This window comes from Spiroplasma eriocheiris (genome assembly GCF_001029265.1).
Lineage (GTDB): Bacteria > Bacillota_I > Bacilli_A > Mycoplasmatales > Mycoplasmataceae > Spiroplasma > Spiroplasma eriocheiris.
The window spans coordinates 634,387-865,072 of record NZ_CP011856.1 but is presented as its reverse complement, the minus strand read 5'-3'; the positions used below and the strand labels follow the sequence as shown (position 1 = coordinate 865,072).

Genomic DNA, 230,686 nt, shown 5'->3' with positions numbered 1-230,686 from the left:
TATAAGTGTATGAAAAACAAACTATTTTAAGATTATAATTATTTTTTAAATACTGCTACAAAAGAATAATTATTAAGCACAAAAGGAAAGGCATTAATAATTTGTAAGAAAGATATAAATGTAACAATAATTATTTTTCATACGCAATTATAATAAATTATTTATGAAAAATTATCAAGATTTTTTAGTAAAATATAACTAATTTAGAACAAATTAAATGATATAATGAATTAAAGTACAGACTTAAAGGGGTTTTAGCAGATGAAAGATGGTGTTATTTTAATTGATAAACCAGAGGGTAAAACAAGCCATCAAGTGATCCAAGAAATCAAACAAAAATTAAATGTGCGAAAAATTGGACATGCGGGAACGTTAGATCCCTTGGCAACGGGTTTATTAGTAGTGTTAATTAACAATGCAACAAAAATTAGTGAATATTTATTAAGCGCTAATAAGGTTTATGATGTGGAAATGAAATTATTTCAAGAAACCGATAGTGGTGATATTACGGGAGAAACTATTAAAGAAGAACTACCACGGAAACTAAAGAAAAAAGAAATTAAAAGAGTTTTTGCCGCGTTTAATGGTTTTATATATGAACAATATCCCCCTAAATATTCAGCTATTAAAGTAAACGGTAAAAAATTATACGAATATGCTCGCCAAAATCAGGATGTTGAAATCAAACCACGCACAGTAACAATTCATGAAATTAAACTAAAAGAATATAATTCCCATCAGCATATTATTAAATTTAGTGTTATTTGTTCAAAAGGAACTTATATTCGTAGTTTAGTGATTGATCTTGCTGATAAACTGGGAACAATTGCTACGGTTAGTAAATTAACTCGAACTTTATCAGGAAATTTTACCCTAACCAGAGCTGTTAAAATTGAAAATTTAGAGCCTAAACATATTATTTCAATGTATGATGCGTTATTTATTAATAAGCAACCATTATTGTTATACCATTATGAAGATGAAATTAAGCACGGGAAACCAATTGTAATTATTAACCATACTGATCCCATTATTTTTATTATTAATAAACAAAAAGAAGTATTAGCAATTTATAAACATATTGGTCGTCATGTGTTTGCTTCCCAACGGGGAATTTGAACTCCTGACCCTAATGTTAAAAAATTAGAAAGTGAAAGTGAAAACTAAAATTATGCAAATTTTAAGATGAAAGAAAGATTTTGATAATACTCCCAAAATCGTATGCTTAGGTTTTTTTGATGGTTTACACGAAGGTCATTTAAAAGTTATCAATGCTACTTTAGCAAGTGCCCACAAAAATAATTTATTATCGTTATTTTTTACATTATCAGAAAGCGTTAGTGATTACTTTAAAAAAATGAATACTAAACTAATGGAAAACAAAGTTAAGCAAGAACTAATTGCTGCTCGGGGTTTTGATTATTATTTGGAAGGTATTGTTAATGATGAATTTATTAACTTAACTGCCCACCAATTTTTAACCATTCTAAAAGAAAAATACGGGGCCCAAAAAGTAGTAGTTGGACAAGACTTTTCTTTTGGTAATAAGAGAACTGGGAATGTTAAAACTTTACAAGATTTTTTTGGCAAAGATAATGTTACAATAATTAGACGAGATCCAACCAGTCCTGCTTCTTCTTATATTCGTAATTTAATTACTAATAGCCATGATTTAATTAATGCTAATAAATTATTAGCCTTTCCATATTCAGTGACCGGGGTTGTTGACCATGGTAAAAAATTGGGACGAACAATTAATTTTCCGACAGCTAATATTTATTTAGCAAGAAAGTGTTTATTACCTTACGGAGTATATGTTAGCGAAACATTAATTAATAATCATTCTTATCCCTCGCTAACTTCTTATATGGTCAATAGTAAAAACCAAGAAGCAGTTGAAACTTATTTAATTGATCAAAATATGAATTTATATGGTCAAGAAATTAGGGTCTTGTTTTTAGAATATATTCGGCCAAATATTAAAATTTCTTCCATTGCTGAATTATCAGAATTAGTTAATAGTGATTTAAGTTATTGAAAACAGCATTATAGTAATTACAGCAACTAATAAATAGTAAGATTTTTACAAAAATATTTAAAAGCGTTGCTTTTTTTTGTTAAATTAAGACTATGAAAAGCATTAGGCCCAGTAATTATTATAGTAGGTTTATTATGATGATTATGGGTCTTTTTTAAGTTTTTCTTATAAATACAAAATAAGAGAGGTAATATTGAATGAAAAAGTTATTAGCTATTTTAGGAGCTGTTGGTTTAACAGCAATGGGGGCAAGTTCAGTTATTGCTTGTGATAAATCAGATAAAAATTCAGAAGAAATTAGTCAATTAACATTTGTTGATGGTAAGATTGCTGATGGAAAAGTTGTTGCTGATACTACAACTCAAGAAGGCATCACTGGTGATCCAACTTGATTTGTTCTAGATCCAGCACAGCAACAAGAGAGTGAACCAATTTTAGCATTATTCCAAGAAACAAAAGATTTTAAAAACTCAATTGACGAAGCGGGAAATGTATTAGCATATGCATTTACTGTGGAAGCAAAACAAGGAGCCACTGAAATTACTTTAATTTTAAATAAAATGGAAGGAAAAATTGAGATCCCTCAAGAAGGCGAACTACCAAAAGTTCCAGCATTAACAGTAATGGCTAAACAAGTTATCCAATTAAGCCAACCTGATGGTGGTGACCAAGAAAAAACACCTAATTTGGATGCTTTAAAAGCTAAAATTGCTGAAGCTAAAAAAATTGAACAAGGTAAAAAAACTGCTGCTGCTTTTAAAAATTTACAAGATGCAATTGCAATAGCAGAAAAAGTTACTGATGAAGTTGCAGCAAAAGATGCTTTGACTGCTTTAAATAAAGCAATTGATGATTTTAATAATTCAGCAGATGATACATCATCAGAAACAAACTAATTTTTAATTAAATATTATATTGAAAAATCTCTTTATTTATAAAGAGATTTCTTTCTTTTACCAGTTAATTAAAATTTAAGGTCATAAAAAAAGATCTAAAATTAATGACAAATTATCAAAATCATGGTAGAATTATTTAATATAAAAGATAAAAATTTTTATAAATTTATCTTATTTTCCATAATAGTTAAAATTTTATTATAAAAGTTAGGAGATGACTATGAATAAGAAAAAGCAAATGAGCAAAGTTGGTTTTATTGTTTCTTCTTTAGGAGCAGCAATTGGACTAGGGGTAATTTGAGGATTACCTGGTTATATTAATAAGAACGGGGGATTTTATTTTTTCTTGCTATATATTGTTGCAATGATTATTGTTGGGATTCCGTTATTAATCTTTGAATTTAATTTAGGAAACTTACGTCGTAAAAGTGTAATTAATATTTTTGAAAAAGAAAATGTTAAAGTAAGCAAATTTATTGGATGGTTTCAGTCAACCTTAATGATTATTATTTCAATTTATTATTCAGTTTTAGTTGGTTATACAATTGTTTCAATTGGAATTGAATTTAGTCCCAGTCTTATTAATGATATGGGTGGCAACATTTTTAATAAGCATATTTTGCAGAGTGGTGGTTTTGGTGTTAGCACGCATGGTGGTTTTCAATGAATTGTATTTTTAGCCTTTCTCTTAGTTGTTATTTTAGTGGGACTAATCTTATCATTTGGGGTTAAAGGAATTGAAAAATTAAACAAAGTATTTATGCCTTTATTATTTATTATTATTTTTATTTTAGCAATTTATATTTTAACTGTTCCGGGCAGTAAAGAAGGGTTAGCAACTTTATTTTTAAAAGATAATCTAAAAAAATTAGGAACAACCCAAACTTGAAGTAGTGTTTTTTCCTTAGCATTCTTTACCACTTCATTAGGAATGGGAATGATGATGCGTTTTGCTGGTGTTGCTCCGCACAACCAAGATAATACTTCTAAAACATATTTATTAGTAATTGGGATTTTGTTTTTATCAGTTACTAACTTAATTTTTATCTTCGGTTCATCGGGGGCAATTGTTAATAATAGTATAAGTGATAAAACTAATATTTTATTATTCCAACAAGAAATTAAAAATAAATTTGGTAGTGATTCAATGGTGTTTGTCTTTAATGTGCTTCCAGAAACTTTTCATATTATTAACCAAAATACTGCGGTGGGATTTGGCAACTTCTTAGGAATTCTCTTTTTCTTAGCCTTGTTTATTGCAGGGTTAAGTACTACGGTTGGAAATACCGAAGTTATTGTCGATGCAATTGAAACCCAGTATCATTTTAAAAAGCGGCGAGTTATTTTTGGGATATGTGCATTAATCATTATGGTTGGGTTAGCATTAGTATTTGAAAATACTTACCAGTTAATTAATTCCTTCCAATTACTAGCTGCGGGGTTAGATCTAATTTTAGTATCATTTGCGCAAGTAATCTTCTTTGTTCATAAAGCTAAAAAATTAGATGTTCTAATTAAATATAACAATAAAGTTTCTTGAATTAAATTAGGAACATTATACCGCCTAATGATGTATTATGTCATTCCGGTTGTTTTATTCATTATTATTGGCTTTTCAATTTATGATTTTGTAATTTCAACAACAACTAACCCATGATATATTTCGATCTTAGCATTAATGTTAGGAATTCTGGTGCCAATCATTTCGGCGCTAGCTAATAGTCCTGAAATTTTTAATGCTAAAAATAAAATTAAGAAGACAATTATTCAAAATGAAATTTCCAAAGTAGCACAATCTAAATTAGAAGACGAGGTGGAGTAGATGTTAACAATTGTAGCTTTAACAGTATTATTAGTAATTTTAATTTGTTTAGGAATTTTGTTTGGTTTTTTTATTTACAAAGATTTAAAACGAACTGAACACACAATTGAACTTGATCAAGAACTAGCTGAGCATAATTTATTAGAAGTTGATTTAGAAAGTGAATTAGAACAAGAAACCATAAAATAACTTTTATTAAAAATTAAAAAACTTATTTTTACGATGACAGTTATTGATAAGATTTATAAATTAGCACACTAGAATTAAAAGAAAGTGTTATAATAATAAAGGATTAGATATAAAAATTAATAATTTCATATTTTAGAGTATATATAATACCAAATTTCTTGTGAACAAGATTTTTGGTATTTTTTTATATCTAATTTTAATAATCTTAACAATCTTATTTTTAGGATTGTTATTTTAAAATATTAAAATTAAACATTATTTAGAAAGAGTGATCACTTATGAATCCAATTTCAACTAATCTTTTGATTAATGAAATTAATCGTATTTTTGAAGAAGATATTACTGCTTTAAATTTATCAGAAATAGTTGGTCTTAATGAATTACTTGATATAAGTAAACATAAACGCCAACCTTTTGGAACTTACTGAGCATGAGAAAAAGTGTCTGCTAAAATACAAAAAATGTTAACAATATACCAACAATTGCAAATAAACTTAGGACAATTATTATTTTCTGAATTGACAAATTTTATTTTTAAGTTTAGTAAATACGAGGGGCAATTATTCCTACCGTCACAATTCATCCGCGTAAAGTTAAATTAGAAATTCGAGCAATTGGGTCTGAAGATTCGGAGACCAATGCTTCTCAAGATGATTCTTCAGCAACTAATAGCAAGTCAGAACCAAAATATTTTGAAGTTCTTAGCGTACTTAATGAATTAACTTTTGAAAAAATTTTAGAAAAATATGTTATTGTTGAAGATGATACAATAATTAATTTTAATGAAATTAAATCTAATTCTCAGTTACTTGAATTTTATGCAAAATTTTATTTGCATAAAATTAAAACCGAAACTAATCAATTAATTGAGCTTTTAAAATTCCATGATCGTATTCTTATTATTGATATTGCACAACATTATTTTAAATTTTTAAATTCTTTTAAAATTCGTACTAAAGAAATGGTCGATTTTAGTGAGCAATTTCAAATTATGGGTTATCAAGAATGAGGCTATATCAAAAAAGAAAAATGGCCTACTTTTTTCAAAAATTTTAAACAACAAATTTTAAGTAATAGAAAGTTACAAAAGAAAGAACACAAAATGACCGATGTTATTTTTAGCGATACTGGGGAATTTGAAATTTTTTTGTGAAATGTTTTAAATGCTCAAAGCCGATTATTAAGATTTATAACTGCTAATAATTATGGACAAGTTTTTAACCAGAAATTAATAGATAATTATTTGAATACCATTCACAAAATTCAAGAAAAATGAAAACAAGAGATTAATGAGGGTGAATTAGTAGTAACACAATCAAAAAACTTTAAAAAAAGAAAGCAATTATTATTACGGAAAAAAATTAATGTAGAAAAAAGACTTAAAATAGGGAAGATATCTCGCCTTGACTCATATGAGTTTTCTTCATCAAATGTTGATGAAAACGAAAAATCTTTATAACTAAGGATAAAAAAAGAATAATTATTATTCTTTTTTTTATTATTTTACAAATTAAAAATAATATAGTAAGATATGTTTACAACTAAATAGCTTTGGAATAATAGATGTTTGGGAAAAGAGTTAGATTCTCTTGCTGTCCCAGCAACTGTGATGCGGATGAACGTTACATAGCCATTAAAGGAAACTTTGAGAAGGGTAACTAGTAAAATGATGCTAAGCCAGGAAACCAGTCTGTTATCTCACTAAATTTATGTTATTCCTGGGAATGAAATAACAAAATTATTTTGTAATCTTTAATAATGTTGCGAATGCTTTTTTTGATTACTTTTAAATAATTTAAAAATATTTGTACTCCTTTCCCTAATGAAGTGAATGCTTTTTAGTTGTCAAGGAAAAGTTGTTTTAGGGATTATTACAAGTTTTTTGTTAACTCTTCATAATTTATTAACAACTCCCATTAGCATTGAACGGGAATTAATATTGATGAACACTATAAAAATCCAGATTACTTTTGGGTTTATTTTAGTATCGCTAATTAAGCAATTACTAAATTATTTTAGATAGATATTTTTAATATATCTTTGAAAGGAGCAATTATGGCAGCACAAAAAAATAAATATTATCAAAATTCACTTTCGCCCCTTGAATATGCGCAAAATAATTTTCAGGGGAAAATGCGGTCAGTTAACTGAAATGTCATTAATGATGATAAAGATTTAGAAGTATGAACCAGAATTACCCAAAATTTTTGGTTACCAGAAAAAATCCCAGTTTCTAATGATTTAACATCATGACGTACTTTAAATCCGGAATGGCAACAACTAATTACCCGCACATTTACTGGTTTAACATTATTGGATACAATCCAAGCAACGGTTGGCGATGTTGCCCAAATTCCTAACTCATTGACCGATCATGAACAAGTTATTTATACAAACTTTGCCTTTATGGTTGCTGTTCATGCGCGATCATACGGAACCATTTTTTCAACTTTATGTTCAAGTGAGCAAATTGAAGAAGCTCATGAATGAGTTATTAATACAAAAAGTTTACAAGAACGAGCCCAAGCATTAATTCCATATTATGTTGGTGATGATCCGCTAAAATCAAAAGTCGCCGCTGCTTTAATGCCAGGATTTTTACTATATGGTGGATTTTATTTACCATTTTATTTATCAGCGCGTGGTAAGCTCCCAAATACTTCCGATATTATCCGGTTAATTTTAAGAGACAAAGTTATTCATAATTATTATAGTGGTTATAAATACCAACAAAAAGTTGCTAAATTACCACCCGCGCAACAGGAAGAAATGAAACAATTTGTTTTTGATTTACTAAATGAGTTAATTATTTTAGAAAAAAAATATTTGCATGAACTTTATGAAGGATTTGGATTAGCTGAAGATGCGATTCGCTTTAGTTTATATAATGCTGGGAAATTTTTACAAAATTTAGGTTATGAATCACCTTTTAGTGAGGAAGAAACAAGAATTGCCCCCGAGATTTTTACCCAGTTATCAGCCCGTGCCGATGAAAACCATGATTTCTTTTCTGGGAATGGTTCTTCTTATGTAATGGGGATTACTGAAGAAACTGAAGATGAAGATTGAGAATTTTAGACTCAAGGAATAATTATGCATAAGGATTTTATTAGAGTTTCCGATCAATCAGTTACCAAACCAACAGGTGAAATGTATGTTGTTTATTTTTCCTCACCATCAAATAATACTTACCGCTTTATCCAAAAACTAAATATTAAAAATACACGAATTCCTTATGATTTATCAGAAGAAATCTTAGTTGAGAAAGATTATGTTTTGATTTGTCCCACATATGGGGGTGGAGGCAATGATTATAAAGGAGCAGTTCCTAAACAAGTAATTAAATTTTTAAATAACCACCAAAATCGTCAGTTTTGCCGTGGGGTCATTGCCTCAGGAAATACTAATTTTGGCGACACCTTTGCGGTGGCTGGACCAATTCTTTCCAAAAAATTACAGGTTCCGCTATTATACCAATTTGAATTACTAGGAACTCCCCAAGATGTTAAAACTATCAAAAAAATATTAAGTGATTTTTGAAAGGAATAGAATTTATGAAGACAAATAAAGTTTCTCTGTTAGCAAATAATGGAGATAATGAAGAATACATTGCTTTAAATGCAAAATCAAAACTATTTGAACGGGGAAAAGATAATTTTCAATTAGACGTGTTAGCTGCTGAAAGTTATTTAAACCACCATGTGTTACCAAATCTTAAAAAGTTTAGCGATGTTAAAGAACGCATCGCCTACTTAGTAAAAGAACAATACTATGATGAAACAATTATTAATAAATATCAAATAGAAGAAATTGAAAAATTAACAACGCTTGCTAAAAACTATCATCATCACTTTCCTAGTTTTATGGGAGCGTTAAAATTTTTTAACTCCTATGCTTTAAAAACATTTGATAATCAACAATATTTAGAAACTTATGAAGAGCGGGTAGTAATGAATGCGTTATTTTTTGGCGATGGTGATTTTAAAGCTGCCCAAGCAATTTTAAAAGAAATGATGTTAGGGCGCTTTCAACCTGCAACACCAACTTTTTTAAACGCGGGGAAAAAACAACGGGGAGAATACATTTCGTGTTATTTATTAAGAGTTGAAGATAATATGGAATCTATTTGTCGTGCGATTTCAACTTCTTTACAGTTATCAAAACGCGGTGGGGGAGTGGCCTTATGTTTAACTAATCTTCGTGAATTTGGGGCGCCCATTAAAAACATTGCAAATCAAGCCACGGGGGTTATTCCCGTGATAAAAATTTTAGAAGATTCATTTTCATATGCTAATCAATTAGGCCAACGGCAAGGGGCTGGGGCAGTGTATTTAAATGTTCATCATCCCGATATTATGCTCTTTTTAGATACCAAACGAGAAAATGCTGATGAAAAAATTCGAATTAAATCCTTATCATTAGGGGTGGTGATTCCTGATATTACATTTGAATTAGCAAAAAATAATGAAAAAATGGCGTTGTTTAGTCCGTATGACATTCAAAAAGTTTATGGAAAACCAATGAGTGATATTGCTATTAGTAAAGAATACTATAATATGTTAAATAATCCGGAGATTAAAAAAACCTTTATTGATGCGCGAAAATTATTCCAAACAATTGCGGAATTACATTTTGAAAGTGGTTATCCCTATTTACTATTTGATGACACCGTTAATAATCGTAATGCCCATCCCGGTCGAATTGTGATGAGTAACTTATGTAGTGAAATTGTCCAGTTAAGTACGCCCAGTGAATACAATGAAGATCTTAGTTTTAAGAAAATTGGGGAAGACATTTGTTGTAATTTGGGGAGTGTTAATATTGCCAAAATGATGGAAAGTGGAAGTGAGTTTTCTGAAGCAATTTATCAAGCAATTAAGGCATTAGATCATGTGTCACGCAACAGTAATATTGCAAGTGCGCCTTCAATTGAATATGGTAACCAAAAAAACCATGCGGTTGGTCTCGGAGCGATGAATCTCCATGGTTTTTTAGCAACTAATCATATATTTTATAATTCTCTGGAAGCAATTGATTTTACAAATATCTTTTTCTATGTAATGGCCTACCATGCTTTTAAAGCATCAAATCAACTGGCTCAACAAGTTGGTGTTTTTAAAGGCTTTAGTGAATCTAAATTTGCCGATGGTTCTTATTTCGATAAATATACCAAGTGCGCATCGGGCCAATACCAACCGCAAACTGATAAAGTCAAAGCATTATTTACCAAATATAATGTGACAATTCCAACACAACAAGATTGAATTATGTTATGTGAACAAATTAAAACTACGGGACTGGCTAATTCTCATTTAATGGCCATCGCCCCAACTGGCTCGATTAGTTATCTTTCATCATGTACACCAAGTCTACAACCTGTAGTTGCTCCTGTTGAAGTTCGCAAGGAAGGAAAATTAGGGCGGGTATATGTGCCTGCTTACCAAATTAATTTTGATAATATGGGTTATTATGCCTTAGGAGCTTATGAAGTTGGACCAAACCCAATTATTGATATTGCCGCAGCTGCTCAACAACATGTTGATCAAGCAATTTCATTAACATTATTTATGACCGATACTGCTACCACCCGCGATTTAAATAAAGCATATATTAGAGCTTTTAAACAAGGGTGTTCCTCAATTTATTATGTTCGTGTCCGCCAGGAAGTATTAGCAGATAGTGAAAATTATGAATGTGATGCTTGTGTAATTTAATATAGTTTAATAATTATAGTTGAGATGATTAGTTATGTTTTTTCTTTAATTTTTATTGAATTTCGTTTAATAATCCGCTATGATTAATAAGGTTGTTATTTCGTTGTTATTAACATCACCCTTTGTTAATTACTTTGATCTGACATTAAATAAACCATTAAATGAAGGGAGAATATTACGTAATGTTGACTAAAGAGCAAAAAGCTGAGATTGTAGCAAAATACGGTCGAAATAAAAATGATACAGGGTTACCAGAAGTGCAAATTGCAATTCTAACCAAAGAAATTAATAACGCTACAGAACATTTGCAAACACATAAAAAAGATATTACTTCACGTCGTAGTTTGTTAAAAAATGTTGCGCAGAGAAAACACTTGTTATCATATTTAGCAAACAAAGATTTTGAACGTTATAAAGCTATTATTGAAGCGCTAAAAATTAGAAAATAAAAGGAGAAAATCACAAGTGTGATTTTTTTATTTTAATGTTATTTATCCAAATTATCCTTTATAATTATTAGAGATTACAAGATTAATGTAAAAAGAAGGAAGTTAATTAATGGAAAAATCACATATTCGCAATTTTTGTATTATTGCCCATATTGACCACGGAAAATCAACTTTAGCTGATCGAATTTTGGAATTAACTGGTACCGTAGAAAAACGAGAAATGCAAAACCAATTATTAGATTCGATGGATTTAGAGCGTGAACGGGGAATTACAATTAAATTAAATTCAGTCCAATTAACATACCATGCTAAAAATGGTGAAGATTATATTTTTCATTTAATTGACACTCCCGGCCATGTTGATTTTACTTACGAAGTATCCCGGAGTTTAGCTGCTTGTGAAGGAGCGCTATTAGTAGTTGATGCGGCCCAAGGAATTGAAGCCCAAACCTTAGCAAATGTTTATTTAGCAATTGATAATAATTTAGAAATTATTCCTGTTATTAATAAAATTGATTTGCCATCTGCTGATCCTGAACGGGTAAAAGCTGAAATTGAAAAAATAATTGGTATTCCCGCTGAACAAGCGCCTTTAATTAGCGCAAAAACAGGCGTTAATATTGACCAAGTGTTGGAAGCAATTGTTAAATATATTCCCGCACCAATTGATGCGGATGATAACAAACCCTTGCGGGCTTTAATCTTTGATTCTTATTATGATAAGTACCGGGGAGTAATGCTTTCGGTACGAGTAAAGCAAGGGATTATTAAAGTCGGGGAAAAAATTAAGTTAATGAATACCAATGCGGTTTATGATGTTACTGAAGTGGGAATTAAAACACCAAAAGAAGTTAAAAAGGACCAGTTAGAAGCAGGTGAGGTTGGCTGAATTGCGGCGAGCATTAAAACTATTAAAGATATTAATGTGGGAGATACCATTACTAGTGTTGCTAATCCTGCCCAGGAACCATTACTAGGGTATAAAAAACTAAATCCAATGGTTTTTTGTGGGTTATATCCAATTGATTCTGCAAAGTATAAAGATTTAAAAGAAGCGTTAGAAAAAATTCAATTGTCAGATGCTTCTCTTGTATATGAACCAGAAACCTCACAAGCTTTAGGTTTTGGTTTTCGTTGTGGTTTTTTAGGATTATTGCACATGGATGTAATTCAAGAACGCTTAGAACGCGAATACAATTTGGAATTAATTGCTACTGCCCCTTCGGTAATTTACCATGTTTATTTAACCAATAAAGAAATGATTAAAATTGATAATCCAAGTAAACTGCCTCCCGTTCAAAAAATTGATTATATTCAAGAACCATATGTGCAAACAACAATTATGACTCCGGACACTTACATTGGTCCGTTAATGGAATTATGTCAGCACAAGCGAGGAATTTATCAAAACTTAGAATATATTGATGATACCCGCCGAATTTTAACTTACCAAATGCCATTAAATGAAATTGTTTTTGATTTTTTTGACCGATTAAAATCAATTAGTAAGGGTTATGCCTCGTTTGACTATGAATTTGCTGGCTACCAAACTAGTAAACTAGTAAAAATGGATATTCTTTTAAATGGCGAAGTAATTGACGCGTTATCAACAATTGTGCACCGGGATTTTGCCTACCACCGGGGAAAATTATTATGTGCCAAACTAAAAGAAATTATTCCGCGTCAGAATTTTGAAGTGCCCATCCAAGCCGCAATTAATAATAAGATTATTGCTCGTGAAGATATTAAAGCCTTACGAAAAAATGTTTTAGCAAAATGTTATGGGGGAGATATTTCCCGTAAGAAAAAACTGTTAGAAAAACAAAAAGAAGGAAAAAAACGGATGAAAGCAATTGGATCGGTGGAAGTTCCCCAGGAAGCTTTTATGGCAGTGTTAAAAATTGATGATTAAAAATATCTGATTATGATTTTTTTGATAGTCGCTTTAAGCTATTAAAGTAAATATTTATATCGTGTTTAGAATTGCAGGAAGTTATCTGCCTATATGCTATGCGAATTACTGAGCCCACTTTTGTCACAAATAATTCTTTTTTAACAAATAAAATAAGATAAAATTAGTGAAAGAAAGTGGGTTTTTATTATGGCTAAATTATCAAAAGAACAAAAATTTGAAATAATCAATTTAGTAAAACAAGGATATAAAACTAAAGCAATTGCTACTCGGTTTAATGTTGAACCAGCTGCAATTAGTTATATAAAGGATCAGTACATAATTCATGGTGAAAAGCTTTTTACTGATGTACTTAAACAAGGGCGAAATATTGAAACTGAAGATCAAAAATTAATTAAATTACAACAAAAAAAGATTGAAGAATTGGAATTAGTTAATGAACATCAAAAAAAGTTCAAAGCCTTTGTTGAAGAAGCAAGGAAGAAAGAAACTATAAAATAAAAAATTATTATTTATTTTATTTAAGAACTTTTCACATTGATAATGCAGCTAAAGTATTTATGATTTCAAGTAGAACTTTAAGAAGAATTATTAAAACTGATATTAGGACAGATAAAGCAGAATGTCATGGTTTTAAATCTAATTTTTGTTCAAGACTAATTATTTTTCATAATTCCAGAAAAGGTAGAATATATGGATATCGAAGATTAAAAAGTGCTTTTGTTTCATATAGTAAAAATAAAGGTGAAGGATATTATGGGCACAATTTAACAGAAAAACAAATGCGTAAAATTATGAAAGATCATAATTTGCATGGAAAAAACAGAACTGGTTTGCCATATAAAAACGAAAAGCGTTCAACTATTAATTGAACTGAAGATATGGATTTAATTAAAGAAAAATTCAAAATGATCAGTACACCAGTAATATCAATGGATATAAAATATGTTAAAACGTTAGAAGGATACTTGTATTTTAACTGAGTGAAAGATTTAAAATCACATGCAATTATAGGATTCGCTTATAGTAAAAATATGAGTTATTTTGAATTAGCAAAACCAAGTCTACAAAGAGCTATCGAGTTATTAAAATCCAATAATATTGATTTAAATAATTTAATTATTCATAGTGATAATGGATTGCAATATTACCATCAAGATTTAATTAAATATGCACAAGACAATAATTTTAGATTAAGTAAAAAAGAAACCTTACAAATTAGGGCATAATGCATTATCTGAAAATGCTTTTTATCATTTAGCAGTAGAATGATTGCTATATGAAACATATCAGATAATTGCAGGTGCAATAAAGGATATCAAATTGTACGAAGAATTTTATAATTTTGAAAGAATTCATTCAAAATGAGACACTGCTCCAATGAAAATTTTGATAAAATAATTGTGACAAATTAGGGCGCAGTAATGCGATAAAACTATTATTTAGGGTGTGCTTGTTTTTTTTGGTATTTTTTGGTACAATGACTTTGAATTAAAATTGGTCATTCGAGAGGAAGAATAAAACTATGAAAAATATGAGCCATGATTTTTTGTGTCCAAACATGTACACAAGAATTAAAAAATAAATTGAGAATTATAAAAATAACAAGACCAAATTTTTTTAAAAATTTGATTTTTTTAGAAATTAAGGATAAAAGTTTAGTTGAGTTAAAAGAAGAATATGATATTAAAATAGTCTTATATTTGCGTTGTGGGACCCGCCATTATGGTTTATTTGTAAAAAGTTCTTTATTTAATAACGATGGCGAATATAAAGATATTGTTTTAGAAAATATTATTAATAATGGAACAAATAATTTTCAAGTTTTAGAAAATCAAAAAAAATAATTTTGCAAATAATCAAACAAGTTCTCCTATCGTAGAGATTAAATCAAAAGAAAATAGTACTCCAGAAATTTTACCAGCTACAATAAATAATAATAATAATAATAAACTTCTTACACAAAATGAAAATAACCAACTATTGCAAAGATTTTTCTTGCAATATAATAATTACTTAAATAAAAAAATTAAGAACTTTTGGTATTATTTTTGAACATTTTTTGGTGTTTTAATACTATTATCAATTGGAATTATAATTACTTTTTGACAAGTTGGACAAAATTCTAATCAAAAGCATAAAAATATTATTAATATTAATCAATATAGTCATGATTATTCTACATATCAGTCAGTTATTAAAGATACCACAAGCACTGAACTAAAAAATGCAGTTTTGTCAATTCCAACGTTAGATATTAATTTAAAACTTGTGGTTAATGATCCTAACTCATTTTTAACAACAACATCAATATTATCTTATGATGGTAAATATCATGATGTTCCTATTGAAATAAATGCAAACAATACCTTAAATTTTGCTGGAATAGCAACTATCAATATGAATTTGCGGGTTAAACAAATAGATATTAGTGTATTTAATCAAGATATTAGTAGTTTAGGAAATGTGGAAATTAAAAACACAACCCCTCAAAGTATTCGGGAAGGTTTATTAAATTCAGAAGTTGTTTACCATAGCATTGCTGAAACATTATTCATCGCTTTACAAGATCCAAAAATAATTATTAAAATTAATCAAACAATTCCTGATGATGGGAGTGCTCATATTGTGGGGGTAAATATTAATGCAGAGCAAACTGATGATTACCTTGGTGTGGTAAAGCTAGTTGTTAGTTTTGTTATTAAATAAAAGGAGACTTTAAAATCATGGGATTCAAGAGAAAAAGTGTTTTTGGGTCAAACTAAAAAAATTAAACGGAAAGCATCACATTGGTCGATTATTAAATTTGCTCTTATTAGAGTTCATACTTCAATTATTATTTGAGTATTATTAGGATTATCAATAGCATTATTTATTGGGATAGGTTTAATGTTATTTTTATCATCGGCTAATGTTGAGAGCTTTATGGTTAATTTTCAGTATGGCGTTTTAATATTTAATAATATATTTTTGCTACTCTTGATTTTATTAATTGTAGCAAAAATATTTAGTCAAGAATTCTCAAACGGGACCTATTTATTAATTTTATCAAAACCTTATTCTCGCTTTACTATTTTTATACTTAAATATATATCAATTTGACTAATGATTTTTATTTTTTTAGGAATTAACATGTTAACTGCATTTTTAGTTGGTTTTTTAAGCCAAGCAATTACTAAAAATGAAGTTTATTTCCAATTATATAATTCTTTAATTTTAAAATTATTAGTTTATTCTTTAATGCTAAGTTACTTTGCATCAAGTGGAATTATTTTTATTTCCACATTTTTAAGTTCTCAGGCAGTTCTATTAATTGTGGTAATTTTTTGTAGTTTATTTTTAATTGGAGGAATGCCTTATTCCTTAATTATGAATATTGGTAATAATATTAGTTTAAATTTTGAAAATGTAACCCAAGAATACACCGTAGAAAATATTAAAAATGCTCTTCTTTTTAATCAAAAAGTAGAGCACGAAGATATTCAATATCCAAAAATGTCGAAAGCAATTTATGATTTTTATATGCAAAAATATTTACCAACAATTAATTTAATTTTAGCTAATAATGATAATAATAGTTCAAAAGTTAATCGATTAGATAATTTATACAATAAAGTTTTTAATTTAACAAAAGTTCAAAAACTTGAAAACTTGACAGGAACTGATGTTTCTTCATGAAAAGGAACGTACAATGGTAAATCAATTAGTAGTATTATTACGGAAAATGTTGCTAATGGTAAAGAAACCAATATTACAGTTACTATAACAAACAATTATGCTTTTAAAACAATTGATGAATTAGATAAAAATAACCCTTATCAATATGAAATAAAACAATTAGTTGATTATTATGCTCAAAACTTTGATTGGAATACATACTATAATTTAAGACTATTTTACTTTAATTCTTTGCTGACATTTGATTCTGATCATACATATTTTGATGTTTATGCGGATGGTGACTCTGTACCTACGGTGAATGATAAAAATATAGACCCAGTCGATATATTTCAAAATTTATATGAACAAGATAATGGTAGTGCTGCTATTTACTATAATATTGGGGATTCAACTTTTAAACAAGAGTTAGAAAATTTTTTTGAAAACCCAGTTTTATTTGTGATGCAAGAATTTGAAAAAGATATTATTCAAAAAGTTTATGACTATAAAATTATTCAAACTCAACCCTTAAAAGAAACTACTGGATTAAAAAAATACCTTGCCTTATCGCAAAATTATAGTTTAATCTCAAAATTAAATGTTATTGAACATTGAAATCAAATTTGAACAAGTTCACTTTCTTATTTACCAGTCGGTTTTGCTCCGTTAGAAAATAGTCATATTGATTTTGACAGCCAAAAAAACTTACTAATGAGTTATCAAGATTTTCCTTTGGCAATAAATAGCAATAACAAAATTAATCTTAATTATCAGTTTTATTTGAATATTAATTTAATCCGAAATGTTTACTTAATTTTAGCTGCAGTTTTAATTATTATATCAACAATAATTTTACAGCGAAAAAATATAGTATAATGTGGTTTATATGCAGAGAGGGGGTGAATTATGGAGAAACAAAATAGTTTAAAACTACCTACGGTTAATAGTATTGTGCCGAGAGGACAACCAATAATTATAGTAAAAAATTTTGTTCGAAAATTTCGAAAGAATAAGATTGGACCTTTTAATTTTATTGTAACTCAAGGCAAATTGCATACTATTTTGGGTGCTTCGGGAAGTGGAAAAACAGTGCTAATTAAATCCCTTATTGGGGGGTTAAAAGGTTATAAGGGATCAATTACTATTGAAGGCAAAAAAGCTGGCAGCATTGCTGCTAAAGAAAAGATTGGATATGTTCCTGAATATATTACTTTTCCGGAAAATATTAGTGCCTGGAGTTTTTTAAAAAACTTTGGGAAAGCTAACGGGGTTAATGGTAAGTATTTATACTATCGTTTAGAATATTTAATGAAGTCACTAAAAATTTGAGATTCTCGCCATAGAGATGTCAATTCTTTTTCTTCGGGTATGAAAAAACGGGTGATGATTATTCAAGGAATTATCCATGATCCTGATATTTTAATCTTAGATGAACCAGAAGCCGGGTTAGATGTTGAAAACCGAGAAAAAATAATTAAATATTTAAAGTCTTTAACTTTAAAAGGAAAAACAGTTTTTTTCTCATCACACTTACTAAATGAAATTAAAGATTATATTGATGAGTTTACAATGATGATGAATGGCACTCAATATTACACCGGAAGTCTAAAGCAATTTAATATTAAAAATACATATTTTATTGAATGTAATAAACCCAATTTACTTTCTCAATATTTAACCACACGGCAGGTGCCCAATTGATATGATAAAAATGCAAATCGGTTATTCTTTATTATTCCTTCGCCATTAGCATTATATTATGTCACTAATTTTGCTATTCAACAAAAAATTATTGTTAATAAAATTTCCCCAGCTGATTTTAGTTTTAACTTTTTAAATCATAGAATAGCAAGTAATAAAAAATAAATTATAATTAAAAGGAGAAACAAAAATATGAAAAAATTACTGACAATTTTAAGTGCATTAACTTTGATATCGGGAACTACCACAAGTATCATTTCATGTGGTGGAAATCATGAAAGTAGCGACATTCCTTCGGATTCCACAGCTCAAGATGCAAAAGTTTTAAATGATATTGCAAATGAACTTAACACCAAGTTTTTAGATTTTTTAAATTCTAATCAAGTTATTAATTCAACTGATTATGGAACGATTTTTGATAACTTTTTTGGCAAAGTAAATGAAAGTAATCAAAATGTAACTTTAAATCCAAATGATAGTGATGTTAAAGAAGAAATTAAAGATATTACTACATTATTTCAAAACTATTTAAATCAAGTTAACATTCAAATCGCGCAAGATTATTCCAATGTATATGTAAGCAGTTATCCAGTAAATTGAAACCATGACCAAGATAGTAGCTCTTTAGGATACATTGATTTAAGCCAATTAAGTTCTTTAAATCCAAGTGTGGATATTACTGGCCTAAAAGCTGTTTCTTATCAATTTAATATTCATTATAATATAGAATATAAGAAAATCTCTTCATCTAATAATTTTACCTTTAATTTTATTATTTCTAATGATCCGCAAAAGATTAATCAATTTCAAACTGAATCAATGGCTAAATTATCAGGTGATATTATTAATTATTTTAGTGACGAAGATATTATAATTGATAAAAAGCTTGCCTACCAAAAATTATATGATAATTTTGATATTAATTATACAACTTCACATATTAATCTAGACAATATTGTTCAATCTGAGTTGATTAGTTTTTTAAATAGTGATCCAGAACTAACTGATATAATGCAACAAGTAACATGAAATGATGATAAATCAATTTTAACGTTGTTATCTTCTGCCATTGACCAAACAACAAATGGAATTGGAGTTGCCGATTCTAAATATTCTTCTGATCACTGGGCAGGAAAGGGATTTCAACCAGATCAAATTACCCCAGAAAACTTTTTACCATTTTATAAACAAATCTTAAAAGTGTTTGAAATTATTAGTGATGAATTACAATTGGCTAGTTTTAATGTTAATTTAGCAAAAATTAGTATAGCCGGTTTACCATTATCGGGAATTGTTTCAAATGAAGGAAAACCCCTAACAGTTACAGTTGGTATTTCAAAAGATGGATTAGATAAAAAGCTATTTAATTTTGCTAAAATTGTTACTTCATTTATGAAAAATTATCATATTGAGTCAGAAAGTGATCATTGAGTACTTCATGTACCAAAAAATTTGTTTGACCAAATTAGAAATAAAAAATATGATGATGCATTGATAGATCTTACCAATGATTTTATTAATCAAGAAGATATCGCTAAATTAGAGGATATTGATATGTTTACTTTAGGAGATGAAACTAAGCAAAATCATACTTGAACAATAGTTGATGAACATACTATTAAACTTCCAAAAAGAATAACATGAAATTTTGATTTAATGTATGGTGGTAAAAGCATCAATAATTCAATTTGTTATACACCGGTAACGTCTTGATATTTTTATTTACTAATTAAAGATGATTTAGTATAATAACATTTAAAAAGTAAATTGTTTAAATTTATCAAATAAAAATTACTTTAAAAAGAAAACTTTTCTATTTTAAAACTCTTTTTGTTATATAAAAAAGAGTTTTTTATTAATAATTTTTAGTAATAATTAAAACAATTTTTTGAGTAATAAACCTTAATTAAAATTAGTAGTCTTTATTTTAATTTATATATATTGAATTCAAAAATTAAATTTTTCTAAATTTATCAATTTTTTTGTATTTTTAGAAATTTTTTTATGTAAGGAATTAATTATATAATTTTAAATTTATATAATTTTATTATCAATTATTTTAATAATTGATAATGGGAGGTTAAAGAAAAAGTGAAAAAATTAATGAGTTTATTAGGAATATTTACTTTAACAACATCGATAGTGAGTAATATAAACGCTTGTACAACTCTTAAGAAAGAAAACACTAATAAAAAATAATCAGAAAAAATAAAAGATATGGAAACTTTAAATGATATAAAAAATAAAGTACAAAATTAATTTTATGAAAAAGTAAATAGCGAAGGTATTATTAAGCTAGAAAATAGCCAATTATTTTCACAAATTACAGAAGCGAATGATAATATTAAAATAGAAAATGGTACTGAAAAAAATATTATGGATTATATTATTAATAATTGACAAAAATCTCAAAATAGAGAACTTATGAATGAATATTCTAATTTTTATATTAGCAATATTAAACCACCTATTGAAATTATCAAAAATTCGATTGAAATTATCGGAAGTTATATTAATCCAGAAGTTTACAATCTTAATAAGACTACCCAATTTGATATATCAAGTATTAAAACAATTAATTTAAGTTATAAATTTGAAATAGAATTAAATTATAAAGAACACAAAACCAAAATAAATTTAATTGGTGAATTTATTTTTACTAATCATAAGGAATATATTCAGGGTCTAGTAAATAAGTATGCCTCAAAAATTTTAGGAGAAATAAAAAAATTTAATGGTGAAAAAAATAATGAAATTATAATAGATGATCCACAAAATAATTCGTTATATAAAAAATTATATGAAAACAATAATTTTTTATTTAATAATATTGCTGTAAGAGAAACTAGTAAGTATATAAAATATGAGTTTTTAAATTTTTTAAATAACAATATAAATAAAGATGAAATTAATTATCAAATTAATGATAATGAAGAATTATTACATTCTGTACCTTCCCAGGAGGGATGAAAATTATATTATGACTATTCAGTTTATAGGGATAATATTAGTGACCAAGATTTAAACTGGTTATTTAATAATAATAAGTTAAAAGATAATGGCGATGATTTTAATAAACAGTATTTAAGAGAAGAATGAGATAATAAAATTTTATTAAATTCTTTTAGTTTTAATTTATGCTATTTTAAAATTTGGGGAATCCCTTTAATTAGCAATAATTTTGCAAATGAAAAAATTAATATTTATTTAACAAAAGAAGCTTTAAATAATAAAATTAATAATTTTGGAACCTTAATTTACGAGTTTTTTAAATTTTATAATGCTACAAAAAATGGCGATAGAATAAAACTTTTTGTAAATAGTAATATTTTTAACCAAATTAAAAGTAATATTACATCTAAAAGTAAAATTTTAGATATTTTAAGTAACCATTTTAGAGAAAATGCTTTAATTGACGCAAATTATTTTTGATTAGAAAATAGTTTTAAAAATGCCTCAAAATCTAAGCTCATAGATGATTCAACCATATTATTTAATGATGATCAAAATAATGAAGTAAATTGAGAAGTTAAATTTATGTATGGTAGAAGCATTTATGATCCTTATTTTAGTTATATTCCATTTGGAAGTAAATATGAAGAAACTAACTTTTACATAGTAAAACAATAAAAGAATTAATATATCAAAGTTATTTTAATTAATTAAAATAACTTTTTTATTTGCAAAATTAACTTTATACTATTTAACCTTAGTCCTTCCTTTTATAAAATTAATGAAAAATATATATTTTTAATATTTTTCTTAAATTTTTAGCAAAAGATGTATAATAAAAATAGAAAATTTTTGATAATACTAAACTAAGAAAGGACAGTCAAGTAAGATGAAAACTTTTGGTGATCAGCAAATAATTAATGCAATAGAAAATAAAAAACTAAAGCAGGTTGTTAAAAAATTATTAGCATTAAGACTAAATTATACAATTATAGAACGAATTGTTAGATCAAAACGAGAATTAAATAATAAGGAAAAAAAATTTGTTTTATCAATTATTAATCATAACTTACATAGTCCAACAGTTCCTAAGAAAACCGGGATTAAAGTTAATAAATTAGCAACAAAAACAAGCGGGAAAAAAAGATAACCAGTGATTCTTCAATAATTGTTGAGAAACCCAAACTCAATAAGATAAAAACTAGAATTCAACATCAACATTTTATTAAGACACGGCTTCAAGTAACACCCCCAGTTATTATAAAAAAGCAAACAAGTTCGGTTTCTTTTGCTAAACGCGATATTTATAATGAGATTAAAAATAAGGTAACAAATTTAAGAAATGCTGTTAATACTTATCAACGTGATGGACGAACTGTTACTCGATGAGTAAATCCATATTTTAATCATACTTTTCCAGAACACAATCAGTTGCTAAATATTAATAAAACTCATTAATTTTTAAGTTAATTAATAAGTTTTTTTTATTTTTTACTAAAAAAATTTGAAATTTTTATGAAAAATTTGAAATTATAAGGTATAATTTTTACATAATATTATATTTTTTTTGTTAATTATCTTTTTTAAAGAACTTATTTATGTTATATGGGGGAATGTAGTATTTAATTGCATTTTAGGAACTTTAGAGGGTTGGAAACAAGAAAGAGAAGGTAGAATTATGAAAACATTATTAACTATATTGTCAGTTTTAACAACTGCATCAGCTACAACACCTTTAATTATTCATAATTATGATAATTTTAGTGAAAACCAAACAAAAGTATCAGATATCCAAGATTTTAGAGATTCTTATGATACAACAGCAATGCAATTGCCTGCAAATGAAGGTGAACAAACAACAACTGATTTTACTGCTACATTAGCAGATTTTATTAAAAATGAATTTCTTCCATTTATCAAAGAAAACAATGTTTCTAAATTTGAAGTTACTGAAGCCACTTCTCAATTTCAGGGAACAGCTTTAGCTGGTACATTAGCATTACTTGCTCAAAATTATAATAAAATTTTGCATGCAGCAGTTGACTATTCAGATTTTAGTGTCGTTGCAGTTAATGGAATTGTTACCAATGTGGGATATGGTAATTATTCATGATCTTTAATAGCATCTGTTTATTTTAATGGTGCTAGTCAAGAATTCAGTTTAAATGGTTACCAACCAAACCAAGAATATGCAAATTTCCAAATTACTTCGCCATTTAGTAATAATCTAACAATTGACTATACAAAATCAGAAAGTATTGATCACCAAGATACAACACCACAATCAGCGATTGCATTACCTAACCACGGATTTTATTACTATGCTTGACAGTTAAAAGATATGTTTAATTTAGATTCCACATATAAAACAGCGGCAATTGATTATATTAATAAAACATTATCAATGAGTATTAGTGAAATTAGTATTGATCAGCTAGAAATTGCAACTCCTGGTTCGGAAGGAACATATGTACCTGGAGATAAATATAGTGATGACACAATTGTGCAAGATAAACTATTTTATTTAGCAATAACTTCAACTGAAGCAACAGGAACATTCCACTTATTATTAGAAAACTTAACATTGAATTAAGATTATTTATTAATTTTTAATTTAAGATTTATTAACCCCTAGGTAAATAGGGGTTTTATTTTCTTAGTTTATTATTTGTTTATCAAGATATCCCAATTAACTTCGAAAAGTAAATAATTTTCTTAAACTAATTCCTTTTTGCTAAAAATAATGTAAAATAAAATAGTATAGTAATGGTTATATGTCAGACAATATATAAAGAAATATGGGTGAGTAAATATGCAGAGTTTAAAAATATCATCAAGAATTTTAATTATTATTGGGGCACTTTTATCAACAATAATTTTTGGGGTGTTAATTATTGTTGCCAAAGATGCTACGGATGAAGGGGTTAAAGTTCCGGGAACAATAATTTTTGCTGATCTTGTTAACGTTGTGCACGCAATTGGGGGCGATAATAGTAGTGCAGTCACAAAAATGCTTGCCAACCAAACCGCGGTTGGGGGGGTGTTAATTGCAATTACTTTTGGAATTGCTTTATTATACTTAATCCCAGTGTTAATTCCTCAAAATAATGGTTTTAAAGTTTTTGGTCACTTTTTAGCATTTATTGTGGGATTGGGGTCATTAATCTTAACAATTGTGGCAATTTATTTAGCCACGGTAACCCCAACGACAATTGACCAAAAATATCGTTATGGTTTAAAATTTCAACCATTAGAAATCTTATTTTTAATTGGTCCCTTCTTATTAACAATTGGGGCGATTATTGGTTTAAAATATAGTTTTGCCGCAATGAATAATTCGCAACTATCAGAAGCTGACCGTAACCGTCAACGTGCTATTAACCTAACTGCGGGGCGAATTGGAGCCCGTGGGACAGTTCCCCAAAAACAATTTGTTCAAGAAAATGAAATTAAACCACGTGCGGTTCCGCCGGTTAATCAAACCCCAAGCGTTAATAATGATTTAAAATTAAAAATGGCGCAGTTAAAACAACGGATGGCTAGTGCCCAAAAAATTGCGAATGAAAATAGTATTAATAATAGTCGCTGAGTTAGTGCAACTAGAAAGACTGAACCAAAAGAAGAAATTCGTGTGGGTGCCGAGGGACAATATTTGCGTACCTTACGCGATGGTGAAGTTTTGGATGAATCACCAAAAGGAGTTGACATTGCTAACCGTGCGGAGTTAGTGCAAAAAGGTGATGTTATTAAACACCATGAATCATATCATTACCAAACTCCGAACCAAGTTAATAAAGCACAACCCAAAACTTCGTTATTTATTCCTAAATCAAAACAAAGTGCCCAGATTGATACCAGAACACTTGAACAAAAAGTTGGGGGTCCTTATACTAAAGGAACTGTGGGCGCTCGTCCGAATCCAAATGCCAAGGTTGATCATTCTTATGATGGCAAAGTATTTTTAGGCGATATTGATAAAATCTGAAAAGCAGGGAAAAAATATCGTGAAGATATTACAGTTAAAAAACCGCAACATAATGAGTTTAATAACCAAAACCCACCGGCTAATAACTATCCGCCCCGCAATAACAATGACGAGCACAATAATTAAACAATCAAAACCACCTTGTTAAGCTTTGTGGTTTTTCTTTGAACGATTGATAATTTGAAGGTGAATTATAACAATGACAAAAACATTATCTTACCAAGGAAATTTAATTAAATATGAATTAACCATTAAAAAGCAAAAGAATATTGTGTTAAATGTTAATAATGGCAAAATTAAAATTTCAGCGCCGAGTCATGCTAATGACTGAGAAATTGAAGGACTAATTTATCGCAATATTAAAAAAATTCTGACGATTATGGATTATCATGATAGTTACCGGAAAGTTGCCTTTGCGCCTGTTAACCAACTTGGTTATGTAATTGTTTTTAATAACAAATACCCCCTCCAATTAACAAATGAAAATATTCATACCAAAATTATTAATAAAGAATTATTTATGATGAAAGATTATGGGAGTTATGAAGAAAATTTAAAAAAACTCCATAGTTTTTTACGTCAGAAGTTTACTTATAAATTTGAACAATTAGTGAATAAATGAGCTAAAATTATGCAGTTAGAATATAAAAACCTAACTATTAAATCAATGACCAGAAAGTGGGGAGTTTGTTATCCCCAAACTGGCAAAATTGTGTTAAATATTAAATTAATTCATTTTGACCCTAGTGTGATTGAATATGTGGTGGTTCATGAACTTAGTCACCTTGTTCATCATAATCATTCCAAATCATTTTGGCATTATGTTGAAAAGTACTTACCAAATTATCGTGACAAAATTGAAATTTTAAAAAAACCAGGAATTTAAAACTTTTTTTATTTTCTAATAGTAAAATATTATTGACACATAGTAAGGATGATGACAATGAAATACGTGGGTACTAGTAAAATGACTTATCAACTTGATGAATATTTCGTGAAAACTTTAAATTATGCGCCCGAAGAATTAATGGCCCGCAGTGCCCGGGGGTTATTTAATAATCTGAATTTTACGCACCAAAATTTTTTAATCGTTAGTAATTATGGGAATAATGGAGGTGATGGCATAGCCTTAGCTGCTTTATTAGCAACCTTTGATCCTACAAAAGAAATTAATGTTTATATTTGTTGTACACAAACTATTTTTGCCGATAAAAAAACTCCGCAAACTAGTTATTGATACCACCAAGCCCAAACACATAATAATATTAAGTTTTATTTTTCCCCAACCCCCGTTACTGAATTAATTGCCAAAGCAGAAACTATCATTGACTGTATGTTTGGAGTTGGGTTCCACGGCGAACTAGGAGCAGAGGTTGCTCAAATTATTAATAATATTAACGCTGCTAAAAATAAATTTATTATTGCTTGTGATTTGCCAAGCGGAATTAATAATGATGAGAAAGTTATCAAGCAAACTGCTGTTAAAGCTGATCTGACAGTAACCTTTTTAACTTTTAAAACGGCCTTTACTAATTATGAGATCATTCCTTATTTAGGTAAGGTTGTCGTATGAGATTTAGAGTTTCCAACTCCCGACCTAACTGTAATTTTTGAAACTTTATTTCCCAACCACCACGAATTTTGAATTGATAATTTAAAATTTCCACCCCGAAATGTAATTTCGCATAAGGGCGATTATGGCAGTGTTTTAGTATGAGCGGGTAGTGAAACTTATCCTAACACAGGTGTTCTAGTTGCCAATAGTAGTGTTAACATGGGCAGTGGGTTAGTATACTTAGCAACGCGAGAAACTGAACTTAATAAAATGAGTGGCCTAACTCCTGAAGTAATTCCCGTTAGTCTTGATAATAAAGAATTATTAGCCACCTTATTAAAAAATAAAATTAGTGCTTGTGGGTTAGGACCAGGATTAGGAGTTAAACCACAAACTTTAGTTATGTTAGAGTTTATGTTAGCAAATTATCCGGGACCAATTATTTTTGATGCGGATGGGATTAAATTATTAAATGCTAGTATCTTAAAACGAGTGGCAAACCGCGCAATTATTACTCCGCATCCTAAAGAATTTGCCGAATTGCTTTCCCAACCAGTTAACACCGTTTTAAAAAATCGGGCCCAATTAGTAAAGGACTTTGCTAAAAAATACCAAGTTATTGTTGTCTTAAAAGGGTACCAAACGATTATTAGTGATGGTGATACGCTCTACTATAATAGTACTGGTAATCCGTATATGGCAATGGGTGGTGCGGGCGATGTTTTAACCGGAATTATTACTAGTTTAGTGGGACAAAATTATCCGTTATTAACAAGTGCCTACCAAGGAGTTTATTTCCATGGGTTAGTTGCTGATGAGATTGCCAAAACTAAAAAGCCAGTTTTACCAACGGATATTATTAAAAACATTGGCTATCTTTTTAACAAACTACTTAATAAATAATTTATAATATTTGTACAATAATAATTTGATTTTGTTTAAAGGAGACCATTAATGAAACAAATCATTAAGAGCTATTTAAAGGCCTATTTTAAAAATTGAATTGAAGCAATTGGTTTAATTTTATTTGTAATTATCATTATTGCTAGTTTAGCTGGAGTGTTGTCTGGGGCAATTCAATTTAAAATTAAATATGATGAAATTACCAAAACCTCTAAACAATGAGATTATTATTTTACAACGCGTGGAAATTATCGCTATGAATTTTTAGAAAACTATTATTTAAATAATTATTATGTTGATGAAAATGGTCAAAAAATAACCGTAACTAGTGATGGGATTCCAATGCTTGATAAAAATAGTAAATGGTGAAAAGATACTTTAGATAAGTGTGGGAAAAAACATGATCCCGAAAGCCAAAAGGTGTGCCAATTAAAAAGTATTCTAAGTAAATTACAAGTAATTAGTACAATTAGAGGAACCGGAAAAACTGTGGATGGCATCAACCCTAGTACTTTTAATTATTTAAAAAACTATAATTACTGGGCATTAAATGAACTAGCAACCCGCTTTTTAGCAGATCCAGTGGGGACCAACCGGTGAGAAGCAGCCATTAATGAAGGTTTATTTTTAACAACCAAAGACCAAATTCCGATGAATTATTATATTGTTCCTTATGATTTAATTAATCTTAATACTAATAAGTCAGCTACAATTAATCAATTAAAATTATATGCGGGGCGCTTGCCAACGAATGAACACGAAATAATTTTAGGGAGCGTGTTTGCCCAGAAATTTAATTATCATCTTGGTGATACTTTTAAATTATCCGATGATCCCCAATATCAATATCAAATTGTTGGATTTGGAATTACCCTTGATACTATTATTCGAACTAGCAATGGTAATAATAAAACCAATAGTGATAGTAATTATGGGCAGATGTATTTTTCCCAAGGCCAAATCGCAGCGATTGCCGATGGTTATGCCAATAATAAATTTACTAATTTTACCATGAATAGTATTTTAGAATATCTTATTAAAATGCATACCAATGCTTTACCACAATTGTTTCAACGCTTACAAATTCCGTTTTTAAATCCGCCTGATGGTTTGTTAGCGTTTAGTGATTCAGTTATTGCGCAGCAAACCCAAGCAATCCAGATTCAAATTATTATGTATGCGGTGATTGGTTCAGTGCTATTATTTTTAGGTTTTATTTTTATTAACTACACAATGAAAAAAGAAATGAATAAAACCCGTAAACAAATTGGAATTTTTAAATCCTTTGGCTATACTATCCATGAATTGTCATGAGTATTTGCGTTAAATTTTTTTCTTACAATGATTTTAGGGGTTTCAATTGGTTATCTCTGTAGTTTATCAATTCAAACTTATGTCAATGCTTTATATGTTAATGGTTTAATGATTCCGTTTCAAATGATTTATACTAGTTGACCCTTTATGGTAATCTTATTTGTGGTGATTCCGATTCTTTTTGCTCTTGGTTCTTTTTTGTTAACCTTGTTATATATTAAAAAACCAATTTTAGAATTAACCGGTGGGGCTAATAGCTATCGGATCAATTACTTCAGTAATTTTATTAAGCACTTATTTGCAAAGACTAACTTTATCTTTCGGGTACAGTTATCATTTACATTAAAATCATTTGGAAAATGAAGTGCTGTTATTTTTATTTTTTTAATATCTTCTATTTTATTTATTATTCAATTTAATGTTTCTGATATTTTTACAAGTATGATTACTAATATGAATATCAACTACCAGCCGGGAGTTGACCATCGTTTTAAATTTCCCAAGCAAATGATTGAAGCATCAACCGTTACTGAGAGTGGGGGAGCAGAAAAATTAAAATTAGTTAATGTTAATAATACCCGTTATTTTCCAAGCACCAATGTCGAGCAAGAACCAGAAGTTATTAAATCAACCACTGAATTTAAAACAATGCTTACCCAATTAGAAGAGGCCAAAAAAACTTCGCCAAGTTATTGTGCTGTTGCTCTCGCCCAAATTGCTAGTTATCATCCGGGTTATAAAGCAATTTATGTCGCAGATTTAGTTCAGTATTTAACATTAGCTAGTCCCTGTTTAGGTCAAACAATTCCAATTCCGGATTGAATTAAGAATTTAGAACAGTTACCTAATATTTTAGATTTACAAACTACCCATACTATCCTTGCTTTTAATCAAGTTTATTACAATCCCCAAACTGAGTTACCATATCTAAATTTAAAAGTTAGTTCAAGTGCTCAGGAGAATGTTGTTTTGAATGATATTAGTTTAGTGGGTTTACCAAGTCAGAAATGGAATCAATTTTATCGTTTTGATAAAGTTCCAGCTAGTCAGGTTGATGATATTTTTACTACTAATTTAATAAATGGTAAAATTCCTGCTATTATTTCGTACCGGTTTGCTAAATTAGCTCACTTACAAGTTAACGATCATTTTAATTTAACTATTAATAATCGGTTAAGTAAGTTTAATGTTCCAATTACTATTAAAGGAATTATTAAAAACGATAATTTAAAAAATAATGTTTTTGTTAACTATGACAATTTAAAAAACTTGTATGTTGATAATAATGACCGGCCATTGCCAGTCTTCTATAATAGTATTATTTCCAAAGAACAGTTAATTGATCCTAGCATTAATATTGATGATGTTATTAAAGGAAAAACAATTGTTAAATTCCGCTTGCAGAATTTAGCGTTAAATTTCTTTAATACTGATTTAAATAATAGTTTATTGGATATCTTAAAAAAATTAGTGAATGATGATGATAACAATGCCACTTTATTATTAAATCCAAATAGCATTTCAACAATTGCCTTACAACAAGCAATTGCTAAAGCTGCTTTAAAATTAGTTAATAATTCCTTACTAATAATGCAAATTTTAAATGGAGCCATCATTTTTATTATTTTAGCTGTTGTAACCTCTTCGGTTATTGATGAAGCAAGTCAAATTATTTTAACAATGCGCGCACTGGGATATCGCCCTGGTCAAGTTAATTTTATTGTAATTGGTAATTATGTTTTAGGAATTATTCTGACTTTTATTATATCGTATTTCTTAACCCTTTTAATTTGAAAAATTGCCCTGGATATTATTTTTACAAAATTTATGGTAGTTCTTAATATTCCCCTTAATTGGCAAACCCCATTAAAAGCCGGGGTTATTATTGGGGTTGTTCTTGTCTTATCCTGAATGTTATCAATGTATTTAGTTAAAAAACGGAAACTTAATGAACTAACTGAATAAAATAGGTTATAATACTTATATAACTAAAATTTAATATTTTAAATCAATGATTTAGGAGTAGTAATTAATTTAGCCGATGTCCAGCGAGACTATAATTGGTGCGAGATAGTTGATGGGCGATTAATGAATTCACCTAATGAGAGCTGCTAATCCCAGCCGGATTATTTTATAATTCGTTAACTAATTAAGAGATTACTTTAATCTGAACAAGGATGGTACCGTGATATATTCACTCCTTATTTGATATCTTTTGATATTAAATAAGGAGTTTTCTTATCAACACAAAAAGGAGTTAAACAATGGAAAAAGAGTTACAACAATTAATTACAACTGCAATGAAAGAAATTAACAGTGCAAGTAGTTTGGAAGAATTAAATAACTTGCAAATTAAATATTTAGGAAAAAAATCAACGATTAATGATTTACTACGCGGTTTGAAAGATTTAAAGCATGAAGAACGCGTGGCAATGGGGGCGTTAGCTAATAAAGCAAAAAGTGAATTAACCACTTTATGGCAAACTAAAAAGCAAGCATTAGAACTAGTTTATTTAAACAATAAGTTAGAAAATGAAAAAATTGATTTAACATTACGAGAATATCAATTAAAGTTTGCAAATAAACATCCGCTGAATATCATTATTGATGAGATTTCTCAAATTTTTCAAGAGTTAGGTTATGATACAGTATTTGGACCAGAAGTCGAAAGTGATGAATATAATTTTCAACGGTTAAATTTACCAGTTTCTCACCCAGCCCGTGATATGCAAGACACTTTTTACATTAGTGATAGTATCTTACTAAGAACCCACTGTACAAATGTTACTGCCCGAGCAATTAGCGGAATGACTTCCCACAACCAAGTGTTAGCAGTCATTTCTGCTGGGAATACTTATCGCCGCGATGATGATGATGCCACTCATTCCCACCAGTTTATGCAAATTGACGGATTTTTAGTGGCTCCCAATGTTAGTTTTGCTAACTTAAAATGAACCTTACAATACTTTTGCCAACGAATGTTTGGTGATAAAACCCAAATTCGTATGCGCCCCAGTTACTTTCCTTTTACCGAACCATCCGTAGAAGTCGATGTGACTTGCATTCGCTGTGGTGGCGCGGGATGTAGTTTGTGCAAATTTACCGGCTGAATTGAAATTTTAGGAGCCGGGATGATTAACCCGCTCGTATTTGAGGCGTGTGGCCAATCAAAAGATTTAACTGGTTTTGCCTTTGGAATTGGAATTGAACGGATTGCAATGTTAAAATATGGGGTTGATGATATTCGCCGCTTTTATACTAATGACTTACGTTTTTTAGACCAGTTTAAAGGTTTTAATTAAGAAAGGATAACTACTACGATGATAATAACAAGAAAATGACTAGAACGTTATATTGATTTAAATAAGATTAGTGACGAACAAATTATTAGCGCTTTAAATAGTCTTGGGTTTGAAGTTGATAACTACCATAACTATGATCAGAATACTAATATTGTTTTGGGTCGCGTCCAAGTTGTAAATCTGATTCCCGATACCCACTTAAACTTCTGTTTAGTAGATACCAAGGTGGAGTTAGTTGATCCGATTGTGTGTGGGGCAAGTAATGTGGCGGAAGAAATGTATGTTGTGGTTGCCAAACCAGGATCCCACTTAGCAAATGGAGCTGATATTGCGGCAACTAATATTCGTGGTTTTGCTTCGGAAGGAATGATTTGTTCCTTAGAAGAACTAGGAATTCCCAAGGGAACCTTAACAACCGCCGAGTTAGATGAAATTCTACCCTTAACAGAAGATATTGATATTCATTATGAAAATTTAGGAACTAGTGCAATTGGTAAAATGCTAGGACTTGATGATGCTAGTTTTGAAGTGGACTTAACTTTAAACCGGAGTGATGGGTTAAGTGCCTATGAACTTGCCCGTGAATTAGCTAATTACTTTAATCGTAAGTTAGAACCTTTAGAGTTAGAAGATCCTGGGGAATTAACTGAATATGAAAATAATTTAAAAGTTATTATTGATACTAATGATGTCAATGTTGCAGTTAGTGCTAATATTCAGTTACAAGAAAATCGCCATCCTTTAGCGGCTAAAAAACGAATTTGATTAAAAATGAATCAATACCAATCAGATATTACCAAACCAATCCATGATTTATTAGCAGTCACAACCATTGAAACTGGCCAACCCTTATTAGGATATGACCGACAAAAAATTAAGGGAACATTAAAAATTACCGATAATTATGAAAATAAAGAATTTGGGATTAGCAAGGGAGATTTAGTTGTTATTGATGATGACCAATTTGTGGAATTAATTGGAGTCAAAACTAATCCAACCTATGAAATAACAAGTACTACAACCGAAATTACCATCTTGGCGGTAAATATTAACTTTACCAAAATGCGTAGTCAACAACGAAAAGTGGGGATTAGTAATTTAAATTTACAACGCTACATTAAACCATTGTCTTCCGCAACTGTGAACATTGGATTAGGAAGGTTTATTAAATTATTAGAACTTCACGAGTATTTAACAAAAGTATCAGTAATTAATTTTGTTAAAGAGAAATACTTGGAAAATGACCAGATTATGGTTTCTTTAAGTTATTTAAATAGTTTAATTGGTCACCAGTTTGCTCTAAAAGATGTGAAGGAGTTATTAGAACCCTTAGACTTTGTTATTAATGAACAAGACCATAATCATTTTGTTGTCCAACCACCAGCGATGCGAACTGATTTGCACCAACCAGCAGATATTGTCGAAGAAGTTGCCAGATTATTTGGCTATGACAATATCATTGCAACTCCGCCAGTTGTCCCCCATGGAAAAAAGACTAGTCATAATAAAACAAAAGTTATCACTGATTTCGAGCAATGATTATTAGGGCATGGTTTTTATCAAGCTAAAACTTACTCGCTAGTGAGTGATCAGGAAAATCAAGATTTTAATTTATTTGGTTATCAAAATCCTTACCGCTTACTAAGTCCCTTATCGCAAGATCACCAAACAATGCGGTTAAGTTTATTAAATAGTTTACTAACAGCTGTCCAATATAATAATGCTCGTAATCTGGATAATGTTAAATTATTTACAATTGAAAAGATTTATTTTAACGATAATCAAGAAAATTATCATGCTAGTTTTATTGCCCAAGCAGATGTTATTAAAAGTAATTTAACAGCCGATAAATTAGCGAATTCCTACTATTATATGAAAGGATTATTGGAAGGATTCCTAACTAAAGTACAAATTCCATTAACAAAACTAGCATATCGTCAAACACATCCGTTACCAATTTTTCATCCTTACCAAACTAGTGAAGTTTATTTAGATAACCAATTATTAGCAGTAATTGAAAAAGTTCATCCGCATTTACTTTCAAATAACATCGATACTTATTTCTGTGAAATTAATTTAGAAGTGATTTTTAACTATCCCCATAAGATTCCAACATTCTTTCACGAGTTAAATAAATATTCATCGTCAACCCGTGATATTTCAATGTTAATTAAAAAAACCGATAATTATGGTGATTTAGAACCAAAAATAATTGCTAATCTTAACCACTTAACAAATGTGGAAGTTGTTGGTCAGTATCAAGGCGAAAATATTGCTGATGATATGCGTTCATTAACGGTTCGCTTTACTTTTAACAGTAATGATCAGCAATTAACAGAAGTTGATGTGAATAATGAATATGAAAAAATTAAAAATAATTTAACAAAATTAGGAATTACTATTCGTTAACAACAATTACCAGAACTATTTATGATAAATAGTTCTTTTTTTCTTGTAATCACGGCTTTTTTTTGTTAAAAATAAGTTATTGATTAAATTAGTAAAAACTATAATTTAGTTAATAGCATGGCGAGATGGGAAGAAGGTGTGAGCAAGGATGGTTCACAAAAAGACAGATTCCGCGCAACAGACAGCAGAAATTAGTTCTGCTGAATGAGGAAAATTAGTTGAACGGAAACGAAAAGAAATTGGGATTGTATATGGTTTAATCGCCGCTTTTGGCTATTCATTTGTACCATTGATGTTATATTTAATTCCGAATAATGGTCCGTATGGAGATTTAGGTTCAATTTCAAACTCAACATTTTTTGTTACAGTTCAAGAAATCTTGGGAGCATTAACAATGTTTATTTTTTATAAACCCACAAATTTTATACGTTATTTTAAAATGTTAAGACATAAAGAAACCTGGTTAATTGTGTTATATGGTTTATTAGGCGGCCCAGTGGCGATGGTTTTTTTTCAACTATCAGTAATGTTAACCATTACAGCGGCCGGGGGAAATGATGGGACTGTTCCGGGATTACTACTAAACTTAAATGTTATTTTAGCCGTGATTGGCTCAGTGATTTTTTTCCGTGCTAAACAAAGTAAGTATACTTGAACAGCATTAATAATTTCAACCGCGTTGATTATTGGAATGGCAATTAACTTTGCTATTGATAAGGGGTTAACCTGACAATCAGTCGGGGGAATGTGTCTAGCTTTAATCACAGCGTTTTTATATGCTATTGAAGCAGTTGGTATGTACCAGTTAATGCGGGTTTCTAAAATTAACTTTTCGAACCAGGCAACGGTATCAATTAAAACTGGTACTTCGGCAATTATTATGGTTGTGTTGGGAACCCCATTAGCAGCAGTTGCTTCACACCAAGGATTTGCCTATGGTTATGTAATCTTTCAAAATTTTCAATACTATAATTATGCTTTAATCTTTATTGCCGGAGGAATTTTAATGGGCTTTTCGCGAATGCTATTTTACTCCGCACTTCGCAATGCTGGGGCTACTTACACAACTGTTACCCAGTTATTAATGTTTTTCTGGACCCCGATTCTCCAATATATTTTTATTGCCGCAAAAGCCCCCCAAAAAATTGAAGAACCAACTTGGTATTATTGGGTCTATGTTATTCCAATTATTATCTGTACCTTTGTCATCTCCATTAACGAGTTTATTGTGTATGCCGAAGAAGTGGGGTGGAAAAAAGCATTTCAACAAATTCGCAAGGTGAAAGTTGACTCTGATGCCACCGAAATTTAAAATAAAAAAAACATCATTATTATAATGATGTTTTTTTATTGTTTAATTTTTAACTTCTCATTTAAAAGTTAGGCCACTTAGGATAAATAATCCGGCCGATCACCCACAAGCTACTATAATTGGGATGTATAATCGTGAAAAACCCATTGCTTGGATTAAACTAACCTTATTAGTTAAATCACTAGGATTATCATAGATGTAAGGATTAGCATTAATATTTCACCCGTAAATTGCAATTGTTGCCGCATATTTATGGGGGAAAATATAACCAATGTCATTAAAAATATTACGAGCTCTCGCAATAACATAGGCGGGGATCATAATTCCTGATAAGAACATTGAAGGGAAATAGATACTTAACGCTAATGCTTGGGCCATTCCCACTGATTTTGCTAACCCGCCAATTAAAATTCCAATCCCAATTGAAACAAAGATGAAAAGGATAACACCTAAAATAAAATAGCCTCAGTTAATGGTTGCCAAGTATTTAACTGTTGGCTGGGGATCAACAATAATTGTTCATAACATTGTTCAAAAAGTTGATAAGATTGAAATAATAAAATAAAAGATAATTAAGGTACTAATAAATTGTCACTTTTTAACAGGCGTAACATCTAAGCGTTTTAAAAAGATTGAATTTTTTCATTCGGCAATTGTTGTTGCTAAACTAGTAATCCCTGCAGTCATTGGGGCTAGTAAGATATAACCAGCTTTAATCATGTTAGTTCCATTTTGATAAATATCGCGGAGAACAAAATAAAAGATTACCATAAAGAAAATTGGCATAATAAACACAAAGAAGATATTCCGGAAGTTACGACGAAAACTTTTCAAGAAAAGCACCATTAGTTTTCAGTATAATCCTCATGGTTGTTGTTTAAAAATAAACTCCCCAGGTTGTTTAGCATTACTTTTTTTAATTTTATTAACCATTATTTTAATCCTCCTTCAAAGTAAAGATCCATTAGTTTTGCGACACCTTGGTACTTATCAATGACATCTTTGATCTTGGCATCAAAATATATTTTTCCCTCGTGTAAAATAACTAACCGGTCACATAAGAATTCAACTTCATCGGGATTATGACTAATTAACATAATTGTTTTTTGGTGATCCTGCGTCATATTTTTTAAAAATTTTAAAATATTGTGTCGTAATTGAATATCTAACCCGGTTGAAACCTCATCTAAAATTATTAATTCTGGTTTATGAAATACTGCTAATAAAGCATTAAACCGTTGGCGTTGACCTCCCGATAACCGATTTAAAGGACGGGAAAAAAATTCGGTAAGATCAAAAGCTTTAATTAAAGCGAACGTTTCTTCTTCACTAACATGGGGATACAAAGCCTTGTAAAATTCAAGAATGTCTTTTGCCGATAACCCATCTGGTCAATCCCCATCTTGGAATTGAATTCCAATATTTTCTTTGATTTTATCATTTGAAAAATGGTAATGAATTTCTCCACCACTCGCAGTTTTGGTTTGGCAAATAATTTCAACAAGAGTGGTTTTTCCACTTCCATTTGCGCCTAAAATGGCAATGTTTTCACCCTGATAAACATTTAAGTTAATATCTTTTAAGACTTCTTTTTTTCCATAATTTTTTCTTAGATTATTAATTTTGAGAATTGTTTGCATAGTTGCTCCTTTACTATTTTAATAAAGTTCAAACTAGTTTTTCATTAGTTGTTAGTCAATCCAAACACCATTATACTATGGAAAGTTAGAAATGCAAATAAGAAAAAAATTATAAAAAAATTCAAAAAATAATTAATTTTTTTTATATTTGGTTGTACAATGGAGATAGAGAAGGAAGACGATATTTTTAAAACAAGGAACATATATAATTATTATGTGGCGTATAAAAAACTAGATGGTAGTTTAAGTTTATCTTTAGTCAATTCATTTAAAGATAGTGGTGTAGTATCTAGTTTTTTAGTACTAGTTAAAAAAGTATTAGATTCGCATGAAATGTTAATGAGCATTGAAAATCCAAGGCTAGTAGTTTTAGAATCTAATGATCAAGATGATATTCAAATATTAAAAGCAAAAATTAATAAAAGAATTGATAATGTTAAATTTGTTTTACAAAATTCTGATAATGTTATTTCTAAGGATATTGAAAAAGTAATTAAACATCCTCAAGACTTAGAAGAGATAGAAATATTACTTGAAAAAAATCAACGTATTTTTATCTCGAAGATATTAATTGATATTTTAAGAAAAGAAGATTAGATAATTTAAAAATTACTAATTAGTAAAATATAATATTTAAATCAATGATTTTTAAAATTAAGTTCAATATTTAATTAATTAGAATAAAAAAAATGTATGAAGTGATCAAAAAAATAAGGAATTTATAAAAAAATGAAACATTATAGAGTATGAAAATTAGTAATAACTGGCATTTTATATGTAAAATCGTAATCTTTAAATTTAAAAAAATTAAATGATCATTATAAAAAACTAACACAAATAATAATATTCAGAAAAAATGGCCCTATTTTTGGTTTTAATAATTTATTGAAAATGAATAATGGTGACTATAAAAATTCCCTACAGGAAAAATAAAAAATGAAGAAATTAATTTTAATTATAAGTTTAATATCATTTTTACCATTTACCACAGTTACAAGTACAAAATGTAGTTGTACTGGTAATACTACCCAATGTAATGATGAAAGTTGAAGTAATTCTGCTGGTAGTGGGACTTGTTCTCACCATGGTGGGGTTAAATAATTTTAAAAAAAATTTAAATATTGGATATTATAGTTTATAATAATATTTGTTGATTTATGAAAAATAAGGATGTGATAATTATTGTTTTAACAGAAAAAGATCTAATTGCTAACCCACATTATACTATTAATGATCGATTTAAAGTTAATCAAACTTCTTTTAGTTACGAGCCATTAAAAGCGATTACTGATCTTCATTTACAAGGTGAAGTTGATTATGACCAGTCAACAAGAGTGATTACAGTTAGTATTAAAATTGTAACCAATACAATGATTGTGGATGCTCGCACATTACGAATTATTCCATACCCACTGGTATTGGATTGAAATGATGAATATTCTTTTGAATTTAGTGAAAATCCTAATATAAATTATTTAAATGAAAATAATTTTGATATAATAAAATATGCAATTGATGAAATTATTATGAATATTCCTATTAATTTCTCAATAAATGATGATACAATAATTAGTGGTGATTCATCTTGACAGGTTATTTCTGACCAGGAACTTGATGAATATCAAGCTAATAAAGTAGATCCACGCTGAGAAGAGCTAAAAGAGCAATATGAACAGAAGAATAAGGAGGGAAAATAATGGCAGTTCCATTTCGTAAGACATCGAAACAAGCTAAAAGAAAACGTCGCACACACTTTAAATTAGCCTTGGCAACCTTAACTACATGTAGTAATTGTGGGGCAACAATTAAACCTCACCGTGTTTGTCGTGAATGTGGGTATTATAAAAATAAAGAAATTGTGAAAGTTGATTAGTTATCTTTCGAATTAATGAGAACATTAGTCTGGTGATTAATGTTTTTTTCATTTTTTTGCGATTTTTCCTAGTTTCCATCTTTATTTTATTGGTGGGAGAAAGTGGGGTAAAATTGCCTTGAAATTAAGCAGTAATCTGGTAAAAAGCGGAAAATAATATAAAAAAACGCTAAAAAGTGTTGCATTGTGGGAGAAAGTGGAATATAATATGTGTGAAAGTGGGGTGAAGTGGGAGACAATGGCACTTCTAGGAACTTACAATCATACACTAGATGACAAGGGAAGATTAACAATTCCTTCGAAATTACGAGAGCAATTTAAAGATAATAAGGTCTTTATTTCTCTTGGTTTTGATGGTTGTATCGATGTTCGTAACGAAGAAGAATGAAACAAGTGAACTGCGAAAATTAGTTCAACTGGCCAAGCAACTGCCGAAGGAAGGGCACTAGCGCGGAAAGTAATGTCAATGTCTGATGAAACTACTTTCGATAATGCCGGGCGCATTAAACTTTCTAGTATTTTACAAGAAAAAGTACAGATCGTAAAAGATGTCGTTATTATTGGTAATAATGATCACTTAGAATTATGAGATCCTGCTGTTTGAAACCAATATATTAATGGTGCTCCAGCAATGGAAGATGCCGCGAAAAATTTTGAAGAAAAAATTTAACGCCATGAACTTTGAACACTATTCAGTATTATTAGCAGAATCGATTGCTGGTTTAGATATTAAACCAACGGGAATCTATGTTGACTGCACATTAGGTCGTGCGGGCCATAGTATCGCGATTCTTAAGCAGCTAACAACAGGAGAACTGTATGCTTTTGAACAAGATAGTCAAGCAATTAAAGAATCTCAAACTAGATTACAAGGGCTAAACAAATCAAATTATGAGATTATTAATGCTAACTTTGCAAACATTACCGCCGAATTATTGCTGCGGGGAGTAACAAAAGTTGATGGGATTTTATATGACTTGGGAGTTTCTTCACCCCAGTTTGATGATCACCATCGGGGCTTTAGTTACCGTTATGATAGTGAACTTGACATGCGGATGAACCAAAACCAAGCATTAACAGCAAAAACAGTTGTTAATACTTATTCAGAAGCCGAATTAACCCGGATTTTCTGAGAATATGGTGAAGAAAAATTTGCACGACCAATTGCCAAAGCAATTGTCAGCGCTCGTGCTAATAACCCAATTTCCACTACCTTTGAACTAGTGGATATCATTAAAAAGGTTCTTCCCCAAAAAGTTTTAAAAAAACCAAAACATCCAGCCAAACAAGTCTTTCAAGCAATTCGCATTGAAGTAAACCAGGAGTTATTTGTGTTAAAAACATCCTTATCCCAAGCGGTGAAGCTGTTAAAACCAAATGGTCGCTTAGTGGTAATTACCTTTCATTCAATTGAAGATCGGATTGTTAAACAATTATTTACAAGTTTAACAACTGATCCAAACCAGACTGTCAATCAAAAGTTACCAATAATGAGTAACTATCAAAGTGATTATCAAATTATAACGAAAAAAGCAATTACTCCTTCCGAACAAGAAACGGGTGAAAATCGGAGAAGTAAGAGTGCCAAGTTAAGAATATTAAAACGGGTGACTTAATATTTTTAAAATTTAAAGATATTTTACACAAAGGAGGTGAAAGATATGGAATTTAAACTTAAAGAAATCTACGGGGTGTTAGAAGTTAAAAACTATGAATTAAATTTTATGGTCGGAATTTACCATGAATCACAAATTAAAGTTTTATACAAAAAGAACCTAGAATATCGTTTTTGCACCGCCGGAACTATTATTGATGAAAAAAATGTTGCCAAAGAACTAGCATACATTATTAAAGATGCCAATAAACAGTTAGGAATTAGTTTACAACGGGTTGCCGTTAGTGTTCCCAATGATCATTTGCAAATTAAAACATCAACTAAAATGTTAAATTTAACGCAAGATCGGTTAATTACTAAAAATGACATTGATGCTTTAATTAGTCTCGCCAAAGAAGTTCCCGCGTTAGACGACCAAACTGCTTTCTTTATCCGTCCATATCGCTATATTCTTAATGAACAAAAAGCATTATCACAACCTCCAATTGGATTTGCTGCACATAAAATTAGCATCAAATCAATTGTTTATCTTACTAAAACAAGTATTATTAAAAGCATCTTTAACATGTTAAAGTATGCTAAGGTAGAAATTATGGGTATCCTACCATCGTCATTTAGTTTAGCTTGAAATGTTGCTTCGCAATATGATTTACAAAACGGAATTATTATTGTTGACTGGGACTATGATGCAATTAAAGCGCATGTCTTTGTTCGGGAAACCTTATGTGAACAGGTCGTAATTCCGGGGGGTGTTAAGAAAATTCTTAACAAACTACGAACAATCATGAATTGTGACAACAAACAAGCCTTAAAATATTTATATAAAATAATAAATTTAAATAATGATTTACGGGATAATTTAATTATCTATAGTAAATATAATCCGCAAACAAAACAACAAATCAAATTAACGCATGCGGATTTACGAGCAATTGTTAACCAAACAATTGCGGGAGAATTAGAACATTTAAACCACAAGTTAATCACAACCTTAGAAAAATATGACTATCCAATTGTCGTAGTCGGGACAATTTTAAAAATTAGTGGTTTTAAAGAAATGTTATTAAAAATGAATCCCGGCCAACGGATTTCGGTGTACTTACCAGAAGTTGTTGGAGCCAAGGAAATTTGGTGTACAAGTTTACTAGGGAACATTTATTATCAACATCTCGCAAACAAAGTGAGTGGGGTTAATATTCAATCGGTGGATGAACAATATGTTAGTTTCCCGCACCACCAACCCCAACCAAGTGTCCCAACTGCTCGCCAACCAGAATATCGTCAACCAACCTACCAAGGTTATCAAAACCAACCAATTATTAACCAAAGCAATTAAATTAAAACAGCGTGCAAATTTAGCAAGAACATAGTACAATATATTCAAAAGAAAAAATAAAACATATTATGGAGGTAAAATTATGGCAATCGAAAATTTTGATAATTATGAGCAAGTAGCATCAATTAAAGTAATTGGTGTTGGAGGTGCTGGTAATAACGCAGTTAACCGGATGATTGAAGCAGGAGTGCAGGGAGTAGAATTTATTGTTGCCAACACGGATGCTCAAATTATTAGTGTTTCTAAATCAAGACAAAAGATTGTCCTAGGTAAGGAAACTTCAAAAGGTTTGGGGGCAGGTGCTAACCCTGATATTGGTCGCCAAGCCGCAATTGAATCAACCGATGAAATTAAAGAAGTCTTAAAAGGAGCCGACATGGTTTTTGTGGCCGCCGGGATGGGCGGGGGAACCGGAACCGGAGCAGCGCCAATTATTGCAAAAATTGCCCGTGAAATGGGGGCTTTAACAGTGGGGATTATTACGACACCGTTTACTTTTGAAGGGCGTGCTCGCAATAGTTATGCCATTCAGGGAACCGAAGAACTGCGCCAACATGTTGATTCGTTAATTATTATTTCAAATGATCGCTTGTTAGAAGTAATTGGAGGCGTACCGTTAAAAGATTCCTTTAAAGAAGCCGATAATATTCTGCGCCAAGGTGTTCAAACAATCACTGATTTAATTGCCGTTCCTTCGCTAATTAACTTAGATTTTGCCGATATTAAAACTGTGATGAAAAACAAGGGAAACGCCTTATTTGGAATTGGAATTGGTTCGGGAAAAGACAAGGCGATTGAAGCAGCCAATAAAGCAATTATTTCGCCATTATTAGAAGCTTCAATTCGCGGTGCGAAAGATGCCATTATTAACGTAACGGGGGGTAATACTTTAACCCTAAACGACGCCAACGATGCGGTTGATATTGTTAAACAAGCAATTGGGGGCGAAGTTAATATTATTTTCGGAACCGCTGTCAATGAACATTTAGAAGATGAGATGATTGTGACAGTTATTGCAACTGGTTTTGATGATGACTACCATAATTTTGGAGCGGAAGGAACTAATTACCGCGCTAGTGAAGAAGAGTATCACCAAGATGATGATGAACCAGTTAGCGATGAAAAAGAATCTGCGGGTGATCCCGAAGTGGTTCGCAAACGACCAAGTTATTTCAATTCAGAAAGTAATGGTCATGAGAATGCTAATCGTCGCATTAATGCGTGAAGAGAACATGTTTCAGGAAAAGCTTATGAAAATAGTCAAGAAGACGATGATGATGACGATGACTTGCCACCATTTGTGAGAAGAAGCTGATAATTATGGGAATTTTTAAAAAGAAACGTTCAACAGTGGTGGACCAGCCGGCCAACCGCATTGATTTTTCCGAAAACCCTCATCGGGATAATAATGATCTTGACTATGAAAAAACCAATGATAATATTGAAACTAGTAACCTTAACCGCGTTGAATTTGAAGAAGATGGTAACCCAACTTCTCCTAATCTCCCAGCAAGTTTTGATAATGCTGAAGAGAACAGCATTATTCCAACCAGTTTTCATGATGGGGCCCGCTTAGCGGACCAGTTAATTAAAACTCGTCATTTACAAGTCCAATTAACAAACCTTTCAAAAGAAGAACGGATCCGGTTACTAGATTTTTTAAGTGGGGTAATGTATGCTTTGAATGGAAAAGTTAGTAAGTTAGCAAATAAAACTTACGAATTTGTCTTGCAAGGTTAAGATGGTTAAGAAAGAAGTTTTACTAACGCATTATCAAACAGAATATCAATTTATTAATAAACTAAAAGGTTGGTGTGAACAGGCAAAACAAAGCTTGATTGTTCAGACCGATTTTCTTGATTTACGCCAAATTGAGATTCTGAAAGCTGTTTTTAAAAAAGAAGGGGTTACTAATTATTATCAACATCCAGGAATGGTAAATAGTTTTCGTTCAACAATAACAATCAACACCCCCACGCCTAATCTTGTGGTGCTGGTTGCCAAGCAAAATCCTAGTGCGCTTTTACAACACAATGAAGTTCTTGGTTATCTCTTAAATGAACTGGGCTTAGAACTCCGTGTTTTTGGTGATTTATATGTGACTGCCGAAATTATTGCGCTTAGTTGTTTAGCAAAAGTAGCAAATGTTTTGACAACTCACCCCTTAGTAATTAATAACCAGGTTGTTTCTTTTCAACCAACTACTGACCAAATTACGATTAATCACCAATTTGATGAATTTAGTAAAAATGTTAAAAGTTTACGCCTTGATGCGGTTGTTAGTGCGATTTGTCATCTTTCGCGGGATAATGCTCAAACTATGATTCAAAAAAATAATGTTTTTGTTAATTTTTCGGCGGTCAACACCAAGACATTTTTAGTATCTTATGATAATATAATATCAATAAGAAAGTATGGCCGTTTTCGGATTGCGGCAATTATCAAAAATAAAAATGATAACTATCGACTAACAATTGCTAAATTTAAATAGATGGGAGCAGGTTATGAGTCAAGATTTAAAAGAAATAATTCAAGAACAAAGTGAAATTATTGCTAAGTTAACAAAAGATAATCAGGAATTAATCCATCAAATTCAAGAACTCCAGCATTTAGAACATGTTTCACGCTATAATGTTGAAAAATCACGTGAAGCATTTGAGGTAGCTAGCCATAATGCCGGACGAATTATTATGAAAGCGGTTGATTTTTCTTATGCTTTTAAAGAAGAAATTGCTTGGTTATTAGATGAAATTGATGCTAATCGTCATAATCCCCAGAATGTTTTAAAAGCAATTGATGATTTTCTCGAACGGAACAAACGGATTTATGCCTTTTCGGTTAATGATGGGGAACGAATTAGTGAAATGATTAAGAAAGAAATTATTAACAAAATTAAATAATTAGTGTATATTTAATTTATAAAGTAAAAGCCACGGTTAAATCAAGTAATTGTTCCAGCAAGGTTAGGATGATGGAAGCTAACTATAATTACGATTTAATTATCACTTTTATGAACAATTGCAAAAGGTTTAATTGAGATAAACAATTATATTTGTTTATGAAGTAAGATGGTACCGTGTTGTGAACACTCTTACCCCGCTTACTTTTTTTATTCAGAAAGGACTTCACAATGAATTACAAAGATACTTTATTAATGCCAACAACATTATTTGAAATGAAAGCAAATTTAAACACTAAGGAACCAACCATCCAGCAGGAATGGTTAGCTACTAACCTTGTTAACCAAATTTTAACCAAAAATAAAAAACATCATCAATTTATTTTGCATGATGGTCCTCCTTATGCTAATGGAAATCTCCATGTTGGTCATAGTTTAAACAAAATTTTAAAAGATTTTATTGTGCGTTATTATACCAATAAAGGATACTATGCGCCCTGAATTTGTGGATGAGATACCCACGGATTGCCAATTGAAAGTGCAGTTGTTAATAGCGGCGTGGACCGGAAAGCAACCCCTCCTGGTGAATTTCGTGAAATTTGTCAGCAGTATGCCCTTAACCAAATTAATAATCAAATTAGCCAGTTTAGTCGTTTAGGATTACTAACAGATTTTAATGATAAATATGTTACCTTGGATTTGGACTATGAAATTAGTCAGTTAGAGTTATTTAAAACAATGGTTGAAAAAAATTTAGTTTATCGTTATTTAAAACCAGTGTATTGATCGCCCACATCGGAATCAGCACTTGCGGAAGCGGAAATTGAATATGAAGATGTGACCACTCCCTCAATTTATGTTACCTTTAAAGTTATTAAAGGTAACAAGCACTTAGCACCGAATAGTAAAATTATTATTTGAACAACAACTCCTTGAACAATTCCCATGAACCAATTATTAGCAGTTGGTGAGAAAATTTCTTATAGTGTAGTTAAGATCGATGAGCAAGAATATGTCGTTGCTAGTGATTTACTAGCAACGGTAAGTGCCACAATGGGATGGACTGATTTTCACGTGGTAAAAGAAATTAGTGGTAAAGATTTAGTTGGCATTGAAACTGAACATGCTTGGAATTCTGGCCTTATTTCAAAAGTTGTCGCTGGTCACCATGTAACAACCGACAGTGGAACCGGAATTGTTCATATTGCTTCTGGATTTGGCGAAGATGATTATCTAATTGCCAAAGCCAACGGAGTTGAAATTTATGCGCCCTTAGATGATCAGGGTAAATATACCATGGAGATTAATGACCCTAGTTTAGTTGGTGTCTTTTATGAAGATGCAAATAAAATTATCGGACAAAAATTAGAACAAACTGGGCATTTATTAAAGTTAAAATTTATTAAGCACCGGCAAGGAATTGACTGACGAACAAAAAAACCAATTATTTATCGCGCCACTGCCCAATGGTTTGTTTCAATTGAAAAATTAAAACCCCAATTATTGAAGGAAATTAAAAAAGTTAATTGAAATCCCGAATGAGCCCAAAAACGAATGTTGGATATGATTGCTAACCGGGATGACTGGTGTATTTCCCGTCAACGATTATGGGGAGTTCCAATTATTGCTTTTTATGATGAAAATAATAATCCACAATTTAGTTTAGAACTAATTGACCATGTTTTAAAATTATTTAAACAAGAACAAACAACTAATATTTGATTTACCTGGTCAGCAGATCAGTTATTACCAACTGCCTATCAACATAAGGGTTGACGAAAAGAACAAGATATTATGGATGTTTGATTTGATAGTGGGGTTAGCAACTTAGCAGTCATTAAAAATCGTCATCTTAATTATCCAGTTGATGTTTATTTAGAAGGAAATGACCAATTCCGTGGTTGATTCAACTCTTCGTTAATTACGGCGGTAATTGATAATAACCATGCTCCTTATAAAACAGTACTATCACATGGGTTTGTTAATGATGAAAAAGGCCGTAAAATGTCGAAATCGCTTGGAAATACAATTTCTCCGCTAGATATTGTTGATGAATATGGAAGTGACATTTTACGAATGTGAGTTGCCTCGGTTGACTACACAGATGATGTTAAAATTGGCCCTGAAATTATTAAACAATGTGCCGAATCATACCGAAAAATTCGTAATACCTTACGTTTTATTTTAACTAACCTAAGTGATTTTAATGTTGATAAAGATTCTACTGACCAGTTAGCCGAAGTTGATTTATATACTTTACATTTAACCCAACAATTTAAGAAAAAAGTTGATAATGCTTATGAAGATTATAATTTTAATAATGTTTATATTCTAATTAATAACTTTGTTATTAACACTTTATCAAAATTTTATTTAGATTTTATTAAGGATATTTTATATATTGAAAAAGCAAAAGCTCCCCGTCGGTGTGCCGTTCAAACAACTTTATACCATATTTATCGAACTTTAATTGATGTTTTAAAACCATTGCTTCCCCATACAGTTGAAGAAGCCCACCGTTTTATTAACTATGATCGCAAAGCACCATCAGTTCATTTAGAAGCGGAGCATGAAGTTCCCGTTGTTGTGAATGATAATTTAATTGTGAAATGAGATAAAGTTTTAAGACTGCGGGATGATGTTAATAAGGAGTTAGAAGTCCAACGGGAAGCCAAAGCAATTAAAAAATCATTAGCTTGTCAATTAACAATTTACTTACAACCAGACTACCAAGAATTGCAAGATATTGAAGATTTACATCAAATCTTTATTGTCAGTGAAATTATCTTTACTAATAATAAAGAGGGATTAACCTCATATCCAACTAGTTATTTGAAAGTTCAGGAAAAAGTTGGGCATAAATGTGCTCGTTGTTGGATGATTGTTGACAAATTATCGGAAAATAATGAAATTTGTCAAAGATGTTTTGATGTATTATATAAGTAAAATATGAGATAATATCTTTATCAAATAAGGAGAAAACATTAATGTGAGAAAGAATTAAGCAGTTTGGAATTGATCTTAAAGAACATTTTAAAACACGAGATTATCGGTGAAAGTATAAACTAGTTGTCTGCTTGCCAATTTTTATTGGTTTATTAATCATTGATATTGTTACAAAACAACTTGCTTTTAAATATCTTTCCCATGACGAATTCGCTCCCGCGGTCAAGTTTATTGATGGTTTTATTAATTTTAAATTTGTTATTAACCGGGGAATTGCCTTCGGAGCGAACAGTGATAATTTGGCCGGGACCATTACCGGTGCTGTTTTTATTACTTTAATTGCTTTTAGTTTATTTTTATATTTGAATAACAAAATTGCTACGGTGGGATTAATTATGATCACAGCGGGTGGTTTTGGTAATTTAATTGACCGCATGTGAAATGATGGGGGTGTCGTTGATTTTCTGGCATGGGAATTATTCCCCCCCTATAGTATTTTCAATTTTGCAGATATGTGTGTGACATTTGGAGTCGTCGTGTTAGTAATTGCCATTATTGTTGAAATCATTCGCTACTATTATATTCGTCATCACCAAGAAGAAGAGGAAGAAAATGAATAACAAAGAAATTATTAGTGACCAAGAAATGCGGATTGATAAATATTTACAACAATATTTTAGTAATAGTTCCGAACCAATATCGCGTACCAAAATTCAAACATTAATTAATAATCACCAAATTTTAGTTAATAACACTATTGTTACAAATAATTATCAGTTAAAAATTAATGATCACATTCAAATTTTAGTGCCAGTAGGAGAAGACCAGCCATCTGCAATTAAACCCCAACCAATGGAATTATCAATTATTTATGAAGATGAGGATTTAATGGTTATTGATAAACCCAATAATTTAGTTGTCCATCCAGCGCCAGGGCATTATGAAGGCACTTTGGTAAATGGTCTTTTGGCGTTAGATCGCAAATGGTCAACAATTGGGGGTGCTGAACGTCCGGGAATTGTCCATCGGATTGATCGCCAAACGACGGGGTTATTGGTGGTTGCCAAAAATGACTTTGCCCACCAACACTTACAAGAACAAATTCAGCAAAAAACAATGCATCGCCAGTATTTAGCAATTGTGCACGGAGTAATTGCGGTGGATAAAGCAAAAATAACTGCTCCGATTGGCCGTGACTCTAATGATCGTAAGAAAATGAATGTCACTAGTAAAAATTCTAAAAATGCAATTACAAATATTGTTGTAATTCAAAGATTTAAAGATTATACTTATATAGAATGTAATTTGGAAACTGGACGAACCCATCAAATTCGGGTGCACTTAAAATATATTAACCATCCAGTTCTCGGTGATCCGCTATATGGTTATCCTGAAGATAAAAGCATTCCGTTTGGGCAATATTTGCATGCTTACCAATTAGTTTTAACTCAACCCCATACGGGTGAACAGCTAACATTTACTTCTGAACTCCCTATCGAGTTTCGCAATAAACTAGCTGAGTTAGCAGAGAAAGGAACATCATATGAATAGTTTTGATAAAGAAAAATTATCATTAGTTGACTACTTTATAAAAGTTGAAAAGTACAATGTTTATAAGGTTAAACCGCGTAGTAATAATAATGTTTATTTATATAAAGTTGATAATAAGCAGTTTCAGATCATTAAAATTGTTGATAATTTTAACAATGATCCCATGCATTATCAAATTGATGATGAAGTTGTCCTTTCATTACGTGAGTATTTAACGAAAAAGTTTCAGCGTGCCAAATTGAATGTGTTATCAATTGTCTTAATTGCCAATAATTCTCAGCAAATCCGCAATGATAATGGTGATGTTACGTTATTTGTTGATAATAATAATTATCAAAATAAAGTAGCGGAATTCTTCCCTAGTTTACAACAAAATGATAGTGGGGAAGAAGAAAACTTAAAAAATATGTCCGCCGAGCAAATTTTAGAGGATATTAAAGACCCCAATAGTAAGTTAACAAAAAATTTAAAACAGTTAAGTGATAAATTAAGTATGAATAACTTAATGGTCACTTGAATTTTTGTCGTGTTATTATTAGTAATCCCAATTATTCAGGTATTCTTTGGTAACCAGCTTTTTCAAACTCAAGGTCTTGATGCTGATTCGGTAACCCTTGTGTATGGGGGAATCACTCGTGATTTACTCGTATGATCCCAACAGTGGTGACGGTTATGAACTTTTCCCTTGTTTGATAGTAATATCTTTTTATTAATTTTAAACATCTTTATTTTATTTAATATTTCTCGTTATAATGAAGCGGTCTTAGGGCGGTGAAAATTAACACTGATTGTTATTATTGGTGTTCCGTTAGCGGGATTATTCTTATCCGCAACAATGCCCAATACGATTTTTTCGGGTTCATTTGTGGTGTTAGCAATTTTGTGAGGGGCTTTATTTAGTTATAATTTTGGGAAAGAAGATTTAGCTTCCCTAGTTTCTAACCAGCGAACAATTATTGTTCCAATCTGGTTAATTATTTTACCGTTAATTACTAGCAATTTTCCCTCGTATTTAGTTGTTTTTAGTGGATTCTTTATTGGGAGTGCGCTAGGTTTCTTATTTGAATTTAAAATTAAAAAGATTAACCTGTCAATTTTATACCCAGTCTTTATTTTAATGGCCGTGTTAATTATTGGTATTGTGTTATTATCAATCCATCGTTATTCTCCTCCGTTAAATGCTCCCGTAGTTAATGCCTTAATTGTTTATTGAAATGCGGGGTTAACTTCAAAAGGAGCCATTCAGGATATGCTCCTAAATTATTACCACTATCCGCGTAGTGAATGACCACCAGGATTACAGACAACCAACACTTTCTTTTCTAATTTGTTTAATCTGTTTGGGAATCGAAAATAATTATGCACAAACGAACAGATTATTTAACTTGGGATGAATTCTTTTTAAGTGTTGCACATGTGTGCGCAATGCGTAGTAAAGATCCGGTAACCCAAGTCGGCAGTTGTGTAGTTAATGAGATTAAACAAATTATTGCAACCGGTTATAATGGTTTACCCCGCGGTTTAAATGATGATGAATTTCCGTGGGATCGTGAAGGAGAATATCTAGAAACCAAATATCCTTATGTGGCCCATGCGGAATTAAATGCTATTTTGAGTGCTAAGGTTGATTTAAGTGGTTGCAAAATCTATACCACCTTATTTCCTTGTTCGGGATGTACCAAAATTATTATCCAGGCGGGGATTACGGAAGTTATTTATGATAATGATAAATATGACCAAACTGAAGATAACCAGGCGGCAAAATTGATGCTTAACAAAGCAAATGTTAAATTCCGTGCGATTAGTCCCCTTGAAGTAATTATTAAAAAACCACAAGTTTCGAAATAACTCGTGGTTTTTATTTTTTTGCTAAGTTAAAATGAATCTTCATAAACTGGCGGTATTCAGTTGGTTTAAATTGTTTTTTATAAGCATTCGCAAGGAGTTTAACTTGCTCACTTGCCCCTAATGGTAAGGCAATTTGAAATTGATACTCCAACTTCATAATTGATTCTAAGAACAAATAACGACTAATAATGGCACTACAAGCAACAGCTAGCGATTTATCTTCACCCTTAGTAACAAAAATAACATTATGGTTAATAACTTCGGGTTGGGCTGCTAAATATTCATAATATTTCTTTTCATTGACAAACTGATCAATAATAATTTGCCGGTAATGACAATGATATTTTTTAATTAAGTGTTTAATAGCATTATTATGGGCAATTGCTTTGATAACATGGGAATTTTGATATTGATCATATCAATCATTATAAGTTTGGTTATCAATAATTTCACTATGGTAGGGGATGATTTTTTTTAGTTGCCCCCCAATTTGCATAATTTGATAATCACTTAGTTTTTTACTATCTTTAATTCCTAATGTTTTTAGCTGCGGAATGACATTCTTATCAATAAAGCAACTAGTTACTACTAAGGGACCAAAAACATCTCCAACTCCAACTTCATCATTACCAATGACATTTGGTTCATAATAATTAAGACTAGTTTTAGGCGGGGTTAACTGAGGATTATTAATTTGAAAAAACTTTTTAGCTTCTTGTTCACAATGTTCACCTTGAAAAAGAACTGTTTTTGTGTGGTAAATACTAATCGTAATGTTATTAACGAAATATACTGCCACTTTATTGGGGTCTTTATTAGCGATTTGAAATGGTTGATAATAAGCTTGTATGTTAGCAATTACTTTATTATTAACTTTTTTAAAACTACAACTTGTCATAACTTTCTCCATATTTCTTTTTCTTTATTATATCGTTTTTAAATGTTATAATGTCAAAAAAGATCAGAAAGTAGGAAAAATGATGATTAAAAATGTGGGGATCGATATTATTAAAAATAAACGTATTAAGGTTAATGATCAGTTTGCCAGTAAAATTTTAGCGGAAAAAGAATTTCAATATTATAGTAGTATTGATAGTAAAACACGCAAACGAGAATACTTAGCAGGAAGATGAGCGGTTAAAGAAGCTTTAATTAAGGCCTTAGAATATAATTTTCCACTTAATACTGTTTGTATTGCCACGGGCGATGACAATAAATTAAAAGTCACAGGGCTAAACTTAGTTGAAAATGAGTTTTTAAACATTTCCTTAAGTCATGAAGAAGAATATAGTGTTGGGATCGCAATTTTATCCGAAAAATAGTTAACAAATGTTAACTATTTTTATATTTTTATGAAATATTTTCTAAAAATATTTAAAAATTTTGCTTTTTTTCCTGACTTTGGTCCGAAAAAGTTGTAAATTTTTAAGAAAACGATACAATAAGAGCAAGAATGAATAATTGTTAACAGTAAAGTAGGTGAGGAAGTGGGGAAAGTTTTTTTAGGAGATATTTTAATCAAAAATATCTTCGATAGTCCAAACTTAGTTCAGTGAATTGATAAAAACCGTTTGGAAACCGGAACTTTTAGTTTATTTTTATGAATGTTTGTGTTGGCCGGAATTTTTCTTGTTACTTTATTATCATCATGAATCTTTATTTATTATAATTGCCAGTATAAACGTCACCAACTAGTTTATGCGATTAGTAAAATAATTGCCATCATTTTTGGATTTGGGATGTTTTTTTTGGAAACGTTATTTGAAGAATTTTAATTAATGTGACGACTTGATGAGCAGTATTACTTTTCTCTCCTAACTTTTTATTCTTATATCCAATTACTAATTACCTTTGCGATTTTAGCTAATAATCGCAAATTGGTGCATTCCTTATTATACATAATTTATGGGTTACCCTTTATTATTGTAGTTCCGGAAATAATTAATAATCTTTCACGTCTTAATTCTACGCGAATTAACTGAACTTTTGTTTTATCAACGCTAGCAGTGATGGTTATTTTTGCTCTAATTTTACAGTTATGTGGTTGAATTGCTCGTAGTGATGAAAAAAGTAATGTTTTTAAATTTGGTTATTTATTATTAATCACAACGCTGTTTGAAAAACTTGGCCGAATTAACACTTCACCGTTGATGTTTAATGAAATTAGGTTTGCCCATTTATTAAGCGAAGCAATTAGTTTTGGTTATGGAATTGCCTTTATTTATTTCTTATATACCAGCGCAATGGCAATTTTAAACAAGCAAAAAGAAAATAAAGAACAACTAAGCCACCTTGCTAGTGATCTTGATAATAATTTATTTGGGGAAATTAGTGCGCAAAATATCTTGCTTGTTCCGAATAAGGATATTAAAATATTTGTGAATGGGTGAAAAGAGGCGTTAAATCTATAAAATTAAATTAATATAATTATTTCAGAAAAACAAACTATTTTAAGAAAGATTTAAATAATAAGTCGGACCGAATAATAATATTAATTTAAAAAAACAGCCTTTAAAAAATGCTAACTTTTTAGCATTTTTTATTTTTGCTAGGATAATTTGCTTTTTATGTTATAATGAATTTGCTTGTATTCATATATCGGGTATACAATACACATTTATGGATTCATTTACCGAGTGCTTATAGTTGAATTAATAAGTGGTAAATGTTCGAAATAAATGGAAGTTTTAACGAAAAGGAGAATTAAATATATTATGGTAAAAGAATTGACAAGAGAAATGTTATGAGAAGCCGGAACGCAATTTGGGCATCAAACAAAACGATGAAATCCAAAGATGAAACCATATATTTATGGTGAAAAAAATAAAATTCATATTATTGACTTGCAACAAACAATTTGACGATTAGAAGATGTTAAAAAATTAATGGCTGTCATTGCTAGCAAAAAAGGGAAAATCCTATTTGTCGGAACTAAAAAACAAGCAAAATGAATTGTTAAAGATGCGGCAGAAAGAAGTGAGAACTTTTATGTTAACCAACGTTGACTAGGAGGAACTTTAACCAATCTAAAAACTATTCACTTACGGGTAAAAAGATTGTGAAACATTGAACGCCAAGAAAAAAGTGGTGAATTAAAGTTATTACCAAAAAAAGAACAAATATTAATTAAAAAGGAAAAAGAGAAGTTAGAAAAATTCTTAGGGGGAATTAAAGGAATGAAAGAATTGCCCCAAGCGTTATTTGTAGTTGATCCGAAAGAAGAACACATTGCTGTCCGCGAAGCACGGAAACTAAGAATTCCAGTTATTGCAATTTGTGATACCAATGTTGATCCGGATGGAATTGACTATGTTATTCCGGGAAATGATGATACTGCTCGTAGTATTGCTATTTTAACGCATTATGTTGCTGACTTATATGGGGATGCGATGGGTCTTAAAATGCCAGAACCCCAATTTAAACCTTCGGAATTTAAGCGTGAGTTTAATAATGATAATCGTAATAACAATGATCGCCGTGGTAATTACCAAAGATCAGAAGATCGCAATGCAAGTGACCCCCGTAACAACCACCCAACTGGTAATAACTCAGAACAACCAGCGGTAAAAGTTAACAATGAGCCAACTGTAAAGTCAGAAGTTAAACCAACTGTCGAACCACAAGCACCTGCAAAAGCAGCAGATAACCAATTAAGTACCATCACTGTTGTTGACAATGATTTAGAAAAAAGTTTAGCAAAATTAACCGTTGCTGAATTAGAAACAATTGGTGAACCCTTTGCGGTTAAAAAAGGAAAAAAAGCTGACATGATCAATGCTTTAATTCCTCACTTAAATATTGTGGATGGCAAAATCACAGCAAAATAATTAACAAAGGATAAATATTGTAACCTTTAACATAATATACAAGCATTTAATTAAGAAAGGAGTTGAAATAATGGCTATTTCAGCACAATTAGTAAAAGAATTACGCGAAAAAACTGGCGCTGGGATTATGGATTCTAAAAAAGCGTTAGAAGCAACAGACGGTAATATTGACGAAGCAATCAAATGACTTCGTGAAAAAGGAATTGCCAAAGCCGCTAAAAAAGCTGATCGGATTGCGGCGGAGGGGTTAACTGGAATTGTCCAAAAAGGGGACAAAGCAGTTATTTATGAACTAAATTCCGAAACTGATTTTGTTGCTAACAACCAAAAATTCTTAGATTTAGTAAAAAAAATTGGGGATGCCTTGGTTAATTCCGATGTTAAAAATATTGAAGATGCAATGCAAATTAAAATTGACGGGACAACTTTACAAGAAGTAATTACCCATGCAATTGCGACAATTGGGGAAAAAATTACCCTTCGCCGTTTTGCCATTGTTGAAAAAAACAATGACCAATCATTTGGAATTTACTGACATTCAAATAAAAGAATTGCTTCGTTAGTATTATTTGATGGGAAAGTGCAAGAAGAACACGGAAAACAAGTGGCAATGCACGTTGTGGCAATGAATCCAAAATTTGTTTCACGTGATGAAGTATCAAAAGAGTACTTAGCCCAAGAAAAAGAAATCTTAACTCATGAAGCAAAAAATGACCCTAAAAATGTCGGAAAACCAGATAATATTTTGGAAAAAATGATTGAAGGTCGTTTAAACAAACAATTATCAGAAATGTCATTATTAGACCAACAATTTGTTGTTGACCCTAATTTTAAAGTTAGTGATTTTGTAAAAAATAACGGCGGTACTGTTGCCAAAATTATTCGTTATGAAGTTGGGGAAGGGATTGAAAAATCAACTGTTGACTTTGCCGCTGAAGTTATGGCTCAAGTAAATAAAAAATAACATTACGAAAGGTGTGAGTAACTTATGCTATATTTTAGCGCATATTTAGATGATCAAAAGGGAATGTTAATTGCCTTAGCAATGGCAACCTTCTTGTTTGTCGCTGTTAGCTTATCAATTGCCGGGTATTTAGTTAGTTTTAATAAACGTGATTTTACCCAAAAATTTATTAATAAAAAAGTATTAATTTTTATGGCTAGTATTTTGGCCTTAAACATTCCAATTTTAGTTATTAACTATGTCTTTGGATTTGCGATTGATAGTACAAACCAAGCAACAATGATTGTTTTAATTGTCATTGCGTTTGCAATTACAATTATTGTGGGAATTTATATTTTCTTCTTTTTACAAACAATTGCCATTGGGATTGATGATAAAGAAATTGCTTTTTTAGGAGAACGAATTTTGATTCGCAAAATTACGAAAGTTGAACAAAATAACCGCTTAAAACAAATTATTATCTATTATACTGAAGGTTCACGGAGTAAAAAGAAATGTAAATTTTCGTTAGCTAGTCAATCTGGTCAATTTGTGTTAAATAACATAGCGTTATTAAACCAACAATTGTTGGTAGCTGAATCAGAACCAACAAGTTCGAAACCAAGTGGCCAACCTAGCGAACCAACCCCACCAAGTGAAAATTCAGAACAATAACCACCAAACCATTTAATTTCTTAAATGGTTTTTTTAATTTGGTTTTTCTGAAATATTTTCTTGAAATTCTTTACAAAGTCTTTTTTAAGAATAAAATAATAATTGTGTAAATAAAAAAAGATAAAAGGAGATGTAAGAAATGATTAAGAGAATTGGGATTTTAACCTCGGGTGGTGATTCACAAGGAATGAACGCGGCGATTGCCGGAGTCATTAAAACAGCCCATGCGAAAGGGTTAGAAACATATATTGTGCGTGATGGTTATTTAGGACTAGTAAATGATTGGATTGAGAGTGTTGATAACAACTTTGCCGATAGCATCATACGTTGAGGAGGAACTATTATTGGTAGTGCGCGCTTGCCAGAATTTAAAGAAGTTAGTGTCCGTGAAAAAGCAGTTGCTAATTTAAAAAAGCACCAGATTGATGCCTTAGTTGTGATTGGCGGCGATGGTAGTTATCAAGGGGCTCAAAAGTTAACGGATATGGGGATTAACTGTATTGGGTTACCAGGAACAATTGATAATGATATTACTTCTTCTGACTATACAATTGGATTTGATACGGCAATTAATATTGTGGTAGAAGCCATTGATCGCTTACGTGACACAATGCAATCACACCATCGTTGTTCAATTGTGGAAGTAATGGGTCATGCTTGTGGCGATATTGCGCTATATGCTGGAATTGCCGGCGGGGCTGATATTATTTCTATTAATGAAGCAGCATTAACCGAAGAAGAAATTGCTGAACGGGCTAAACAATTATTTTTAGCAAATAAACGCAGTGTGGTGATTGTTGTAAGTGAGATGATTTACCCCGATGTTCATAAGCTAGCTAAAAAAGTGGAAGCGATAAGTGGTTATGTTACGAGAGCCACAGTGTTAGGACATACCCAACGGGGAGGAGTTCCAACGGCGATGGAACGCTACCGTGCTTTTCGAATGGCCCAGTTTGCTGTTAAGCAGTTAATTGCAAACAGGGGGGGGTTAGCAATTGGTAATATTGGCGATGAAATTGTTGCGCGCCCTATTATGGAAGCCTTAAGTATTCCCCGTGCTAGCCGCAAAGATATTTGGTTAGAATTTGATGAATTAAATAATAATATGTATAAAAAGTAGGAAATTTAATATACAATAATTTTGTAAGTAAATTTTTGAAGAAGGAGATAAAATAAAGAATGACAACAATTGATTTAAAAGATAAAATGAAACGTACTAAAATTATCACAACAATTGGACCAAGTACGCATTCAGCTGAAGCAATTGAAGAATTGTTTAATTGTGGAATGACAACTATCCGCTTAAACTTTTCCCATGGGGATCATGAAGAGCAAGGAGCACGGATTGTGTGAGCTAAACAAGTTCGCGAAAAAATTGGAAAACCAATCTCAATTTTACTAGATACTAAAGGACCAGAAATTAGAGTTGGTCAAATGAAAGATGGTAAACAAGAAATTAAAGCGGGGGATAAAGTAACCATTTATTCAATGCCCGAAGATTACCAAGCTCGGCAAGGAACCGGAACTGAAATTACTGTCTCATATGACATGTCACAAGATTTAAAAATTGGCGATATGGTGTTAGTTGATGACGGAAAATTACAATTAAATGTTAATGATGTGAAACCAGGGGTTATTACAACCACCGCTTTTAATCATCATTTAGTTAAAACAAACAAACGAATTAATTTACCAGGGGTTGACTTTACCTTACCATTCTTAGCCGAAAAAGATATTAATGATATCAAATATGGAATTGAACAAGGGATTGATTATATTGCAGCCTCATTTGTAAACACAGCAGCAAATATTCAAGAAATTCGCCAGTTATTAAAAGAGGGTAATGCTGAACATATTCAAATTATTGCGAAAATTGAATCACAAATTGGAATTAATAATATTGATGCGATTATTGAAGCTGCCGATGGAATTATGATTGCGCGGGGAGATTTAGGATTAGAAATTCCATATTATGATGTGCCATATTGAGAAAAAGTAATTATTCGTAAGTGTCGTGCAGCGGGGAAAATTGTGATTGTTGCAACCCAAATGTTAGAAACAATGACCGATAATCCCCACCCAACCAGAGCGGAAGTTACTGATGTTTATTTTGCTACTGAATTAGGAGCTGATGCCACAATGTTATCCGGAGAATCAGCAAATGGGGACTATCCATTTATTACCGTTAGCACCATGGCAACAATTAATAAACGAGCTGAACATGAATTTTATTCAAAATTATATTATGAAAAACAATTAGAAAATGCTTGTGCATCAACAAAAGGTGTTCGTGCCGAAATTGCCCGAAAATTAGCGGAAAAATCAAAAGATGGGGATTATGAATATGCGGTTGTTGTGTCAAACACTGGAGAATTGTTAAAAACAATTTCAAAATTCCGCCCCAATGTAGTAATCTTAGGAGTTTCACCAATTGAACACTTGTACACTGCCTTTGGAGTATGACACTCAATTTTTATGAATAAAGTAGCTAATTATGAAAGTTTTAAAACTGATGATAATGCCATTATGGAAGTTGCCAAAAAATGAGGGGCCAAACCAGGCAGCAAAATTCTTTTCGCTCGGAACGAAGAATTACGTGAAATTACAATTAAATAATTAAACGAAAGGGACACGGGAGTGGGACACATTAATTTACAGGAAGTTAAGGATAATGAGACCTTAGCAATTAAATCTCGCTTCTACTACCCACCACAGTAGTTTACGTTTAAGCACTTTTCGATATTAAGTGTGAAAGATAAATTAAAAGTTAATTTTTAATTTAAGACGGGATGGTACCGCGATAATTCGCTCCTATTGTTAATCTGATCAAGATTTCAATATGAGCGTTTTTTATTAGAAAGGAAAATATTACAATGATTAAAATTACATTACCAGATGGTAGTTTAAAAGAATTTGCGAACCCCCTAACTGTGAAAGAACTAGCAACTAGTTTAGCTATTAGCTTAGGGAAACGAACTTTAGGGGCAATTGTTAATGACCAAATGCGGTCATATGATTATTTAATTACTAGTAATGCCAACATCAAATTAGTTTTAGAATCGGACCAGGAAGGATGACAAATTATTAACTATACGGCCGGATTATTAACCGCAAAAGCATTAATTAATCTCGATCCTGCAATAAAAATTGCAAAGATTGGTTTAAATGATGATGGTTTTTATGTAGATTTTGATGCCGAAATTAGTATCAAAGAAACCGATTTGGATAAGATTGCCCAAGCAACTTTACAATTAATTGAAAATAATATTAAAATCACTCGTGTTTGTTCACCAATTAAAGATTTAAAAAAAATTTACCAAGATAATTCTTATGTATTAGATTTAATAAATGATTTACCACCAGATAAAGCACAAAAATGTTCGTATTTATTAGATGATCAAACATATATTTATAATACTTTTGCTGCGGTTGATGCAAAATATGTTAAAGCATATAAAATTTTATCACTAGCGGGGGCCTACTGACAAGACGATAGTAACAATAAAATGCTCCAGCGAATTTATGGAACTGCCCATTTATCAAAAGAATTATTTAGCGAGTTTTTAACCATCCTGGCTGAACGTAAGGAACGTGATCATCGTAAAATTGGTAAAGATTTAGAAATCTTTACTTTTGATAAACTAGTTGGCCCAGGGTTACCAATTTGACTACCAAACGGGATGAGTTTAAAGCGGGCAATTCAAGATTTTATTCGCGAAAAAGAATGAGAATATGATTTCATTGAAGTTGATACTCCGGTAATTGGGACCAGTGAAATGTATAAAATTTCGGGGCACTGGGACCATTATAAAGAAAATATGTTCCCACCAATGGTGCAAGACCACGAAGTAAGTGTTTTACGACCAATGTCGTGTCCCCACCATATTGCTATTTATAATTCAAAACCCCGTAGTTATCGAGAATTACCATTACGATTAGCTGAGCATGCAATTATGCACCGTTATGAATCATCAGGAAGTTTAACAGGTTTAGAACGAGTTCGGATGATGCAATTAACTGATTCGCATATTTTTGTTCGTAATGACCAAATTAAAGAAGAATTTAAACGTTGTTTTAAACTAATTAATGAAACTTTAACAGCTTTTAACATTGAAGTTGATTATTATTCATTATCCTTGCGTGATGTTAATGACAAAGAAAAATACTATGATGATGATAAAATGTGGAACCATGCGGAAAAAATGCTCCAAGAAGCCTTAGATGAGTTAAAAATTGAATATGTTCCGATGCCTGGGGAAGCGGCCTTTTATGGACCAAAGTTAGATATCCAAATTAAAACTGCTTTAAACCATGAAATTACCGTGTCAACTTTACAATTTGACTTCTTATTACCCCAAAAATTTAATTTATCCTATATTGACCAAAATGGGGAAAAAGCAACCCCCACAATTATCCACCGCGGCTTGATTGGAACTTATGAACGGTTCATAGCAATTTTATTAGAGCAAACAAAGGGAGTTTTACCACTTTGGTTAGCACCCCGCCAAATTGCCATTATTCCGGTTAACGAAGCTCATCTTCCTTATGCTCACGAAATTTATCAAAAACTAAAAACCTTAAAATTAAGAACTTTCATTGATTTCCGAGATGAACGGTTAAGTTACAAAATTCGTGATGCTCAAGTTTCTAAGATTCCGTATCAACTAGTTTTAGGGGATAATGAAATGAACAACAATACAATTACTTATCGATTATATGGTCAAGAAGACCAGATAACCGTTGGCTTTGATGAATTTATTATTTTATTAAATGATCGGATTAATAGTCGTCAATAAGGAATGAAAAAAGGAAAACTATTCCTTTTTTATTTTTGTATTATAACCATTTTAATTAGAATAATTATCAATTAATAATTTTTATATTATCTTTATTTTGAGATTTTTAAATTGTTTAAAAAAGATTTTTAATGAATCAATATTTTAATTTTTAAAATTTATAATTATACCTAAGAGTACTTAAAGTACCAAAAGTTTGGAATTTAAAATCATAACAAATAATTCAAACATTTAATTAATATCAAAAAAATATTCTTTTAAGTTAATGATCAGAACAGGAGACATATGAATGAATTCAATACCAAAAGAACTTTTAATGCTTGAAAAAAAATATAACATAGTTAAGAATTTTAAAAAAGAATATCTTGAAATGTATAATTTTGTGCTTGAAACCGAAAATTTTATTAATCAAAATATTACTAAATATTTAAAAATTAATAATAGAAATATTACCAAAGAAATTTTTAGTCAAGTAGAGAACATTCTTGGGATGATAAAACCAAATATTTTACCGCAAACTAAACAGCAAAAATTTTTTAATGAGATATGAAATACTAAACCTAATAATGTAATAGCTTCTAAATTAATAAATTTCTTTCCCAAAGATGATGCTTTAAAAAACTCATCTGCACTTGCAAAAGAAAATATTGATTATAGTACTCTATTAGCATTTAAATTTATTATAGCCTATTTAGAACTAGCACCAATGCTTGAAAAAATTAATATCATAAAAATTAAGGAATGGCATAGGGCACTGCAAACAGTGGATAAACTTTTTATTAGAGCTAATGAGAAAAATAAAAAATATGATGAAAAAATAAAAATTAATGATTTAAATTTTGACCAATTAGCAATGGAAATACAAAAATTAAATAAAAAAAGAAATACCCTAGAAAATAGTTTTCTTTTTGCATTTTTTTCAAAGTACCAAATTACTAAAGAAGCAAATTTAAATGCTTTAAAAGATGTTGGATGAAATCTGACTTATGGGCTAACTGCTAACTTTATTTTGAAAATTTTCACTAAAAATAAAGAGAAATTATGAATATTTCAAGATAAAAGTATTACCCAAGATTTTTTACACCAATTCAAGGCAATTCTTAATTTAGAAGAAAACAGAATTAGTAAACTTTTAGCTGAACCATTTTCAATTAAAGTCAATGAACTTTTAAAATATCGCGAAAAACTTAATATTTTTTGATATCTTTTAACAACCCCCAGAAGTTTCTTTGATAATTTTGAGTTATCAAAAGAAGAAAATGAGTTTATTAATGATAATATCTTTTTTAATTTTACCGAAAAGGATATATCTGAAATATTAAATTTTTTTAATCCAATTATTAATACTGCTAACTCTAAAAATAATTTTTGATTAATTGAATATGGAAAATGTGTTATTTATTGTCAAAGTTTTTTAATTAAAAATAAAAAAATTTTTAATGATGCTAAACTATATGAAAATAATAAAAAAGAGATTTATTGATTATGAAAAGAAATTGCTGAGATCGTAAGTAAAAATGATTATTATAACTTAGCCCAACTTTATTTACTAAGAGAATATAAGCCAGTAAATATTAGTGCCAGTGATAAGTTTATTTCAGCATTATTTAAGAAAAATCATCACAAAAAAGAGCATGACCTTTTAGAAAATCAACACAGTATTTTAAATATGCAAGAGGTAATTGATAATATTATTTGACACTTAGAAAATACTATATATAAAAATAATAGTTTAGGTTCCAAAGATTTTTTACCGAAGTTACAATTAGAAATTACTGAATCATATTTTGAGTGATTAACCTTAGCAATTAAAAATAAAGATAAACAAGATTGTGAACATAATTTAGTTAAACATAAGAAAAATAATCAAATAAGAGAACAACAAATTACTGAGTTAATAAACAGCAGCGAAGATATTCGATAAAATTAGGATATTTTTTAATAAAATTTTAAAAAAGGAATTAGATTTCTTTTTTATTTTTAAAATTATGATAAAATTAAAACGACTTTAGGAAATAAATAAATTTGTGAATAATTTTTGTTTGAGTGTCAAGAACACCTATAAAATTTTAATTTTATAGGTGTTCTTTTTTTAAGATTATTTTCTAAAGTTTCTTTTAAAAATTATGAAATATTTTTTGACAGATAAATAGTTAAAGGAGATTTATTAATTATGCCAACACGTAGTGGAGAAGAACAATTATTAACTAGTGAAGAAAAACAAGATGAATTTGTTGAGGTAGATCTTGATTCTAGTGAAGATAGTATTGTAGGTGAAAACGAGGAAAATTTAGAAGAAACACCACCAGAACCAGGTTTTCTTGAAAAATTTTCTAACACTTTACAAGAAACATGAAAAACTAGAATTATGAATATTTTACAAGCTTCAGGGAGTTTAATGGGAACTGTTTATATGGAAAAATTTGGGTTATGAACAAGAACAGCAGAATTTGCCCGAATGCCTGAGCCAATTTTATTAATTTGTGACTCAATCTTAAAAGATTACTATAATCTTAATCATGCCACAATTGGAATGAAAGCTAAAATTGCTAATCGAGTAATGTCAGTATTTAATACTGTGATTGGAAACGTTGCGGGGGCAATCCAAACATATTTTTATAATAAAGGACCACAATATGATTTAACCCAATTATCGGCCATTAAAGACATTTTTTTTAATCAAATTAGTGGTTATTTTACAACTGCCCAAGTTATTGATTTAGTTAATATTGGAATTGATTATTTATATCCAGCCAATAGCGATGATCCAATGTTAAAACAAGCTTTTGACAAAGTTAGAAAATTAGCCCCTCCAGTATTAGCTATTGTTGGATTTTCAATTCTAACTTACCAACAAATTGATTTATTAGGAATTGAAAATGCCCAAGATATTATAGGTTTAGGAATTGTTCCCGCTGCCTTACCAGCCATTTTAGGAGTTGGAAAAGAACTTTACACTATAACCCAAAATTTAATAACTGCTTATTTTAATCACCAAGCAGGTAATGATTTAGAAACTAATATTTCAATTAATTCAGAACCATCTGAACATACTTCTTTATTAGACGATCGAGCTTCGGTTTCTTCATATGGAACAACAACTGGACAAACACCTGCTAGTTTAGAAGATGCCAGTGTAATAGTAGAATTTCCACCCGAAGATGATCTGGCAACCACAAGTTCTGATAGTAACCCTGATAGTTTATCATCAACTTCAGAACTAAGAGTTAAAAAAACTAATAATCAAAAACGTGAACACGAAATCCATGAGCAACTAAGCCAAAAAAAATCAGATTCTGTTGAAGTATCATTAGAAACTCCAACTACTCACCGTTAATAGCTTTTAATAATTATTATAAAAATATTTTATTTGTTTGTTATTTTAACTATAAAAATAACAAACATTTTTTTTTTTTTTTTGCAACATATAATATACATAACTTTTTATTACGAAGTTCATATTTGATATAAAGTTTTTTTGAACACTCAAAATAAGACAAAATTATTTAAGAGAAAATGGGTTTTAGTGACAAAGTTAACAAAATATCAAAAAGTAGAAAAAATGATCTTAGTTAAACTGATCTGTTAAATCAAATGACAAAAATAGAAACTGAAGATTAAAAATTAATTAAATTAATTATTAATAAATTAAATAGTATGGTCAGTAACAGTAAAATAATTTCTTATTTTTTATAATTTTTTATAAAAAATATTGTTTTTAGATTTAGAAGGTTTATAATTGGGGCAAAGGATAAATTAGAGAACATTAATTATCAATAGTTTTTAAAAAAATAGTTTTAAATAAAACAACGTATTTTGGGTGGGATAATATAAAATTTTTATTAACTAAAATTCTTAATATTTTCATGGGCGGGACGCAAAATAAAGATAAGAAAGGTAATTTATATTATGAAAAATTTATTAACAATCTTAGGAACTAGTGTGATTGGTGTTAGTAGTGCACTAGGTGCAACAATGCATGCAAAAACAAATCTTGATGAAATATCAGTAAAAACTACTAACCAATTAAAAGCTGATGATACAATAAAAGTTGATCTTAACTTTTATAAAGAAGATTCATTTAATGGTACTTCTTCACAAGCTGCATATGGTGAAACTCATATTATTTTTAATTTTTTAGACTATGCTAATAGTTGAGAAGCCTTCATTGACAAATATCCAACTGTTACTGTTAGTGGTTATATCCATGTTTATGCGTGAACTGGAAGTGAAGTTAATAAAATTCGAGCTTTTACTAGTGATATTAGTAGTGATGTAAGTTCAACCGAAGCAGTTTGAATTGCATATTCTTCCGAAGCAGAAGGATACTCTCACCAAGAATTAAATTTTACTCTTGCTTTATGGCATGATGATCATAATATTTATTGAGGATATTCTGTTATGGAATAATCTTCCAATAGTGCAAGTGGTTGTTATTATGAAGCATCATTTGAAAACATTACTTTTAGATAACAAAAATATTTGAGGTAGTTATTAATTTGGCATTTATGCCATAATTCTAGATAAATAAAATAATTAAAAAGGTGACTTATATTATTTTTGTCATCTTTTTTAATTTTCTTTGAATTCATAACTATCACCTCAATAGTTATTTAACTAAAGGATATTAATTTTCCTTTTTTATTTTCCCGAAATTAATTAAAAATATGTTTTTACATAATTCCAAATAGGTCTTGCAAAAAAAAGTATAATTAAGTGTATCCCTTTAAAGAATAAAGGGAAATATTGTAAAATACTATTTTTATTTAGCAATTTTAGGAGGCCAAAATGAAAAAATTACTAAGTTTTTTAGGAACAGTTGCTATCAGTGGAACAGGTTTAACAACACTAGTTAGTTGTTCTGCTAAGGTATCAAATAATGAGGAAAACAATAATGATCAAGATATATTACTTGCAATTTCAAAAGAAGTAAAAGCACTATTAAATGATAATTTATTTAAAAATTATATTGATAGTGATGATGATGTTAATTTACAAATTATCTATGATAAAGTAGATAACATCAATGATTCATACGAATTGGATAATACAAAACCAGATGATCAAAAAATTTTAAATTATTTATCTGATGTAGTTACTAAAACAATCACAGAAGTAAATCAAATAATTAAAAAAGAATATTCAAATTACTATCAAAATAGTGATCCAATTGAATATAATTCGAATGATCTAAAAGCAACTATTAAATACGTTGATTTACAAAGTTTAATAAAGGATTTAGATATCGATATTCCCGGAATTGAAAATACAAAAATGGTTGGGATTGAACTGAACCTTTCATATAAAGTAAATTTAAAAGAACTTAATAAAACCGACTCACTCTATAAAACATCAAATATAACAAATAACATTGATGCTGCTACATTACTAAACAATAAAATCTACTTAGTTTTACAAGCAGAATTAGATAAATTTATGACTGAAAACACTGAAATAGATTTAAATAAAACAGCAGAATTTCAAAAGATTTATAATTCATTTGATATCTCATCACTTTCAAGTATAAGTGATGCGTTAAAAAATAAATTTCAAAATTTTATAAAAAATTCTGACCTACAAAATTATAAAATTAAATTTAATTCAACAGAATTTTTAGCAAATCCAAAATCATTTTTTGACAATAAAGATAATTTTACAACCTGAGCTTCCCAAAACGGGGGAGTTAAGACTGGTCAACTCTATCCTTATATTGGACATTCTATGCCTTATCTCTTTTTTGGGACTGGAGACAGTAATAATTTAGAAAATTTAACAGCTGATACTTTTGTAAATAAATATTTAGATAATAATATTCCTGGTTTTAAGATTGAAGATGGCAAATTTGTAACTTTATGAACTTTTAATTTAGACTTAAGTTTTATTAATTTATATGGAATGAATTTGTCAGGATTAATGTCAACTGGTGAAGAAGGAAATAACCAAGTTTTTGAAGGAAAGATTACTTTATCAAAAGAGGATTTAAATCAAAAATTACAAAATTATGGAAAAATAATTGTTGAATTCTATAAAAATTATAGTGCCCACCTGGAACAAAATAAAACTTCATTTAAAGTAAGTCCTGAAATTTTTGAAAAACTAAAAAATAGTGACGATAAAAGCGCGAATTTTTTAATAAAAACTTTAAAAGATAGTTTTATTAATAGTGACATTGCCAAAACTTTAGAAGATATTAACATATTTGATATATCTAACTATTTTGGAGCTGGAGTTTATAAGTTAAATGATGATGGTTCAATTTATCTTGGATATGCAGGTGGTTGATCAATGGATTTTACTTTTGGATCAAACCAAAATATTAAATACACAAGTAACGTTTATTTTGCTGAAGGTTCTATAACTATAAATAATTAATATTTATTTATATAAAAAAGGGGATAATAACATGAATATAACAAATGCAAAAAAATTGAAATCCAAACATAAAATAAGATTAGCAATAATTTTATTTTCAATGTTTAAAGTCTACAAATCTTTTGTAATGTGAATTATATTTGGATTATCTCTCATCTTATTTGGAACATTATCTATTTTATTATTTGTTATATCAAAAGATATTTATACTTTTTCTGTTAATTTCCAATATGGGGTCTTTATTTTTTGTAATATTTTTTTACTATTTTTTATTATGTTGATAGTAATTAAAATTTTTGGCCGGGAAATTGATGATGGTACTTATTTGCTGCTAATTTCTAAACCTTACTCGCGAAATTCAATCTTTTTTTTAAAACTAATTTCTTTATGAATTTTAATTATTTTATTTTTAGCGGGGATTACAATTTTTTCACTAATAATTGGCTTAATAACTAATCAAATTGTTAATAAGCCAATGTTATTTTTAAAGTTTAATGAATTAGTCGGAAAACTTTTTGCTTATTGTTTATTTCTTTCTTTTTTTGCTGCCAGCGGTATTTTATTTGCTGTTACTTTTATGTCAACCCAGGGTGTTATGTTAATCGTAGTTTGTTTTTGTAGTTTATTTCTATTAGGTGGATTGCCATATTCATTAATCATGGCCTTAGGGAATACTATTGAATTATCTTTCGGCAACAGTACAGTTCAAAACTATACAGTCCAACAAATTAATAGTATAATTAAGTTTAACGATTATTTAAAAACAGGGAAAATAAAATATTCAAATATAACAAATGCCATTTATGATTTCTATATGGCTAAAACACCTCAAGAAATTGATGACATTATCAAAGCAAAAGATATTGAGCAATCAAAAATTGAACGCTTAAAATTTTTTCAATCATTAGGTTTAACAGAAAAGAAAGAAAGTACTTTTCAAACAACAACACTAACAAAATGAGAAGGGAAATATCGTGAATCGCCCTCAAGCCAATTAGTTTCAATTAAAGATATTATTTCTAATAGTGGGCAAAATTATCCGACTATGGAAATAACATTATCAACAGATTACATGTTTAAACCTTTTAAAAAATTAGATCTTAATAATATTTATCAAAAAGAAATTTATGATTTAGTCAACGAAACAAAAACCTTTACAACTTGAGAACAATTATATCAATTACGTAATTTAGAAGTTGCATCACTATTGTATTTTGATCCGATTAACTCTACTTTTAAAATTAACAATGGTGAAAAGATGGCAATTAATGCTGATGCTGGCTTTAAAATTTCTGATGTTTTTCTTGATTTATACCAAAAACAAAAAATGGGAAGCACAAGTTATCGTTATGATGGTGGTAATAGTTTTAATAATGACTTTTTAACATTTTTTGATAATCCAACTTTATATGTGGTTAAAGAATTAGAAAATAATATCTTAAAAAAAGTTGCTGATTATAAACTAATACAAACTGCGACAATAAAGCAAAATAATAATTGGTTAAAATATCAAAGATTAATGAAAACATATAGTTTAATTTCAAAAATAAATATTATTGAACACTGAAATCAAATGTGAACTTCTTTTATTAAAGAAGAACCACTATGATTTGAACCACTAGCAAATAGTAAAATTGATTTTGATGTTCAACAAAATAAATTAATGAGCTATAAAAGTTCTGAACTTAAATTAAATCAAAATGGCACAATTGATCTCAAACAAAAACCTTTTTTAAATATTTACATAATAATTAGTGTCTATGGGTCCTTATCAATTTTATTTCTTGTCGGAGCCAAAGTGATTTTAAAAAGAAAAATTATTTTATAAACATTGTAAAGGGGATTAATATTATGAATAAAGTAATTTCACAAACTAAAAAAACCAATCATGATAATGATTGCGCTATTTATGTTAAACAGTTTCGACATTTTTTTAAATCAAATGTTATTGGGCCCTTTAATTTTAAAGTTACAACCGGAAAAATGCATGCCATTATTGGCGCTTCGGGAAGTGGAAAAACAGTTTTTATCAAGTCCTTAATTGGGGGATATGCCAAACATTCTGGGATTATTAAAATTTTGGGTAAAGACATCAAAGACCTTGAAGTGAAAAAAAGATTGGTTATGTCCCAGAATTCATTACTTTTCCCGAAAAAATATCAGCCTATAATTTTTTAAAATTTATGGGGTTGACAAATGGTGTTTATGGTCAGGCATTAAAAAATGGAATTAGGACACTAATGATGTCCCTTGGTTTATGAGAACATCGAAATAAAGATGTTAATTCTTTTTCATCTGGAATGAAAAAACGGATTATGATTATTCAAGGAATCATTCATAACCCTGATATTCTTATTTTAGATGAGCCTGAAGCTGGCTTAGATATTGCTAATCGAAAAAAAGTGATCAAATATTTAAAATTTTTAACCCTTAAAGGTAAAACGGTCTTTTTTTCTTCACACTTATTAGATGAAATTAAAGACTATATTGATGAATATACCCTTGTAATTAATGGTCGGCAAATTCAAACAGGAACATTAGATCATTTAGAGATCAATAATACTTATTATATTGTTGTTGATAATAATGAAAAATTTGTACAGTTTTTCACAGCTAATAATGTTAAAAATTGATATGACAAAGATACTAAGCGAATTAATTTTGTTATTCAAAATCCGCTCCATTTACAATTTGTAACAAAGTTTGCTGAAGAAAACAAAATTAAGATTTTCAAAATCGGACAAACTGAATTTTCTTTTGACTTTTTACTTAAAAAAGATAATTTAATTAAGTTAGAGCAACAACAATTAGCGATAAAGCAAAATAGCAAGGATGAATCTGATTAAAGCGGGGAGAGATACTTTATGAAAGCCAAAGTCACCAAAATATTATATAAAAAATTGTGTACTAATTGTCAAATTAAATTTAATGAAGTAGTGACAGAAATTAATAAGAATAATAAAATTAATTTAAAAGACACTAAATTTTTATTATGCAAAATCAAAAAAAATCGCTCTGTACAATTAGATCAAGGTGTAAAACCGTTAGCATTCATTAAATGTGAAAAAGATTCTTATGTTTTTCTCCACAATGATAATTTATATTTTAAAGATGGAACTCTAAAGTTACCAATTTATAATAATAAAATTATTTTATCAGCCCAAACCATCAAAAATATGATCCCCCAGTTAGAAAAACAAACCGCTGAATTAAAACCAACTTCACTCGTAAAGATTCCAGCCCCAATGAATAAAAATAACATCCTTCAAATTAATCAAATTCCTGAAGAATTAAATGCCCATTATTCGAAAAAAAATAATAAATTAAAAAGTATAATCATAATTCTTTTTTTACTAATTGCTTTTTTACTTTCTGGAGCAGGAGGAATTTTAGGATGATACTTTTTAAATAATTCTAGTATCATTGAAAAACCAAATAATAGTTTTAATCCAAATATTGGCACAATCAAAGCTCAGGGGCCTAATTTAGCAAGTAGTGTTACTTCTTTAATACAATTATCAAATTTGAATATTTTGGTTGGAACAGCTAACGGTGATATTTTTTCCCTAGATAATAGTGCTAAAATTAATTATAAAAAAACTCCATTCAATTCAGCAATTACCGCAATGGCCCAATTTAGCAATAACCGCTTATTTGCGGCTGTTAATAAAAAAATTTATGAATTAACTTGAGAAGGGGAAATAATAGAACCATTAAATAAAGAAAATAGTGTCGAATTCTCTTCAAATGTTACTGCAATTACAGAAATATCAAATAACCATATTTTAGCTGGTACTGAAGATGGAACAATTTATGAACTAAACTATGATGGTGAAATTACTAAAAAAATAATTGATCACCAACTAAATTCATCAATAAATTCCATAATAGAAGAAAATGATTATATTTTCGTTGTAACAACTAATGGAATAATTTATAAGTTAAATAAAAATTGAGAAATACTTGATATGTTATCGGATTACTTACCACTTACATGTTTAATAAAATTATCATCAGAAGATAACATTATGTTAGGTGGCACTGATAAAGGGTCAATTTACCAAATAAATTTAAAGGATAACGCAAGTATAAAAGTTGCGCAGCCAAATGGTGTAACAATAGCTGGCGCTATATTTGGTATTGTGCAAATTAAGAATGGCGATATTTTTATAGGCTCTGGAAATGGTGATATCTTTATTTTAAATAATAAATAATTTTAAAATAAAATAGGGTTCACGACGGAATAAATTTGGCAAGTATTTGCCCTTTTTTTATAAAATTAATATTAGTAAGTAAAAGATATTATTGATTTTTAATGGATATTACTTAATTAATTAGATAGTTGCCTTTTTTTTTTTTTTTTGTAAAATACATTTATTAATTGATATTAATTAATACCAGCATAAGGAGAAAAGACGATGAAGAAATTATTAGCAATTTTAAGTGTGCTGACATTATCATCTGGAACTGCCACTAGTATTGTGGCATGTTCCAAATCACAAAACCATGATACCAACTCAGAATCAACTGTTTCAAAGGATGCGAAAGTACTAAATGATATTAGTAACAAAACTAACCAGTATTTTTTAGATTTCTTAGAATATGGTCAATTTATTGATACAACCCAATATGGCCCCAAGGTATTTAGTGAATTTTTTAATAGTGTTACTGCAAGTCAACCGACTATAACAATTAAAGCGGATGATCCAAAATTTCAAGAAGGAATTGCTAGTATCAATGCAATTTTTAAAAATTATTTAAACCAAATTAATATAAAAATCGCCCAAGAATATTCCAATGTGTATGTTAACAGTTATCCGTTAACTTGAAATCTTGATAAAAACATTAGTACGTTAAATTTTATTAATTTAGAAGCATTAAAAAAACTTAACCCAAGTGTACCAACTGATAGTTTATTAGCAGTTAATTACCAACTTAATATTAGTTATACTATTAACTATAAAGAATTAACGGCAGTTAATAATTTTACTTTTAACCATATCGTAACCAATGATCCCGCGAAAATGAAACAATTTCAAACAGAATCAATGGCTAAATTATTGGGAAGGATTGTGCAATATTTTAGTAATGGTGATATTATGATTGATAAAAATGCCAAATTTCAAAAATTATATGATAAGTTTGATATTAACTACACAACTTCTCATATTAGTTTAGATAACATTGTACAATCAGAATTAATTAGTTTTTTAAATAGTGATTCAGAACTAACTGAAATTATGAAACAACTAACATGAAATGATAGTCAATCAATTTTAACCTTATTATCCGGAGCGATTGACTCCACAACTAATGGGGCTGGTGAAGCAAAAGCAGCAAATTCTTCGGACCACTGAGCAGGGCGGGGATTTCAACCAGAGCAAATTACTCCCGAAAACTTTTTTAAATTTTATACTAACATGTTAAAGGTTTTTCAAGTTACCGGTGATGCTTTACAATTAGCTAATTTTAATGTAAATTTAGCTAAAATTAATATTGCCGGAATGCCATTATCGGGAATTGTTGCCAAAGATGGCAAGCCGTTAAATGTTAATATTCTAATTTCAAAAGAGGGCTTACACCAAAAATTAATTAATTTTGGGACAATTATTACCACTTTTATGAAACACTACCGGGTAGAATCAGAAAGTGACCATTGAATTGTCCATTTATCCCCAGAGTTATTTAATACAATGAAAAGTAAAAAATATACCGCCGCATTAGGAGATCTGACAAATGATTTTCTTGCCCAAGATGGGGTTGATAAGTTAGTGGATATTAATTTATTTACCCTTGGTAATTGAGCATCCGATCAAACCTGAACTGTTCATGATCCCCATACGATTGGCATTAAAAGATATGGTTATTGAAATTTTGATTTTATGTTTGGTAATCGAAAAGTAGATAATTCAATCTTTTATACACCATTAACTTCTTGACACTTTTACTTAAATTTTAAAGATGATTTATAAGATTACCAAGCTACGTATTAATTAAGAAATTATTGTTTGTTATGTTAAAACCTCATAACAAACATTTTTTCTTGTTAGGACCTTATTTAATGGATTCTTATAAAATAATTTCTTATTTTTTGTAATTTTTTATAAAAAATATTGATTTTTGTGACGAAATGTTTATAATGGGCATAGAAGATAAGGAAACAAATATTAATTAATTTTAAAAATAGTTTTAAGTAAGCAACGTATTTTGGATGGGAAAATATCAACTTTTTTAAATAAAATATTAATATTTTCATGGGCGGGATGCAAATAATAATTAGAAAGGTAAACTTATATTATGAAAAATTTATTAACAATCTTAGGAACTAGTGTGATTGGAATTAGTAGTGCCTTAGGAGCAACCTTGAATGCTAAAACAAATTTTCAGACTTCATTACAACAAGTTACTAATCAAACAACAGCCAATGATAGTATCAAAACTGATATTAACTTTCACAAAGAAGAGTGATTTGATGGAACTAATTCACATTCTATATTTGGTGGGGGTGATGTTATCATTAACTATTTAAATTATGAAAATAATTGAGAAGATTTTAAGGCTAAATATCCAATGGCAGTGATGGTTGGCCATATTGAAGTGGCGACGATGAACAACGGATGAAATTAATGAATTCCAAGCTTTTACAAATGATATTGGTAATAGTGTGGATACTACTAAAGCAGTTTGAGTTGCCAAATCTGATGAAGAATCAGGCATTGCTTACCAAGTTATAACTTTTACTCTTAAATTATGACATGATGATCAAAATATTCATTGATCGCACAATGTTTTGGAAGACTCACGTTTTAGTGCAAATGGTTGTTCTTACCATGCAACCATTGAAAATATTACTTTTAGATAAAAGACTTTTTACTAGTTGTTATCAAGATAAAAAAAGTGATAGGTTAGTAAAATGCTTAATAAAAAAAGGTGGACATTCGAAATGAAACCATCTTTTTTTAATTTTAAATAAATTTTAAAAATAATTGCTTTTTTTTAAATAGGGTAATGCAGAACGAATGCTTAAAGTATCAGAAAATAATATTTTAATTAGTAGTGCAAATGGACGTGTATATCAACTAAATAACCAGGGTATTATTCAAAATAATTGAGTTAAAAATTTTCGAATATACGATCTTTTAAAATTACAAGATGATACTATTTTAGCAGCACATGGAGAAACAGTTAATAATAATCTTGGTGAAGTGTATCAATTAAATGATGATGGATCAGTTAAATTAAAAGTTGACCAGTCATTAACAAAAAACTTTACTGATCAAGTTACTATGTTAATACAAGCTAATAATGGTCAAATTTTTGCGTTTGGCGATAAGATCTATGAACTAAGTAACCACTAACATCATTATTTTAAATATTTTTTCTTTTTACTGAAAATTATTGTTAATTAACATTTTTATCATTATAGTTAAAAGAAATAAAATAAATTAACAAATTAGTTAGAAGAATCGAAACTTATCAAACTAACATTAAATATTAATTATTAATGTTTTAATAAGATAAGGGAAGTGAAACTAATGAATGTTAATCAAAATTTAAAACCAAAAATTAATTTTAACTCATTACAACAATATTTTAACCAACTACATTGAGAGTTGAACCTGATTGTTTCAACCGAACGATTTGTAAACTCGACCAATCCTATTTTTGCTTTGCAACGTAAAATCAGTAGTTTACGTTCTTCAATTAAGAATGGGAATGTTGATTTTGCTATTAAAAGAGTTCATGATTTATTAAATGATGTAACTAATGTTCTAATGCTGCGAGTAGATACGAAAGTTAATGAATATATGCATTTATATGAACAGCAAACTGGCAAGTCATTTGATTCTAACTATCAAATTGCCATTGTTGATAAAGATGTTGAACATTTTTTAAAAATTAAATACCAGGGGAAATTACAAATTACGATGAATATATTACGACCATATTGAGTCAATTTATTTTTAACCAAAAAACTAAATGATATATATAAATATTTACGTGAAAATATCTAATTAATAATTACCAACATAAAAAAGTTTATAAAATAATAAATTTTTTTATTTTTTATCTTGAAATTTAAAAATATTTAGATTAGGATAAAAGAGAAATATTTAGTAGTATTTTTGAACGAAACGGGTATTAATTTATATTAAACAGATAAGGTATTATTATGAAAACAGAAAATCCTGATATTACTAAAGCCGAAATTCAAAGTTTTATTGGTGTTCATTTTTATTTAGCCGATGGGAAGGAAAATAAGCAAGCAAAAGATGAAATAAGCCGGGTTGAATATTATTTTACTGATGTTTCTAACTTAAAGACTATTGAATATAATTTTAAGGATTCCGAAATCAATGCATTCAATAAGATTAAAAATTTTTTAATGTTAGAAAATGTTAAATGTTCTGCTGAACTGATGGGGGAATGAACCTTTCCTTTTCAGGTTTCCCAAGCAGGAGAAACTTCAAAATTAGATTTCGCTTGGTATTTAAATATTTTAAAAAAATCCAATACCATTAAGCAGTATTTTTCATTTTTATATAAGCAAAAGTATCAGTTTTTAGCAATTAAACTTTTTAATTTTATTGCGGCAAGAACAATTTTTAAAACTAATCCTTTAGAATTAAAAGTTGAAAGAATTTATGATAGTAATTTATTATTGCAAAAAGCCCGCAAAGCAACTGCCAGTGGCAATTATAATTTAGCATTAATTTCAATGCGATCATATATAGCACAATATTTACAACAATGAATAGTAAGTTTATCAATTACATTAGATGATTCGACAAAGGATAATTTACCCGAATTATTGGCTTATTTAAATCAGTATCTTAATAATCACCCCCAATTTAAAACAGGTTTAGTTCCCAAAGTTTGGTCTGGATTTAAAAAAATTTTAAAAGAAGTGCAAAATATTCGAAATCATAACACCGTTGTCCATCCTAATTCTGAAATTCTCTCTGAATTTGAAAGCAAGTTAATTTCTAATAGTTTAGAGTATTTATTATGGGCCTTTAATTCAATTAAGGCAAAATTTACAAATGAAGATTATGAATAATTTTTTAAAGTTTTAAGATGAGGTTTTAAATATAAACATTTTTAAGAAAATTAGTCATTTATCTTGATTATTATTATTTATTCAGTATAATTCATTATGAAAAAGAACAAAAGTAGCATTGCTCACCCCCACCCTTAAATGTGGTAATCGGGTTATTTAAGTTCAAGAAACCTAATTCTTAATTAGAAATTTAGGCTTGAAGTTCTAGCGCTACTTTTTGGCGCTTTTTTAATTATTATTTTGATGATGGAGGTCTTAATGAATCAAGCAACTGGAAAAAACCTAAAAACAGACATTGTTAATAAGGATATTCGTGCGCGCGAAGTACTAATTATTAATGAAAATGGGGAAAAAATTGGCCCATTATCACGCCATGAGGCTTTGGCATTGGCAGAAGAAAAGGGACTAGATTTATTACTAGTTTCAATGAATTCTAACCCGCCCGTTGCTAAACTGGTTGATTATGGGAAATTTAAATATGAACAAAAGAAAAAAGAACGCGAATCTAAAAAACACCAACATGTTACTGAAAATAAAGAAATGCGATTACGAACAGGGATTGGTGACCATGACATTGAATTCAAAGCTAAAAAAGTTCGCGAATTCTTAGAAAATGGTGATCGGGTTAAAATTTCTTTAAAATTTCGCGGAAGAGAAGTTGCTCGTCCCGAATTTGGGAAAGAAACTTTAAAAAAATTCTATAGTCATATTGAAGATCTAGCAAAAATTGAAAAAGAACCCCAATTAAACGGTTTGTTTTTAGACATGTATGTCGTACCAAAAAAATAATAATTTTAAAAGTTGATAATTAAGAAGGAGAGGAATCGTTATGCCAAAAATGAAAACAAAAAGAGCTTTAGCAAAACGTGTTAAAGTGACCGGATCAGGAAAATGAAAAAGAGCAAATGCATATACTTCACATTTAGCTCAGAATAAATCAACTAAACAAAAACGTCATTTACGAAAAGCAAGTTTAATCGACAAAACTGATCAAAAAAGATTGAAAGATTTAATTCAATAGAATCGTAGGAAAGGAATAGAAAATAATGGCAAGAGTAAAAGGTGGACCAACGACAAGACAACGTCGGAAAAAAGTAATTAAACAAGCTAAAGGTTATTTTGGAACAAAATCAACTCATTTTAAAAAAGCTAAAGAACAAGTAATGAAGTCGTTAGCTTATGCTTATCGTGATCGTAAACAACGCAAAAGAGATTTTCGAAAATTATGAATTCAAAGAATTAATGCGGCAACTCGTGAATATGATTTATCTTATTCACAATTTATGAATGGTTTACACAAAGCAAACATTGAAGTAAACCGTAAAATGTTATCAGAGTTAGCAATTAATAATCCAGCAGAATTCAAAGTATTAGTTGAGGAATCAAAAAAAGCATTAAAAAATTAACAATATCTTTAAACATATTTATTTAAATATGTTTTTTTATTTTTAACAATTTTTATCATATTAGTTAAGGATGAGGATTAACTTACAGGACTTTATTTTTAACAGCCCAACAAAGTAATCAAGATTAAAATATGCATTATATGGATATTTTTAATTACATTATAATTGGATTTGTTATGATGGGGTTGAGAGTTTATAGCCACTCCTAAATTCTTGATTTGAATAGTTAGGTAGGTGGTTAAATGGGGTTAATACAAGTGATTGTTTTAATTCTGAAAATAATCACTCTACTATTGCAGTTATATTTAATTATAAAAAAACTATCCGAATAGGATAGCGTAAAGCAATAGGAGTGGTTAGCTCTCATTTTTTTATAACCATTTTTATTATAGCAATAATGGTTAGGAAATCAATTAATTTTTAGTTTTTTCAGTAACATTAGTTAAAAATTTAATTTATTATAAAAAATGCCACCAATAGATCAATTAGATCCCCGCTTAGAAGATTTATTAAAATATTTAGTGTTGTTAAAGGTTAAATTAATCATTTTCACGAAATTAATTAAAAATGTGTTAATAGACTAAAAATAAGATATAATATCATTATAAAATAATATTAAATAAATAAATTTTTTTGGATATTTTATTTAAAATGGAGCGGACCAAATTATAGGAGAATAGAAATTTGAAACAATTTTTTGTAGTTTTTAATTTTTGTTTTAGACGTTTTTTTCAACAAAAAAAGTTTATATAACAACAATTCTATATACATTAATTTATATTTTATTTATTGTTTTTAGCACATTTTTTAAAAGTAAGTCTGATGGTTTTAGTGATCAAGAAAAAAATTTGTTTTAATTAGTATGATTATGATTATTTTATATTTATCAATTTTTAATATTTTATTTATTATTGATAATTACCTTTATGATAAGGAATCAGGATTAATAAATTTAGAAAATCGAATGGGTTTATCAAAAGCAAAGATTTTCTTGGCTAGAACTAGTACTAATTTATTAATTAACTTTATTATTAGATAATCAGAATGGCACAGATAATTTTGATATTGGACCATTTTATGATAATACAATTGGTCAAACTAAATTATTAGTTAATCCTTTGGAAATATCATCACAAAATGGAACTAGTGATTTAGTTTATCGTCATTATTCATATGTAAATGCAATGGAAACAACTGCCACAATTTCATATAAATGAAATAACAATACTTTAAAAGTTTCAGTTTATTTAAAAGTATATGCTTATGCGACAGCGTGAAATGCATACTGAGCTCGTACCGAAGCGCAATTAACAGCTTATAACTTTTATTTTAGTTAAAAGATTTTAAAAATTAATTATTTTAAAACAATGGGAGTAATAAACTATTTATTATTCCCATTTTTTCATGATAATCTTGCATAATTTATTAATAGTTACTAAAATTATATTAGTTAAGGGGGCTACTAAATGGCAAATAATTTATCATTGCGAGAACAAGTCAGCAAATTACCCGACAAACCAGGTTGTTATATTTATTACAATATTTATAATCAGGTGTTATATGTTGGGAAAGCAAAAAATTTAAAAAATCGGGTTTCATCTTATTTTAATAAAGTATATAACTATAAAACAACGAGGTTAGTCAATGAAATTGACCATTTTGAAACAATTATTACAAATACTGAAAAAGAAGCCTTAATTTTAGAACATAATTTAATTAAGCAATATAAACCAAAATATAATATCCTCCTGAGTGATGATAAACACTATCCTTATATTGTAATTACCAAAGAACATGATCCCCAATATTTATATGTCCGTAATATTAGTAAAAAATATGCCCGTAGTTATGGCCCATTTCCGGAAGGAAGCCACGCCCGGGAAATTATTAAAATTTTAGAACGCTTATATCCGCTACGACGCTGCAAAGGTAACTTAGGAAAACCATGTTTGTATTATCATATTAACCAGTGTTCGGGAGCCTGCTTTAAAAAAGTGCCCCGAGAATATTATGAAGAGATGATTCAGCATGTTGATGAGTTTTTTAAGGGCAATACAAGCCAAATTAAGGCCTTATTAACCAAGAAAATGCACCAAACAGCTAGTAACTTACAATTTGAAGAAGCTAACAAAATAAAGCTGTTAATTCACCGCTTAGACTGGACAATTTCTGATCAAAATGTTGATTTTTTAAATAAGAACCAAAATGTTGATGTTGTTGGATTATTTAAAACCCCGGAAATGTTAGTAATTACGGTGTTATTTTATCGCCTGGGGAAATTAAGCTATAAAGATAGTGATTATTTTATGTTGGCTAATGATGATGATCCCCAAGAAATCATCCGGTTATATTTACAAAATATATACCAAAAAAATATTTTACCAAAAAAGATTATCATTGACCCCAAGGTGGACTTAACGGAATTAGCTTTGCTATATCCTAAGATTGTTAAACATCCAAAAAATACCAATGATCGCCACGTGATGAAGTTAGCAATTGCTAATAGCCAAGAAAGTTATTTGCAATACCAAAAATATCACCAGCACCGGGGCAGCAAAGAAGATTTGCTCCTAGAATTAAAAAAATTATTAAATTTACCTGAAATTCCATATTTAATTGAAATGTTTGATATTGCAAATATTAATGATGAATTTGTAACTGGTGGAGTTATTACTTATAAAAATGGGTTACCTTCCCGTAATGATTATCGTAAATATAACATTGATATCCCTTACCAAGATGATTACCACCGGATTAGTAATCTTGTTTTGCGCCGTTATCAGCATGCGAAAGCAGAAAAACGTGCCTTACCTAATTTAATTATTATGGATGGGGGAATTCAACAAGTCAATGCTTGTTTAAAACAATTAGATATTTTAGATTTAGAAATTCCTGTGATTGGTCTTGTTAAAAATGAACACCACCGGACGGACCACCTTTTAAATCTCGATAAAAAAGCTATTAATTTAGATAAATCTAGAAAACTTTTTCATTTTCTAACCAAAATGCAAGATGATGTTCATAATTTTACGATCCGTAATTTTAGAACCCGCCAAACTAAAGCATTAATTACTAGTGTCTTAGACCAGGTTCCTGGTCTCGGACAAACAAAAATCCGCCAGTTAAACCAGTCTTTTGGCTCGCTAAATGAAATTAAAGCTGCTAGTGATGAACAATTGTATAATATTTTAAAAAATAAAACAACTGTTGAAAATTTAAAAAAATTTTTGGCATCTTTTGGTAAGTAATTGAAATTTTCGGTATAATTTAGTATATACTAATTAAAAGGAGAGATGCCATGCACCGTGTTGAGAGAAAAAACTTATTATTATCTTACCTATGTAAAAATAGTTTTCATGAGATGAACCATGTGTTAGATTTTGTGAATGACTATGAAATTTCATCAACAACAGCCCGCCGTGATTTAAAAGAGTTAGAAAAAGAAGGAATTATTAGTATGTCATACGGGGGGATTCACTTTTTAGGATTAAGTAACAAAGCTTGTAGCATTGACTTAATGCACCGGAACCGTAACTATGACTTAAAAATGATTATCGCTAACAAAGCTAATGAATTAATTGAACCAAATGATGTGCTATTTGTAGGGAGCGGGTCAACTTGTGAGTTATTTGTCAGCCAAATTACTAAGCCAGTTAAAATTGTTACTAATTCACTCCGAATTTTGCAATTAGCCAAAGACAACCCAAATGTTCAGTACCACGTTTTATTTGGTGGGAAGTTACGAGATAAATCACAATCGTTTTATGGATCATTTTGTGAAGAAAGTTTATCGTTAATTCAGTTTGCAAAAGTAATTATTAGTGCTAGTAATGTTGATGAAGAAGGTTATGTTTATAAAAGTAACGAAGAAGAGGGCCGTGTTGAACTAGCAGCGCTTGCTCGGGTTCAAACCAAAATCTTACTAGTTGATTCCACAAAATTCAATTCAGTAGGGTTCTTTAAATTTACATCATTGCCAACTTTTACAAATATTGTTACTGATAAACCAGAAGTTTTTCAAACAATCGCAAGTTCAGCCAAGGTAATATAGAGTTATTAACTAGAAATCATTTTTTAAAATGATTTTTTTATTTTTTAAAAGGAAAATTTTCATTATCTTGGTAAATAACTAGTGAGAGGAGGTTAGTAGCGTATGGACTCAGCCACTGTTCAAGATATTTGTTATCAGATTGAAAAATTTGAATTTGAAGATTTGTTTGCGATTTTATCAAAAATTGAAGAAATCGTTAATGAGCGGACAAAAGTCATTGATTAATGAAAAAATTTTATTAAACCTTCAACTTTTTTTCATTCCATTTTTCCAGTAAGTTTACTACAATAAAAAACAAGGGTAAGGGTATGGACTCTCATAGTAACAATTTTGGAAAACATAGGTGGAAACATGCAGATAGAAAAGAACATTATTGAAAAGTTAGAGGAAATTGTCTTAATTAATGACAAAACAGTTAAGGTAGTTATTGCAAAAACAATTTTAAATTTATTAAAAGAGCGTGATGATTTTATTATTAATGATGTTGCCAATATTTCTTTTACCAGCGTATCATCAATTACCAAGTTTTGTAAAAACTTAGGATTTGCTGGTTGAAAAGAATTCTATGCTTTTTTAAAAACGGAAAAAAAACGACAACTTTATCAAAATAAAGCTTATTCAACGCTTCAGGAAAGTAATACAGATGTAATTATTAATAAGATTATTGAAAATCATTCATTATTGGTATCCAGTACATTAGATCACAATATGGAACCAATAATGAACCTTGTTAAAAATATTAATAAGGCGAATAAAATTTATATTATTGGTAATGATCGGTATTTAAATTTATCAAATTATTTTTATCATCAATTATTAATTTTAGGTTATGATACTTATTTTACAACTTATCATTATGTTGCAAAAAAAATATTAGAAAAGATATCGGCCACTGATTTAGTAATTGGCATTCTATTGCATGATGAAACTAATTATTTATATAATTTAATTCAAAGTAAGATTAATGTTATTCCAGAACTTACTTTTAATTCCATTGACATCAAACCAGCTGCTGAACAGAAAAATAACAATGAACGAGCAGACATTGTTATTGATCCCAACCACAGCATGATGTCACTTAGCGAAATTGCTTATAATTCATTGTTTATTATTATAAACACAGCACTTCAAATGTTAAACGAAAATAGAATTTCTTAATTCTTTTTTTATTTTTGCCAATAAAAAAAAGATAATATTAATTATCTTTCTCATTATTTTTTAAGTTAACTGCTAACTTGCTTGATCATGGCTAGTATCCCAGTCTTCTTTTACGAGATGTTGAACAAAATAATACATATACTGCTGAGGAGTGGCCCCGTTTACTCAACTACTTCCCATGTCTCCTGATTCAAAGCCCATGTATTGTCCTTGTTTAACATAAATAAACAATGGAGTACCCTTTAATTTTAAACTATCGGCGGTAATGGTATAGTCAATTTCCCCGTTAATTTTATGAGCATTACGTTCTTGAGCAACGACCCAGTCAAGAATTTTTTTAGCTCATTTTTCACCTCATACTTTATTATAATCTTCAACTGAATCTCAGGTACTCATTAAATAAGTATTTTCAATTGTTTTATATTCATTTTCATTTGCTGATGACCGCGAACCATAATAAGTTGCTAAATTATAGTCAGCTCCATATTTTCCATTTAAATAAGCATGAAATTCCGCGTTACCTTTGGCACCATCATATAATTCATTAATTGTTGTTTTTTCTAAAGCTTGACAGTGAGGACAGTTTTGCGCACTAATTAGCATAATAAAGCTATCCTTATTATTAACAGCGCTCATAAAAGTATTGTATAATCCTAATTCACTCTTACAAGCAACAACACTGGAAACTGATGAACTTATTAATGAAATTGCTGCGAAAGATGCTAGCATTTTTTTCACGGTGATTCCTCCTTGAGAATTTATCATTTATCTTACATATACTATTATATGATACCTTAAATTTTGTAAATTAAAAGTAATTATTTTAAAAAAAATCAATAAATTATTTTTAAATTATCTATTAATATTGATTAATATATAGTATATTATAATTAACATAAAGGAGTGGAAATTTAAATGTTAGATTCCTCGACCGCGTTATTTGTTTTATTGCCCTTAATGATTATTTTATTAATATTTTCTTCTTTTTTTTCAGCTTCGGAAACGGCGATTACTTCAATTAATGTTATTCGGCTAAAGCAATTAGCAAAGGGAAAACGAACCAAAGTTCGGAGCAAAAACCGAGAAATTAAAAGTGCCAAACGAGTTTATAAATTTATTAAAGATTATGATCGTACTTTAGCAACAATTTTAATGGCAAATACCTTAATTAATACTGCTTTAGCGACTATTGGTGCTTTATTTTTTGCAACTTTTATTCGTAGTGAAGCCACTGCCACTTGAGTAGCAACAGCAGTAATTGGCGTAGTTGTTTTAATTTTTGGCGAAATTGTGCCCAAAATTATTGCCAAGCGTAGCCCCGAAAAATTTTCAATTTTTGCTTCTTATATTTTATGAGTTTGAAAAATTGTGCTATATCCGTTTACATGGTTGCTAGTTTTAAAAAAAGAAAAGCCCGGTCAGGTATCAACAACTGAAAATGAATTATTGGAATTAATTTCAACAATTGAATCGGAAGGAGTGCTTGAAAAAAACGAAAAACAGTTAATTGAATCAGCAATTACTTTTGATGAAAAAAATGTTGGTGATGTTATGCGGGATAAAGAAAAAGTAAAAGCAGTTTTTAATGATACCAACTGACGAGATTTACAAAAAATTTATAAAGAAGAACGTTTCACCAGAATGCCAATTATTTCGCGAACTGATGGTAGTGTAGAAGGAATTTTAAATATTAAGGATGTATTAATTGCTATTATTGATAAAAAAGAAGTAAACATCAAGGAATTAGCTAGTGAACCAATTTATATTTCCAAGCATTTAAAATTGGATGATGCGTTAGAATTATTACAACAAGAGCAAGTTCATATGGCGATTGTTACTCCTAATCGTGAAAGTAAAACTTTTATTGGTGTGGTCACGATGGAAGACATTATTGAAGAATTAGTTGGTGAAATTTATGATGAGGATGATGAAACTGGTCAGGTTAAAGAAATTGGTCATCATATGTACTGGATGCACGGAAACACTCCAATTAAAAAGGTTTTTAAAAAATATTTACAATTAAATGTTCCTCCCAAAGCGGAAGGCAAAACCTTATACCAATGGTATGTCGCCCAAACTGGTTATGAGTTTACCCCCAATGCTGATCTCCCCGAAGATTTTGTTTACCATAATTTTGCTTTTCGAATTAACCGCGAAAAAACAAAAAAATTAAAAACGAAAAGTAATAATGTCAAATCAAAAGCTGTTATTTTTGAAATTGAAATCTTAACTGATAGTAATTCAAAAGACCAATTTTAGTTTTTCTAAACACTTTTTTTGTTAAAAAAAATAAAAAAAGTGTTTTTTTCTTAGTTTTTAGTGCTAAGATATAAGAGTAAAAGTTATGACCAATTATTATTAATGTTTAAAAGCAATTTCGTTAAACGGAACTTAATTGTTTGGTTTTTATTATGGCCCAACTCTGTTTAATTAAAAATTACTTTTATATGTTTTTAATAGAGGTAGTAATTTTTGATAAAGTAGAGAGGGAGATTTTAAATGAAAAAATTATTAGCGATTTTAGGAGCCGTGGGGTTAACAACAACCGGAGCATCATCAGTTGTTGCTTGTAGTAATCATGCTAAAACTGAAGAACCATCTGTTGACCCCCGCAATGATGAATTTCATCAAAAGCAAGTAGCACGTTTAATTAAAAAAATTCAAAATTATAATACAAAAAAACCGTTACTAATTGATGGAGATTATAAAAATATTAATTCACAGTTAATTGTAAAGATGATTAACCACAATTTTAATTTAAAAGGGGTGGTTGTCAATGTTAACAAGGTTGAAAAAATTACTGAACCATTTAAACAGTTAGGAACAGCAGTTGTTAATTCAATTACTGATAATGGGGTTGAAGTATTAACCACTCCAATTAGTCTTAAATATTCAACTGTGCAAATTGTGAATGTCAAAGCAATTAGTAATGATTTAAATAATATTAATCAAGTAACCAACCCCAAATTAGTGGATGTTAAATTACCAATCCCTGGCATTGATTTGACCTTAGGTAGTTTATTGGATAATTCCATGGTCCCAACAATTTTAAATTTAATTCCAACAGACCCTAATTTAGCAAGTAACGATGATCAACAAAAATGAGATCAATTAATGCAAATGGTTGAAGGATTAGCAAAAGGTCTATTAGACAAGGAACTAAGTTTTAAGAAAACTATTAACAATGTGCCCGTTGTTGGGAACGCAGATATTGTTTTAGAAAAAGTGACAGTGAAAGAAATTATTGATGCGGTTCGTCCCGACTTAATTAGTTTAGTTAATTATGTTAAAGCTAATATGCAAACAACTCATAACTTACCATTGTTACTCTTTAAATATTTATTATCACCAGTTGATTCTAAAATGCCACCAATTAAAAATGTAAAAGATGGTGAACCACACAATAACTTTGAACATTTATTAGCGGATTTATTAGATGGTCGCCAAGGCGGAAAGGATATGAAAAAAGTCAAAATTAAAGTTGGTTTTTTTCCTTACGCAATAACTTGAAAAGTTATTAGTGATAAGAATTTTAATTTAGTGGAATATACCTTCAAATCATTAGTTGAAAGTTTTTTAAATAATGGTGAAGGTATTGATATGCTTAATGGTAAATTAACTGTTAAAGTGAAAGGTGAACTTTTAAGTTTTAAAATTAATCAAGAAATACCGTTACCGATGTCTTTATTAAGCAATTTAATTGTTCCAATATTAATCGGGGGGTCGCCTAGTGGCAACCTAGAAAATGCAAATGTTGAATTATTACACGGAAAATTATTAGTACTAACAACAACTGATGGGGCAACTTGACACCCAGCTAAAACAATTGCTGATCTTATGCAAGCGAAAGATGTTACTGTGAGTGGGGAAAATTTACAATTTAAAGTTAGCGATAAAACCGATGATAGTTTATCAATTACAACTAACGATAATTTAGCAATTGGGTTAAATCTTGGCTAATAAGCAAAAAGAACATTATTAAATGTTCTTTTTTTAATCTTGATAATATCTATGTTATGATTTTAGTAAATAAAGTGATAAGGTGGTGAAGCAAAGTGAATGATATTGATAATATGGATTGAAAAAACCCCAAAACTTGGAATATTCTGCGCTTAATTGCCTATACCAATAAAATTTGTCGTAGTTATGTTGAAGAACGGTTGAAGAAAGCGGGTTTTGATGATTTCCAAATCCGTAATATGTGATTATTAAAATTAGTTGAACATTATCCTCACCAAACAATGAATGAACTTGCTAATCTTGCCAACCAGTCGCGAGCTAATATTACTATTTTATCAAAGCGCTTAGCGGAAAAGGGCTATTTAGACCGTTACCACCCCGAAGATAATAAAAAAGTTATTTATTTAAAACCAACCGCCAAATGACAAAAAATTCAACCAATTATTATGAGTCTGATGGATGAGTTATCACTTTATATTGAAAAAGTAATCACCAAAGAACGAAAAATTTTATTGGAACAAGATTTAGCCACGTTAATATTAAGCCTGAGCAGGCTAGCTCATACAAAATAAAAGTTTATTTTTATTATTGCAACTCACAAGAAAATAGATATAATCATATTTAGTTAAATGTTTAACAATAATTTAAGAATGATAAAGGAGCAAAAAAATGGAGAAAAAACACCATGAAGGAACCAAACCAGACTTGTCCGGGGGCAAACATCCTGAACAACAACATAAGGGTTCAAAAATTGGATTTTTTAAATTAATATCAATTTATTACCAACGTTATTGATTTCGTTGGTTATGTTTAATTATTTTTGTCATGATTACTTGTGGAATTACCGTGGCAATTCCAAAGTTGACAAATATTGTTATGACCAACTTATCAGTGGGAATGCAAAGTCGTCAGTCAATTGATGATCCGGCAATGGCATGATCAGCTTTAATGTACTGAGCAATTGGTTTTGCCGCAACATTTGTGGTTTCGGGAATCTTTTTATATTTACAAAGTTGGGTTGGTGGTTCAATTTCACGAAAAATTGAAATTGACATTCGGATCAAGGTTTTAAATAAACTAATTGATTTAGATATGAATTACTACCATGATAAAAAAATGGGAGATATCTTAACTAAATTAATTTCTGATACCCAAATTTTAGGGGACCAGGCTTACCAAGTTCCCCAAAACTTTTTAAATGCTATTTTCACTTTTATTGGTAGTGTGGTTATTATGTTCACATTAGATAATAAAGTGCAGATTTTTGAAAATGTGCCTGGGGGAGGAATTCGCCCAGTTCCTAACCAATATATCAACGGAACCCAAACGGTTGCTGAATTAGCAGGGATTATTTTAGGGGTTTCATTTGGAATTCTAATTTTAACGGCTTTTTGTTTTACTTTTATCCGTCGTTTAATTTATAAACAACGAAGAGTTGTTTCAAATGTTAATGGGGATGTTAATGATCGAATTAATGCTATTCGCTTAATTAAATCAACAGGAACTAATGAATATGAAAAACAACGTTTTCATAGTATCCACCGGGATTATTACAAAGTAAGTATGCAAGCAATTCGTGTCCAATCACTAGTAATTGCCTTTGTAATTACCACATTAACAAGTATGAATACCATTGCTTTAATTGTCGGGATTATTTTTGTTAACCAAAACAAACTTGATCCCACCGTTATGTTATCAATTACAATGAGTATTAACTCGCTAATTTTTCCAATTATCCAAATTGTGCGTTTATTAGGAAACTTAGCAACTGCTTCAACTTCGGCGACCAGGGTTAATGAAATTTTTCAAGAGGTGCCAAAAATTAATCCTAACCTAAATGCCACCCCACTCCCAGATATTAACGGAAGTATTATTTTTAAAAATGTTGATTTTAAATATAACCCCGATGATCCCGATGAAGAATTAATTTTACATAATTTTAATTTTGAGTTTAAACAAGGTGAATCATATGCTTTTGTTGGAGAAACAGGCGTTGGGAAATCAACAATTTCTAAATTACTACTTCGTTACTATGATCCAACTAGTGGGGATATTTATGTTAACAATGATCAAAATCTAAAAAATGTTAATTTAAAATCATATTTAGACCATGTTGGTTATGTTGAACAAGAACCCCAAATTTTATACGGAACTTTTTATGATAACATTCGCTATGGAACCTTTGATGCCAGCGATGAAGAAGTTGAAGCAGCTGCTAAAAAAGCAGAATTATATAATTTTATTAAAGAACTTCCCGAGGGTTTTAATACTGTTTTAGGAGAACGGGGATTTATCCTTTCGGGTGGGCAAAAACAACGGTTAGTAATTGCACGGATGTTTTTACGTAACCCTGAAATTCTTGTCTTAGATGAAGCAACGAGTGCCTTAGATAATATTGTGGAGAAAGAAATCCAGGGTGAACTAGACAAGTTAATGAAGGGGCGTACAACAATTATTATTGCCCACCGGTTAAGTACAATTAAAAATGTTAACCAAATTTTAGTTCTTGAAAAAGGAAAAGGGGTTATTCAAACGGAAACTTTCAACGATCTTAAAAAAGTTGAAGGACGATTTAAAAAATTATACGAAGCTGGCTTAATGGATTAATCTTTTTAAACATTATCACTGCTTAATAATATTAACTTCGATTAATAAATTCCTAATTTATAATAAAAGCAAATAAAGGAGTGCTCAAAGTACCTAGTTAATAGTTATTTTGGCACTCTTTATTTATTCAATTTGAAAAATTATTTATTAAGGAGGGAAAATATGAAAAAATCACATTTCATTTTAACGAGTATTATTACAACAATTCCACTATTATTAAACCCCTTTAGTAGTAGCTATAATCACGATAACTATCGGAATTTAACTTATTCACACCTGTATGTTTTGGGCGATAGTTTATCGGATACTGGAGGCCTTGTCGGAGCTGGAACAGATTTTTTTAAAGGAAAATGATTTTTACCCCAAATTAAAGCAATTACTTTTGATAGTCCCTTTTATAACCATGTTTCTTTTAGTAATGGTCCGGTTGCTGTTCAATATTTAGCAGATAAACTTCATTTATCATTAACCCCAGGTTGAAAATATTCCGCTTTTTGGAATACTGAAACTTATGAACAATATGGGAATAATTATGCCATTGGTGGGGCAGATATTGGTGATGTTAACACTTGAACTGGTTATTTCTTTGCGAATCGATTTGAATTGGCAAATCAGTTACAAACATTATTGTTTCAACATACAATTCAACCCCAGGATCTAATTGTGGTAGAAGGAGGCAATAATGATTTATTTGCTGCAATTGGTTTAAAAAATAGTTATGACCAACAAACAATTATTACGACTGCTCTTAGCACCGAAGAAAAAATTTTAAGAAAATTAATTGCTAACCATGCTGCGCATATTATTGTGACCAATGTTCCCGATATGGGGAAAACTCCTAGTTATTACCAAACACCGTTAGAACAAACGGCAACTAACTTAGCTACCGAGTATAACAGTCAATGAAGTCAAATTATCAATAACTTACAACACCAGTATCCCCACAAAATTAAAACATATAATCTTTTCGCAGCTTTTAATAAATATCGCCAGCAATTTGCCACCCAGGGCTTTAATATTACAAAAGCTTGCGTTAAAGAAAATCTCGTTAGTGTTTTGTACTCGAGGCATGTTAAAACAACATATATTAATAATTGTAATCCCCAAAATATTAATAATTATTTTTTCTTTGATGATGTTCATCCAACGGCACTAGTCCACAAAATGGTGAGGTTAGATTTATACAATTTAGCCTTAAATTGATAACAAAAAAAGAGTTTCTTATTAGTAAGAAAACTCTTTTTTAATTTAAGTTCTAGTATGTTGTTCTGGTTTGGTCAGCTTCCCGATATTGGGGAATTGAAATCATATAATTATCTGAACGTTTTCATAACCCGGCAATAACTTTGACAATTAGATAAATCATAAACATTGTACTAATTAATGACATTGTGAAACGCATAATATTGATAAAGGCTGATCCTGCTCCTTGATTGTTTTGGAAAATACTTGTAAAAATTTCGATTAATTTTAACACCGCGGTGATAATTTGAATAATTAATAAAATTGTTACAATTACTGTATATAAGGTTGAAACAAAACGGTATCATTTTCCTAAACTGGTTTCGGCAATCATGTGGGCCACAGTATTTTGGTTGTAAAATCAAGGGACAAATAACAGGCTTAACGCACTAGCAACCGCTAACACTGCAATGACTGCGGTAAAAACTTGTTTTGGGTTGGCAGGATAGTAGTCCCCAACTTTTGTCCATGAATGGTCGTTAGCACGAGCATAAAATGCCATAATTGCAACAATACTAAAAATAGCTCCTAATAATCACGATGTTCCTAAATAACGAACAATTGTAACGCGGGCATTTTTAGTCGCTTTAACATCGGTATCTGGTAATCATGTTAAGGCAAAAGGGGCAAAGAACCCTCCTAAAGATAGCGACAAGACTGCTAAACTCCATTTATTTGCACATAGTTCTTCATCAGTACCTTTTGAAGCATAACGAATTAACCCAATATTACAAATAATTGTTGAGAATAATGTAAACATAATAGCAATTAAGAAGATTACTTTAAAACTTCCTAAGTCTGAATATGAATTCATTAAAAAGATCTCGGCAGTATTAGGGTCAACATTGTTAAGAGTTCCGTTATTGAACTTATCTAAGTAGTAAAAATAAGCAATGCTCATAATAACTACCCCAATAATTCCAAAAATACTAGAGAAGATAATTCAGAACCTTGTAAAACCAAAACTTTTTGGTTGGCGCATGTTATCACTTTTCCTTTCGTTATCGTTTTTAGATACAAAATTATTATATCTTATTTTTCGGGAAATCGATATTTTATCAAAAGTCGCAAAGCCACTTTTTTAAAGAAAACAGGGTTAAATTTATTTTTTTAAGCAAGAATTGTCAAAAATTAGCAAAATAAAAAGCAATTAATAATTGCTTTTTATTACTTTACACTGGGAAGCACAATTTTAATAAAATTAGTTGCTCCCGTTAACAGGTCACTTGCTGGTTCAGACAATATTTTAATGAAAAGCACCGGTGAAGTAGTTAAATCTAGGGGTTTTTCCAATTCCTGGTGGTTTTCAAGATATCATGTTCACTTAAAGTCACCAACATTATTATTAATATCATCATAAATTGCCCGGGGGACATACTGACGAACAACCGCTAAAATTTTATCCGCAAAACTTAAATCCAACTCTTTTTTAGTAACTTGTTGGTAGTTTTGAACATGGAACTCATCCTTGCTAATTGCTGGGATGGTGTTAATTAGAGCAATGTTAAATTTTGCTTTTAGATTAATGGTTATTATCATGGTTTCACTTTGCCGTTGGTAGGCAATTGTCCCGTCTTTTTGTGCTAATGCTTGATATAGTTGCAAATTAATTTTAATTTGTAAAATACCATCATCCACATGCAATTTTGATTGGTTAATACCTTCTATAATGGCAATTTTACTATTAGCAGCGGGCGAAGTTTGTTGCAATATTTGTGGTCCATCAACTTTTGTCACCGTTGCTGCTTTGTTAGGAATAATAATATTTTTAAGAAGATTAGTTTGTAATTTACTAAAGGTAAAATTGAAATAATCGGCACTTTGCTCAATGCCATAATTACTTAGATCAATACCAGTATTATTTGCGTTATAACTTGATTTAAATGAATTTAATAAATCATTGTTATTTTCTTTATTAACCGGTGGTTTATCATTACAAGCAATGATACTGCTGGTACTTGCTAGCATTAATCCTCCGGCGCCTAAAATCGCTATTAACTTCTTCATTAAATAAATATTCCTCCCTTAAAAACAAGAAAAAATAACAAATACTAATTTAGGGATTCAGCTGTCAACTTGATAAGATTTATTATTTTTTCTTATTTCCAATGCTAATTAAAATTCGGCAGTAAAACAAGGGATTTCATAATTTAGAAAAAAATTTATTTTATTGGAAAAAAATCATAATACTTTCGTTTATTATTTTTTAACGTTAAAAAGCTTGGGGGTGGAAATTATCAAAATCTTAAAAAAAGAAAGGAAATTTAATTGACAAAAATAGTTGATTTATATAAAATAAAAAAGGTTTAACACAATAAACAAATATATTTTTCGAGTGTTAGCTCAGTTGGGAGAGCGCCTGCCTTACAAGCAGGTGGTCAGCGGTTCAAGTCCGTTACACTCGACCATTTATTGCTGGCTTAGCTCAATCTGGTAGAGCAACTGACTTGTAATCAGTAGGTTGGGAGTTCAATTCTTCTAGCCAGCACCATTAAATGGAGAGGTAGCGAAGTGGTTAAACGCTACTGACTGTAAATCAGTTCCTTCGGGTTCGGGGGTTCGAATCCCTCCCTCTCCACCATTGCATTGGGCTATAGCCAAGCGGTAAGGCAAAGGACTTTGACTCCTTCACGCGCTGGTTCGAATCCAGCTAGCCCAGCCATTTATTTGTTTAGTTCTCCTGTTAGCTCAGTTGGTAGAGCAACTGGCTTTTAACCAGTGGGTCAAAGGTTCAAGTCCTTTACAGGAGACCATGTGCCCGAGTGGCGGAATAGGTAGACGCAACGGACTTAAAATCCGTCGGTCTCGCGACTGTGCCGGTTCAAGTCCGGCCTCGGGTACCATTTTTTTAAAAAAATAATTGACTTACGATGTAAATATGGTATATATATTACTAGGTTAATTAAAGATGCGGGTGTAGTTTAATGGTAGAACTTCAGCCTTCCAAGCTGACTGTGAGGGTTCGATTCCCTTCACCCGCTCCATTATTTTTACTTGTTTTGACAAGTTTTTTTTATTTTAAGGGGTGGTTTTATGATAAAATAAAGCAAATATAAAAGAGAAGTAGGAGAAGATCGTGAAAATCATTGATAAGCAAAATAATGCGGAAAATAACTCAACCGATGATAATTTAGCACCAGAAGTCAAAGAACATCTGGAATTTCAATCAACACGAACTGTTTTTTGAAAAAGTTTATTAGCAATTATTGTGGAAGGAATTGCCCCATTTTTTTTGTTATTTTTCTTATCATCACCGGACTTATCATATGCTGACCATTATGAAGTAGGGGGCGGCATTGGCTTTGGATTACTATATGTGCTGGGAGTTTTTCTTTTAACCTTACTGGGTTTTATTTTAAAATGTCATAAAGCTGACCAGTTTACTTACAACATTACCTTATCATGAACTTTATTTGGGTTTTACTTAACTGGTTACTGGTGAGGCTGAGATAAAGTTTTATACCGTTGTTTAGTGGCAATGGCATTTTTACTATTCTCTGTTTTCTTTGGTACTTTTATGGCAGTGTGAATCCGTAATATTGCTGAATATTTAAAAGCAAAACGTGAAGGACGGGTGCTAAATCCTGAGGATGAAATTATTGCAGCTTCTCGCGAAGATTTTGAAGCAACCCAGACCAAAGAAAAAAATCCTCCTGTTAAAGAGTAGGATTTTTTAATTTTTGGTATTTTGCTTCCATAATATTTAAAAACGTTGCATTATTAGTATGTTCATACATATAATTTGCCCAATAGATCCATAAGATATTTTGGTAATACATTCAATCTACAACACGTTGGTGTTCAACAGCTGTTAGATTAAACTGGTCAAACCAGTATTTAATATCTGCTGATTGGGTTAGGGTTTCGGAAGCAAAACTAGCAATATCAAACAGGGGGTCATTTAACATCGCATATTCATAGTCAATTAAATATAAGCGATTAGCAATGAAAATAAAATTATCACTTGTTAAATCATTATGGCAGAGAACAGGATTATTAATTGGTTGGTATAGTGCAGGGTTAATAAGATTTTCTTCCTGGTCCAAATTATAAATATTTTTTTTAATATGTTGTTTTATAGTTTGCAAAAACACGTGGGGGTTAAATTTTTTAATATTATAATTGCGCACATCAACTTGATGTAGTTTTTTAATTAAATAACTAACCCGTGTTAAATTGCTGCGTCCGAGACCGGTTTGCCCCAGGGTTAAACAATTAGGATAATATTTGGTGATGACATAAAAATGATCATCATCATAACCAGTTTCCACAATTTCCAAATTAATATTTTGGTGTTGTAAGGCATTTAAGACGTTGATTTCATTTTCATGGTCCAGAAACACGCGGGTAAAGGGTTGTTCATAACGAACAAAAAATTCACCCCAACGGTAATTGATATTAGTTAAGCCCTTATTTAATTTTTCACCTTGTTCAAATTTCATCTTCTCAACTCTTTTTCTAAAATAATCATTTTTATTATACAATATTATTAATGATTTAGGAGAACCAAAGGAGAAAAGAAATATGCAAGAAATTATTATTGCCACTAATAATGTCAATAAAGTTAAAGAATATCAAGAATTATTTGCGCAGTTAAATATTAATGTTAAATCACTCTTAGATTTTGATTTTATTGGTGAAATTGATGAAACGGGATCAACCTTTGCCGAAAATTCTTTAATTAAAGCAGAATATTTAAGCGAGTTTTTAAAAGTTCCTGTTTTAGCTGATGATTCGGGTTTAGAAATTATTGAGTTAGATAATTTTCCGGGAATTTATCCGAAAAGATGAGCCGCTCCCATTTTAGATAATAAGATTGTTAATGATTTATTATTAGAGAAATGTAAGGATTTGTCGGACCGTAGCGCAAGAGCGGTATGTGCTTTAAGTTATGTTGATAGTCAACGGAATGTTGCCAAAACTTTTTTAGGAGTTACTAACGGCGAAATTGCTTTAGAACCACGGGGAGATGATGCATTTGGTTTTGATCCGATTTTTTTACTACCAGAGTTAAATAAAACTTATGGTGAGTTATCATTACATGAAAAAAATCAGTATTCGCACCGTAGTAAAGCAATCAAACTATTTATGGATTGGTATGCCCAAGCAGGAGAACACCATGCCAACAAGTAAAAAATTAAATATTGTTTTATATGAACCAGAAATTGCCCAAAATGTTGGCGCAATTATTCGAACTTGTGTTGCTGTCAATGCCAAATTGCATATCATTGAGCCGTTAGGCTTCTTTTTCGATGAACGTTTTATTACCCGTAGTAGTGCTAATTATATTCATGCTAGTGATTATCAATTATATAATGATTGAGAGCAATTTTTAACCTTAAATCCTGATGCACTATTATATTGCTCAACACGCTATGCTAAACAGCCCCATAGTGCCATTAATTTTAAAGACCAAACTGGACCAATTTATATTATGTTTGGTCGGGAATCAACGGGCATTCCCCACGAAATTTTACATAATAATTTAGAACGTTGTTTTCGAATTCCAATGCATCCAAATGTGCGGAGTTTGAATGTGGCATCTTCGGTGGGAATCGTGGCTTACGAAGTTATGCGTCAGTTAGATTATCCTGATTTATCAAAAGTTGAGATTCAAAAGGGTGCAGATTATTTAAAATAATTTATGCACCAGAGGCATTTTTTTCGCTGTTTTATTGGGATTCCTTTTATAATTCAAGAGTATAAAGCTATTTTAATTAAGAAAGGATGAAAAGAAGTGAACCAAGTAATGTTAGTTGGTCAAGTTGAGGGCCCTTATGAAATTGTTTATGACAAAAAAGAGACAGAACGCAAACTAATGAAATTTTTATTAAAGGTTCAACGACCTTTCAAAAACCGGGAAGGTAATTATGATGAAGATATTGTTAATGTCAAAGTATGAACTAACAATATTGATGATTTAGATGTTAGTTTACGGGATAAAGCAATTATTGCGGTCAAAGGGCGAATCCAGTCTTTTAAAGCAAATAATTTTGATGATGAAAGTTACTACAACGATATTATTGCCGATCGGGTTACCTATTTAACAAGTTTTAATTAAATTAAAATTAATATGCACACCATAATTTAAATAGCTTTTTACATTAATCGCTTATCTTTGATAAGTGATTTTTATTTTTTTAACATCTTGGTTTTTTTCTTGAATTTATTAAAAAAATATATTATCATTAACACAATATTTTATTGAAGGAGGGTTATTTAATGCATTGCGCTGATCACATTAAAACATTTATTATGCAATGACTTAGTAGCGCTCGTTCAACGAACATGATAATGTGTCGCTAGTTATTTTTAATGGCCATATAATATTTAAAACCAAAATAAGAAGATCATCTTTTAGAAAGTAGGTTGATTATTTTGGCAAGAAAAACATCAAAAATTAACAAATTACTAGCTAACCAGGAAGTTAGTTCAGAGATTTTAACTTTAAAACGAGAAGTTTCTTTTAAGGGCCTAATTCCGCTCTTATTATTTGTAATTTTATTTATTATTTGTGGAATTGTACTAGATTGTTTAAAATATCAAATTTTTTCCAAACACAATCCAATGGGGTTTTACTTAGTTTTTGCTCCAATTATTATTTTAGTTCCAATTATTATTGGTTTTATTATTATTAATGGTGATTTTAATCTTAAATTAAAAGCCTTTTTAAAGGGCAGCAGTGATCATAATATTTTATTAATGGTTTTTATTTATCTATTATCCGGAATGTTTTCGCAACTAATGACAACCATTGGGGCTTCTAGTGCCATTGGAAATTTAGGTTTCAAAATTATTCCGCCAAGTATTCTTGTGGGTGGGGTCTTTATTATTAGTGCGGTTATTTCAACCGCGATGGGAACGAGTGTCGGGACAATTGTCGCGTTTGGACCAATCGCGTTTGGAATGGCAAAAGAAGCCCATATTAACCCTGCAATGATTGGGGGTGCGTTATTATGTGGAGCAATGTTTGGGGATGATTTATCATTAATTTCAGACACTGCGATTGCTTCTTGCCGTACCCAGAATGTTGAGCCGCGTAAACGTTTTCTGTTTAATTTTAAGATCTTATTAATTCCGGCGTTAATTGCAATTGTACTATATTTTACCTTAACATATCTAAAAGATGCCCAGTCACACGCTCAAACTTGAATTTGATGAAAAGCATTATTAACTATTTTGCCATTCATTATTGTTTTAATTAGTGCATTAGCGGGTGTCAACGTGTTTATTGTTTTAATCTTAGGAACACTAATGGCCTTAATTATTGGGTTTAGTTTAAATCAATTTAATTATTGGGTGCTTCCTAATAGTAGTGACTTGACCACTAATTATTTACCAAATTTATCACCGGCGCTGATGACTAACGGTAGTTTTGATCCCAATGGTCACTTATTAAGTGGGGTTGATAAATTCTTAGTTGCGATGGATGCAATGAAAAATGGGATGATCAACATGAACGAAATTATTTTCTTAGCTTTATTTACTGGGGGATTAGCCGGGTTAAGTGAATTATCCGGTGGGGTTGAATGAGCGATTCAAAAAATTAACAAAGCAATTAAAGGAAAAAAGAGTGCCCAATTTGGAATTGCCATGTTAACGAGTGTTAGTGACATTGCCTTAGCAAATAATACGATTGCAATTATTATTGCGGGGCCAGTTGCCAAAAAAATTCGCGAAACCCACCAGTTAAATAAGAATAAAATTGCTGCTTTTGTTTCAATCTTTCCCGCGGTATTTCAAGGTTTAATTCCATATGGGGCCCAAATGTTAATGTTAGTAGGACTTGCTAATTCGTATGTTGATGCTACTACTCCCGCCATTTCTTTTCTGGATGTTTGAACTTATAGTTGATATTTATATTTATTATTTGCCTTTGCGATGTTATTTATTATTTTTAGTTCTTGAGAGCGCATCTTAACATATCCCTTCGGAACTAAGTTTAAACAATTTTGGCTAAAAATCTTGCGAATTAATAAAAAACAACAAGCTAGCAAGGAAGAAGACTCTAAAAAAAGCAACCCAAATGATTAAGGTTGCTTTTTTATTTGTCAAAAACCCTTAATTTTAAAGGAAATTTAAAAAAGTAATAAAAAAAGTAAAAAAAATTAAATTTTTTGCAAAAAACACTTGCAAAAAACTCAACATTTTATATACTTATTAAGGTGTTCGATAAGCTTAATAAAAATAATGCAGAATTATAATTTATTAGTATAAAATGCTTACCAAATGTACAAAAAAATTAATTAAAATTGTGAAAAAGTTTAAAAAAATGTTGACAATAATTACTAAATTTTGTATGATTTGTAAGGTGTTTTATAGAGACACTAACAAACATGAACGATCTTTGAAAACTAAACATAACAATTATGATATACATTTAATCAATGATTATATCCGTCATTAAAGCTAGGAAAAAAATAATTATTTTACATGAGAGTTTGATCCTGGCTCAGGATGAACGCTGGCGGCATGCCTAATACATGCAAGTCGAACGGGGTGCTTGCACCCAGTGGCGAACGGGTGAGTAACACGTATCTAATCTACCCATTAGCGGGGGATAACAGTTGGAAACGACTGCTAATACCGCATGATATCTTTGGAGGCATCTTTGAAGGTTGAAAGGTCCGTTTGGACCACTAATGGATGAGGGTGCGGCGTATTAGCTTGTTGGTGGGGTAATGGCCTACCAAGGCGATGATACGTAGCCGACCTGAGAGGGTGATCGGCCACATCGGGACTGAGACACGGCCCGAACTCCTACGGGAGGCAGCAGTAGGGAATTTTTCACAATGGGCGAAAGCCTGATGGAGCAATGCCGCGTGACTGAAGACGGTCTTCGGATTGTAAAGGTCTGTTGTAAGGGAAGAACAGCAAATATAGGAAATGCTATTTGTTTGACGGTACCTTACCAGAAAGCCACGGCTAACTATGTGCCAGCAGCCGCGGTAATACATAGGTGGCAAGCGTTATCCGGATTTATTGGGCGTAAAGCGTGCGCAGACGGTTTAGCAAGTTTGGGGTTAAAGACTGGGGCTCAACTCCAGTTCGCCTTGAAAACTGTTAGACTAGAGTGTAGGAGAGGTTGATGGAATTCCATGTGTAGCGGTGAAATGCGTAGATATATGGAGGAACACCAGTGGCGAAGGCGGTCAACTGGCCTATCACTGACGTTTAGGCACGAAAGCGTGGGGAGCAAATAGGATTAGATACCCTAGTAGTCCACGCCGTAAACGATGAGTACTAAGTGTCGGACTAAGTTCGGTGCTGCAGCTAACGCATTAAGTACTCCGCCTGAGTAGTATGCTCGCAAGAGTGAAACTCAAAGGAATTGACGGGGACCCGCACAAGCGGTGGAGCATGTGGTTTAATTCGAAGCAACGCGAAGAACCTTACCAAGGCTTGACATCCAGTGCAAAGCTGTAGAGATACAGTAGAGGTTAACATTGAGACAGGTGGTGCATGGTTGTCGTCAGCTCGTGCCGTGAGGTGTTTGGTTAAGTCCAGTAACGAGCGCAACCCTTGTCGTTAGTTACTCCATTAAGTTGAGATACTCTAACGAGACTGCTAGTGTAAGCTAGAGGAAGGTGGGGATGACGTCAAATCATCATGCCCCTTATGTCTTGGGCTACACACGTGCTACAATGGCCGGTACAAACAGTTGCGATCTCGCAAGAGGGAGCTAATCTGAAAAAGCCGGTCTCAGTTCGGATTGAGGGCTGCAACTCGCCCTCATGAAGTCGGAATCGCTAGTAATCGCGGATCAGCAATGCCGCGGTGAATACGTTCTCGGGTCTTGTACACACCGCCCGTCACACCATGAGAGTTGGTAATGCCAGAAGTCGGTATCCTAACCGCAAGGAGGGAGCTGCCCAAGGCAGGACTGATGATTAGGGTGAAGTCGTAACAAGGTATCCGTACCGGAAGGTGCGGATGGATCACCTCCTTTCTATGGAGTTTAAATACTTCTAAGTATTAAGGTTTTAGTGATGTGTTATGTTTAGTTTTGAGAGGTTAGTTCTCTCAGATAGTAAGAAAATCAATACTCGTCAAACAGTATTTTTAAATTACTATGAATTGTTCTTTGAAAACTGGATAATAGACATCTAGTTATATAAATTTATTTATATAACAAATTAACAATCAAATTTCTGTTATTTTTAAAATTAACTTTTAAAACTGAAATTTCACAGTTATTTATTTGTAAATGATTCTCAAAACAAAAAAACCTTTGGTTATTTAAACCAATTGATTGATCAAATTTGAAGTTACAAAGGGCGTATGGTGAATGCCTTGGGAATAGGAGACGATGAAGGACGCGACTACCTGCGATAAGGTTCGGGGAGCTGGAAGTAAGCTTTGATCCGGACATTTCCGAATGGGGAAACCCGGTGAGATTAATCTCTCATCATCCTATAATGAATACATAGTTATAGTGAAGGTATACCTAGGGAATTGAAACATCTCAGTACCTAGAGGAAAAGAAAGCGAATGCGATTCTCTCAGTAGCGGCGAGCGAAAGGGGAACAGCCCAAACCAGATTTATCTGGGGTTGTAGGACCATATTAGTAGAGTTACAAAACTTGTTTATAGTAGAAATGGTTGGGAAACCATGCCACAGAGGGTGATAGCCCCGTATACGAAATAAACAAGTCTCGAAATGGGATCCTGAGTACGGCGAGACACGTGAAATCTTGTCGGAATCCACGCGGACCACCGCGTAAGGCTAAATACTACCTATTCACCGATAGTGAACCAGTACCGTGAGGGAAAGGTGAAAAGCACCCCGGGAGGGGAGTGAAATAGTACCTGAAACCATATGCCTACAAGAAGTCGGAGCCCGTTAATGGGTGACGGCGTGCCTTTTGTAGAATGAGCCGGCGAGTTACGATTGCATGCAAGGTTAAGTGGAAGACACGGAGCCGTAGTGAAAGCGAGCCTTAATAGGGCGTTTAGTATGTAGTCGTAGACCCGAAACCAGGTGATCTAGCCATGAGCAGGTTGAAGTTAAGGTAACACTTGATGGAGGACCGAACCAACGTTCGTTGAAAAGACCGTGGATGACTTGTGGCTAGGGGTGAAATTCCAATCGAACCTGGAGATAGCTGGTTCTCCCCGATATAGCTTTAGGGCTAGCGTCGAGGTTAGCGTAATGGAGGTAGAGCACTAAATGTATGATGGCCCCACCTAGGGGTACTGAATGCAATTAAACTCCGAATGCCATTATTGTATACTCGGCAGTCAGTACATGGGTGATAAGGTCCATGCACGTAAGGGAAACAGCCCAGATCATCAGCTAAGGTCCCAAAATTTATGCTAAGTGTGTAAGGATGTGAAGTCGCTTAGACAGCTAGGAGGTTGGCTTAGAAGCAGCCACCCTTTAAAGAGTGCGTAACAGCTCACTAGTCGAGTAACTTTGCGCCGAAAATGTACCGGGGCTAAGCATAATACCGAAGCTATGGGTTTTGCACAGCAATGTGTAGGGCGGTAGGGGAGCGTTCTAACAGGGATGAAGGTAGACCGTGAGGACTGCTGGACTGGTTAGAAGTGAGAATGCCGGCATGAGTAACGTTTGGAAGTGAGAATCTTCCATGCCGTTTGACCAAGGTTTCCTGGGCAAGGTTCGTCCACCCAGGGTTAGTCAGGACCTAAGGCGAGGCCGAAAGGCGTAGTCGATGGACAACAGGTTGATATTCCTGTACCACCATATTGAGCGATGGAGTGACGGAGAAGGCTAGTATATCCCGGTTATTGGATTCCGGGCTAAGCACAAAGAGGGTAAGGTTGGAAAATCCACCTTGCATTAACCTTGAAGTGTGATGGGGAGTGAACGGTTCGCCTAGTAGCGAAGTATATGACGCCACGCTTCCAAGAAAAGCTTCTAGCACTATCTTTATGGTGCCTGTACCTAGAACGAACACACGTGGTCAAGGAGAGAATCCTAAGGCAAGCGAGATAACTGTAGCTAAGGAACTCTGCAAAATAACCCCGTAAGTTAGCGAGAAGGGGTGCTCATAGCAATATGAGCCGCAGTGAAGAGGAAGGGGCAACTGTTTAGCAAAAACACAGCTCTCTGCTAAGTCGTAAGACGACGTATAGGGGGTGACGCCTGCCCAGTGCTGGAAGGTTAAGGGGATTTGTTAGCCGCAAGGCGAAGCTTTGAACCGAAGCCCCAGTGAACGGCGGCCGTAACTATAACGGTCCTAAGGTAGCGAAATTCCTTGTCAGGTAAGTTCTGACCCGCACGAAAGGCGTAATGATCCCTTCGCTGTCTCGGCTGCAGACTCGGTGAAATTTTAGTACCTGTGAAGATGCAGGTTACCCGCAACTAGACGGAAAGACCCCATGGAGCTTTACTATAGCTTGATATTGGGTTTTGGTATAGCATGTATAGGATAGGTGGGAGACTTTGAAGTAGCGACGCTAGTTGTTATGGAGTCATCCTTGGAATACCACCCTTGTTATATTGAAATCCTAACCTAGATCTGTAAGCCAGATCAGAGACAGTGTCAGGTGGGTAGTTTGACTGGGGCGGTCGCCTCCTAAAGTGTAACGGAGGCGCCCAATGGTACCCTCAGTATGGTCGGAAATCATACATAGAGCGCAAAGGTAGAAGGGTGCTTGACTGTGAGACTTACAAGTCGAACAGGAGCGAAAGCTGGGCTTAGTGATCCGGCGGTCCCGTGTGGAAGGGCCGTCGCTCAACGGATAAAAGTTACCCTGGGGATAACAGGCTGATCTCCCCCAAGAGTTCACATCGACGGGGAGGTTTGGCACCTCGATGTCGGCTCATCGCATCCTGGAGCTGAAGTCGGTTCCAAGGGTTGGGCTGTTCGCCCATTAAAGCGGTACGCGAGCTGGGTTCAGAACGTCGTGAGACAGTTTGGTCCCTATCTGTTGTGGGCGTAGGAAGTTTGAGAAGATCTGTCCCTAGTACGAGAGGACCGGGATGGACACACCTCTGGTGCTCCAGTTGTCACGCCAGTGGCACAGCTGGGTAGCTATGTGTGGAAATGATAATCGCTGAAGGCATCTAAGCGAGAAGCATACTTCAAGATGAGACTTCCCATCCTTCGTGGAGTAAGACCCCTTGAAGACGACAAGGTTGATAGGTTGGGTGTGTAAGCACGGTGACGTGTTCAGCTAACCAATACTAATAGGTCGAGGACTTCAATGAAGAACTCATTTACAAAGTTTAGAAATGTCTATTATCTAGTTTTGAGGGGATAATTCCGCTCAGCAAATTTAATCTGGTGTCTATGGCATAGTGGTCACACCTGTTCCCATCCCGAACACAGAAGTTAAGCACTATTACGCCGACGATAGCTTTCGAGTGAAAATAGGGCGATGCCAGGTTATTTAAAAAATGAATCTAAGTTACTTAGATTCATTTTTTTCGGAGATTTTAATTAATAAAATTTAAGAGTTCTTGGGGGCATAGTTTTCTTTCGTAATATAAACATTAAAGAAAATTTCAATCGGCTCAAACCCATTTTTTTTATAAACGGGATAACCATCAGTTGTGGCAATTAACCCCGCATCATGATAGCCAGTATTTTTTGCTAAGGTTAATAAGTAATTTAACATTTTTGTTGCTAACCCTTGGCGTTGAAAATCAGCATGGGTCGCAATATCATCAATGATTGCTAAATTATTTTGGAAATATAAGTGTCCCGTTGCCGCTGGAAGTCCATTTTGATATAAGATTACTAGGTGACTAATATTATCTTCTTGGTTTAGTTTTAATAAGGTTGGGTATTTGGTTAAGTCAATTAAAGAAAGTTCAAAAGCGTTTTCAATAACCATACGAAAATCATCAACCTCGTGGGGAGTGGCAACTTTTTTGAAGACGAGATCCGGATGAGAGTCATAAGTTTTTTCTTGATAATCATCTAAATTAATAATCATCCCTAAATCCGTTTCATGGTAATGTAACCCAATTGCTTCCATAAATTTCTTTTCTTCAGCACTATTATTTTTACTAATTGTGCACCATGTAAAAGCTAAGTTTTGTTCTAAATAAGGCTTAACAATTTCTTGTGCCATATTTTTTTGTTCGGGAGTTGTAATTTCACCACTCATGACAATATTTAAATTACTAGGCGCATTGATTGAAGATACATAATGAAATTTGTTCGTTAAATCAATTTTAACTTTTTGTTGGCCACCATTATGGTGGGGATCAGTTGTATAAGCAATAAAGTTTTCGACTAGTTCATCATATTTAGGATCATTAAATTTTAACATTGGTGATATTCTCACTTTCTTTTCTTTTATTATATCATTGATTAAATTAGGAAAATAATAAAATAATACTAACGATTTGGAGAACTACTATATTTATTAAATAATTCATCGATGCCTTCATTAATGCGATTTTCTAATAAATTAAAATGAAATTGCGGATTATTTCTTTCGGCTTGAAATAATTGGCCAACTTTATTAGTAATTTCTTTTTGCTCTTGCTGAAATTTTTTTACATTCATTGGTAGGAAGTCAAATCAATGATTAGTATTAATATTTTTAGTAAACCAGTTGTTTCCTTTTTGTTGGGAAATTAAAATTTTATTAGTTTGGAGCAATTCAAAAGCAATTTCTACTGCTTTTAATTTAAAATCATAAAATTGGTGAATTAAGCGTTCATAAATATTACATTTATCGAGAATTAGGTCAATTTTAATGCGTAATTCTTGATCATCTGGATTTTTTTTGATAAGTTCTGCTTGCTGTTTGTTAATATTTAGTTTTATTTTTTCTAAGTGCTTAATTTCCTTGTCATAATTTTCGGTTAAAACATTATGATAACTTTTTTTAAGATATTCAAGGTATTGTTCTTTACAACGAAAAAGCGATGTTGCTAAAGAAAAATATTTGGCAAATCTAGTTTTAATTTCTTGCACAATTGTTAATGCTAATTGATTAACTTTAAAGTTGTTGAAATATTGAATAATATAATTATTTTCTTTTGGTTGTCATAATTTTTTAAAACCCCGTAAAATATCATGCAAATTATCGTCAAGGTGTAATTTTTGCAGAAATAAATTATTTAATTTGAGATGAGCACTATATTTTCTTGTTAATGATTTTTGTCCATAATAATTACTGATAGTTGTCTTTAAATGGCAAGTATACATATTAATATATAATAATCAGTTCGTAATTTTTTCTCGGAATTTGTTATCATCGATTGCAGATTTGCTATTAGTACATAGATTATTACTAATCTCAACTAATTTCTCATATATTTCTAATAATTGTAAATAATCAATGTCATTAATTTTGTCATTAATTTTTGATGGCAAAATATCCTTAGTACTTTTAAGAAAATAAAAAGTATATTTATTTAAAAATAGCATAAATAAAGTACGAACTTTAATTTCCAAATTATTATTAGCTGATTTTTGATTATCTATTAAATAGTTGTGCATTTGTGCATTTACATTTAGATAATTTATATGGGTCTTTTGCTCTCATTTCAATCTTTTAATTTCTTCTTTTAATCTTTTAGATTCATTTTTATAAATATTTTGCAAGTCCTCTAATTTAGAAGGATCTTTAAGTAATTCTTTCATTTGTTGGGGATTACTATTATAAGTCATTTGAACTTCTAATGCTGCTAATTCTTTATTTAATTTATCTATTTCTTCATCATTCATTTTTTTTCACTGTTTTTGTTTTTCTGCTAAATTAAGTAAATACTCATCATATTTTTGTTGCCAATTTATAATTTCTAAGTCTGAAAAAGTAAGGGTAAATTTGTATTTGACTTTATTGGGATCAATAATCTTATTTTGTACAATGTTAGTTAGGGGGGTTTCAAAATATTGAATTATTTTACCACCATTAATATTCGTTGCTTGGCGGACAATTTTATTTTTGTGATTCATTATTTAATGTTTCCTTTCAATTTTAAAATAAAAAACCAAAAGCAATTTAGAACTTTTGGTTTTTTAAAAACTCTTTATTAATTTTGGTTTCGCTTATATTATAAAGATAAGTCCTTAGTTTTTAAGAATAAAATAACTTATTTTTTAAACTTTTTTAAGTTTAAAGAAAATAAAAACCAAAAGATAATAATATCTTTTGGCTGCTGTTATTTTTATTTTTTAACAATTTTAACCATATCTTTTTGCTCACGACGAACTTTTGAAAAGAATAATGAATGTGGGTCTGAAGTATCTCTTTTTCCAACAAACATTCCGACCGTAACAATTTGGTTTTTGGTATCCATTAACCCATGGGCTTCTAAGATTTGCCCAACATGTAAATGACTAAACCCATCAGTTGGTGTAACATCTAACCCAATTTCTTTGGCTGCTCAAATTGCGGTTCCTAATGAAACATAAGCTTGTTGTTTTGATCATGCTGTCATATCATAATTATTTCCATCAATTGTAATTCTTACTCCTTGTAAGTATTGGGGAATTAATTGTTTATAACCTTCTGGAAATTCTCGACTAATTCTTTCCTCTAATAATTTATTTCGTAAGATTTCTTCTTTATCAGAAATTCAAATAAATAGGGCACTTGATTGCTTTAGAGCTGGCTGTTCATATCAGGCATCAAATAATTCTTCTTTAATTGGTGAATCATTTGTTAAAACTACGATATGATAGGGTTCAACCCCAAACGAACTAGGTGCTAAGCGAATAGCTTCCACAATAGTGTTAATTTGTTCATCTGTTAATTTATAATCTGGAATATATCTTTTGGCTGTTCGTCTTTCTGCTAATATTTTAACTACTTTACTTTCCATGTTATCCTCCCAAAAAAACAAAATAGTTATCAAAATTTTTTGCCTTTTATTATTTAGATAATTATTTTGTATTAATTTAACTTTTTAAATTAATACTTATATTAAATAATAAATTTACGCATTTATCAATAATATTAAAGAAATCTTTTTAAATATTTAGAAAAATATTGTTTTTTAATTATTTTAATTTAAAATGAAAGGTACGAAACATAATGATTTTATTTCATTAACTGTTTCTATATTAATTATCAATTTATTATTTTAAATGTATTAAAATGATGAAAGGATGATAAATATATGAAGAAGTTATTAGCTATTTTAGGGGCTGTTGGTTTAACAGCAACCGGAGCAAGTAATATAGTTGCTTGTGATAATAATAAATCAGAGGATAAAAAAGACCTGCCCCCTGATCCTAATCCTACTTATAATGCTAAAGATTATGTTACTTATGCCCAAGGGATAATTGGGGTAAACTTTTTTGATCCTAATAAGGATCCTAGCACACCACCACTATTAACAAATACCTCATTTGTAGTACCAACAAAAATAGATTATAAACCTAGTCCTACTATGGACGAAGGAATTATCAAAGCTTTTGGTAAGAATTTTGATGTTTTGCAATGAATAGCAGCTATTCAAAACGAATATGAAAAACTAGCAACTGCTTTACATGTTAACAAGGAACACGATTCTAATCTTGACAAAGAAGTTTGAAATTTTGATAAAATTAAGATTGATTCATTAAATGCAGATAATCAATATAAATTTTCTCATACCGGAGATATTACAAAATTAGCATGAAATATTAGTATTAAATTAACTCATAAAAATACCACGGATGGTAAAGAATATTCAACTGATTTTAATTCATCAGGAGAAATGAAGTTTGTTGATATTTTTTCAAATTCTTAATTAAATTAAAAAATCTAAATGCTAAATTTAGATTTTTTAATTTTAAAATTAACTTTTTTCAATTATATGAAAACTATTGTTTTTAAAATCATTTAAATTAAGATTTTTTTAAGAAACAATTATTTTTTGTTGTTGCAATATCACTTAATATTAATACAACAAAAAAGAACAAAATATTATTTTTAATTAAATTTTATAGGGAAAAGAAAGGAACAATATGATGAAAAAATTATTAGTAATTTTTGGCGCTGTTGGTTTTACAGTAACTAGTGCAAGTAATATTATTGCTTGTCATCATCAAAAACTAGATGAAACAGAGCACATTCCTCAACCTAGTGATATTACTTATAATTATGAAAAATTAAGTGATCTAGCTGTTTACTTATGTTTTTTTGAATATAACAAAACTACTAAAAAATTTACCTTACGTACTGGTGATTTAAGTAGTCAAAAAATTGCCTTATTAGAAGATTCTGAAGCAATTAGTGAAAAGATTTGAAAAGTATTAGGAACAAAAAATTTTATGTTAAGTAAGTTAATTTATTATTTTGCCGATAAAATCACCGCTTTGTTCAATAAATTAGGAATTGAACCCGAGGGAAGTGATGAGCATCAGTCTTTTTCTCTCAAAGATTTGGAAATTTATGAATTTTCACCATCAAAAATTTTAATGACAAATAATTCAAATCCAATTAATGTTAATCTTAGTTGAGATCTTAAATTTTTACTAGTCCACGATAAAAAACAACTATCAATAAATACCATTGGTAATTGTGTTATTCCATTTGTAGTTTTAGAAATTTTATTAAAATAATGAGGGTAGAATAAAAGAACAGGAGGTTAATAAAAATGAAAAAAATAATTACTATACTAGGATCATTTGGCTTGATTGTAACTGGAACAAGCAATATTATTGCTTGTCATCAACAATCCGAAGATAAAAACAATGCTAAGAATGAGATTACTTACGATTATGATGTTTTAAGTGATTTAGCTCTTAATTTGTGTTTTTTTGCTTATGATCAAACTAATCAAAAGTTTAAGTTACAAACGGGAGCATTAACTTACGAAATATGTAAAATTAGTCAACCAACCGAAGAAATAACCAAAGCAATTTGAAAAGAAGTTGGTAATCAAAATTTTGATTTTAATAAATTAATTTATTTATTGATAAAGCTAGTACTTTATTTAAAAAAATAAATATTGGCAAAGCAAATGATGGACTTATTGATTATTTTCCCCTAAAAAGTTTACAAATTTATGATTTTGCTACTAGTGTTATTACAAAAGAACCCGTTAAAAATTCTAAACATCTAAAAGTAACCTGAGATTTACAGTTAATCTTAAAACAGGATGATAACTATATTCCGTACCAAAGTCAAGGTGAATGTTTAATTCCCCCAACCGCATTAGAATTTTTAACAAACTTTTAAATTAATAATAATCCTATCATCAGGATAGGATTATTATTAATTTTAGTTTTTAAAATTGATATTTTATGCAAATTTTAGTTAAAAATCTCATTTTTTTGAAAAAAAATAGTTAACCATTTCAATTTTTAATTTTTTTGCTATAATATGTATATTCTATGTAATATAAGGTAATTAATAGAGAAAAGTGAGGAATTAGTCGATGGCAGTAAAACGAAGCATGACAACAGCTAGTTTAGATGTATCTGATTTAATTGAGCAAATTATTCAAGATGGGAAAGAATTAAAAACCAAAGAAGAGGTAAAAGCAATTAAAGAGCAGCAAGATCGTGAAGAATGAATTAAAAAAAATAATGAAGCTTGTATTGCTCAACAAAAAAAATGAGAAGAAAAAATTGCTATAGCAAAAGCAAAATCAGAGAAAGAAGCTTTAAAAGAGAAAGAAGCTAGCAAAGTTGATGAAACAAAAATTCAGTTGTTAGAACAAAAACGCAAAGAAGAAATTGCTAAAAATAATGCTTTAGTTGAAGAAAGAGCGAAAAAAAGAGCTCGTGAATACAATATTTCTCGAGTTAAATCAGCAATGCGTGATCGTAAACTAGTTTTATCAAAAGAAGCATGAGCAAAAGAATCACAACGATGATATAAATTACTTGAACAAGTAAGTAAATAATCTAAAAGAGCTCCTGGACAAGAGTTCTTTTTTTAATTTGTAAATTTTTATCCAATAAAAATAATAAAAATGATTGAAAAATATATAAATTAAAGTATAATATATGCTTTAAATTTTAGTCATTTTCGGATATAATTAACATAGATTGATATTGGAGAAGTGCATGTCTATGAAGAGTAACGAAATTAAAATTTTAAAAATTAAACCGATTAAGGAAACTACAAACGCTGCCAATAACCCTGATCAACCACTAGTGGTTGGTAATCATCCAAATAGTCATTTTTTTAACCAATCTTCTGTTTTTACTGCAACTGGTCCAATCCCAACTCCTGTTAACCAACCAGAACCATTAACATTTCATAATCGCGAAGTTAAAATTAACTTAGATAATCCGAACGCCATTAATATTTTAAAAAAACAAGCTAACCATTTGGAACAAGAGCAGTTAAATTTTTACCAACGTGTCAATAAAATTAAAGATGTTTTTGATGAAGCAGCCTTTGATAAAAATGATGAATATTTAAAAAATTTTAACCAGGATAATAAAGCACCAGTTAACTTAAATCCCAACATTGTAAAACAGGTCCCAACAACTGAGCAACCAACAATTGACCAAGCTAATCTACGGGAACAAGCACGAATGGTTGCTAAAAAAATCCTTGCGAAAGAACAAACAACTAACCAAGCAGTTAAATTAAAATCCGAATCGTTTGTCAAGGTAAAGCAACCAGCTCCTAATTTATTTAAACCACCAGTTCCCGGTCCCCGAATGAAAGAGGTTAAATATAGTGAAAGTTCAAATGACCTTGATCCGGAAGTTAGCAAACAACCAGCTCGTGAACCAACCCCAGAATTGAATAATTCCGCAGTTTTAACTTCCCCCGTGGTCAAAGAAAAAGAACAGGGATTGGATTTACAAATTACAAAACCAAATTATTATGCGCAAGCAGATGTAATGGAATGAGATCCTAGTAAACGGCCAAATTTAAACAGTAATCCTACGGTTGAAAAAGTTGAAAAACCAGCAATTTTAACCGAACAAGCTTTTAAAAGTGAACTTGCAAAGTTAAAAGAACAGGAACCACCAGAAACTAATTCAAATAAACCACTTGAATTTAGTAATTTTTATAGCCGGTTATTTAATGATAAAGCTGCTGACTTATTTACCGGAGATTCTACTTCAGCGACATCAAAATCATTTCGTCGGATTAAAGTTAAGACAAAAAATAATAATCCCGTTACTAGCAAACCTCTTAGCCATCCCGGGGGAGTTGTGAATAAAACAATTTATGAAACATCCGCCGCTTTTAACCATAATTTTAAAATTAAACGTTTAGCAAATGGTCGGCAAAAAATTAAACGAGTTACCAAAACTCCGAACTTAATGTGAAATAGTCCAATCTTATTATTTAGTCGGGCTAGTTTACTCCTGGGTTTTATAATGTTACTAATTTTAACGCTTGCTTGAGATAGTTGACGCGAAACTAGTAGTTTTGATTTATATACTTTTTTTAAACAAGCAGGGGCTGATGTTAGCTTTTTAAGTGATCAGAGTAGTTATTGAACCGCCAACCGGATTTTCTTAATGATTGTGTTAGCAATTTACTTAGGAATTGCAATTATCCCGTTGGTAAGTATTAATCATCAAAAAAGTTTAGTATATGTTATTTTACCAATTAACATCTTAGCAATTCTTTTCATGTTAGTAATTTATATTTATGGTTATGCTTATTGAGATGATAATTTTGAACCAGTTCGTTGTATCTTTCAATGGTTAAGTTTATTTTTCTTAATGTTAGCAATGGGAAGTTTTATTCTTGCCATTCGAAATTTAAAATTCCAGTAAAAACTAGGTTTATTTCATTTTAAACTTAGTTTTTTTATTGTAAAATAATATTGCTAAATTTTATTAAAAAGGGGAATCACCAAAATGGAAAAAGTTGTTGTTGGTTTATCAGGAGGCGTTGACTCTTCGGTAAGCTTATATTTATTGAAAAAAGCTGGATATCAAGTTAGTGCGTTATTTATGCGAAATTGGGATAGTAATTTAAATAATGATATTTTAGGACATAAAGTCCTCAATGGTACTATTTGTCCCCAAGAAATTGATTATAATGATGCACAAATGGTAGCGAAAGAACTAGGGGTTGAAATAAACCGGGTTGATTTTATCCAAGAGTATTGAGACTATGTCTTTACTTATTTTTTACGGGAATATCAACATGGCCGTACACCCAATCCTGATATTTTATGTAATAAATATATTAAATTTAATTATTTTTTAAAGTATGCCTTAGATAAGATTAAAGCCGATAAAATTGCGATGGGTCATTATGCACGAGTTCGTTTTAATCCAGTATTACAAGAATATCAATTATTGCGTGGACTTGATGCTAATAAAGACCAAACTTATTTTTTATGTCAGCTAAATCAAGAACAGTTATCAAAAACATTATTTCCAATTGGTGAATTAACAAAGGATGAAGTGCGAAAAATTGCGGATGAACAACATTTAGCAACCGCCCACAAAAAAGATTCAACGGGAATCTGCTTTATTGGTGAACGAAATTTTAAACAATTCTTAGAAAACTATATTCCAAACCAACCGGGTGATATTGTTGATATTGAGACTAATGAGATTGTTGGTCGTCATACGGGCGTAATGTATTATACGATTGGTCAACGCAAAGGTTTGAACCTGGGGGGAATGGATGAGCGTTATTTTACCGTTGGTAAAAACATTAAAGATAATATTTTATATGTTAGCAAGGGGAGTGAGGATAAATGATTATTTTCAACCAGTTGTTTAGTTAGTGATCTTAACTGAATTAATCGCTTGCCAGCTCAAAAATTTAGTTGTACAGCAAAATTCCGCTATCGTCAACAAGACATCCCAGTGCAAGTTGAAGTCTTACCAAATAACCAAGCACTAGTTAGTTTTGCCACAAAAGTTAAAGCAATAACTCCCGGCCAAGAAGCAGTTTTTTATGATGGGGAAGTTTGCTTAGGAGGAGGAATTATTAACGAAGCTTATTTAAATGGTCAAAAACTATGGTATTTATAAAAGGAGAAAAGGATAGGAATGGAAGTAATTCGGGGGTATTTAAAACTAATTGTTTTTGAAGCCAAGAATGGTTATCGGATTTGTAAATTTCAGTTAGAAAAGGATAAATCACATTTTATTTTTATTAAAGGTTTTTTAAGTAGTTTACAACCTGATCATTTATATGAACTAACTGGTGAATTTGTAACATTAGAAAAATATGGTCAAAACTTTGAAGTTAAAAAAATTGTTAAGATTGAACCGCAAGGACAAGATGAAGTTTTACGCTATTTAGCTAGTGATTTATTTCCGACCATTGGTCCGAAAACTGCCCAAACTATTATTGATTATTACGAAGACAATGTGATTAGCAAAATCAAAGCGGATTTTGATAGTTTGTACAATGTTCCGGGATTAACACCCAAACAAATTGCCATTATTAAAGATACTTTTGCTAATATGAACAAAGATGATGAGTTAATCCATTTTTTTAATAGTAATAACTTATCATTACAAGTGCTATCCTTATTAAAAACAAAGTATGATGTTGATCAGATTACAGCAATCTTTGCCAAAGATCCTTATTCATTATTATTAAAAGATAATATTAGTTTTAAAACAATTGATAAGATTTATTTAACTTTTACAAAAACTCCAACCTCAAATATCCGAATCGGTTATTATGCATGGTATTATGCGAAAGAATTTTGTAACACAACTGGTGACACTTATCTTGACTTATCAACCTTATCAAAAATTTTGGAAAAACATTTATCCGAACTAACCAAGGAAATTATTTTAGCGGGGTTAATGTTTGCTAAACAAATTGGGATTTTAATTTTTAAGGATGAAAAAATTTATGTTAGTGATATTTACCATAGTGAACTTGATATTGCACACATGTTAGTTAATTTAAACCAACCAACTAATTTTACCCAGGAACGGATTAGTGAATTATTAACTAGTTTTAACCATGGGGTAATTTATAATGCCCAACAAGAAAAAGCATTACGGCTAGGTTTAACTACTAACTTTTTAACTATTATTGGGGGACCAGGAACGGGGAAAACCACAGTGGTCGATGGCATTGTGCGTTTATTACGTCGTGCTTATCCCCAGGATAAAATTATTCTTGCCGCACCGACGGGAAAAGCCGCCAAACGGTTACGTGAAAAAACTAATCAAAAAGCAGTGACAATTCATAAAATGTTAAAGTATGACCCCGTCGTTAAACAGTTTTTTTATAACAGTGCTAACCCATTAGAATATGATATTTTAATTATTGATGAAGTAAGTATGGTTGATAGTTTATTATTAGCAGCCATTGCCAAAGCTAGTTTAAAGTTAAAAAAATTAATTTTAATTGGTGATCCCAACCAGCTTCCATCAGTTGCTTGTGGTGATGTCTTACAAGATATTATTCAAAGCGATGTTTTTGATGTTGTTAAATTAGATGAAGTTTATCGTCAGACTGAGGGAAATGATATTTTAGAACTAAGTTATGCCATTCAAAATGATAATTTTGACTATAACTTGTTTAATAAAGCGGATGTTAAATTTTATGAAAATACTGAGCCCCAAGAAATCCTTCGCCAAATTAAAAATAAGTACCAAGAAATTTTAGCGCAAGAAGATAATGATCACCATCAAATTCAAGTTTTATCACCAATGTATAATGGTAACTTAGGAATTAATATTTTAAATGAATATCTCCAAGCAAATTTAAATCCGGATTATGGGCAACCAACATGCAAGGTTGGGCACCGGCTTTTTAAAGTTGGTGATAAGGTAATGCAGTTAAAAAACCGACCAGATTTAGAAATTTATAACGGAGATGTTGGTATTATTGTTGATATTAAAAAAGACCAGAATTTAAACCCGGTCATCTTAGTTGAATATGATGAAAATATTGTTGAATATAATAAAGAACTATATTATGATATTACCTTAGCCTATGCTTGTAGTGTTCACAAATTACAAGGTAGTGAATATAACCATATTTTGTTTGTTATAACCCGCTCTTTTTGAATTATGCTACAGCGCAATTTAATTTATACAGCCATTTCCCGTGCTAAACATCAATTATATTTATTTGGGGATAGCCAGGCCTTTATTTATGGTGTAAATAATTTACCAAAAAAACGAAAAACAACTTTAACTGAAACCATTAAGAAATTTTATTAAAATATGCAAAGGAGTTAATAATGAGTATTTTACATCTGGAAAATTTAACCCATAGTAATGGGGGAAAATTATTATATAAGAATGCCGAGTTAAAAATTAATAAGGGTGAGCATATTGCTTTAGTTGGTCCCAATGGGGCTGGTAAAACAACCTTACTAAATATTATTGCCCATAAAATCACTCCCGACCAGGGGGTTATTAACCTGCATCCCCGGTTAAAAATTGGTTACTTAGACCAGCACCAAGCTGTTGATTTAACTTTAACTGTTGACCAGTATTTAAAAGAAACTTACCAAGAGTTGTATAATATTGAAAATAAGATTGCAAAACTATATGAAGGAATGGCAAATGATTATCAGGAAGCAGATTTAGTCAAGGCATTAAAACTACAAGAATACTTAGATAAAAATGATTTTGAAACAATTAATAAAAAAGTTCGTAGTTTAGTTGATGGTCTTGGGATTGACCCCACCTTATTAAACCACCCGCTAGGTTCTTTATCGGGTGGTCAACGGGGGAAAGTTTTGCTAGCAAAATTATTATTACAAGAAGATGACTTTTTATTACTAGATGAACCAACTAACTTTTTAGACTTAACCCAAGTTGAATGGTTAGCAAAGTTTTTACAAAATTATAATAGTGCTTTTTTACTGGTATCTCATGATCGTGATTTTATTAATAAAACTTGTAAAATTATTTATGCTATTGAAAACTATACTTTAAATCGTTATGTTGGTAACTTTGCTAAGTATCAAGAACAAAGCCAATTACGAATTGAACAATATGAAAAAGAACGCAAAGGGCAAGAAAAGGTAATTAAAAAGTTAGAAACTTTTATTGCTAAAAATGCGGCGCGAGTATCGACCGCGCGGATGGCTCAATCACGCAAAAAGCCATTGGACAAGATGGAAATCTTAGAGAAACAAGAAAAATTAACGAAACCAAAATTTAATTTTAAATATAAACGTCCAGCCACCGCTGTTATTATTAAAGCAACTAATTTAACAATTGGTTATCAATTGCCTTTAATTAAAAATTTAACTTTTGAAATTCGCGAGGGTGAAAAATGTATTGTCAAAGGGCGGAACGGAATTGGGAAAACTACTTTTTTAAATACAATTGCCCACCAGATTCCGCCGTTAGCGGGCGAAGTTATCTTAGGGGCCAATGTCCAGGTTGCTTATTTTAAACAAACTGAAAAAATTAGTGACCTCACCCCAATTGAATATTTAAAGAAAATTAGTCCCGATTTAGATGATAAAATCATTCGAACAACTTTGGCAAACTTTGGTTTAAAAACTACGCTAATGCATAATAAAATGGCAAAACTATCAGGGGGTGAACAAACAAAGACCCGGCTTGCCGGATTATCGTTAACCCCTTGTAGTTTATTAATTCTTGATGAACCAACTAATCACATTGATATTTTAGCCAAGGAAGCTTTGCTAGAAGCAACTGAAGCCTTCCCAGGAACCGTTTTGATTACTACCCATGATATTAACTTCAGCACTAATTGAGCAAATAAAATTCTTGACTTTGAAGAATTACAATAATAATGGCAACGCAAAATTTTTATTTTTATGTTTTATTATGTGCTGATAATACTTTATATGCTGGTTATACTGTTGATTTACAAGCGCGGGTTGCTAAACATAATGCGGGGTTGGGAGCAAAATACACCAAAATTACTACTCGCCGCCCTGTGCAGTTAATTCATGCTGAACAATATACCACCAAGTCATTGGCGATGCAACAAGAATATGCTTTTAAACAATTAACTCGGCGGGAAAAAGAGCAGTATTTACAAACGCATCCCAGTATTTTAAAAGATTACAGTTAAAAAGATCAATTCGCTTTAGAATTGATCTTTTTAATTCATTTGATAAACATCTAACAAATGGCTAGTATAAAACTCATTTAATGCTTCTCAATTTAAGCCTTTTAAATAATCAGGAGTTAATAACCACTGACTAAAGCCTTCAGCAAATAATTCTTCATTTCCACCATCTTGGTTACCACCTCGACCATAACCAGATTGAATAAATGACCAGGCCGCTAATTTTTGTTGAACGGGATAGTCATCACTAATCCCCACTTTAGCACCAAGATATTCAACTAGCGCATCGCCGGGGCGGAATTTATAAAATAGCATTGGATTCCCATCACTAGGATTTTGATAAACAATATCTTCGAGGTGGCGAACTGTTTGGGGGTCAATAATATTTGGATCAAAATTATTAAGATAATAACGGGAAGGGGGTGCCAGACCCGCATATTGGGAAATGGTATGCCCCATTTCATGAACTAAAGTACCAGCAATTGACTGGTTACTTCAATAACCAATGTCATATTGTTGTTGGGCCAGTTTTAAACTAGCGCTTTGGGGACCTAACATCATTCCTTGAATTCCCCCCATTTGTCATAATGCAAACCCGGTTGCGGCCACAACATTGGGATTACTCATTGTAGTTCCGCTCATTAATTCATACAATAATTTATTAATGACATTTTGTCCATATACCTTAGTAATAATATTAAAAAAGGTTAAGATTTGGTTTGCGAACTCATCTTTTTCTTGACTAGTTAGTTTTAACCCCGCTAAATTTGTCGCATTGTCAATTAATCCTTGAAAGTCTAATGAATAAGGGGCATTTAATGGATGAATCGCATTTGCTAAGGTTGGAATATCGGCATAAAAACTAGTAGTTGTTAATTGATGAAAACGATTAATACTGTCCGGACTAGCTTGGTAAAGCATGTTACTTTCACAAGCATTTACAAATTGTTGATCTTCAGTGGTTAATCGTGATAAACTAATTTTTTGTTGCTGGCGAATATGAAAACCATCCTGGGGATTTGTTAATTGTCATCATAATTTACCCCGCCCTGCACGATCATCAACAATTTTTGTTGGTTGATGATCTTTGTAAAGCAAACATGCACTGTATTGGTTACCAGATGGCTTTTTATCCCACCAATGAGATAACAGATGGCAAGACACCAAGGTTGTTGGTAAGGGGAGAACTATTGTTAATGAAGTTAAAAAAGTTAATAACTTTTTCATGGTGATAGAGTTTCCTTTCTGGGTGTTAATAGCTATTCAACAAGGGAATAATAATTATTTTAATTGTAATTGAATAAAAAAAAAAAAAAAGTCTTTTTGTCAAAAAAAATGTTTTCTTTTTTGACTTTTTTGAATGTATGTTAAAATTATTATAAATAAGATAATTATTGATAAGAATTATTGGGAATAAGAATAATAATATTATTAATTTAGAAAATATTAGGGGGCCGAGGATGAATGATGTGCAAAAACAATGGATAATAAAAATAAAAAAATTAAAACTCGTTATAAAAAGTACTTAGTATTAAAAGAATTTCATGAAAAAACAAAGGCCTTCCAATTATATATTAATGAAAAGAAAGTATTCTTTAAGAGTCATTATCGATCAATTTTAGTTCGCTTTTTATTTTACTTATTAGGAGTTTATATTTTTGGGTTAGCAAATGCCTTATATATGGACTTAAACTTAGGGGTTGTCAATGAAGACTTGCTAGTTTTTTCATTAGCTGCTGATATTTGAGTAAAAGGGGGAAGTAATATTGCTGAATATTATTCAATTTCGCTATTAATTATTTATACTTGTTTTTGACTAGTCGTTGTTCTCTTTAAAACAATTAAAATTTTTCAATTTAAGAAACAAAAAATCTTAACTTTAAATATTATTTTTGATGAAATTATTAAAATTATTCTAGATTTAATTCCGGTTTTCTTATGGCCATTAGCAGTGAAACTTAATATTTGAATTATTAATCCCGATTGAAATATTAAACCAATTGATCCAACTAATATGACCGGCAACGAAGCCATCTGAAATGAATGAGTACGAAGTTGAATTTTATGAGCTAGTTATTTAGCCTTTTGTTTGGGGTTAGGAATTATTGTGGCAACCAAAATGCTCCCGGGACCTTATAATGGGTTATCATCGGAATTATCGCAAATTACACGTTTACCATATCCGGCCTGTCGGATTGCTGTTGATAGTATGCTAATTGTCTTAGGTGTTGGGTTATTATTTCTGGGCAATTATCCTTTACAAGACCGCTTAAACCATTTATACTCGTGGATTAGTTATGCTACCATCTTAATGGCATTTTTCTCGGGTCCAGTGAGTGCCTTAATTTTAACCTTCTTTAATAATTACATTCGCTTAGAATTATTAGATATTGATAAAAAATTATACCAAAAATTACGAAGAGAAGTCTTACGGGAATTTAAAATGATGAATACTAATAATAAAAAGCAAAAAATTAAATGACGAATTTTACAAGATGAAATCTTTGCCAAATATAATGCTTTAATTAAAGATAACTTTTTATCAGAAAATCGGGATGCTAAAATTATTGATCTCCCAATTAAATAACTCATTTTTGGTTGGCGAAAAGCACTTAATAGTTTATAATTAGGAGAGATTTAATAATTGCCATTGATATTAATTACCAAGAAAGGAAAAAGATATGATTAATGTAAATGACTTTAAACCAGGGGTGACTTTTCAATATGAAGGTAATATTTATGTTGTAATTGAAGCCCAACATTCAAAATCAGGGCGAGGACAAGCCCATGTTAAAACCAAAGCCAAGAATTTACGCACCGGGGCTACTACTTCGATTACCTTTACGGGTGGTGATAAGGTTGAAAAAGCAATGATTGATAAAGTTGAGATGCAATATCTCTATGATGATGGGGTTAACCTAGTTTTTATGGACAGTCAAACTTATGACCAAGTTGAAATTCCGAGTGAACGCTTAACTTGAGAAAAAAACTTTTTCAAAGAAGGGGTAACTGCTAGTGTTACCAAATATGAAGGAGAAGTCTTAGGAGTTATTCTTCCTGATAAAATTGATTTACAAGTTATTGAAGCAGAAGCGGCCGTGAAAGGTGATACTTCTTCGGGAGCAATGAAAAAAGCCATTGTGGAAACTGGCTGGGAATTGCAAGTTCCCTTGTTTATTAAAGAAGGGGAAATCATTAGTATTAATACCAGTGATGGTAAATATGCGGGTCGCGCATAATTAAGGAGTTTGAAATGATGGATAATAATACTTTATTATTAATTGATAAGAATTATCGCGGTAATTTAAATGTTAGTTTATTAGTGATTCGCAAAATTGTTTCGTACGCTTTACGGGATATGACTGAACAGTTCTTTGCCGATCAAATTAAGTGTCGAATTTATGAAGATAACTTCTTACACATTTTTGTAAGCGGAAAGGTTTTACAAGCTGAAAACTTACCAGTCTTAGCGCAAGAATTATATGATGCAATTAAAAAAGAATTAGATTATACTTTAAAAATTAAACCCAAAAATATTAACATTAACTTTCATCATTAAGTTAACCATTCCGCCCGGGGTGGTTTTTATTTTTTGTATACAAAAAATAATTAGTGTATAATAAACGTATTAGCATACAAACAACGAAAAAACTACGATGTTAAGGAATGAAACGATGATGTTATGGACCACTATTTTTACGTCTTTTAATGGCTTAATTTTATCTTGGATATTTATTGTGACAGTCTTTTTTGTGTTGACTGAACAATTTTTTCGTGCGTTTCGATTGTTTCTACACCGATTATTAGCCAAAATGCCCAATTTATCAAAACACAAAAAGTTTTTTGGTAGTATTATTTTTCAAAACATCTGTGGGGTTGGTTATTTAATTGGTTCTTTAATTTTTATCTTTTATTTATATTTACTATTAGAACATAATGCTTTAATTAAATTACTAATCATTCATTTCTTAGTTAACATGTACTGAAATTTAAAAGACCTGGGAATTTTCAATAGTAGTTTTTATACTGTTTTGATAATTGGAGCAGTTGAATTAATAATATTATTAATTATTCAACTATTTAATTTTATGTATTTTTTGCTTTTAAACCTCTGAAAATTTTTACTAGACAAGCTAATTTTTGTTAGCAACTATTTAGGAATTAAGTGAGAACACCACCAATCATTTTTTAACGTCTATGCCAATTTAAAAAGCCAAAAAAGTAAAAATATTGCGACTGCTACTGATTATTGAAAACAAATTTTAATTAATTAATAAAAATTACAAGAAAAAACTATTTTAAAATCATAACAACCTAATATTTCCAAAAATTGAATCAGTAAAACCCTGAACAAAGAATAAATGAAAAAACTATTGAACTTAAAACATGATATTGTTTTAAAAGGAGTGCTGAGGAAGATGATTAATAATCAACCAATTATTAAACTTCTTTGTTCAAATTGTAAAAAAAGATATTATCGTTTTATTAAGCAAATTAAAAATAATGATCTTTACTGAAATAACAAAGAGGATTTAATTTTTTTAAAAGTTGAGTGAGATTATACTAAACAACGAATTACTGATCTGGATTTATTATTGTATTTTGAATGTAACGGGGGAAATGCAGGCTTATTTCAAAAGTCGCAGTTAGAAAATAATCCATATATTAAAAAAATATCATGAACAGAAGGTTTCATTGTTTTACCAATTAGTATTTTAAGAACTTTTTTAACAAAAAATTCGCGAAAAAAATTTAGTTGTCAGGGCAAACCATCGAGTAACTCCGACAATCTTAACAAAATTAGCATTAATTTTCCTGAACAAGACCCCCATGAAGACATTTTTACAAGGTCAGGTGATGAAATGACAAAAGTAAGATGATTGGCAACTAATAGTTTTAATAACCGTTCAAGAAAATATTATTTGATTTTGATTTTTATCTTAATCCTAGCAATTTGCTATGATTATTCTCTTCTGGCCTTTTAACAAGCAATCATTTTCTAAGAAAACAGCAGAGAAATAAAAATCTATAATTATTTTCAAAAAAATTGTTAATTTTATTTGCATTATCGTTATTTTTGGTTATAATAAAAAGCATATTATTTTGAAAAAAATAGTAGAATTTTTCTTAATAGTAATGTTATTTATAATATTTTTATATTAAGAATGTTGGTGTAAGCGAGAATAATACAACTGGAAAGGAGTAAAAAAGTTTTTTATGGTTAAACAAAAAAAAGAAACTAAGAAATTTAGTTTAGCTGATTTTGTCTGACTGGGATTTAACTATACTGTTGGAATCGGGTTTATTGGAAACTTTGCCATTCTTTCAAATATTAACCAACCAGATTCAATTGGAATCCATGTGATTTGGTTATTTGCAGTGGAAGGATTAATTGCCGGGATTTGTGCCTGAGCTTTTGCCAAAATGGCGAGAGTCCACCATTCCGATAACAACGGGGCATCATATATTTATGTGCGAACTAGTTTTGGAAAGTTCTGAGGAATTTTTATTGCTTTTATGCAATATATTTCATTACCGTTTTTAATTACAATTCAAGTTATGATGTTAATTCGTGGTACTTTTGGAGCCGACTGAATTTCAACAGTTAACCCTGATGGTAGTGTAACAGTACCGTGGTATGCCGCGGACTGGGGGGCATTCGGTGATTTATGATTAGATTTAATCGGAATTGTAATTTACATGTCTGCCGCATTAGTAATTTTTGGGGGAATGAAATTATATAAAAAATTAGCAAGTGGAACTGGAGTTATTAAATGAATTACTGCAGGATTCTTAATTTTGGCTGGGCTAGTATTAGCATGTCAAAATGGGGGGGACAATTTAAGTTACTGGTCGCAAAATAGTAAGTTCTCATTAGGAGGATTTGTAAAGGCCTTTAATTCATGTTTCTTCTTCTTTGCCGGATTTGAGGTTTTCTCAACAGCCGGGCGGAATATTTCGAAACCGGAAAAAAATATTAGCCGAGGAATTATTCTAATTATGTTAATTAGTACGATTTTCTATATTGTAATTTCAATTATCTTCTTTGCCGCTTTTAATGAATTTGTGCAAAATATGAACATGGGAAGTTGGAACAAGTTCTCCAATAAGGTCATCTTATATGGGGGACCGATTATTATGATCTTAAGTGCTTTTGCGTTAAAGATGAATGTCGCGATGCAGAATGCATTATATGGAGGAACGAGTTTACAACCACTATCGAAAGAAGGATTTTTACCAGATCGGCTACGTAAATTAAATAAAGATGGCCTTCCGGTGCGGGCTAGTTTGTTAAACTTAACAATTACGGCCTTGATGATCTTTATTTGATTAGCAATTCCGGATATTGTTAAGGGCGCTTCGTTAACTCATCAATTTGGTTTTATGTGTACTGTTGAACAAGCAATGACTTATAAACAACCATTTGATATTTCTTCTTTAACCGAAGCTTCTTCAGCAATTACTATCTTTATTTATGGGATGGTTGTCGCTGTTACTTTAAAATTAGCAGCAACGAAAAAAGTTAAAATGCAAGTTTGAGAGTGAGTAGCGTTCCCAATTATTATTGTAATCTTAGCATTTGCCTTTGCATGGCACTACTACTCATTAATTAGTGGGGTGGTAACTGCTAAGGGTGATGAATTTGAAAGCCATTTAATTGGAACGGTGATTGAACTAGCCTTTGTTGGAAGTTCCGCTGGGTTTGGAACATTATGGTATTTCACATACTATCGTCACAAATACTTGAAAAGAATGCAAACTCGTCCCGAGTTACAAGCAAAACTGGATGCTGAATTTGAAGTTGTTGATGATTGAAAATATACTTCAAAAGAAATTCGGAATGAATTACGAAGTTATCTAGTACGAAATAAAGCGTTACATGCCGGAACGGATAACCCTAACCGCCAGGATGCGCTGCATATGCTAGAGGAATTAAATATTATCTTTGAACGTTATAGTGAATTAGAAGCAGCCGAAGATTCCGAAGTCCATGAAGATTAGCAAAACTGTAACATAAATAATACACATTATAGTATTATTTATGTTTTTTTCTTTTTGGCCAAGAATGTTGTTGAGTCAGCTATAAATGTCTAATTTAGTCCATTTGATAATTTTATAAAATTTACCCTAATTTGCAAGAATTATTCCTAAATTTTTTAAAACTTTCTGGGTATTAACCTAGACAAACTTTTTAGAAGTGATATATTAAATATTGTGTACTAAATAATTTAATTAAGAGAGGAAGAAAATTATGAAAGGATATCTAGATACTGTTCAGGCCGAGTTTAGAGAACGTGTTTTTAGTAGCAGAAAAAGGGTCATTAAGTTTGTGGCAATTTGTTTTGTTCCTTTTCTGTATGCTTTTATTTGTATTTGAGCATTCTGAAACCCGATTCCCCAAATTGGTTCGGCGCCGATGGCAATTATTAACAACGATAAACCAGTGGTGTTAATTGCTGGAAAATCAGTTGATGGTAATTTAGCGCTCGGAGCTGGCGAATATTATAACTAATGGTGTTGGTACACAAGTACCAATTACAATTGACACGGACTGAAATAGTATTCCCAATGGTACTAAAATAACAACAACTAGTGGGACTGTAATTGAAAAAGCAGCATCCACAATTCATAGTAAAGCGGGCGTTGTTGATGATTTAGTGTCATCCTGAGAAAAAAATAAAGTACCAAATATTTCTTATAACAAAGACCAAGATAAATTTAGAGTCAAAGTTAATGACAACATGGAATTAACTAATTTGAAATATTTAAGTGGCGAAGCAGCTGCTAACATTGCTAGTCAAAATAGCGATGGGTCATGAAATGTAAAAGATCAAGATAAATACTGAGTACAGTTACAAATGCCAGAAAACTTAACTGGTGATTTAATTGGCTATATTGATGCCACTCTTCGCGAAATTGCTGGAAAATCAACTCCGGATCAAAAAAGCCCCACTGATTTTATTAATGATTTAAAACACAGCGGTATTAACTTTTGATCAACTTATAAACATAACTTTTTATTTGGTCAATTTATGTATATTTTTAATGAATTTAAAAGTAGTTTACTAGTTGATTTAGGTCCCGAAGTTTTACAAACAACAATTCAGTTGTTATTAGAAAAAGAATTAAATGATGTTAAAGCTAACATGTTATTTAAAGCGCCAGCGACTGTTAATGAACAATTAACAGTGGCTGATCATGGTTCACCAACTTCCAAAACGGTTGATTTTAATATTATTCAAGACCAAGAATATGTTATTCGTAACCAGGAAATGTTAACAGCAATTAAAGCGAAATATCCAAGTTGAACGTTGCCAAGTTTAACTTTAGAAGGAACAACAGGAACAGATATTACGCAAGACTGACAAACAGATGGTTTTTTAAGTCAAATTGCTAATTTATGAAATACATTAATGAGTGGTGAAACCGGTAATTTATTAGCAACCGCGTTGGCACCCAAACTTTCAGAAAAACTAACTGCCGCTTTACCAAATGGCTTAGGAAGTTTAGCAATTGATGCTGATGGGGTAAAAAAACTATTAGGATCAGCTGGAAATCTGGCGGGATTATTAGAACAAGAAGGAGCTATTATCCCAAATACTGCTTATAATTTCCCAATTACTGGGAAAGGAGCAGCCAGTGTTTTTATTAAAAATTATAAAGATTTAATTACTACTGGGACACAAATTGGAGCCTTTAGTAAAATGGGCTTAGTAAGTTTACTTGGGGATGGTATTCCAAGTAAGACTCCGAAAAATGCTTATGTTCTAGCCTTTGGTGATCTTAATAATCCAGTCAAGGGAACTTTTGTTGGTAATTTCCAAACAAATATTGATGTATTATCGCAATTAATTTTAGGTGGTAATGTCAACGGGGACAATAGTGTAGCTAGCCAAGCGAATGATTTCTTATCAACGTTAGGCGGAGGAATTAATTCCTTATTATTCCCTGATTTAGGGGGGGCATTATGCAAACCAATATTGTGGGAAGTGACTTTAACCCTTATGGAATTGGACTAGGACAATTCTTCTTATGTATTGGATTATGAGTGGGAACCCTAATGCAAACATTTGTCTTTGACCGTGCTAAAAGAGTTAAAACGGCCGGACCATTTGCATGATATTTAGGCAAAACAACCTTAATGTTAGTAACGGCTTGAATTCAATGTACAATCTTAATGTTAACAGTCTATGGCTTAGGATGATCAATGATTGGCCCAACCTTTGGACTAGTTTATTTATGAATGATGTTTACCGTCACCGTCTTTGTCATTATTGAACAGGCCTTATGGTTTAGTTTACGCGACGAAACGATTGGGAAGTTCTTATGTGTTATCTTATTAATTATTAACTTATCATCAGGATGGGGAACATTCCCAACCTTTATGCAAGCGGGGTTCTTTGATGTAATCAGCTACTTAGCACCATATACTTATTCAATTCATGCGCAGGGAGCCATTATTTACAGTATTGGAATTGTTGGTTCAAACTGAACGGATGCTTCGTATGTTCTGCAACAATTTGCAATTTTACTAGTTTGAATTGTTGGTTTCCTAGCGATTGGATTAGGAGTTTCAATTCAACGAAACCGGGAAATGTTCTACGGAACTCACAATAGTAAAAAATTAGCAACAATTTTAATGGAAGAACATTTAGAACAATATGTTAATCCAAAAACAAACCGGGCAATGTGATCAAAATTACCATTTATGGAAATGGATAAAATTCGCGAAAAAGTTAATGCGCGCTATCCAGAAGAAGGGCAATTTAAATGATACCAAGTTTGAAAAGCAAAACATCATCCCGAACATCCTGCAAAAGCATCAGCTAGTGATGAAGAAGTGATACGCCGGAATGATTAGTCCTAAAAAAGTTTAGCCAGAAAGGTTAAACTTTTTTTATTCTATGTTAAAATAAAAAAGGTTTTATCTTATTAATTTAAAAATGTAAAGGAGGACGATTGTTTGGAACACGGGGGGAAAAACCATGTTGTGAAACTAGTTTCGATTGCCGGAGGAACTGCTAGTGGGAAGACAACAGTGGCAACTAAAATTGCTCATATTTTAAAAGGACAAAAAATTGTTTATTTAACAATGGATAATTATTATAAAGACTGACCAGACTTAACTTTTGAACAACGAAAGTTAATTAATTATGATCACCCCGATTCAATTGACATTGAATTACTTGTTGACCATATTAATAAACTAAAAAATAATGAACCAATTGACCGTCCGATTTATGATTTTACTTTACACCAACGAACAACCGAAACTGTCCATATTGAAGAAGCAGATGTTATTATGTTAGATGGGATTTTAGCCTTAGCAATTGAACAAATTCGTCAGTTAGCAAATATTAAAATTTTTATTAAAACCGAAGATGATATTCGCTTTATTCGTCGGTTAATGCGTGATATTAATGAACGAGGCCGTAGTATTGACAGTGTTATTAATCAGTACTTAACAACGGTGAAACCAATGCATGAGTATTTTGTTGAACCAAGTATTAAGTATGCCGATATCATTGTGCCATATTATGAAGCAAATGAAATTGCAATTGACATGATTGCAACAAAAATTAAATCATTATTAAAAAAGAAAGCAATTTTTTAGGGAAAACAACTAAAATTAACGGAAAAATAAGACATTATTTAAGATTAATGTTATAATATTGGTTGTTGAAAATAATAAAGGAGTGAACATTCAGATGAGTATTAATGAAGAAATTTTATTAACTAAAGAAGGGATGGAAGAATTAAAAGCGGAGTTAAATAATTTAATTAATGTAGTCCGCCCCGCGGTAATTGAAGAATTAAAAGAAGCCCGTGCTCAGGGAGATCTTTCGGAAAATGCTGATTACGATGCTGCTCGGAACCGCCAAGCAGAAGTAGAAGGACGGATTAAAGAAATTGAAGCTTTTTTAACAAAAGCAAAAGAAATTAAAGAAGTTAAATCAAAAACCGGAGTTATAAAATTAGGAAGCAAAGTTAGTTTTACTAATTTAGCTATTAATAAAGACTTTGAAATTAAAATTGTCGGGGCGGTGGAAGCCAACCCTTTTGAAAATACGGTTTCTAATGAATCACCAATTGCAAAAGCAATTATTGGTAAAAAAGTTGGTGATACTGTTGAAATTAAAGGAATTCAGACTCCTTACAAAATAAGTATTAATAATGTCGAATAATTATTTTAATTAATAATTATTTTTTTATTTTAACAAGGAAAACCCCTGGCAATCTGATAAATAAGAAGTAGAAAGGAAGGGTGATTACGATGCAAAAATTATCTAATCAACAAACAATTATTCTTAAAGGGGGTGCTCTTAGCGGTGCTCTGCTGACTGGGATTGCTGCTCTTGTGAATGCTTGTACCAATTCTGTTGGTAATTTAGTTTCTAGCGGAGTTGGTGCTTATTTGGCAATTAAAAACGATACGCGTTGCGAAGGTAGTTACAAAACGCCCAATGGTAATGCTTTAACCTGATCAGATAAAAATAGTGTGCTCAATAATAGCCACCACGATTTACTATTTGTCTAGAAAGGAAGTTAGCGAATGCAAAAATTATCAATTCCAGCAACTCAAAATATTAAAGGAGGCTTTTTTTGAATGTTAATTCCTTTAATAATGTCTTGTGTTGGGACATTAGCCCAAGTAGGGGTCCAAATTAGTAGTACTGTTATTCAACAAAAACAGCAAAAGTTATTGCAAGAACACCAAACTGCACAATTACAACAGCAAACGAAGGTGAATCACGAGTTACAAATGATTAACAATTTTTTATTAGCTTAAACCTTAAGTTTACTGGATTTTTAAGAACAATAAAATTATAACTTCATCACCATATTTATTTCCATAAAAATTTAAAAAATATAAAGGAATTAATTATTGTAATTAATAATTTAATCATAATTAATTCTGTTTTTCAAGAAGAAAATTTTGTTTTTTGTTTTTTTTATTAAAGATATTGTTAAAAAAGTCATTTTAAGATAAAATATATCTAGTTGTATTTCGCAGGGGTGAGAAACCTTGTGTAAGGCACAACATAGGAAATTAGTTATAAGGGAAAATTGAGGTGAAGATATGATTGGAGTTATTTCAACTGCGTATTTCACGATGAAAGACAAACACAGCATTAAGACTATTAAAAAGTATTGGTGAAAAAACTGTGTTATCCAACATCTAAAATACCATGGGAAAACTTTTATTATTGCAACTGTAGGTTATGGAAAAGCTAATGCAGCAATGGCAATAACTTACTTATTAGAAAAATACCCAGGATTACAAACAATTATCAATATTGACTTAGCGTTATCAACAAATGATAAACATGATACTGCTGATACAACAATTTCAACAAAATTTATTTATCGTGATGCTGATTTAACAGTATTTAAAGACATTAAATATGGGCAAATTGTTAATGAACCAGAATCATTCCAATTTGATGGTGAATTTGCCAAAGTTATTAAAGACTTTAAATTAGGATTAACTGAAGGGGTTACTGGAACAGCTGATATGTTGATCTATAACTCAAAACAATTTAAAGAAATGGTTGACAAATATGGTCACACAATTGATGTTATTGATACTGAAGCAGGAGCAATTGCTCAAGTTGCGAAAAAATCAAGTATTAATTACTTAGCATTAAAAATTATTTATAACAATGCATTATCACCATGAGATAATGATCCATTACATAAATTTAAAATGTATGAAACAGTTAATACTTTAAAATACTTATTAAGAAGATTATTTAACTTATTAAGTTCACGTTACATTATTGACTTATCACAATCATCAGCAGATGATTTAGATTCAATTAACGAATTATTTGAAATTAAACATGATGATTGAATTAAATTATTCAAACCAAATACTCATAAAGTATTATCAGGATTTGGACCCTCATTAATGTTAGTTGATAAACAAGAAAAATCACCAGTTGCATTAGACATTATTCAAGTTATGAAGAATAAAGTTAAAGACAACGAAGGACCAAGTAAAGTTATTTTAGGAGAAGATGAATGAAAAAATGCTCCTAAAAAATGATTACGTAAATTATTATTCTTAGAACAAGTTCGTGTTAATGATGATGAATTATTATGAAATAAATCAGCCAAATATGATTTAAACACTGAAAAATTATATAAAGTGGAAACCGTGGCTAACGAAATTGCTGCTGCAATTGCGGAAAAAGCCCAAGATAAATCATCATACACATATAACGGAGCAACTGTTCCCCAAAAATACTTATTAGTTAATTGTGATGCAAGAATTTCATTCTACATTACTCATAACCAATCACATGAGTTTGTTGAAGACAAACAATTTGGTAGCCAATTAGTAAGTAACGAATTTGTTAAATACTTAAACGAAGCGTTAAAAGATGTTGATTCACCATACCAACAAGTTGTAATTTACATGACAGTACCCGCATTGGATTATCGTAAAATTCCAATCTTTATTCCTTCAACAAAAGGCGCAAGTCGTGGAATTAAATTTGGAAACCTAAACCAAAGATTACAAAGAGATTACACTGTGGTTGATATTACAAGAAATGACTATGACCCAATTAAAGTTGGTTCATTTAAAGTAACTATTCGTTTAAAAAGTGAATAATTAATTTTTAAAAACAATCGATAAGATTGTTTTTTTATTTTAAAAAGGTGTTATAATTATCAACGTATAAAATTTAAAAAATGCCACTCGATAATTAGATGATAAAGTTTAGAAGGTAAGGAAATGGACAATAAATCTGAGACAATAGAAATAACGCGAAAAACTAGAAATCGTGAGCGGATTACAAGAAGAGAGTTTAACCTCCGTTTTAAAGAATATTTTAAGTCGCGACGATTTCGGGACTATACTTATATTGTATTAGCTGCTTTAGTGGGAGTTATTGCTTATGACTATTTCATTGCTTCCACAACTAGTAACGGAATTACCCCAAGTGGGGTTGCTGCCATCGCGCGGGGGATCGCGGTTAATATTTGAAGTGAGCCAGAACAATTAACAATGCAAACCGGAATGTATTGAGTATTTTATTTTTGTATTAATTTTCCGCTATTTGTGTTTGGAGTTATTAAAGTTGGATGACGGTTTTCAATTCGTACCATTGTGTATATTATTTTACAAAATGGTTTCCACTTTGCCTTAGCCTACATTCCGTTTATTAATCCAAGCAGTTTCTACTTTATTGTTGATTATGCTAATTTAGACTTATACCAAAATTCTGGAGGAATGTATCAAATTTGATTATTTGTTTTTGCCGGAGCCGCCGGATTATTAAATGGAGTTGCCTATGGTTTGTTATATAAAGGAGGCAGTTCATCGGCGGGGACTGATTTTGTTTTAGCATATTATTCAGTTAAACATAAAAAATCAATTGCTAATTATAATCGGATTATTAATTATTTTATTGTAATTATTATGGTTTTAATTCATACGTTATTAATGAGCCGCCAAACCTTAACCGAAGTTTACTTTGGTACCAATTGGCGGAATCATGTAAACGAGATTTGAGCCAATGGGAATGGTCTTGATCCAAGTAATTTTGATGAAATTAACGGTTTTTATGGTGACGCTTTAATTACTTATAAAATTAAATACTTCTTTGGACCTGTTCTTTTTGCGTCATATTTATTTGTGATTGTCCAATCAATTGTAACGGATTTGATCTTTCCAAAATTTAAATACCGTAGTTTAATGATTGTAACTTCAAAAGGAGATGCTATTGTCGCTGGGCTTCAATTTATTAAATATTCAAATGACATTATTCGCATTCCGGTTCGGGATAATATTGCCGGGCAATATGTTAATAACGAAGTTTTAATTTGTTCAACATCCTTATTAGAATATAAATATGTAAAGGCTGCAATTATGGTTTCGGACCCTGATGCCAAAATCTTATCCCATAAACTCGATAAGTTAATTGGTAATTTCTCAATTTCAAAATACTAAAAAACTGGTTACCCACCAGTTTTTTCATTTATTAAGTTAAATCATACTAATGCTTTTTGTAAAGTGACATAATCTTTTTGAATAGTCGCAATAATCCGCTCAATCATCATTCGCTTATTTAAACTAAATTCTAAATTAATAAAGCTATCATAGTTATCATTTCACCCGTTAGTACTGATTGTTGCTAAATTAATTGATAAAATGTTGTTTTCAATTTTAAGATTAGGAATTAATTTTGTTTTAATCATATTGGCAATTACTTTTTCTTTAAATTCCTCAGTAATGTATGGATTCTGATGATCATAAATAAAGAAGTTATCAAAAGTTAAGTTATTTTTTTGTGGTTTAATTTTGCGGGTAATTTCTAACGTTTGGTTTTGGAACTGCTCACTTTTAATTGTTAAATATAAATAGCGATAATAATTAATACTATATGGTTGGGGTGCTAAACTTGGTTCCAAGTTATCAACAACAGTATTAGTTGCTTCACTAATTGAACCAATATTAAAATGACACTGTTGATAAACGCCATCTAAAATGAGGTCATTAATTAAAAAATTATCATGGGGATGTAAATTGAGAGGTGTAATGCTTCACTGGTAACTTAAATCATTTAATTTTAAGTTATTATCTTGTTCTTGATAGACCTGATCATAAATATTAATAATCATCCGACGATCAAAATTATCTTTAATTTTTTCTTTTAAACGATTTTGCCCCCGACGCATTATCATCAAACCAATTAGTAACCCTACAAATAGCCCACTAAATACAATTGCTAAGGGCAAAAATAAGGACTGATTTGTTTTAAAATGCGAGTCAAAACATTGGATATAAGAAAAAACTGCGATAAAAAGACTAATACTAATTAAACAAATAAAAACTAAGTTAATTCATTGCCAAGCCAAAAATTTTTCGTGTTTTTTCGTTACAATATTATCATAAATTTTACTTACTGTTTTTTCAATCTCATCAATTTCAGGAGGTTTAATCATCAGATTTTCCTTTCTTAAATATCAATATTTTAATTATATATGATATTATATTATAAGTTAAGTAAGTTAAAACATAAGGAGTAAAAAAATGAAAGATTATAATTTAATTATTGGTAGTCATGTTAGTATGAATAAACAAGATAATTATTTATTAGGAGCTTTAAATGAATCTCTTAATAATGGGGCAAATGCCTTAATGATTTATACGGGTCCTCCACAAAACACGATCCGGGTTGATGTTAAAAATTTTTTTATCTCTGAATTTCATCAACAATTAGCAGCTAATAATTTAAGTATTGATAATGTTATTATTCATGCCCCCTATATTATTAATTTGGCAAATAGTTTTAAAAAAGAAACTTTTGAGATTGCGGTCGAATTTTTAAAAAAAGAAATCGCCCGCGCGGATGAAATTGGAATTAAAACAATAGTTTTACATCCTGGTAGTGCAGTGGGCGCCGAAGAGCAGGTTGGGTTAGACCGGATTGTTGAAGGTTTAAATTTAGTCCTAACCGCTGAACAAAAAGCACTTGTTGCTTTAGAAACTATGGCGGGTAAGGGGAGCGAATTAGGGGTTAATTTTACCCAATTAAAATATATTATTGATAATGTTAAGTTAAAAGATAAATTAGGGGTGTGTTGGGATACTTGTCATTTACATGATAGTGGTTACCAGTTAGGAGAGCATTTAGATAGCATCATTGAGGAATTTGACCAGATGATTGGTCTTGATCGTTTATTATGTTTACATATTAACGATAGTAAAAACCCCTTAAATGCTCATAAAGATCGCCATGAAAATATTGGTTATGGTTATTTAGGGTTTGATAATTTACTTAAAATTATTTATCATCCCCGCCTAAATAATATGGTTAAAATTTTAGAAACACCCTATGTTAAAGACCAGGATGGCAAAATGCATTCCCCATACCAAGAAGAAATTACGATGATTAAAACTAAAAAATTTACTGATCCCTTTCAAAAATATGGGAAAACACCAATAGAAAAGAGATAACACAAATGTCGGCAAAGAAAATTTTAGATAATTTATATTTAGGTGATCGCCATAATATTCCTCCTGATGCTGATTTAGTAATTTCTTGTGCCGAAGAAATTTTTCGTGAGCAAGTTATTAAGCATAAAATCCCCAAAACCGAAGATGAATATGCCTGGACTGATGATAAACATGTTTATTTTAATTTTAAAGATTATCCAATTTGACAAGAATTAGATCCCAATACCATTATTCAAGCGTTAAAAATCATTGATAATAATATCAAAACGAAAAAGATTTATGTTCATTGCATTTGGGGGGTAAACCGCAGTGCTTCAATTGTTTTTATGTATTTAGTTTCCAAGGGATATATTAATGATGAAGACTTTGATAATGCGTTTGAACAATTTGAGCGGATTTATCCTTATATTAATCCAAACCCGGGATGATTTGATTTCTTAGTTAATGAATTTCCATATAACCATTTAATTTCTAATTAAAAAAATAACTTATTTAATAAGTTATTTTTTTATCGACTATCTTTACAGCATGCACATTCTTTATTAACACAATTAATGCAAGATATACATACCAAACATGAACGACAACCAACTTTTGGTTTACTACAAGTACGGCAAGTACTACATTCATGATTTTTAGCTGGACAACACACGGCCATATAATATCCTCCCAACTAATTTTAAATTTATTTGAAATTAAATAAATTGATAGATAAATTATAACATAAGTAACAGGAAATTTGGTTTTCCTCTGATGGGTAATATTTAATAGGAAATGTTTTAATTATCAACCTTTATTTATTAATATTTTGGCTAGCTTTTCAATTTTGATAATATTCATCAATTAATAGTTTTAATTCACTAACTAATTGGTCTTGAGGGCATGATTTGAAAATTTTGCCTTTTTTAAAAATAATCCCACCATTTTTTCCCCCAGCAATCCCAATATCAGCTTGTTTTGCTTCGCCCGGACCGTTAACAACACAACCTAAGATCGCAATTTTTAAAGGAAAATTCATTTCTTTGACATACTCTTCAACTTCGTGAACAACGTCAAATAAATCAAATTCTAAACGACCACAAGTTGGGCAAGCAACTACATCGACAATGTTATCATATAGACCTAATGAATTTAATAGGCGCTTTGCAACTTCTATTTCATTAATGGGATCTGAAGATAAACTGATCCGAATTGTATCACCGATTCCATTTAATAGCAGAGGACTTAACCCAGCGCTTGACTTAATTGTTCCATTTTGATAACTACCAGCTTCAGTAATTCCTAAATGCAAAGGGTAATTTCACTCTTGACTAGCTAGGGTATAAGCTTCAATTGCCATTAAGGGCTCGGTTGCTTTTAAAGATAAAATAATATCGTAAAATTCTTCATTTTCTAAGATTTCAATATGACGGCGCGCACTTTCAATCATTGCTTTGGGAGTTCAACCATATTTTTCAACTAAATCTAATGGTAAACTTCCAGAGTTAACTCCAATTCGAATCGGAATTTTCTTTTCTTTACATTTTTCCACAACTTTACGGGTATTTTCAATTTTTCCAATATTCCCGGGGTTAATTCGAATCTTACTAATCCCCGCATCAGCAGCAATTAAGGCAAATTCATAGTTAAAATGAATATCAGCAACTAATGGACATGGTGATTTTGCTACTAATTCTTTTAAAGCATAGGCATCATCAATTCCCAGGACCGCAACCCGTACAATTTCGCAGCCTTTATTATATAATGCATTAATTTGTTGTAAGGTCGCGGCAATATTATGAGTTTTCGTATTAGTCATAGACTGAATAACCACTTTATTTTGACCCCCAATTTGAATGTTACCTACATAAACTTTTCGTGTTTGTTCTCTTTTTGTCATTTTATCCCTCTATTTATAATAACTAAAGACAATCAGTAGAAAAAAATGGAAATAAGATGCGGTAGGGGAGTTGGATAACTCGGTAGGGGAGTTTAAAATCCTTGATTTTACTGCATTTATTTTAGCATGATCCATTCTGGCTATTTTTAGTTATTTATATATCTTCTTGAATGATATTTATATAATACACCCATCATACTTTGAAAATGCTAAATAGTCAATCTTGTTAAGATAAACTATTTCAAATATTTTTTTATGTTTAAAAAAATAAAGATAATTTAGCAGGGGAATTTAAACGTATTAATGATTAAAAGTCCTTTATTTATTAAGGGTCTATAATAATATCATTTTTGTTCCAATTTTGTTCCATTTTTGTTCCAAATTCATTCCAAAAATTAAAAAAATATCAAAAAGTTTGCTAACTTTTGTTGAAATTTATTCATACCCATATATAATAAAAAGTGTCTAGAGAAGTATAAGATTTGTTCTTTTAATTAATAATAATTTAAAGCACAAGTTTAGCCCTATCAGAATATGACCATACTTTGTATTATATTTTCTTATACTTCATGGATACCCTATAAAAACAACCTCACCCGGGTTGTTTTTTATTTTGGCATAAAAAAATCTCTAACATTAGAGATTTAACGTAACCGGAAGAATTTAACACCTAAGAAAATTAATAATCCGCTAACAGCTAACGAAACAATAATTCCAATTCAAATATTGGGAAAACCAACATTAATTAAGTGACCAGTACTACTAATAACTTTCATTCCATTAATATCGCCCCCTCAAGCTAATTGGAGGATACTTACCGGGTATTTAAACGGGATAGCGAGGGTTAAATAGAATAACCAGGGTGCTTTATTATAAATAATGTCTAAGGGAATGGTAACTCCTCCTAAATAGAGTGGAATTAGGAACATTGAAAACATAATAATTAACGAAACCGAGTTACTTTTAAAAATACCCCCAGCACAAAAACCAATCGCAATCCCCATTGTTGTTGTTAAGAAAATTCCTAAGATGAAAATTCCTCAGTTAATAGTTTTAACAAGCATTCGTTGTTGGGGAAAGATCATTGCTCATAAGAACATTCAAATGGTGATTAATACCACAATAAATAGAAAGAATAAACAAATGTTTGCAATTATTCAATAAATATTCATCGTGGTTGCTTTTAACCGGTAAATAAATTCAATTTTGCGGTATTGAATTAAAAAATTTGGTAAGACAATAACAGTTGCCAGGATAATTCCAACCGAAATATAAGTTGGTAAGGTAATTGGAAAATCAGCATGTAGAGAACATGCAACAATCACAATTAGCAGGGGATAACCAAATAAGACTGATAGGTAGAAAACATTACTCTTATGGAAGAAATGGTATAATAAAATCCGAAAAAGTCTCATTTTTTATAAATTTCCTTTAAAGTAATTATCTAAGAAAGTTTCAACCGAACCATATTTGGCAACAATATTTTCTACTGTATCATCAATGAGAATTTTTCCCTCATGAATTAGCCAAATGCGGTTACATAAATCTTGAATAATATTTACCATGTGGGTAATAAAGATTTCGGAACGGGTATTATCATTAAAAAGAACTTCTGAAATAATTTTTCGCACTACATATTGTCATTGTAAATCAACATCAGTTAGCGAGCGGTCAAAAATAATTAAACTAGGATTATGAATAATTGAAATCACCATGTTAAATAATTGTTTATATTCAGGAGTTAATTGGGTAATATATTTTTTATAATGGGTCTGTAGTTTAAAATGGGCAATTAAAAGATTAATTCAAGTTTCATCTAAATCTTTATAAATTCACCGGTATAAATTAATAGCATCACACACCCGCACTCCAGGAGGCCAATCAAGACCATTTAACAACATTCCAATGTGTCGCTTGGGATTATCAAAACGATAGATAATTTTTCCACTAGTTGGTTCAATTAATTGACCAATAATTTCTGATAATAATGATTTCCCACTACCATTCGCCCCAACAAGGGCAATTCGATCACCAGGATAAATTGTGGCATTAACATCTTCTAAGATGGTTTTTTTATTAAAACTTTTTTTAATATGTCTAATTTCAACAACCGCATCGGTTAATATTTCGCGGGTTCTCTTTTTTCGATTTTTCATTTCTTTGATTCCTTTCTTATTTTTGATAATATTTAAAAGTTTGCCAAAAACCAATACCACTTAGAATGATAATAATAATAGAAACTAAAATTGCTATTCACATTGCGGGTAAGCCCACCGTATAATTAACTGTTGTATTAGTAATGTGATCAAAATAGGGAATTGTCATATTATGGACATTACCACTTCAACCAACTTGAATAATAGAAACACTATAATCAAACGGGATAAATAAAGTAATAATGTTAATTGCTGGGGCATACTTATTAATTAAGTTATACCCATACACAATTCCTAATAAATAAGTTGATAAGAAATATAAGTATAAACCAATTATCCGCGAAACCCCATTACTCCGCGCGAGCCCGCCAATTAATAATCCTAATAATAAAGACATTATTAATAATAAAATAAAGCCTAAGACTGTATAACCTCAATTAACATTAGCAAAAATATTGGCATTTGGTTGCATAATGACAGATAATAATAAAATTCATAAAGCAATAAAAACTGATAAAGCCCCGTTAAAAATAATAATTACCGCAAAAAATTTAAATTTTAAGCGGGGTTTGGCAAACGGAGTTGTTGCTAAACGGGAAAAAAATCCTGATAAGCGTAATTGGGTTAAGGAAACTGCTAAGTTAGTAGTAGCATTCCGAATAATAACTAAGGCCATAAATGAGGGGATTGTAACAACATTTGTGAATCGAAAACCAATTAAGGTAATGGCAAATAAAGTTGGGCCGATAAAACCGAGGTAAAATCCAAAAATACTATGAAAATAATTAAAAAATAAAATTCGATACAAATATTTCACAAATCTCCAACTCCTTGTTTACATTTTACACTAGAAAAGAAGGGTTTTAAAAATATTCTCAAAAATAACCAGTTTTTCTCAACAAAATTTTAATAAAATTAAAAGCTAAAATAGTTGTTAAAAAACTTAAAATTTAAAAATTTTTGCTAAAATCTTATTATGAAATATTAATTTTAATATTTCATAACTCAAATTTAAAATAAAACCTAACAATAACTACAAACTAATTTAAAAAATTAATTAAGGAGAAAAAACTAAATATGAAGAAATTATTTATAATGTTTTATGCAGCAACATTATCTTTTGGTGTCGTTGGAAATTTAGTTGCTTGTCATCCCGAAACTTCTCATGTGTCACCACCCCCTAGTGATGATACAAGTACGATTGGGATGGATATTGATACTTCCCACGCAATTGCTGATTCAAACTATTCAGGAAAATTTACTAACTTTTATATTTTAGGAGATAGTTTATCTGATTCCGGGGGAATTGCCCAGGTTGCCAGTAAGATTTTAGGTCGCAGCAGTCCCGTTGAAATGGATCCACCCTTTGCCAATGATTCTTTCACGAATGGTAAGGTTGCGGGGAAAGTACTAAGTGATAAATTAGGAATTAATTTAACAACTGGTTGAAATTTTAGCAATTATAATTTTCAAGGAAATAACTATGCCATTGCCGGGGCAACTAGCGGGGAAGTAACTGATCCGATTCAAAGTATAATTTTAAATAATTTTAAAATTTATGATCAAACAACAGCATTAATTAAACAACACCAAATTAAGGCAACTGATTTAACCTTTTTAGAGATCGGGGGTAATGATGTAATGCAAATTTTAAAAGCAACTACTAATCTTAACCAAGATCACCACGATAGCCAAGAACAAATGATTGACTTGGCAATTAAAAATGAACGACAAGCCTTATTTGCTTTAGTTAACCATCAAGAGCACCATATTGTGGTTATGAATGTTCCTGATATTGGTAAAATTCCTGCATTTAATAAAGATAGTCAAAAAAGTGCGTTAGCGACTCAAATTACAAAAGAATATAATCAAAAGCTTTCGTCAGTAATTGCTGAAGTTAATGCTCATCATCCAAATACGGTTAAGGAATATGATTTATTTACTGAATTTGGAAAATTACTAACTACTTTTGGAACATTAGATCCGAAAAATAATACCACTGACCAGTGTGTAACAATTAATTTTAGTGATATTGTAACGGGAAAATTAACGCCAACTTATGTTCCAGGATGTGATGATAGCAATATTAACAATCATTTTTTCTTTGATGATGTTCATCCAACTGCGTGAGCACATCAACAAGTGGGTGAACAATTATATCAATTAGTAGCTAACTGAAATTAACGAAATTATTTTAGAAAGGCATTTCAACTGGGATGCTTTTCTTTTTATTAAATTTTAAGATATAATATTGAAGATAGGAAAGGGGTTAACAAATGGCAAATAAGATCTTTCGAAAACAAAAAAATCGTAACTTATTATTAAATTATTTTAAACCATCAATTTATGTGAAAGACGTTAATAAAATTAATTTAGAATCTTTAAAAAAACATGGGATTAAAGTTTTTATTTGTGATTTAGATAATACCTTAGCCCCTTTTTACCGGCGCATCCCGAATGCGGATAATTTTCAATTAATTCGGAAAGTAGAAGAATTAGGAATGAAGTTTGTTTTATTATCAAATAATGCTCGTAAACGTGTGGAACGATTTGCTCAAAAAGCAGAGATTAAGTATTTTTATTGGAATGCTAAAAAACCATTATTAAAATATTTTAAAGTGATTAGTAAACAATTTAATGTGCAACCAAATGAAATGATTATGGTTGGTGACCAATTAATTACGGATATTTTATTTGCTAATCGTGCTCACATTGAAAGTATTTTAGTAGTTCCGGTGACCGGTGTTGATGAATCAAGTCGTTTAATCCGAATGTTAGATAATTTAGTTTATAAACGCTTAGCACAAAAAAATATTTTACATAAAGGTTTCTTTGATGAAGGAGAATATGGGGTAGACTATGACATCTTATAATAATAAAAAATGTATTGGCTGTGGTGTTGTTCTCCAAACAAGTGAAGAGAACCACGCTGGGTTTGTTAAAAATATGGTGCAGAACTATTGTTTGCGCTGTTTTCGGTTAATCAATTATAATGAAATTATTGATTATGATGTTGATCCCCAGCAATTTTTAACCCAACTTAAAAATAATAATAACTTACATCACCATTATTTTTATGTATTAGATATTTATGACTTACCTGGGACCCGGAACTTCGCTTTAGAAGAAATTATTCAACATAATGAAATTACGTTAATTATTAATAAAATTGATTTAGTTAATAAATTAATTAATGAACAAAAAATAATTAGTTATGTTAAAAATATTTTTTCCTCGGCAATAATTAACCGCAACATCAAAAAAATTATCATGGTGAGTGCTTTAAAAAATTATCATGTTGACGAATTATATCAATATATTACTCAACAAACTAATGATCTCTATGTTGTTGGTTGTTCAAACACTGGTAAAAGTAGTATCTTAAATTGTTTGATTAAATTAGTTAATAGTAATAACAAACCAATTGTCGTTTCTAACCATTTTGGAACTACCTTAGATAACATTGTGTTAGATTTTAATTTACCAATTAAAATTTATGATACACCTGGGGTGATTAACACAACTAATTTATTAAATTATGTTAATAAAAATAATTATAAAAAATTATTAGTTAACAAAATTTTACGACCAATAACTTTTCAACTAAATGCTGAACAAACAATTTTTTATGAAGGACTAGCTAGTATTACATATTTAACGGGAGGAAAAACTAGTTTCCATTTTTATAAGAATAATAACATTATCTTGCACCGGACAAAATATCAAAACCAAAAACAGTACTGGCAAAATAATTTGGATAAACTAAGTTTGCAATTAAATAATTATGATGATATGCAAACAACTGAAATTATAATTTCCCAAGCGGATAATTATTCCTTATGAATTTCCGGATTAGGATGAATTACTTTTCAAGGGAGCCCTGGTCAAAAATTATTAATTACCACAAATAAAAATATTAAAATTACTTTGGCAAAAAGATTTATTTAATTGGTAATTAGTTTTATAATATTTATTGACAGTTAAAAAGGGGGAGTAATAATGAGTTTAATTGCCAAGTATCCTTATATTATTACTGATTTAGACGGAACAATTACCCGCAAAGATTTTACGATTAGTGATAAAACTTATGAAGCATTACGAATGTATCAACTAGCTAGTGATTATAAATTAATTTTAGCATCGGGACGATTAGATTTAATGACCAAAGAGTATGCTGATAAATTACAAATTAAAATGCCAATTATTTCTTGTAACGGCGCTTTAATTCGTGATAGTATCACTCACGAAATTTTATTTCAAAGAACTCTGGACCAACACATTGCTTTAGCAATTTTGACCGCCGGAGTTAACCAAGGTTTAAATCCTGTGATTTATACCGCCAACATGATTTATGGACCTGAGAAGGCTGATCGGATTCAAATGGTGCTTAACTATAACAAGACAGCAACCAAACCAGAATACCAAATTGAAGTGGACACTACTAGTGATTTTGTTGAACTTGTTCGCCAAAATAAAATTCATCCGTTAAAAATTTTATTTTCATTTGATAGTCCAGAAAAATTAGCTAAAATTAAAAAGATAACTGATAAGTTTAGTGAACACTTAGAATGTGTTTTTTCACAAAAAGATTTATATGATATTCAAGCATTAAACATTAGCAAAGGTTCCGCTTTTAAAATTTTATGTGATATTAAGGGTTATAATCCAATCCAGTTTATTTCATATGGTGATAATCATAATGATATTAAACTAGCGCAAAGTGTTGGTTATCCAGTGGCGATGGGGAATGGTGTTAGTGAATTAAAAGAAATTGCCAAGGAAGTTACGTTAGACATCAATGCAGATGGTGTTGCTTACCATGTTATTAATAAAGTCTTAGTTCCAGATGACCTTTCCCAATTATTTATTGAAGTCAAAAATAAAAAATGAGATTAAGCATTATCAAATTTTAACTAAAAATATATTTAAAAAATAAATTTTATTTTAATTAAAATTTGATTAAATATTTTATAATAAAAGTGTATTTTTGAACGAAATACAATGAACTACTATATTTGAATGCTTAAAGCATCTAATAAAATAATTTTTATTAGATGCTTTTTTCTTTAAGGATTCTTCAAAAATACAATATTAGAAAGGAAACATTATTTATGCCTTTAGAAGAAACAAATCTAACAATTGAACCCAAATATACATCACCTGATTTACAAAGAAAACTAGCAGTTATTTTTTTTGAAGATAAATCTTTGATTGACAAATTTAATGCAATTGCTGTTAGAAAAAACCAAGTAATTAATGAAGAAATTATTAATTATTTAAATAACTGGTTTAAAGACTTTAAAAGAGAACATCCTAATCTTATGCAGAGACATTTCTATAAGTATTTAATACCTGCTTTAAAAAATTTAAAAAACCATCCAGTTGAAGCATTTTTTTCAACTTTAGCTAGTATTTCTGGGCCGGCAAGTGCCGCCGGATTAATTTATTTTAATTTTATGCCGTGATTTTTTGCTCCTACGCAAATTGCCGGGACTGTAAATGCCATTGTAATGCCAGCAATTTTTAAATACTTAGCTGATTATGGAGTCTGTTTCAATTCCGAAGAAATTAAAATAATTCTTAGAAATATCCAAATTTTATCGGTATTAGGAAATATTAGCGGTGATGGGATCACTGTTGCTTATAATTACACCGCTAACATTGACCGTCATGGTTCAGACTGGTTTCAAAATGTATTTTGAAATAATATCAGTATGTTCTTCACCATAGGTGGACTGATTGACAAGGTAAATACTGGATTAAATTTTGTTTATATTGATCCAGAAAAGAATCAACGAGCAGCTAAAGCTAAACAATATTTACAAACTGCACTATTTTTAGGAACAGCAACCTCAGTTTATTATGCAATTTCTGAAATTTGAACCTTAGTAGTAGCTGGTGAGCAAGATGAACAACTTCGCCAACAAAAATTAGCAACTATTTGTGTTTCTCTGTTTGGTTTAACAAAACCAGTAGTTCAAATAGGAGTTAATATTTTTTCTAGCCTTTGAAGTTATGGCCAAGAAAAAATTAAATGATTATCTTCATGTTTAAATACTGAACAAGTAAAAGAAGTAGTAGATGAAGAAAGTAATTGCTTAGAAGCGAATAAAAATGAACCTTTTTTTCAAGTTTTAGAAGATGAATTTCTTATTACTAGAGAAATAGAAGAAGTTTTAGAAAAAGCACTAGGAATAAATAACTCTGGATACTCTAATCAGTCAGGAAATTCAGTAATCAAAAAATGCTTAACCGAAAACATTTAAACAATCAACGTTCAAAAGAAAACAATAATGAAAGAAATAGCTTACTAGTAGCAGAAGAAGCCACTATTACTTTTGAAGAAGAATTATCAAGTGAGGAAGAAAACTACGATCCTAATACACCTAAATCAAAATTTTCAGAACTTGTTCGGTAATTAGCAACCAGGGTTTAAAATTATGAAAACAAGTGTAGTTAATTTATTAGAAAAAATTAGTGATTTTAATCAAAACCAAAATCAAATTGAAAATATTAAAAATAATTTAATTTTTACTAAGATTAAATTAATAAAAAAAGAACTTGAAATTACTAAAAAAATTGATATTAAAATTAAATGAATTAATATTTTTACCCAGGAATTTAACCTTATTTTTAAAAATTATGACCAAATTTTATTTAAATATGGAATTACAAGTAAAAATAAAAATATTGAACAAGTAAAATTATTATATAATGAATGGACTATACAAAATAAATATGAAAATAATGCTCAACAAATTCAACGTTATTTTCAAAACAAATTTATTAAAATTAATAATAAATTAAATAATTATAATCATAAAATAACTGAATATTTTGTAATGTTAGATAGGACCCAAACGCAAATTGATGATGAGCAGTTTAGTACACTACCAAGTATTAGTGGTCTCCATCTTGATAATCAAGAAGGAAATTTTAACTTCTTAGTTCGAAATATTAATAAACTAAATAAAAAAATTATAAATTGATTAGAAATTGAAAATAAAGTTCATAAATTAAAAAATAATTTATTAAATAAAACTTTACAACATTTAATTACTGAAATTGATTATTTAACAACAATGTTTGAACAGATTAAGTTTTTTGGTTTGTTATTTGCAAAGACTGCGCCGTTAAAAGAATTAAAATTATTGTCGAATTAAAAAACTGATTTATTTTAATAAATCAGTTTTTTAATAAAAACAAATCTAAGAAATTGTATACAATATATTGTATACAATTTTATTTAAGAGTATACTTATATTGTCGATGTAAAGAAGGTGAAACATGGACAATATTTGACAGATACATGATATTAAATTAACAGATAAGTTAATATTATCAAAAGTAGGGGAACTTTTGAAAAGTGTTAATTTAAAACAAGATATCATTGACGAATGTGCAGTTATTTATGATGAAAATGAAAATGTGATTGCAACAGTTAGTCGTTATTTAAATACATTAAAATGTTTAGCAATTAATCCAAATTATCAAGGTAATAATTTGGCAAATAAATTAGTTACTTATATGATCCAAAAAATATATCAACAAGGGTGAAATGAAGTTTTTGTTTTTACAAAACCTGATTACTTTAGGGTTTTTCAACAATTAGGATTTGATATTATCTACCAAAATAATAATTTTGCTTTTCTAACTAATCGATATGATTTGTTTAAGAATTATTTAGATTATTTAGCAAAGGAAAAAATTAATCATCACCATGCGAGTGTTATTGTTATGAATGCTAATCCCTTTACCAAAGGCCATTGGCATTTAGTTCAACAAGCTAGTTTGCAAAGTGATTTTGTTTATATTATTCCAGTCAAAGAACAAGGATCATTATTTAGTTATCAAGAGCGTAAAAAAATGATTGAACTAGGGGTTCAAGAATTTAAGAATGTGAAAGTATTAGAAGGCAGCAATTATTTAGTATCAAAAAATGTCTTTCCCGCTTATTTTTTACCCTCACCACTGGCGGTGATTAGAGAACAAACTAGTTTAGATGCCCATATTTTTGTGGATTACATTGCCAAGGCATTACAAGTAACGACGCGGTTTGTGGGGGATGAACCATATTCAGCAACTACTAATGAATATAATAAAATGATGACAGCAGTTTTTGCTGCTAATCATTTTAATTTAGTTATTATTCCTCGCTTAACATTTAATAATCACGCTATTTCGGCGACAACTGCTCGAAAGTTATTTATCACTGGGGAATTTGAACAATTACAAACAATTGTTCCCTGATCAACATTTAATTTTTTAAAAAAACTAGATTATTTATCATACCAAAAAATGCCAAATATCAAGGCACTAATTGATAAGGATTATTAAGCATCCAAGGAGGACTTATGGAAAGAAGTTTATCGCGTGAAACAGAGCTCACGCAGTTAGCGCAAAAGGTTGCGAGTAAACAATCAGGCAATGCGTTACGAATTACTAGTTATCAAACCAAACTAGCAAATCAAAAGGAACAAACAACCAAAAAATATCAACTTGAAAAAGAAAAGTTAGAGTTATGGGTTGCCAAGAAAAAAAACAGCTGATCAAAAATGATACCTTACCAAAGGGGAATTATACAATACGCAGTGAAAAGAAAAGTTAGCACAGCCCCAAGCTAATTATCAAAAACAAAAAATTAATAATAATTTTGAACATAAAAAAAGTATGCTTTTACAAGCACACCAAAAAAACCAAACTGAATTTCAAAAACGGTTTGAGATTAAATTACAAGAATTAGAAAAATGATATCAAGAAAAAATGGAAGATTATGATTGAGATCTTAATAATTTTCAAGATACGTTACAAAAAAATGTTACCAAATTTGAAACAACAGGACGGCAAAAAATTAATTGTCACTTTGATAAAAAAATATATCATCAGCAATTAATGACCCAAACCCAAGAACTTAACAATACTATACAAATTACAACAGATGAACTGGTCAAAAAAGATCTTGTTCATCAAAAACACCAATTGCCATTTACCATAGTGGCAGAAAATAATTTAAGTTATCAACCATGGCAAGTTAATTTATATGAAAAGCAACAACATCTTAAAAATAATTTAAAAACAACTTTTAATAATTATTATAAAAACCTTCATAATTTAAAATACTTAACTTGAAAAGATTTTATTAAATTTAAGTTATTTGGGATTCCTTTTTACTTATATATTTTAATGTTAGCAGCAACGCTAGTTGCTATTTATACTAAAACTTTACCAGCAGAAGCTATGGGAGCAATGGCAGTCTTATTTGTGATCGCCATCATTGGCGGTGAATTTTTTAACCGTTTACCAATTTGAAAAACATTTGTTGGTGGGGGAACGATGGGGGTCTTTTTCCTTGGTGCCTTTTTAGGAACCTTCAATGCTTTTCCTCCCGAAATTGTTAGTGCGGTCAAAGCATGATTCTCAAAAGGAGGTTTTTTAAATTTATATATTAATGTGCTAATTGTTGGTTCAATCTTAACAATTCCGCGCCAATTGATCTTGCGATCATTTGGTGGCTTTATGGTCTTGTTAATTTCAGGAACGGGGTTAGCAGTCTTATTTGGTTGAGGTTTTGGAAACTTAATGGGATTACCAAACCACCAAACGGTGTTACAAATTATGTTACCACTCTTATCCGATGGTAACGGGGGAGGTGTTCAACCATTATCGGCAATGAGTCAATCATATGGTTACATGCCCCAGGGAGACTATATGAGTTTTGCTTTAGCAGTAAGTAGTGTAAGTAATATTTTTGTTATTATTATTGCGGCAATTTTAACTGCTAGCTTATCTAAATCACCAACCTTAAGTGGAAACGGAAAATTAGTAAAAAAAGAAGTTCATATTCGCGATGAAAAAATTGACCCATCGCACCGAAGTATTGCAGCGGGATTAGCTCTTTGTGTGGTAATTTATGTTTTTTGTAAATTTATTGAAGTAGAAATTAAAAAATCATCGGGAGTTGAAATTAATGCTTTTGCATGAGCAGTTGTTATTTCATTATTAATTAATTTACTAAATATTTTACCCAAAGAATTAAAAGCCGGATGTAATGTTTTAAATAAATTCTTTTCAAAACAATTTACATGGTTCTTAATGGCTGGAGTTGGTTTATGTATGACTGATTTAAATAAATTTGCTTCGTTATTTACCCACTGAGAATATATTATTTTAATTTTATTAATGGATGTTGCTTTAATTCTTGGGCCAATGTTACTAGCTAATTTAATTAAGTTTTACACCCTAGAAAGTATGATTGCCGCTGGTTGTTGTATGGGGGCACAAGGAGAAGCTGGTTCGCTTGCTGTCTTAGGTGCGGCAAAACGAATGGACCTCTTACCTTATTCACAAATTACTTGTCGGATTGGCGGAGGGATTGTCTTAATTGTCGCCGCTCCAATCTTTTTAGTCTTTACCCAAGCGGAAATTACAGGATAAGAGAAAGGAACCAACAAGATGATAACAAATTTAATTATTAATTCGAAAAAAAAAAAAAATTATCAATCTTATTATCAACAGTGAAACAAATTAATCACGTGAGCTATTGAATGTATTACTACCGAAGCAAATAGTTATCCTTCGTTTGGTCTAGTTTCTAAAAAAGATGCTGGATGTCATCAGGATATGAATATTAAAACATTTATTAAATCTAGTAAAACTTTTAAATTCTATTTTAATGACATTATTAATTTAGTGTTAACTAATCCGGAACTAGATTTTGCAACCTTGCGAAAATTAGGATGTTATCAAGAAGCACGGATGTTAAGTGCTACTAACAATATTAATACTCATAAAGGATTAATATTTGCTTTTGGAATTATCTTTTATATAAGTTGTTATGGAATGCATTATCAAATTCCGTTTAATAAGTGAAGTAGTTTAATTAAAACATTAACAGTATCCTTGCAAAAAGATTTTGAAAATTTTACTGGACAAACTTATGGAGAAAAATTATACCAGCTCCATAATATTACTGGTGCGCGGGGGTTAGCACTTACTGGTTATCGAGTTGTTTTTGAAGAAGGTTTACCATTTTTAAAGCACTATCAAAAGCAATATCCCGAACTGTCTGATGAAGATTATAGTTTATTATTATTAGTTTTTTATTTAAGTAAAATTAAGGACACGACCTTAATTGTTAAAGTAGGGTATCAACAAAGTATGAAAATTGCTAATAAAGCACAAGAATGATTAGAAATTTTAGCAACAAGTGGTTGACAAAATTTTTATGAAATTATTTTAGAACATAATCTGTCATATCAACAACAAAAAATTTCACCAGGAGGTTGTGCTGATCTTTGCGTGATTACATTATTCTTAGCACAATTAATTAATAATTAAGAGAGGAAAACCACCATGAAAAAAATTACTGAACATATTACCACATTAATTAAATATCCACTATCAGTTATTGTTCGAACAAATACTCGTCAAAATGCTTATCGTGTAATTAAAAATACTGTTGCGAATGGTTTCAAATTTGTTGAAGTAACTTTAACAGTTCCGTAAGCTTATGAAGTTATTAACCAAGCTCGCGCAGAATTTCCCACTGCAATTATTGGCGCGGGAACAGTTTTAACCTTAAAAGAAGCGCAAGAAGCAATCAAAGCAGGAGCACAATATTTAGTATCACCAGTTTATTCGCCTGAAATTTTAAAATGATCTTTAAAAAATGATATTTTATATGTCCCAGGAGTAATGACAGTCAATGAGATGTATCAAGCATATCAGGCCGGCGCGCAGTTATTAAAATTTTATCCGGCAGTGTCTTCACCACCTGAAGCTTTACAATTAATTGCTAATCCCTTTCCTAATTTCAAAATTTTGGCAACGGGAGGAATTAGTTTAGAAAATATGGGAGCATATTTTAAAGCAGGAGTTTTAGCGGTAGGAATTACCGGAAAATTAGGAGGCGCAAGTGACAATGACCGCGATGAAGATATTGCAAAATTAGCAAAACAATATGTCAATAAATTAGAAACTATTATGCAAGAAAGGGATGACCAAAATGGAAATTAAAAAAATGGCAACTGCGGGTTCGTTAGAATCAAGTGATGTTTTAGTTACTATTGAACCAAATAATGACCAAAAAATTAATTTAACAATTAATTCACCATTTATTTGTCAGTTTGGACAACAAATAAAAAGAATTGCTTTAACAACTTTAGCAAATTTACAAGTTAAAAATTGTAATCTTGTCATCCAAGACCAGAGAGCAATTGATGAAGTATTAGTTGCTAGAATTATTACAGCCTTAGAACGGGCAACAGAAAGTGTTATTCGCTATTAGAAAGGGATCAGAAAAATGAAAAAAATTAGAAGAAATATGTTATTTGTCCCAGGAAATAATCCGGGAATGTTTAAAGATGTGATTGCTTTTCATCCTGATACAGTAATGTTTGATTTGGAAGATTCCATTCATATTCATGAAAAAGATGCCGCACGCCAACTAACCAAAAGAATGTTAGATTTCTTTGCCTATAATCAATATGGAATTGAAACAGCAGTCCGCATTAACGGTTGGGATACTGAATTTTATCAAGAGGATTTAGAAACAATTGTTCGTTCAAATGTTAATATGATTCGTTTACCTAAAGTAGAAACCAAAGATGATGTTATTAAAGTTGTTCAGGATATTGAAAAAATTGAACAAACAATTGGCAGAAAAGAAAAGATAACTTTATTTTGTGCCATTGAAAGTGCGAAAGGAGTTTTAAATGCTTATGAGATTGCAACTGCTTCACCACGGGTGGAAGGAATTGCCCTAGGTGGTGTGGACTATCTGTTTGATTTAAAAGCAGTTAAGACAAAAGACCGCCATGAATTATTATTTGCTCGCCAAATGATCGTTCATGCTGCGCGGGCAGCAAAAGTTGATGCCTTTGACTGTATCTTTGGTAATACCACTGACTTGGTAGGTTTAGAACAAGAAGCACTGTTTGTTCGCGAACTTGGTTTTAGTGGAAAATCAGCAATACATCCTAACCAAATTGAAATTATTAATAAAGTTTTTTCACCAAGTGAAAAAGAAATTAAAAATGCTTTAAAAATTTTAACTGCTTATAAAGAATTTACAAAAGAACAAAAAGGGGTTTTTGCGATTGATGGTCAAATGATTGATAAACCATTTATTGACAATGCCGAAATTATTTTACAAATGGCAAATGTGAAAAGCCCGCTGGAAGACTAAGAGGAGGATATTATGGCTAAATATTTAAATGACGAACAGTTAAAACAAATTAATAAAAACCACCATTATGAAAGTTATGATTCAACAAAAAGTCATCCTTCAAAATTTATTAATCATCAAAGTGAGCTACCAAATTATGGAAAACGGAAAACTAAACTTGTTGCTTCCTTAGAAGAAGCAATTCTTAACGCTGGGTTAAAAGACGGGATGACAATTTCTTTTCATCACCATTTTCGCCACGGGGATAAAACAGTTGCGCAAGTTTTAAAAATTATTGAAAAATTAAAAATTAAAAATTTAACAATTTCAGCTTCTTCTTTTACCAAAGCACATGATTGTTTAATTGACTATATTAAATCAGGGGTGGTGACTGGGTTAGAAGGTTCAGCATTACGGGGAAAACTAGGTGATGCCATTTCCGAAGGAATTTTACCCCAACCAGCAATCATTCGTTCGCATGGAGGACGGGCTCGTGCCATTGAAAGTGGAGAATCACATATTAATGTTGCTTTTTTAGCAGCTTCTACTAGTGATGAAATGGGGAATGCAAATGGATCACATGGCCAATCCAGCGTTGGGGCGCTTGGCTATCCGATGGTTGATGCCCAACATGCTGATAAAGTAATTATTATTACGGATACCTTAGTGCCATATCCGAATAGTCCGATTTCAATTCCCCAAACGAATGTGGATTATGTTGTTAAAGTAGATGAAATCGGAGATACTTCAAAAATCTCATCGGGAGAAATCCATACTACTTTTAGTCCGAAAGAAATTAAAATTGCTCAAAATATTGTGAAGGTTATTACCAATACTCCTGGTTTTAAAAATGGGTTTTCTTATCAAACAGGAACGGGGGGAGCAAGTCAGTCTTCTTTAATTATGTTACGTGAAGAAATGATTAAACGTAATATTACTGCTGGTTTCTTTTTAGGGGGGATCATTGGCGAACATGTTAAATTTTTAGAAGCAGGTCTTGTTAATAAATTATTAGATGTCCAATGTTTTGATCTGGTGGCAGCTAAATCAATTAAAGAGAATGAAAATCATTTGGAAATGTCAGCTTCGTTTTATGCTAATCCTCACACTAAAGGTTGTGCGACTGATAAGTTAGACTATGGAATCCTAAGTGCCCTAGAAGTTGATGTTAATTTTGATATTAATGTCTTAACGGGAGCGGATGGTTACATTAGGGGTGCTTCTGGGGGGCACTCGGATGTTGCTTATGGTAATGATATTTCAATTGTAGCGGTGCCCTTAATTCGTGGACGGATTCCATCAATTACTACAAAAGTTCAAACAGTAGTTACTCCTGGTCATACTGTTGATGTTGTGGTAACTGAAACGGGAATTGTTGTAAACCCTTTACGTCAAGATTTAATTGAAATTTTAACAAAAGCTGGAGTTGAGTTAAAAACGATTGATCAACTACGCGATGAAGCGTATGCCATTATTGGTGAACCTCAAATGATTGAATATGATAAAAACCATCCTGTGGCTATTGTTGAATATCGAGATGGTAGTGTGATTGATATTATTTACAAAGTAAAACCGTATGTTTTAGACTAATATGTTAGACTTTAAACCAACAAATAAAATTCTTTTACACCGTGAACAACATTATCTTCTCCAACAACAATTGGTTAGTAAATACCAAGCAGGATTACTGACGGTAAATTTAAACATTCCCGGGCCCAATAAGTGCCACCCCCAATATCACCATTTTTTTCAAACAATTATTAAACCCCAACTGTTTGCCTTTTTACAAACCGAGGGGATTAATTATCAAACAAGTCAAGAAATTTATGATGAAACAGGGGACTATCTCGTTATTGTTTTACCACAATTAGCAAATTATCTGGACATTAAACAATTATTAATTACTTTTGAGATGCGCGCAAAAATTTATCAATTATTAGATTTTGATATTTATGATCAACAGTTGCAAGCAATTAGTCGTCAGCAATTAAATCTACCCATGCGGAAATGTTATCTTTGCGCAGAACCAGCAAAATGATGTGCTCAGCAAAAAACTCATTTAATTAGTGAATTATTATGTTATATTAATAATGTAATAGAAGAGGAAATTGAACGGAATGACAAAGCAAAATAATAAATTAGAATTATACGCTTTAATTTTAAATGATATTTTAACTGGTAAATTCCAACCTGGCGAAAGATTACGTGAGCAAAAATTAGCGCAACAATATGGAACATCCCGCACCCCAATTCGGGAAGTTATTCGGTTATTAGAAAATGACAACTTATTAACTGTTGTTCCCAACGCGGGAGCCCAATTAAAAATCTTTACAATTAAAGAAATCGATGAGTTATATTTATTACGTTATCATTTAGAATTAATGATCTACACTTACATTATTGAAAATATGAATTCAGAGTTACATACTAAAATTAGTAATTTAATTACCATCCTAAAAGCAGTGGACTTGACCGATACAAAATTAATTGCGCAAGCAAATGATCTTTTTAACAAAACAATGCTGCAATTAGCTAATTTTAGAATTATTGATACCTATTATGCAGCCTTAACTAATTTATTTGCTTATTTACGAAATTTTACCAATTATGATGTAGAAAGTAAACGTCGAATTGAAGCGGTGTTTGAACATATTGCGATTTGTCAAACAATTTTAGCGCAAGATTTAGTGGCAACAGAAAAATTATTAACAGAGCATTTAGAAAATGCCAAAAAACACTTTATAAATAAATATAATTTTAAATAATTGAGACAAATTAAATGTTTAAATTATTCTTTAATAACTTATTTTTTTAGTGGGGAAAGAATATAATAAAGATGTAAAAGAGTACTAAAAGTACCTAGTATATTAGGTACTTTTTATTTAGTTTGAAGGAGAAAAAATTATGGAAAAAACAATAATTGATAAATTTAATGAAAGTTATCGAAATTTTAAAAATAGTTATCAAAGTTACGAAAACATTAAAATAGATTTTGATAATTATCTTAAAATAATAAACAAAATTACTAATTGTTGGGAACAATACAAGAAGTTAATTTATGAGAGAGAACTAAAAATTCCTGGTTTTATAGATTTAATATTACATTATAAAAATAGTGAGATCATTAATCAAAAAATCAAAAATTTTTTGATTAATGAAATTAAAATAAATGCATTAGAAAAGGAATTTAGTGAAGCCTTAACTAAATTTTCTAATAATTCTTCAAAATTATTTTTTTTAGTAGAGGAACTTAAAAAACAAAAAGATGATGTTAAGGAGAAAATGATTTTAACATATGAGTTTTTAAAAAATTCTGATGTATTAGCAGAAATTGAAAATAATGCATCTAACCAATTATTTTATCCTTTAATAGTGGATACTAAGCAGATTAATAAGTTTAATGATGATTTTAAGGCTACTCAAACACAGCTTCAGTGGTTATTAGACAATAATATTTATAATTTTTATTTGATGAACAAAAATAAACCATTTAATTTAAAATTTTCTGATACATTTTATAAATTTCACAGCATAGCATTGAAACAATTTAATAAAATAGAACTAGATTTTAAAAACATTTGAGAAGATTTTAGTAATTTACAATCGTTATTTTTATGTGTCAAATTTTTATTGTTACTTTTTTTAAATAATTTTATGGTTAATATATGAAAAGAAAATAGTTTATTATTAAAAAAAATTAGTAATGAAATGCAGAACCAAGAGATAGAATATCTTAAAAAAATGCAGCAGTTATGATTATGAATGAGTAATATTAATAGTCAAGAAAAAGTAACAATCGAGGAGTTTGGCAAAATTATTAGGTTTTATCAAGCGAGACCCTTTAATAATAAAAACTTAGAATCATTTTTAATTAACAAAATAAGTTCCGAGTTTGAAACAACTAAAAATTTTCCTAACATATTTTATAATGTTATTTCTGAAAATATTGATACAATTATTAAATTAGATAATTTTAAAATTTACTTTAGTCACTGACCACAAGCTTTGATTAATAAATCCCAACTAATTGATAAAGGCCGAAAAAATTTTGTTAAAGATTTTAATAAAATTAACTCTAAAAAAAAGGAAATAAATGAAAAATTAGCTAAGTACGCCTATGAAATAATGAGAATTTTTAATGATTATATTCAAATTCATGTAGATAGCAAAAAATCAAAAAATGAAATTACTGATCTCCAACAAAAATTTATTCAGCAATTGCAAGAAAATAACCCTAGTTTATTTGAAGAATTTAAGAAAATTATCAAAATATTAGAACATAATAATTACAATAGGGATTCTTTCCCAAGTTTAGAAGATTCATATATTAATATTTATAGAAATAGCTAATAACAATGTGGTTAACTAAAATATTTGTGGATATCATATTACTAATTATGAAATGAATACAGTTAGGTACTTGTTATTCTTAGGTGGAGGAAAAAATATGAATTTAGAAATTGAAAAATTTCAAGAATTTTACCGTGATTTTAAAACTAATTTTGATGTTTTTTTAGATTTAACTGCAGACTTTACTAAATTTTTTATGTTGCTAGATAAAATCAATAATAATTGATTAGAATATAAAGCTTTAATTCATAAGCAAGAAATAGAGACTTCAACATTTATTAATTTAATGTTAAATTATCACAATAATGAAACTACTCATGAAAAGATTAGAGAATTTTTAGTCCAGGAAATTAAAATAAATAAATTAGCAGAACTAATTATTGATAATTTAAATAAATTTGCTAATAATTCACGATTATTAGATGTAATAAATATGCTTGTTAGTAAAAAACATTTTATTGATAACCAATTCAATTTAATATACTATTTAGAGAATCCAATGGTGTTAGCAGAGATTAACAATAATAAATATAATTATTTGTTATTAAAAGATAAGCATAAGATTATTGAAAATGGTATAAAACTACAGATATTTAATCAGCAATTACAAGAATTAAAAGACAATATTATTTACAATTTTTATTTATTCAAGTGACATCAAAATTATGATCATAGATTTGCTAATGATATTAACGTATTAGATCACTTATTATTTAAGCAAGATAATTATTCGAAAAAAAATGAAAAAATCTCAACAAATATTTTAAAAAAACAAAATATTGTTTTGAAGTTAAATTTTTATTGTTACTTTTTTTAAATAATTTTATGGTTAATATATGAAAAGAAAATATTTTATTATTAAAAAAAATAAATTAGAAATCAAGCATCAAGAGCAGGAAAGTATTACTAAAATAATTAATTTTTTATTATTTATGATGGATGATAATCCTAAAGATCAGGAATTAATTACCCAATTTAAAGATATTGTTATGTTCTATAAAAATAGGATTTTTGATGATCAAAAATTTATATTATCTCTAAGTAATAAAAAAGAATCCCAAGGGATGTTCAATCTTATTAAAACTGCTGAAGTTTTTCCGGAGATATTTTTAAATTTTGTCATCAATAATATTACTAAAATTATTGAATTAGAGACATTTAAAATTTGTTTTAGTCATTGACCACAGGTTCTGATTAATAAATCCCAACTAATTGATGAGGGTTATCTAAGTTTTATGAAAGATATTAATAAAATTAACTCTGAAAAAAAGGTAATTGATCAACAATTAGTTAAATATGCTCAAAAAATATTGTCAATTTTTGAACATTACATTGTAAATGCACAAAAGAGTAAAAGCTTAGACACGATAATTAATAATTCCCACCAAGTTTTTATTCAAAAATTAAGAGATCATCATCCCAATTTATTGAATGAATTTGCAAAGATTATTAATACTTTTCCTAAAAATAATTTGGACAATGTCAATCTTGGTACCTTGCCAAGGAAGAAAAATGAGATTGAACTTAAAAAAAATCAAAATCAACAACACCAGGAAAAATTAACAAATGATAAAATTACCTTAGGTACCATAATTTCATCTGTTAAGTAAATTACTGATTTTTATGATTAAATATAGTATAATTAATTTGTCCGTAAGGACAGTTTCTACGTTTTTATACAACGTTAAGGTGTGTTTGGGGTTATTAACCGCTATATAAATCAATAACTCTACACCCAGACACTTAAAGCGGTTTAGGGTTATTTTAAAAGCCAATTAAAAGGATTAATTAGTTTTTAGAATAGCTTTTTAAATTAATATATTACTTATAAAAATATCTAAGAACAAAGTTTCTTAGATATTTTTAATTAAAGATCAAAATAAATGACGATGATAATCTTAAAAAAATATTAAAAATAAGATATATTTATATATGAGATTAATTTAAAAGAAAGGAGGGCGAAAATGAACAAACCAATTATTCTTATTGTGGGACCAACAGCAAGTGGAAAAACTGACCTGTCGATTATGTTAGCGAAGAAAATTAATGGTGAATGTATTAACGCTGATGCTACTCAAATTTTTAATGGGTTAGATATTGCTACTAATAAAATTTTGCCCTCTGAACAAGAAAACATCCCTCATCATTTATTATCAACACTTGATTTAAATGATAATTATTCAATCAGTGATTTTCAACGGGCAGGTCGTAAAATTATTAATGAAATTTGACAACGCCATAAAATCCCAATTGTTGTTGGGGGCAGTGGCTTATATATTAATGCCTTACTAAAAGATTATCATTTTGACGACCATCAACGTGATCCCCAATTTGCCCAACAATATGAAAAATATTCCAATCTTGCCTTATGGAAATTATTACAAAGCACTGATCCAGAAGAAGCTAAACGTACTCATTTTAATAATCGTAAACGTGTTTTACGAGCCTTGCAATATTTCCAAGAAAATAAGACTCTAAAGTCAGTTAATGATGATGCCAAAGACAGATGATATTATGAACCTTATATTATTGGTTTAAATCCTGTTAAAACTGAACTACATGAACGAATTACAACTCGGGTTGCTAAACTAACCGCGCGTGGGTTATTTGCAGAAGTAGCAGCTGCGTATGAATATTGTCATTTTGACGAAACTAAGCAAAGTATGAAAATAATTGGGTGTAAAGAAATTATTGCTTATTTAAAAGGTGAAATTACTTACCAACAAGCAATTGACCAGATGGTGTATGCTAACAAAATATATGCAAAAAAGCAGTTGACATGGTTTCGAAATCAACTACCAACTACTAATTGATATACCTTTTCTTATCAAGACTTTTTAATTGTGGCTAACCAGATTATTAATGATTTAGAAGCTAGTAACTATTTATCTTCGCAATAATTAATATCTTAAAATTGTTTTTAGCCAGTAATTAAATCAACAATCATTTTTACAATTGAAATTCAAATTAAAATAATTAAAATTCATAAAATAATGTTTTCTTTTTTTAAATATTTTTTGACAAAAATAGCCCCAATTGTCCCCCCAACAGCTCCCACTAGCATTGGGACTAAGACATTTGTCATCACCGGGGTATCTAAAAAGTAGTTATGGTTGCCCATTGTTGGTTCAATAATAATTGCTAATAAACTGGTAATCATAATAATTGAATGTGAAATTGGGGTTGAATCCTTAATATTTAACTTCACAAACAATAATAAGAAGGGCATAATAATAACCCCACCACCCATTCCTGTTAAGGAAGTTATCATTGCCGCAATAAAAGAAATTGCTGCTAAGGAAAAAATATTTAAATATTTTGGGGGATTATCTTTTAAAACAATATGGTACCATTTTTTAACCAGTTCTTTTTGAACTATGGTTTTTTTCTTTAATAAATACTGGTTAATAATTAATTGAATCGAAATATAACTTAAGAGTACCACAATGATAATAGTCGTAATTCGTTCATCAATTTTATCATTAAGTCAGTTCCCAAAGAAAACAGTCGGGATTGCAACCAGTAGCGCCACTAAGATTACGGGATAGTTTAGTTTTTTCTTAATAGCACTAATAACAGTACTAATTAAAGCACTAGCAAAAACTAGAATTGTTGAAACAAATTTAATTTCTTTGACTGGGATGGTTAACACTCAGACCATGACGGGGATGTGTAAAACACCACCTCCAACTCCCGATAAATTTCCTAAGAAAGCAACCGCGGCGGCAAAAATTAATAATAAGATAATATAGCCAGTTGGTGGCAAGGAACTAAGGACACTATTAAAAAACATCGCTAAATTATTCCTTTCAATTATTATTTTTGCTAATTATACCATTCTGCTGCTTAGGAATAAAAATTTATTAATTAGTTAATTAAATTTGTTAATAAAAAAGCAAAAATATTGACTTTTTTTTTTTTTTTTAAAATAAGACCATAGAATATCTTCCATATTCTAGCAATTAAATTATATCAAATTCTAAAAGATAGATTTATATTTTTTATAAATTAAGGTATGATTATTACAGTATAATTATGAAAGGATGACAAAACAATGGATGTTATTACATTGCAAAATGTAACCAAGGGATACAGTCCAAATGTTGGGTGCTTTGATATTAATATTACCGTTAAAAAAGGGGAAGTTTACGGTTTTATCGGTCCGAATGGAGCTGGCAAAACAACGGTAATTCGTCAAATGATTGGTTTTATCAAATCAGACCAGGGCACGGGGACAATTCTTGGTTATGATATTTGAAAAGATACAAAAAATATTATGGAAAACTTAGGATATTTAGCCGCCGAAGTTAGTTTGCCAGAATACATGACGGGAATTAATTATTTAAAAACTATTGCTGAAATTAGAGGTAATGTTGATTGAAAATATGTGGAAAAATTAATTGCATATTTTGATTTTGATCCCAAGCGTAAAATAAAAAAAATGTCAAAAGGGATGAAGCAAAAAGTTGCCATTATTGCGGCATTTATGCATAAGCCAAAAGTATTAATTTTAGATGAACCAACAAGTGGTTTAGACCCATTAATGCAGCAAAAATTTGATACATTAGTTAAAAATGCTCAAAAAGAGGAAGCTACTATTTTTATGAGTTCCCATATTTTTGGCGAAATTGATAGTACTTGTGATAAAGTAGCTGTTATTAAAAAAGGAAAAATTGTTTCAGAAGTTGATGTGCGTGAAATCAAAAATAATGCCGATAAAATTTATGAATTAAAATTTAGTACTTTAAATGACTATAATAATTTTGCCACAACTAACTGACGAGTTATTGGCACTGACCAAATGGTTAAAATTATTAAAGTCGAAGTTAAAAATGCGGATGTTAATAAATTTTTAAAGGAAGTCTCAAATTATCAATTGGAATACTTTAAAGAATTACCTTTTAATTTAGAGCAACATTTTATTAAATTTTATAAAGATGAGGTGCAATTCAATGATTAATTTTAAGTTTGTTAAGGCCCAATTTAAAAGTGTAATTATTTCAATTATTATTTTCTTTATTTTATTCGTTGTATTATTAATCCCGGCGCTAATTTTAAATAGTTTTGCCCCCGGAATTACGATTAACAAATCTAGTTCGGGGAGCATCGGAAGTTCGAGTGAGTTAGGCGGGGCAATTTTATTACCATCTACTTTGTATGGTGTGCCAGGGTTTATTTTAATGTTTGCCTTTGGAATTGTTCTGATCCATATTTTACTAGTAAAAGAAACTGATCGGGGTTATTTAGCTTCGTGGTTAACAACTCCCATGACCAGAAGAACAATTTTAAATTCAAAATTATTTGTTATTTTGTCATCAATTATGATGGTTAATATTGTGATGCTAATTTTACAATTAATCTTCTTTGCGGCTCTTTATCGTGATTTTCATCACCAAGCACAAGTTGATATTGTGTTAGCAAGTTTTAGTTTTCTATTTTTATCATTCTTGTGAACAGCAATTAACTGAGTTATTATGGGCTTTTTTAATAAACCAGGAGCAGCCTTATCAGTTGCGATTGGAGTATCAACATGGTTTATTATTTGTGCCATTTTAAGTCAGATGTCAGGGATTGATGCCCAATTTAAATTCTTAAAATATTTTAAATATTTTACTATTACTTCATTCTTTAATCTACCCTTCAATTTTGGAGAATTACCAGATATGAATGATCCATCGATTCCGGTTGGTTTTCATGGTACAATTTATGCCGAAGTAAAACCAATTCATGCCTTAGATTTTGCGTGACAAATGCCCGTGATGATTATCGCCGGTGGTGGTGGTTATTATGGTGGTAATTTAATTGTCATCCATAAAGACTTAGCATTATAATTCAAAATATCTTTTCTTTCTGGTAGTAATTGATATAATAAAATTATTAACAAGGAGGAAAGACTATGTCAGATAAAAAAACAAGTCATAATGAAGCAAGCATTGCTGCCAAAGTATTACATGATCCGAATGCGACACCAACTGCCAAAAGATTAGCAGCGTCAGCGTTAGCACAGTCAAATTCAGAAAAACATACTGGGGATGAAGAAGCAAGTTTTGCTTCGAAGGTTTTAACTGATCCTAATTCATCAAAAATTGAAAAAGAATTAGCAGCGTCAGTTTTAAGCCAAGCAAAGGGGAAACATCAATAGTTTATTTAAAAAAGTCTCGGGGTAGACTTTTTTTATTTTTAATAAGAATTTTAGAAAAGATTATAAAAATAAGGATTTTTATATTAAAATATTATTAACGAAACTTATGAAAAGTGGGCGAGGGATATGTATTAAAAAATTAATAAAAAATTCAATTCAGAATTTATATAAAAAAATTTTAAATTATTTATCAATTTTTATTTTACTGCTCTTATCCGTTGCTGTCTTTGGTGGAATGTTCACTTATAATAGTCAACTTGACCATTTATATAACCAAGCGGTGATTAACTCTAAGCGTTATGATGTCCATGTTAATTTAAATAAGTTAGACTTAAATACTTTTACTTATTCAAAAATTGCCAATGATTGAGTAGGGTTTGATAATTTTGATGGAAATGATAAAGCTGCTTCTGACTGAATTAATTTTATTACCCAAACAAATAATAATAAAAGTGTTTGTTTTGATAGTACTAGCAATGATGGGTTAGATAAACTTTTTGATAAGTTCATCAATGATAATGGCTTAACTTTTAAACCGGGCAAAACAAAAGAGATGTTTTTACGGGACATTAAATTATTAAACTGTAATTATGTATCTTATAGTTTTAATAAATTAATTAAAACTAATGCGAACCCTGATCTTCACTTATCAACGTGAGACTTAGTTGTGAATAATAGTACAGACTTAGTTGTAGATAATATTGATTATCATTTAGTGAATGCTTATCAAAATTCAAGCGATGCGATTTGAACTAATCCTAATCTTAATATTCCCTATATTAATAAAGGTTTAGTAACTGCGGATAATATTACTGATGGGCAAATTATTGTTAACCGTTATTTCTTAGAAGAGATGAATTATAGCTTAGGAAACGGAATTATTATTGGCAAAGATAGTGACGGGAACCCTAATTATTACCAAATTATGGGAGAAGGATATGCTTATAGTGATATTATGTACCAAACCTTTGGTGCTGCCTCGGGAAACTTTGCCAGCAGTGGGAATGTTAAAACAGCTTTAGTCTATATGACTAACAATGATTTTAATAAGATCATGTCTTATAATCCAAGTTTAACAAATAATTACCAGGGCTATCTAAAGTTTGCGCCTGAAGATGATTTTAACCAAGCGTATAATTACTTAAATGAACTAATTTTTAATTATTTTACCGCCAGTTGGTACCAGATTATTACCCAGTATAATGATGTTGGGGAAGCTGGTCAGCAACAAACATTTATTCAACTAAATTATATTATGTTTTCCGTTGTTTGCTTAGCTGCTTCAATTGTGGTGTTAGTCATTGTTTATTTCTTTATTAAACGCGATATTAAATCCCAACGAAAAACCTTAGGGATTTTAAAAGCGTTAGGATACCATACTCCCGAGTTATCGTTTGGAGTTGTTGTACCCATTATTATTACAATTTTTGTAGCTTGTTTATTTGGTTACTTAGGTTCCTTAGGAGTATCTGCCTATTTCACCATTTTAAACAAACCGGTGGCTTTACTACCATTTGATAATGTTTATAATAATTGAATTATTTTTGTTGTCTTTATTATTGGATTTCCAACCATTTTTGCTGCCATTACTTATTTAATTACAATTATTATTTTACGCACCAAACCATTAGATTTAATTAATGAACGCGAACGGGTAAAAGTTAAACGGGCAAAACAACTAGTAAAATATGTTCGAAAACCATTAGTATTCTTACCATTTGGGGTCCGGTTAACAACTTCGTTTGCTCAAAAATCAATTTCCAAATGGTTTACGGTCTTAATAACTTTCTTATTTGGTTGTTTGGTGTTATTATTTGAATTTAACGTGATTGACTTATTTAATGGTTATATTAACGATTTAATGCGCAGTTATGGTCATAATGTTACCCAAATTGTTAATTTACCATCGCAATTTCAATATCAAACCTCAACTAAACCAAACCAACACTTAGAAATTGATTATAATCCTGATAAATGAAACTACACCTGGTTAGAACAACAAGAACTTAGCACTAGTTTAGACTGAAGTGCCTTTAACTGTTCGTATGAATGAGCCAATCAGAACTTACCAATTCATTTTCGTGATCGTCAGGATAAGGAAGAAGTTATTGATCCTAACATTCAAGATATTTTACAACGTTCAATGATGAATGTTTGTATGAACGGGGATTATTTAAAACAAGCTGTTCATAGTGGGTCGTTTAAACAACTAATTGATATTTTAAAAACAATGATTCCGCCTAACCAAGTAGTTGCTTTAACAACCTTTTTACAAAGTGCCAAAACAGCTAATCAACTTCCAAATGTTGCTTTTAGTAAGTTTGTAATTGATAAAAAATTAGACTTATCAATGTTAAGTTCGGCATTAACTCCGAATGCAATTAATGCCGATACTAAAATTAAAAGAGCCGATGTCTACGGCTTAGATCCAAACAGTGATTTTAAAGATTATTTTAATTTTAATGATAAAACAAGTAATATTGATGAGATATTTACCCCGGTTAACTTGGCAACTGATCCAATTCCAATTGTGGTTGCAAAACGGATTTGATATAGTGGGGAAGTTCCGATCAATAGTCCGTTTGAATGAAACTTACGAATTACTCCAAGTGATTCGAAAAAAGTAAAAGTTAAAATTGTTGGTTATGTTACCAATGATACTTCTACCCAAAATATTTTTATGAATATTCAAACTTTACGGCATCTAATGGGAATTCATAATCCTAATGATCCTAATGATGATACGTGGTTTGATAGTCATCCTTATTTTGGAAATAATGTTATTATTTCACGTCGCGTAAATAGTTTCCAACCTGAAGATTACTTAACAATGTTTTCTAAACTAGGAACTACGAGTGCTAATTATCAGTTCTTTGCGACCCCACCGGGTGCTACGCAACCAACCCTCGTGATGAAATCAATGTTAAATATGAGTATTTTAAATGGTCAAAACACAATTTCACCATTAAAAATGGTCCAAGAAGCATTAGAAAAAGTGTTTGGAAATGTTATTTTATTATTAGAAATTACCGCGATCTTTACCTTTATTATTGTGGCCTTTATCTTGGTAGTTTTAATTAACATGACCATTGAAGAAAATAAAATAATTATGGCAACAATGAAAGCAATGGGATATTCAAATGGTAAGGTTTTAACCTATGTTTTAGCTTGATATATCTTTGCTTTTGCAATTGGTCTCGGATTACCATTCCTAATCTCGTATGGTGCCTGAATTATTATTGTCCGTCTGATCTTTAATATGACAGGAATCCTCTTTACCTTTGCTTTTTCATGACAAAGTATTGTAATTGTGGTGTTAGCACTATTAGCTTTAACCGTTGTAGAAACAGTCTTTATTCTATTACGAATGAAAAAACAGCGGTTAATTGATTTAACAAAAAGACAATAACCACTCCTTGTGAGTGTTTTTAAATATTTTATCAGTTATTTGACAGTCATTCTGGAATATGATAAGGTAAGAATAACATTTAATTATCATAAAATTTATAAAATTTTGAATATTTTTATAAAAAATTAATAAAAAAAATTAAAATTTTTTGAATATTTTTATGAATTTTACAAAATTTGCGATATAATGAATTTGTAGTTAAGAAGAAACGGTTAAAACTATGGAAAATATTACTTATTAATTCACGGTCCATGTAATAAATAATTGATTCTAGGTTTAACCTTGCTATCAAGACTACAAAATTGAGAAGTAATTATATTGTTTTGATGAGAAATAATGATAATAGTATAAAAATTTAAGGTCAAATATGCTGTCTGTATTGGATAAATAATTTATTTATATGTAAAAAATGCTTGTTAAAATAATAAAGTTCATTAAACAATATAAGTACTAAAAAATCTATATGTTGCCTTTGGGGGTCTCTTTTACAAGAGGCTCTTTTTTAGTGGGCAGGGGAGATTTTTTTGCCGATAGGGGAGAAAAAAACCTGTTAACCAGCATTAAAATCTTAATTTTAGTTTATAATATATAATGAATGATTAGGAAAAAGGGGTTTCAAAATGAGTGATCAAATCGAAAAACATTTCAATGATAATTTAAAAGGCCAAGAACGATCAATGTTTGATGCTTTACTAAAGAGTTATTTTCTGGATGATGACCAGTTAGATTATTTGCATCAATACTATAAACCAATTTTTACCATTGCGGATAATGAAGATTGCATTTGTTTCAGTGGGAAAAAATACCAAGATTGTTGTAAACCATTAGTATTAGCAACTCCCCATGAACGGGATGAATATCTGTCAATTTTACAAGCAATTAGTGACCCTCAGTTAAAAGAACAATATCTTTACCAAGAAAAAGAACATTATACTAATGTTCGTAATCAACAACAACAAAATGAATGTATTTTAAGAGATTGTCAAAATCCAACTGTTCGCAATGACCTTTATAACCCTGAGTTAATTAAAGGAAATTATTTTATTGATCGCTATCAAGAAAAACATTTTTTTAAAAATATTAAGAATAACTTTTTAGCCTTAGAAGAAAGCGCCTCGGATTGTCCTTATTATTTTTATTTACTTTGTCAAAATCATAGTGATGAGTATTTAAATAATCCAAAGTTATTAACTCCCCAGTTAAAAGCGTTGTTAATGAACATTGGAGATAACTTAATTGATCACCAGGTTTGTTATGAAACTTTTATTAATTTTTATCAGTTATTAAGTGTGGCCGAACAAGTGATCTTAACTTTAAAAATTCGAAAACTTATTAAACTCCATTTAATTTATGAATTAGAATTATACCGCTTAGTTAATGATCTAGATAATACTAATAAAAGCTATCTTAAACACCAAATTGTGCTCAAAAAACCATTAACCTCATTTACTATTAATGATATTTTATTAGCCCAAATTACCCCAATTACTTTTCAAGCGATTAATTCCCCAAACAACCTGTTTTTACCAAATAAATTATTATTTGTAATTAACACGGTCGAAAATAACACAGGGGTTATTAACTTTTATTATCATAAAAATAACCGGATTTATAATTTATACTTTAATGAATGAACAGAAAAAATTAAAACCGAAAAAGAATGGTTAACCTATAGTTCAAGTTTAATTATTAACCAAGCTAACCACATCTTAATTAACCAAAAGTATTATGATAAATTAAATAGTAAAACAAAAGAATTAATTAATATTTATTATTACAATCGTTTTGAACAACCGCGTAATAGTGGGGAAGAATTAATGTTACAAACATTTATTAATAATTTTAATAAAGGGATTAATATTATTAAATAGAAGGGAACGACATGACAACAATTGGGTGAGTATTTATTGGCTTATTTATTGGATTATCACTAATTTTTCTTGGTTTTTTAATATGGTTTAACTATAAGAAAAAAAACCTTATTTTTGAAATTTTTAAAAAATTAGAAGTTGATAATCAAAGTTTTATTAGTAATGATTATCCCCAGTTAGCCGTTAGTCCAATTAAAGTTAAGATTAAATTGCAACCAAATGAGATGGTATATTATACAATAGCGATTAACAGTTATTTAATGCCGTTATTAGGCAAAAAACAAATTAGTAACCATTCTGAATATGTAATTAAATTCCCAGGGGGAATTAACGTTGGTTATGCCGGGAAAAATCGTTTTTTAAAAAGTCCTGTTCCAGTTTTTTTTCAAGAAGGGTATTTATTTATTACGAACCAACGAATTTTAATTGTTAACCCTGAAATTACTACAATTTGGGAACTAGCAAAAATTACGAACTTAGAATTATCAATCGTTCGGATTAATCAACGCTTATACCAGGGATTTTTCTTATATTATGAGCAAAATAAGTATTTTATCATTAGTAATGATTTAAAAATACCATATTTAATTAAAAAAGTGCAAACAGCAGGGGGGTAGCAACATGGAAATTGGATTTATTATTTTCTTTGGTGTAATGGGAATTTCAGTAATGATTACTTTAATTTTAGGAATTATTCAGCAAGTTAAAATTCAAAATTATAAAAAAGTTTATCGTAGTTTTCAAACGGCAATTAATGATCAACATCAAGAATTAACAACCCCTTTACAAGCAATTACCATTAATTATCAACTGCCAGTTGATGAAGTATGTTATGCTAAAGAAGAAGTAGAAGTGTATATCTTAGAAAACACCAAAGAAATTAACCATAATAGTTTTTATTTATATCCCCCGGTGAAACCTGAACAACCCCAATATAAAATTGAAAATTTAAATGGCTATATTAACTTAAAATCACCGCACCGCACGAGAAGATACTATGGAAATCTATATGTTACTAATAAACGAGTATTAATTGATGATATTAAAACTTATAAAACAATCTGGTTAAAAGATATTATTTATTGCTATCCCAGCATTTTTAATCTTAATAGTGCCTTTGAAGTTGGTTTTTTTATTAGTACCAAGGATAATATTTATAAGTTTTTAACAAAAAATGTTAAAATATCAATGATCTTACATAAACTATTATTACAACAACAAAAATTAATTACCACAGAGAAGGGAAGTTAAAATGGAATTACATATAATATTAGTTTTTACCTTAATTTTAGCGTTAGCATTGTATGTTTTTAATTTTTTATTCATGATGCAATATCATCGCCAACGGGATGTTAAAGACTATCGTCAAGAATTTCGGTGAACGGCGATGCTCCGTTTTATTTTTATTTTTATCTATGCTGTTTTAACCCCCGTTATTATTTTTATTATTGTTGATTATATTTTATTATTAACGATCCCCAATATTGCTCCAATTTTTTCTTACTTATATGTTATTATTGGCTTAATTGACTATGGTTTAATCTTAGTTTATTTAATAATTCAAACCCAATGCTTGAATAGCTTATGAATTAAAGTTAATGACAATGCCATCTTCTTTTTAGATGAAGAAGTCCCGCTAACAGCCATTGTCGGGATTGCTGTTAAGGGAATCACAAAAAAATTAATTTATAATGTTGATGGTGAAACCGATAAAAAAACAATTATTGGGAAAAAAACTTTTTCTTTCTTACAAGCAATAAAAACTCCTAATAATGAATAAAATTCGATTAGATTCTAATCGAATTTTATCTTTATGACAATTGTATGATAGAAACATCTACTTTCTAAAAGTGAAAAGATTGAAAATAAACTTATTTTTATAATTAATTATATTGTATTTAATCAGAGATATTTAAAACTAAAAGGGGAGAGATAGTTTCTTATTTTATTAAATATAAAAATTAAAGTTAGTAAATATTTCTATAAAAATTGCTAAATTTATTAGGAAATTATTATTTCCCATACCCATATTATATTCCGTTTCTTAAAAATTACAATAATATTTTCTATTATTTAAAAATTATTTATAATATTTTATAATGAAACTGAAATATTTCATTGTAATCGGTATAATAAAATTTGAATAGGGGAAGTAGATTTATATTAACTTAATTAAATAATTTAAGTCCCCTATTATTTTTTATTTATTTTTTTTATTAATTGCTTTATTAACCGCAGCTTCAATTAATTTTTCAACTTCATCAATTGATAACACCACAGTTTTATTAATTGCTGTTTTTTTATTATTAGGTACTTTCTTATCAATCGTTGATTTTACTGTTGTTGTTTTTTTACCATTATTAGCCGTTTTAACAACTTGAGATGATGGTTTATCCGCTGATTTTGATTTCGATGCAGGAGAACCAGCTTTTTTTTGTTTATTAGGTGTTGATTGTTTTTTTGTCATTTCAGCATTTAATTGATCCAAATCAGCATCTGCTAAGATTGTGGCTGATAAGGTATTATTGTCATCTTGATTATTAGCAATATTTTGATTAAAATGACGATTAACTTGGTAAGCATGATCAATAATTTCTCTTAACCCCGAAGTTGATGAATTAAGAGCAGGGGAGTTACTATCCAAATTACTTTCAACAGGAGCTGGTTGGCCAGTAACGGCTGCTCTTAAACGAGCCATTTTTGCTTTAATATCATTTTCATCAATACCTGTTGACATTCCCTCTTCTGTTTCTAATCCTAATTTTGATTTTAACGAGGCATTATTTTTTTTAGCATTTTGTAAAATATATTGAATTGTCCCCTTTTCGGCATTTCCTGATTCAACGGTCGCAATTGTTGGATTTAACATGCGACTCATTTTTGCTTTAATTTTTGTTTCATTAGCTGAAGAAATTGCTCGGTTAGTATTTTCTGAACATTCATGAATTTTTAAATGAATTGGACAAAAAGTTGGTTTTCCCATAACATTGATTCCCCTTTTCTGTTATTTTACTACCCTATTACTTAATATTATTATATCTTATTTTATTTTTTTAACAAATTGCATTCTAGAAAATAAAAAAAGCTGATTTTAATTTTTCTAATCAGCATTCTTTATAATTGAATTATCTTATTGTCCAAAATAAATGTTATCTAAATTAGCATAATAATAGGCTCCTGAACTACATCAGAACGAATCTTCTTGGCGTTGGAATGCTCAATAAATGTTGTGATCATCATGTCATAGATAGAATCAAACCGCCATAAGTTGATTCCCAATAACACTCCCACTTTTTTTACATTCTCATGTGGCAGGAGAAGTCTTGGGATTATTTAAGGCAATATTTGTTGTTGTCGTTTTCATATTAGTAAGACTGCCATCCTCTCCTCAGGCATGGACACTTAATGAACCGTTTAAGGTTACAGACGGATATTTTTTAACAAAACTATCTCAACTATCAGCATAGTCAAAATAATCTAATAAGATATGAGTTTCTGAATGAAAATCACTAGAAGAAGTGCCGTTATAAGAATCATGTGATTTAAAACCAATATTAATTTGGAACGGAGCGGTTGAATTATTTCGTAAGGTCATTGTTATTGTGGCATGGCCAAAGTATTTTTTTGTATGGGTTCCATCAATTATAATTGTTGTTTTAACAGTACTATTGTTAGGAGGAATTTTTGTCGTTGTACTAACAGTAATTCCAGGGGTTTGCACGGCAGTTTTCAAAATAGGATTGATGTGAGGATCACTTGTAATTGCTTTAATTAGTTCTTCTTGAGTAATACCATTAATAGTATAATCACCATCTGCTGAATAATCACCATTAAAGTAACTTAAATCAATTGTACTAGCAGTTATTAATAATGTTATTTTTGCTTGACCCTTATAATGTTCAGTATTATCAGCATTAATAACAATTGTTATTGGGTGGGGTTTATTATCATAAATTAGTTTTGAAGCTGTTGTGATTGTTAGACCTGGTAAGGTTAAGATATTTTTTAAATCAATAGCTAAACCTTTGACTGTTGTTAAGGCATCTAATAATTCTTTTGAATTTAAATCAGGTTCCACAATTGGTGGTGAACTTGTTAAATCTTGGTTTCAATTAGTAATATCTGTTTTGGGATAAACCATTGAAATTAAAATTTTAGCCGTTCCGGTATAATCTTGTGATTGATTGGCATTAATAGTAATTTCAATGTCATGGATTAAATCATCTTGCGGTAATTTCGAAGTTGTATTAACAATTACCTTCGGATCATTAATAGCACTTAAAATCACCGGATTAGTTTGCTTAATTTGTTTTAGTGCTTTAATTAAAGCTGGTGAATCGACACTATTACTAATAATATTTCCATAACTAGTATAATTTCCCCCATCATTTGTAATATCAGTTTTAATTGTTTTGGTCATTAACTTAATTGTCGCCGTTCCGGTATAATCTAAAGTTTTATAGGCATTTAAGTTAATATCAATTTCATGTGGTAATCCATCATCTGGTAAATTAGAATGAGTGGAAATTAATAAGTTACTTTCTTTTAAAACATTTAAAGTGGTTTGGTTAATCCCTTGTACTTTTTGCAACGCATTTCGTAAACTTTCTTCATCCGTATTTGGTTCAACGACGGGTGGTTTCGTGGTTAGATCTTGGCTAAGAGTGTTAATTTTCATTTTACCAGCAATGGCTGGAATCATAATTGTCAATCTACCACTATAAGCAAGTGTATTAGTAGCATCCATTGTCACTTTTAATAAATGACTTTGACCATCAGCAGGTAATTGCGAAGCGGTAGTTAAAATGATATTAGCATCTTGAGCCGCCGCAATTAAATGTTTATCCATCCCAACTACCGATGTTATTAAGTAAACTAAACTATTAAAACTAGTATCATGAATTGTAACTGGTGATGATGTTGTATAATCATTTTTTAAATTAGAAATATCAAATTTATCCGAAATTAAATTTAGTTCACAATTAAGTTGCCCTTTAAAGTCATTTGTATTATTAGCATCTAGCGTAAAATTAATTGGGTGGGGTAAACCATCATCAATCATTTTGCCTTTAATATTAATAACTTCAATTCCCTTTTCACGTAAAACACTTGCTAAATTAGGATTCAAATTTGGTAATAATTTTAGGGCATTTAATAAATTAGTTGGATCAATATTACCAATATGAACAGCATTCTTATGGGTAAAGTTACCGTCTAACCAGGAAATATCAAATTTATTGGCTTTAATATTCATCGTAAGGCTGGTAATTCCTTTAAAAATTTCAGAATGTTGGGCATTAATATTAATTTTCATTAAGTGATATCCCCCATCATATTGAAGGGAATCACTAGTTGTTAAAATTGTGGTATTATCATTAATTGCACTTTGCAAATCTGGGTTTAAATTGGGAATATGTTGGACAGCGGCTAATAATTCTTTTGAGGAAGTATTATGAATAATTGCTTCGGCTTTATAATAATCTCCCCCATCCTGGGAAATATTAATTCGACGGTCAACATGAGGTTGGGGATGATTTAAATCTTCAAATAGTTGTCATCCACCAATCCCTAAACCAAGTAGTAAAGTTCCAATTAACAATGAAATGATGGTAAAACGATGATTTGATTTTAAAAATAAGGTTTTAAAATAATGCTTATGTTGGTTAAAAACATTTACTTTATAATATTTTAATTGTTGCTTATTAAAATAAGCTAGTTCTTTTTTTCTAGGTTCTAAAGCAAATGGTGAATTAACCGGGGCAAGAGGTCAAGATTTGACGTTAACAAGAGCATTTTTATTTACTTTAACATCAAGATTTTTTTTACTTTCTTTAAACTTCTTAATAACCAAACTAGTAGGTAAAGTTACTGTTTTGGTTTGAAAATTAACTTGGTCCGGATTTTCTCTTAAATTATTTCTTGTAAATAATCCAAAATAATGGTTTTGACATTTAAAAATAATGACAGGATTAATTTTATTTTCTTTACTAAAATTATCAGTTGTAGTAATATTAAAAATAATTAAATTTTTAATATTATTTTTTGTTTTTAAAAAATTAATAATTTTTTGATAACATTTTTTACATAATTTGGATTGATTATGTTGACTTTCCATTCATCATCCCTCCTTTATATATTATGTAAGTTTTTCATTTTTTTCAGATGTTAATAAAAGAAAAGTACCAAACAAAAATTAATCTGTTTGGTACTTTTCGTACTCTCATTAACTATTTTTATTATAATTGAAAAAAGTAAATTTTGCAATTAATATTTTAGAAAGGTTAGCATAAAGTTAGTTAATTGTTCTTTATATTCATAAAATAACTTATTGTTTCCCCCAAGTTTCTTTAAAGGCATTGGCAAAATTTCAGTTATTTTTTGCATCATAGTTAACAGCTCATGTCATTAACCCACGGGCATTAACATGGTTGTTAACTAAAAGTTCATAAGCTTTTTTAATATCAGCGTTGGTAGCATACCCACTACCAGCTGCATTTGGAGTTGCCGGAAGACCAATTACTAATTTATCAGCGGGAATTTGGACAAAATTATTAATTCCCCCACCATTCGCAATATATTTAGTAATTAGGTATAAGAATTCCCCTTTGTATTGAGTATTATCATTTGTTAACCACCATGGTAAATATGGCATTGCATCATGATCAGCGGCTTCAACACTAATACCATCTCCAAATTGGTTATAAAATTGGGGATTTACCCAGTCATAATATCCTTTTAAATCATTAATATAAGAAACATAACCCCCAGTTGCGCCTCTTAAATAAGGGAACTCAGGTGCTAATGAAATATAAAATGTTTTATTTTGGGTTGAATAATATTGTTTTAAATTAATTAATGATTGCACAATAACTTTTTCATTATCTCCCGCGGTAATTGAACTACCTTCTAAGTCAATGTCAATTCCATCAATTCCATATTCATTAACATATGTTTTAATTTGATTTTCGAAAGTTTGTTGTTGAGATAATGCCATTTTAATATTAGCAGTTGCGCCTCCTAATGAAAGCAATACTTTATGTCCTCAACTGTGTTGATATTCAATTTGTTGAATAAAGTCACTTGCTTGGGGCGTAAAAGTAGGAATTGCTCCTGGGGTCATTGTTGTCATGAATGAAACATCAATTACATTATATGCTTGATCAACATTTTTCATACTAATTTGATCATTTCATTCATACCAATAACCAACTAATAATGGTTTATTTGCTAATGGATCAATTGTATGACTAGTAACCGTTCCTCACTGAAGAACTACATAATAAAGATGATAATAAAGTTAATAAAATTTTCATAATGTTTCCCTCCTTATGAAAGTATTTCTAATAATCTATTTGATGGTTATATTATTAGTCTTAAATGTTTTTTAAACTTCTTAATTTTAATACAACCCTCATTATTAGGAAGTTTTTGCCCTCCTAATTCACATTATATAACTATTTTCTATTATTTACCTAATTTTTTTATTTTTTATTAAAAAATTTTCTAGTATTATGTATGTTACTTTAATAATAAAAATCTAATAATTTATAGTATAATCGATAATTTTTAAAAAAATTAGAAAAATAATTATTTATAGAGTTATAATCAAGGTAGAAAGAAGGGAAAAATATGGGAAATTGTAATAATCAATGTACAGGATGCAATTGCAGTTGTAACTTATCAGGAGCCCAACACACCAACGGAACAAAATGCAGTGAATGTACAAAATGCCAACCGAATGATGATCATAGTCGAAAATAAAGTAAAAAAAGATTATATTAAATATAATCTTTTTTAATAAAATTATTTTTTATAAATCATCTTTAAAATTTAAATAAAAATATCAAGACGTTAACGGAGTATAAAAGATTGACTTATCAACAGTTTTATTTCCAAACATTAGATCAAAACTTCAGTATCATCTTTTATTAATCCCAATTGTATGTTCATCGCGGGTAACTCATGAATGTTTACTTTTTGTTTCATCTCCCAGGGTAAACATTTCAATATCGGGCAATTTCTTAATATCTTCCTGTGCTAAAAAATCATTATTAAGATCAATTAAGGCCCCATCATATTTTTTGGTTTTAATTTTATTAAATAGTTCTTTTGGTAAGTGAATTATTCAGTGGTCGCTTGCTGATTCAATTCGATAGTGTTTCATAAAACTAGTAATAATCGTTGCAAAATTTATTAGTTTTTGTTTTAATCCTTCTTTGGAAATGGCAATAGTAACAGTTAAAGGTTTTCCACTATTAGTTACCACACTTGATAAGGGCATGCCTGCAATGTTTATTTTTGCTAAATTAACATTAAAACTAGCTAATTGTAATTTATCTTCAGTGATTTTGAAGATTTTTAACATGTCAGTATAAAAATTTAAAAAGTTTTCGGGAGTAATTTGCTCTGGTTGGAATCCCACCCCTGCTCAGCGATCAGAAGAATATTTAGGGTTGGCAACACCCATTCCATTTGTTGTTTGGTCAATGGCAGAAGATAATAATGTTAAAATTGATTGACTATCATTTCAGGTTACTTGCTGCATAATTTCGCTAAGATCCGGGTCATTATTTAAAAAATTAATTAATTCTGATTGGACAATGTTATCTAAAACTAAATGGGATTTTGTATAATTAATATCAAATTTATCGTATAACTTTTGATATTTTGGATTTTTATCAATAATAATATCATTATTGTTAAAGTATTTATAAATCGCACCAGATATTTTAGCAATTGATTTAGTTTGAAATTTTTTAATTCTTTGGGGGTCATTTGTAACAATGAAATTAAAACCAAAATTATTCATTGCCGTTAATTTTTTATAATTAATAGTATAACTAATATTAAGTTGATAATTAACAGCTTGTAAACCATTAATATTAACACTTGGATTTAGTTTATTTAATTTAATTAAGTTAATATAACTTAACATACTAGTGTTTTTATCCAGATTTCAAGTTAACGGATAACTGTTAACATACACATTGGAGTATTCTTGGGCAATTTGAATATTAATTTGGTTTAGATAAGTTTTAAAAATTGCATTAATACTAGCAATTCCTTCTTGAAATTTTTTATCATCTGTTTTAACTGTTAAAGTTGGTTGGCTTGCACTAACGCTATTAAAAAATTCACTAAATACCTGAGAACCATATTCAGTAGCATCAATAAACTGATTTGAACCTAAAAAATCTAAAAAATATTTAGTTGTCATATTAGCAATATCGTTTAAAACTTTAGCATCTTTGGTTGTTGTAGTATTTGGAGTAGCGTTATTTATTTTAGAACCAGTACAAGCAATTAGTGTCGTTGCCACTCCGGTTGTTAAACTAATTGTGCCTAAAATTGTTAATATTTTTTTCATAGTGTCCTCTCCTTATTTTTGCTTTTTTGCATTAACAATTTTTTTCCATTTTCAAAACCTTTGCTTCTCATTGTAATATTAATTTTATTTATTATGTTGTCGATTTATAAAGATACAAATATATTGTAATAAAAAAAAAAAAAAAACTTGCTTTTAAGTTTTTTTAAATTTAAATTATTTTTTTTATGGAAATTATTGATAAATTTAATTTAAATGACTAGTAAAATAACATTACTAAAAAAAGATTATATTTTAATTTAATATAATCTTTTTAATGTTATTTATGTTGTTTTATTAAAATTGTTTTAAAAATTTTATTATATTAATTGAACCATTTTTAATTCCGATTAACATATAAATTAGGTAGGTAAACAGCTGACCATGGTGAATATGAAATTGAGCCATCAAAAGTATGATCCCCAAACATAAAGCTAAAACTATAACCATGTCCCCCATCTTTATATTTTAATTGATTCTCATTAATAGTTGTTCAACTACCAGGACGACCTACAGTATTAACAATTGTATCGTCACCTAGATAAAATAAACCAATATCGGCAAGGTTTTTAATGTTTTCTTTTTCTAAGAAATTATTAAATAAAAATGGTAAGGATTCAGTATAGTTTGGCGCTGATTTTAATTCATCAAAAACCTTACTTGAAACATGCAGAATTTGATGATCTTTATAAGATTCAATTCGATATTCCTTGTAGAAAGACACTACAATTTGGGAATAATTCATTAATTTTTGTTTTAACCCTTCTTTCGAAATCCCAATAATAACATTTAATGGTTTACCATCTTTGCTAGCTACTCCCGATAAGGGCATTCCTGCGACACTAATTTTTGATAAGTTTACATTAAAATTAGCCAATTGTAATTCACCATCGCTAATATTAAATACTTGTAATAAGTTAATTAAAAAGTTATAAAAGACATCCGCTGTTACTTTATTAGCATCAAATGGTCCTTCTCCAGCTCAAACAAACGAACTATTTTGGGGTAGTTTGGGTACTGCGTGCCCACTTGTAACATCATTTAACGCTCCACTTAATAACGTTAAAATTGATTTATCATCATTTCAAGTCACATGCTGCATTAAATCAGTTAAATCAGGATCTTTATTTAAAAAGTCAATTAATTCTGTTTGCACAATATTATCTAAATTAATGTGGGTACGAGAATAATTAATATCAAATTTATCATATAATTTTTGATATTTTGGATTCTTATCAATAATGGTATTTCCCTCACCAAAATATTTTACAATATTCCCAGATAATTTAGCCATTGATTCAGTTTGAAATTGTTTAATTTTATCAGGACTATTTGTTACAATAAAACTAAAGGTAAAGTTATTAATTGATGTTATTTCCTTATACTTAACCGTATAGTTGATATTAAGTTGGTAATTAACAGCTTTTAAACCATCAATCTCCACACTTGGATTTAAACTATTTAAATCCTCTAAATTAATAAAATTTAGGGTACTAATATTTTTTTCGAGATTTCAAGTTAACGGATAACTGTTAACATAAACATTGGAGTATTCTTGGGCAATTTGAATATTAATTTGGTTTAAATAGTTTTTAAAAATAGTATTAATATTATTAATCCCCTGATTAAAATTACTATCAGCAATATCAATAATAGCAGTTGGTTCTTGATCATTAACTTTATTGAAGAAGTTAGCGAAGACTTCTGAACCATATTGTGTAGTATCAACATATTGGTTAGAATTTAAAAAGTCTAAAAAATACTTATTAGTTTTATTAACAATATCATTTAAAACTTTCGCATCTAAGGAAGCTGATGATTCAGCTTCATTTTTATTATCTTTATGTGAGGAACAAGCAACAATGGTTGTGGTAGTGGTCGCTGTTAAACTTAAGGTACTTAAAAATGTTAATAGCTTTTTCATTTTATCCTCTCCTTTGATAAGTTATTTTTGGTTATGGGTAATTTTTTGATTTAAAAAATTAAAGGTAAACTCTGCAGTTGAAATTTTAGTGACCGGAATTTTATATTTAAGCGCAAAATTAGTAATATAAAATAGTGATAATGGGGATGGAATGATAAAGAATAAGCGATTAGTATTTTTATCATACCAATTAACTGCTTTATTGATTGTTAGAAATCGCGAAATTAAATCCGGACGTTTACATTCAATGAAGTAAGTGTTACTAAGGTTAAATTGTTTGAAATTACCAGTATAGTATTGCTGGCCATTCATCACCATTGTAAATTCATCAATATAATCTTTAATTTCATTTAACAAGTGCGATGAAAAGAAGACTGTTTTTCCTCGCAATGTTAATGCTTTTAAATATTTAATAATTTTTTCCCGGTTTTCAACATCTAATCCTGCTTCTGGTTCATCCAAGATTAAAATTTCGGGGTCATGGATAATTCCCTGAATAATCATCACCCGCTTTTTCATCCCGGACGAAAATGAATTAACATCTTTGTTTCGGGATTCTCAGATCCCTAAGGACTTCATTAAGTATTCCAGTCGATATTTTAAATATTGCCCATGGATCCCGTTAGCTTTCCCAAAGTTTTTTAAAAAACTTCAGGCACTAATATTTTCTGGGAATGTAATATACTCAGGAACATAACCAATTTTTTGTTTAGCGGCAATTTTACCTGCCTTCTTACCTTCAATTGTAATTGAACCCTTGTATCCCTTTAAACCACCAATTAATGATTTAATTAAAACTGTTCTTCCACTTCCCGATGCCCCTAAAATAGTATGGAGTTTTCCTTTGGTAACAGTGAAATTAAAGGGTCCAATTGTATTTTTTTTAAATTTTCGAACAAAATTATCAACAATAATAACTGGTTGTTTTGATGAAACAATAACTGGTGCATTAGTTACCTTTGTGATATTTTGTTTTCTCATACTTCACCTCCCTTCCGTGTTATGTAATATTTTTACGTTGTAAAATTAACGCCGATAAAATAATTAACCCGGCTGCTAAGTAAAGATAAATATCGCGAATCAAGGTAATGTTTAAGTAAGGCTGATAATTAAGAGCAATTTTATTATCAGCTGTTAACTGTAAAGGAAAATCTTGATAACTCATTAGTAAGTTTTTTTGGTTATCAAAATCAATATGACTATTTTCTAGCGGTGCAAAACCAGTTGGTAAATAGGAAAGCGAACTTGTTCAAATTTGATTTCAATGTTCAATAATATTTACTTTTGAAATTAAACTATATTTTTCCGACAATGATTGATATTGTTTTAGATTATTAGTAATTTTTACTGGTTGAGTTTGAATTATTTTATAGTCATAAACTTTTTGAATAATATTTTTTTCAAGTTCTTGAGTGACAAATAAAACTGGGTTTTGAAAAAAATCTTTAAATTTTTGTTTAAATGTTTGATCATTAATAACATAGTAAGGTAACGAACCACCATTATCTTGTTGATAAAAAGTTTGAAAAATATCAATGGGATCAATCCCTTTATCATTAATTGTTGGTTCGGAATCACCGCTACCGTACACATTAAAATAAGTTTCGTTAGAGTCAAAAGTTACTAAAGAATTAAAATAAAATAATCTTAAATTATAATATGTATTTCAATCAAAGTTTTTTGCATAATAATTAACTAATTGTTTTAGTTCTTGTTGGTAAGGATTATTATCATCGAACTCCTCAATTGTTTTAAAAGCAAACTTGTTAGTAACTGTAACATTAATATTAGTATCTTTTCCATTGGCAACATTTTTAGTAATAATACTACTAATTGACTGACCATTAAAAGTACCCTTTCAACTTGTAACATCACTTCCGGTTAGTTTATTCAGTTGCTGAAATTTCGTTAAGTCAAAAACTTGATGATATAAATTTTCTAATCGTTCAGTGCGGGAATTACTATCATCATTATTAGCTAAGATTAAGTTAATTGTTGGCAAATCTTTTTGCATATAAAAATCATAAATGGCTTTTGAGATTTTTGGATATTTAACATTTTCCTGTTCAACATTTTTATTAAATAATAATGCATTTTTAATATTTTTGACTTGATAATCTTGGGTCACATTTTCAAAATTTAAACTAATGTTATTACCAATATTCATAATTAATGAATATGGCATTCCACCAATTAGAAACAAACTACAAAAGATAACATTAATAATTAATACCACTTGGGAATTTAAAAAAGTTGAAGTAAAAATTGTCCCACTAATCGTAAAGTAACTTAACATTAATGAATAAATTAATAATTTTAAAATTAAATTTTTATATAAACTAAAATAATTTTCATTATTGGTAATAACTTCACCAAGATAACCAATTAAAAATGCGATTAACATGTTAGAACCAAGGAAAAAAAATACCATTAGTCAGACTGACAATAACTTTAAAAGAAAAATACTAAAGCGAGAATATGGTTTTGATAAAATTAATAAGTATGTTCCATTCGCAAATTCTTGACTAAATATTTTTGTAACTACTAATAAAATAAATAAAATTAAAAAGATATTATTAAAAATTAACACCCCATACTGAAAATTAATTATTAAACTTTCAGCCGTTGCCGATGATAAAAAGAGCATTAAACCAATTCCAATAAATAGTGTGGAAGATAAACCCAATAAAACTCAAATAATAATTGAACTTTTAACGCGTGCAATGGCAAATTTAATAATTGAAAGACTCGAAGCTTTTCGCTTAAATTTTTTTGTTTGTCCAGCGAATACTTTTTCTTTTAGGCCCATAGTTTTATCCTTCTCACTTTTTGTTTAATATTTTACTTAATAATAAGACTTGTTTTTAGAATTGCTGTTCCAAAATAGTTTTCTGTTTGTCCCCCATCAATTTTAACCTCTATTACATGTGGTGCCCCATCATTAGGAATCGTTTGATCAAAGGTAATTATAATTTTGCCATCTTGTAAAGCACTATATAATGTTTTAGAAATATTGCTATAGACAAGTGGAGAATTTAATAACCCTTCTAAAACACTCTGGGGTGTTCCCGATTTAATTTCAACATTACCTAAACTACTAATGTCTTGGTTAAAAATACTAATATCAATTTTTTTGCCCGTAACTTCATTGTAACAATTGCTGTACCAGTATAACGAGAAGTATTATTAGCATTTATTTCAATTGGAACATCATGGTACTTGCCATCATAAGATAAAATATATTTAGTTGTTAAAAATGAACTTGGATCATTAACGGCCAATTTAAGAGTGTTATTTAAAGTTGGAACTGATAACACTGCTGTTTTTAATTAATGGCTAGAAGTATATCATCAACAATATACTGATTAGTAGTATAGTCCCCACTAAATTGATTAATGTTAATAACAGTTTGCTGTTTTTGCCCAGAATGTTGACCAACTTGTCAAACCGTAATTACAACTCCAGCGGATAATAAAATTAACACGCCAAGAAATGTTCAAAATAAATATCATCAATTTTTAAATCGTTTATTTAAATAATTATTATATTGTATAAAGAATTTTCGCATCATATGGTTAGAATCATTTTTGGAATTTTCTTTAATATTTTTATTACTATTATCATTAACAATTGGTTCAGGAGTTAAATTCGGAGTTAATTCCGGAACTGGTTCTTCTACCGGCGATGGGGTTAATTTAAATTCGGAAGGTTCAGGAGTTGGGATGTTATTTGTTTCATTATTAATGACATTTTCTAAAACAATATCTTTATAAACTCCTTGTTTAGCAAATAATGAACTTTTTACAAATAACCCAAAATGACGATTAGCGCACCGTAAATATAACACAATTTTAATATCGTATTCTTCTTTTAGTTCTACTAAACTCTTATCCTTTATTTCTAAAAATATTAAGTTTTTTAAAAAATCAGGCCGGGTCTCGCGAATTAAGCTTAATTTATTTGTTAATTCTTGTGTACATGTTTGACACAAAAAGTTAAGACTGATATCTTTCATAGTTTTTGTCCTTCGGTTTAATAAATTAATAAATCCCTTTATATTTAAAAATTGCACAAAAAAAAAAAAAAAACAAGTTATTTTGAAATTTTTTTGGATATAACCACCTTTTGGTAAATAACTTGTTTATTCTAAGAAAATATCTAATTAACTACTAAAACTAATACTATCAATATTTAAATTATAAGAAACTCCTTCGTCACATGTCGTAGAATATTCATTAATTGTATATTGTCAGTAAAGATTATGATGCTGTGAAGAATCATAATAATTATTATAAATTCCAAAAGTAAATTCAATAAGTTGTTGTGCTGAAACAAAATAACCACCAACTTTTAAGTCAATAAATCAATTTGCGTGATTTGCTATTATAGTGGAAGTTGGAACAGTTACAACACTAAGATATTTCTTTTCTTTTCAAGCATAAAAGTCACCAGAAATATTAATTGTTGTTGTCGGATATTTTTTTGCAAAACTATCCATACTATCTGCATAATCTAAATAGTCGACAAAATTTTCACTCTGTGAATAATATCAAGATGAAGAAGTTCCATTAAATGAATCCGACTTAATTATCCCAATCTTAATTGTAAAAGGATCATTGGCATTGTTTTTAACGGTTAATTTAATAATTGCTTTACCAAAATATGTTTTAGTGTTGGTTCCATCAATCGTAATTTGGGCAATAGTTGGTTGGTTATTAGGAAGAATTTTGGTTGTTGTTGCAACAATAATTCCTTTCGTGTTAACAGCAGTTTTAATGACCGGATTCATCTTGGTATCACTATTAATTGCCGTAATTAATTGTGCTTGACTAGTACCATTTATTGCGTAACTACCATCTTGGGAATAATCACCACTAAAATAACTTAAATCAATCGTTGTTGCTACTACTAATAAAGTTATTTTTGCTTGGCCTTTATAATGTTCAGTATTATTTGCATTAATTATAATATCAACTGGGTGTGGAGCATTATCATAAATTAGTTTTGAATTAGTAGTTATGGTAACTCCTGATAAGGTTAAAATATTTTTTAAAGCTGGGTTTAATCCCACCACTTTTGTTAAAGCATCTAGTAATTCATTTGAATTTAAGTCAGGTTCCACAATTGAAGGTGAACTTGTTAAATCTTGGTTTCAATTGGTAATATCTGTTTTTGGATAAACCATAGCAACTAAAATAGTAGCTACGCCGCTATAATCAACAGCTTGACTAGCATCCACCGTAATAACAATATCATGGGTTAAATCATCTTGGGGTAATTTTGAAGTTGTGCTAACAATTACCTTCGGATCATTAATAGCACTTAGAATCACCGGATTAGTTTGTTTAATTTGTTTTAGTGCTTTTATTAACGCTGGTGAATCAACACTATTACTAATAATATTTCCATAACTAGTATAATTTCCCCCATCATTTGTAATATCAGTTTTAATTGTTTTGGTCATTAACTTAATTGTCGCCGTTCCGGTATAATCTAAAGTTTTATAGGCATTTAAGTTAATATCAATTTCATGTGGTAATCCATCATCTGGTAAATTAGAATGAGTGGAAATTAATAAGTTACTTTCTTTTAAAACATTTAAAGTGGTTTGGTTAATCCCTTGTACTTTTTGCAAAGCATCCCGTAGACTTGTGGGATTAGTATTTTGTTCAACCACTGGCGGTTTGGCCGTTAAATCTTGACTTAAACTATTAATATCCATTTTACCGGCGATTGCTTTTAAGGTAACTGTTAATTGCCCAGTATATGCTAAGGTATTATTAGCATTAATTGTTACTTTGAACAAATGACTTTCCCCATCATTTGGTAATGGTGAAGTAGTTGTTAAAATAACATGGGAATCTTGCACAACAGCAATTAACTGGGAAGCCATATTAGATACCGAAGTTATTAAATAAACTAAACTATTGAAACTAGTATCAGTAATTTTACCCGGTGGTGAAGATGTGTAATCATTTTTTAAATTAGAAATATCAAATTTATCAGAAGTCAATTTAAGTTGACAATTAAGTTGTCCAGTAAAATCACTAGTGTTATTAGCATCTAATGTAAAAGTAATCAAATGTGGTTGACCATCATTAATGACTTTTCCATTAATATTATTAACTTGAATTCCAGTTTCTCGCAACGCACTTGCTAAATTAGGATTCAAATTTGGTAATAATTTTAATGCATTTAACAAACTAACACTATCAATATTGGCAATATGTAAAGTATTATCATGGGTAAAATCACCATCTAACATCGAAATGTCAAATTTATTGGCCTTAATATTCATCGTAATTATTGTTGACCCTTTAAAAATTTCTGAGTTATTGGCATTAATATTAATTTTCATTAAGTGATATCCCCCATCATATTGGAGAGAATCACTAGTTGATAAAATTGTCATTTGATCATTAATAGCACTTTGTAAATTAGGGTTTAAATTGGGAATATGTTGAACAGCACTTCTTAGCTGGTTACTTGAAGTATTTTGAATAATTCCTTGCGCTTTATAATAGTCACCCCCATCATTATTAATATTTATGCGGTGGTCAAGATGCGTAGGCCCAGAATTTAAGTGCTTGTAAATTTGCCACCCACCAATTCCTAATCCGAAACTTAAAGTTAACACTAAAATAAAAATTATAATAAAACGCTGGTTAGCTTTATGAAATAAGGTTTTAAAATAATGTTGATGTTTATTAAACAAATTTGCTTGGTAATTATGTAATTCTTTTTTGCTAAGAGTAAATTGGTTATGATTAATAGTTGTTAACTCAAAACTTTGTGAGAACGTTGATAATCATTCCGGAGTAGTTTTAATTAAATTAAAATTAACATTTGTCAATTTTTTATTAGTTTGTTTGAAAATCTTAATAACTAAATTAGTAGATAAGATAATAGTTTTAGTTTTCATATTAACTTGGAAACTATTTATTTTTAAATTTTTTTAAAAAACAACCCAAAATAATGTTTTTGACATTTAAAAATAAACTGGGGACTAATTAAAGATACTTGTTCATTATCATCATTAGTTGGTTGGATATTATAAATTACCAAACTTTTAATTAGTTCCGGGTCTTGATATTCAGTTTGTAAAAAATTAATTATTTTATTTTGACATTTTTTGCAAATTTTTAATGGTGAATTTTCAATTTTCATAATTTCTTCCGTCTCTTTTCCATTTTTCACATAATAAATAATTGTTTGAATTTAAACAAAAAGTACCTAACAATTATGAAACTTGTTAGGTACTTTAAGTACTCAAAAAAATAAATTAATTACACTTTTAGTATAACATAAAAAAAATATAATTATTTTTTAAACAAATTAAAAATTTAATATTTTTTTGACTTTTAAGATGTTTAAATTAAAAATTATTTGATTTTTCCTTTTTTAACATTAAAATTGTTAAAAATATAAAATTATTTTTTTTAAAAAAATGACAGGATTAAAAATATTAAAGCAATCTTTTTTAGTCATTTCCATACTGATCATTATGCCAATTTACCGAGCATTCTAAAAAACTTTTCTGTTGATAATATTATTTTTAATTATGAATCAAAAGAATTTTTTAATGCGTTTACAAAAATGATTGATAAGTCAACAAAAATATTGCCCTTTGCACCAACATATCATTTTGACGGGATTATTTTTAATAATTGAAGTTATTATGCGAAAGATTTTTTGGCCACTGAGTATCAAAAAACACGAGTTAATCATAATAATTTATCTAATATTATTAATTTTAAGATTGGTAAAACTAGTTTTTTATTCACAGGTGGTGCGGAGCAGGCCTTGGGGAAAGCCATTAAAAAAGCAAAACCAGATCTATTTAAGCCAATTGATTTTTTATGGTTCGGAAAACAGTCCCTGAAGAAAATTTATGGGGACAGCTAGTCATCAGTTTCCAGCCGGCGAAGTTATAAACATTATAAAAAATGTTCACCTTATTTTAAAGTGAACATTTTTTATAATTATTTCTTAACTGCTTTTGGTAAGGTCACATTAATATTAGGTGTCTCTCCAGTAGCATTACCGGTTCCTTTAATTTGAACTTGGATAGTTTTACTTTTGGAAGACAAATCAAGATATTGGTCTCATCAATGATGACCCGGTCAATAATAACGCCCATCTCATTTAACTGTTAAGGTATAAGTAAAATCACGACTTGTTAGCGTGCTTTTAATATTTTGCACAGCAGCGGTGATAATCGGATCCAATAGTTGGCGAATATCTTCAGCAAAGACTTCCGATGGATTACTTACACCAAAATAAGACGGGGTTTTTAATTTAGTAATCCCGCTAATATCAGTTTGTTGAGTAGTTGTTGATAACTGTGCGGTAAAAATAAATGCTCCCTTAATAAGAAATGAAGTTGTTGCACTGGTTACTGTAATTTCAATTGTTTGGGGGTTACTATAATCTCCACTTTGAGCATTATTAGTAACTATAAAATCATTGTTAGTAACATTAACTTCTAATTGAGTATCAATTGCTTTAATAATATCTTGCAATAAGATTGGTTCGGTATTTATTTTGTTTAACTCACCAGCACTAACCTTTTGTTGGTTCGATACTAAAATTTTTATGGTTTCTTGGGGCAATGTTACACTAGTAATATCAACAGCATGGGCAACTTCAAAAGTAATATTAACTTTCCCGAAATATTTTCAAGAATTATCGTTGGCTAAAATTACCGCAGAATTTTCCGCAAGATGCTGTATCTTAATTTGTGTAGCATCTAAATATGGATTTTTTGCACAAAGCAGATTAATAATATTATTAATGTCTTCATTGGGTATTTTTCCCAAATCCGTCGTTTTAATAATTGTTTTTAAATCAATTTTATTACTGCTTTCTTTTTGATGACAACTAACAACATTGATAGAACTTGTTGTTACAAGACTAATTACTCCTAAGATTGCTAATAATTTTTTCATTTTGTTGACTCCTTTGAAAATATTATTGCGAACCTTATAAATAATAATTTTAATTTTTTCTTCTCTCTTAAGCATTTTATCATATTGGTCGAATAAAATTTATTTTTTAGTAATTAACCATTCAACATTGGCACTGATTTTTTCTGGTGGTCAGTTTCACCATTCGGTTGCTTCAATTTCAGCAATGGTTGTTTGGTCAAAACGATATTTTAAAATTTTAGCCGGGTTACCTCCGACAATTGCATAAGGAGGGACATCTTTGGTCACTAAACTTTTAGCCCCAATGATTGCCCCATTTCCAATTGTGATCCCTGGCATAATAATTGCACCATAGCCAATTCAAACATCATTTCCAATCACTGTATCACCCTTATATGGTAAAAATTTTAGCATGGCGGTAAAAGTGTCATTATCTGCTAAGCTATGAAAAGGATAAGTTGAAACACTGGCATAATTATGATGTGCCCCATTCATAATAAATTTAGTTTCTTTAGCAATTGAACAAAATTTCCCAATAATTAACTTATCACCAATGGTTAGGAAATGATAAAGAATACTTTTATTTTGAAATTCAATTGCCTCTTGTACATCTTCAGAATAGTAATAAGTGTAATCACCAATTTCAATGTTGGGATTAGTAATAAAATTTTTAATAAAACAGAATCCTTCTAGTTTAGGATGGTATTTCTGATTCGGATCGGGAAGATTTATTTTTATTTTTGGCATTTTTCTTCTTCTCACTTTCTACTTCAACACGGTCAGCTTGCAAATAACGATTTTGCTTTTGACGTAAATATTTTAATTCATTTAGTTTGGTGCCAGTTAAAAGAATGTCTTGCTTAAAATGGCGATTAATTTTTTTAATTAACTTTTCAGTATCACTTGTTGGTAAAGATGTTAAAAAATTATCTCAGGTTAACTGTTCTTTTAAATCATATTTATTAATAATTCCTGCTAATCCAACCCCAATTAACCGAACGGGCGAGCCGTTTCATAATTTTTCAAAACAATTAAGGGCAAAGGGTAAGATTTCATTAATATCATTTGTATAATGGGACAAAGTAATTTGTTTTGAATGTTTTTTCCGATCACTATATTTTAAGACAACATAAATAACATTTCCAATAATATTTCGTTTCTTACTTCTCCGGGCAACTTGGTTAGCTAAAAAAGTAATTTTAGCTTTAATTTCTTCAAAATTATCTAAATCATATTCTAAGGTTGTTTCATTAGCTATTGATTTAATACTATTATTTCCTAAATTAATTTCATCATTGCCTTCACCATTCGCATGCGCCATTAAAGCTAACGCTTGGCTCCCAATTAGTTTAACTAACGCGCTCGGATTATCATAGTGGGCTAAGTCTCCGATTGTTTTAATATTTAAAGTTGCTAATTTTTGGGTGGTAATTTTTCCAACACCTCATAATTTGTTAACTGCTAAGGGGTGAACAACTGTGGCAAGATCACTATCGCGAATAATAGTAATCCCCATTGGTTTTTTTAAGTCGCTTGCTAGTTTTGCCAGAACTTTATTATAAGAAATTCCAATGCTATTACTTAACCCAAGATCTTGGTAAATTTTACTTTGAATTTCTTTTGCTAAATTTAAAGCACTATGATATTTTGGATAAAGTTCTGTCACATCTAGATAACATTCATCAATGGAAGCAACTTCAATTTTTTCGGTATAGTTATTAGCAATATAATCAAATAACTTTTGGGCAAAATTAACATATAATTGGTAATCAGAGTCAACAATCACTAAATCTCGACATAGTTTTTTGGCTTGATATAATGGCATTGCGCTTTGAACCCCGTAACTGCGCGCAGCATAATTCGCAGTGGTGACAATTGCCCGACGTGATGGTGAACTCACAACCAATGGTTTATCCTGGAGGTCTGGATTAATTGCACTATGGCAACTAGCAAAAAAACTATTCATATCAATATGAAAAATTACTCGCATCTTCTCAACTCCTTATAAACCAAATGGTCCCGTATATTTATAATTTTTTTGAAAGATTCAAGAACAACCAAATGTATAGGTAAAATGGATACTGCGCGAATAACGACGAGCAACCCCTCAATCATAGTATAACTCAGGAAAATCACTTTTTACAAATTTTTTCATTTTTTGTTCATACAAATTCTCTAAATTTTGTTTTAATTTATTATTAACCCCAATTGTTAATAAAAATAACCCAAAGCAAATAGTTGCTAATAAGGTAAATAAATGTAGTTTATTAATTATATAAATAATATTATTGTTTAAGAAGTCACTGCGAATTTTAACTAATATGTAAAAAGCAATCCCACAGGCTACGAATAAGTAAAATAAAATATTAAAAATAGCGGGTGCTCAATATAGTCAAAAACTTAAAAAGCGAACCTGGTTATTCTTTTGGTGAATTTCACTCGCATAAAATAATCGTCCTAACACATAGTCTAACCCCAACCCGGTTAAAGTATATGGACGATTAAAAATTTGTAAATCATTAATTACAAAGGTCTGGCGCCGATAACAACGATTAATTTTAAGCATTTCGGGATGATTAACAACATTTAAATTAGTAATATCATTTTTTACCAGGTATTTATCAATAATTTGAAGTGCAGTGGTGGTTTTAGACGAAGAATAATTTTCATTCGGATACGGAATAATAATTTTTTGGTAAGTAATTAGCAAATAAGTTAAAAAAATTGCCTGGATAATAATAAAAGCAATTAAAATTGATAAACTAAATTCATCATTAAACAAAAACATTTTTTCAACTCCTTTGTTTAATTATAACTTGTTTAGTACAATTATAGTCCCTATTTTTTAAAATTAATAACCTCAACTTAAACTTAATTTAATAAAAGAAAAAGGATTATTGTAAAATCCTTTGCAATCTTTTATTTTTCATTATGATCAATTTTTAAATGAATAACAATAAACTTAATATTATTATAGTAATTTATTAACCACAAAAATTTGGAATGGTGTTTTTTTAATTCTAATTTACTAATAATAGTTGTGGCTTTAAATTTTTCTAGTAATTCATTAATTGACTTTAAAAAGTGGTTACTTAATATTTTATCAATTGTTGCCATGTTAATCTCCTGGATAATTCATGTTTAGCAATTACCAAAATGTCATCAAAATATTTTTTGTTTCTCATATTTTTCCCTACTTTCCTATAGGAATTATAGGACATTTTAAAAAATAAATATCTAATAAAATTAGACATTTATTTAGTTTAAAATAAATATTTATTTTTTATTATCATCATTTTCATTAGCATCTTCGACTAATTCTAACTCCCCATTTTCAAGTTTTTGTAATCGTTCTTTGACAACTTGGGATAATGACCCCATTACACCACGGTTTAATTTCATTTGTAAAATTTGTTTCCGTTGTTGATCATTAGGATCATTCGCTGCTTTTAGTAATTTTAACCGTTGGGCAGGAGTTAAATGATCAGGGTCCAGAAAATCATCATCACTAATAAAAATTGCTTCTTTATTAACTTCTGCCATATTTTGTTTTGCTGCTTGCAAAATATTTTGTAATGACGGATTAACACTATTTTCTTGCTCATTGAAAGAATTAGTTTTTTCTTCCCCTGTTGCTATGTTTTCTTCATCCTGACTCTGAACTTTTTTAATTAAATTTGGATTATTAAAAAATCGTCGTTGGGTAAAAACTTCATCACCCCCCGCAGTTGGTGTCGCATCAATTACTACGGGAGTTGGTTTTTTAATAATATCAGCTAAGGACTCGGGGACTAAAAAACTATATTTTCGACGGCCTTCAATTTTTGGTTCTTGACTACGATTACGCAAAAAATTTAAGCGCGCTTGTACTGAATTTTGTTTATTAGCTTTTCATCGCTCATGCATTTCATTAACATTTAAAATTGGTTGGGGCTTATTATAATTAGTTTCATCATCATTTACAAAACGATTTTTATTTCCTAAGTTTAAGTCATCAAGTTCCCCTAATTCTTCACTCTGGTTAATTTCAACATCTTTAAAATTACGAAGAGGAGTAATTACATCATCAGTAGCTAATTCATCATAGTCACTACCATTAACTTTATCATCAATTAAAGTTGCTGAATAATTATAGTAATCATCCCATGATTCAACATTATTTTCAATTTTTCGTTTATTATCATGCAGTGGCTCAACAGTTGGCTCTTTCATTATTGAAGTTGGTCTTTTAGCAGGTTCAATATAAGAATTATCATCATTTCAATAATCAATAACTTTTTTGTTTGACACTTGTAACACCCCATTTAATTTTGTTTTACCATACTTTTAATTAAGTATATTATACTATAAAACTGCACTAAGTTAAAGATATTAGAATGATTAGATTGCATAAGGTTCGAATAAATGATGTGTTTAAAAAAATAAAATAAGTAATTAATATAAATCAAAATTTTAACCTTTCTTTTAAAAAATAAGTCATTATTACCAACAATAACCATTCTAAAAATTTAATAGTAAAAAAATTAAAACTAAAAATTTATTTAATTTTAATTAATTAGTAAAATTAATTTAGGCAGCATTAATTAAAATAGATTACAAGAATAAAATTAAAAATTATAAAATTAGTATTACTTTAAAATGGAGATTATCAATTTTAAATTATATCTAAAATTTAAATTTATACATAACTAGCTCAATTACCTTTAGTCTTAAAAATATTTAAAATTAATTAAAAGTTAATAAAAATAACTTAAAAAATTAAGTTATTTTTTTTATTGTTTTGCTTGTTCAAAAATAGTTTGCATATTATCTAATAAATTTCCTTTAATATATATTAATTCATTATCTAATAAGCGGCAAGTCATTTTGACATCATATCATAAAGTTTTATCATTAATTGTACTATCTTTAAAATTAATCTTGCTAAGATTAGCTGTTAATAATTCTTGTAACTTACTACTTTCAAGTCTGTTAGTAATTAAATTAATTGCTTCTTGGTTAGAAGAAAACTTATATTTTTCAAAAAAATTAATAAAGTTTAACGCATATTCTTCTTTTCATTTTGGATTAGTGGAAAAAATATAATCCTTAAATTCAAATAAATGCATTTTTTGATTAAAATCCCAATAAAGATTTTTAAGGTTGGTTATCACAACCGGATCAATTTGTAATTTATTATCATCCACATTAAAAGTTGATGTTAAAAATTGGAGAAATAAGTTTATGATTAATTTTTCGGCAGTTAATTTAATAACTGGTTCATATTTGTTATTTTTTTCCTTAAATAATTTAACATCATAAAATAAATTATAATCAACAATATAAGAATATTTGATCCGATTTCGTAAATAATTATCATAAAATTCTTGATAAAGTTTTTTATTAGCAAAGATCGAACTAAAATATTTATCAATTAATTTATCCGAAATTGGTAAAGCTAATAAATAATCGATAAAAAATTTACGTAACCCTTGGTATTGAAATAGACTAATTCGATGATAGGCTAAAAAATATTTGCGATAATCACTAATCCCCATATTAGCTCAAATTTCTTCTGAGCTAGTAATATTTGCAAAATCAAAAACTAATTTTTCTTGTTTATGAGATTGCAATTTGGTAGTTGGCAAATTATCATTTGGTGCTTTGGTAATGATATTGCGTTTTGCTGGATCAATAAAATCTTCATCTTGTTCAAATTCGGTTTCGAAAAGATCAGGGATATCTGACAATGTAATTTGTGGCTTGTTTTTTTCTGGTTTAACTGGATACAATAAATGAATAAAATTCCTAAACCGTTCATTAAATGACAAATTAGCAAAATCAGTCGTTGGCTGTTTAACAATTGATGTTCTTTTTGAGGGTGAACTTTTTTTCACCCGTGGTTTTAGTTCTGTTTTCTGCAATTCACTGGTAATTTCATCCGCGGTAAAAATTTGGGTATTTGTTAAACTTGCTTGCACTTGTTTAATTTTGCCAACTGACTCTAAAGTTCCATTCCCAACAAAGCCATAACCACGGAGAAAAAGAACTTTATTATCTTGTAATGTTTCAATAAACTGGTTGGCTTCATCTTGACTAACCAGCGGAAAATAATCATGAATAATATTTAATAATTCAGCTTTAATAATCCGATTATTATTTTTTGGTAAATATGTTTTTAATAAATAATCTTGAAAGTCTTGTAAACTTTCCATTTTTTTAATTTTAGTTAAATTAAATTTCATTATACCCTCCTACTTACCACGGACTTTTTTCACAATTTTGTTAATTATTTCTAAACGATTATTTGCCGTTCTTCAATTACTATATAAAATTGCTTCAATTAATCAACCACGCTCAACCAAATATTTTTGCCGATAAAAATCATATTCTTTTTGCTCAATTCCGGGTGGATATGTTAAGTTGTCACAAATAATTCCCATCACATAGTAATCTTTCTTTTTATCATAAATGCTAACATCAATATCATATGTTCCTTGAATGGTATGAGTGGCAATTATATAGCGACCATTATCATTTAATGCAGTTTCTAACATTTCGGCAACTTCTTTGACAAATTGCTTACTATCTTTTGGATGATTCAAATGAATTTGATTGTTTTTAATAGAACTTAATTTTTCTAAAACTTTATCCTCATGATCAGCCCCACGGTTTAGCTGCTCGACATATTCTAAATAATATTTAAAATATCGAGGGCCAGGATGTTTAGAATTCTCGGAAATTAAACTGGATGGGAACGATTTTACAATATATATTTTTTCTTTTGCCCGGGTAATTGCAACATTTAAACGATTTTCCCCACCCGCTTGGGATAATGGACCGAAGAATTGAGAAAATTTATTGTCCTGATCTTTAGCAAAACCAATTGAAAAAATAATAATGTCTCGCTCATCTCCTTGTACATTTTCAATATTTTTAATAAATAATCCTTCATTACGTCCATCAACCATCCGGTGCATTTCTTGTTCTAATGCTGGGGTTTTTTCAAATTCTTCAATTAAATACTGCCAAATTAAATTTTTTTGCATTTCGTTGAAAGTAACAACTCCAATTGTTTCATGATGCTTTCTTTGTTGAATAATTTCTTTTAATAAACTAACTACTCGTTTAGCTTCCGGAATGTTGCCGCGATTTTTTCACACTCCATCATTAACTTCAATTAACTTAAGGGGGAAATCTTTTTTAGTTTTATTAGAAACAACAACTAAGTTGTTATCATAAAAAGCTGCATTAGAAAAGTTAATTAATTCACTGTATTTTGAACGATAATGAAACCGTAACATACTAGGATTATATTGTTTACTAGCAAAATCAAGTAAACTTTTATCTGTTAAATTTGCTTCAATTTCAGAAAATGTTTCATCATTATATCAATTTTCATAATCAAATCGTGTTGAGAAAAAGTTAGTTGGTCCTAATTGTTTTTTATCTCCAGCAACTAATATTCGCTGAGCACGATAAATAATTGGGATTGCTTTTTCAACAAAAATTTGCGAAGCTTCATCAAAAATTAATTGTTCAAATTCTTGATAGTTTAAAGCCAATAATTGGGAAGCAATGTCAGGAGTTAACATCATAACGGGAAATAAAATTTTCATTAATAAATAATTTTCTTTAAAAAAATGAGTAATTGATTTTTTATTTTTCTTTTTACATTGTTCAATAATTTGGGGAATTTGATCCGCATAATTTTCTTTAATTAACTCTCGCACTTGCTGGTGATATAAATAATCTAAATAATCATTTGTATTAACCATTGATTTATTTGTTAAAGCAGTTAATTCTTCCCGTCAATTAAGATTTCCAATTTTAATAACATCCTCATACTTATCTTGGTATTGGTTAACAAAATAGTTTTGATAAATTAAGTAAATATCATCTTTTTGATTGACATAGTTAGCAAGATAAAAATATAATTGGTAATTTTTATCTTCTCGGCGAAGACGATCATTTTGGTCAATAATATCTAAGCGATTAACAAAGTAATCAGCCTTGGTAAATTCAGCTGTTAATGCAAGAATAGTATCTTGCTTTTCAATTTTAAATAAATTAAATTTATTTTCATCAGTACTACTAATTGTATAACTAACATTATTATTAACTAACAAATTAAAAATTAAGGCCAAGAGCTTGTCAGTTTTTAAGTTATTAACTTTTTTAATAATTTTTTTAAAATCTTTCGCTGCTAATTTATGATAAATATCAGCTAAAAGCGAGTAGTCATTAAATAAAGCAAGAAACTTCTTGGTGATCATTGTGTTATGAAAAATTTTATCCCCATGACGAAGATAGTCTTCATATTCTAATTCAAAAAAATAAAATTGACTTAAAAATTCATAGTCTAAAACTAACTGATTTTCTTTCACAGGATTTAAAAATTCTAAATATTCTTGAAAACTTTGTTGTTGGGCAAATTTTTTATAATTTTTAATATCACTATATAAGGCATCCATTTTACTTAAATAACTAGCACTTTCAACTGGTGGATGAAGTTGGTTAATATTATTAAGACTTTCTAAAATCTTGTTATAAAATGCTTCTTTTTCTTCTAAGTTAGTAATCATTAAAGTATAGTTCTGAATTTTTTTCATATTATGGTAAACAACTTTAATCGCATCCTGCTTTTCAGCACAAAAAAGAACTCGTTCATTACGACATAAATTATTAATAATTAAATTACTAATAGTTTGCGATTTTCCTGTTCCTGGTGGTCCTTGAATAATTGTATTTTTTTCTAAGGCTTTTTTAATCGCTACTTTTTGTGAAATATCATAATTATTAATAGCCATCACTGAATTTTCCAATAACTCTGCTTGGTATGCTAAGCGATTTTCATCCCAGTCCTCTTCAAGTTGATATTCATTTTTAAAAAGATGGTCAACTGAATTATCGCTAATCTTTTCTAAGTCACAATAATCACGATATAACGTTGTTGATGAAATGTTATACATTCCTAGATAACTGTCATAAACAATTGCTAATTGACTGGCCTCATAAAGTTGCGAGATATTTTTTTCATAATTAAAATTCGGATCTAATAAGACTAAATCTTTTTGTTTATAATAATTTAATTTAGTTAAATTATTTAAAGCACTTTCGTTTTTAATTTTAAACCCTAATGTTTGTAAATCCCCCACTGCTTTGGTAAAAATATCATTTGTTAATTGCAAAGAATCAAAACTAAATTCAGCAACATTATAATTTCCATCTTTGATTTGGCTTAACCGAATGGCAGAGTTTAATAAAATTTCCTCATGTTTAGTAGCTAATACAATTTTATTTTTGGTGCGGGTAATTTCATTAACAGGTCATAATAATAAGGGAGCACGAAATACTTTCTGAGCTTGGGTTAATCCTTCAATGTATGGTCACCCAATATATAAAGGATTAACATTTTTTTCTAATAAATATAATTTAACGTCTTGCAAAATTCGATAAAATTTAGTAAACATTTTATTAACTTCTTCAGTAATTAGTTTTTCTAATTTTAATAAACTTTCTTCGCTAATTTTTTTATTTTCTTTTTTAACAAATAGTTCAAAACTAGCCGTTAAAAATTTATGATAATGTAAAATTGGATATTTAGCAAAACCATGTTGGGTTAAATGTAAAGAAAATTCTTCATCATTTTTACTTTTATTAATAATCCCCCCTAGATAACCACAAATTTCTTTAATCATTTCGGGAGTTAATTTATTAATAACTAAATCTTCTTTTTTATTAATTTTTTTTCAAATCGTTTCTGGATTTTGATTTGATAAAAATAAAAGATCTAAAAAATTAACAATATTTTTGCTATTTGACAGGGGTTTAGTTAGAAAAATATCTCCAACTGATTTATCATTCAATAATCGTTTTTTATACTCATTTAAAATCGCTAAAGTATTTTTTTCATATTTTGTTTCTTCCTATTGTATATATATTGTTTAAATATTAGCATATTTAAAATAGGATGTAAATTATTTTAAATATGGTAGCTGGGGTTAATTCAGTAATAATTTTATTTTAATATTTATCTTCCTTACAAAAATTATTAAAAATAAACTTTGGAAAGGTTTAAAAAAAATAAATTAAATATCTTTTGAAGTTGTTATGATTAAATTAATAGATTTGAAATAGCATTTCTATCATATTTTAAAAAGTTATAACTAACTTTGGAAAGAAGGAAACATTATGCAAAAATTAATTATTCTTTTAATTATATTAACAAGTGGAATCTCAATGATTAGTGCAACACCTAATCTAATTAACAAGCAGTTATTCGAACAAAGTAATCTTTCAAAATTAGCAGACTCGGTAGTTTTAGATCCGAACGCCCCAGCAAATTGAGACTACTTAACTATTAATATATCGGGAGAAAGTAGTAAAGAATTATTACCTGCTAGTGGAACGACAATGTATAAATTTACAGGTGACTTAAAAAAATTTTTAACTAAATTTCCAACATGAAACGATTTTATAGCAACTCCCCGTTCACGCTTTTATTGAACAGATGCTTGGATGTTTGATTATATTGAACGTGAATGAAAAATTGATAATTTAATTAATAGCGCAAGTGGTGGTTGTGGAATTATTTTTAATTTTAAATTTAATTATAAATTTGTTGTTGTTGATGTGCAAGGAACATATAGTACTCTTTGTTAAAAAAGATAATTTTAAGAAATTAAAAACATTAAAATGGTTAGTTGTGATTACCAACCATTTTTTTAATTTGGTTATTTCTACATAAAAAAATATCAAACTCTAATTAGTTAGAATTTGATATTTAAATATTTTAAAAAAATGTAACCTGCTTGCTTCTGTATGGTAAAAGTATTTGTTTAAGTAGTATACTCCTTTCATATTAATTATATTCCAATTTTACTGTGCTGTTATTTCTATATTTTAAACTAATTAAGAGTTTATTTTTTAAAATTACATTTTAATAATTTTTTGCTTAACTATTATCTTTCCCTTAAATTATAAAATATTAATAAAAATCCTTAAATTAGTGATCTGGTATTAAATAATTTTCCTCTTCATTTAATAATTTTGAACCTTTACTATTATTTAACGAGATTTGTTTGGCGCAATTTTGTTGTTGTTTTTTAATTAACTGCATATGCTTAATATTAAGGTCTCTTGCAGTCTTATCTGAAAAAGATAGTTCTGCTAGTGATGAGTTATTTGGATTAGAACTTATATAATTTTGATAATATTCATTCATTGCATCGGTAGTGGTATCATTCAAATTATTATGTTGATGGTTATTAAATTCTTTTATTAAAGAATAAATCATTGGATCTTTTGTATTAGTAATTATGTTGATAAAAGCTTGATAAGCATTCATTAAATTTTTTCGTGTATCATCCTCTAAATTAGACTGCTGCTGGCTGGTAACTAACAATTTTCATAAATTTCTTAAATCTTCATAACCAATTGAATGCTCAGTACCATTCAGTAAATAAGGACCTGTTATTTCAGAATTTGCTACTCAACTAATATTTTTAATAAAAAATGATGTTTCTTTATTAAGGGATAAAATAACTATATCATATTGACAAGACTCATCACTAGTTCCAGCTCACACCAATGTTTTGTTTTCCTTTTCCGCTAACTTAATAGCTGGTCGCCCTCCCTTGTCAATGCCCACCGAACGATTTAAAACTATTAGGCTTAAAGTAGAAGCATAAGTAATTGATGATGATTTAGAAACATAAGGCGGGATAACTTTATCAATTTTATAAATTCATTGCGGATTTTTTTGATTTAAAATACTTATTTTTTGGTCTAAACTTTTTTTAACTACCGGTTTATTAATATTCTGATCATAAGCAGAACATACTTCATTCATTAATTTTAATTGATCATCATTATATATATTATTAGTTGTTTGAGAAAAATGTTTTTGTTCTTTTTTAGAATTATTTACTTTAGGAGAATTCTTACTAAAATTTTTTTTATTTTGGTTGTTAGGTTTTTTTGATTTTTCATTGGTTATAGTAACAACATGTTTTTTTCTATCTTTATTTTTTCTATTAAACTTATAATAATCATCATTAGTTTCTTCTGCTTTTACTTTTTTTGAGGTTAAATTTGAAGGATCTTTTTCTTTTGATTCAAAAATAACACCTGGTGTAATTGGCGTAGTTGTTTTAATTTCTATAACTTCCTCATAATTTATAGCTGGTTCTTCAACTTGGTGAGGTTTCTTTTTAAGGGCATTATAATTCTTTTGATTATTATCAATTAATTGCTTTTTAATTTCATCAATTCTTTTTTGTACGCTTCAATTTTTAGAGTTAGAAATTAAATCATTTTCTTTTATCATGATTGATGTTGGGAATAATATTTCCTTAGGAATATTTATATCACTAATTACTTTCACAAACTTTTCTCAACATGGATAATATTCCTTATGCATCTGTATGATTAATTCGCCGTTAAATTGGGACTCTGACCGCAAACCATTCATAATCTCATTATACTTATTAAAATAAGTTTGAGTCTTAGTTCTAAATTTAATAATTTCTTGCTCATCAATAACCATCCCAATGTTGGCTGTTATTAGAGATAAATAATCATTTCTTAATTTATTGATTTGTATTTCAATTCCGGTAATTTTTAAGTTTTGGATCTTTTTGTCTTTGGTAGCCATCACTAAGAACTGGTTGGAATCTTTTTTTTGATTAAAATAATTAATTTTCTGAGCAATTAATGACGATATTTTTAAAAAAGCAAGAATATTATCAATTTCAATTTTATAACGATGATATAAATTTTTAAAAATTAAACAATTAGAAGGTGAAATTTTTGGTAAATCTTCTACTTGTTGTCAGAGCGTTGGATTTTTATCTTTTTTATCTCAATCAATAAATAAATTACTATTAACTAAAACCTTTGCATTTTTTTCTTCTAGAGATTTATTAAGAAAGTTAATATAATTACCTGCAGCTTTTTTTAACTTAGGAATAATCTTATCTTTTAATAATTTATAAATTACAGCATTATTTTTTGCACTGGTTAATTCTTCCTCAATGCTGTCTTTTAATTCTATCATTGAAAGTTCATAATAAAAATTAAGGTCATTTTTGCTTCTAGATAAGGGATTTAAAAAGTCTAATACTTTTTTAGCATTAATCATATTAAAAAGGTTATTTAATAAGAAATAATTATCTTTTAAAATTTCAATAGTCTTCCACTTAATTTTATTCCAAATATTATCAAAATGTAATTCTAATTCTTCCTTTATATTTTCATTTTTATTTAATATTTTCGTTTTAATTTCAAGGATTTTTTTTATTAATGGTGTAATTAAATTTTCAAAAGTATATTCTTCAAACTTTGGTCTAAATTCTTCAACATTATTTGTTTCATTAATGAAATTATATTCATTTGTAGCATTTAGGATTAATAGTTGTTCTTCATATAAAGCTCATTCTTTTAATTCAGAGATATGAAATGATTTAATAAATTTTCAAAAATAATAGGGATCATTATAGTTAAAAAATATTAATGAAAATAATAATGAATTTGAGCTTATTTTAATATGATTTTCGATTATTTTAGTATTTTCACCTAGATATTTAATAAATTCCCTAACATACTTAACAATTGTTTTTTGTTCATTGAATCTTAACTCATGTAAAACTGACACTTGATTTCTATCATAAGGTCATTCTGAAATATCAATTTTTTCTTTCATAATTTTCTCCTTTATAAATAAAAATACCAAATCTTAGTGATTAAGAATTGGTATTTTAAATACTCTTATATTTGGTTAGGTAATTTTGATTGTTACCTTCCATTTTTAATTATAACCTTAAAAATAAACAAAAATAATTTGATATTTTAAACTAAATAATTGTTTATTTTTAATTCCCTCATAAAATAAGATATAATTTTATTAATATAATTATTGTTATCTAAATGGAGATTAAATAATGCTAAAATATCTTTTTAAAAGTCGTGATGATGTCTTGTAACATAGTTAAGAAAGCAAAGAACAATTAAATATTAAATAGAATGGAATGATCACAATGTTTTTATATAATAATCAGAAAAAAAGTCAGCCCATTGGTTTAAATGTTAGGATAACTTCTTATTTTAGGATATTCTTAAGTATTATTTTGGTTTACAAAAATAATCTCAACCTTAATGAAGAAAATAAAAGTTAGGAACCGCCAACAAATTATTGCATTTAAATCAATTTTTAAGTTAACAGTTATTGCAATGTTGAGTGCTATTACGTTAGCTTTAAATACTATTTTTCGTTTTATTCCTGGTTTTGAATTTATCACTTTTATGGTTGTTGCTAGTAGTGTAATTTTTACTTATGATTTAGCATGCGGACTAATTAATACTTGCTGTAGTTTACAGTTAATTTTAACTGGTGCTAGTATTAGCAGCATTTGATATTTTTTACTAATGAATGGTTATGGATTAATTATCTTTGGTTTGCGACGAGGGATCATTAAACACTGATGACTAACTATTATTATTATGCCCATGTTTGCGTTAGGAGTTACTGGTTTAAACTATTTAGAATGGTATCTTTTATATGGTAATAATGTCGCTTATTCAATGTTTATTAAAGCAACTTTAAGTAATGATGTGCGCTTTTCGTTGAATATCTTATTTGCAATTATAATTTATCCGTTGTTTTGAAAACTAATGATTTTGTACCGGAATAAATGAGATTGAATTTTTAATCACCACTTTTTACAAACAAATAAAATTAATTTATGAAAAAAAACCCAACCTAGAAAATTACCAATTCCGTGTTGCCCTTCATTAAGAAAGGGGGAAAGCACTGATGAATAAATTAACAGGATGAAAAATATCCTTGGGATTAGAAAGTTGCATTATTGGAAGTATTTATTCATTTTTACCGTTTTTAACCTTTACCAAATTTGGATTAAACAACATCTGAGTGTTTCTCTTGGTACCCTTAACAATGTTATTTTTTACCCCGCTATGAATACGAATTAAGAAAAAGCATTCAAACCATGTTGTTTTAAAAATTAATAGTACTTTCTTAATGATTTTTTTAACAACCATTATGATTTTTAATTTTTTTGATAATAACTACTTGATTTATGGCTATGCCATTAACTTATGATTAATTGGCATGTTCTTAGCCGGAATGGTCCCTTTTACAATGGAGATTATCCGCAGTTATGGAATTAGCAACAAAATCAAAGTTAACCCAACCTTATTATTTAGTCTAGTTGGAATTTTCCCAATTATCATCCCCTTTTTATGTTTTTATTTTCTTGAACAAAATATTTTAAATATTGTATTAATTTGTTATTTTGGCGGTTGGGGGATAGGATTGTGAATAACAATTCATCGCAATCAAAATATTATGACCAACGAAATTACTTTTGCTACTAATAATGGAAACTTTAAAATGATTTGAAAAAATAAACCATTCTTAGCTTATTTATTTCCGTCTAGTTTTACTTATGGGTTCAATGAATTTATTGGCTATCTGCTTCCCGTTCTGGTTTTTAACCAAACAATTTACTGAATAATATGAATTGGTGTTTTTTATTTCCTGCGCAAACTTAGTTATCTTGGTGGTAGTCTCTTTTCAATTAATAAACAAAAGGTTTATTATATCAATATTATTAATAGTATCTTAGTTATCATTAGTATAGGGTTATTTTTAGGAATGTTAATTATTAATTATTATAGGAATAATTTACTAACCACGAGTTTATATTTAATTATTGGAATTGGGGTTAGTCAAATTTTAATTGGGATTAGTTTAGCACTGATCACAAAAACGCAAAAAACTAATGTTACGAGCCTTGTAGGTCGGGATAATATGTCCTTAGCAATGATTATTGACCATGTTTTTGGGCGCGGGATTTTAAGTTTACTTTTTAGTATTATCCTTATTCCAATTATTATTGTTAATGATGCTAAACCAATAATCTTTATTATCTTATTGAGTTGTTTTACAATTATAAGTATCATTAATTTAATGCTTGTTACCAACAATAAAATTATTATTAATTCTTAATATAAAAAGTAGGACTAAAGAAAGACTCCTACTTTTTTTCTTATTAATTAAGGGTGTTTATAACTCAAGGTTCAAGTAACTCCAAAGTTATCTTCAACTATTCCTAACTTTGCTCCTCAATATTGATTGGAAATTGGCATGGTAATTTCACCATCAGCTGCTAAATTATAAAATAAACGTTCAAATTCTCATTCACTATCTAATGATAAACAGACCGAAACTGTTGAGCGATTGCACCGTACTTCTGAACATTTTTCATTTGCACTGGGAGTTATTTTATCAGAAATAAAAATTAAAGTTCCTTTAAAATTTAATTTAGCATGAATAATTTTATTACGAAGAATTAAAGAATATGGGTTATTAATTGGTAATTTTTCACCAGTTAAGACTTCAATGATTTCCGCACCTAATGCTTTTTCATAAAATTTTATTGCTTTTTTAGCATTTTGAATATTTAATTCAACAATAACATATTGTTTTGAATTATCTTCTAATTGCATTATTCTAAACCTTCCTTTATAAAATCTAATTGTTTTTAAGTACAAATTAAGTTGGTAAAACACTTAAAAACTCATAAGTTCGTTGTAAATATTTTTGTGTAAGTTAAATTTTGTTATTAAATTTTCAAATTTTGAAAATAAAAACACCTATTATATCTTAACAATGCTTGGAAAAAAATAAGAGGTGTTATGTACACTCAATGGGTTTATATTTACATTTCTATTTTATATAAAAAAACTTGGAGGTCAATAATGCTTTCTAAACATTCACAATGTTTGAAATCCTTATTAATTAGTTTAGTCGTTTTTAATGTTTAATCCAAAAAAGAGCAGATAGTAATATAGTTCTTGCTCACCAGTTTCAATTATTAATTGATCATTATTAAACAAGGTAATTATTAAGGCAATTGTAAATTTATATGGAATAAAATAATACTGTTTAATTTTAGCAAGTTCAATAACATTTGGTTTTTTCCCAAGCATAAATAAATGCGTTTTGGTTAACACACAACTCTCCTTCCACAATGGTGCCTCCCCTTCCATTGCTAGCAGCCCCTTATGATCAGTTAAATCTAACACTGGAATCTTTGCCACATAACTCGGGGCGGGTCGTTTTTGCAGAGTAAAAGGATAAATATTAATTTTCGTCTTTACAAAGGGAATTTCATGGGTATTATTCGCAATTGTTAGGCGCAAAGGTTTTAAAAATTTTTTTTGTAACCGAAAATGGTGATAATTCTTAACTAAACGGCTAATTTGTTTATTAAAATCTTGACGATGATGATGTTTTTTTCTTCAATAAATCCCAGCAAATAACGCTAGAAAACTAATCACCACTACCACTGATATTACATAAGTTCATCATGAATTATTCATCTTAATTATTCCGCTCCTCTTAAATAAAATAAGATAATGTGACATTATCTTATTTCAATGTATACATCCGAAAAATTATAATTCCGTATCAGGTTCACTAGGGGGTATTTCTTGTTGCTCAACGACTTGATTTTTTTTCCGTCTTTTGACGAGTAACAAATCATTCGTTTCTAGTTGGCCAGTTAGTTTGGCCGCAATTGTTGTCGCTTGGACTCCCCCTGAGACATTGACAGCTGTCCGACCCATGTCAAACAACCCATCTAAGACCCCAATAATACTATAAACTGGTTCATATAATGCACCATATCCGATTCCCCCGAGTACTCCGGCAGTAACAACCGCGGCCGTTCCCGGGACTCCGGCAATTCCTAAGGACGCAATAATAGTAACAATTAACGCCATAAAGAAATTAGTTGCATCAAAGGGCACCACCCCGGATGACATAATAAAGGAAATGATAATTCCCGATTGGACCCCCGCACAGGCCGTTAATCCCATTGAGGTTGATAATGGAGCCGCAATTCCAACTAAATCTTCTTTAACTTTAATTTGGTCACGTAATGTTTCCATTGTTAAAGGTAATGTTGCATTTGAAGATTGGGTTGTAAAACCTTGGATAACCGGGCGGATGGCAAAGCGTCATCATTTGGCTGGATTGATACCAAAGCAGAATAATGATAACGAATGTCAACATAACGCTACCACTAAACATAAGTATGCAACCCCAATTACAATTCCAATTTTTGCTAAATATCCAATTGGTCTCGTAATAATCGCATTGGTAATCATCGCCATAACCGCATATGGCATAATTTTAACAACAACCATTAACATTGACATACAAATAGTTCATCATCTTTCAAAACCCGCGCGAACTTTGTCCATGTCTTCAGCATGACGTTTTGATAATTTTTTAACAGCATAACCAATTAAAGTGGCAATTACCATCACGGGAATGATTGCTGTTTTGGTAAAGGTGTCAACAAAGTTAGATGGAACATAATCCCAAATAATTTGGGGGATTGGTTTCACTGCTTCCCCGCTCCGGGTTCCCGAACCTTCGACCGTAAAGCCATTTCCAATTTTAATTGCCATTCCAATAAAGAAGGTAATTAAAAAGGCAACGGCGACATTTACTAATAAAATAACAACGGTAATAAAGGCTGCTTGCCCTGATTTTTTGCTGGCACTTTGTTTTGAAACAGTTCGCACAATTGCTAAAAAGACAACGGGAACTGTTAGCATTAAAATCGCATTCATAAAGATTTTTTTAATCATATCAACTCAAATTGATAATTCTTGGACCCATAACACATAAATTGGGTTCGGGTTTTTATCCTTATCAACAGGATTAATCATTGAGTTTGAAGAATTAGTATTATCATATGGGAAACTATTAATCGCTTGGATTACAATTCCAAAGACTAATCCGACTCCCAGCCCAATTAAGATTCGATAAACAAATCTAATTTTAGTTTTCCGAATTAAATACCATAACCCAGCTACTAATCCGACAAAAATTAGAATGGCTACTAATGATTGTCAAGTTGAGATTGAAACAAACTCGTGCAGCGGGTTAATTTTATCTTCGGCTAAAAAGTTAACCTGCATGGTGATCTTCCTCTCTTAACGTTTAACTCTAGCACTGGCAATGTGAATAATATCAACTGCTCGTGCAAAGGGAGGAGCATAAGCTAAATCTAATTGTTGTAGATCATAAACAGTTCCTTCTTTTCAAATAATGGCGGCTAACGCGTCAATTCTTAAAACTGCTTTATTTGATCCACACATTTGTGCTCCTAACAATTTTTTGCTAGTTTTTTCATAGATTAACTTAATAAATAGTGGTTGTTGGTTATGAACATAATTAGTATGGTCAAAATCACTAACTGTTACACTGGCATAATCTAATCCCAAATTGGCGGCTAAGTGTTCACTAACCCCAGTGGCAGCGGCTTCTTTATCAATTACTTGAATAATACTTGTTCCTAATGCGCCAGGAAAACGATCGGGGATACCACTCACGACATTAGCAGCGACTTTGGCTAATTTATTCGCATTAGTAGCTAACGGGATATACTCATTGCGTTGTGCTACCAAATGGTACACAGTAGCACAGTCCCCCCCACTGTAAACATCAGGCACACTAGTTTGACAATGTTCATCAATCACAATTGCCTTAGTAACTGGTTGTAAGGTAATTGCATTTTCATCTAAAAAGTCGGTATTTGGTTGAAAACCAATGGTAATGATTAGTAAATCACAAGGAATCACTGTCCCATTATCTAGTGTTACACTTGCCACCTGGTTATTTTCATCCCCCACAACAGTGGTTACTTTGCTTTGTTTATATAAATCAATTTTTTTATCCGCTAATTCTTGTTCTAATAAAGCTGATACTTCCTTATCAAAAGCATAATGGATTAATAAATCACTGCTTTCCACGATTGTGGTTTTTTTCTGTAAATGATAAAAAGTTTCAGTTAGTTCCATTCCAATAAAACCAGCGCCAACAATTACGACATTTTTTGCCGTCTGGGCAGCCTTTTTAATGGCAATCGCATCTTCTTTGGTTGAACAATTATAAACATTGGTAATTTTTGGATCAATATTTTTAATGGTACGGGGACGAGCACCAGTCGCAATAAATAATTTATCGTACTGATCACTGAATTCTTTATTTGTTGATAAATCACGAATGGTTACCATTTTTTTGTTAAAATCTACTTTTGTTGCCATCATGTTTAATTTAACATTAATATTCTGTTCTTGAAATTTTTCAACAGTTCGCGCAATCATTTGGTTAGGGTCTTGGAATTGGTCACTAATAAAATAGGGAATTCCACAGGCTCCAAATGATGGATAACTACTTTTTTGATAAACAACAATCTCAGCTTGGGGGTCATTTCGACGTAATTTAGCGGCAAACCCCATTCCCGCAGCACTACCACCTAATACAATAACTTTCATTACTTCATCTCTCCTTCTGATGATGAAAATACTCGGACTAATCTTTCAACACAACTTTTAATGTGAATAAAATGTGTCGCATAATTAATTCGGACAAATTGACAATATTCCTGTCCATAATCAATCCCTTCGTTAGCCAATATCCGCGCTTGGTTTAAATACTTGGTAACATCTTTATCATCTTGACAATAAAAAGATAAATCTAACCAAACTAAATATGTTCCTTCACTATTTATTACTTTAATCTTAGTATGTTTTTCTAATTCATTTTTAATATATTGATAGTTAGTTCATAATGCGCTTAGGTATTCTTGATACCATTCATAAGCTTCCGGATCATTATAGCCGCTACAAACAGCTATTGATGTCAAGACATTATTACTAGCATAGTGAATCTGTGCTTGTAACATCTCAGCAAATTTAATTCTGATTTCTGGGTCTTTAATAATAGCATAGCCGTATTGCAAGCCTCCTAAATTATATGTTTTGCCTTGTGAACTTAAAGTAATAATTGGAACATCGGAATTACTATCTTTTTCCATGCTAAACATTGGATGATGATGATATGGTTGGTAGACAATATCTTGTCATATTTCATCACTTATAATGATTTTATTATATTTTTTTACTAATTGGTAGATGTTTTGTAATTCTGTTTCCGTTCAAACTCGGCCCACTGGATTATGAGGACTACATAAAATCAAAATTTTATTGACAGGATCTTTTAACTTTTCCTCTAAGTCTTTAAAATCTATTTCATAATGTTGCGCTTTGCTATTATAAATTAATTTATTCATAATTACTTTTCGCTTTTTATGCTCAATTACTTCTAAGAATGGTTCATACACCGGGGTTTGGATAATAACTCCATCACCAGGAGCGGAAAAAGTTTCAATTCCTACTTGCATTAAATGCATTACCCCGTTCCCGTGAATAATCTCCTCTAATTTTAATTCCAAGTTATACCTTTTTAAATATCAATTTTTAATTGCTTGGTATAATTGTTCATCAAAATAAGAATAAACTAAATTCCCAGCATCAACCTTATTAATTAATGCTTCGCGAATAGCAGGAGTTAATTTAAAATCCCCATCCGCAACGGTCATAAATAACCAATCTTCACCATGATAATCATGATATCGTCGACATTCATGGAGCTCTTTGCGCAATTCACGGTTGCACTCTAACAGCTTCATAAAATTGTCCTCTCTATAAAATAATAAAATTTTTGTTTTATTTTACAAAAACTAAAAATATTTATTACTTTACTTTTATATTAGCACAAATATTCCAAAAATTATCAAATTATTAATAAAAATTATATTTATAAAAAAATTTCCTTAAAATAGAAAAAAATCCTTGTTTTAAACAAGAATTTTATTAAATAAAATTAAGGTTACCATCAAATGAAATTGTTTTGGTTTGACTACCCGACTGGTTTTTAATTTGAATATTAATTGTAATCGCCAAATTGCTTCCCGGTTGAATAGCACTGGTTGTTGTCAAGCTTGTTGTAAGATTAAATATTATCTTGGTAACATCAAAATTAACCCCTAAAGTATCAGCAATTTGTTGATTAAAATCAGAGAGAATTTGTTGATTAATATTGGCAATTGTTTGGTCACTTTTAAATTCTTTTTGATAAATTCATGGTTTATTTTTCAAAAAATTTAAGCTTTGTTCAGTGATGGCAAACAATAATGGTTGATCACCATTTTTCCCTTGGAAAGTTAAATTCTGGGATTTTTCCACTAAATCTTGATTATTTTCTTGTCGATAAGAAACACTCACCTTCACTTGAAAAACATTTTCCGAAGTAAAGATTTTTCCTAACTCCAGTCTTTCGTTCGGAATTGTTACTTTAATTTGGAGGTCACTTTTCCGTTGTAATAATTCAAATTGTCGCCAGGAAAAACCAGCATTTTCTAAAATATTATTAATTACAAATTGTTTTAAATCATTAACTGCGTGATAACTGCCATCCGGGTTTTGAATAAAATTAAGTGTTAAGTCAAAAGTACTAGTAATTGTTTGACCATTGGGTAGTAATTTATTCATTTTACCAGCAATAACCTCACTACTACTTTGAATAATAATTGTTTCAGATTTACTATGGCTTAAAAAAGGGTCATTAGCTACGGCGATAACTTTAATAAGATATTGTTTACTTGTACTATTTAATAGTTGCTGGGCGGATAATGGTTGGTCCGGAACTAGTGAATCAGTAATAATGATATTATAATTAATTCCTGGTTGAATATTTGATAAGTTGGTTTGTTTTAATAATAAATCATTAACATCATTTGCAACATCTTTTACCATATTATCACTAATATATGTTTTAACTAGTGAATCTAACTTTAAAGTTGTTAAATCAAATTTATGGTCAGGTCGCACTTGACTAGCCACTTTTGCTCAGAAAATATTGCTATTAACAACTGTTTGGGCATTTGCAATCGCACTAACTTTTACCCGGTAATCACCAGCATGCAATAAATCTGTTGGTAACGCGGGGTCAGAAATACTGTCAATTTTAGCAATTAATTCCTTAATGTTAATATTAGGATTTTCCCGGACAATGGTTTGCTTAATTGTGGTGTATAATTGTTCAACTGTGTTATTAGTTGTTAAATTAGTAATTTCTGGCAGAACAATTGTTGCTAAATCAACGCGGTGATCATTGTTCCTAATTAGCAATTGATAAGTAACTTTATTTTTAACTGTTTTGGCATCAGGACGTGCAGCAATGGTAACCGCTAATTTGCCCGCAACTAATGGTTGATTATCAGCTAATGGTTTATCAAAACTAAAATCCAATTCTGACTGGTCAATACGGATATTATAATTATGAACCTTTGCTAAAATAGTTGTCTTTAATTTTTCCCCATTATCATCCGTTGAAAAAATATCTAACTGGTCTAATTTCATTGTTGCTAAGTCAACTTTCACATAATCATTACTAATTTGAATTAGTCCCTGCTTTTCTCCAATTAATAAATTATTATGGCCAGTTGCTTTAATATCAACATTAAAACTGATACTATCCATTTTACCTGAATCAGTATAATAATGAAGTGGATTAATTTTCTTATTTTGAAAAATGTTAATTGTGTAATCTTCATTAATTTTAAAACCACTGCGTTGGTGATCAAGTAAATTACTAATTCCAACGGTTAATTTATCATTTAAATTTTGATCATGAATTGAATATTGGTTATTTAATACCGTTAGATTTAAACTACTTAAATTAAACGGATTGGGTTTTGGCACGGCAAAATAAATTCCAACGCCGACCCCGGCTGCTAACACCACAGTTGTTGGGGTAAGTATAAGAATTTTCTTTGCCTTTGGTGACAGCCCCATATAATTTAGTTTCACGGTTCTTTTATATTTCTTTTCAATAATGGGGGCTGGCTTTTCTTTGATTGGTAATTTAATTAATTTATTCTTGGGTCCAGAAAAATCATTGTTGGTAATATCTTCGGATGGATCCCAAATATATCCCTTCTTCGGTTTTTGCATTAATTTTTTCTCCCCTACTTTTAAAAAATGCGTACTATAATTTTATCATTAATTGTAAATGATTAATATAGCTAACAACCCTTGAATAATCAAGGATAAAAAATGATATTTCTCTTTAAATAAAATATTTAATAAATTTGGAATTAATTATTTTATTTGAATGTTTATAGTAAACATGATAAATACTATAAATAATAAGCCCACTATCAACAAATAAAATAACCAAAGTTCCCATAATCGTAGTTACTAAAGCATACGTTTTAATAATCACTGCTAAGTCAAATAGACTAGGAAAATTAGTAATTAACCAAGTACTAAATTTAACCATGGCGACCATCCCAATTGCTAAGGGAAAGGTATAACAAGCAAATAACGGCATAAATTTGGTACGGAAAGTTTTGAACATTGATATATAAACACAACAAGTAAAAAAGATGCCCAGCGGAGCTAAAAAGTAAATTATTAAGTTATGTTTATCAGCAATTTCTTGGGTACTAAAAGTAGAAAAGTAACCAGCTAGTAAGAGATTGGGTGGCGCTGCCATAATGCCATACGCCGCAATTTTCTGATGTTCTAAATGACTAGTAAAACTATATTTATATATCATTAGCGGTAGCATTATAATGTAAAATGCTAAACCTAAATATCAACAAAATTGTGATAATTGGTGCATCCCTTCTGCAAAATTAACACTAATATTTACCCCGACATTTTTTGACATTACACAGGCAACTACAATTCCAATCGGTGGTACAAACCACGAAGCAATATAATTTTCTCACTTAAAATGGTAAATTTGAAAAACAACAAAAAAGCCAATATAAATTAAATGGCAAATCACTCCTACTAATCAAATAATTAACTGGACCATTCGTAAACCGTGATCCCCAAGAAAACCACTAATTACAAAACAAGTCATAAAAATTGTCGGAATAAAATTATTTAATGTTGGGTCTTGTAATTCTTTGCCTAAAATTTTTGGCGTAAAGATATAGCGTACTAAAATTAATCCAACAATTAAAATAGCAAAACTAATGGTAAGATATTTTAACCAGTCACAACTAAAAGAAAACCCAGTGGTGGTTTGCTTAAACATTCCTCACGCATTACCCATTGTTGCTGTTCCCAACGCCGCGCCTGATAAGGCCAGTGGTCGCTGAAAAGCATTTCAATAAAAATTTTTTAAAGTTTTCATTAAATCTCCTTAAAAAGATATTTTTTCCTTAGCTTATTATTATATGATTATCATATAATAAATTTTTAAGTTTTCTAAACTTTTTTAAAAACTAAAAAAAGAAGGAATCTATTCCTTCCTTAATTAGTCTAATATTTTAATTTAAATTGTAGGAAAAATGATTATTAATTTGTAATCCCCGTACTTGTCATAATGCTTTTGGATTCATGTTAACTCATTCACTGGCGCCAACTTTGACAATCGTTGCTGCAAAAGCTGATTGTTCAATGTAGATTGGACCATTAACTCCCACTGGAATTCCTAACGCAAACCAAATTAAGAAAATTGCGGTTGAACTAAGGAAGAAAAAGAATGAATAAGGAACCATCAATGACATCAAGGAACCAATTTTGAAATCAGCATGGTGTTCTTTTTTAATTCAGTTTTGACCATACATTAAAACTAATGGGAAATAGGTCATAATTGGGGAAATAATATTAGTAGCACTATCCCCAACCCGGTAAGCCATCACTGTTGCGGCGGGATGAATTCCTGCTTGTTCTAACGCAATCGCAAAGATAGGACCTAATACAAATCACTTAGCACTTAATGAACCCATAAATAAATTAATGAAAGCAATTAAGACCACAAAGATAAAAATTGTTAAGGTTGGATTAATTCCTTGAATCCCTTGTCCTAAGTAGTAAGCCCCCGCCATATCTAACTTTGTTTTACTTAGGGTCGCAATAAACTGTGACATTACCAAAAAGATTACTAAGGTACTAGCTGATCGTTTTAAACCAAAAGTTAAGGTTTCCGTAAAGTCATCTTTAGTTTTAAAAGTTTTTGCTGCATAACCATATGCTAACCCAATTCCTAAAAATAGAAATGCAATCACTAATACTAAATGGGGCAAAATGCTATACTGGTTAGCTAGGCCTGGCGCTTTCGCATTTAGTGCGGCACTAAATTCAGGATTGAACGGAGCATTAAACGGAGCGTAAGGAACGAACATCATTATTAAAGTAATTGCTAAATAAATTAATGTAAACCCGAGTACAAACCACATTCCGCGACGTTCTTCTTTTGTTAACTTGAACCGTTCTTGCTGAACCCCATTAATTTCAAATTCATCAATTGTTGCCATGTGGGCATAACGATTAATAATTCTTTTTTCAACAATTTTATCGGTTACAAATCATCCCACTAAAGTATAAATCGGTATTAATAACATTGTAAAGTATCAATTTGATAAAGCATTCATCACTTCTTTGTTAAAAAATGAATTTGTGGAAGAAGTTAATAAGAATTCACTTGAAGCTGGAATTAGGTTACCAGCAAACCCTGCGGATACTCCCGCAAACATGGCTACAATTCCGACAAGCGGATGACGGTTAGCTTTATAATATAATACCCCAGCCAAGGGAATTAAAATTAAATAACCAGCATCACTAGCAACCGAAGAAATACAACCAATTAAAATACAAACTGGCGTTAATAAAACTTTTGGCACTCGTGAGGCCATTTTTCGCAACGACACATCAATAAACCCGGATTTTTCCGCCACGGTAATACATAAGGTCGTAATTAAGACCACTCCAATAGTAACTAACCCGGTAAAATTAGTAATGAAATTAGTAAGTCATCAGATAATCCCTTCTCCACTAAATAAATTGAAAAACTTTAACTGATAAACTTTTTCAACTTGTTGATTTTCACGGACATAAATATTGTAAATTGTAATTCCTTCCGGAAATACAAAATGCAAGATCATCGCGAGAACCATAATAATTAAAGTTAAATAGATAAATAAATAAAATGGTTTTGGTAGTTTATTTCCTAACCATTCAATTCCGTTTAAAGTCTTATTTCCGATTTTCCCAAAACTAGCACTAAATTTTACTCGAAACTTAAGACTCCTCGCTTGCTCTGTTCTTTCTCTCATAGTTATTCCTCCTTATTTTAATAAAAAATATGTTAGTAAAAGTTTTAATTATTTTTATTTATAAATAAAATTATACTATATTTTTTTTATAATGCAAGATTTTTTTTATGCGGATGGTGGTCAGTAGTCAAAATAAATACTAACTTTTTTTATCTTTGCTCATCAGCTTTTTGTTCAAGTTCTATTTGTTTTAATAAATTTAATTGTTCTTGAACACTCAGATTTTTATCAATGTTTAATTTTTTTCTTAATGCAATTGAATTAACTGCCGAGGATTGTTCTTTCAATGAAACATAAGTTTTAGAAAAATTAGAATCGTTTTTAATCATTTCATCTAAATCAAAAAGTAATTCTTGCAGATGTTGATGGTATAAATTAAAATGGCAATTTCCCGCACGAGATATTTTATCATTAATTGCTGTAATTTTTTCGACAGTTAGTTCTTTCAATTCACTTGTTATACTATTTTGTTCTATATTCTTATTAACAAGACTATAAGAATTATCTTTTGGTAGTAAATGAGTAAAATTTATATAGTTAATTATGTTTGAATAATTTTCTTCAATCAAATTTATAAGTGTCGCAATAGAGAATTTAATTTCCTCTTTTTTTGTTAAAATCATTCAAGCATATCCAAAACCAGTATCATCCTTTTCATCAAGAAATTTTGAAATAATGTTATCAGGAACCTTATCTAAAAGAATATTATATAAATTATTTATTTTTTTTAATTGTGATTCCTTCATTTTATTTATATTTCCAAGGTATATATTTTGAAGATCTTTAATTGCAATATTAGGATATTTTTGATAAAAAATATTTCATTCTTCTAACATTGTTCTAATTAATTTATCATTTTCACAATTTAGGAAATATTTAGAAAAAAAACCTTGGTTATCATTATATCAATTTTTATATCTCTCTCTATTAAAATATGATTCTATTTTTTGATTAAAGTTACTTTTTTCATACAAAATATTAAAAAGAAGATTATTATTGGATGAATTTTTAGTTTTATCGATATTAGTTTCTTCTTTATTAACCTTCATATTCTTGATTAGTTCATTTTTTATTTTAGAATAATATTGATCAATTAGTCTTAACCGTTCTTCAATGGCTATTTTAAAATTTTCATCAAGTAATTTAAACTCTAAATTACTAATGATATCAATATCATTTAGTTCTTTTCCTATATCGGAATTTAATTTAACAATATTGAACATTAAACTTTCTATTTGTTTAGTATTAACATCATATGGTAATTGCTTTAATTGGTCATTGTTTTCATCATTGTTTCTTAATTTATTAATTCTGGTAATTAATTTATTAATTTCATCAATATATTTATTATGCTGATTTAAGAAAATTATTTTTTCACTTTTAATTAAAAAAGATAAAAAAGATCTTTCTTTTTTTCATAATTTTAAATCATCCAAAACCATAACTAAATTTTTAATTAAATTATTAATTTTAATTACTGCTTTTTTATTTAACTTAGGTTTTCCATTAACTTGTGAATTGGAAAATTTATTTTTTTCTATTAACTCTTTAATCTTTAAAACTAACGGATCGTTATTTTCATCTGATATTATTCTTGAAATTTTAGATAAAAAAATTTGAATATCCTCATTAATTGAGCTCAATATTTTTTGATATCTTATTTTTAGGCCTACTATTTTATTATTATTTTCTAACATAGTTTTAATTCCTTTCAAATTTAAAATAAAAATAATTTATTTAAGTTTTTCATTTTTTTTAAAGTAATTAATGGTAAGGTATCCATTAAATTATTTGATATTATTACTCATCATTAAGTAGAGGATTTTGTAGTATTTTCCCCTTTATAATGTATATAAAATTAAAAAACACCAATAAAACTAATAGTTTTAAATCCGGTGTTATTTACACTCAATTTTTAATTTTATATCTTTATTTTCACAAAAATAATTAAAAAAACAATTAATAATTTTAAACAAAATAAACATTAAAAAATTATTGTCTTAACTAACTAATTAAATTATTAAAAAAGATAAGTAATTATTTATTTTATCTCCTTTTTTTAATTTGAGTTTTTTATTAATTAATTATTTTTTAAAAAATAAATTAGTAGATTTTATCTTGCAATTGTTTGATCATATGATTTATTATTATCATTCTGTTTACTTTCTTGGTATAACCGTCTAATTTCTGAATATAATTCAATTTCTTTATATATAAAATTTTTTTTAATTTTAATTTCATTAATTTCAGTTATATAATTTTGAAGATCAAAAGGGTCAGCATTTTGATTAGTAACTCATTTTTCATTTCATTTAGATAATTTTTGCTTACATCATGTTTCAACATCTATTAATTCAATAATTTTTTTGTTTGCCCGGTCTTTCTCTTGCTTTAGAAAATCTTCGTAGATAAATTTGAAAATAAAATCTTTATATAAATTAATAACTTTAATTGCTTGGATTTTTTTAAGTAAAGGTTCACATTCATCAAAATATAATTTATAAAAAAATGTCTTTGTAAATTCAGGAGAATGTGTTGTTTTATTATGCAAATGAATTTGTAATTGCTCTGATAGTTTATTAAATTTTGTTTGAATATTTTTATTTCTATTTTTCTTAAATTGCGAAATTATTAATTTTTCATAATCTTGTTTTAGTTTAATTAATTCTTTTAATTTTATTACTAGTTCTTTAATTTTCTTATCATTTTTATAAAAAGATGATGTATTAAGTAAAAAGATTTCAAGGTCTAAGTTAAATAATTCTATTGCATTAAGAATATTTTTTTGAAATAATTCAATATTCATTAATTCCATTTTATACACTTTTACTTCCTTTAATAGTGGGCTTAAAATAATATTTAATTCTTCTATAGTCATTTAAATTCTTCCTTTCAAAATATTTTATAAAATTAAAAAACACCTTCATAAAATTATTAATTTTAACTTCGGTGTTATTTACACTCAATTTTAATTTTATATCTTTATTTTCTTAAACTTCTTGAAAAAAACAATTAATAATTTTAAACAAAATAAATATTAAAATCATTGTTTTAATAAGTTAACTACTTAACTTATAAAAAAACAGATAATTACTTATCTGTTTAAAATGTTTTAACTACTTTTTTAATTTGCTCATCATATTGATCAATTAATTCTTGGGGAGTTAAGGAACTAGTTGGAGCAACTTTTGTGCCAGCCACTAAAATTGGTTCATTTACTTTGGCTCCGACAAATTCTCAAGTTCCTTTTAAATATTCGGTATGATTACCTCAGGGGTATCATCCAAATGGTGCTCCTTGGGTTGTTAAAATTTGGACTGATAAATGGGGTAATAGTCCAATTGCATCCCCTTTTTTTGAATATTTATATGAAAAAGTTTTATTAGCAACTAAGACATGGTCTAAGTAGTTTTTCACTAACCCTGAAACATTAAAGTTATTCATTGGACAAGCCATAATAACTTTATTAACTTCTTTTAATTGGTTAATATACACATCAGAATCTTCTTCATTAAAATAAGTTGCAAAATTATCAACTGTTAATGTTTTTAAAGCCATTGGTGTTTTATTTAAATCTAAATGAATAATTTCATCATTTGGATTTAATTCTTGATAATGTTTAACAAAACGATGTGCCAATTCTTTTGAATATGATTTTTCATCTGAACTAACCGTTCCATAAATTACTAATACTTTTGTTGACATTGTAGTTCCTCCTTATTTATTGGTCTTTATTTTACCATAATTATAACTGAATCACCATTAATTAAGAGTGAGAAAACTTAAAAGTTTAGTAATTAGATTATATATTTTGATAAATAAACTTTATCTTAATCCTAATCTAGCAGTTCATGATAAAACAGTAAGTGTTACATTTTTATGATCTTGTTAAATTTTCTTCTAGTTCATTAAAACTTTCCTCACGAGCTTCTTCAGCAATTTCAATTTCTTCTTGAATTGTTGCTAGCCTTTGGTCAGTTGCTTTTTTATGACCATCAAATTCATCTTGATCAGGACGGTTATCAGTTGATGTTAAAGAATAAGTCCTTAATCGTGAAGGAATTTTTAAGATTTTTAATGGATGAGGTACAACTGGTTTTGTTAAAACTTCCCGGAAAAAGTTAAGCTCTTGAATTCTTGCCAAAATTGATTCAATTTCTGCTTTTGAGGTTTTGTCTTGTTCAGAAGTCTTAAGTGACTTCAAAATATTAAACAGATATTTCTTTTTAATCGCAATTTCTTGAATATTGTAATTAGCGAGACTTTCTGATAGTAAATCTATTTTAGTAAAGAAACCATCATTTCGAAAAGTTTTAAAAAATTTTAAAGCTGGATGATCACAATAGAATTTTTTATAAATGTTATGTTGACATTTTTTAATAATAGCATCAAAGGTTTCTAACAAACTTTCAAAATCATTTTTACTAATATTAGAATTTTTATAGCAATAAGTAATTTTTTCAATGGCTGGTTCAATAACAACTTTTAAAACAAGAGTTGGAATTTCCATATAAATTTCACGAAAAACAGGATCTTGTGCTTTATCATCACTATTCTCTAACAATTTTAAGAGGTCAATAATTAGAAATGTTTTTACTAATTCAATTGTTAAAGTATTGTCAAAACTATCCCCTGGGGGCGAACTCATTCTTGTTTTTTTAAATTCTCATAACCAATCTCGAATAACATTTTGGGGAATTAAGATTTTTTGTTTTATATTAGTTGCACTATTTGTAGTTTGAGTATAATTGGTTGTGGTCATTTGTTTATTTTCAGTTTGTCATTTTTTTTCACGAGCACCAGCATAAGATGCTTCCACCGCTGACTTTGAACTACCCGGAATAGGAAGCGGGATTGAAAAATTTGCCCCACCCTTAACTGTTGAAGTTGTAGTAGTTGCTGAAAGACGGGTATCAATTTTAGAATCAATTACCCCAAGATTTTCACCATGGGTAATGGCTAAATCTTGTTGCATAAAATATCACACAGGTTCATCTTCTTTTGCTAAATTTTCAATATAGGCAAGATCAAGTTTATCCTGCTCTGTTAATTGCTTTTCATCTAATAACCCATTTAATTTTTTATATAATAACTGAACAGCATTTTTATCCTGATCATTTGCATAATGAAAATTATTAATACTAATTTGTTTTCTAAAAAATTCTCATTCTTCTTGTAAAAAGTTGTCAAATAAACCATCTTTATTTAAAAATAGTGGTGCAATTTCGGGATGGTAGTAATTTTTAATTTTATTAAATAAATTATCAATTTCATATTCATCAATATTTAAAAATGGGGCCGAATCTCAAAAATTGGCTACTTGGTCAAGGATATCTTTAATCTCATTATCATTAATATGACGATATTGCTTTAATAAATTTCGGCGTTGATGAAGAGAAATATTTTCATCTTGTACTCAATCATTAATAATCTCTCGGCATAATCTATCAATATATTCTTGTCGTTTTTCAGGTGATATTTCTGCTAATTGTGCCTCAATTTTTTGGGGTAAATTTAAAAAAATATATTTAGTAATATTCTTTAAAAAATCTGCATCATTTTGTATTGATGCTAATTGTTGATATAAACCTCTTTGGTTGATGTCTCCATCCTCAACAGCTTCAAAATCAATTGTTGTTTCCACATATTCTTTTCCTAATCCAATTAAAGCTTGAATTAAAAAAGAGAAAAAATCTTCTTCTAGTTTTTCAAATTTTTTCAGGTTAACTGATATTTTCATCTTATGAACCTTTCTTTTTTGAAAACTATAATTTTTTATTAAATTTTATAAATTAAATAAAAAATGCCTAAAATAATAAAATATTTTAGACATTATATATGTTCTTCTATTTAATTTATTTATTAATTGTATCATATAATTAAAAATACTTTTTCATAAAAAAAGTAATAATTTTGCGATTATTTCATTCATAATAATGGCGTTTAATGGCATGATAATTGTTATTTTGAAAAAAAGCAACACTTGTTAAATAAGCATTCACACTAATTTCGAAAAATCCAGCCGCGAAAGCTGCTTGTTCAAGTAAGGCTAATAATTTCTTGGCAAAATGTCAATTTAAATACTGGTGATGAACATATAAATGCGTAATTTGATTGGTTATTTTATCATAAGCACCAAATGCTAATAATTTATTTTCAATAATAATTAAATAACATTGTTGCTGTTCTAGCACTTCATCAAAATTTTGGTGTAAAAAATAATCCTTAATTAACTCAAGTTCTTTAATTTTATAGTCTTGGTGGTCAATATGTGTTCAAGAATCGGTAATAAGATTAATAATTTCCTGACGGTCGGCAATGGTGGCTGGTCTAATCATACGGTTACCCTCTCTAACATCTATTTCTTTTAATTATATAAAAAAAAGACCTTAAAGGAAAGGTCTATTTTTTTTCTTTATGTAATGTATGAGCATTACAACGCGAACAATATTTTTTAAGTTCTAGTTTTTCTTGATGTTTTTTCTTATCACGTTTTGCAATGTAGTTTTCTTCTTTACATTGATCGCAACGTAAAATTATTCCTTCACGCATTTTTAATTTAACCTCATTTCTGAATATAATAATTTACTTGTCATTTTACAACATATATATAATAACAAAAATATTTAAAAAATAACATAGTAATTTTAAGTTTTTTCGCAAATAACAAGACCAATTAATTATCCCATTTAAATAGTCACAATGTTAAATAATAAAAGATAAACCCGATAATTGATAAACCAATAATAATGATAAAAAAAATGCCAATTCCTAATGAACTTGTAAAAATTTGTTGGTAATTATGCCCAAATAAGAGTGGAATTCATGAAGCTACTGCAAAGGAACCCCCAATAAAAATAACACTTAAGATCCCTGTTACTAAGGATTGAATGGTACGCGAATTAATTAAAACCACAGTGAACAGTAAAATCCCCATTACACAAAACATTGTAAAAATCGAAACAATAAAGAACAATAGTAAAGTTAGATCATAAATTAAACTAAAATCAAAGCCAAGTACGCCGACCGTAATCAAACTAGTTATTAAAACAAGGATGTCCGAAACCGCGACAAGAGTTACACAATATAAACTTGCCATTAGAATAAAACCAAAGGGTTTAATTCCTAACAAACCAATTCGTTTGTAGACTATCGAAACTTTTAAATCAATTAAAAAGCCAAGCATCATATACATCGAACAACTAGCAGCCGTGGCAATAAAGGAAATTCCAATTCCTAAACTAATTGAGCCAGCGGAAATCCGGGGGTTATTTAAAATAGCATCCAGGGTAATTCCAATCGGAATTAAAATCACCGCAATAACAAAAACAATTTTTTGACGTTTTAGATAATTTAGAAAGAAAAAATAAAGTGCAAAAATATTAACATTTTCTGTTACAAGGGACTTATTTATCTTTTTCTTTATCAATGTATTTTGCTCAACTTTTTGCTCATTTTTCATTGTGAAGTCCTTCCTGGTGGCTCGTATAATTTTGATTATAAGCGCCAATTTGGTATTCTTTAAATTTTGTTTTTACATATTTTTCCACACTACCATATTCAGTTACCACCGTGGCAACATCAACAGTATTAATTATTTTCCCATTAACCATAAAAATTAATGTTTTGCAAAATTGTTCAATCTCTTCCATATTATGGGAAATTAACAGCAGTCCCTTCTGGGGTTCTGTCAGAAAATCATTAATTAAATTATAAATTGTTTCTTTAATTTCTAAATCTAATCCGGTCGCTAACTCATCTAAAATAATTAAATCAGGATTAACAATCAGTGCTAACAAAATATTAATTTTTTGTTGTTGGCCACCTGATAACTTAGTAATATCTTTATTAATGATTTTTTCAATTTGTAAAGCTAATAAAATCTGGTAAATTTCTTTTGGCTTAATTGGAATCTTATAAGCTTTTAAATAAAGATTCATCAGATCAAAGCCAGTTATTCCCTTTGGATAACGTGACTCCTGAAGTTGCATTCCAATGCGCACTCCAAAGGGTTTACTCACCGTACCACTCGTTGGTTTTCGTAACTGTGCTAAAATTTCACAGAGTGTTGTTTTCCCGGTACCATTGGGACCAACAATACCAATGCGTTCACCACGTTTAACGGTTAAATTAATATGGTGGAGCACTTCTTGATGACGATATGATTTTGTTAAGTCAACTGCTTGTACTAAAATATCATCTGTTAATTGTTGGTTCTCAATATCTGCCATATTGGTCCTCCTTATTATAATTTAATTACATTTTATCATTATATTAAATAAAAAAGCACGGAAATTATGATTTACCTGCTTTTATTAATCATCATTATTTTTTAAAATATCATTAATACTAATTTGTAATTCCTTCGTTTCTTCAACTGCTAAATCATGTTTAAACTTATTTTTATCAACTTTGTCATGTGGTTCAACTTGAGATTCTCCTGCCGTTATTTTGGATGTTGATCCACCAGGATTAACTTTTTGTTGTTTTTGTTCAATCAATAATTCAACCGTTGTTTTTGCTTGGCGAATATCTACTTTGGGATGAAAACTAGTATCTTTGGTAGAATGTTGTGGTGGTTTTATATTTTTTACTTCCGGAGGAGCCTTTTTTTCCGCCGGATTTTTTTTAATAATTAATTTTGGAGATTCGGTCATCTTCATAATCTTGATACCTTCTTTTGAAGTTTTATTATTAGTTGAAGCTGATTTTAGAACATCCTTATTGGTTTCCCTATCCATATTTGGTTGAGAAGTTAATGAATTAGACTGGGGGGTTACAGTTTTGTTATTTGCTAATTTTTCTGTTGGTTGTTGAACGACAGAAGATAAATTTAGCGAAGCTGCTTGTGATTTTGATTTTACAAATGATTTTTGTTTTTGTTGTTTTTTCTTGCTCTTTGTTGATTTAATCACCACTTTGGTTGGAGGAACTACTTTTGATTTTGTTGTTGCTTTAATAGCCACAGGATCCTTGGCAAGCGAATTTGAATTATTATTAGTTGGCGGTGTATCACTAGTTGGAACATCTTTTAAATTATAATATTTAGGAATCGTAATATCATCAATATCTTCAATCCCTAAAGTTTCCAGAGGAGCTTCTAACTCTTGTAACGTAATCTTGTCAACATTAAACATTTCAATCTCATCATTTGGATGTAAAATATTCAACGTTTCTTTTTTATTAATAATAAATCCTCATTTAATTAACTGCTCTAGTTTTTTATTTGGTTTAAATAACCGTGTCCCCTTAATAGGACGGGTTGAAACTGGGAGTTCTTTTAAAGCAATTTTTTTAACCATATTTTGGTCAGTAATAAAGATAAGATTTTCTTTTTGACCATAACCAGCTCCTACTACTTCATCATCTTTTAGGTTAATTGATTTGACCCCGCTAGTACGTAACCCAAGACTGGGTATTTCTTGTTGTTTATATTTAACTGCAAAACCATTTTTGGTAAAAATGCTAACATATGGTTCATCTTTAACTAGTTGACTAGCAACTACTTCATCATCAGCTTTCAGGTTAATTGCTTTCATCGCTTTACTAATTCTAGTTGCTTCAAAGTCTAAGACCGGAACTTTTTTAATCATTCCATTTTTAGTGGCAATCATAATTGTGATATTAGGCTTATTAAAACTATCTAATAAATAACTAGCAACAATTTTTTCTTCTCCTGGCAATTCAGAAATAGTGTTAACATGTTCACCAATATCTTTAATTTTTGACATTTTTATTTTATAAACCGGGATAATTACATAATTTCCCTTTGATGTGATTAATAATATTTTATCTAATGTGTTCGCCGAAAAATTAGCAACCCATAAATCTAGTGGTTTGCGGTTAAATTCATCTGCTGTTATTTTTGCTAATTGACTATTATCTAATGCCTTTAAATAACCATCTCGTGAAACCCAAAGATTAACATCTTTTTCAATAATAGTTTCTGTTTTTTCAATTTCAATTAATTCAATATCATTTTCAATTACACTTTTACGGGGAGAAGGAAATTTATTTTTGATCAATTCTAGTTGTTCAACAATAACAGCTAATAATTTTGCTTCCTCAGCTAAGATTGCTTGTAAATTCTTAATTAAATTAGTTAACTCTTGTTGTTCTTTTTGTAATTGTAAAATATCAGTTGAAGTTAACCGGTACAATCTTAATTGAACAATTGCTTCCGCTTGAACTTGGGTAAATTTAAATTTCGCACATAAATTATTAATGGCATCCGTGCGGTCTTTTGAATGACGAATAATGGCAATTATTTCATCTAAAATACTAACCGCCTTAATAAGTCCTTCCACAATTTCTGCTCGTTTTTGGGCTTTGGCTAGTTCAAATTTACTACGGTTGGTAATAACTTCTTTTTGGTGGGTAATATAATAATCAATTAATTCTTTTAAGCCTAATAATTTTGGTTGTTTATTAGCAATGGCAACCACATTAAAATTATAAGATACTTGTAAATTAGTATTTTTTAGTAAATACTTCCGAACAGTATCATAATTGGCTTGTTTAGCTAATTCCACCACAATTCGTAAACCCGTACGGTCCGTTTCATCCCGTACTTCTTTAATATTTAACCCCGGTTCATTATATTTAATGTCATCAATTTTTTTAACTAAATCTTGTTTAACAACTTCATAAGGAATTTCAGTAATAACAATATTATTATCTTCATTTTCAATTTTACTGCGAATAATAATTTTTCCCCGTCCAGTCCGGTAAGCATCCAGAATTCCCGCTTTTCCCTGAATAATTCCCCCAGTTGGAAAATCAGGGCCCTTAATATATTTTGTTAATTCATTTAACTTACTATCGGGATTTTTAATCCTGTGAATTGTCGCATTAATAACCTCTTGTAAATTATGAGGAGGAATATTTGTTGCATAACCAGCGGCAATTCCGGTAGCACCATTAATTAATAAATTGGGAAACATTGCTGGTAAAATAGTTGGTTCGGTTTCTGAGTCATCAAAGTTTGGCGCAAATAAGACTGTTTCTTTATCAAGATCTTGTAATAAAAACCCGGCAATTTCACTTAACCGTGTTTCAGTATAACGCATCGCAGCGGCAGGATCACCATCAATGGATCCATTATTTCCGTGCATATCAATTAACGGATAGCGAACTTTTCAACTTTGGCTTAACCGCACCATGGCATCATAAACAGAAGTATCACCATGGGGATGATACTTCCCAATTACTTCCCCCACAATCCGCGCTGATTTTTTATAACTGGAATTAAAAGTTAGCCGGAGTTCATTCATTGCAAAAAGGATTCTTCGTTGAACCGGTTTTAAACCATCTCGCACATCGGGTAAAGCACGCTCTTGAATAATATATTTGGCATAGCGTGCAAAGCGATCTTCCATAATATCATTTAAAGTATAAACTAATTCATTATCTGTTTGTTTTTGATTACTCATCTTGCTGTTCCTTTCTGATTTATAAATGAGGATTAATAATTTTTTCAATTGTTATTTTTGAAAAAATTTCAAATCCAAAGGCGGTTAATTTTCATTGATCTTCTTGACGATAATAATTTAAAATTGGATTTTTAACATCTAAAATTAATGTACGAACAAATTGGAAGATTTTGTCATTAGTATAATAAAATTCATAAACTAATTTTAAACTATCTTGTAAAGCGAAAACATCATTTTTGTTAATTACAATTTGGTGACCGGGAGTTTGGTCTTCAACATTTTTAAAACAATATGTCAAAATTAACTCAGGAGTAGTTTTTGTTATTTCAAAATAATAATGTTTAAACCAGGCAATATTATGTAGTTTTGAACTAAGATTTTGTCCTTTGGCACTTCATTCTTTAATTTTCGTAGCTAACCGGTGTGGATCATCATTTAATAAATTATCCGGAAAGACTACTTCCCCCGCTGTTTTTAAATTAAATAATAAACCAGCTAAATCCCAATTAAAATATCTTAGTTGTAGTGCATTAGAACCTTGACTAAAAAATTTTTTCCCTACTTTTGTTAATAAATAAAGATTGGTGCTAGTTTCTAAGCGATACAAGCCCGAATGCTCATTAATACTTGTTTGAATAAAATTATTTTTTGCCAAAGTTTTTTCTAATAATAGTTTGCTAATGTAAAGCATCGTGTTTAAAGATTGGGGGTTATTTTTAGCAACTATGGTTTGAGCAATAATTTTATCTTGTTCACTACTACTCAAGTCAAATTTGCGATAAACAAAAACTTTTAACTCCGTAGTTGTTTCTTCATAACGCAAAAAATTTCACACAAAATTTTCATACTGGCTGGTGATCGCATTGACCTTATTAACATTATCAAGATTAATTTTAATATCAAAAACTATATTTTCCATCATTATTGTCCCACCACCGGTTGAAAGTCATCTTCTAAAGTAAACTTAACATTTTCATCAATTCAATCTTTCCGTTTTTTAGCATCATCCCCCATTAATGTTACAATTCGTTTTTCCGCAATTGCCGCATCATCAATTGTTACGGCAATTAACTGACGAGTTTCGGGATCCATTGTTGTTTCTCACAACTGTTCGGCGTTCATTTCTCCCAATCCTTTGTAACGTTGGAGTTCAAACTTATCTTTTAAATGTTTTAGTTTTGTTTTTAACTCATTTTCATCTCACGCATAACTAACTTTTTTAGTTTTTAAATTAGTAATTTTGAATAAGGGAGGTAAAGCAATGTAAACTCGTTTGTCTTCAATTAACGGACGCATAAAGCGGTAGAAAAATGTTAATAATAAAGTTTGAATGTGCGCTCCATCAGTATCCGCATCGGTCATAATAATGATTTTGCCATAGTTAGCATCTTCCAAATCAAAATTATTACCAAAACCAGCCCCAATAGCATGGATCATTAAATTAATTTCTTCATTATTCATTAAATCTTGTAATTTTGCTTTTTCCGCATTAATAACTTTTCCACGTAGTGAAAGAATGGCTTGAAATTTCCGGTCACGCCCTGATTTTGCGCTCCCTCCGGCTGAATCCCCTTCCACTAAAAATAATTCATTAACCTTTTTATTTTTATTTTGGGCAGGAGTTAATTTTCCCGTTAATAACCGTTCACTATTAGATTTTCGCTTATTACCTCGTGCTGCTTCCCGAGCTTTGCGAGCCTCTTCTTTAGCAGTACGAGCTAATAAAGCTTTTTCAATAATTGCATAGGCATTTGTTTTATTTTCTAACATTCAAAATTGCATTTGTTTAGCAACAATATTTTCAACTGCTGTTTTGGCATCACTAGTTCCTAATTTTCCTTTGGTTTGGCCCTCATATTGGATTAAACTTTCCGGGATTTTTACTGAAATAATTGCTGTTAATCCTTCTCGAGTGTCCGTTGAATCTAAGTTCTTATCTTTTTCTTTTAATAAACCTTCTTTACGGGCATACTCATTAATAACTTTTGTTAATCCCGTACGAAAACCAACCACATGACTTCCCCCATCACTGGTTTTAACATTATTAGCAAAACTTAATAAGTTTTCATTAAATTCAGTTGAATATTGTAAAGCAATTTCAACATCAATGTCTTTTTCAATTCCTTTAAAGGTAATAATTGGGGTAATTGGTTTTTTCCCCTCATTCATATAAGTAATGAACTCTTCTAACCCATTATTAAATAAATACTCAACATACTTATCCGTGCGTTCATCTTGGAGTGTAATTTTTAACCCACTATTTAAAAATGCTGATTCGCGAATTCGTTCTGAGATTGTTGAAAATGAAAAATCAATTACTTTAAATATTTCGGGATCAGGCACAAAATAAACGGTTGTTCCCGTTGTTGCTGTCGAACCAATGGTAGTTAATTTTTGGGCTAATTTCCCCCCATTATTAAATTTAATGTTACTAATTTTTTTGTCTCGATAAATTGTGACATCAAATTCACTTGATAAAGCATTAACAACTGAAGAACCAACCCCATGGAGACCTCCCGATGTTTTATAACCATCACCACCAAATTTTCCCCCAGCATGTAAAACTGAAAAAATAACCTCAGGGGTTGATTTCCCACTCGCATGTTTACCAATGGGAACTCCCCGTCCATTATCTTTCACCGTAATACCATTATTTTTATGTATTATAATATTAATTTCACTAGCAAATCCAGCTAATGCTTCATCAATTGAGTTATCAACAATTTCTCAAACTAAATGATGTAATCCCCGAATATCAGTTGAACCAATATACATTCCTGGTCGTTTCCGAACAGCATCTAACCCTTCTAGGACTTGAATTGAAGATTCATCATAATGTAAAGCTTTGTTATTATTGTCCATTGTTTATCCCACCTTTATTAAGTATTTGATAATCCTTAATATCATACAATAATATCCCCAGTTTTACAAATAAAGATTAAAATAATTTATTTTTATAAAGAAAAAAACATCTGTAATAAAGTTAGTCATAAATTCATTAACTAGTAAACTTTATCTTAGATGTTTTTTTTAAAATAATTTAATTATTTTTTTGTAACATTTACCTTAAATTTAGGTGTTTCGCCTGTTGCTTTAACACTTTTTGCTTTAACACTAAACTCAAATGATGATAATTCAACTGGAGTTTTACCAACAACAATTTGGTTTAACCCTTCAATAGTATAATCTGTGTCAATAGTTAATCCTGACAATGCTGAAGTTCCTTTAACAGCATTAGTAATTGCTATTTGTAAAGCAGTAACATCCCCCGCAACACTCTTATCACCTGGAATTGTTTGAGTGGGAACTGTAATTGTTACTTTGGTTAAATCAACAGCAACCGCT

Annotated in this window: 206 protein-coding genes, 7 tRNA genes, 3 rRNA genes and 1 riboswitch (1 of these 217 cut by a window edge); of the genes, 158 read left to right on the top strand and 58 right to left on the bottom strand. The window is 29.7% G+C overall.

Annotated features, from left to right (window positions below; translation table 4 throughout):
- The first annotated feature begins 261 nt into the window (after positions 1-261).
- The 29 genes from truB (at position 262) to SERIO_RS03780 (ending at position 36,113) form a co-directional block, all read left to right on the top strand.
- Positions 262-1,167 (top strand): tRNA pseudouridine(55) synthase TruB, encoded by a 906-nt coding sequence (truB, locus tag SERIO_RS03925; protein ID WP_047791564.1) that lies wholly within the window; start codon positions 262-264, stop codon positions 1,165-1,167.
- Positions 1,157-2,068: a riboflavin biosynthesis protein RibF gene (gene ribF / locus SERIO_RS03920; RefSeq protein ID WP_053040842.1), complete on the top strand. Its 912-nt coding sequence runs from the start codon at positions 1,157-1,159 to the stop codon at positions 2,066-2,068. Before truB ends, ribF begins: the two co-directional genes overlap by 11 nt.
- 167 nt (positions 2,069-2,235) lie before the next feature.
- Positions 2,236-2,934, top strand: coding sequence for a lipoprotein (locus tag SERIO_RS03915; protein WP_047791563.1), 699 nt, complete (start codon positions 2,236-2,238; stop codon positions 2,932-2,934).
- A gap of 220 nt (positions 2,935-3,154) precedes the next feature.
- Positions 3,155-4,756 carry an SLC5/6 family protein gene (locus tag SERIO_RS03910; RefSeq protein ID WP_148553455.1) on the top strand — a complete coding sequence of 534 codons (1,602 nt, stop codon included), beginning with the start codon at positions 3,155-3,157 and terminating at the stop codon, positions 4,754-4,756.
- The gene (locus SERIO_RS03905; protein WP_047791562.1) at positions 4,757-4,945 is read left to right on the top strand and encodes a hypothetical protein; all 189 of its coding nucleotides are present in this window, start codon (positions 4,757-4,759) and stop codon (positions 4,943-4,945) included.
- Between the two features lie 278 nt (positions 4,946-5,223).
- Positions 5,224-5,547: a hypothetical protein gene (locus tag SERIO_RS03900; RefSeq protein WP_047791561.1), complete on the top strand. Its 324-nt coding sequence runs from the start codon at positions 5,224-5,226 to the stop codon at positions 5,545-5,547.
- A 230-nt stretch (positions 5,548-5,777) separates the two neighbouring features.
- Positions 5,778-6,404, top strand: a complete 627-nt coding sequence (locus SERIO_RS03895) for a hypothetical protein (protein ID WP_047791560.1) — start codon at positions 5,778-5,780, stop codon at positions 6,402-6,404.
- Between the two features lie 85 nt (positions 6,405-6,489).
- A riboswitch (cobalamin riboswitch) is annotated at positions 6,490-6,653 on the top strand.
- Positions 6,654-7,000: 347 nt separating this feature from the next.
- Entirely contained in the window at positions 7,001-8,023 is a 1,023-nt protein-coding gene (gene nrdF, locus SERIO_RS03885) for a class 1b ribonucleoside-diphosphate reductase subunit beta (protein WP_073797478.1), read from the top strand.
- A gap of 15 nt (positions 8,024-8,038) precedes the next feature.
- Entirely contained in the window at positions 8,039-8,494 is a 456-nt protein-coding gene (gene nrdI, locus SERIO_RS03880; protein WP_047791558.1) for a class Ib ribonucleoside-diphosphate reductase assembly flavoprotein NrdI, read from the top strand.
- 5 nt (positions 8,495-8,499) lie between these two features.
- The gene (gene nrdE, locus SERIO_RS03875) at positions 8,500-10,659 is read left to right on the top strand and encodes a class 1b ribonucleoside-diphosphate reductase subunit alpha (protein WP_047791557.1); all 2,160 of its coding nucleotides are present in this window, start codon (positions 8,500-8,502) and stop codon (positions 10,657-10,659) included.
- Between the two features lie 182 nt (positions 10,660-10,841).
- Positions 10,842-11,108 (top strand): 30S ribosomal protein S15, encoded by a 267-nt coding sequence (gene rpsO / locus SERIO_RS03870; RefSeq protein WP_047791556.1) that lies wholly within the window; start codon positions 10,842-10,844, stop codon positions 11,106-11,108.
- A gap of 109 nt (positions 11,109-11,217) precedes the next feature.
- Positions 11,218-13,020 (top strand): translation elongation factor 4, encoded by a 1,803-nt coding sequence (gene lepA / locus SERIO_RS03865; RefSeq protein ID WP_047791555.1) that lies wholly within the window; start codon positions 11,218-11,220, stop codon positions 13,018-13,020.
- Between the two features lie 189 nt (positions 13,021-13,209).
- Positions 13,210-13,521, top strand: a complete 312-nt coding sequence (locus tag SERIO_RS03860; RefSeq protein WP_047791554.1) for a helix-turn-helix domain-containing protein — start codon at positions 13,210-13,212, stop codon at positions 13,519-13,521.
- A 59-nt stretch (positions 13,522-13,580) separates the two neighbouring features.
- Complete coding sequence (locus tag SERIO_RS03855) at positions 13,581-14,249, top strand: DDE-type integrase/transposase/recombinase (RefSeq protein ID WP_047791553.1); 669 nt, start codon at positions 13,581-13,583, stop codon at positions 14,247-14,249.
- 312 nt (positions 14,250-14,561) lie between these two features.
- Entirely contained in the window at positions 14,562-14,867 is a 306-nt protein-coding gene (locus tag SERIO_RS03850) for a hypothetical protein (protein WP_047791552.1), read from the top strand.
- A gap of 136 nt (positions 14,868-15,003) precedes the next feature.
- The gene (locus tag SERIO_RS03845; protein WP_148553449.1) at positions 15,004-15,729 is read left to right on the top strand and encodes a hypothetical protein; all 726 of its coding nucleotides are present in this window, start codon (positions 15,004-15,006) and stop codon (positions 15,727-15,729) included.
- Between the two features lie 423 nt (positions 15,730-16,152).
- Positions 16,153-17,556, top strand: a complete 1,404-nt coding sequence (locus SERIO_RS03840) for a hypothetical protein (protein ID WP_148553447.1) — start codon at positions 16,153-16,155, stop codon at positions 17,554-17,556.
- Between the two features lie 30 nt (positions 17,557-17,586).
- Entirely contained in the window at positions 17,587-18,546 is a 960-nt protein-coding gene (locus SERIO_RS03835; protein ID WP_079450796.1) for an ABC transporter ATP-binding protein, read from the top strand.
- 27 nt (positions 18,547-18,573) lie between these two features.
- Positions 18,574-20,130: a lipoprotein gene (locus SERIO_RS03830; protein WP_047791550.1), complete on the top strand. Its 1,557-nt coding sequence runs from the start codon at positions 18,574-18,576 to the stop codon at positions 20,128-20,130.
- 675 nt (positions 20,131-20,805) lie between these two features.
- Entirely contained in the window at positions 20,806-22,011 is a 1,206-nt protein-coding gene (locus tag SERIO_RS03825; RefSeq protein ID WP_148553445.1) for a hypothetical protein, read from the top strand.
- 211 nt (positions 22,012-22,222) lie between these two features.
- On the top strand, positions 22,223-22,483 hold the full coding sequence (locus SERIO_RS03820) for a hypothetical protein (protein WP_047791548.1): 261 nt from the start codon (positions 22,223-22,225) through the stop codon (positions 22,481-22,483).
- A gap of 528 nt (positions 22,484-23,011) precedes the next feature.
- On the top strand, positions 23,012-23,926 hold the full coding sequence (locus SERIO_RS03815) for a hypothetical protein (RefSeq protein ID WP_047791547.1): 915 nt from the start codon (positions 23,012-23,014) through the stop codon (positions 23,924-23,926).
- A 219-nt stretch (positions 23,927-24,145) separates the two neighbouring features.
- On the top strand, positions 24,146-25,444 hold the full coding sequence (locus SERIO_RS03810; protein WP_053040840.1) for a hypothetical protein: 1,299 nt from the start codon (positions 24,146-24,148) through the stop codon (positions 25,442-25,444).
- Positions 25,445-25,517: 73 nt separating this feature from the next.
- Complete coding sequence (locus SERIO_RS03805) at positions 25,518-26,204, top strand: M48 family metallopeptidase (RefSeq protein WP_236682138.1); 687 nt, start codon at positions 25,518-25,520, stop codon at positions 26,202-26,204.
- Between the two features lie 57 nt (positions 26,205-26,261).
- On the top strand, positions 26,262-27,776 hold the full coding sequence (locus SERIO_RS03800) for a bifunctional ADP-dependent NAD(P)H-hydrate dehydratase/NAD(P)H-hydrate epimerase (RefSeq protein ID WP_047791545.1): 1,515 nt from the start codon (positions 26,262-26,264) through the stop codon (positions 27,774-27,776).
- A 51-nt stretch (positions 27,777-27,827) separates the two neighbouring features.
- A complete protein-coding gene (locus SERIO_RS03795) occupies positions 27,828-31,055 on the top strand; it encodes an FtsX-like permease family protein (protein WP_047791544.1) in 3,228 nt (1,075 codons plus the stop codon).
- A 299-nt stretch (positions 31,056-31,354) separates the two neighbouring features.
- On the top strand, positions 31,355-32,392 hold the full coding sequence (gene pheS, locus SERIO_RS03790; RefSeq protein ID WP_047791543.1) for a phenylalanine--tRNA ligase subunit alpha: 1,038 nt from the start codon (positions 31,355-31,357) through the stop codon (positions 32,390-32,392).
- 18 nt (positions 32,393-32,410) lie between these two features.
- Entirely contained in the window at positions 32,411-34,801 is a 2,391-nt protein-coding gene (gene pheT / locus SERIO_RS03785) for a phenylalanine--tRNA ligase subunit beta (protein WP_047791542.1), read from the top strand.
- 148 nt (positions 34,802-34,949) lie between these two features.
- The gene (locus SERIO_RS03780) at positions 34,950-36,113 is read left to right on the top strand and encodes a DMT family transporter (protein WP_053040839.1); all 1,164 of its coding nucleotides are present in this window, start codon (positions 34,950-34,952) and stop codon (positions 36,111-36,113) included.
- Positions 36,114-36,155: 42 nt separating this feature from the next.
- Here SERIO_RS03780 and SERIO_RS03775 read toward each other — a convergent pair whose 3' ends face one another.
- Together SERIO_RS03775 and SERIO_RS03770 are read right to left on the bottom strand one after the other, a co-directional pair.
- Positions 36,156-37,046, bottom strand: a complete 891-nt coding sequence (locus SERIO_RS03775; protein ID WP_047791541.1) for an ABC transporter permease — start codon at positions 37,044-37,046, stop codon at positions 36,156-36,158.
- On the bottom strand, positions 37,046-37,753 hold the full coding sequence (locus SERIO_RS03770; RefSeq protein ID WP_047791540.1) for an ABC transporter ATP-binding protein: 708 nt from the start codon (positions 37,751-37,753) through the stop codon (positions 37,046-37,048). Before SERIO_RS03770 ends, SERIO_RS03775 begins: the two co-directional genes overlap by 1 nt.
- Positions 37,754-37,912: 159 nt before the next feature.
- Between SERIO_RS03770 and SERIO_RS03765 the strand changes: the two genes are divergently transcribed.
- The 16 genes from SERIO_RS03765 (at position 37,913) to SERIO_RS03695 (ending at position 51,821) form a co-directional block, all read left to right on the top strand.
- A complete protein-coding gene (locus SERIO_RS03765) occupies positions 37,913-38,350 on the top strand; it encodes a hypothetical protein (RefSeq protein WP_047791539.1) in 438 nt (145 codons plus the stop codon).
- 339 nt (positions 38,351-38,689) lie between these two features.
- Complete coding sequence (locus SERIO_RS06515) at positions 38,690-38,854, top strand: DUF3761 domain-containing protein (RefSeq protein ID WP_148553443.1); 165 nt, start codon at positions 38,690-38,692, stop codon at positions 38,852-38,854.
- A gap of 71 nt (positions 38,855-38,925) precedes the next feature.
- Entirely contained in the window at positions 38,926-39,450 is a 525-nt protein-coding gene (locus SERIO_RS03760; RefSeq protein ID WP_053040838.1) for a YceD family protein, read from the top strand.
- The gene (gene rpmF / locus SERIO_RS03755; protein ID WP_025317487.1) at positions 39,450-39,626 is read left to right on the top strand and encodes a 50S ribosomal protein L32; all 177 of its coding nucleotides are present in this window, start codon (positions 39,450-39,452) and stop codon (positions 39,624-39,626) included. Before SERIO_RS03760 ends, rpmF begins: the two co-directional genes overlap by 1 nt.
- Before the next feature lie 208 nt (positions 39,627-39,834).
- A complete protein-coding gene (mraZ, locus tag SERIO_RS03750; RefSeq protein WP_236682137.1) occupies positions 39,835-40,296 on the top strand; it encodes a division/cell wall cluster transcriptional repressor MraZ in 462 nt (153 codons plus the stop codon).
- Positions 40,297-40,300: 4 nt separating this feature from the next.
- Positions 40,301-41,242 (top strand): 16S rRNA (cytosine(1402)-N(4))-methyltransferase RsmH, encoded by a 942-nt coding sequence (gene rsmH, locus SERIO_RS03745; RefSeq protein WP_047792023.1) that lies wholly within the window; start codon positions 40,301-40,303, stop codon positions 41,240-41,242.
- A 45-nt stretch (positions 41,243-41,287) separates the two neighbouring features.
- On the top strand, positions 41,288-42,577 hold the full coding sequence (locus tag SERIO_RS03740; protein ID WP_047791538.1) for a cell division protein FtsA: 1,290 nt from the start codon (positions 41,288-41,290) through the stop codon (positions 42,575-42,577).
- A gap of 82 nt (positions 42,578-42,659) precedes the next feature.
- Complete coding sequence (ftsZ, locus tag SERIO_RS03735) at positions 42,660-43,895, top strand: cell division protein FtsZ (protein WP_236682135.1); 1,236 nt, start codon at positions 42,660-42,662, stop codon at positions 43,893-43,895.
- A gap of 2 nt (positions 43,896-43,897) precedes the next feature.
- The gene (locus SERIO_RS03730) at positions 43,898-44,317 is read left to right on the top strand and encodes a cell division protein SepF (RefSeq protein WP_047791537.1); all 420 of its coding nucleotides are present in this window, start codon (positions 43,898-43,900) and stop codon (positions 44,315-44,317) included.
- Position 44,318: 1 nt separating this feature from the next.
- On the top strand, positions 44,319-45,068 hold the full coding sequence (locus SERIO_RS03725; RefSeq protein WP_047791536.1) for a hypothetical protein: 750 nt from the start codon (positions 44,319-44,321) through the stop codon (positions 45,066-45,068).
- A gap of 13 nt (positions 45,069-45,081) precedes the next feature.
- Positions 45,082-45,477, top strand: coding sequence for a hypothetical protein (locus SERIO_RS03720; protein WP_047791535.1), 396 nt, complete (start codon positions 45,082-45,084; stop codon positions 45,475-45,477).
- A 230-nt stretch (positions 45,478-45,707) separates the two neighbouring features.
- Entirely contained in the window at positions 45,708-48,422 is a 2,715-nt protein-coding gene (gene ileS, locus SERIO_RS03715; protein ID WP_047791534.1) for an isoleucine--tRNA ligase, read from the top strand.
- 41 nt (positions 48,423-48,463) lie between these two features.
- On the top strand, positions 48,464-49,042 hold the full coding sequence (lspA, locus tag SERIO_RS03710; RefSeq protein ID WP_047791533.1) for a signal peptidase II: 579 nt from the start codon (positions 48,464-48,466) through the stop codon (positions 49,040-49,042).
- Complete coding sequence (locus tag SERIO_RS03705; protein ID WP_047791532.1) at positions 49,035-49,973, top strand: RluA family pseudouridine synthase; 939 nt, start codon at positions 49,035-49,037, stop codon at positions 49,971-49,973. The genes lspA and SERIO_RS03705 overlap by 8 nt, the downstream gene beginning before the upstream one ends.
- The gene (locus tag SERIO_RS03700) at positions 49,966-51,330 is read left to right on the top strand and encodes a rhomboid family intramembrane serine protease (protein ID WP_047791531.1); all 1,365 of its coding nucleotides are present in this window, start codon (positions 49,966-49,968) and stop codon (positions 51,328-51,330) included. The genes SERIO_RS03705 and SERIO_RS03700 overlap by 8 nt, the downstream gene beginning before the upstream one ends.
- Before the next feature lie 2 nt (positions 51,331-51,332).
- Entirely contained in the window at positions 51,333-51,821 is a 489-nt protein-coding gene (locus SERIO_RS03695; protein ID WP_047791530.1) for a deoxycytidylate deaminase, read from the top strand.
- A gap of 10 nt (positions 51,822-51,831) precedes the next feature.
- On the opposite strand, the gene rnhC is transcribed toward SERIO_RS03695, so the two are convergent.
- Positions 51,832-52,719, bottom strand: coding sequence for a ribonuclease HIII (gene rnhC, locus SERIO_RS03690; RefSeq protein WP_047791529.1), 888 nt, complete (start codon positions 52,717-52,719; stop codon positions 51,832-51,834).
- A gap of 79 nt (positions 52,720-52,798) precedes the next feature.
- Between rnhC and SERIO_RS03685 the strand changes: the two genes are divergently transcribed.
- From SERIO_RS03685 to SERIO_RS03550, 32 genes are all read left to right on the top strand, one after another.
- The gene (locus SERIO_RS03685; RefSeq protein ID WP_236682134.1) at positions 52,799-53,143 is read left to right on the top strand and encodes a holo-ACP synthase; all 345 of its coding nucleotides are present in this window, start codon (positions 52,799-52,801) and stop codon (positions 53,141-53,143) included.
- Between the two features lie 165 nt (positions 53,144-53,308).
- Complete coding sequence (locus tag SERIO_RS06315; RefSeq protein ID WP_053040837.1) at positions 53,309-53,596, top strand: hypothetical protein; 288 nt, start codon at positions 53,309-53,311, stop codon at positions 53,594-53,596.
- Between the two features lie 3 nt (positions 53,597-53,599).
- The gene (locus SERIO_RS06310; protein ID WP_053040836.1) at positions 53,600-54,232 is read left to right on the top strand and encodes a hypothetical protein; all 633 of its coding nucleotides are present in this window, start codon (positions 53,600-53,602) and stop codon (positions 54,230-54,232) included.
- A gap of 303 nt (positions 54,233-54,535) precedes the next feature.
- Complete coding sequence (gene rpsB / locus SERIO_RS03675) at positions 54,536-55,648, top strand: 30S ribosomal protein S2 (RefSeq protein WP_047791527.1); 1,113 nt, start codon at positions 54,536-54,538, stop codon at positions 55,646-55,648.
- Positions 55,649-55,718: 70 nt separating this feature from the next.
- Positions 55,719-56,612, top strand: coding sequence for a translation elongation factor Ts (tsf, locus tag SERIO_RS03670; protein ID WP_047791526.1), 894 nt, complete (start codon positions 55,719-55,721; stop codon positions 56,610-56,612).
- Between the two features lie 24 nt (positions 56,613-56,636).
- The gene (locus SERIO_RS03665) at positions 56,637-57,266 is read left to right on the top strand and encodes a hypothetical protein (RefSeq protein ID WP_047791525.1); all 630 of its coding nucleotides are present in this window, start codon (positions 56,637-56,639) and stop codon (positions 57,264-57,266) included.
- Positions 57,267-57,405: 139 nt separating this feature from the next.
- Positions 57,406-58,386, top strand: coding sequence for a 6-phosphofructokinase (gene pfkA / locus SERIO_RS03660; RefSeq protein WP_047791524.1), 981 nt, complete (start codon positions 57,406-57,408; stop codon positions 58,384-58,386).
- A 59-nt stretch (positions 58,387-58,445) separates the two neighbouring features.
- On the top strand, positions 58,446-59,882 hold the full coding sequence (pyk, locus tag SERIO_RS03655; RefSeq protein ID WP_047791523.1) for a pyruvate kinase: 1,437 nt from the start codon (positions 58,446-58,448) through the stop codon (positions 59,880-59,882).
- 257 nt (positions 59,883-60,139) lie between these two features.
- On the top strand, positions 60,140-62,062 hold the full coding sequence (thrS, locus tag SERIO_RS03650; RefSeq protein WP_047791522.1) for a threonine--tRNA ligase: 1,923 nt from the start codon (positions 60,140-60,142) through the stop codon (positions 62,060-62,062).
- 289 nt (positions 62,063-62,351) lie between these two features.
- Positions 62,352-63,986 carry a hypothetical protein gene (locus SERIO_RS03645; protein ID WP_047791521.1) on the top strand — a complete coding sequence of 545 codons (1,635 nt, stop codon included), beginning with the start codon at positions 62,352-62,354 and terminating at the stop codon, positions 63,984-63,986.
- A 249-nt stretch (positions 63,987-64,235) separates the two neighbouring features.
- Positions 64,236-65,399: a hypothetical protein gene (locus SERIO_RS03640; RefSeq protein ID WP_047791520.1), complete on the top strand. Its 1,164-nt coding sequence runs from the start codon at positions 64,236-64,238 to the stop codon at positions 65,397-65,399.
- A 572-nt stretch (positions 65,400-65,971) separates the two neighbouring features.
- Positions 65,972-66,472, top strand: coding sequence for a hypothetical protein (locus SERIO_RS03635; protein WP_047791519.1), 501 nt, complete (start codon positions 65,972-65,974; stop codon positions 66,470-66,472).
- A 378-nt stretch (positions 66,473-66,850) separates the two neighbouring features.
- Entirely contained in the window at positions 66,851-68,434 is a 1,584-nt protein-coding gene (locus SERIO_RS03630) for a hypothetical protein (protein ID WP_047791518.1), read from the top strand.
- A 31-nt stretch (positions 68,435-68,465) separates the two neighbouring features.
- Entirely contained in the window at positions 68,466-70,262 is a 1,797-nt protein-coding gene (locus SERIO_RS03625; protein ID WP_047791517.1) for an ABC transporter permease, read from the top strand.
- A 23-nt stretch (positions 70,263-70,285) separates the two neighbouring features.
- Entirely contained in the window at positions 70,286-70,612 is a 327-nt protein-coding gene (locus SERIO_RS06740; RefSeq protein ID WP_053040835.1) for an ATP-binding cassette domain-containing protein, read from the top strand.
- An 11-nt stretch (positions 70,613-70,623) separates the two neighbouring features.
- Positions 70,624-71,280, top strand: coding sequence for an ATP-binding cassette domain-containing protein (locus tag SERIO_RS06465; protein ID WP_330217073.1), 657 nt, complete (start codon positions 70,624-70,626; stop codon positions 71,278-71,280).
- 18 nt (positions 71,281-71,298) lie between these two features.
- Positions 71,299-72,648, top strand: coding sequence for a ligand-binding sensor domain-containing protein (locus SERIO_RS03615; protein WP_047791516.1), 1,350 nt, complete (start codon positions 71,299-71,301; stop codon positions 72,646-72,648).
- 204 nt (positions 72,649-72,852) lie between these two features.
- Entirely contained in the window at positions 72,853-74,406 is a 1,554-nt protein-coding gene (locus SERIO_RS03610) for a lipoprotein (protein ID WP_047791515.1), read from the top strand.
- Positions 74,407-74,731: 325 nt separating this feature from the next.
- Entirely contained in the window at positions 74,732-75,061 is a 330-nt protein-coding gene (locus SERIO_RS03605; RefSeq protein ID WP_047791514.1) for a hypothetical protein, read from the top strand.
- Positions 75,018-75,296: a hypothetical protein gene (locus SERIO_RS03600; RefSeq protein WP_148553437.1), complete on the top strand. Its 279-nt coding sequence runs from the start codon at positions 75,018-75,020 to the stop codon at positions 75,294-75,296. The genes SERIO_RS03605 and SERIO_RS03600 overlap by 44 nt, the downstream gene beginning before the upstream one ends.
- Positions 75,297-75,453: 157 nt before the next feature.
- On the top strand, positions 75,454-75,792 hold the full coding sequence (locus tag SERIO_RS03595; RefSeq protein ID WP_047791512.1) for a hypothetical protein: 339 nt from the start codon (positions 75,454-75,456) through the stop codon (positions 75,790-75,792).
- A gap of 177 nt (positions 75,793-75,969) precedes the next feature.
- A complete protein-coding gene (locus SERIO_RS03590) occupies positions 75,970-76,449 on the top strand; it encodes a hypothetical protein (RefSeq protein WP_047791511.1) in 480 nt (159 codons plus the stop codon).
- 158 nt (positions 76,450-76,607) lie between these two features.
- Positions 76,608-77,495, top strand: coding sequence for a hypothetical protein (locus SERIO_RS03585; protein ID WP_047791510.1), 888 nt, complete (start codon positions 76,608-76,610; stop codon positions 77,493-77,495).
- A 258-nt stretch (positions 77,496-77,753) separates the two neighbouring features.
- Positions 77,754-78,284: a translation initiation factor IF-3 gene (gene infC / locus SERIO_RS03580; protein ID WP_047791509.1), complete on the top strand. Its 531-nt coding sequence runs from the start codon at positions 77,754-77,756 to the stop codon at positions 78,282-78,284.
- Between the two features lie 40 nt (positions 78,285-78,324).
- Entirely contained in the window at positions 78,325-78,516 is a 192-nt protein-coding gene (gene rpmI, locus SERIO_RS03575) for a 50S ribosomal protein L35 (protein WP_047791508.1), read from the top strand.
- A 25-nt stretch (positions 78,517-78,541) separates the two neighbouring features.
- Positions 78,542-78,901 carry a 50S ribosomal protein L20 gene (gene rplT, locus SERIO_RS03570; RefSeq protein WP_047791507.1) on the top strand — a complete coding sequence of 120 codons (360 nt, stop codon included), beginning with the start codon at positions 78,542-78,544 and terminating at the stop codon, positions 78,899-78,901.
- A gap of 868 nt (positions 78,902-79,769) precedes the next feature.
- Positions 79,770-79,940: a hypothetical protein gene (locus SERIO_RS06590; protein ID WP_158500494.1), complete on the top strand. Its 171-nt coding sequence runs from the start codon at positions 79,770-79,772 to the stop codon at positions 79,938-79,940.
- 79 nt (positions 79,941-80,019) lie between these two features.
- On the top strand, positions 80,020-80,238 hold the full coding sequence (locus SERIO_RS03565; RefSeq protein ID WP_047791506.1) for a hypothetical protein: 219 nt from the start codon (positions 80,020-80,022) through the stop codon (positions 80,236-80,238).
- A gap of 129 nt (positions 80,239-80,367) precedes the next feature.
- Positions 80,368-82,149 carry an excinuclease ABC subunit UvrC gene (uvrC, locus tag SERIO_RS03560; RefSeq protein ID WP_047791505.1) on the top strand — a complete coding sequence of 594 codons (1,782 nt, stop codon included), beginning with the start codon at positions 80,368-80,370 and terminating at the stop codon, positions 82,147-82,149.
- A gap of 50 nt (positions 82,150-82,199) precedes the next feature.
- The gene (locus tag SERIO_RS03555) at positions 82,200-82,952 is read left to right on the top strand and encodes a DeoR/GlpR family DNA-binding transcription regulator (RefSeq protein ID WP_047791504.1); all 753 of its coding nucleotides are present in this window, start codon (positions 82,200-82,202) and stop codon (positions 82,950-82,952) included.
- Between the two features lie 102 nt (positions 82,953-83,054).
- Positions 83,055-83,177 (top strand): hypothetical protein, encoded by a 123-nt coding sequence (locus SERIO_RS06845; RefSeq protein ID WP_257787408.1) that lies wholly within the window; start codon positions 83,055-83,057, stop codon positions 83,175-83,177.
- A gap of 126 nt (positions 83,178-83,303) precedes the next feature.
- Complete coding sequence (locus tag SERIO_RS03550; protein WP_047791503.1) at positions 83,304-84,110, top strand: MurR/RpiR family transcriptional regulator; 807 nt, start codon at positions 83,304-83,306, stop codon at positions 84,108-84,110.
- A gap of 72 nt (positions 84,111-84,182) precedes the next feature.
- Here SERIO_RS03550 and SERIO_RS03545 read toward each other — a convergent pair whose 3' ends face one another.
- Entirely contained in the window at positions 84,183-84,848 is a 666-nt protein-coding gene (locus tag SERIO_RS03545) for a hypothetical protein (protein ID WP_047791502.1), read from the bottom strand.
- 177 nt (positions 84,849-85,025) lie between these two features.
- Here SERIO_RS03545 and SERIO_RS03540 point away from each other — a divergent pair, with 177 nt between their 5' ends.
- The 5 genes from SERIO_RS03540 (at position 85,026) to SERIO_RS03520 (ending at position 91,883) form a co-directional block, all read left to right on the top strand.
- Positions 85,026-86,369: a hemolysin family protein gene (locus SERIO_RS03540; protein WP_047791501.1), complete on the top strand. Its 1,344-nt coding sequence runs from the start codon at positions 85,026-85,028 to the stop codon at positions 86,367-86,369.
- Positions 86,370-86,609: 240 nt separating this feature from the next.
- On the top strand, positions 86,610-88,070 hold the full coding sequence (locus SERIO_RS06660) for a lipoprotein (protein ID WP_047791500.1): 1,461 nt from the start codon (positions 86,610-86,612) through the stop codon (positions 88,068-88,070).
- 95 nt (positions 88,071-88,165) lie between these two features.
- Positions 88,166-88,642: a MarR family winged helix-turn-helix transcriptional regulator gene (locus tag SERIO_RS03530; protein ID WP_053040833.1), complete on the top strand. Its 477-nt coding sequence runs from the start codon at positions 88,166-88,168 to the stop codon at positions 88,640-88,642.
- Between the two features lie 97 nt (positions 88,643-88,739).
- Positions 88,740-90,677, top strand: a complete 1,938-nt coding sequence (locus SERIO_RS03525; protein WP_047791499.1) for an ABC transporter ATP-binding protein — start codon at positions 88,740-88,742, stop codon at positions 90,675-90,677.
- Positions 90,678-90,839: 162 nt separating this feature from the next.
- The gene (locus SERIO_RS03520) at positions 90,840-91,883 is read left to right on the top strand and encodes an SGNH/GDSL hydrolase family protein (protein ID WP_047791498.1); all 1,044 of its coding nucleotides are present in this window, start codon (positions 90,840-90,842) and stop codon (positions 91,881-91,883) included.
- Positions 91,884-91,932: 49 nt separating this feature from the next.
- On the opposite strand, the gene SERIO_RS03515 is transcribed toward SERIO_RS03520, so the two are convergent.
- Together SERIO_RS03515 and SERIO_RS03510 are read right to left on the bottom strand one after the other, a co-directional pair.
- Positions 91,933-92,901: a hypothetical protein gene (locus SERIO_RS03515; RefSeq protein ID WP_047791497.1), complete on the bottom strand. Its 969-nt coding sequence runs from the start codon at positions 92,899-92,901 to the stop codon at positions 91,933-91,935.
- Positions 92,902-93,086: 185 nt separating this feature from the next.
- Positions 93,087-93,926 (bottom strand): hypothetical protein, encoded by an 840-nt coding sequence (locus tag SERIO_RS03510; RefSeq protein ID WP_047791496.1) that lies wholly within the window; start codon positions 93,924-93,926, stop codon positions 93,087-93,089.
- Positions 93,927-94,251: 325 nt separating this feature from the next.
- Between SERIO_RS03510 and SERIO_RS03505 the strand changes: the two genes are divergently transcribed.
- From SERIO_RS03505 to SERIO_RS03470, 8 genes are all read left to right on the top strand, one after another.
- Positions 94,252-94,327 (top strand) — tRNA-Val (locus tag SERIO_RS03505).
- A gap of 6 nt (positions 94,328-94,333) precedes the next feature.
- A tRNA-Thr gene (locus SERIO_RS03500) sits at positions 94,334-94,410 on the top strand.
- 6 nt (positions 94,411-94,416) lie between these two features.
- Positions 94,417-94,500 (top strand) — tRNA-Tyr (locus tag SERIO_RS03495).
- Between the two features lie 6 nt (positions 94,501-94,506).
- Positions 94,507-94,581, top strand: a tRNA-Gln gene (locus SERIO_RS03490).
- Positions 94,582-94,596: 15 nt separating this feature from the next.
- A tRNA-Lys gene (locus SERIO_RS03485) sits at positions 94,597-94,672 on the top strand.
- A 3-nt stretch (positions 94,673-94,675) separates the two neighbouring features.
- Positions 94,676-94,762: transfer RNA gene (locus SERIO_RS03480), tRNA-Leu, on the top strand.
- 67 nt (positions 94,763-94,829) lie between these two features.
- Positions 94,830-94,903 (top strand) — tRNA-Gly (locus SERIO_RS03475).
- Positions 94,904-94,995: 92 nt separating this feature from the next.
- Positions 94,996-95,586 (top strand): DxFTY motif-containing membrane protein, encoded by a 591-nt coding sequence (locus SERIO_RS03470; protein ID WP_073797443.1) that lies wholly within the window; start codon positions 94,996-94,998, stop codon positions 95,584-95,586.
- On the opposite strand, the gene SERIO_RS03465 is transcribed toward SERIO_RS03470, so the two are convergent.
- Complete coding sequence (locus SERIO_RS03465; RefSeq protein ID WP_047791495.1) at positions 95,576-96,361, bottom strand: phosphotransferase; 786 nt, start codon at positions 96,359-96,361, stop codon at positions 95,576-95,578. The genes SERIO_RS03470 and SERIO_RS03465 overlap by 11 nt on opposite strands.
- Before the next feature lie 82 nt (positions 96,362-96,443).
- Between SERIO_RS03465 and rdgB the strand changes: the two genes are divergently transcribed.
- The 7 genes from rdgB to rrf all read left to right on the top strand — a co-directional run bounded on the left by rdgB (position 96,444) and on the right by rrf (position 105,275).
- Positions 96,444-97,052, top strand: a complete 609-nt coding sequence (gene rdgB / locus SERIO_RS03460; protein ID WP_047791494.1) for an RdgB/HAM1 family non-canonical purine NTP pyrophosphatase — start codon at positions 96,444-96,446, stop codon at positions 97,050-97,052.
- Entirely contained in the window at positions 97,039-97,560 is a 522-nt protein-coding gene (locus SERIO_RS03455; RefSeq protein WP_047791493.1) for a tRNA (cytidine(34)-2'-O)-methyltransferase, read from the top strand. The genes rdgB and SERIO_RS03455 overlap by 14 nt, the downstream gene beginning before the upstream one ends.
- A 96-nt stretch (positions 97,561-97,656) precedes the next feature.
- Positions 97,657-97,980: a single-stranded DNA-binding protein gene (locus tag SERIO_RS03450; protein ID WP_047792019.1), complete on the top strand. Its 324-nt coding sequence runs from the start codon at positions 97,657-97,659 to the stop codon at positions 97,978-97,980.
- 317 nt (positions 97,981-98,297) lie between these two features.
- Complete coding sequence (locus SERIO_RS03445; RefSeq protein ID WP_047791492.1) at positions 98,298-99,953, top strand: Na+/H+ antiporter NhaC family protein; 1,656 nt, start codon at positions 98,298-98,300, stop codon at positions 99,951-99,953.
- Positions 99,954-100,348: 395 nt separating this feature from the next.
- A 16S ribosomal RNA gene (locus SERIO_RS03440) occupies positions 100,349-101,868 on the top strand.
- Positions 101,869-102,180: 312 nt separating this feature from the next.
- Positions 102,181-105,096 (top strand): 23S ribosomal RNA (locus SERIO_RS03435).
- Between the two features lie 72 nt (positions 105,097-105,168).
- A 5S ribosomal RNA gene (rrf, locus tag SERIO_RS03430) occupies positions 105,169-105,275 on the top strand.
- Together the 16S, 23S and 5S rRNA genes form the textbook arrangement of a ribosomal RNA operon.
- Positions 105,276-105,338: 63 nt before the next feature.
- On the opposite strand, the gene SERIO_RS03425 is transcribed toward rrf, so the two are convergent.
- From SERIO_RS03425 to SERIO_RS03415, 3 genes are all read right to left on the bottom strand, one after another.
- Positions 105,339-106,166 carry a GNAT family N-acetyltransferase gene (locus tag SERIO_RS03425; protein WP_047791491.1) on the bottom strand — a complete coding sequence of 276 codons (828 nt, stop codon included), beginning with the start codon at positions 106,164-106,166 and terminating at the stop codon, positions 105,339-105,341.
- 68 nt (positions 106,167-106,234) lie between these two features.
- Positions 106,235-107,806 (bottom strand): hypothetical protein, encoded by a 1,572-nt coding sequence (locus SERIO_RS03420; protein ID WP_047791490.1) that lies wholly within the window; start codon positions 107,804-107,806, stop codon positions 106,235-106,237.
- Positions 107,807-108,018: 212 nt separating this feature from the next.
- Positions 108,019-108,675, bottom strand: a complete 657-nt coding sequence (locus SERIO_RS03415; protein ID WP_047791489.1) for a nitroreductase family protein — start codon at positions 108,673-108,675, stop codon at positions 108,019-108,021.
- 297 nt (positions 108,676-108,972) lie between these two features.
- Here SERIO_RS03415 and SERIO_RS06615 point away from each other — a divergent pair, with 297 nt between their 5' ends.
- The 9 genes from SERIO_RS06615 to SERIO_RS03370 all read left to right on the top strand — a co-directional run bounded on the left by SERIO_RS06615 (position 108,973) and on the right by SERIO_RS03370 (position 118,757).
- A complete protein-coding gene (locus SERIO_RS06615) occupies positions 108,973-109,587 on the top strand; it encodes a lipoprotein (protein WP_047791488.1) in 615 nt (204 codons plus the stop codon).
- Between the two features lie 217 nt (positions 109,588-109,804).
- Complete coding sequence (locus tag SERIO_RS03405) at positions 109,805-110,401, top strand: lipoprotein (RefSeq protein ID WP_148553435.1); 597 nt, start codon at positions 109,805-109,807, stop codon at positions 110,399-110,401.
- 35 nt (positions 110,402-110,436) lie between these two features.
- Positions 110,437-110,787 (top strand): lipoprotein, encoded by a 351-nt coding sequence (locus SERIO_RS03400; protein ID WP_047791486.1) that lies wholly within the window; start codon positions 110,437-110,439, stop codon positions 110,785-110,787.
- Between the two features lie 432 nt (positions 110,788-111,219).
- On the top strand, positions 111,220-111,690 hold the full coding sequence (locus SERIO_RS03395; protein WP_047791485.1) for a hypothetical protein: 471 nt from the start codon (positions 111,220-111,222) through the stop codon (positions 111,688-111,690).
- Positions 111,691-111,859: 169 nt separating this feature from the next.
- Entirely contained in the window at positions 111,860-113,536 is a 1,677-nt protein-coding gene (locus tag SERIO_RS03390; RefSeq protein ID WP_047791484.1) for an ABC transporter permease, read from the top strand.
- 84 nt (positions 113,537-113,620) lie between these two features.
- The gene (gene mnmA, locus SERIO_RS03385) at positions 113,621-114,754 is read left to right on the top strand and encodes a tRNA 2-thiouridine(34) synthase MnmA (RefSeq protein ID WP_047791483.1); all 1,134 of its coding nucleotides are present in this window, start codon (positions 113,621-113,623) and stop codon (positions 114,752-114,754) included.
- 18 nt (positions 114,755-114,772) lie between these two features.
- Positions 114,773-116,917, top strand: a complete 2,145-nt coding sequence (recD2, locus tag SERIO_RS03380; protein WP_047791482.1) for an SF1B family DNA helicase RecD2 — start codon at positions 114,773-114,775, stop codon at positions 116,915-116,917.
- A 20-nt stretch (positions 116,918-116,937) separates the two neighbouring features.
- On the top strand, positions 116,938-118,470 hold the full coding sequence (locus tag SERIO_RS03375) for an ABC-F family ATP-binding cassette domain-containing protein (RefSeq protein ID WP_047791481.1): 1,533 nt from the start codon (positions 116,938-116,940) through the stop codon (positions 118,468-118,470).
- A 2-nt stretch (positions 118,471-118,472) separates the two neighbouring features.
- Positions 118,473-118,757, top strand: coding sequence for a GIY-YIG nuclease family protein (locus SERIO_RS03370; RefSeq protein WP_047791480.1), 285 nt, complete (start codon positions 118,473-118,475; stop codon positions 118,755-118,757).
- Positions 118,758-118,787: 30 nt separating this feature from the next.
- Here the strand turns inward: SERIO_RS03370 and SERIO_RS06295 are convergent, their stop codons facing one another.
- Positions 118,788-119,981, bottom strand: a complete 1,194-nt coding sequence (locus SERIO_RS06295) for a hypothetical protein (protein WP_053040832.1) — start codon at positions 119,979-119,981, stop codon at positions 118,788-118,790.
- Between the two features lie 253 nt (positions 119,982-120,234).
- Here SERIO_RS06295 and SERIO_RS03360 point away from each other — a divergent pair, with 253 nt between their 5' ends.
- The 15 genes from SERIO_RS03360 (at position 120,235) to SERIO_RS03290 (ending at position 133,716) form a co-directional block, all read left to right on the top strand.
- On the top strand, positions 120,235-121,341 hold the full coding sequence (locus tag SERIO_RS03360) for an SPE_1075/MLC_0560 family membrane protein (RefSeq protein ID WP_047791479.1): 1,107 nt from the start codon (positions 120,235-120,237) through the stop codon (positions 121,339-121,341).
- A 94-nt stretch (positions 121,342-121,435) separates the two neighbouring features.
- Positions 121,436-121,993, top strand: coding sequence for an elongation factor P (efp, locus tag SERIO_RS03355; protein WP_047791478.1), 558 nt, complete (start codon positions 121,436-121,438; stop codon positions 121,991-121,993).
- A 14-nt stretch (positions 121,994-122,007) separates the two neighbouring features.
- Complete coding sequence (locus SERIO_RS03350) at positions 122,008-122,313, top strand: MMB_0454 family protein (RefSeq protein WP_236681342.1); 306 nt, start codon at positions 122,008-122,010, stop codon at positions 122,311-122,313.
- Positions 122,314-122,410: 97 nt separating this feature from the next.
- On the top strand, positions 122,411-123,028 hold the full coding sequence (locus SERIO_RS03345) for a hypothetical protein (RefSeq protein ID WP_148553434.1): 618 nt from the start codon (positions 122,411-122,413) through the stop codon (positions 123,026-123,028).
- 144 nt (positions 123,029-123,172) lie between these two features.
- Positions 123,173-123,739, top strand: coding sequence for a hypothetical protein (locus SERIO_RS03340; RefSeq protein ID WP_047791476.1), 567 nt, complete (start codon positions 123,173-123,175; stop codon positions 123,737-123,739).
- Between the two features lie 232 nt (positions 123,740-123,971).
- Positions 123,972-125,756, top strand: a complete 1,785-nt coding sequence (locus tag SERIO_RS03335; RefSeq protein WP_047791475.1) for an APC family permease — start codon at positions 123,972-123,974, stop codon at positions 125,754-125,756.
- Positions 125,757-126,006: 250 nt separating this feature from the next.
- Positions 126,007-126,267: a YhgE/Pip domain-containing protein gene (locus SERIO_RS03330; RefSeq protein WP_047791474.1), complete on the top strand. Its 261-nt coding sequence runs from the start codon at positions 126,007-126,009 to the stop codon at positions 126,265-126,267.
- Between the two features lie 145 nt (positions 126,268-126,412).
- Positions 126,413-127,774 (top strand): hypothetical protein, encoded by a 1,362-nt coding sequence (locus SERIO_RS03325; protein ID WP_047791473.1) that lies wholly within the window; start codon positions 126,413-126,415, stop codon positions 127,772-127,774.
- Positions 127,723-128,616, top strand: a complete 894-nt coding sequence (locus SERIO_RS03320) for an ABC-2 transporter permease (protein WP_053040831.1) — start codon at positions 127,723-127,725, stop codon at positions 128,614-128,616. The genes SERIO_RS03325 and SERIO_RS03320 overlap by 52 nt, the downstream gene beginning before the upstream one ends.
- A gap of 102 nt (positions 128,617-128,718) precedes the next feature.
- Positions 128,719-129,369 carry a uridine kinase gene (udk, locus tag SERIO_RS03315; protein WP_047791472.1) on the top strand — a complete coding sequence of 217 codons (651 nt, stop codon included), beginning with the start codon at positions 128,719-128,721 and terminating at the stop codon, positions 129,367-129,369.
- A 100-nt stretch (positions 129,370-129,469) separates the two neighbouring features.
- Positions 129,470-129,940 carry a transcription elongation factor GreA gene (gene greA / locus SERIO_RS03310; protein ID WP_047792016.1) on the top strand — a complete coding sequence of 157 codons (471 nt, stop codon included), beginning with the start codon at positions 129,470-129,472 and terminating at the stop codon, positions 129,938-129,940.
- A gap of 89 nt (positions 129,941-130,029) precedes the next feature.
- Positions 130,030-130,293, top strand: a complete 264-nt coding sequence (locus tag SERIO_RS03305) for a hypothetical protein (RefSeq protein ID WP_047791471.1) — start codon at positions 130,030-130,032, stop codon at positions 130,291-130,293.
- A 15-nt stretch (positions 130,294-130,308) separates the two neighbouring features.
- A complete protein-coding gene (locus SERIO_RS03300) occupies positions 130,309-130,545 on the top strand; it encodes a hypothetical protein (RefSeq protein ID WP_047791470.1) in 237 nt (78 codons plus the stop codon).
- 291 nt (positions 130,546-130,836) lie between these two features.
- The gene (gene fib / locus SERIO_RS03295) at positions 130,837-132,375 is read left to right on the top strand and encodes a cytoskeletal motor fibril protein Fib (RefSeq protein WP_047791469.1); all 1,539 of its coding nucleotides are present in this window, start codon (positions 130,837-130,839) and stop codon (positions 132,373-132,375) included.
- A 123-nt stretch (positions 132,376-132,498) separates the two neighbouring features.
- Entirely contained in the window at positions 132,499-133,716 is a 1,218-nt protein-coding gene (locus tag SERIO_RS03290; RefSeq protein WP_047791468.1) for a YitT family protein, read from the top strand.
- 8 nt (positions 133,717-133,724) lie between these two features.
- Here SERIO_RS03290 and SERIO_RS03285 read toward each other — a convergent pair whose 3' ends face one another.
- Entirely contained in the window at positions 133,725-134,711 is a 987-nt protein-coding gene (locus tag SERIO_RS03285; protein WP_047791467.1) for a hypothetical protein, read from the bottom strand.
- 88 nt (positions 134,712-134,799) lie between these two features.
- Here SERIO_RS03285 and SERIO_RS03280 point away from each other — a divergent pair, with 88 nt between their 5' ends.
- Both SERIO_RS03280 and SERIO_RS03275 read left to right on the top strand, forming a co-directional pair.
- Positions 134,800-135,726, top strand: coding sequence for a deoxyribonuclease IV (locus tag SERIO_RS03280; RefSeq protein WP_047791466.1), 927 nt, complete (start codon positions 134,800-134,802; stop codon positions 135,724-135,726).
- A 5-nt stretch (positions 135,727-135,731) separates the two neighbouring features.
- Entirely contained in the window at positions 135,732-136,205 is a 474-nt protein-coding gene (locus SERIO_RS03275; protein WP_047791465.1) for a dual specificity protein phosphatase family protein, read from the top strand.
- A gap of 29 nt (positions 136,206-136,234) precedes the next feature.
- On the opposite strand, the gene SERIO_RS06575 is transcribed toward SERIO_RS03275, so the two are convergent.
- The 5 genes from SERIO_RS06575 to SERIO_RS03255 all read right to left on the bottom strand — a co-directional run bounded on the left by SERIO_RS06575 (position 136,235) and on the right by SERIO_RS03255 (position 140,578).
- On the bottom strand, positions 136,235-136,384 hold the full coding sequence (locus SERIO_RS06575; protein WP_158500493.1) for a hypothetical protein: 150 nt from the start codon (positions 136,382-136,384) through the stop codon (positions 136,235-136,237).
- Between the two features lie 135 nt (positions 136,385-136,519).
- Complete coding sequence (gene ispG, locus SERIO_RS03270; protein WP_047791464.1) at positions 136,520-137,605, bottom strand: flavodoxin-dependent (E)-4-hydroxy-3-methylbut-2-enyl-diphosphate synthase; 1,086 nt, start codon at positions 137,603-137,605, stop codon at positions 136,520-136,522.
- Between the two features lie 644 nt (positions 137,606-138,249).
- Positions 138,250-139,020 carry an ABC transporter permease gene (locus SERIO_RS03265; protein WP_047791463.1) on the bottom strand — a complete coding sequence of 257 codons (771 nt, stop codon included), beginning with the start codon at positions 139,018-139,020 and terminating at the stop codon, positions 138,250-138,252.
- A gap of 3 nt (positions 139,021-139,023) precedes the next feature.
- Positions 139,024-139,761, bottom strand: coding sequence for an ATP-binding cassette domain-containing protein (locus SERIO_RS03260; RefSeq protein ID WP_148553430.1), 738 nt, complete (start codon positions 139,759-139,761; stop codon positions 139,024-139,026).
- A 16-nt stretch (positions 139,762-139,777) separates the two neighbouring features.
- Positions 139,778-140,578, bottom strand: coding sequence for a hypothetical protein (locus SERIO_RS03255; protein ID WP_047791461.1), 801 nt, complete (start codon positions 140,576-140,578; stop codon positions 139,778-139,780).
- A 260-nt stretch (positions 140,579-140,838) separates the two neighbouring features.
- Between SERIO_RS03255 and SERIO_RS03250 the strand changes: the two genes are divergently transcribed.
- From SERIO_RS03250 to miaA, 22 genes are all read left to right on the top strand, one after another.
- Complete coding sequence (locus tag SERIO_RS03250; protein WP_053040830.1) at positions 140,839-141,945, top strand: SGNH/GDSL hydrolase family protein; 1,107 nt, start codon at positions 140,839-140,841, stop codon at positions 141,943-141,945.
- Positions 141,946-142,037: 92 nt separating this feature from the next.
- Complete coding sequence (locus tag SERIO_RS03245; protein WP_047791460.1) at positions 142,038-142,634, top strand: YqeG family HAD IIIA-type phosphatase; 597 nt, start codon at positions 142,038-142,040, stop codon at positions 142,632-142,634.
- Positions 142,621-143,709: a ribosome biogenesis GTPase YqeH gene (gene yqeH / locus SERIO_RS03240; protein ID WP_047791459.1), complete on the top strand. Its 1,089-nt coding sequence runs from the start codon at positions 142,621-142,623 to the stop codon at positions 143,707-143,709. Before SERIO_RS03245 ends, yqeH begins: the two co-directional genes overlap by 14 nt.
- 51 nt (positions 143,710-143,760) lie before the next feature.
- Positions 143,761-144,657, top strand: coding sequence for an HAD family hydrolase (locus SERIO_RS03235; RefSeq protein ID WP_047791458.1), 897 nt, complete (start codon positions 143,761-143,763; stop codon positions 144,655-144,657).
- A 215-nt stretch (positions 144,658-144,872) separates the two neighbouring features.
- Positions 144,873-146,027: a hypothetical protein gene (locus tag SERIO_RS03230; RefSeq protein WP_047791457.1), complete on the top strand. Its 1,155-nt coding sequence runs from the start codon at positions 144,873-144,875 to the stop codon at positions 146,025-146,027.
- Complete coding sequence (locus SERIO_RS06570; protein WP_158500492.1) at positions 146,006-146,179, top strand: hypothetical protein; 174 nt, start codon at positions 146,006-146,008, stop codon at positions 146,177-146,179. The genes SERIO_RS03230 and SERIO_RS06570 overlap by 22 nt, the downstream gene beginning before the upstream one ends.
- 22 nt (positions 146,180-146,201) lie before the next feature.
- On the top strand, positions 146,202-146,924 hold the full coding sequence (locus tag SERIO_RS03225; protein ID WP_047791456.1) for a hypothetical protein: 723 nt from the start codon (positions 146,202-146,204) through the stop codon (positions 146,922-146,924).
- A 124-nt stretch (positions 146,925-147,048) separates the two neighbouring features.
- Entirely contained in the window at positions 147,049-148,098 is a 1,050-nt protein-coding gene (gene citC, locus SERIO_RS03220) for a [citrate (pro-3S)-lyase] ligase (protein ID WP_047791455.1), read from the top strand.
- Positions 148,099-148,115: 17 nt separating this feature from the next.
- Positions 148,116-148,385 carry a hypothetical protein gene (locus tag SERIO_RS06565; protein ID WP_047791454.1) on the top strand — a complete coding sequence of 90 codons (270 nt, stop codon included), beginning with the start codon at positions 148,116-148,118 and terminating at the stop codon, positions 148,383-148,385.
- Positions 148,288-150,195, top strand: a complete 1,908-nt coding sequence (locus SERIO_RS03210; RefSeq protein ID WP_148553428.1) for a 2-hydroxycarboxylate transporter family protein — start codon at positions 148,288-148,290, stop codon at positions 150,193-150,195. Before SERIO_RS06565 ends, SERIO_RS03210 begins: the two co-directional genes overlap by 98 nt.
- Positions 150,196-150,213: 18 nt before the next feature.
- The gene (locus tag SERIO_RS03205) at positions 150,214-151,098 is read left to right on the top strand and encodes a triphosphoribosyl-dephospho-CoA synthase (RefSeq protein WP_047791452.1); all 885 of its coding nucleotides are present in this window, start codon (positions 150,214-150,216) and stop codon (positions 151,096-151,098) included.
- A gap of 15 nt (positions 151,099-151,113) precedes the next feature.
- Positions 151,114-151,266, top strand: coding sequence for a beta/alpha barrel domain-containing protein (locus SERIO_RS06560; RefSeq protein ID WP_158500491.1), 153 nt, complete (start codon positions 151,114-151,116; stop codon positions 151,264-151,266).
- A gap of 12 nt (positions 151,267-151,278) precedes the next feature.
- Complete coding sequence (locus SERIO_RS06655; protein ID WP_201773606.1) at positions 151,279-151,776, top strand: bifunctional 4-hydroxy-2-oxoglutarate aldolase/2-dehydro-3-deoxy-phosphogluconate aldolase; 498 nt, start codon at positions 151,279-151,281, stop codon at positions 151,774-151,776.
- On the top strand, positions 151,766-152,047 hold the full coding sequence (gene citD / locus SERIO_RS03195) for a citrate lyase acyl carrier protein (protein ID WP_047791450.1): 282 nt from the start codon (positions 151,766-151,768) through the stop codon (positions 152,045-152,047). The genes SERIO_RS06655 and citD overlap by 11 nt, the downstream gene beginning before the upstream one ends.
- A 15-nt stretch (positions 152,048-152,062) precedes the next feature.
- The gene (locus SERIO_RS03190) at positions 152,063-152,947 is read left to right on the top strand and encodes an HpcH/HpaI aldolase/citrate lyase family protein (protein WP_047791449.1); all 885 of its coding nucleotides are present in this window, start codon (positions 152,063-152,065) and stop codon (positions 152,945-152,947) included.
- Positions 152,948-152,959: 12 nt separating this feature from the next.
- Positions 152,960-154,516 carry a citrate lyase subunit alpha gene (gene citF, locus SERIO_RS03185; protein WP_047791448.1) on the top strand — a complete coding sequence of 519 codons (1,557 nt, stop codon included), beginning with the start codon at positions 152,960-152,962 and terminating at the stop codon, positions 154,514-154,516.
- Between the two features lies 1 nt (position 154,517).
- Positions 154,518-155,060, top strand: a complete 543-nt coding sequence (gene citX / locus SERIO_RS03180; RefSeq protein ID WP_047791447.1) for a citrate lyase holo-[acyl-carrier protein] synthase — start codon at positions 154,518-154,520, stop codon at positions 155,058-155,060.
- Positions 155,044-155,691: a GntR family transcriptional regulator gene (locus tag SERIO_RS06290; RefSeq protein WP_053040829.1), complete on the top strand. Its 648-nt coding sequence runs from the start codon at positions 155,044-155,046 to the stop codon at positions 155,689-155,691. The genes citX and SERIO_RS06290 overlap by 17 nt, the downstream gene beginning before the upstream one ends.
- Positions 155,692-155,830: 139 nt before the next feature.
- Positions 155,831-157,276 (top strand): hypothetical protein, encoded by a 1,446-nt coding sequence (locus SERIO_RS03170; protein ID WP_047791446.1) that lies wholly within the window; start codon positions 155,831-155,833, stop codon positions 157,274-157,276.
- A 97-nt stretch (positions 157,277-157,373) separates the two neighbouring features.
- Entirely contained in the window at positions 157,374-158,093 is a 720-nt protein-coding gene (locus SERIO_RS03165; protein WP_047791445.1) for a hypothetical protein, read from the top strand.
- 19 nt (positions 158,094-158,112) lie between these two features.
- Positions 158,113-158,886: a hypothetical protein gene (locus tag SERIO_RS03160; RefSeq protein WP_047791444.1), complete on the top strand. Its 774-nt coding sequence runs from the start codon at positions 158,113-158,115 to the stop codon at positions 158,884-158,886.
- Positions 158,887-159,240: 354 nt separating this feature from the next.
- Entirely contained in the window at positions 159,241-160,176 is a 936-nt protein-coding gene (miaA, locus tag SERIO_RS03155; RefSeq protein WP_047791443.1) for a tRNA (adenosine(37)-N6)-dimethylallyltransferase MiaA, read from the top strand.
- Between the two features lie 20 nt (positions 160,177-160,196).
- On the opposite strand, the gene SERIO_RS03150 is transcribed toward miaA, so the two are convergent.
- A complete protein-coding gene (locus SERIO_RS03150) occupies positions 160,197-161,069 on the bottom strand; it encodes a sulfite exporter TauE/SafE family protein (RefSeq protein WP_047791442.1) in 873 nt (290 codons plus the stop codon).
- A gap of 261 nt (positions 161,070-161,330) precedes the next feature.
- Between SERIO_RS03150 and SERIO_RS03145 the strand changes: the two genes are divergently transcribed.
- The 8 genes from SERIO_RS03145 (at position 161,331) to SERIO_RS03110 (ending at position 170,478) form a co-directional block, all read left to right on the top strand.
- Positions 161,331-162,236, top strand: coding sequence for an ABC transporter ATP-binding protein (locus SERIO_RS03145; RefSeq protein WP_047791441.1), 906 nt, complete (start codon positions 161,331-161,333; stop codon positions 162,234-162,236).
- Positions 162,229-163,107 (top strand): hypothetical protein, encoded by an 879-nt coding sequence (locus SERIO_RS03140; protein ID WP_047791440.1) that lies wholly within the window; start codon positions 162,229-162,231, stop codon positions 163,105-163,107. Before SERIO_RS03145 ends, SERIO_RS03140 begins: the two co-directional genes overlap by 8 nt.
- Positions 163,108-163,172: 65 nt before the next feature.
- Positions 163,173-163,418: a hypothetical protein gene (locus SERIO_RS03135; RefSeq protein ID WP_047791439.1), complete on the top strand. Its 246-nt coding sequence runs from the start codon at positions 163,173-163,175 to the stop codon at positions 163,416-163,418.
- 106 nt (positions 163,419-163,524) lie between these two features.
- The gene (locus SERIO_RS03130) at positions 163,525-166,827 is read left to right on the top strand and encodes an ABC transporter permease (protein WP_047791438.1); all 3,303 of its coding nucleotides are present in this window, start codon (positions 163,525-163,527) and stop codon (positions 166,825-166,827) included.
- A 620-nt stretch (positions 166,828-167,447) separates the two neighbouring features.
- On the top strand, positions 167,448-168,698 hold the full coding sequence (locus SERIO_RS03125) for a hypothetical protein (protein ID WP_047791437.1): 1,251 nt from the start codon (positions 167,448-167,450) through the stop codon (positions 168,696-168,698).
- Positions 168,699-168,709: 11 nt separating this feature from the next.
- Entirely contained in the window at positions 168,710-169,315 is a 606-nt protein-coding gene (locus SERIO_RS03120; protein WP_047791436.1) for a hypothetical protein, read from the top strand.
- A 4-nt stretch (positions 169,316-169,319) separates the two neighbouring features.
- Positions 169,320-169,949: a hypothetical protein gene (locus tag SERIO_RS03115; protein ID WP_047791435.1), complete on the top strand. Its 630-nt coding sequence runs from the start codon at positions 169,320-169,322 to the stop codon at positions 169,947-169,949.
- 1 nt (position 169,950) lies between these two features.
- The gene (locus SERIO_RS03110) at positions 169,951-170,478 is read left to right on the top strand and encodes a hypothetical protein (protein WP_047791434.1); all 528 of its coding nucleotides are present in this window, start codon (positions 169,951-169,953) and stop codon (positions 170,476-170,478) included.
- Positions 170,479-170,898: 420 nt separating this feature from the next.
- Here the strand turns inward: SERIO_RS03110 and SERIO_RS03105 are convergent, their stop codons facing one another.
- From SERIO_RS03105 to SERIO_RS03095, 3 genes are all read right to left on the bottom strand, one after another.
- Positions 170,899-171,681 (bottom strand): hypothetical protein, encoded by a 783-nt coding sequence (locus SERIO_RS03105; RefSeq protein WP_047791433.1) that lies wholly within the window; start codon positions 171,679-171,681, stop codon positions 170,899-170,901.
- A 147-nt stretch (positions 171,682-171,828) separates the two neighbouring features.
- A complete protein-coding gene (locus SERIO_RS03100; protein ID WP_047791432.1) occupies positions 171,829-174,813 on the bottom strand; it encodes a hypothetical protein in 2,985 nt (994 codons plus the stop codon).
- Positions 174,814-175,023: 210 nt separating this feature from the next.
- Positions 175,024-175,872, bottom strand: a complete 849-nt coding sequence (locus SERIO_RS03095) for a glycosyl hydrolase family 18 protein (RefSeq protein ID WP_053040828.1) — start codon at positions 175,870-175,872, stop codon at positions 175,024-175,026.
- A 455-nt stretch (positions 175,873-176,327) separates the two neighbouring features.
- On the opposite strand from SERIO_RS03095, the gene SERIO_RS06840 reads away from it, so the two are divergent.
- A complete protein-coding gene (locus SERIO_RS06840; RefSeq protein ID WP_257787404.1) occupies positions 176,328-176,459 on the top strand; it encodes a hypothetical protein in 132 nt (43 codons plus the stop codon).
- A gap of 49 nt (positions 176,460-176,508) precedes the next feature.
- On the opposite strand, the gene SERIO_RS03090 is transcribed toward SERIO_RS06840, so the two are convergent.
- From SERIO_RS03090 to SERIO_RS03055, 8 genes are all read right to left on the bottom strand, one after another.
- Positions 176,509-178,065, bottom strand: a complete 1,557-nt coding sequence (locus SERIO_RS03090; protein ID WP_047791431.1) for a lipoprotein — start codon at positions 178,063-178,065, stop codon at positions 176,509-176,511.
- A gap of 337 nt (positions 178,066-178,402) precedes the next feature.
- Positions 178,403-179,986 (bottom strand): lipoprotein, encoded by a 1,584-nt coding sequence (locus SERIO_RS03085; protein WP_047791430.1) that lies wholly within the window; start codon positions 179,984-179,986, stop codon positions 178,403-178,405.
- 21 nt (positions 179,987-180,007) lie between these two features.
- Positions 180,008-180,967, bottom strand: coding sequence for an ABC transporter ATP-binding protein (locus tag SERIO_RS03080; RefSeq protein WP_053040827.1), 960 nt, complete (start codon positions 180,965-180,967; stop codon positions 180,008-180,010).
- Between the two features lie 19 nt (positions 180,968-180,986).
- Entirely contained in the window at positions 180,987-182,795 is a 1,809-nt protein-coding gene (locus SERIO_RS03075; RefSeq protein WP_053040826.1) for an ABC transporter permease, read from the bottom strand.
- 280 nt (positions 182,796-183,075) lie between these two features.
- The gene (locus SERIO_RS03070; protein WP_047791429.1) at positions 183,076-183,303 is read right to left on the bottom strand and encodes a hypothetical protein; all 228 of its coding nucleotides are present in this window, start codon (positions 183,301-183,303) and stop codon (positions 183,076-183,078) included.
- Positions 183,304-183,311: 8 nt separating this feature from the next.
- A complete protein-coding gene (locus tag SERIO_RS03065; RefSeq protein WP_047791428.1) occupies positions 183,312-184,001 on the bottom strand; it encodes a hypothetical protein in 690 nt (229 codons plus the stop codon).
- Positions 184,002-184,148: 147 nt separating this feature from the next.
- The gene (locus tag SERIO_RS03060; RefSeq protein ID WP_047791427.1) at positions 184,149-186,908 is read right to left on the bottom strand and encodes a hypothetical protein; all 2,760 of its coding nucleotides are present in this window, start codon (positions 186,906-186,908) and stop codon (positions 184,149-184,151) included.
- A gap of 23 nt (positions 186,909-186,931) precedes the next feature.
- Positions 186,932-187,153 carry a hypothetical protein gene (locus SERIO_RS03055; protein ID WP_047791426.1) on the bottom strand — a complete coding sequence of 74 codons (222 nt, stop codon included), beginning with the start codon at positions 187,151-187,153 and terminating at the stop codon, positions 186,932-186,934.
- Positions 187,154-187,441: 288 nt separating this feature from the next.
- Between SERIO_RS03055 and SERIO_RS06730 the strand changes: the two genes are divergently transcribed.
- Positions 187,442-187,891 carry an MBL fold metallo-hydrolase gene (locus SERIO_RS06730; protein ID WP_408020059.1) on the top strand — a complete coding sequence of 150 codons (450 nt, stop codon included), beginning with the start codon at positions 187,442-187,444 and terminating at the stop codon, positions 187,889-187,891.
- Between the two features lie 77 nt (positions 187,892-187,968).
- Here SERIO_RS06730 and SERIO_RS03045 read toward each other — a convergent pair whose 3' ends face one another.
- The 8 genes from SERIO_RS03045 to SERIO_RS03010 form a co-directional block, all read right to left on the bottom strand.
- Positions 187,969-188,934, bottom strand: a complete 966-nt coding sequence (locus SERIO_RS03045) for a spiralin repeat-containing protein (protein WP_047791425.1) — start codon at positions 188,932-188,934, stop codon at positions 187,969-187,971.
- Between the two features lie 99 nt (positions 188,935-189,033).
- Positions 189,034-189,660 carry a CatB-related O-acetyltransferase gene (locus SERIO_RS06865; protein ID WP_073797436.1) on the bottom strand — a complete coding sequence of 209 codons (627 nt, stop codon included), beginning with the start codon at positions 189,658-189,660 and terminating at the stop codon, positions 189,034-189,036.
- A complete protein-coding gene (gene dinB / locus SERIO_RS03035) occupies positions 189,608-190,903 on the bottom strand; it encodes a DNA polymerase IV (RefSeq protein ID WP_047791424.1) in 1,296 nt (431 codons plus the stop codon). Before dinB ends, SERIO_RS06865 begins: the two co-directional genes overlap by 53 nt.
- 12 nt (positions 190,904-190,915) lie before the next feature.
- Complete coding sequence (locus tag SERIO_RS03030) at positions 190,916-191,701, bottom strand: hypothetical protein (RefSeq protein WP_047791423.1); 786 nt, start codon at positions 191,699-191,701, stop codon at positions 190,916-190,918.
- A 131-nt stretch (positions 191,702-191,832) separates the two neighbouring features.
- Complete coding sequence (locus SERIO_RS03025) at positions 191,833-192,030, bottom strand: hypothetical protein (RefSeq protein ID WP_047791422.1); 198 nt, start codon at positions 192,028-192,030, stop codon at positions 191,833-191,835.
- A gap of 159 nt (positions 192,031-192,189) precedes the next feature.
- A complete protein-coding gene (locus SERIO_RS03020) occupies positions 192,190-193,203 on the bottom strand; it encodes a hypothetical protein (protein WP_047791421.1) in 1,014 nt (337 codons plus the stop codon).
- Between the two features lie 482 nt (positions 193,204-193,685).
- Positions 193,686-195,137, bottom strand: a complete 1,452-nt coding sequence (locus tag SERIO_RS03015; protein WP_047791420.1) for a hypothetical protein — start codon at positions 195,135-195,137, stop codon at positions 193,686-193,688.
- Positions 195,138-195,146: 9 nt separating this feature from the next.
- Positions 195,147-198,761, bottom strand: coding sequence for an AAA domain-containing protein (locus SERIO_RS03010; RefSeq protein ID WP_047791419.1), 3,615 nt, complete (start codon positions 198,759-198,761; stop codon positions 195,147-195,149).
- 325 nt (positions 198,762-199,086) lie between these two features.
- Between SERIO_RS03010 and SERIO_RS03005 the strand changes: the two genes are divergently transcribed.
- Entirely contained in the window at positions 199,087-199,557 is a 471-nt protein-coding gene (locus SERIO_RS03005) for a hypothetical protein (protein ID WP_047791418.1), read from the top strand.
- 343 nt (positions 199,558-199,900) lie between these two features.
- On the opposite strand, the gene SERIO_RS03000 is transcribed toward SERIO_RS03005, so the two are convergent.
- Positions 199,901-202,597: a hypothetical protein gene (locus SERIO_RS03000; protein ID WP_047791417.1), complete on the bottom strand. Its 2,697-nt coding sequence runs from the start codon at positions 202,595-202,597 to the stop codon at positions 199,901-199,903.
- 452 nt (positions 202,598-203,049) lie between these two features.
- On the opposite strand from SERIO_RS03000, the gene SERIO_RS02995 reads away from it, so the two are divergent.
- On the top strand, positions 203,050-203,715 hold the full coding sequence (locus tag SERIO_RS02995; RefSeq protein WP_053040824.1) for a hypothetical protein: 666 nt from the start codon (positions 203,050-203,052) through the stop codon (positions 203,713-203,715).
- A complete protein-coding gene (locus SERIO_RS02990; protein WP_053040823.1) occupies positions 203,708-204,922 on the top strand; it encodes a hypothetical protein in 1,215 nt (404 codons plus the stop codon). Before SERIO_RS02995 ends, SERIO_RS02990 begins: the two co-directional genes overlap by 8 nt.
- 47 nt (positions 204,923-204,969) lie before the next feature.
- On the opposite strand, the gene SERIO_RS06280 is transcribed toward SERIO_RS02990, so the two are convergent.
- From SERIO_RS06280 to SERIO_RS02890, 20 genes are all read right to left on the bottom strand, one after another.
- Positions 204,970-205,422 carry a VOC family protein gene (locus SERIO_RS06280; protein ID WP_053040822.1) on the bottom strand — a complete coding sequence of 151 codons (453 nt, stop codon included), beginning with the start codon at positions 205,420-205,422 and terminating at the stop codon, positions 204,970-204,972.
- Positions 205,423-205,719: 297 nt separating this feature from the next.
- Positions 205,720-206,298: a hypothetical protein gene (locus SERIO_RS02980; protein WP_047791415.1), complete on the bottom strand. Its 579-nt coding sequence runs from the start codon at positions 206,296-206,298 to the stop codon at positions 205,720-205,722.
- Between the two features lie 75 nt (positions 206,299-206,373).
- Entirely contained in the window at positions 206,374-207,909 is a 1,536-nt protein-coding gene (locus SERIO_RS02975; protein WP_047791414.1) for a dicarboxylate/amino acid:cation symporter, read from the bottom strand.
- Positions 207,910-207,924: 15 nt separating this feature from the next.
- Positions 207,925-209,268: a CoA-disulfide reductase gene (locus SERIO_RS02970; protein WP_047791413.1), complete on the bottom strand. Its 1,344-nt coding sequence runs from the start codon at positions 209,266-209,268 to the stop codon at positions 207,925-207,927.
- Complete coding sequence (locus SERIO_RS02965) at positions 209,268-210,464, bottom strand: MalY/PatB family protein (protein WP_047791412.1); 1,197 nt, start codon at positions 210,462-210,464, stop codon at positions 209,268-209,270. Before SERIO_RS02965 ends, SERIO_RS02970 begins: the two co-directional genes overlap by 1 nt.
- 184 nt (positions 210,465-210,648) lie before the next feature.
- Positions 210,649-212,790, bottom strand: coding sequence for a hypothetical protein (locus SERIO_RS02960; protein WP_047791411.1), 2,142 nt, complete (start codon positions 212,788-212,790; stop codon positions 210,649-210,651).
- A 115-nt stretch (positions 212,791-212,905) separates the two neighbouring features.
- Positions 212,906-213,985: a TDT family transporter gene (locus SERIO_RS02955; protein ID WP_047791410.1), complete on the bottom strand. Its 1,080-nt coding sequence runs from the start codon at positions 213,983-213,985 to the stop codon at positions 212,906-212,908.
- 136 nt (positions 213,986-214,121) lie between these two features.
- Entirely contained in the window at positions 214,122-215,909 is a 1,788-nt protein-coding gene (locus SERIO_RS02950; protein WP_047791409.1) for an AbgT family transporter, read from the bottom strand.
- A 149-nt stretch (positions 215,910-216,058) separates the two neighbouring features.
- Entirely contained in the window at positions 216,059-217,606 is a 1,548-nt protein-coding gene (locus SERIO_RS02945) for a hypothetical protein (protein ID WP_047791408.1), read from the bottom strand.
- Between the two features lie 416 nt (positions 217,607-218,022).
- A complete protein-coding gene (locus SERIO_RS02940) occupies positions 218,023-218,787 on the bottom strand; it encodes a hypothetical protein (protein WP_047791407.1) in 765 nt (254 codons plus the stop codon).
- A gap of 224 nt (positions 218,788-219,011) precedes the next feature.
- Entirely contained in the window at positions 219,012-219,614 is a 603-nt protein-coding gene (locus SERIO_RS02935) for an FMN-dependent NADH-azoreductase (RefSeq protein ID WP_047791406.1), read from the bottom strand.
- Between the two features lie 172 nt (positions 219,615-219,786).
- On the bottom strand, positions 219,787-221,649 hold the full coding sequence (locus SERIO_RS02930) for a hypothetical protein (protein WP_047791405.1): 1,863 nt from the start codon (positions 221,647-221,649) through the stop codon (positions 219,787-219,789).
- A gap of 139 nt (positions 221,650-221,788) precedes the next feature.
- Positions 221,789-222,247, bottom strand: coding sequence for a GNAT family N-acetyltransferase (locus tag SERIO_RS02925; RefSeq protein ID WP_047791404.1), 459 nt, complete (start codon positions 222,245-222,247; stop codon positions 221,789-221,791).
- 64 nt (positions 222,248-222,311) lie between these two features.
- Positions 222,312-222,461, bottom strand: coding sequence for a 50S ribosomal protein L33 (gene rpmG / locus SERIO_RS02920; RefSeq protein ID WP_047791403.1), 150 nt, complete (start codon positions 222,459-222,461; stop codon positions 222,312-222,314).
- Between the two features lie 124 nt (positions 222,462-222,585).
- On the bottom strand, positions 222,586-223,371 hold the full coding sequence (locus tag SERIO_RS02915) for a hypothetical protein (protein WP_047791402.1): 786 nt from the start codon (positions 223,369-223,371) through the stop codon (positions 222,586-222,588).
- A complete protein-coding gene (locus SERIO_RS02910) occupies positions 223,316-224,140 on the bottom strand; it encodes an ATP-binding cassette domain-containing protein (protein WP_047791401.1) in 825 nt (274 codons plus the stop codon). Before SERIO_RS02910 ends, SERIO_RS02915 begins: the two co-directional genes overlap by 56 nt.
- A gap of 84 nt (positions 224,141-224,224) precedes the next feature.
- The gene (parC, locus tag SERIO_RS02905; RefSeq protein ID WP_047791400.1) at positions 224,225-227,341 is read right to left on the bottom strand and encodes a DNA topoisomerase IV subunit A; all 3,117 of its coding nucleotides are present in this window, start codon (positions 227,339-227,341) and stop codon (positions 224,225-224,227) included.
- Between the two features lie 19 nt (positions 227,342-227,360).
- Positions 227,361-228,263 (bottom strand): hypothetical protein, encoded by a 903-nt coding sequence (locus SERIO_RS02900; protein ID WP_047791399.1) that lies wholly within the window; start codon positions 228,261-228,263, stop codon positions 227,361-227,363.
- Positions 228,263-230,203, bottom strand: a complete 1,941-nt coding sequence (parE, locus tag SERIO_RS02895) for a DNA topoisomerase IV subunit B (RefSeq protein ID WP_047791398.1) — start codon at positions 230,201-230,203, stop codon at positions 228,263-228,265. The genes SERIO_RS02900 and parE overlap by 1 nt, the downstream gene beginning before the upstream one ends.
- Before the next feature lie 182 nt (positions 230,204-230,385).
- Positions 230,386-230,686, bottom strand: partial view of a lipoprotein gene (locus tag SERIO_RS02890; protein WP_047791397.1) — the 3' end only. The gene runs 1,619 nt beyond the window's last position; the window shows 301 of its 1,920 coding nt (coding positions 1,620-1,920); its start codon lies beyond the right edge, outside the window — the gene reads right to left on this strand; its stop codon occupies positions 230,386-230,388.